The sequence below is a fragment of the Achromobacter sp. NCFB-sbj8-Ac1-l genome, from assembly GCF_052695805.1.
This window is the reverse complement of record NZ_CP199812.1, coordinates 3,906,696-4,127,250: the sequence shown is the minus strand read 5'-3', so window position 1 is coordinate 4,127,250 and position 220,555 is coordinate 3,906,696. Positions and strand designations below refer to the sequence as shown.

221 protein-coding genes, 1 tRNA gene, 1 pseudogene and 1 riboswitch (2 of these 224 only partly in view) are annotated in these 220,555 nt (G+C 66.1%); of the genes and pseudogenes, 147 read left to right on the top strand and 76 right to left on the bottom strand.

Translation table 11 applies throughout. The features are described from left to right. The 5 genes from ACUDP5_RS18935 to pcaF all read left to right on the top strand — a co-directional run. On the top strand, nucleotides 1–2,108 hold the 3' portion of the coding sequence (locus tag ACUDP5_RS18935; protein ID WP_445656885.1) for an ankyrin repeat domain-containing protein. The gene continues 1,147 nt to the left of window position 1, outside the view; the window shows 2,108 of its 3,255 coding nt (coding positions 1,148–3,255); its start codon lies beyond the left edge, outside the window; its stop codon occupies nucleotides 2,106–2,108. 130 nt (nucleotides 2,109–2,238) lie between these two features. Next, entirely contained in the window at nucleotides 2,239–2,817 is a 579-nt protein-coding gene (gene sodB / locus ACUDP5_RS18930) for a superoxide dismutase [Fe] (protein WP_025135836.1), read from the top strand. A gap of 328 nt (nucleotides 2,818–3,145) precedes the next feature. Continuing rightward, the gene (locus ACUDP5_RS18925) at nucleotides 3,146–4,843 is read left to right on the top strand and encodes a methyl-accepting chemotaxis protein (protein ID WP_263910980.1); all 1,698 of its coding nucleotides are present in this window, start codon (nucleotides 3,146–3,148) and stop codon (nucleotides 4,841–4,843) included. Between the two features lie 179 nt (nucleotides 4,844–5,022). Next, entirely contained in the window at nucleotides 5,023–6,429 is a 1,407-nt protein-coding gene (locus tag ACUDP5_RS18920) for a chloride channel protein (protein ID WP_445656884.1), read from the top strand. A gap of 154 nt (nucleotides 6,430–6,583) precedes the next feature. Further along, complete coding sequence (pcaF, locus tag ACUDP5_RS18915; protein WP_263910976.1) at nucleotides 6,584–7,789, top strand: 3-oxoadipyl-CoA thiolase; 1,206 nt, start codon at nucleotides 6,584–6,586, stop codon at nucleotides 7,787–7,789. Nucleotides 7,790–7,925: 136 nt separating this feature from the next. Here pcaF and ACUDP5_RS18910 read toward each other — a convergent pair whose 3' ends face one another. Beyond that, nucleotides 7,926–8,444: a DUF192 domain-containing protein gene (locus ACUDP5_RS18910; protein ID WP_263910974.1), complete on the bottom strand. Its 519-nt coding sequence runs from the start codon at nucleotides 8,442–8,444 to the stop codon at nucleotides 7,926–7,928. Nucleotides 8,445–8,546: 102 nt separating this feature from the next. Then, a complete protein-coding gene (locus tag ACUDP5_RS18905; RefSeq protein ID WP_006220277.1) occupies nucleotides 8,547–8,792 on the bottom strand; it encodes a cold-shock protein in 246 nt (81 codons plus the stop codon). 226 nt (nucleotides 8,793–9,018) lie between these two features. On the opposite strand from ACUDP5_RS18905, the gene clpS reads away from it, so the two are divergent. The 13 genes from clpS (at nucleotide 9,019) to ACUDP5_RS18840 (ending at nucleotide 32,116) form a co-directional block, all read left to right on the top strand. Beyond that, nucleotides 9,019–9,333: an ATP-dependent Clp protease adapter ClpS gene (gene clpS / locus ACUDP5_RS18900; RefSeq protein ID WP_025135841.1), complete on the top strand. Its 315-nt coding sequence runs from the start codon at nucleotides 9,019–9,021 to the stop codon at nucleotides 9,331–9,333. A 145-nt stretch (nucleotides 9,334–9,478) separates the two neighbouring features. Further along, nucleotides 9,479–14,710 carry an alpha-2-macroglobulin family protein gene (locus ACUDP5_RS18895; RefSeq protein ID WP_445656883.1) on the top strand — a complete coding sequence of 1,744 codons (5,232 nt, stop codon included), beginning with the start codon at nucleotides 9,479–9,481 and terminating at the stop codon, nucleotides 14,708–14,710. Beyond that, nucleotides 14,707–16,929: a penicillin-binding protein 1C gene (pbpC, locus tag ACUDP5_RS18890; protein ID WP_445656882.1), complete on the top strand. Its 2,223-nt coding sequence runs from the start codon at nucleotides 14,707–14,709 to the stop codon at nucleotides 16,927–16,929. The genes ACUDP5_RS18895 and pbpC overlap by 4 nt, the downstream gene beginning before the upstream one ends. A gap of 55 nt (nucleotides 16,930–16,984) precedes the next feature. Continuing rightward, a complete protein-coding gene (gene clpA / locus ACUDP5_RS18885) occupies nucleotides 16,985–19,294 on the top strand; it encodes an ATP-dependent Clp protease ATP-binding subunit ClpA (RefSeq protein WP_263910971.1) in 2,310 nt (769 codons plus the stop codon). Nucleotides 19,295–19,298: 4 nt separating this feature from the next. Continuing rightward, nucleotides 19,299–20,624, top strand: a complete 1,326-nt coding sequence (locus ACUDP5_RS18880; protein ID WP_263910969.1) for a paraquat-inducible protein A — start codon at nucleotides 19,299–19,301, stop codon at nucleotides 20,622–20,624. 72 nt (nucleotides 20,625–20,696) lie between these two features. Then, on the top strand, nucleotides 20,697–22,361 hold the full coding sequence (locus tag ACUDP5_RS18875) for a PqiB family protein (protein WP_263910967.1): 1,665 nt from the start codon (nucleotides 20,697–20,699) through the stop codon (nucleotides 22,359–22,361). A 4-nt stretch (nucleotides 22,362–22,365) separates the two neighbouring features. Beyond that, a complete protein-coding gene (locus ACUDP5_RS18870; protein WP_263910965.1) occupies nucleotides 22,366–23,076 on the top strand; it encodes a PqiC family protein in 711 nt (236 codons plus the stop codon). 183 nt (nucleotides 23,077–23,259) lie between these two features. Continuing rightward, entirely contained in the window at nucleotides 23,260–27,081 is a 3,822-nt protein-coding gene (gene putA, locus ACUDP5_RS18865; protein WP_445656881.1) for a trifunctional transcriptional regulator/proline dehydrogenase/L-glutamate gamma-semialdehyde dehydrogenase, read from the top strand. 188 nt (nucleotides 27,082–27,269) lie between these two features. Beyond that, nucleotides 27,270–28,415, top strand: a complete 1,146-nt coding sequence (locus ACUDP5_RS18860) for a branched-chain amino acid ABC transporter substrate-binding protein (protein WP_445656880.1) — start codon at nucleotides 27,270–27,272, stop codon at nucleotides 28,413–28,415. 155 nt (nucleotides 28,416–28,570) lie between these two features. Further along, a complete protein-coding gene (locus ACUDP5_RS18855; RefSeq protein ID WP_263910962.1) occupies nucleotides 28,571–29,500 on the top strand; it encodes a branched-chain amino acid ABC transporter permease in 930 nt (309 codons plus the stop codon). Further along, nucleotides 29,497–30,585, top strand: coding sequence for an ABC transporter permease subunit (locus ACUDP5_RS18850; protein WP_263910961.1), 1,089 nt, complete (start codon nucleotides 29,497–29,499; stop codon nucleotides 30,583–30,585). The genes ACUDP5_RS18855 and ACUDP5_RS18850 overlap by 4 nt, the downstream gene beginning before the upstream one ends. Further along, nucleotides 30,582–31,382 carry an ABC transporter ATP-binding protein gene (locus tag ACUDP5_RS18845; protein ID WP_263910960.1) on the top strand — a complete coding sequence of 267 codons (801 nt, stop codon included), beginning with the start codon at nucleotides 30,582–30,584 and terminating at the stop codon, nucleotides 31,380–31,382. Before ACUDP5_RS18850 ends, ACUDP5_RS18845 begins: the two co-directional genes overlap by 4 nt. Further along, nucleotides 31,379–32,116 carry an ABC transporter ATP-binding protein gene (locus tag ACUDP5_RS18840; RefSeq protein WP_263910958.1) on the top strand — a complete coding sequence of 246 codons (738 nt, stop codon included), beginning with the start codon at nucleotides 31,379–31,381 and terminating at the stop codon, nucleotides 32,114–32,116. The genes ACUDP5_RS18845 and ACUDP5_RS18840 overlap by 4 nt, the downstream gene beginning before the upstream one ends. Nucleotides 32,117–32,147: 31 nt before the next feature. Here the strand turns inward: ACUDP5_RS18840 and ACUDP5_RS18835 are convergent, their stop codons facing one another. Then, on the bottom strand, nucleotides 32,148–33,431 hold the full coding sequence (locus tag ACUDP5_RS18835) for an MFS transporter (protein WP_445656879.1): 1,284 nt from the start codon (nucleotides 33,429–33,431) through the stop codon (nucleotides 32,148–32,150). 103 nt (nucleotides 33,432–33,534) lie between these two features. Here ACUDP5_RS18835 and ACUDP5_RS18830 point away from each other — a divergent pair, with 103 nt between their 5' ends. Together ACUDP5_RS18830 and ACUDP5_RS18825 are read left to right on the top strand one after the other, a co-directional pair. Next, entirely contained in the window at nucleotides 33,535–34,164 is a 630-nt protein-coding gene (locus ACUDP5_RS18830; protein WP_263910955.1) for a TetR/AcrR family transcriptional regulator, read from the top strand. Nucleotides 34,165–34,347: 183 nt separating this feature from the next. After that, on the top strand, nucleotides 34,348–34,569 hold the full coding sequence (locus tag ACUDP5_RS18825) for an XRE family transcriptional regulator (protein WP_263910954.1): 222 nt from the start codon (nucleotides 34,348–34,350) through the stop codon (nucleotides 34,567–34,569). 83 nt (nucleotides 34,570–34,652) lie between these two features. On the opposite strand, the gene ACUDP5_RS18820 is transcribed toward ACUDP5_RS18825, so the two are convergent. Beyond that, nucleotides 34,653–35,942, bottom strand: a complete 1,290-nt coding sequence (locus ACUDP5_RS18820; protein ID WP_445656878.1) for an Nramp family divalent metal transporter — start codon at nucleotides 35,940–35,942, stop codon at nucleotides 34,653–34,655. Nucleotides 35,943–36,062: 120 nt separating this feature from the next. Next, nucleotides 36,063–36,488, bottom strand: coding sequence for an OsmC family protein (locus ACUDP5_RS18815; protein WP_263910952.1), 426 nt, complete (start codon nucleotides 36,486–36,488; stop codon nucleotides 36,063–36,065). A 247-nt stretch (nucleotides 36,489–36,735) separates the two neighbouring features. Between ACUDP5_RS18815 and ACUDP5_RS18810 the strand changes: the two genes are divergently transcribed. The 7 genes from ACUDP5_RS18810 (at nucleotide 36,736) to ACUDP5_RS18780 (ending at nucleotide 43,304) form a co-directional block, all read left to right on the top strand. Continuing rightward, on the top strand, nucleotides 36,736–37,680 hold the full coding sequence (locus ACUDP5_RS18810) for an ornithine cyclodeaminase family protein (protein WP_445656877.1): 945 nt from the start codon (nucleotides 36,736–36,738) through the stop codon (nucleotides 37,678–37,680). A gap of 37 nt (nucleotides 37,681–37,717) precedes the next feature. Continuing rightward, nucleotides 37,718–38,872 (top strand): ABC transporter substrate-binding protein, encoded by a 1,155-nt coding sequence (locus ACUDP5_RS18805; RefSeq protein ID WP_445656876.1) that lies wholly within the window; start codon nucleotides 37,718–37,720, stop codon nucleotides 38,870–38,872. Between the two features lie 200 nt (nucleotides 38,873–39,072). Continuing rightward, a complete protein-coding gene (gene ehuB / locus ACUDP5_RS18800; RefSeq protein WP_263910948.1) occupies nucleotides 39,073–39,978 on the top strand; it encodes an ectoine/hydroxyectoine ABC transporter substrate-binding protein EhuB in 906 nt (301 codons plus the stop codon). Between the two features lie 9 nt (nucleotides 39,979–39,987). Further along, nucleotides 39,988–40,641 carry an ectoine/hydroxyectoine ABC transporter permease subunit EhuC gene (gene ehuC / locus ACUDP5_RS18795; protein ID WP_445656875.1) on the top strand — a complete coding sequence of 218 codons (654 nt, stop codon included), beginning with the start codon at nucleotides 39,988–39,990 and terminating at the stop codon, nucleotides 40,639–40,641. After that, entirely contained in the window at nucleotides 40,638–41,309 is a 672-nt protein-coding gene (ehuD, locus tag ACUDP5_RS18790) for an ectoine/hydroxyectoine ABC transporter permease subunit EhuD (protein WP_263910946.1), read from the top strand. Before ehuC ends, ehuD begins: the two co-directional genes overlap by 4 nt. Then, nucleotides 41,306–42,076, top strand: coding sequence for an ectoine/hydroxyectoine ABC transporter ATP-binding protein EhuA (gene ehuA / locus ACUDP5_RS18785; RefSeq protein ID WP_263910944.1), 771 nt, complete (start codon nucleotides 41,306–41,308; stop codon nucleotides 42,074–42,076). The genes ehuD and ehuA overlap by 4 nt, the downstream gene beginning before the upstream one ends. 115 nt (nucleotides 42,077–42,191) lie before the next feature. Continuing rightward, nucleotides 42,192–43,304 carry an NADH:flavin oxidoreductase/NADH oxidase gene (locus ACUDP5_RS18780; protein ID WP_445656874.1) on the top strand — a complete coding sequence of 371 codons (1,113 nt, stop codon included), beginning with the start codon at nucleotides 42,192–42,194 and terminating at the stop codon, nucleotides 43,302–43,304. Between the two features lie 87 nt (nucleotides 43,305–43,391). Here ACUDP5_RS18780 and ACUDP5_RS18775 read toward each other — a convergent pair whose 3' ends face one another. The 3 genes from ACUDP5_RS18775 to ACUDP5_RS18765 all read right to left on the bottom strand — a co-directional run bounded on the left by ACUDP5_RS18775 (nucleotide 43,392) and on the right by ACUDP5_RS18765 (nucleotide 45,363). Beyond that, entirely contained in the window at nucleotides 43,392–44,078 is a 687-nt protein-coding gene (locus tag ACUDP5_RS18775; protein ID WP_263910940.1) for a dUTPase, read from the bottom strand. A gap of 67 nt (nucleotides 44,079–44,145) precedes the next feature. Beyond that, nucleotides 44,146–44,685, bottom strand: coding sequence for a hypothetical protein (locus tag ACUDP5_RS18770; RefSeq protein WP_445656873.1), 540 nt, complete (start codon nucleotides 44,683–44,685; stop codon nucleotides 44,146–44,148). A 39-nt stretch (nucleotides 44,686–44,724) separates the two neighbouring features. Then, nucleotides 44,725–45,363, bottom strand: coding sequence for a DedA family protein (locus ACUDP5_RS18765; protein WP_263910938.1), 639 nt, complete (start codon nucleotides 45,361–45,363; stop codon nucleotides 44,725–44,727). Between the two features lie 105 nt (nucleotides 45,364–45,468). Here ACUDP5_RS18765 and ACUDP5_RS18760 point away from each other — a divergent pair, with 105 nt between their 5' ends. The 6 genes from ACUDP5_RS18760 (at nucleotide 45,469) to ACUDP5_RS18735 (ending at nucleotide 50,815) form a co-directional block, all read left to right on the top strand. Then, nucleotides 45,469–46,509 carry a metal-dependent hydrolase gene (locus tag ACUDP5_RS18760; RefSeq protein WP_263910937.1) on the top strand — a complete coding sequence of 347 codons (1,041 nt, stop codon included), beginning with the start codon at nucleotides 45,469–45,471 and terminating at the stop codon, nucleotides 46,507–46,509. A 129-nt stretch (nucleotides 46,510–46,638) separates the two neighbouring features. Further along, nucleotides 46,639–47,406, top strand: coding sequence for an IclR family transcriptional regulator (locus tag ACUDP5_RS18755; protein WP_445656872.1), 768 nt, complete (start codon nucleotides 46,639–46,641; stop codon nucleotides 47,404–47,406). Nucleotides 47,407–47,494: 88 nt separating this feature from the next. Beyond that, nucleotides 47,495–48,199 (top strand): dipeptidase PepE, encoded by a 705-nt coding sequence (gene pepE, locus ACUDP5_RS18750; RefSeq protein WP_445656871.1) that lies wholly within the window; start codon nucleotides 47,495–47,497, stop codon nucleotides 48,197–48,199. Beyond that, complete coding sequence (locus tag ACUDP5_RS18745) at nucleotides 48,196–49,125, top strand: DUF1177 domain-containing protein (RefSeq protein ID WP_263910933.1); 930 nt, start codon at nucleotides 48,196–48,198, stop codon at nucleotides 49,123–49,125. The genes pepE and ACUDP5_RS18745 overlap by 4 nt, the downstream gene beginning before the upstream one ends. Then, on the top strand, nucleotides 49,122–49,811 hold the full coding sequence (locus tag ACUDP5_RS18740; RefSeq protein WP_445656870.1) for an AroM family protein: 690 nt from the start codon (nucleotides 49,122–49,124) through the stop codon (nucleotides 49,809–49,811). The genes ACUDP5_RS18745 and ACUDP5_RS18740 overlap by 4 nt, the downstream gene beginning before the upstream one ends. A 14-nt stretch (nucleotides 49,812–49,825) precedes the next feature. Next, complete coding sequence (locus ACUDP5_RS18735) at nucleotides 49,826–50,815, top strand: tripartite tricarboxylate transporter substrate binding protein (RefSeq protein WP_263910930.1); 990 nt, start codon at nucleotides 49,826–49,828, stop codon at nucleotides 50,813–50,815. A gap of 66 nt (nucleotides 50,816–50,881) precedes the next feature. Here the strand turns inward: ACUDP5_RS18735 and coaBC are convergent, their stop codons facing one another. From coaBC to ACUDP5_RS18715, 4 genes are all read right to left on the bottom strand, one after another. Next, the gene (gene coaBC / locus ACUDP5_RS18730; RefSeq protein ID WP_263910929.1) at nucleotides 50,882–52,078 is read right to left on the bottom strand and encodes a bifunctional phosphopantothenoylcysteine decarboxylase/phosphopantothenate--cysteine ligase CoaBC; all 1,197 of its coding nucleotides are present in this window, start codon (nucleotides 52,076–52,078) and stop codon (nucleotides 50,882–50,884) included. Between the two features lie 157 nt (nucleotides 52,079–52,235). Beyond that, nucleotides 52,236–52,766, bottom strand: coding sequence for a signal peptidase II (gene lspA, locus ACUDP5_RS18725; RefSeq protein WP_263910927.1), 531 nt, complete (start codon nucleotides 52,764–52,766; stop codon nucleotides 52,236–52,238). Between the two features lie 2 nt (nucleotides 52,767–52,768). After that, entirely contained in the window at nucleotides 52,769–55,630 is a 2,862-nt protein-coding gene (gene ileS / locus ACUDP5_RS18720) for an isoleucine--tRNA ligase (protein WP_445656869.1), read from the bottom strand. After that, entirely contained in the window at nucleotides 55,620–56,585 is a 966-nt protein-coding gene (locus ACUDP5_RS18715; protein ID WP_263910925.1) for a bifunctional riboflavin kinase/FAD synthetase, read from the bottom strand. The genes ileS and ACUDP5_RS18715 overlap by 11 nt, the downstream gene beginning before the upstream one ends. A 63-nt stretch (nucleotides 56,586–56,648) precedes the next feature. Between ACUDP5_RS18715 and purN the strand changes: the two genes are divergently transcribed. After that, nucleotides 56,649–57,314: a phosphoribosylglycinamide formyltransferase gene (purN, locus tag ACUDP5_RS18710; RefSeq protein WP_263910924.1), complete on the top strand. Its 666-nt coding sequence runs from the start codon at nucleotides 56,649–56,651 to the stop codon at nucleotides 57,312–57,314. Between the two features lie 1,028 nt (nucleotides 57,315–58,342). Then, nucleotides 58,343–59,830, top strand: coding sequence for an RsmB/NOP family class I SAM-dependent RNA methyltransferase (locus ACUDP5_RS18705; protein ID WP_445659190.1), 1,488 nt, complete (start codon nucleotides 58,343–58,345; stop codon nucleotides 59,828–59,830). Between the two features lie 21 nt (nucleotides 59,831–59,851). On the opposite strand, the gene ACUDP5_RS18700 is transcribed toward ACUDP5_RS18705, so the two are convergent. Further along, on the bottom strand, nucleotides 59,852–60,247 hold the full coding sequence (locus ACUDP5_RS18700) for a hypothetical protein (RefSeq protein WP_263910921.1): 396 nt from the start codon (nucleotides 60,245–60,247) through the stop codon (nucleotides 59,852–59,854). Between the two features lie 351 nt (nucleotides 60,248–60,598). On the opposite strand from ACUDP5_RS18700, the gene ACUDP5_RS18695 reads away from it, so the two are divergent. Genes ACUDP5_RS18695 through ACUDP5_RS18685 form a run of 3 tightly spaced genes read left to right on the top strand, consistent with a single transcriptional unit; the run spans nucleotide 60,599 to nucleotide 64,408 of the window. Then, nucleotides 60,599–61,807, top strand: a complete 1,209-nt coding sequence (locus ACUDP5_RS18695) for a DesA family fatty acid desaturase (protein WP_263910920.1) — start codon at nucleotides 60,599–60,601, stop codon at nucleotides 61,805–61,807. Further along, complete coding sequence (locus ACUDP5_RS18690; protein ID WP_445656868.1) at nucleotides 61,804–64,095, top strand: UvrD-helicase domain-containing protein; 2,292 nt, start codon at nucleotides 61,804–61,806, stop codon at nucleotides 64,093–64,095. Before ACUDP5_RS18695 ends, ACUDP5_RS18690 begins: the two co-directional genes overlap by 4 nt. A gap of 7 nt (nucleotides 64,096–64,102) precedes the next feature. After that, a complete protein-coding gene (locus ACUDP5_RS18685) occupies nucleotides 64,103–64,408 on the top strand; it encodes a chorismate mutase (RefSeq protein WP_025135882.1) in 306 nt (101 codons plus the stop codon). 154 nt (nucleotides 64,409–64,562) lie between these two features. Here ACUDP5_RS18685 and ACUDP5_RS18680 read toward each other — a convergent pair whose 3' ends face one another. From ACUDP5_RS18680 to dapC, 9 genes are all read right to left on the bottom strand, one after another. Next, nucleotides 64,563–65,789, bottom strand: coding sequence for a cytochrome-c peroxidase (locus ACUDP5_RS18680; protein WP_445656867.1), 1,227 nt, complete (start codon nucleotides 65,787–65,789; stop codon nucleotides 64,563–64,565). Further along, on the bottom strand, nucleotides 65,762–68,398 hold the full coding sequence (locus ACUDP5_RS18675; RefSeq protein WP_445656866.1) for a TonB-dependent receptor plug domain-containing protein: 2,637 nt from the start codon (nucleotides 68,396–68,398) through the stop codon (nucleotides 65,762–65,764). The genes ACUDP5_RS18680 and ACUDP5_RS18675 overlap by 28 nt, the downstream gene beginning before the upstream one ends. 118 nt (nucleotides 68,399–68,516) lie before the next feature. Next, nucleotides 68,517–69,446, bottom strand: coding sequence for a FecR family protein (locus ACUDP5_RS18670; protein ID WP_445656865.1), 930 nt, complete (start codon nucleotides 69,444–69,446; stop codon nucleotides 68,517–68,519). Nucleotides 69,447–69,448: 2 nt separating this feature from the next. Then, nucleotides 69,449–69,934 carry an RNA polymerase sigma factor gene (locus ACUDP5_RS18665; RefSeq protein WP_263910915.1) on the bottom strand — a complete coding sequence of 162 codons (486 nt, stop codon included), beginning with the start codon at nucleotides 69,932–69,934 and terminating at the stop codon, nucleotides 69,449–69,451. A gap of 123 nt (nucleotides 69,935–70,057) precedes the next feature. Further along, the gene (locus tag ACUDP5_RS18660) at nucleotides 70,058–71,992 is read right to left on the bottom strand and encodes an ABC-F family ATP-binding cassette domain-containing protein (RefSeq protein ID WP_445656864.1); all 1,935 of its coding nucleotides are present in this window, start codon (nucleotides 71,990–71,992) and stop codon (nucleotides 70,058–70,060) included. Continuing rightward, nucleotides 71,989–72,885, bottom strand: a complete 897-nt coding sequence (gene prmB, locus ACUDP5_RS18655) for a 50S ribosomal protein L3 N(5)-glutamine methyltransferase (RefSeq protein WP_445656863.1) — start codon at nucleotides 72,883–72,885, stop codon at nucleotides 71,989–71,991. Before prmB ends, ACUDP5_RS18660 begins: the two co-directional genes overlap by 4 nt. Before the next feature lie 10 nt (nucleotides 72,886–72,895). Beyond that, on the bottom strand, nucleotides 72,896–74,035 hold the full coding sequence (gene dapE, locus ACUDP5_RS18650; protein WP_263910911.1) for a succinyl-diaminopimelate desuccinylase: 1,140 nt from the start codon (nucleotides 74,033–74,035) through the stop codon (nucleotides 72,896–72,898). A 5-nt stretch (nucleotides 74,036–74,040) separates the two neighbouring features. After that, on the bottom strand, nucleotides 74,041–74,862 hold the full coding sequence (gene dapD, locus ACUDP5_RS18645) for a 2,3,4,5-tetrahydropyridine-2,6-dicarboxylate N-succinyltransferase (protein ID WP_263910910.1): 822 nt from the start codon (nucleotides 74,860–74,862) through the stop codon (nucleotides 74,041–74,043). Between the two features lie 26 nt (nucleotides 74,863–74,888). Beyond that, nucleotides 74,889–76,085 (bottom strand): succinyldiaminopimelate transaminase, encoded by a 1,197-nt coding sequence (gene dapC, locus ACUDP5_RS18640; protein WP_263910909.1) that lies wholly within the window; start codon nucleotides 76,083–76,085, stop codon nucleotides 74,889–74,891. Nucleotides 76,086–76,130: 45 nt separating this feature from the next. Between dapC and ACUDP5_RS18635 the strand changes: the two genes are divergently transcribed. Together ACUDP5_RS18635 and ACUDP5_RS18630 are read left to right on the top strand one after the other, a co-directional pair. Next, nucleotides 76,131–76,217: transfer RNA gene (locus ACUDP5_RS18635), tRNA-Leu, on the top strand. A gap of 140 nt (nucleotides 76,218–76,357) precedes the next feature. Continuing rightward, nucleotides 76,358–77,341, top strand: coding sequence for a tyrosine-type recombinase/integrase (locus ACUDP5_RS18630; RefSeq protein WP_175217987.1), 984 nt, complete (start codon nucleotides 76,358–76,360; stop codon nucleotides 77,339–77,341). Here ACUDP5_RS18630 and ACUDP5_RS18625 read toward each other — a convergent pair. The 14 genes and pseudogenes from ACUDP5_RS18625 to ACUDP5_RS18560 all read right to left on the bottom strand — a co-directional run. Further along, nucleotides 77,339–77,473 (bottom strand): annotated as a pseudogene (locus ACUDP5_RS18625) (helix-turn-helix domain-containing protein); the annotation flags it as partial. The gene ACUDP5_RS18630 and the pseudogene ACUDP5_RS18625 overlap by 3 nt on opposite strands. An 84-nt stretch (nucleotides 77,474–77,557) precedes the next feature. After that, nucleotides 77,558–77,854, bottom strand: coding sequence for an ASCH domain-containing protein (locus ACUDP5_RS18620; RefSeq protein WP_445656862.1), 297 nt, complete (start codon nucleotides 77,852–77,854; stop codon nucleotides 77,558–77,560). A 254-nt stretch (nucleotides 77,855–78,108) separates the two neighbouring features. Further along, a complete protein-coding gene (locus tag ACUDP5_RS18615) occupies nucleotides 78,109–78,927 on the bottom strand; it encodes a DUF3850 domain-containing protein (RefSeq protein WP_445656861.1) in 819 nt (272 codons plus the stop codon). After that, nucleotides 78,924–79,775 carry a phosphoadenosine phosphosulfate reductase domain-containing protein gene (locus ACUDP5_RS18610; protein WP_445656860.1) on the bottom strand — a complete coding sequence of 284 codons (852 nt, stop codon included), beginning with the start codon at nucleotides 79,773–79,775 and terminating at the stop codon, nucleotides 78,924–78,926. Before ACUDP5_RS18610 ends, ACUDP5_RS18615 begins: the two co-directional genes overlap by 4 nt. A gap of 2 nt (nucleotides 79,776–79,777) precedes the next feature. Then, entirely contained in the window at nucleotides 79,778–80,455 is a 678-nt protein-coding gene (locus ACUDP5_RS18605; RefSeq protein WP_445656859.1) for a lambda exonuclease family protein, read from the bottom strand. Beyond that, entirely contained in the window at nucleotides 80,452–81,366 is a 915-nt protein-coding gene (locus tag ACUDP5_RS18600) for a RecT family recombinase (RefSeq protein ID WP_445656858.1), read from the bottom strand. Before ACUDP5_RS18600 ends, ACUDP5_RS18605 begins: the two co-directional genes overlap by 4 nt. Before the next feature lie 42 nt (nucleotides 81,367–81,408). Beyond that, nucleotides 81,409–82,587: a hypothetical protein gene (locus ACUDP5_RS18595; RefSeq protein WP_445656857.1), complete on the bottom strand. Its 1,179-nt coding sequence runs from the start codon at nucleotides 82,585–82,587 to the stop codon at nucleotides 81,409–81,411. Between the two features lie 12 nt (nucleotides 82,588–82,599). Further along, nucleotides 82,600–82,755, bottom strand: coding sequence for a hypothetical protein (locus ACUDP5_RS18590; RefSeq protein WP_238880458.1), 156 nt, complete (start codon nucleotides 82,753–82,755; stop codon nucleotides 82,600–82,602). Continuing rightward, nucleotides 82,752–83,066, bottom strand: a complete 315-nt coding sequence (locus tag ACUDP5_RS18585; RefSeq protein WP_445656856.1) for a hypothetical protein — start codon at nucleotides 83,064–83,066, stop codon at nucleotides 82,752–82,754. Before ACUDP5_RS18585 ends, ACUDP5_RS18590 begins: the two co-directional genes overlap by 4 nt. Continuing rightward, complete coding sequence (locus ACUDP5_RS18580) at nucleotides 83,063–83,632, bottom strand: hypothetical protein (RefSeq protein ID WP_445656855.1); 570 nt, start codon at nucleotides 83,630–83,632, stop codon at nucleotides 83,063–83,065. The genes ACUDP5_RS18585 and ACUDP5_RS18580 overlap by 4 nt, the downstream gene beginning before the upstream one ends. 94 nt (nucleotides 83,633–83,726) lie before the next feature. After that, complete coding sequence (locus ACUDP5_RS18575) at nucleotides 83,727–84,092, bottom strand: hypothetical protein (protein ID WP_238880454.1); 366 nt, start codon at nucleotides 84,090–84,092, stop codon at nucleotides 83,727–83,729. Nucleotides 84,093–84,095: 3 nt separating this feature from the next. Continuing rightward, nucleotides 84,096–84,398 carry a hypothetical protein gene (locus ACUDP5_RS18570; protein ID WP_445656854.1) on the bottom strand — a complete coding sequence of 101 codons (303 nt, stop codon included), beginning with the start codon at nucleotides 84,396–84,398 and terminating at the stop codon, nucleotides 84,096–84,098. Between the two features lie 38 nt (nucleotides 84,399–84,436). Beyond that, the gene (locus ACUDP5_RS18565; RefSeq protein WP_445656853.1) at nucleotides 84,437–84,664 is read right to left on the bottom strand and encodes a hypothetical protein; all 228 of its coding nucleotides are present in this window, start codon (nucleotides 84,662–84,664) and stop codon (nucleotides 84,437–84,439) included. 157 nt (nucleotides 84,665–84,821) lie between these two features. Continuing rightward, complete coding sequence (locus ACUDP5_RS18560) at nucleotides 84,822–85,526, bottom strand: LexA family transcriptional regulator (protein WP_445656852.1); 705 nt, start codon at nucleotides 85,524–85,526, stop codon at nucleotides 84,822–84,824. Between the two features lie 73 nt (nucleotides 85,527–85,599). Between ACUDP5_RS18560 and ACUDP5_RS18555 the strand changes: the two genes are divergently transcribed. Further along, on the top strand, nucleotides 85,600–85,815 hold the full coding sequence (locus ACUDP5_RS18555) for a helix-turn-helix domain-containing protein (RefSeq protein WP_445656851.1): 216 nt from the start codon (nucleotides 85,600–85,602) through the stop codon (nucleotides 85,813–85,815). A gap of 5 nt (nucleotides 85,816–85,820) precedes the next feature. Here ACUDP5_RS18555 and ACUDP5_RS18550 read toward each other — a convergent pair whose 3' ends face one another. Beyond that, on the bottom strand, nucleotides 85,821–85,994 hold the full coding sequence (locus tag ACUDP5_RS18550) for a hypothetical protein (protein WP_020924369.1): 174 nt from the start codon (nucleotides 85,992–85,994) through the stop codon (nucleotides 85,821–85,823). Nucleotides 85,995–86,059: 65 nt separating this feature from the next. On the opposite strand from ACUDP5_RS18550, the gene ACUDP5_RS18545 reads away from it, so the two are divergent. Genes ACUDP5_RS18545 through ACUDP5_RS18500 form a run of 10 tightly spaced genes read left to right on the top strand, consistent with a single transcriptional unit; the run spans nucleotide 86,060 to nucleotide 91,050 of the window. After that, nucleotides 86,060–86,371, top strand: coding sequence for a DNA-binding protein (locus tag ACUDP5_RS18545; protein ID WP_445656850.1), 312 nt, complete (start codon nucleotides 86,060–86,062; stop codon nucleotides 86,369–86,371). After that, the gene (locus ACUDP5_RS18540) at nucleotides 86,356–86,832 is read left to right on the top strand and encodes a recombination protein NinB (RefSeq protein WP_445656849.1); all 477 of its coding nucleotides are present in this window, start codon (nucleotides 86,356–86,358) and stop codon (nucleotides 86,830–86,832) included. Before ACUDP5_RS18545 ends, ACUDP5_RS18540 begins: the two co-directional genes overlap by 16 nt. Nucleotides 86,833–86,876: 44 nt before the next feature. After that, nucleotides 86,877–87,326, top strand: coding sequence for a hypothetical protein (locus ACUDP5_RS18535; protein ID WP_445656848.1), 450 nt, complete (start codon nucleotides 86,877–86,879; stop codon nucleotides 87,324–87,326). After that, nucleotides 87,326–88,132 (top strand): hypothetical protein, encoded by an 807-nt coding sequence (locus tag ACUDP5_RS18530; RefSeq protein ID WP_445656847.1) that lies wholly within the window; start codon nucleotides 87,326–87,328, stop codon nucleotides 88,130–88,132. The genes ACUDP5_RS18535 and ACUDP5_RS18530 overlap by 1 nt, the downstream gene beginning before the upstream one ends. Next, entirely contained in the window at nucleotides 88,125–88,895 is a 771-nt protein-coding gene (locus tag ACUDP5_RS18525) for a hypothetical protein (RefSeq protein WP_445656846.1), read from the top strand. The genes ACUDP5_RS18530 and ACUDP5_RS18525 overlap by 8 nt, the downstream gene beginning before the upstream one ends. Then, entirely contained in the window at nucleotides 88,892–89,368 is a 477-nt protein-coding gene (locus tag ACUDP5_RS18520) for a hypothetical protein (protein WP_445656845.1), read from the top strand. The genes ACUDP5_RS18525 and ACUDP5_RS18520 overlap by 4 nt, the downstream gene beginning before the upstream one ends. Further along, nucleotides 89,365–89,991 carry a RusA family crossover junction endodeoxyribonuclease gene (locus tag ACUDP5_RS18515; protein ID WP_445656844.1) on the top strand — a complete coding sequence of 209 codons (627 nt, stop codon included), beginning with the start codon at nucleotides 89,365–89,367 and terminating at the stop codon, nucleotides 89,989–89,991. Before ACUDP5_RS18520 ends, ACUDP5_RS18515 begins: the two co-directional genes overlap by 4 nt. Next, complete coding sequence (locus ACUDP5_RS18510) at nucleotides 89,988–90,413, top strand: hypothetical protein (RefSeq protein WP_445656843.1); 426 nt, start codon at nucleotides 89,988–89,990, stop codon at nucleotides 90,411–90,413. Before ACUDP5_RS18515 ends, ACUDP5_RS18510 begins: the two co-directional genes overlap by 4 nt. After that, complete coding sequence (locus ACUDP5_RS18505) at nucleotides 90,410–90,616, top strand: hypothetical protein (RefSeq protein WP_445656842.1); 207 nt, start codon at nucleotides 90,410–90,412, stop codon at nucleotides 90,614–90,616. The genes ACUDP5_RS18510 and ACUDP5_RS18505 overlap by 4 nt, the downstream gene beginning before the upstream one ends. After that, entirely contained in the window at nucleotides 90,613–91,050 is a 438-nt protein-coding gene (locus ACUDP5_RS18500; protein WP_445656841.1) for a hypothetical protein, read from the top strand. The genes ACUDP5_RS18505 and ACUDP5_RS18500 overlap by 4 nt, the downstream gene beginning before the upstream one ends. A gap of 96 nt (nucleotides 91,051–91,146) precedes the next feature. Here ACUDP5_RS18500 and ACUDP5_RS18495 read toward each other — a convergent pair. After that, a protein-coding gene (locus ACUDP5_RS18495; protein WP_445656840.1) for an IS3 family transposase occupies nucleotides 91,147–92,495 on the bottom strand; the annotation gives its coding sequence in 2 pieces (ribosomal slippage) (nucleotides 91,147–92,025 and nucleotides 92,028–92,495; 1,347 coding nt in all). Nucleotides 92,496–92,983: 488 nt separating this feature from the next. On the opposite strand from ACUDP5_RS18495, the gene ACUDP5_RS18490 reads away from it, so the two are divergent. The 30 genes from ACUDP5_RS18490 (at nucleotide 92,984) to ACUDP5_RS18345 (ending at nucleotide 114,500) form a co-directional block, all read left to right on the top strand. Beyond that, nucleotides 92,984–93,679: a hypothetical protein gene (locus ACUDP5_RS18490; RefSeq protein WP_445656839.1), complete on the top strand. Its 696-nt coding sequence runs from the start codon at nucleotides 92,984–92,986 to the stop codon at nucleotides 93,677–93,679. Next, a complete protein-coding gene (gene terL / locus ACUDP5_RS18485; RefSeq protein WP_445656838.1) occupies nucleotides 93,597–95,099 on the top strand; it encodes a phage terminase large subunit in 1,503 nt (500 codons plus the stop codon). The genes ACUDP5_RS18490 and terL overlap by 83 nt, the downstream gene beginning before the upstream one ends. A 143-nt stretch (nucleotides 95,100–95,242) precedes the next feature. Beyond that, nucleotides 95,243–96,712, top strand: coding sequence for a DUF1073 domain-containing protein (locus ACUDP5_RS18480; RefSeq protein ID WP_445656837.1), 1,470 nt, complete (start codon nucleotides 95,243–95,245; stop codon nucleotides 96,710–96,712). After that, nucleotides 96,705–97,508: a phage head morphogenesis protein gene (locus ACUDP5_RS18475; RefSeq protein ID WP_445656836.1), complete on the top strand. Its 804-nt coding sequence runs from the start codon at nucleotides 96,705–96,707 to the stop codon at nucleotides 97,506–97,508. Before ACUDP5_RS18480 ends, ACUDP5_RS18475 begins: the two co-directional genes overlap by 8 nt. Then, nucleotides 97,505–98,869 (top strand): DUF2213 domain-containing protein, encoded by a 1,365-nt coding sequence (locus ACUDP5_RS18470; protein ID WP_445656835.1) that lies wholly within the window; start codon nucleotides 97,505–97,507, stop codon nucleotides 98,867–98,869. The genes ACUDP5_RS18475 and ACUDP5_RS18470 overlap by 4 nt, the downstream gene beginning before the upstream one ends. A 2-nt stretch (nucleotides 98,870–98,871) precedes the next feature. Next, nucleotides 98,872–99,357, top strand: a complete 486-nt coding sequence (locus tag ACUDP5_RS18465) for a structural cement protein Gp24 (protein ID WP_445656834.1) — start codon at nucleotides 98,872–98,874, stop codon at nucleotides 99,355–99,357. Between the two features lie 3 nt (nucleotides 99,358–99,360). Further along, nucleotides 99,361–100,395: a major capsid family protein gene (locus ACUDP5_RS18460; protein WP_445656833.1), complete on the top strand. Its 1,035-nt coding sequence runs from the start codon at nucleotides 99,361–99,363 to the stop codon at nucleotides 100,393–100,395. 64 nt (nucleotides 100,396–100,459) lie between these two features. Beyond that, entirely contained in the window at nucleotides 100,460–100,795 is a 336-nt protein-coding gene (locus ACUDP5_RS18455; protein WP_445656832.1) for a hypothetical protein, read from the top strand. Nucleotides 100,796–100,804: 9 nt separating this feature from the next. Continuing rightward, nucleotides 100,805–101,236: a DUF4054 domain-containing protein gene (locus tag ACUDP5_RS18450; RefSeq protein ID WP_445656831.1), complete on the top strand. Its 432-nt coding sequence runs from the start codon at nucleotides 100,805–100,807 to the stop codon at nucleotides 101,234–101,236. Further along, nucleotides 101,224–101,676: a hypothetical protein gene (locus ACUDP5_RS18445; protein WP_445656830.1), complete on the top strand. Its 453-nt coding sequence runs from the start codon at nucleotides 101,224–101,226 to the stop codon at nucleotides 101,674–101,676. The genes ACUDP5_RS18450 and ACUDP5_RS18445 overlap by 13 nt, the downstream gene beginning before the upstream one ends. After that, nucleotides 101,673–102,050 (top strand): hypothetical protein, encoded by a 378-nt coding sequence (locus ACUDP5_RS18440; protein WP_445656829.1) that lies wholly within the window; start codon nucleotides 101,673–101,675, stop codon nucleotides 102,048–102,050. Before ACUDP5_RS18445 ends, ACUDP5_RS18440 begins: the two co-directional genes overlap by 4 nt. Next, nucleotides 102,047–102,580 carry a phage neck terminator protein gene (locus ACUDP5_RS18435; protein ID WP_445656828.1) on the top strand — a complete coding sequence of 178 codons (534 nt, stop codon included), beginning with the start codon at nucleotides 102,047–102,049 and terminating at the stop codon, nucleotides 102,578–102,580. Before ACUDP5_RS18440 ends, ACUDP5_RS18435 begins: the two co-directional genes overlap by 4 nt. Nucleotides 102,581–102,584: 4 nt before the next feature. Next, on the top strand, nucleotides 102,585–104,063 hold the full coding sequence (locus ACUDP5_RS18430; RefSeq protein ID WP_445656827.1) for a DUF3383 domain-containing protein: 1,479 nt from the start codon (nucleotides 102,585–102,587) through the stop codon (nucleotides 104,061–104,063). A gap of 12 nt (nucleotides 104,064–104,075) precedes the next feature. Next, nucleotides 104,076–104,507, top strand: coding sequence for a phage tail fiber protein (locus ACUDP5_RS18425; protein ID WP_445656826.1), 432 nt, complete (start codon nucleotides 104,076–104,078; stop codon nucleotides 104,505–104,507). Between the two features lies 1 nt (nucleotide 104,508). Beyond that, the gene (locus ACUDP5_RS18420; protein ID WP_445656825.1) at nucleotides 104,509–104,946 is read left to right on the top strand and encodes a hypothetical protein; all 438 of its coding nucleotides are present in this window, start codon (nucleotides 104,509–104,511) and stop codon (nucleotides 104,944–104,946) included. Nucleotides 104,947–105,115: 169 nt separating this feature from the next. Then, nucleotides 105,116–106,936 carry a phage tail tip lysozyme gene (locus ACUDP5_RS18415; RefSeq protein ID WP_445656824.1) on the top strand — a complete coding sequence of 607 codons (1,821 nt, stop codon included), beginning with the start codon at nucleotides 105,116–105,118 and terminating at the stop codon, nucleotides 106,934–106,936. After that, complete coding sequence (locus ACUDP5_RS18410) at nucleotides 106,936–107,574, top strand: hypothetical protein (RefSeq protein ID WP_445656823.1); 639 nt, start codon at nucleotides 106,936–106,938, stop codon at nucleotides 107,572–107,574. Before ACUDP5_RS18415 ends, ACUDP5_RS18410 begins: the two co-directional genes overlap by 1 nt. After that, nucleotides 107,571–107,870 (top strand): phage baseplate plug family protein, encoded by a 300-nt coding sequence (locus ACUDP5_RS18405; RefSeq protein ID WP_445656822.1) that lies wholly within the window; start codon nucleotides 107,571–107,573, stop codon nucleotides 107,868–107,870. Before ACUDP5_RS18410 ends, ACUDP5_RS18405 begins: the two co-directional genes overlap by 4 nt. After that, nucleotides 107,867–108,730 (top strand): baseplate hub protein, encoded by an 864-nt coding sequence (locus ACUDP5_RS18400; RefSeq protein ID WP_445656821.1) that lies wholly within the window; start codon nucleotides 107,867–107,869, stop codon nucleotides 108,728–108,730. The genes ACUDP5_RS18405 and ACUDP5_RS18400 overlap by 4 nt, the downstream gene beginning before the upstream one ends. Then, nucleotides 108,723–109,460 (top strand): oxidoreductase, encoded by a 738-nt coding sequence (locus ACUDP5_RS18395; protein ID WP_445656820.1) that lies wholly within the window; start codon nucleotides 108,723–108,725, stop codon nucleotides 109,458–109,460. Before ACUDP5_RS18400 ends, ACUDP5_RS18395 begins: the two co-directional genes overlap by 8 nt. Then, a complete protein-coding gene (locus ACUDP5_RS18390; protein ID WP_445656819.1) occupies nucleotides 109,457–109,807 on the top strand; it encodes a hypothetical protein in 351 nt (116 codons plus the stop codon). Before ACUDP5_RS18395 ends, ACUDP5_RS18390 begins: the two co-directional genes overlap by 4 nt. Before the next feature lie 7 nt (nucleotides 109,808–109,814). Next, nucleotides 109,815–111,023 carry a baseplate J/gp47 family protein gene (locus ACUDP5_RS18385; RefSeq protein WP_445656818.1) on the top strand — a complete coding sequence of 403 codons (1,209 nt, stop codon included), beginning with the start codon at nucleotides 109,815–109,817 and terminating at the stop codon, nucleotides 111,021–111,023. Then, nucleotides 111,020–111,694, top strand: a complete 675-nt coding sequence (locus tag ACUDP5_RS18380; RefSeq protein ID WP_445656817.1) for a DUF2612 domain-containing protein — start codon at nucleotides 111,020–111,022, stop codon at nucleotides 111,692–111,694. Before ACUDP5_RS18385 ends, ACUDP5_RS18380 begins: the two co-directional genes overlap by 4 nt. Continuing rightward, the gene (locus ACUDP5_RS18375; RefSeq protein ID WP_445656816.1) at nucleotides 111,684–112,481 is read left to right on the top strand and encodes a gp53-like domain-containing protein; all 798 of its coding nucleotides are present in this window, start codon (nucleotides 111,684–111,686) and stop codon (nucleotides 112,479–112,481) included. Before ACUDP5_RS18380 ends, ACUDP5_RS18375 begins: the two co-directional genes overlap by 11 nt. A 9-nt stretch (nucleotides 112,482–112,490) precedes the next feature. Continuing rightward, nucleotides 112,491–112,892: a tail fiber assembly protein gene (locus tag ACUDP5_RS18370; protein ID WP_445656815.1), complete on the top strand. Its 402-nt coding sequence runs from the start codon at nucleotides 112,491–112,493 to the stop codon at nucleotides 112,890–112,892. Nucleotides 112,893–113,000: 108 nt separating this feature from the next. Beyond that, entirely contained in the window at nucleotides 113,001–113,303 is a 303-nt protein-coding gene (locus tag ACUDP5_RS18365; protein ID WP_445656814.1) for a hypothetical protein, read from the top strand. Beyond that, nucleotides 113,300–113,518, top strand: coding sequence for a DUF7940 domain-containing protein (locus tag ACUDP5_RS18360; protein WP_445656813.1), 219 nt, complete (start codon nucleotides 113,300–113,302; stop codon nucleotides 113,516–113,518). The genes ACUDP5_RS18365 and ACUDP5_RS18360 overlap by 4 nt, the downstream gene beginning before the upstream one ends. After that, complete coding sequence (locus tag ACUDP5_RS18355; protein ID WP_445656812.1) at nucleotides 113,502–114,005, top strand: lysozyme; 504 nt, start codon at nucleotides 113,502–113,504, stop codon at nucleotides 114,003–114,005. Before ACUDP5_RS18360 ends, ACUDP5_RS18355 begins: the two co-directional genes overlap by 17 nt. Continuing rightward, on the top strand, nucleotides 114,002–114,403 hold the full coding sequence (locus tag ACUDP5_RS18350) for a hypothetical protein (protein ID WP_445656811.1): 402 nt from the start codon (nucleotides 114,002–114,004) through the stop codon (nucleotides 114,401–114,403). The genes ACUDP5_RS18355 and ACUDP5_RS18350 overlap by 4 nt, the downstream gene beginning before the upstream one ends. Beyond that, complete coding sequence (locus ACUDP5_RS18345; protein WP_445659189.1) at nucleotides 114,345–114,500, top strand: hypothetical protein; 156 nt, start codon at nucleotides 114,345–114,347, stop codon at nucleotides 114,498–114,500. Before ACUDP5_RS18350 ends, ACUDP5_RS18345 begins: the two co-directional genes overlap by 59 nt. A gap of 119 nt (nucleotides 114,501–114,619) precedes the next feature. On the opposite strand, the gene ACUDP5_RS18340 is transcribed toward ACUDP5_RS18345, so the two are convergent. Together ACUDP5_RS18340 and ACUDP5_RS18335 are read right to left on the bottom strand one after the other, a co-directional pair. Continuing rightward, a complete protein-coding gene (locus tag ACUDP5_RS18340; protein WP_445656810.1) occupies nucleotides 114,620–115,888 on the bottom strand; it encodes a hypothetical protein in 1,269 nt (422 codons plus the stop codon). Between the two features lie 74 nt (nucleotides 115,889–115,962). Next, entirely contained in the window at nucleotides 115,963–116,181 is a 219-nt protein-coding gene (locus ACUDP5_RS18335) for a hypothetical protein (RefSeq protein ID WP_445656809.1), read from the bottom strand. 517 nt (nucleotides 116,182–116,698) lie between these two features. On the opposite strand from ACUDP5_RS18335, the gene ACUDP5_RS18330 reads away from it, so the two are divergent. From ACUDP5_RS18330 to ACUDP5_RS18315, 4 genes are all read left to right on the top strand, one after another. Then, nucleotides 116,699–117,133 carry a DUF6196 family protein gene (locus tag ACUDP5_RS18330; protein WP_263910907.1) on the top strand — a complete coding sequence of 145 codons (435 nt, stop codon included), beginning with the start codon at nucleotides 116,699–116,701 and terminating at the stop codon, nucleotides 117,131–117,133. A 134-nt stretch (nucleotides 117,134–117,267) separates the two neighbouring features. Then, nucleotides 117,268–117,633, top strand: a complete 366-nt coding sequence (locus tag ACUDP5_RS18325; protein ID WP_263910906.1) for a hypothetical protein — start codon at nucleotides 117,268–117,270, stop codon at nucleotides 117,631–117,633. Between the two features lie 235 nt (nucleotides 117,634–117,868). Further along, a complete protein-coding gene (locus tag ACUDP5_RS18320; RefSeq protein ID WP_263911215.1) occupies nucleotides 117,869–118,492 on the top strand; it encodes a ferritin-like domain-containing protein in 624 nt (207 codons plus the stop codon). Nucleotides 118,493–118,589: 97 nt separating this feature from the next. After that, nucleotides 118,590–118,868: a hypothetical protein gene (locus ACUDP5_RS18315; RefSeq protein WP_263910905.1), complete on the top strand. Its 279-nt coding sequence runs from the start codon at nucleotides 118,590–118,592 to the stop codon at nucleotides 118,866–118,868. Between the two features lie 28 nt (nucleotides 118,869–118,896). On the opposite strand, the gene ACUDP5_RS18310 is transcribed toward ACUDP5_RS18315, so the two are convergent. From ACUDP5_RS18310 to ACUDP5_RS18295, 4 genes are all read right to left on the bottom strand, one after another. Then, nucleotides 118,897–119,487 carry a hypothetical protein gene (locus tag ACUDP5_RS18310; RefSeq protein ID WP_445656808.1) on the bottom strand — a complete coding sequence of 197 codons (591 nt, stop codon included), beginning with the start codon at nucleotides 119,485–119,487 and terminating at the stop codon, nucleotides 118,897–118,899. Between the two features lie 82 nt (nucleotides 119,488–119,569). Beyond that, the gene (locus ACUDP5_RS18305) at nucleotides 119,570–120,100 is read right to left on the bottom strand and encodes a hypothetical protein (RefSeq protein ID WP_445656807.1); all 531 of its coding nucleotides are present in this window, start codon (nucleotides 120,098–120,100) and stop codon (nucleotides 119,570–119,572) included. Between the two features lie 12 nt (nucleotides 120,101–120,112). Continuing rightward, a complete protein-coding gene (locus ACUDP5_RS18300; RefSeq protein WP_263910902.1) occupies nucleotides 120,113–120,472 on the bottom strand; it encodes a hypothetical protein in 360 nt (119 codons plus the stop codon). 72 nt (nucleotides 120,473–120,544) lie between these two features. Then, nucleotides 120,545–120,952: a lysozyme inhibitor LprI family protein gene (locus ACUDP5_RS18295; protein ID WP_445656806.1), complete on the bottom strand. Its 408-nt coding sequence runs from the start codon at nucleotides 120,950–120,952 to the stop codon at nucleotides 120,545–120,547. Nucleotides 120,953–121,164: 212 nt separating this feature from the next. Between ACUDP5_RS18295 and ACUDP5_RS18290 the strand changes: the two genes are divergently transcribed. Genes ACUDP5_RS18290 through ACUDP5_RS18270 form a run of 5 tightly spaced genes read left to right on the top strand, consistent with a single transcriptional unit; the run spans nucleotide 121,165 to nucleotide 127,987 of the window. After that, the gene (locus ACUDP5_RS18290; protein ID WP_445656805.1) at nucleotides 121,165–122,622 is read left to right on the top strand and encodes an MFS transporter; all 1,458 of its coding nucleotides are present in this window, start codon (nucleotides 121,165–121,167) and stop codon (nucleotides 122,620–122,622) included. A 14-nt stretch (nucleotides 122,623–122,636) separates the two neighbouring features. Then, complete coding sequence (locus tag ACUDP5_RS18285) at nucleotides 122,637–124,175, top strand: FGGY family carbohydrate kinase (RefSeq protein WP_445656804.1); 1,539 nt, start codon at nucleotides 122,637–122,639, stop codon at nucleotides 124,173–124,175. After that, nucleotides 124,172–125,851: an FAD-dependent oxidoreductase gene (locus ACUDP5_RS18280; protein ID WP_445656803.1), complete on the top strand. Its 1,680-nt coding sequence runs from the start codon at nucleotides 124,172–124,174 to the stop codon at nucleotides 125,849–125,851. Before ACUDP5_RS18285 ends, ACUDP5_RS18280 begins: the two co-directional genes overlap by 4 nt. Continuing rightward, complete coding sequence (locus ACUDP5_RS18275) at nucleotides 125,848–127,404, top strand: FAD-binding oxidoreductase (RefSeq protein WP_445656802.1); 1,557 nt, start codon at nucleotides 125,848–125,850, stop codon at nucleotides 127,402–127,404. Before ACUDP5_RS18280 ends, ACUDP5_RS18275 begins: the two co-directional genes overlap by 4 nt. Nucleotide 127,405: 1 nt before the next feature. Then, nucleotides 127,406–127,987 (top strand): glycerol-3-phosphate responsive antiterminator, encoded by a 582-nt coding sequence (locus ACUDP5_RS18270; RefSeq protein WP_263910895.1) that lies wholly within the window; start codon nucleotides 127,406–127,408, stop codon nucleotides 127,985–127,987. Nucleotides 127,988–128,020: 33 nt separating this feature from the next. Here the strand turns inward: ACUDP5_RS18270 and ACUDP5_RS18265 are convergent, their stop codons facing one another. Together ACUDP5_RS18265 and ACUDP5_RS18260 are read right to left on the bottom strand one after the other, a co-directional pair. Next, complete coding sequence (locus ACUDP5_RS18265) at nucleotides 128,021–129,028, bottom strand: Bug family tripartite tricarboxylate transporter substrate binding protein (protein WP_445656801.1); 1,008 nt, start codon at nucleotides 129,026–129,028, stop codon at nucleotides 128,021–128,023. A gap of 107 nt (nucleotides 129,029–129,135) precedes the next feature. Further along, nucleotides 129,136–129,351, bottom strand: a complete 216-nt coding sequence (locus ACUDP5_RS18260; protein WP_263910892.1) for a hypothetical protein — start codon at nucleotides 129,349–129,351, stop codon at nucleotides 129,136–129,138. Between the two features lie 129 nt (nucleotides 129,352–129,480). On the opposite strand from ACUDP5_RS18260, the gene aqpZ reads away from it, so the two are divergent. Beyond that, nucleotides 129,481–130,191 carry an aquaporin Z gene (gene aqpZ / locus ACUDP5_RS18255; RefSeq protein ID WP_445656800.1) on the top strand — a complete coding sequence of 237 codons (711 nt, stop codon included), beginning with the start codon at nucleotides 129,481–129,483 and terminating at the stop codon, nucleotides 130,189–130,191. A gap of 58 nt (nucleotides 130,192–130,249) precedes the next feature. On the opposite strand, the gene ACUDP5_RS18250 is transcribed toward aqpZ, so the two are convergent. Together ACUDP5_RS18250 and ACUDP5_RS18245 are read right to left on the bottom strand one after the other, a co-directional pair. Continuing rightward, complete coding sequence (locus ACUDP5_RS18250) at nucleotides 130,250–131,467, bottom strand: hypothetical protein (RefSeq protein ID WP_263910889.1); 1,218 nt, start codon at nucleotides 131,465–131,467, stop codon at nucleotides 130,250–130,252. Between the two features lie 49 nt (nucleotides 131,468–131,516). Continuing rightward, the gene (locus ACUDP5_RS18245; RefSeq protein WP_445656799.1) at nucleotides 131,517–132,140 is read right to left on the bottom strand and encodes an HD domain-containing protein; all 624 of its coding nucleotides are present in this window, start codon (nucleotides 132,138–132,140) and stop codon (nucleotides 131,517–131,519) included. A 186-nt stretch (nucleotides 132,141–132,326) separates the two neighbouring features. Between ACUDP5_RS18245 and kdsA the strand changes: the two genes are divergently transcribed. The 4 genes from kdsA to ACUDP5_RS18225 all read left to right on the top strand — a co-directional run bounded on the left by kdsA (nucleotide 132,327) and on the right by ACUDP5_RS18225 (nucleotide 135,755). Further along, entirely contained in the window at nucleotides 132,327–133,184 is an 858-nt protein-coding gene (gene kdsA, locus ACUDP5_RS18240) for a 3-deoxy-8-phosphooctulonate synthase (RefSeq protein WP_445656798.1), read from the top strand. Nucleotides 133,185–133,252: 68 nt separating this feature from the next. Next, nucleotides 133,253–133,561 (top strand): DUF3892 domain-containing protein, encoded by a 309-nt coding sequence (locus ACUDP5_RS18235; protein WP_263910885.1) that lies wholly within the window; start codon nucleotides 133,253–133,255, stop codon nucleotides 133,559–133,561. Between the two features lie 89 nt (nucleotides 133,562–133,650). Next, nucleotides 133,651–135,285 carry a PqiB family protein gene (locus tag ACUDP5_RS18230; RefSeq protein WP_445656797.1) on the top strand — a complete coding sequence of 545 codons (1,635 nt, stop codon included), beginning with the start codon at nucleotides 133,651–133,653 and terminating at the stop codon, nucleotides 135,283–135,285. 212 nt (nucleotides 135,286–135,497) lie between these two features. Further along, entirely contained in the window at nucleotides 135,498–135,755 is a 258-nt protein-coding gene (locus ACUDP5_RS18225; RefSeq protein ID WP_263910883.1) for a hypothetical protein, read from the top strand. Nucleotides 135,756–135,788: 33 nt separating this feature from the next. Here ACUDP5_RS18225 and ACUDP5_RS18220 read toward each other — a convergent pair whose 3' ends face one another. The 3 genes from ACUDP5_RS18220 to ACUDP5_RS18210 form a co-directional block, all read right to left on the bottom strand. Next, complete coding sequence (locus ACUDP5_RS18220) at nucleotides 135,789–136,094, bottom strand: hypothetical protein (RefSeq protein WP_263910882.1); 306 nt, start codon at nucleotides 136,092–136,094, stop codon at nucleotides 135,789–135,791. Between the two features lie 99 nt (nucleotides 136,095–136,193). Next, nucleotides 136,194–136,709, bottom strand: coding sequence for a hypothetical protein (locus tag ACUDP5_RS18215; RefSeq protein WP_445656796.1), 516 nt, complete (start codon nucleotides 136,707–136,709; stop codon nucleotides 136,194–136,196). Between the two features lie 70 nt (nucleotides 136,710–136,779). Continuing rightward, a complete protein-coding gene (locus ACUDP5_RS18210; protein WP_445656795.1) occupies nucleotides 136,780–137,367 on the bottom strand; it encodes a TetR/AcrR family transcriptional regulator in 588 nt (195 codons plus the stop codon). A 136-nt stretch (nucleotides 137,368–137,503) separates the two neighbouring features. Here ACUDP5_RS18210 and ACUDP5_RS18205 point away from each other — a divergent pair, with 136 nt between their 5' ends. Beyond that, entirely contained in the window at nucleotides 137,504–138,694 is a 1,191-nt protein-coding gene (locus ACUDP5_RS18205) for an MFS transporter (RefSeq protein ID WP_445656794.1), read from the top strand. A gap of 68 nt (nucleotides 138,695–138,762) precedes the next feature. Next, nucleotides 138,763–139,161 carry a RidA family protein gene (locus ACUDP5_RS18200; protein ID WP_263910878.1) on the top strand — a complete coding sequence of 133 codons (399 nt, stop codon included), beginning with the start codon at nucleotides 138,763–138,765 and terminating at the stop codon, nucleotides 139,159–139,161. A gap of 34 nt (nucleotides 139,162–139,195) precedes the next feature. Here ACUDP5_RS18200 and ACUDP5_RS18195 read toward each other — a convergent pair whose 3' ends face one another. Continuing rightward, complete coding sequence (locus ACUDP5_RS18195) at nucleotides 139,196–140,107, bottom strand: LysR family transcriptional regulator (protein WP_263910877.1); 912 nt, start codon at nucleotides 140,105–140,107, stop codon at nucleotides 139,196–139,198. A 141-nt stretch (nucleotides 140,108–140,248) separates the two neighbouring features. Between ACUDP5_RS18195 and ACUDP5_RS18190 the strand changes: the two genes are divergently transcribed. The 3 genes from ACUDP5_RS18190 to ACUDP5_RS18180 all read left to right on the top strand — a co-directional run bounded on the left by ACUDP5_RS18190 (nucleotide 140,249) and on the right by ACUDP5_RS18180 (nucleotide 142,157). Then, nucleotides 140,249–141,397: a DSD1 family PLP-dependent enzyme gene (locus ACUDP5_RS18190; RefSeq protein WP_445656793.1), complete on the top strand. Its 1,149-nt coding sequence runs from the start codon at nucleotides 140,249–140,251 to the stop codon at nucleotides 141,395–141,397. Nucleotides 141,398–141,415: 18 nt separating this feature from the next. Beyond that, on the top strand, nucleotides 141,416–141,811 hold the full coding sequence (locus ACUDP5_RS18185; RefSeq protein WP_263910875.1) for a RidA family protein: 396 nt from the start codon (nucleotides 141,416–141,418) through the stop codon (nucleotides 141,809–141,811). A gap of 73 nt (nucleotides 141,812–141,884) precedes the next feature. Further along, nucleotides 141,885–142,157 (top strand): hypothetical protein, encoded by a 273-nt coding sequence (locus ACUDP5_RS18180; protein WP_263910873.1) that lies wholly within the window; start codon nucleotides 141,885–141,887, stop codon nucleotides 142,155–142,157. 99 nt (nucleotides 142,158–142,256) lie between these two features. Here the strand turns inward: ACUDP5_RS18180 and ACUDP5_RS18175 are convergent, their stop codons facing one another. After that, a complete protein-coding gene (locus ACUDP5_RS18175; RefSeq protein ID WP_263910871.1) occupies nucleotides 142,257–142,559 on the bottom strand; it encodes a DUF2513 domain-containing protein in 303 nt (100 codons plus the stop codon). 124 nt (nucleotides 142,560–142,683) lie between these two features. Between ACUDP5_RS18175 and ACUDP5_RS18170 the strand changes: the two genes are divergently transcribed. From ACUDP5_RS18170 to ACUDP5_RS18150, 5 genes are all read left to right on the top strand, one after another. Beyond that, complete coding sequence (locus ACUDP5_RS18170; protein WP_263910870.1) at nucleotides 142,684–143,082, top strand: hypothetical protein; 399 nt, start codon at nucleotides 142,684–142,686, stop codon at nucleotides 143,080–143,082. Nucleotides 143,083–143,173: 91 nt separating this feature from the next. Beyond that, the gene (locus tag ACUDP5_RS18165) at nucleotides 143,174–143,494 is read left to right on the top strand and encodes a hypothetical protein (RefSeq protein ID WP_263910868.1); all 321 of its coding nucleotides are present in this window, start codon (nucleotides 143,174–143,176) and stop codon (nucleotides 143,492–143,494) included. A 372-nt stretch (nucleotides 143,495–143,866) separates the two neighbouring features. After that, nucleotides 143,867–144,070 carry a cold-shock protein gene (locus ACUDP5_RS18160; RefSeq protein ID WP_006220190.1) on the top strand — a complete coding sequence of 68 codons (204 nt, stop codon included), beginning with the start codon at nucleotides 143,867–143,869 and terminating at the stop codon, nucleotides 144,068–144,070. Between the two features lie 163 nt (nucleotides 144,071–144,233). Beyond that, a complete protein-coding gene (locus tag ACUDP5_RS18155) occupies nucleotides 144,234–144,797 on the top strand; it encodes a DUF924 family protein (protein ID WP_445656792.1) in 564 nt (187 codons plus the stop codon). Between the two features lie 322 nt (nucleotides 144,798–145,119). Beyond that, nucleotides 145,120–145,326, top strand: a complete 207-nt coding sequence (locus tag ACUDP5_RS18150; RefSeq protein ID WP_006225311.1) for a cold-shock protein — start codon at nucleotides 145,120–145,122, stop codon at nucleotides 145,324–145,326. A gap of 98 nt (nucleotides 145,327–145,424) precedes the next feature. Here the strand turns inward: ACUDP5_RS18150 and ACUDP5_RS18145 are convergent, their stop codons facing one another. Beyond that, complete coding sequence (locus ACUDP5_RS18145) at nucleotides 145,425–145,970, bottom strand: TIGR00645 family protein (RefSeq protein ID WP_263910865.1); 546 nt, start codon at nucleotides 145,968–145,970, stop codon at nucleotides 145,425–145,427. 257 nt (nucleotides 145,971–146,227) lie between these two features. Between ACUDP5_RS18145 and ACUDP5_RS18140 the strand changes: the two genes are divergently transcribed. From ACUDP5_RS18140 to lon, 5 genes are all read left to right on the top strand, one after another. Further along, nucleotides 146,228–146,983, top strand: a complete 756-nt coding sequence (locus ACUDP5_RS18140; RefSeq protein ID WP_263910864.1) for a M48 family metalloprotease — start codon at nucleotides 146,228–146,230, stop codon at nucleotides 146,981–146,983. A gap of 167 nt (nucleotides 146,984–147,150) precedes the next feature. Beyond that, entirely contained in the window at nucleotides 147,151–148,461 is a 1,311-nt protein-coding gene (gene tig, locus ACUDP5_RS18135) for a trigger factor (RefSeq protein ID WP_445656791.1), read from the top strand. Between the two features lie 4 nt (nucleotides 148,462–148,465). Continuing rightward, entirely contained in the window at nucleotides 148,466–149,119 is a 654-nt protein-coding gene (gene clpP / locus ACUDP5_RS18130) for an ATP-dependent Clp endopeptidase proteolytic subunit ClpP (RefSeq protein WP_183004996.1), read from the top strand. A gap of 101 nt (nucleotides 149,120–149,220) precedes the next feature. Further along, a complete protein-coding gene (gene clpX / locus ACUDP5_RS18125) occupies nucleotides 149,221–150,519 on the top strand; it encodes an ATP-dependent Clp protease ATP-binding subunit ClpX (protein WP_025135990.1) in 1,299 nt (432 codons plus the stop codon). A 253-nt stretch (nucleotides 150,520–150,772) separates the two neighbouring features. Continuing rightward, nucleotides 150,773–153,223, top strand: coding sequence for an endopeptidase La (lon, locus tag ACUDP5_RS18120; protein ID WP_199163989.1), 2,451 nt, complete (start codon nucleotides 150,773–150,775; stop codon nucleotides 153,221–153,223). Nucleotides 153,224–153,398: 175 nt separating this feature from the next. Here lon and lexA read toward each other — a convergent pair whose 3' ends face one another. Together lexA and ACUDP5_RS18110 are read right to left on the bottom strand one after the other, a co-directional pair. Next, complete coding sequence (lexA, locus tag ACUDP5_RS18115) at nucleotides 153,399–154,049, bottom strand: transcriptional repressor LexA (protein ID WP_263910860.1); 651 nt, start codon at nucleotides 154,047–154,049, stop codon at nucleotides 153,399–153,401. 171 nt (nucleotides 154,050–154,220) lie between these two features. Continuing rightward, nucleotides 154,221–155,420, bottom strand: a complete 1,200-nt coding sequence (locus ACUDP5_RS18110; protein WP_263910859.1) for an aspartate/tyrosine/aromatic aminotransferase — start codon at nucleotides 155,418–155,420, stop codon at nucleotides 154,221–154,223. A gap of 200 nt (nucleotides 155,421–155,620) precedes the next feature. Here ACUDP5_RS18110 and uvrB point away from each other — a divergent pair, with 200 nt between their 5' ends. The 12 genes from uvrB (at nucleotide 155,621) to ACUDP5_RS18050 (ending at nucleotide 167,350) form a co-directional block, all read left to right on the top strand. After that, nucleotides 155,621–157,630, top strand: a complete 2,010-nt coding sequence (uvrB, locus tag ACUDP5_RS18105; protein ID WP_445656790.1) for an excinuclease ABC subunit UvrB — start codon at nucleotides 155,621–155,623, stop codon at nucleotides 157,628–157,630. A gap of 249 nt (nucleotides 157,631–157,879) precedes the next feature. After that, entirely contained in the window at nucleotides 157,880–158,371 is a 492-nt protein-coding gene (locus tag ACUDP5_RS18100) for a low molecular weight protein-tyrosine-phosphatase (RefSeq protein ID WP_006386176.1), read from the top strand. Nucleotides 158,372–158,563: 192 nt separating this feature from the next. Further along, the gene (gene iscR / locus ACUDP5_RS18095; protein ID WP_175192048.1) at nucleotides 158,564–159,106 is read left to right on the top strand and encodes a Fe-S cluster assembly transcriptional regulator IscR; all 543 of its coding nucleotides are present in this window, start codon (nucleotides 158,564–158,566) and stop codon (nucleotides 159,104–159,106) included. A gap of 21 nt (nucleotides 159,107–159,127) precedes the next feature. After that, nucleotides 159,128–160,339, top strand: a complete 1,212-nt coding sequence (locus ACUDP5_RS18090) for an IscS subfamily cysteine desulfurase (protein ID WP_263910856.1) — start codon at nucleotides 159,128–159,130, stop codon at nucleotides 160,337–160,339. Nucleotides 160,340–160,373: 34 nt separating this feature from the next. Next, a complete protein-coding gene (gene iscU, locus ACUDP5_RS18085) occupies nucleotides 160,374–160,778 on the top strand; it encodes a Fe-S cluster assembly scaffold IscU (RefSeq protein ID WP_263910854.1) in 405 nt (134 codons plus the stop codon). A gap of 1 nt (nucleotide 160,779) precedes the next feature. Then, nucleotides 160,780–161,103, top strand: coding sequence for an iron-sulfur cluster assembly protein IscA (gene iscA / locus ACUDP5_RS18080; protein WP_006395864.1), 324 nt, complete (start codon nucleotides 160,780–160,782; stop codon nucleotides 161,101–161,103). Between the two features lie 3 nt (nucleotides 161,104–161,106). After that, complete coding sequence (gene hscB / locus ACUDP5_RS18075) at nucleotides 161,107–161,613, top strand: Fe-S protein assembly co-chaperone HscB (protein ID WP_263910852.1); 507 nt, start codon at nucleotides 161,107–161,109, stop codon at nucleotides 161,611–161,613. Nucleotides 161,614–161,685: 72 nt separating this feature from the next. Beyond that, a complete protein-coding gene (hscA, locus tag ACUDP5_RS18070) occupies nucleotides 161,686–163,548 on the top strand; it encodes a Fe-S protein assembly chaperone HscA (protein WP_263910851.1) in 1,863 nt (620 codons plus the stop codon). A gap of 9 nt (nucleotides 163,549–163,557) precedes the next feature. After that, nucleotides 163,558–163,899, top strand: coding sequence for an ISC system 2Fe-2S type ferredoxin (gene fdx / locus ACUDP5_RS18065; RefSeq protein WP_006395860.1), 342 nt, complete (start codon nucleotides 163,558–163,560; stop codon nucleotides 163,897–163,899). Then, entirely contained in the window at nucleotides 163,899–164,093 is a 195-nt protein-coding gene (iscX, locus tag ACUDP5_RS18060) for a Fe-S cluster assembly protein IscX (RefSeq protein WP_183004986.1), read from the top strand. The genes fdx and iscX overlap by 1 nt, the downstream gene beginning before the upstream one ends. A gap of 104 nt (nucleotides 164,094–164,197) precedes the next feature. After that, on the top strand, nucleotides 164,198–165,088 hold the full coding sequence (locus ACUDP5_RS18055; protein WP_263910849.1) for a methylglyoxal synthase: 891 nt from the start codon (nucleotides 164,198–164,200) through the stop codon (nucleotides 165,086–165,088). A 138-nt stretch (nucleotides 165,089–165,226) separates the two neighbouring features. Further along, the gene (locus ACUDP5_RS18050; RefSeq protein ID WP_263910848.1) at nucleotides 165,227–167,350 is read left to right on the top strand and encodes a TonB-dependent siderophore receptor; all 2,124 of its coding nucleotides are present in this window, start codon (nucleotides 165,227–165,229) and stop codon (nucleotides 167,348–167,350) included. A gap of 22 nt (nucleotides 167,351–167,372) precedes the next feature. On the opposite strand, the gene ACUDP5_RS18045 is transcribed toward ACUDP5_RS18050, so the two are convergent. Further along, nucleotides 167,373–168,176 (bottom strand): enoyl-CoA hydratase/isomerase family protein, encoded by an 804-nt coding sequence (locus ACUDP5_RS18045; RefSeq protein WP_445656789.1) that lies wholly within the window; start codon nucleotides 168,174–168,176, stop codon nucleotides 167,373–167,375. A 258-nt stretch (nucleotides 168,177–168,434) separates the two neighbouring features. On the opposite strand from ACUDP5_RS18045, the gene ACUDP5_RS18040 reads away from it, so the two are divergent. From ACUDP5_RS18040 to ACUDP5_RS18005, 8 genes are read left to right on the top strand one after another with little or no spacing between them, the layout of a single operon-like run. Beyond that, nucleotides 168,435–169,232 (top strand): ABC transporter ATP-binding protein, encoded by a 798-nt coding sequence (locus ACUDP5_RS18040; RefSeq protein ID WP_445659188.1) that lies wholly within the window; start codon nucleotides 168,435–168,437, stop codon nucleotides 169,230–169,232. Continuing rightward, nucleotides 169,232–170,110 (top strand): branched-chain amino acid ABC transporter permease, encoded by an 879-nt coding sequence (locus ACUDP5_RS18035; protein WP_263910844.1) that lies wholly within the window; start codon nucleotides 169,232–169,234, stop codon nucleotides 170,108–170,110. Before ACUDP5_RS18040 ends, ACUDP5_RS18035 begins: the two co-directional genes overlap by 1 nt. 3 nt (nucleotides 170,111–170,113) lie before the next feature. Beyond that, a complete protein-coding gene (locus ACUDP5_RS18030) occupies nucleotides 170,114–171,151 on the top strand; it encodes a branched-chain amino acid ABC transporter permease (protein ID WP_445656788.1) in 1,038 nt (345 codons plus the stop codon). Between the two features lie 38 nt (nucleotides 171,152–171,189). Continuing rightward, on the top strand, nucleotides 171,190–172,371 hold the full coding sequence (locus tag ACUDP5_RS18025; protein ID WP_263910841.1) for an ABC transporter substrate-binding protein: 1,182 nt from the start codon (nucleotides 171,190–171,192) through the stop codon (nucleotides 172,369–172,371). 10 nt (nucleotides 172,372–172,381) lie between these two features. Beyond that, nucleotides 172,382–173,218 carry an ABC transporter ATP-binding protein gene (locus ACUDP5_RS18020; protein WP_445656787.1) on the top strand — a complete coding sequence of 279 codons (837 nt, stop codon included), beginning with the start codon at nucleotides 172,382–172,384 and terminating at the stop codon, nucleotides 173,216–173,218. Then, entirely contained in the window at nucleotides 173,215–175,068 is a 1,854-nt protein-coding gene (locus ACUDP5_RS18015; protein ID WP_445656786.1) for an AMP-dependent synthetase/ligase, read from the top strand. Before ACUDP5_RS18020 ends, ACUDP5_RS18015 begins: the two co-directional genes overlap by 4 nt. Next, a complete protein-coding gene (locus ACUDP5_RS18010) occupies nucleotides 175,065–176,219 on the top strand; it encodes a thiolase family protein (RefSeq protein ID WP_445656785.1) in 1,155 nt (384 codons plus the stop codon). Before ACUDP5_RS18015 ends, ACUDP5_RS18010 begins: the two co-directional genes overlap by 4 nt. Beyond that, nucleotides 176,216–176,890 carry a TetR/AcrR family transcriptional regulator gene (locus ACUDP5_RS18005; RefSeq protein ID WP_445656784.1) on the top strand — a complete coding sequence of 225 codons (675 nt, stop codon included), beginning with the start codon at nucleotides 176,216–176,218 and terminating at the stop codon, nucleotides 176,888–176,890. The genes ACUDP5_RS18010 and ACUDP5_RS18005 overlap by 4 nt, the downstream gene beginning before the upstream one ends. On the opposite strand, the gene ACUDP5_RS18000 is transcribed toward ACUDP5_RS18005, so the two are convergent. Both ACUDP5_RS18000 and ACUDP5_RS17995 read right to left on the bottom strand, forming a co-directional pair. After that, nucleotides 176,854–177,675: a YggS family pyridoxal phosphate-dependent enzyme gene (locus ACUDP5_RS18000; RefSeq protein ID WP_445656783.1), complete on the bottom strand. Its 822-nt coding sequence runs from the start codon at nucleotides 177,673–177,675 to the stop codon at nucleotides 176,854–176,856. The two genes, ACUDP5_RS18005 and ACUDP5_RS18000, sit on opposite strands and share 37 nt — an antisense overlap. After that, on the bottom strand, nucleotides 177,675–178,925 hold the full coding sequence (locus ACUDP5_RS17995) for a benzoate/H(+) symporter BenE family transporter (protein WP_445656782.1): 1,251 nt from the start codon (nucleotides 178,923–178,925) through the stop codon (nucleotides 177,675–177,677). The genes ACUDP5_RS18000 and ACUDP5_RS17995 overlap by 1 nt, the downstream gene beginning before the upstream one ends. A 203-nt stretch (nucleotides 178,926–179,128) precedes the next feature. Between ACUDP5_RS17995 and pdxR the strand changes: the two genes are divergently transcribed. Next, a complete protein-coding gene (gene pdxR, locus ACUDP5_RS17990) occupies nucleotides 179,129–180,628 on the top strand; it encodes a MocR-like pyridoxine biosynthesis transcription factor PdxR (RefSeq protein WP_263910833.1) in 1,500 nt (499 codons plus the stop codon). 15 nt (nucleotides 180,629–180,643) lie between these two features. On the opposite strand, the gene ACUDP5_RS17985 is transcribed toward pdxR, so the two are convergent. The 4 genes from ACUDP5_RS17985 to prfB all read right to left on the bottom strand — a co-directional run bounded on the left by ACUDP5_RS17985 (nucleotide 180,644) and on the right by prfB (nucleotide 184,418). Beyond that, nucleotides 180,644–180,967 carry a preprotein translocase subunit TatB gene (locus ACUDP5_RS17985; protein ID WP_263910831.1) on the bottom strand — a complete coding sequence of 108 codons (324 nt, stop codon included), beginning with the start codon at nucleotides 180,965–180,967 and terminating at the stop codon, nucleotides 180,644–180,646. Nucleotides 180,968–180,982: 15 nt separating this feature from the next. Then, on the bottom strand, nucleotides 180,983–182,506 hold the full coding sequence (gene lysS, locus ACUDP5_RS17980; protein WP_263910830.1) for a lysine--tRNA ligase: 1,524 nt from the start codon (nucleotides 182,504–182,506) through the stop codon (nucleotides 180,983–180,985). A gap of 9 nt (nucleotides 182,507–182,515) precedes the next feature. Continuing rightward, complete coding sequence (locus tag ACUDP5_RS17975) at nucleotides 182,516–183,271, bottom strand: SDR family oxidoreductase (RefSeq protein ID WP_263910828.1); 756 nt, start codon at nucleotides 183,269–183,271, stop codon at nucleotides 182,516–182,518. A 42-nt stretch (nucleotides 183,272–183,313) separates the two neighbouring features. Further along, a protein-coding gene (prfB, locus tag ACUDP5_RS17970; protein WP_263910826.1) for a peptide chain release factor 2 occupies nucleotides 183,314–184,418 on the bottom strand; the annotation gives its coding sequence in 2 pieces (ribosomal slippage) (nucleotides 183,314–184,336 and nucleotides 184,338–184,418; 1,104 coding nt in all). Between the two features lie 265 nt (nucleotides 184,419–184,683). On the opposite strand from prfB, the gene ACUDP5_RS17965 reads away from it, so the two are divergent. Beyond that, nucleotides 184,684–185,994 carry an MFS transporter gene (locus tag ACUDP5_RS17965; protein WP_445656781.1) on the top strand — a complete coding sequence of 437 codons (1,311 nt, stop codon included), beginning with the start codon at nucleotides 184,684–184,686 and terminating at the stop codon, nucleotides 185,992–185,994. 159 nt (nucleotides 185,995–186,153) lie between these two features. On the opposite strand, the gene recJ is transcribed toward ACUDP5_RS17965, so the two are convergent. Together recJ and ACUDP5_RS17955 are read right to left on the bottom strand one after the other, a co-directional pair. Then, complete coding sequence (gene recJ / locus ACUDP5_RS17960) at nucleotides 186,154–187,854, bottom strand: single-stranded-DNA-specific exonuclease RecJ (protein ID WP_445656780.1); 1,701 nt, start codon at nucleotides 187,852–187,854, stop codon at nucleotides 186,154–186,156. Further along, a complete protein-coding gene (locus ACUDP5_RS17955) occupies nucleotides 187,836–188,777 on the bottom strand; it encodes a hypothetical protein (protein ID WP_445656779.1) in 942 nt (313 codons plus the stop codon). Before ACUDP5_RS17955 ends, recJ begins: the two co-directional genes overlap by 19 nt. Nucleotides 188,778–188,955: 178 nt before the next feature. Between ACUDP5_RS17955 and ACUDP5_RS17950 the strand changes: the two genes are divergently transcribed. The 3 genes from ACUDP5_RS17950 (at nucleotide 188,956) to ACUDP5_RS17940 (ending at nucleotide 191,753) form a co-directional block, all read left to right on the top strand. Then, the gene (locus tag ACUDP5_RS17950) at nucleotides 188,956–190,188 is read left to right on the top strand and encodes a lipoprotein-releasing ABC transporter permease subunit (protein WP_263911212.1); all 1,233 of its coding nucleotides are present in this window, start codon (nucleotides 188,956–188,958) and stop codon (nucleotides 190,186–190,188) included. Beyond that, entirely contained in the window at nucleotides 190,181–190,864 is a 684-nt protein-coding gene (locus ACUDP5_RS17945; protein ID WP_445656778.1) for an ABC transporter ATP-binding protein, read from the top strand. The genes ACUDP5_RS17950 and ACUDP5_RS17945 overlap by 8 nt, the downstream gene beginning before the upstream one ends. 70 nt (nucleotides 190,865–190,934) lie before the next feature. Next, a complete protein-coding gene (locus ACUDP5_RS17940) occupies nucleotides 190,935–191,753 on the top strand; it encodes a TatD family hydrolase (protein ID WP_263910819.1) in 819 nt (272 codons plus the stop codon). A 54-nt stretch (nucleotides 191,754–191,807) separates the two neighbouring features. Here ACUDP5_RS17940 and ACUDP5_RS17935 read toward each other — a convergent pair whose 3' ends face one another. Together ACUDP5_RS17935 and ACUDP5_RS17930 are read right to left on the bottom strand one after the other, a co-directional pair. Next, nucleotides 191,808–193,202 (bottom strand): ATP-binding protein, encoded by a 1,395-nt coding sequence (locus ACUDP5_RS17935; RefSeq protein WP_445656777.1) that lies wholly within the window; start codon nucleotides 193,200–193,202, stop codon nucleotides 191,808–191,810. Then, nucleotides 193,203–193,898, bottom strand: a complete 696-nt coding sequence (locus tag ACUDP5_RS17930) for a response regulator transcription factor (protein WP_263911211.1) — start codon at nucleotides 193,896–193,898, stop codon at nucleotides 193,203–193,205. 229 nt (nucleotides 193,899–194,127) lie between these two features. Between ACUDP5_RS17930 and ACUDP5_RS17925 the strand changes: the two genes are divergently transcribed. From ACUDP5_RS17925 to ACUDP5_RS17905, 5 genes are all read left to right on the top strand, one after another. Further along, complete coding sequence (locus ACUDP5_RS17925; RefSeq protein ID WP_445656776.1) at nucleotides 194,128–196,149, top strand: ligand-gated channel protein; 2,022 nt, start codon at nucleotides 194,128–194,130, stop codon at nucleotides 196,147–196,149. A 70-nt stretch (nucleotides 196,150–196,219) separates the two neighbouring features. After that, a complete protein-coding gene (locus ACUDP5_RS17920; RefSeq protein ID WP_445656775.1) occupies nucleotides 196,220–197,170 on the top strand; it encodes a siderophore ABC transporter substrate-binding protein in 951 nt (316 codons plus the stop codon). A 30-nt stretch (nucleotides 197,171–197,200) separates the two neighbouring features. After that, entirely contained in the window at nucleotides 197,201–198,190 is a 990-nt protein-coding gene (locus tag ACUDP5_RS17915) for an iron chelate uptake ABC transporter family permease subunit (RefSeq protein ID WP_263910813.1), read from the top strand. Between the two features lie 103 nt (nucleotides 198,191–198,293). Continuing rightward, the gene (locus tag ACUDP5_RS17910) at nucleotides 198,294–199,178 is read left to right on the top strand and encodes an iron chelate uptake ABC transporter family permease subunit (RefSeq protein WP_445659187.1); all 885 of its coding nucleotides are present in this window, start codon (nucleotides 198,294–198,296) and stop codon (nucleotides 199,176–199,178) included. Next, a complete protein-coding gene (locus tag ACUDP5_RS17905; protein WP_263910811.1) occupies nucleotides 199,175–199,933 on the top strand; it encodes an ABC transporter ATP-binding protein in 759 nt (252 codons plus the stop codon). The genes ACUDP5_RS17910 and ACUDP5_RS17905 overlap by 4 nt, the downstream gene beginning before the upstream one ends. A gap of 46 nt (nucleotides 199,934–199,979) precedes the next feature. Here the strand turns inward: ACUDP5_RS17905 and ACUDP5_RS17900 are convergent, their stop codons facing one another. Beyond that, on the bottom strand, nucleotides 199,980–202,091 hold the full coding sequence (locus ACUDP5_RS17900) for a 5'-nucleotidase C-terminal domain-containing protein (protein ID WP_445656774.1): 2,112 nt from the start codon (nucleotides 202,089–202,091) through the stop codon (nucleotides 199,980–199,982). A gap of 249 nt (nucleotides 202,092–202,340) precedes the next feature. Here ACUDP5_RS17900 and ACUDP5_RS17895 point away from each other — a divergent pair, with 249 nt between their 5' ends. Next, nucleotides 202,341–204,449: a TonB-dependent receptor gene (locus ACUDP5_RS17895; protein ID WP_445656773.1), complete on the top strand. Its 2,109-nt coding sequence runs from the start codon at nucleotides 202,341–202,343 to the stop codon at nucleotides 204,447–204,449. 133 nt (nucleotides 204,450–204,582) lie between these two features. Here the strand turns inward: ACUDP5_RS17895 and thiM are convergent, their stop codons facing one another. Beyond that, on the bottom strand, nucleotides 204,583–205,398 hold the full coding sequence (gene thiM / locus ACUDP5_RS17890; RefSeq protein ID WP_445656772.1) for a hydroxyethylthiazole kinase: 816 nt from the start codon (nucleotides 205,396–205,398) through the stop codon (nucleotides 204,583–204,585). Nucleotides 205,399–205,470: 72 nt separating this feature from the next. Next, nucleotides 205,471–205,610, bottom strand: a riboswitch (TPP riboswitch). A 165-nt stretch (nucleotides 205,611–205,775) separates the two neighbouring features. On the opposite strand from thiM, the gene ACUDP5_RS17885 reads away from it, so the two are divergent. Together ACUDP5_RS17885 and ACUDP5_RS17880 are read left to right on the top strand one after the other, a co-directional pair. Further along, on the top strand, nucleotides 205,776–206,546 hold the full coding sequence (locus tag ACUDP5_RS17885) for a S1 family peptidase (protein WP_445656771.1): 771 nt from the start codon (nucleotides 205,776–205,778) through the stop codon (nucleotides 206,544–206,546). A gap of 250 nt (nucleotides 206,547–206,796) precedes the next feature. Next, nucleotides 206,797–209,172, top strand: coding sequence for a DNA internalization-related competence protein ComEC/Rec2 (locus ACUDP5_RS17880; RefSeq protein ID WP_445659186.1), 2,376 nt, complete (start codon nucleotides 206,797–206,799; stop codon nucleotides 209,170–209,172). 57 nt (nucleotides 209,173–209,229) lie between these two features. Here ACUDP5_RS17880 and ACUDP5_RS17875 read toward each other — a convergent pair whose 3' ends face one another. Continuing rightward, on the bottom strand, nucleotides 209,230–210,105 hold the full coding sequence (locus tag ACUDP5_RS17875; protein ID WP_445656770.1) for an energy transducer TonB: 876 nt from the start codon (nucleotides 210,103–210,105) through the stop codon (nucleotides 209,230–209,232). Nucleotides 210,106–210,304: 199 nt separating this feature from the next. After that, nucleotides 210,305–211,192, bottom strand: a complete 888-nt coding sequence (locus ACUDP5_RS17870) for a LysR family transcriptional regulator (protein ID WP_445656769.1) — start codon at nucleotides 211,190–211,192, stop codon at nucleotides 210,305–210,307. A gap of 145 nt (nucleotides 211,193–211,337) precedes the next feature. Here ACUDP5_RS17870 and ACUDP5_RS17865 point away from each other — a divergent pair, with 145 nt between their 5' ends. Then, nucleotides 211,338–212,945 (top strand): GMC family oxidoreductase, encoded by a 1,608-nt coding sequence (locus ACUDP5_RS17865; protein ID WP_445656768.1) that lies wholly within the window; start codon nucleotides 211,338–211,340, stop codon nucleotides 212,943–212,945. A gap of 64 nt (nucleotides 212,946–213,009) precedes the next feature. Here ACUDP5_RS17865 and cfa read toward each other — a convergent pair whose 3' ends face one another. Both cfa and ACUDP5_RS17855 read right to left on the bottom strand, forming a co-directional pair. Continuing rightward, entirely contained in the window at nucleotides 213,010–214,185 is a 1,176-nt protein-coding gene (gene cfa / locus ACUDP5_RS17860) for a cyclopropane fatty acyl phospholipid synthase (protein WP_445656767.1), read from the bottom strand. Nucleotides 214,186–214,316: 131 nt separating this feature from the next. Next, nucleotides 214,317–214,871 carry a hypothetical protein gene (locus ACUDP5_RS17855; protein ID WP_445656766.1) on the bottom strand — a complete coding sequence of 185 codons (555 nt, stop codon included), beginning with the start codon at nucleotides 214,869–214,871 and terminating at the stop codon, nucleotides 214,317–214,319. Nucleotides 214,872–215,016: 145 nt separating this feature from the next. Here ACUDP5_RS17855 and ACUDP5_RS17850 point away from each other — a divergent pair, with 145 nt between their 5' ends. The 3 genes from ACUDP5_RS17850 to greB all read left to right on the top strand — a co-directional run bounded on the left by ACUDP5_RS17850 (nucleotide 215,017) and on the right by greB (nucleotide 217,564). Continuing rightward, the gene (locus ACUDP5_RS17850; RefSeq protein WP_445656765.1) at nucleotides 215,017–215,949 is read left to right on the top strand and encodes an alpha/beta fold hydrolase; all 933 of its coding nucleotides are present in this window, start codon (nucleotides 215,017–215,019) and stop codon (nucleotides 215,947–215,949) included. A gap of 116 nt (nucleotides 215,950–216,065) precedes the next feature. Then, nucleotides 216,066–216,911, top strand: a complete 846-nt coding sequence (locus ACUDP5_RS17845; RefSeq protein ID WP_263910797.1) for a 3',5'-nucleoside bisphosphate phosphatase — start codon at nucleotides 216,066–216,068, stop codon at nucleotides 216,909–216,911. Between the two features lie 101 nt (nucleotides 216,912–217,012). After that, nucleotides 217,013–217,564, top strand: coding sequence for a transcription elongation factor GreB (gene greB, locus ACUDP5_RS17840; RefSeq protein ID WP_263910795.1), 552 nt, complete (start codon nucleotides 217,013–217,015; stop codon nucleotides 217,562–217,564). A gap of 249 nt (nucleotides 217,565–217,813) precedes the next feature. On the opposite strand, the gene ACUDP5_RS17835 is transcribed toward greB, so the two are convergent. The 3 genes from ACUDP5_RS17835 to ACUDP5_RS17825 form a co-directional block, all read right to left on the bottom strand. Beyond that, a complete protein-coding gene (locus ACUDP5_RS17835) occupies nucleotides 217,814–218,842 on the bottom strand; it encodes a DctP family TRAP transporter solute-binding subunit (RefSeq protein ID WP_263910793.1) in 1,029 nt (342 codons plus the stop codon). A gap of 82 nt (nucleotides 218,843–218,924) precedes the next feature. After that, entirely contained in the window at nucleotides 218,925–220,223 is a 1,299-nt protein-coding gene (locus tag ACUDP5_RS17830; protein WP_263910792.1) for a TRAP transporter large permease, read from the bottom strand. Further along, a protein-coding gene (locus ACUDP5_RS17825) for a TRAP transporter small permease (RefSeq protein WP_263910791.1) crosses the window boundary here: on the bottom strand, nucleotides 220,220–220,555 show its 3' portion. 216 nt of this gene lie beyond the right edge of the window; the window shows 336 of its 552 coding nt (coding positions 217–552); its start codon lies beyond the right edge, outside the window; the stop codon is at nucleotides 220,220–220,222. Before ACUDP5_RS17825 ends, ACUDP5_RS17830 begins: the two co-directional genes overlap by 4 nt.

The window sequence follows — 220,555 nt, the reverse complement described above, 5'->3', positions numbered from 1 at the left end:
TGCTGCTGCGCGCCGGTATGCCGTTCAGCCAGCGTGGCCCGCAGACCAGCAACGACACGGCGGTGTTCGTCCGCATGCAGGCCGATACCCGGCCGATCCTGAACCTGGCCGCGGGCAAGGGCGACGTGGCGACGGTCAAGCGCCTGCTGGCGTTGGGCGCGCCGGTCGAGGGCGATAGCGCGGAACAATACGGCGACACACCGCTGGCCGACGCGGTGCAGGCCCGGCAGCGGGAGGCCGCGCGGGCGTTGCTGGCGGCCGGAGCCAACCCCGCGCTGCTGCGCCAGGGCTACGATCGCAAGACGGCGCTCGAACGCGCCATCGAAGCCGATGACCCTGCGCTGCTGCGTGACCTGCTGGCGGCAACGCCGCGCGAGGCCCTGCAGGCGCTGCTGGCCGACCCGGCGCATTCGCCCGTCCAGCAGGCCTTGCGCCAACCCGGCAAGCAAGGCGCCGCGCTGTTGCGGCAACTGGTCGATGCGGGCCTGGACCCGAAAACGCTGGACGCCGGTGCGATCCGCCAGGCGCTGGAAAACGGCGACGCCGCGATGGCAACGTATCTGATGGACGCCGGCGTGCCCGTCAATCCGCCGGCCAACGCCGTCGCCACGCAGGACGGCGCCTTCGATCGCAACGGCGTGCCGCCCCTGATGGTGGCCGTCACGTCGAACCAGCCCGCCATGGTCGACGCGCTGCTGGTCAAGGGCGCCGATCCGCTGGGCCTGGCGCCGGAAGGGCGCAGCGCCTTGTATTGGGCGGTCGCCAGCCGCAATGGCGCCGTGCTTGAACGCCTGCTGCGTGCCGGCGCCAAGCTCGATGATCCGCGCCTGCCGCGCGCGCCGGCCCGTTATGCGCTCTTGAATGCGGCGCTGGCGGCCGGCGACATGAAGACCGTGAATCGGGTCGCAGAGGGCAGCGGGCAAACGCTTGCCGCCGCCTGCCTGCCCGAGGGCGGCGAATATGCCTTGCTGGACCAGCCCGGCTATTTCGCGCAATTGCAGGCGGCGGGCTTTACCGGCGCGCACGGCGACTGCGTGCAAGCGGGCGAGGCGTTGCCGCAGCGGCTGCTGTCCGCCTTGCTGCGTGATCGGCAACTGGTGGTCGCGCGCCGCGACACCGTCATCGACGTGCTGTCGCGCCTGAAGGCCTCGGGCGCCTCGCTCGACGCGCGCGGCGAAAGCGGCGAGACGCCGCTGGTCGCCGCCATCCAGACCGGACGCGCCGACCTTGCCGACGCCCTGCTTGCCGCGGGCGCCAGCGCGGATACGGCGGATGGGCGCGATCGCAGCCCCGCATGGGTCGCCCTGGAAACCGGACAGCCCGCGATGCTGGCGCTGCTGGCGCGCTACCAGGCGCGCTTCGATGGCGCAGCCGCGCCGCAGGGGCAGTCGTTCTTGCAGACGCTCGCCTGCCAATCCGCGCCGGCGTTTGCGGCCACGTTGCAGGCCGCCGGCGTGGCCGTCAAGCAAGCGTGCCCGCCCGCACCCGCCGCCAGCAAGGGCGCCGCCCGGTCCGCGGCCCGCCTTGCCGGCCACTACTATCTGCGCGGCATGCGCGAAGTGGGCAGTGAGTTGCTGCTGACCGAAGACGGCCGCTTCCAATACCTGATGAGCTACGGCGCGGTCGACATCGAAGCCAGCGGCCAATGGCGCAGCGACGGCAAGCGCCTCCATCTGGACACGCCGCCGATCCAGCCGTTTTCCGCCATTGCCGGCGTGCGTGCCGATACGTTGCCAGCCCAGGGCGATGGCATGACCGTGCGCGTCTACTACCAGGGCAGGCCGGTCAAGGTCGACGTGGCCATGTCGTCGGCCACTGCCGATTTCGCTGGCGCGCCCAAGCAATCGGAAGGGGCCAGCGGCGTCAGCGCACCGATCGAGGCCGGCCAGCTCAAGGCCCTTGCCGTGTACGTGCCGCTGCCTTCCGGCGCGCGCTGGCACGACGTCGACATCAGCAAGCTGGATGCCCAGGCGCGGGCCGTGCGCGTGGATCTGGACGTGCCCGAATCCGCCAGCCTGACCCCCTTGCACATGACATTGGCATTGCATGACGATGGCGCCTTGACGGCCTCGCAGGGGGGGCGTGAACTGCGATATGAGAAAGAGTAGCGTTTACGTGCGGTGGTCATAAACACATACCTCTTAACCCCGCGCCGCCGCGGGGTTAACGCGGTATCCTCGCAGAGTTGCCGATACAATTGAACGGCTTGATCGTGCACTCAACAGAAGGAACCCACACATGGCACATACTCTTCCCCCCCTGCCTTACGAACTGGACGCACTGGCTCCGCACATCTCGAAAGAGACGCTGGAGTTCCACTACGGCAAGCATCACCAGACCTACGTCACGAACCTGAACAACCTGATCCCGGGCACCGAGTTCGAGAACCTGTCGCTGGAAGACATCGTCAAGAAGTCCTCGGGTGGCATCTTCAACAACGCCGCCCAGATCTGGAACCACACGTTCTACTGGAACAGCCTGGCTCCCAAGGCCGGCGGCGCACCCACCGGCAAGCTGGCTGACGCCATCAACGCCAAGTGGGGCAGCTTCGACGCCTTCAAGGAAGCCTTCAACAAGTCGGCCGCCGGCAACTTCGGTTCGGGCTGGACCTGGCTGGTCAAGAAGGCCGACGGCTCCGTCGACATCGTCAACACCAGCAACGCCGCTACCCCGCTGACCACGGCCGACAAGCCGCTGCTCACCTGTGATGTCTGGGAACACGCCTACTACATCGACTACCGCAACGCCCGTCCCAAGTACCTGGAAAACTTCTGGGCGCTGGTGAACTGGGAATTCGCGGCCAAGAACTTCGCCTGATCGGCGCCGCGTCGCGATCCTCGCGTAGCCGACGTCCGGTCGGTCGCGGCATGATCCGCTCGCACTGAAGAAGGCCTCTCGTTGCACGAGAGGCCTTTCGTTTTGTTCAGCCAGAATTCAGCTTTGCGCCGTTCCCGGGTCATAGGGCCCGCAATCGGTGTCGATTGTCGAGTTCATTGCGGTGAAATGAAGAATAAACAGCCAGTTCTTTCGCGTTCTTGCGGGAAATCGCAAACGCTATCGTTGCCCCCGGTCTGCGACTGAGCCACGGGGCCAATGACTGCGGCACGCCCGCCATAAACCGTGGCAATTGAACGGGATGGGAAGCATGTTGCGGTATTTTTCGGGTTTACGTATCGGCGCGCGCCTGTCGGGCGCGTTTCTGCTGGTCGCGGTGATCGGCGGCGCCATCGGCGCCTTTGGCGTGTGGGGGCTCGCCCGCATCAACGAAATGAACGACAGGCTCTACGACACCGAGCTGCGAGGCATTTCGGACCTCAAAGAAGCCAATATCAACCTCATTTACGCAGGCCGAGCCCGCAGCGGTTTCCTGGCCGCCTCGACCCAGGAAGAACGCCAGGCCTTGCGCAAGCAGTTCGACGACGCGGTCAAGACCATGGACACGCTGCGCGAGAAGGCCGCCGCGAATTTCCACGCGGAAGAGGGCAAGCGCCTGCTGGCGCAGTTCGTTGAAACCGAGCAGGTCTGGAAGCGCGAGGCGGCTGAATTCTTCGCCGCCGCGCAATCGCATTCGCTGACGCAGGCCGATGCCAAGGTCGACGCCATCGAAAAGCGCGTCATCGCCTCGTCGCAGAAGCTCGACGACCTGATGACCGACCTGGCCGTGGGCAAGGAAAAGGTCGCCGCGCAATCGGTGCAGGAAGGCACCGACCTCTACGAGACCGTGCGCCTTGTCATGATCGTGCTCGCCGTGGTCGGCGTGGCGGTCGGCATGCTGCTGGGCTGGCTGGTGACGCGCGGTATCGTGCGGCCGCTGCAGCAGGCCGTGACGGCCGCGCGCCAGGTGGCCGCGGGCGACCTCACCACCGACATCCAGGTGGCCACGCGCGATGAAACCGGCGACCTGATGGGCGCGCTCAAAGCCATGAACGAAAGCCTGGCGCGCATCGTGCGCGACGTGCGCGACGGCTGTGAGAGCATTGCCTCCGCGTCGTCGCAGATCGCGCAAGGCAACTCCGACCTGTCGCAACGCACCGAAGAGCAGGCCTCGTCGCTGGAAGAGACCGCGGCGTCCATGGAAGAGCTCACCAGCACCGTGCAGCAGAACGCCAACAACGCCAGCGAAGCCGAGCGGCTGGTCACGCAGGCTTCGACCGTGGCCGTGCGCGGCGGCGAAGTGGTCGAAGGCGTGGTGCAGACCATGAGCGCCATTTCCGACAGCTCGCGTCGCATCGCCGATATCACCGGCGTGATCGACGGTATCGCGTTCCAGACCAACATCCTGGCGCTCAACGCCGCCGTCGAAGCGGCGCGCGCGGGCGAGCAGGGCCGCGGCTTTGCCGTGGTGGCTGGCGAAGTGCGCACGCTGGCGCAGCGTTCCGCCGTGGCCGCCAAGGAAATCAAGGCCTTGATCGACGAGTCCGTCAACCGCGTCGAAGGCGGCACCCGCCAGGTCGACGAGGCCGGCCGCACCATGCGTGAAGTGGTCGACAGCGTGCGCCAGGTCGCCACCCTGGTGCGCGAGATCTCCAGCGCCTCGGCCGAGCAGTCCTCCGGCATCGGCCAGGTCAACCAGGCCGTGGCGCAGATGGACACCGTCACGCAGCAGAACGCCGCGCTGGTGGAAGAGGCCGCCGCGGCCGCGGCCAGCTTGCAGGAACAAGCCGGCCGGCTGGCGCAGGAAGTGCGCCGCTTCAAGGTCGATGCCGGGGCCGATGCGGCTTCGGCCGGCGCCGCGCAGGCACGCCTGGTCCAGGCCATCCCCGTCGCGCCGCGCAGGCCGGCGGCCGCCTCCGCCCGTCCCGCCCTGGCGCACGCCTCGGACGACGACTGGTCCACGTTCTGATCGCGTGGCGCGGGGCCTTGGCCGCAGGCCCCGCCGGCTTGCAGCGATCGGGCAGGGGCCGCCCATGCGGCTCGAACAAGCATTGTGGGCTGGCAGTCAGGCGGCGATGGTAAGGTTAGCGACGTTGGCGGGTGACCTCTGTCCGCTACGTCCTGTCTGCCACCGCCGCCCAGCGTCCCATGAACCTGCCCACTCCGTTGCGCCGTATCGCCACCGGCTCCCGCCACTTCCTGCGCCGCAAGGTGCGCCAGGCCAACCGCCTGTCGCGCAAGAGCGTACAGATGGCCTTGCTGCTCGGGGGCGCCGCGCTGGTGGCGCTGGTCTCGCTGGGCTTTGCCTATCTGGCCGACCGTGCGCTGGAATGGAATCGCGAATGGACCGCGGCCTATGGCTGGCTGGCCTTGCTGGTGCTGCCCTGCGCCCTGGCCGCCCTGCGCTGGGCCACCTTGCGGTTCGCGCCCAATGCCGTCGGCAGCGGCATTCCCCAGGTCATCGGCGCCTTGTCGTTGCCGCCGGGCCCCAGCCAGCACAGCCTGGTCTCGCTGGCACAGGCGCTCTGGAAAATTCCCCTGGCATTTTTCGGCATGCTGGCCGGCGCCTCGATCGGCCGCGAAGGGCCCTCGGTGCAGGTGGGCGCCGCCGTCATGCTGGCCTGGGGCAATTTCTGGAAGCGTCGCGGGGTGCAGCTGCGGGGCTTTCACGCCAATGAACTGATCGCGGCCGGCGCGGCGGGCGGCCTGGCCGCTGCGTTCAACGCGCCGCTGGCCGGCGTCATCTTCGCCATCGAAGAACTGGGCCGCGGCACGGTGCTGCGTTGGCAGCGCCTGGTGCTGATCGGTGTGCTGGCGGCGGGCTTCCTGGTGGTGGCGGTGGCCGGCAACAATCCTTATTTCGGCGTTTTCGGCGGGGCGCCGCTGACGCAAGGCATGCTGGGCTGGGTGATCGGCTGCGCGCTGCTCAATGGCGCGCTGGGCGGCATCTTCGCGCGATTGCTGGGCAAGGGCGCGGCCGGCATGGCGCCGGCAAAGTGGCGCAGCTGGATTCGCGCCCATCCCATCTGGACCGCCTTCGCCATGGGCCTGGCGCTGGCCGTGATCGGCCTGGCCACCGCGGGCAGCGTCTACGGTACGGGGTATGGCGCGGCGGCCGACCTGCTGTCGGGCCAGGCGCACGAGGCCTTGCCGGCCGGATTCGGCCTGGCCAAGCTGGCCGCCACCGTCGCGTCCTATTGGGCCGGCATACCGGGCGGCATTTTTACGCCGGCGCTGACCACCGGTGCCGGCATCGGCCACCACATCTGGCAACTGGCGGGCGAGGGCGTGGACCAGCGCGTGCTGGTGCTGGTCTCCATGGCCGCCTTCCTGGCCGCGGCCACGCAGGCGCCGCTGACGGCCAGCGTCGTCGTCATGGAAATGACGGGCAGCCAACCCATGCTGTTCTGGCTGCTGGTCGGTTCGCTCCTGGCCTCCGGCGTCTCGCGCCAGTTCTGCCCGCAGCCCTTCTATCACTTGGCCGCGGGCCGCTTTCGTCGCCAGGCCATCGTCGAGGCCGGTCGCGCGGCCAAGTCCGGCCCCGCGTCCTCGTAGCGCGGTCGCCCACCCGGCCTCATCGTGGTGCATAAGTGAACAGCGGTTGGACACTGTCCGTGCTGCGGACATCCCGCCGGTGCACCAACTTGGCGCGAAATCGCTGCGTTAAGATCGACGGCATTCGATTTCTTCACTTCCATTCGAGCTTCCCATGACCGTGCATGCCTATATTTGTGACGCGATCCGCACCCCCTTCGGCCGCTATGGTGGCGCGCTGGCTTCGGTGCGTCCCGACGACCTCGCAGCCGTAGCCATCAAGGCCCTCGTGGCGCGCAACCCCAACGTGCGCTGGGAAGAAATCGACGACGCCATCCTGGGTTGCGCCAACCAGGCCGGCGAAGACAACCGCAACGTTGCCCGCATGGCCACGCTGCTGGCCGGCCTGCCGGTCGAAGTGCCCGGCGCCACCGTCAACCGCCTCTGCGGTTCGGGCCTGGACGCCATCGGCAGCGCCGCCCGCGCCATCCGCGCCGGCGAAGCCGGCCTGATGCTGGCCGGCGGCGTCGAAAGCATGAGCCGCGCGCCCTTCGTCATGGGCAAGGCCGACAGCGCCTACTCGCGCAGCGCCGCCATCTACGACACCACCATCGGCTGGCGCTTCATCAACAAGCTCATGAAGGCCCAGTACGGCGTCGATTCCATGCCCGAAACGGCTGAAAACGTCGCCGACGACTTCAACATCAATCGCGAAGACCAGGACTTGTTCGCCCTGGCCAGCCAGCAAAAGACGGCCCGCGCCCAGAAAGAGGGCTTCTTCGACGCCGAAATCGTGCCGGTCTCCATCGCGCAGAAAAAGGGCGACCCCATCGTCGTCTCCAAGGACGAGCATCCGCGCGAAACCAGCCTTGAAGCGCTGGCCAAGCTCAAGGGCGTGGTTCGCGAAGGCGGCACGGTCACCGCCGGCAACGCCTCGGGCGTCAACGATGGCGCGGCCGCGCTGCTGCTGGCCGACGAAAAGGGCGCCGCCCGCCACGGCCTGACGCCGCGTGCCCGCGTGGTCGGCATGGCCACCGCCGGCGTCGCCCCGCGCATCATGGGCATCGGCCCGGCGCCTGCCACCCGCAAGGTGCTGGCCCAGACCGGCCTCACGCTGGACCAGATGGACGTCATCGAGCTGAACGAAGCGTTCGCCGCCCAGGGCCTGGCCGTGCTGCGCCAGCTGGGCATTGCCGACAACGATCCGCGCGTCAACCCCAACGGCGGCGCCATCGCCCTGGGCCACCCGCTGGGCGCCAGCGGCGCCCGCCTGGCCACCACCGCCATCAACCAGCTGCACCTTACGGGCGGCCGCTACGCGTTGTGCACCATGTGCATCGGCGTGGGCCAGGGCATCGCCCTGATCATCGAACGCGTCTGACGCGAGGCGGCCAAGGGCCTCGGCGGCAAGCCGCGTCCCCGGCCGGCCGGTCCGCCCGCACCACGGGCGGGCAAACAATAAGGGAGCCCTCGGGCTCCCTTGCTTTATGATTCGGCACGCGATGCGTGCGAGGCGTTCAGGGCAATCCGTCGATCTTGCGGCCGGCCTTGATGCCGTGCCCCTCGAACCAGCCCTGGGCCATCTCCAGCGCGTAGCGCACCGGTTTTTTCGAGCAGTGGGCGTCGTCGGTCTGCGGCGCCATGTCTTCGATGTTGACGATCGTGCCGTCGTCGGCGATAAACGCGATCGACAGGGGCAGGAGCGTGTTGCGCATCCAGAAGCACTGCACGTCGGGCTGCTCGAAGACGAACAGCATGCCGTCGTTGCCGGGCAGTTCCTTGCGGAACATGAGGCCGTCGCGGCGGGTCGCTTCCGTGTTGGCGACTTCTGCGCGGATAATATGGATGCCGGCAGCCAGTTGCGTGGTGGGCAGCGGCGCCTGCGGTCCGCTCGGGGCCTGGGCGCTGGCCGCCACGGGCAGGGCCAGCGCGGTAACGCTCAGCAGCGCGCAAAACGCGCCGCGGGATGCCGCTTTAATGAACGCTGTCTTGAACAACGTACGACCGACATGAAACAAAGCAGCATTCTTCAGCATGACCCGACGCGGTATTCGCAGTAATTAGAAAATAACAAGGCGGGGCCCGAAAGCCCCGCCTGATAATGGCGCAACCTTACCGTTGCGCTTTAAAAGGGTAACTCAGGCAGCGGTGATATTGAGCGCCTGTTTGCCTTTGGGCCCCTGGATTATCTCGAATGCCACTTTCTGGCCTTCTTTCAGGGTTTTGAAACCATTCATCTGGATGGACGAAAAGTGGGCGAACAGATCTTCACCGCCGTCGTCGGGCGTAATGAAGCCAAACCCCTTTGCATCGTTGAACCATTTGACGGTGCCCGTCGATTTGGGATTGTCCCCTTGGACGGCGGTTGCGGTCGTATCAGACATGCGGACTGCCTCATTGAATCGTATGTTGACAGAAGGGCATCGCGGCCTAGACCCCTGTCCCCCCTCCGGCCTCCTGGCAGGTTTTCGGTGAATTGAAAACCCCAGAATGCGTGGATAATGCGCCGCTTTTCTTTGCGGAGTCAAGTATGGAAACTACGCATTTCTACGTGTAATTTTGCGTAAGTTGCATGCAAGCCGTCCCCTGATTAAATAGAATAGCCGCCCTATGAGTTCTACCTTGGATACCCAGCATGATTTGGCCGTCGAGAAGGCTCCGGCGCGTGTCGCGCCGCCTCCGATGTACCAGGTCCTGTTGCTGAATGACGACTACACCCCCATGGAATTTGTCGTCAAGGTGCTGCAGAAGTTCTTCAACAAGAACCACGAAGAGGCCACCCGGATCATGTTGCAGGTGCATCACGAAGGCCGCGGGGTGTGCGGCGTCTATCCGCGCGACCTTGCCGCCACCCGCATCGCCCAGGTGGCGCAGTATGCGCGGGCGCGGCAGCATCCGCTGCAATGCGTGATGGAACCCGTTTAGAACATAGAAAAAAACGCCGCCGCAACAGGCGGCGTTGTGCTGCACAGGGTAGTACCGCAGGGCCCGCGCACCGAGAAGCGCGCGGGGCAGGTCGGCAGCTCCGCCGCAAAGGAGCGACGCATTCGAGTAGGCGGGGAGGTTTGCCGTGAGTGGAAAGAACAGCAAGACCTGGCTGGCGGTAGCCGGCGTCATCGTGTTGGCCGGCGCATTGGGCGTGGGCTGGTGGATGGGCAAGGGCGGTCAGTCCGCCGCGCCCACGGCGCCTGCGGCAACGTCCGCGCCCGCGGCAAGTGCCGCAGCCCCGGCGGATGCCAAGCCCGCCGCCTTGCCGGCCTCGGCCACGGTAGGCGCCGCCGATCCGTTCGCCGCGCTGAACTGCCAGCCGCGCCAATACAACGATTCGTTGGCGCTGGCGGTCACCTTCACCCAGCCGGTCGACGCCAAGGCCAAGCTCGAGAGCTTCCTGCAGGTCATCGACACCGGCGCCGCGTCGGGCAAGCCCGACCAGGACAGCGAACAGGCCGCCCGCCCCGGCGACCAGCCCGCGTCCGTCAAACCCGGCGATTCGGCCCCCAAGGGCAAGATCGTGCAGGGCAACTGGGTGGTGGGCGACAACCCCCGCATGGTCTATTTCCCCTACGTCCAGCCGCAGCGCTCGTACGCCATCTCGGTGCGCGCGGGCCTGCCGGGCGCCGGCGACAAGGTCACCCTGGCCACGGCTTCGCACTGCGAAGTGACCACCGAAGCCATGCCGCCTTCGTTCTATTTCGCCAGCCGCGGCGTGGTGCTGCCGGCCGGCCAGAACGGCGGCCTGCCGGTGGCCACCGTCAACGTGCCCGAGGTCGACGTGCAATTCCTGCGTGTCGCGCCCGAGCGCGTGCCGGAACTGTTCGAATCGGTGCTGGGCATCGGCCGCAACACCAACGCCTCGTCGGATGACGACGACAGCGCGGGCGGCTACGACGAAGAAGACGGCTGGCGCTATTCCGACAACCGCAGCCTGAAGGGCTCGGTCAGCAACTGGGACCTGGATCGCCTGAATTCGCTGACCACCAGCGTCTACCAGGGCCGTTTCCTGACGGACGACAAGCCCAACCGCCGCCACGTCACGTTCCTGCCCGTCGAAGGCGTCAAGGAACTGCAAGAGCCCGGGATCTATATCGCGGTGATGAGCCAGCCCGGCCGCTTCCGCTATGAATACCAGGTCACCTATTTCTACGTCAGCGACATCGGCCTGCATGCCCGCCGCTACACCGACCGCATCGAGGCCTATTCGGTGTCCCTGAAGACCGGCCAGGCCATTTCCGGCGCGGTCTTCGAACTGGTCGATGGCGCCGGAAAATCGCTGGCCAAGGCCCAGGCCGATGCCCAGGGCCACGTGCGTTTCGAAGGCAGCTTCACCAATGCGCGCGTCATCCGTGCCTCGCGCGACAAGGAAATGACGGTCTTGGCGCTGGCCGAGCCGGCGCTGGACCTGTCTGAGTTCGACACCGGCGGCCATATTTCCCGCCCCAACAACCTGTTCGTCTATGCCGGCCGCAATCTGTACCGCCCTGGCGAAACCTTCCACGTGTCGGTGCTGCCGCGCGACCTGGACGGCCGCGTCATGCCCGCTGCGCCCCTGACCGCCACGATCAAGCGCCCCGACGGCCGCGTGGTGTCGACCACGCTGTGGCAGCCCGCCAAGGACCTGCAAGGCTATGTCGAGCGTGCCATCGACCTGCCGCCCGACGCCCAGACGGGCGCCTGGATGCTGGAATTGCGCGTCGACCCCGCTTCGCGCGTGGCCGATGCCTCGTGGAAGTTCCAGGTCGAGGAATTCCTGCCTGAACGCATGAAGATGGCGCTGACGTCCGACCAGGACGTGCTGTCGCCCACCGAGACCCTGACCGTCGATGTGCAGGGCGATTACCTGTATGGTGCGCCCGCCGCCGGCAACCGCCTGCTGTCCAGCTTCCAGGTCAAGCGCGACCGCTTTGCCCTGCCGCAGCAATGGCCCGGCTTCATCTTCGGCGACGTGGCCGACGATACCCGCCGCCACTTCGAGGAACTGCCCGAAGCCGCGCTGGATTCCACCGGCGCCGCCCAGCTCGAAGTCGAACCGCGTACCGATGGCACCCACTCGCCCATGAAGGTGCGGGTCTCGGCCAGCCTGCTGGAATCGGGCGGCCGCCCGGTGGTGCGTTCCATCGAACGCAGCGTCTGGCCTGCCGACAAGCTGATCGCCGTGCGTCCGCAGTTCGACAGCGACGTGGCCCGTGAAGGCGCGCCTGCCGGTTTCGAGGTGCTGCGCGTGGATGCCCAAGGCAAGATCGTGCCGCTGGCCCAGGCCCAGATGCGCCTGTACCGCGAAGAACGTCAGTACTACTGGCGCTTCGATGACCAGCGCGGCTGGAACAGCGGCTATACCGAAACCGAAGAACTGGTCGATTCGCGCGAGATCGCCCTGAAAGACCGCACCCAGCTGACCGTGCCGGTCAAGTGGGGCCGCTACCGCCTGGAAATCGCCGACCCTGAAACGGGTGAAACCCTGCGCTACCGCTTCTACGCGGGCTGGAACGCGCAGGACGCCGATGCCATGGGCAACCGCCCCGACCGCGTCCAGATGAAGCTGGAAGGCGTGCCGGCCAAGCCGGGCGACACCGTCAAACTGACGCTGACGCCGCCGCACGACGGCCAGGCGCTGATCACCGTGGAAGGCGACCGCATGCTGTGGTCCACCTGGGTGGCCGTGAAGGCAACGGGCACGCAGGTCGAAATTCCTATCGACAAGACCTGGAAGCGTCACGACCTGTACGTGGCCGCGGCGGTGTTCCGTCCTGGCAGCGAAGGCGACCGCGTGACCCCGGCGCGCGCGCTGGGCCTGGCCTTCCTGCCGATCGCCAGCGCCGACCGCAAGCTCGACGTCAAGCTGACGGCGGCTGCCAAGACCGAACCCGAAACCAAGACCACGGTCCGCGTGAAGGTGGATGGCGCCCAGGGCAAGCAGGCCATGGTGACGCTGTCGGCCGTGGACGTGGGCATTCTCAACATCAACCAGTACCGCACGCCCGATCCGCTGGACTTCTTCTTCGGCAAGCACCGCTACGCGCCCGAATTGCTGGACATGTACGGCAAGCTCATCGAGAAGATGGACGGCACCAAGGGCAAGCTGAAGTGGGGCGGTGACGCCGCCATGCGCGGCGACAGCAAGAGCCTGCCCAAGAAGGTCAAGCTGGTCGACCTGTTCTCGGGCCCGGTCAAGCTGAACGACAAGGGCGAAGCCGACATCCCGCTGGACCTGCCCGACTTCAACGGCACGCTGCGCCTGATGGCCGTCGCGTTCACGCCGGACAACTTCGGCAGCACCGACACCGAAATGGTGGTGGCGGCGCCGATCGTGGCCGAACTGAACACGCCGCGCTTCATCACCCCGGGCGACCAGGCCGCTATCGCGCTGGACGTCACCAACCTGAGCGGCGCCGATCAAAAGGTGACGGTCAAGCTGGAAGCGCTGGATCCGCTGGGCATCGTCGACGGTACGCGTACCGTGACGCTCAAGGACAAGCAACGCACGACCCTGCGCTTTAACGCCACCACCACCGGCTCGTACGGGCTGGGCCTGATCCGCCTGACCGTGGACGGGCAGGGCGGCGGCAAGCCGGTGCACATCGTGCGCGAATCGGTGCTGCAGGTGCAGCCGGCCTACGCGGCCGAGCGCCAGGTACGCCGCCTGCGCCTGAACCCGGGCGAGTCCAACGCGCCGCAAGCGTCGTGGATCGCGTCCTACTATCCGGATTCCACCACGGTCAGCCTGACGGTCTCGAACCGTCCGCCGTTCAACGTCAACCGCCTGGTCGAAGGCCTGCTCAACTACCCCTACGGTTGCACCGAGCAGACCATCAGCGCGACCCTGCCTTGGGTCATGCTGGACGAAGACGCGGCCAAGCAGTTCGGCCTGAAGCCGCGCACCCAGGCCGAACGCGAAGCCAAGGTCGCCGGCGCCATCGGCCGCCTGTCCGGCATGCGCAATGCCGTGGGTTCGTACAACCTGTGGAGCAGCTCGTCCTCGCGCGACGTGTGGCTGACGGCCTACGCCGTGGGCTTCCTGCAGGACGCCCGCGACAAGGGCTTCGCGGTGCCCGAGGCGTCGCTGGACCGTTCGCGCCAGTGGCTGCTCGAACAAGTGCAGCAGAGCAGTGGCTCGTTCGGCACCTGGTCGGCCAACCTGAAGCGCAACGTCGAATCGGGCCGCCTGGACAGCGGCGACGTCAACACCCTGCGTGAAGACCATCGCCGCTTCGCCGGCCTGGCCACCGCCGTGCTGGTGCTGGCGCGCGACAACAAGGCGCCGCTGTCCACGGTGCGCCAGCTGTTCGACAACTACCAGGAACGCGCGCGTTCGCCGCTGCCCCTGATCCAGCTGGCCGCCGCCTTCAAGCTGATGGGCGACGAAGGGCGCATGAAGACCGCGCTGGATCAGGCCATGTCGCGCGAATACGGCATCTCCCGCCGCAGCCAGAGCGCCTACTACGACGAGTGGATGGGCGATTACGGCAGCGCCGTGCGTGACTACGCCTTGTCCTATGCCTTGGCCAACCAGTACCAACTGCGCCACGATCGGGTCGAAAACCTGCTGTCGCAGCTGGCCGCGCGCCTGGGCAACCGCTCGTACCTGTCGACGCAAGAGCAGATGGCCTTGCTGCTGGCCGCGCGCGCCGCGGGCGGCGACAAGGGCACGCCCTGGGAAGCCACGTTGACCGTCAACGGCGCACGCAAGCCGCTGACCGGCGGCAAGTCCGACCAGACCGTGTCGCTGACCGCGGCCGAACTGGCGGGCACGCAGCTCGTCAATACCGGCAGCCAGTCGCTGTTCATCGAGTACGACATCCAGGGCAGCCCCATGTCCGTGCCGGCGCCGCGCAACGACGTCATCCAGCTCAAGCGCGGCTGGTACCGTCCTGACGGCAAGCCGTGGGATGGCGGCACCTTGCAGACCGGCGACATGCTGGTGGTGTGGGTCCAGGCCAGCGCCAACCAGAACATCCCGGACGGCCTGCTGGTGGACCGCGTGCCCGCCGGCTTCGAGGTCGAGAACCTGAACCTGTCGCAAAGCCCCGAGATGCAGGACTGGAGCATCGGCGGACGCCGCGTGGCCGACGCGATGGCCGACCCCAACATCAAGCACCGCGAATTCCGCGATGATCGTTATGTTGCGGCGGTGTCGCTGGGTCGTGGCAAGGTCGATGTGTTCTATCTCGTGCGGGTCGTCACGCCGGGCCGCTATGCGGTGCCCTCGACGGTGGCCGAAGACATGTACCGGCCCGAGATCCGCGGCGTAGGCGAGCAATGGAGCACGGTCGAGATCCGCGATCGCGGCGCCAAGCAGCGTCCTTGACCGCCGCCGCCACCCCGCCGGCGGGCGCCTCGCGCGCCCGCCGCTGGCGGCGGCGCGGCATCTACGCGGCCAGCGTGTTGTTTGCGCTGGCCGCGTTGCTATTCGCGTTCGACCGCCTGTATCCCTTGCCCCCCATCGATTCCGGCGGCGCGGCCGTGGTGGTCGCCGCCGACGGCACGCCCCTGCGCAACTATCCCAGCCGTGACGGCATCTGGCGCTACCCGGTCAAGCCGGACCAGGTGTCGCCGTACTACCTGGATACGCTGCTGACCTACGAAGACCGCTGGTTCTACTGGCACCCCGGGGTCAACCCCGTGGCGCTGGCGCGCGCCGGCTGGCAATGGGCCACCAACCGCCGCATCGTCTCGGGCGGATCGACCCTGACCATGCAGGTGGCGCGGCTGATCGACCCGCAACTGGCCGGCAAGCCGTCGCGGTCGATGGCCGCCAAGCTGCGCCAGGCCTGGCGCGCCGTGCAGCTGGAAATGCACTACAGCAAGGACGAGATCCTGTCGCTCTACCTGACCCACGCGCCCATGGGCGGCATCGTGGAAGGGGTGGAGATGGGCTCGCGCCTGTGGCTGGGCAAACCGGCGCGCGATCTCAGCCCGGCCGAGGCCGCCATGCTGACCGCCTTGCCGCAGGCGCCGTCGCGGTTGCGGCCGGACCGCCATCCCGAGGCCTCGCAGGCCGCGCGCGACAAGGTGCTGGACCGCATGGTGGAACTGGGTCGCTGGACGTCGGCGCAAGTGGCCGATGCCAAGATCGAACGCGTGGTCGCGCCGCCGCTGCGGGCCCGCTGGCTGGCGCCGCTGGCTGCGCAGCGCCTGTTGCAGGAGGCCGGCCGCAAGACCGGCGGCCCGCGTCGCCCCGGTTCCCGGCCGCCGCTGCTGACCTCCACCCTGGATGCCGACATGCAGGCCGCGGTCGAGCGCATGCTGCTGGACCGGGTCGACAACCTGCCGCCCAAGGTGTCCATGGCCGTGTTGGTGATGGACAACGATTCCCTGGAAATCAAGGCCTACGCCGGATCCGCCGATTTTGCCGATGATTCCCGATACGCCCACGTGGATATGGTGCGTGGCGTGCGCTCGCCGGGTTCTACTCTGAAGCCTTTCCTGTACGGCCAGGCGCTGGACGACGGGCTGATCCATTCGGAAAGCCTGTTGATCGATGCGCCCATGTCGTTCGGCGGCTACGCACCGGGCAACTTCCAGGCGGCGTTTTCGGGCCCGATCAGCGTATCCCAGGCCTTGCAACGCTCGCTGAACGTGCCTGCCGTGGACCTCCTGGACCGGGTCGGACCCAGCCGTTTTGCGTCGGTTATGCTCAAAGGCGGCGTCTGGTTACGAATGCCTGCCGGCGCCGAGCCCAATCTGAGCTTGATTTTGGGCGGGGGCGGCACCACATTGGAAGAACTGGTGGGCGCTTACCGGGCCCTGGCCCGCGGCGGCATCTCCGGCCGGCCGCGGCTGCGTCCGGAGCAGCCGCGGGTCGAGTCCCGTATGATTAGTGCTGGCGCCGCCTGGATTGTCCGGGACATCCTCGAAGGCGGCGGCCACCCGGACAGGCCGTTCTACCAGTCGGGAAGCCCGGCTCGGCAACTGGCCTGGAAAACCGGGACAAGTTTTGGTTTCCGGGACGCCTGGGCCATCGGCGTGACCGACAGCTGGACAATCGGAGTATGGGTCGGCCGCCCGGACGGCACCCCGAACCCCGGATTTTTCGGGGCGAATGTGGCGGCGCCGCTACTGCAGGACATCGTGGCGGCGCTACCAGAGGGCGCGCAGCACGTCCGCGTCCGGCCCGACACGGTGCAGGCCGTCGTGACGTGCTGGCCGCTGGGCTACAAGCTGGGCAGCGTGCCGTCGGGCGCATGCCCGGAACAGCGCGCCGCCTGGGCCCTGAATGAAACGGTGCCGCCGTCGTTTGCCGGCTACGCCGACGCGTCGCAGGGGCCGTTGCGGCTGGGGGGCGTGGCCACGGGTTCGGTGTTGCGGCCCGTGCCAGGCAGCAAGCAGGTGGCGCTGGATGTGGATGTGCAGGGCGCCGAAGGCGAAGTATGGTGGATGCTCGACGGTCGCGTGGTTGGCCATGGCGCGTCGGGTCGTTCGTTTAATCTAGTGCTGGCGCAAGACGGCCGGTATACGCTTACCGTCATGGACTCGCAAGGCCGCCACGATAGTGTGGTTTTTGAAATCGCTGGCGTTACGCCATGATCGGCATAGAATATGAATCGTGTATTTGACCGCTTCGATGCGTTACGGAGGAAGCGTGATTTCCCAAGAGCTTGAAGTCAGCCTGCATATGGCTTTCGTCGAGGCCCGTTCGGCCCGGCACGAATTTATTACCGTCGAGCATCTGCTCTTGGCGTTGCTCGACAACGCTTCGGCAGTCGAAGTGTTGCGCGCCTGCGCAGCCAACCTGGACGACCTGCGCCGTAACCTGCGCCAGTTCGTTTCGGAAAACACCCCGGTGATTCCCAGCGGCGCAGAAGTCGACACGCAACCGACCCTGGGTTTCCAGCGCGTGATCCAGCGCGCAATCATGCATGTGTCCGCGGGCGGCACCGGCAAGAAGCCGGTGACGGGCGCGAACGTGCTCGTGGCCATTTTCGGCGAAAAGGATTCGCACGCCGTGTACTACCTGCAGCAGCAGGGCGTCACGCGGCTGGACGTCGTCAATTTTCTGTCGCATGGCATTACCAAACAGCCACAGGTGGAGTCCGCCGCCGTGCAGAAAGAGCAGCAGACCAATGGTGAAGAGCAGGGCGAATCGCGCCAGTCGCCGCTGGACCAGTACGCGACCGATCTGAACGCCGCGGCGCTGGCGGGCCGCATCGATCCGCTGATCGGGCGCGAGCACGAAGTCGAGCGCGTGATCCAGGTACTGTGCCGCCGCCGCAAGAACAATCCGCTGCTGGTCGGCGAGGCCGGTGTGGGCAAGACCGCCATCGCCGAAGGCCTGGCCTGGCGCATCACGCGTGGCGAAGTCCCTGAAATCCTGCAGGCCGCGCAAGTGTTCGCGCTGGACATGGGCGCGCTGCTGGCGGGCACCAAGTACCGGGGCGATTTCGAGCAGCGCCTGAAGGGCGTGCTCAAGCAGATCCGCGGCAACCCTGACGCGATCCTGTTCATCGACGAAATCCACACGCTGATCGGCGCCGGTTCGGCCTCGGGCGGCACGCTGGACGCGTCCAACCTGCTCAAGCCGGCCTTGTCCTCGGGCCAGCTCAAGTGCATTGGCGCGACCACGTATACCGAATACCGCGGCGTCTTTGAAAAAGACCACGCGCTGTCGCGCCGCTTCCAGAAGATCGACGTGCCCGAACCCAGCGTCGAACAGACCGTGCAGATCCTGCGCGGCCTGAAGAGCCGCTTCGAAGAGCACCATAACGTCCGCTATTCCGCCGCCGCGCTGTCGGCCGCCGCGGAACTGTCGGCGCGCTTCATCAACGACCGCCACCTGCCTGACAAGGCCATCGACGTGATCGACGAGGCCGGGGCCGCGCAGCGCCTGTTGCCGCGTTCGCGCCAGAAGAAGGTGATCGGCAAGGTCGACATCGAAAACATCGTTTCCAAGATCGCGCGCATTCCGCCGCAGTCCGTCTCCAACGACGACCGCAGCAAGCTTGCCACGCTGGATCGCGACCTGAAGACCGTGGTCTTCGGGCAAGACAACGCCATCGACGCGTTGGCGGCCGCCATCAAGATGGCGCGCTCGGGCCTGGGCAAGCCGGAAAAGCCGATCGGCGCCTTCCTCTTCTCCGGTCCGACCGGGGTGGGCAAGACCGAAGTCGCACGCCAGCTGGCGTTCACGCTGGGCGTCGAACTGCTGCGCTTCGACATGTCCGAATACATGGAACGCCATGCGGTGTCGCGCCTGATCGGCGCGCCTCCGGGGTATGTCGGGTTCGACCAGGGTGGCCTGCTCACCGAAGCCATCACCAAGCAGCCGCACTGCGTGCTGCTGCTCGATGAAATCGAAAAGGCCCACCCGGACGTCTTCAACATCCTGCTGCAGGTCATGGACCACGGCACGCTGACGGACAACAACGGGCGCAAGGCAGACTTCCGCAACGTCATCCTCATCATGACGACGAACGCGGGCGCCGAAACCTTGAACCGTCCGTCCATCGGTTTTGCCAACTCGCGCGTGGTGGGCGACGAAATGGCGGAAATCCGCCGCATGTTCACGCCCGAGTTCCGCAACCGCCTGGACGCGATCATCCCGTTCGCGCCGCTGGACCGCGAGATCATCCTGCGCGTGGTCGACAAGTTCCTGATGCAGCTCGAAGACCAGCTGCACGAGCGTCGCGTGGAAGCCGTGTTCACCACGCGCCTGCGCGACCACCTGGCCAAGGAAGGTTTCGACCCGCTCATGGGGGCCCGTCCGATGCAGCGCCTGATCCAGGACACCATCCGGCGCGCGCTGGCCGACGAGCTGCTGTTTGGCAAGCTGGTCGACGGCGGCACGGTCACGGTCGATCTGGACGAGGCCAACAAGGTCACGCTGGACTTCGACGACCACGGCAAGCCACCGTCGGCCGCGCCCGACAAGCAGGAAGTCGAGCTGATCGACTAGGCCCATGACCGACGCGGACCGCCAGCCGCTGATCGAGTGCGAACACTGCGCAAGCATCTATCGCCGACATCAGCTTGAACCTGGCGAGACCGCCAATTGCGCCCGCTGCGGTGCCACTCTGTGGCGCTACAGCGGGCTTACTTTGTCCAATTGGCTGGCGCTCGCTATTTCCGCCCTGATCATCTTCGGCGTGGCCAACGCCTACCCGGTCGCATCGATGTCGGTGCAGGGCATGGTGCAGCAGGCCTCTCTGCTGGATGCCATTTCCATCACCTGGCGCCAGGGTCACTACATCGTCGCCATCATGACCGGGCTGGCGGGTTTCGCCTTGCCGCTGTTGCAGCTGACCGTGCTGCTGTGGGTGCTGGGCCCCTTGTCGCGTGGCGTGGAGCCCGCCGGGTTCCAGGGCGCGATGCGCCTGTTGGGCTTGCTGCGGCCCTGGTGCATGGTGCCGGTGTTTTTGCTGGGCGTGCTGGTGGCGGTGGTGAAGCTGGCCGGCATGGCCGCGGTGTCGCCCGGCATCGGCCTGGCCGCCTTCGGCATCCTGACCATCCTCTTGACCATGCTGGGGCGGCTGACACCGCATGTGCTGTGGCGCTACGCGGAATCCGCCGAGGTCGTGCCGGTGCACGTGCCCGAGGCAGGGCCCGACGTGGTGCTGACCGGCTGCCACGTCTGTGGCCAGGTGCAGGCGCTGCCGCGCGAGGGCGATCCCGAAGCAGAACACCATTGCGTGCGCTGCCACGCGGTGGTGCACTACCGCAAGCCCGACCATCTGGCCCGTACCTGGGCCCTGTTGCTGGCGGCCGTGGTGTTCTATATTCCGGCCAATGTGTTGCCCGTCATGAAGGTCAGCTCGGTGCTGGGCGACAGCGCCCATACCATCCTGGGCGGCGTGGTCGAACTCTGGAACATGGGGTCGTGGGACATTGCGCTGATCGTCTTCATTGCCAGCGTGGCGGTGCCGCTGACCAAACTGCTGGCGCTGATCCTGCTATTGTTGACCGAACAATGGCGCAGCACGACGAACCTGCGGCCGCGCACGCGGCTGTATGAGATGGTCGAGTTCATCGGCCAATGGTCGATGCTGGACGTGTTCGTGGTGATATTGCTGGCGGCCCTGGCGGACTTCCAGGGCCTGATGGAAATCAGCGCCGGCGGGGGTGCCGCGGCGTTTGGGGTGGTGGTCATCCTGACCATGCTGTCCGCCATGAGTTTTGACCTGCGGCGCAGTTGGGACCTGGAAGGCACCAGCGAGATCGACATGGATCCGCCCGTGGCCGGCAGGCGGCGAGAGCCGGCGTCTGCCGCGGGCACCGAAATGGGCTGACGCATCCGGCCGGCCGCCTGCGGGGCGGGGCTGTACCGCGTTTACCGACCAAGAAGAAAAGGAAAAAAACAGATGTCCGACCAAGCACCTGGATCTGGTGAAGAGAAGTTTGCGTCACCGACCATTTCGCGCAAGCGCAAGAGCCGGATCTCATGGATCTGGCTGGTGCCCGTGGTTGCCGCGCTGATGGGCCTGTCGCTGGTGGTGCGCACCTGGATGCAGGCCGGGCCGGATCTTTCCATCGAATTCAACACCGCCGAAGGGCTGGAAGTCGGCAAGACCCAGCTGCGCTACAAGGACGTGAACGTCGGCACGGTGAAGTCCATCGGCTTCAACAGCGACCGCAGCAAGGTCGTGGTGCAGGCGGAACTGTCGCGGGAAGTGGCCGACCTGGCCCGCGAAGGCACCAATTTCTGGGTGGTGCGCCCGCGCCTGGATGTCAGCGGCGTGTCTGGACTGGGCACGCTGCTGTCCGGTGCCTACATCGGCGTGGACGCCGTGGAAAGCAAGGATGGCGCCAAGAAGGCCACCAAGCTGCACTTCGTCGGCCTGGAGACGCCGCCTGCCGTGACGCACGACCGCGCCGGCAAGCGCTTCAAGCTCAAGGCGTCGGACCTGGGGTCCCTGGATATCGGTTCGCCGGTGTATTTCCGGCGCATCAATGTGGGCCGGGTGATCGGCTATGCGCTCGACAAGACCGGCGACGCCGTGAACGTCGAGGTGTTCGTGGACGCGCCCAACGACAAATACGTCACCAATGGCACGCGCTTCTGGAACGCCAGCGGCGTGGATTTCAGCGTCAATGCCGACGGCCTGAAAGTACGCACCCAGTCGCTGGTGTCGATGGCGGTGGGCGGCGTGGCCTTCGAACCGGTCTACAGCGCGCGCGACGCCGCGACGCCGGCGCCGGCCGATGCGCGTTTCGAGCTCTATGCCACGGAAGCGGCCGCCAAGGCCAATCCGGATGGCGAGGCCTTCCCGATACGCATGCGCTTTGATCAGTCGATCCGTGGCCTGTCGGTGGGCGCATCGATCGATTTCTCCGGCATTACGCTGGGCAACGTCACGCAGATCAACCTGGACTTCGACCCCGTCAGCAAGCGCTTCTATTCGCTGGTGGACGCGACGCTGTATCCGGAACGCCTGGGTCGGGTCTACGAGGAAGTGCGCGCCCGCGCCGTCGAAGACGGCGAAGAGGCCGGTGGCCGCCTGCTGGGCATCTTGATCAAGCATGGCCTGCGCGCCCAGTTGCGCACCGCCAACCTGCTGACCGGCCAGCTGTACGTCGTGCTGGACGACTTCCCCAACGCCAAACCGGTGGACTTCAAGATGTCCAGCCCGGCCCTGATCCCGACCGTGCCGGGCAACCTGGACCAACTGCAGCAGCAGGTCAGCAATATCGTGGCCCGCATCGACAAGATTCCGTTCGACAAGATCGGCGAGGACCTGCGCACCACGCTGTCCAGCACTTCCAAGCTGATGACGCGCCTGGACAAGCAGGTGGCGCCGCAGGCGCAGGGCGTGCTCAAGCAAGCCCAGGAATCGATGGCCAGCCTGAACGCGCTGCTGGCGTCGGACGCCTCGCTGCCGGTCAACGCCGAGAAGGCCATGCAGGAATTGAGCCGCGCGGCACGCTCGTTGCGGGCGCTGGCCGACTTCCTGCAGTCGAACCCCGAATCGTTGCTGCGCGGCCGCGGCGACGACCCGATCCCCGGCGCCGGTCCGGTCAGGAACTGAACCCATGCATATCCTTCGCTCCCGATCCTTCCGCTCACCCCTGGGCACGTCCGCCCGGCAACTATCCCGCGGCGCGCCCGCGCTGGCGCTGGTCGCGCTGCTGGCCGGTTGCGCCTCGTCGCCGCCGGTGCATTACTACACCCTGCAGGGGCCGTCGGCGCCCGCGCCCGCCGTGCCGCGTGCGGCAGCGCCTTTCCTGATCGATGTGCAGAGCGTCAACGTGGTGGCCCAGGCCGACCAGCCGCAGTTGATGGTGCGTACGGGCGACGGCAGCGTGTCGGCGCTGTATTCCGAGCGCTGGACCTCGCCGCTGGGCGACGAGATCCGCGGGGCGCTGTCCGATGCGCTCAAGCATGACCTGGGTGCGCTGGACGTGCAGGTGGTCAAGCCGGGGCCTGTCGCGCCGGTCTGGCGGGTGCAGACCGACGTGCAACGGTTCGATCTGGTCGCGGATCGCATGGCGCAGCTGGATGCGACCTGGCGGGTGCGGCCGGTGAACCTGAAGGGCACCGGCCTGCTGTGCCGCAGCGTGGTCACGGTGAACGTGTCCGACGCCGCCGCGGGCGCGCCGACCTCGGGCGTGCCCGGCCTGGTCGCGGCGCAGCAACGCGCCGTGGTGGCGCTGGCCGGCGCCATGGCGTCCGCCATTCGTGGGCAAACGCCGGACAGCGGCGGCGTGGTGCAGATGCTGGGGTGTTCGCCGCTGCCGGACTGAATCGGCCGTCCCAAAAAAGGGTCAGGGTGGATGTCAAAAACCCGCCATGATCTCAACCGGTTAACCCTAGGGTTAACCTTAGTACAAACCCGGTTGCAACCTGATTAGCATACGGTCCTACCGATGCCGGGCCTCTCTGTGGGCCCGGTATGACCTTTGCCATGCGACAGGAAGCAATCTCTTATGGCCAGCACCACCCTCGGCGTCAAAGTCGATGACGCGTTACGCGACCGCCTGAAGGCCGCCGCGCAAAAGCTCCACTGCACGCCGCACTGGCTGCACAAGCAGGCAATCCTTGCCTACCTGGACAAGATCGAACGCGGCCACCTGCCCGCCGAAATGTCCCACCTGGGCGGGGAAGAGGGCGCCGACGACGAGGGTGGCGAACATCCCGCCGCGGCCACGCCGCCATTCTATGAATTCGGCCAGGACGTGCAGCCGCAATCGGTGCTGCGCGCGGCCATCACCGCCGCCTATCGCCGCCCCGAGCCCGAATGCGTGCCGTTGCTGCTGGGCCAGGCCCGCATGCCGAACCTGGAAAAGGTGCATGCGATGGCCACCGACCTGGTCAAGAAGCTGCGCGGCAAGCGCACAGGCGGCGGGGTCGAGGGCCTGATCCAGGAATTCTCGCTGTCCAGCCAGGAAGGCGTGGCGCTGATGTGCCTGGCCGAGGCGCTGCTACGCATTCCCGACCGCGCCACGCGCGACGCGCTGATCCGCGACAAGGTTGCCCGCGGCGACTGGAAATCGCACATGGGCGGTTCGCAATCGCTGTTCGTCAATGCCGCCACCTGGGGCTTGATGATCACGGGCAAACTGGTGGCCGTGAGCAGCGAGCAGTCGCTGTCCAAGGCGCTGACGCGCCTGATCGGCAAGGGCGGCGAGCCGCTGGTGCGCAAGGGCGTGAACATGGCCATGCGCATGATGGGCGAGCAGTTCGTGTCGGGCCAGACCATTTCCGAAGCGCTGGCCAACAACCGCAAGATGGAAAGCCGCGGTTTCCGCTATTCGTACGACATGCTGGGCGAGGCCGCCACCACGGCCGAGGACGCCGACCGTTATTACGCCTCGTACGAGCAGGCCATCCACGCCATCGGCAAGGCTGCGGCCGGCCGGGGCATCTATGAAGGCCCGGGCATTTCGATCAAGCTGTCGGCGCTGCACCCGCGCTATTCGCGCGCCCAGCGCGAACGCGTCATGGCCGAACTGCTGCCGCGCGTGAAGGCGTTGACGATCCTGGCACGCAGCTACGACATCGGCCTGAACATCGATGCCGAGGAAGCCGACCGCCTGGAAATCTCGCTGGACCTGCTGGAAGCGCTGTGCTTCACCCCTGAGCTGGAAGGCTGGAGCGGCATCGGTTTCGTCATCCAGGCCTACCAGAAGCGCGCCCCGTTCGTGATCGACTACGTCATCGACCTGGCCCGCCGCAGCCGCCACCGCGTGATGGTGCGCCTGGTCAAGGGCGCCTACTGGGACAGCGAGATCAAGCGCGCCCAGGTGGATGGCCTGGAGGGCTATCCGGTCTACACGCGCAAGGTCTATACCGACGTGGCCTACCTGGCCTGCGCCCGCAAGCTGCTGGGTGCGCCGGAAGCCGTTTACCCGCAGTTCGCCACGCACAACGCCTACACCCTGGCGGCGATCTACCAGCTGGCCGGCCAGAACTACTATCCGGGCCAGTACGAATTCCAGTGCCTGCACGGCATGGGCGAGCCGCTCTATGACGAAGTGGTGGGCCCGCTGGCGCAGGGCAAGCTGAACCGTCCATGCCGCATCTACGCACCGGTCGGCACGCACGAAACCCTGCTGGCCTACCTGGTGCGCCGCCTGCTCGAAAACGGTGCCAACACCTCGTTCGTGAACCTGATCGGCGACGACACCATTCCGGTCGAGACGCTGGTCGCCGATCCGGTGGAGGCGGCCTCGCGCATCGTGCCGCTGGGGGCGCCGCACGAGAAGATTCCGCTGCCACGCGAGCTTTACGGCAATCCGCAGCAAGGCGCACGCGCCAATTCGGCGGGCCTGGACCTGAGCAACGAACATCGCCTGGGATCGCTGTCGGCCGCGCTGTTGACCAGCGCCGCTACGCCCTGGCGCGCCGCGCCGATGCTGGGCGAGGGCGCCGAGGCCTGGGATGCGGCCCGTGCGATCGAAGTGCGCAACCCCGCCAACCTGCGCGACGTGGTGGGCCACGTGATCGAGGCCAATGGCGACGAGGCCGAGGCCGCCTTGCGCGCCGCGGCCAATACCGCGCCCATCTGGCAATCGACCCCGGTGGCCGAGCGCGCCCAGTGCCTGCGCCGCGCCGCGCAGCTGCTGGAAGAGCAGATGCAGACCCTGCTGGGCCTGATCGTGCGCGAAGCCGGCAAGTCCTTGCCCAACGCCATCGCCGAGGTGCGCGAGGCCGTGGACTTCCTGCGCTACTACGCGGACCAGGCCGAGCGCGAGTTCGACAACGACACCCACCGCCCGCTGGGCACCGTGCTGTGCATCAGCCCCTGGAACTTCCCGCTGGCCATCTTTACCGGCCAGGTGGCCGCCGCCTTGGCGGCCGGCAATACCGTGCTGGCCAAGCCCGCCGAGCAGACGCCGCTGATCGCGGCGCAGGCGGTGGCGATCCTGCGCGCGGCCGGCGTGCCGGCCGGCGCCGTGCAATTGTTGCCCGGCCGCGGTGAAACCGTGGGTGCGCAACTGGTGGCCAGCCCCGGCATACGCGGCGTGATGTTCACCGGGTCCACCGACGTGGCCCGCATCATCGCACGCACGCTGGCGGACCGCCTGGACGACGACGGCCACACCATTCCGCTGATCGCCGAAACCGGCGGCCAGAACGCGATGGTGGTGGATTCGTCGGCGCTGTCCGAACAGGTGGTGTTCGACGTGCTGAGCTCGGCCTTCGATTCGGCCGGCCAGCGCTGTTCGGCACTGCGCGTGCTGTGCGTGCAGGAAGACAACGCCGACCACGTGCTGACCATGCTGCGCGGCGCGATGCGCGAGCTGAGCGTGGGCAACCCCGACCGCCTGTCGGTCGACGTGGGGCCGGTGATCGACACCGAAGCCCGCAACGGCATCCAGCGCCATATCGATGCCATGCGCACGGCGGGCCACCGGATCGACCAGGCCGAGCTGAATGGCGAATGCCGCCAGGGCACCTTCGTGGCGCCCACCATCATCGAGATCGACTCGGTCAGCGAACTGACCCGCGAGGTGTTCGGCCCGGTCCTGCACGTGGTGCGCTACAAGCGCGAGGAACTGGACGCCTTGCTGGACGCCATCAACGGCACCGGCTACGGCCTGACCTTCGGTGTGCACACCCGCATCGACGAGACCATCGCCCACGTGACCGGCCAGGTCCATGCAGGCAACGTCTACGTCAACCGCAATATCGTGGGGGCCGTGGTGGGCGTGCAGCCGTTCGGCGGCGAATGCCTGTCGGGTACGGGTCCCAAGGCGGGCGGTCCACTCTATATGTACCGCCTGCTCGGGACGCGGCCTGCCGGCCTGCCGCCCGCGCTGGATCCGGCCGCACCCCTGCCGCAGCGCATTGCGCTGCCGGGCCCCACGGGCGAGACCAATACCTATATGGTCGAGCCGCGGGGCGCCGTGTACTGCGTCGCCGCCACCGAGGCCGGTGCGCGGGCGCAGTGGTCGGCGGCGCGCCTGACGGGCAACCATGCGTGGTTCGCGGACACGCCGGCCGCACAGACGCTGCTGGCCGGGCTGGATGCCGAGCAGCAGGGCCAGGCCGGCATCCTGGCCGATGCCGAGGTCGACCAGGCCGATTACCAGGCGGTGCTGTTCGAGGGCGACGGCGACGCGCTGCGTGCGTTGAACCAACGCATCGCACAGCGTCCTGGCGCTATCCTGGCGGTGCATGGACTGACGTCGGATGCGCTGGCGGCCGGCGCCGCCTACGTGCCCGAACGCCTGTTGACCGAACGTTCCATCAGCGTGAATACGGCTGCGGCCGGCGGCAACGCCAGCCTCATGACCATCGGCTGAGCGTGACCGAGGGGTAACCCTTGGGCAACCAAGGGTTATCTCCAATATCTAGCGAGGTTGCACTGGAAGCAAAATCCGGTCGCACCTGAAGTTCGATTGCGGCAACCCGGCAATTGGATTCAAACAGAAAAGCCTGGCCCAAAAGCCCAGGAATAACAAAGCCTCATCCGACATACCGGAGGATACCCATGAAGTTTCGCACCACTTTGAAGCTTGTCGCCGCCGGCATCGCGGCCGCCAGCATGGCCGCCGCCGCCCAGGCCGCCGACGTCAAGTTCGGCTTTGCCGCACCGCTGACCGGTCCCCAGTCGCACTACGGTGAAGACATGCAGAACGGTCTGAACCTGGCGATCGAAGAAGCCAACAAGAAGGGCATCAAGGTCGACGGCCAGCCCGCCAAGTTCGTGCTGGTCTCGCGCGACGACCAGGCCGACCCGCGCGTGGGCGTGCAGGTCGCGCAGCAGCTGGTCGACGAGAACGTCGTCGGCATCCTGGGCCACTTCAACTCGGGCACCACGATCCCCGCGTCGCGTGTCTACCATGAAGCCGGCCTGCCGCAGATCGCCATGGCCACGTCGCCCGAATACACCAAGCAAGGCTACGAAACCACCTTCCGCATGATGACCAGCGACACCCAGCAGGGCGCCGCGGTGGGCAAGTTCATGGTGCAAAGCCTGAAGGCCAAGAAGGTCGCGATCATCGACGACCGTACCGCCTACGGCCAAGGCCTGGCGGACGAAGTCGAGAAGGCCGTCAAGGCTGCCGGCGGCCAGGTGGTTCGCCGCGAATACACGACCGACAAGGCCAACGACTTCACGGCCATCCTGACCAACATCAAGGGCTCGGCGCCCGACGCCATCTTCTACGGCGGCCTGGATGCGCAGTCCGGTCCCATGAAGCGCCAACTGGCCACGCTGGGCCTGAAGTCGCCGCTGGTCTCGGGTGAAATGACCCGCAGCGACACCTTCATCAAGCTGGCCGGCGACGCCGCCGACGGTACCTTCGCCTCGCTGGCCGGCGTGCCGCTGGACAAGATGGCCGCAGGCAAGGACTTCGAAAAGCGCTACCAAGAGCGCTTCAAGAAGGCCCCCGGCGTCTACGCGCCCTACGCCTACGACGGCGCCTGGAACATGATCAGCGCCATCGAGGCGGCTGGCACGGCCAAGCCCGAGAAGTACCTGCCGGAACTGGCCAAGCTGAACCGCAAGGGTGCTACCAGCGAACACATCGCCTACGACAAGAGCGGCGACCTGAAGGAAATCTCGGTCACCATCTACGAAGTCAAGAACGGCAAGTGGGAGATGGTCGAGACGATGGTCAGCCAGGTCAACTGAGGCTGCTGCACCCGGCCAGGGGCGGCCGCGCCGCCCCTGGCCACTGACACCCGCCCGCGCCGCCCGGCGCGGGGGCGCGCCACAAAGGTGGCGGCCCTGCGGGTGCGCCGCGTGCGAGATGCGCGCGATTTTTCCAGGCTTATTCTGCGGCCCCTATGGATATCTTCATTCAACAACTGATTAACGGCGTCACGCTAGGCAGCGTGTACGCCCTGGTCGCCCTTGGCTACACCATGGTGTACGGCATCATCGGGCTGATCAATTTCGCGCATGGCGATGTCGTCATGATCGGCGCGATGGCGGCGACGACGATCGCCATCTCGCTGGTGGGCGGCGATCCGTCCACGTCCGCGTTCGTGGTGCTGGGCCTGGGCCTGCTGGTGTCCGTGCCGCTGTGCATGGCGGTGGGCTGGACGGCCGAGCGCGTGGCCTATCGGCCGCTGCGCCGTGCGCCGCGCCTGGCGGCGCTGATCACCGCCATCGGCGTGTCGATCATCCTGCAGAACGTGGCGATGATGGGCTGGGGCCGCAACTACCTGAACTTTCCGCAGGTGCTGACGCCGCAGGTGTTCGAGATCTTCGGCGCCCGCATGAGCACGCTGCAGATCGCCATCGTCGCGATCGCCGCGATCATCATGGGCGGGCTGCTGGCCGTGGTGCACAAGACCCGCCTGGGCACCGCGATGCGCGCCACCGCGCAGAACCGCGAAGTGGCCGGCCTGATGGGCGTGAACATCAATACCGTCATTTCGGCCGCGTTCCTGATCGGTTCGGCGCTGGCCGCCGTGGCCGGCATGATGGTCGCGACCTACTACGGCGTGTCGCAATACACCATGGGCTTCATGCTGGGCCTGAAGGCCTTCACGGCCGCGGTGCTGGGCGGCATCGGCAACCTGGTCGGCGCGATGGCCGGCGGCCTGTTGCTGGGCATCATCGAGTCGCTGGGCGCCGGTTACATCGGCGACCTGACCGGCGGCTTCCTGGGCAGCCACTACCAGGACGTGTTCGCGTTCTTCGTGCTGGTGCTGGTGCTGATCTTCCGTCCGTCCGGCCTGCTGGGCGAACGCGTGGGAGACCGGGCATGAGCGGCGCCATCAAACACAGCGGGCTGTCGACCCGCAACCTGATCGGCATTGCGCTGATCGGCATCGTGCTGGCGGTGCTGCCGTTCGTGATCGGCATGGCCGGCCAGAGCTGGGTCCGCATCCTGAACTTCGCGTTGCTCTACGTGATGCTGTCGCTGGGCCTGAACATCGTGGTGGGCTTTGCCGGCCTGCTGGACCTGGGCTACATCGCGTTCTACGCGGTGGGCGCCTACACCTGGGCGCTGCTGGCTTCGCCGCATTTCGGCCTGCACCTGCCGTTCTGGGCGATCCTGCCGATCGCGCTGGCGGTGGCGTGCCTGTTCGGGGTGCTGCTGGGGGCGCCGACGCTGAAATTGCGGGGCGACTACCTGGCCATCGTGACGTTGGGCTTTGGCGAAATCATCCGCATCTTCCTGAACAACCTGAACGCGCCGGTCAACATCACCAACGGGCCGCAGGGCATCAACCGCATCGATACGTTCAAGGTGGGCGAATTCGCGTTCGGTCGCACCGAAAGCCTGCTGGGCATCCGCGTGACCGGGCCGGAAAAGTACTACTACCTGCTGCTGGCGCTGACGCTCATCATCATCCTGGTGTGCGTGCGCCTGCAGAATTCGCGCATCGGCCGCGCCTGGGAAGCGATCCGTGAAGACGAGATCGCGGCCAAGGCCATGGGCATCAACACCCGCAACATCAAGCTGCTGGCCTTTGCCATGGGCGCCTCGTTCGGCGGCGTGGCGGGCGCGCTGTTTGCGTCGATGCAGGGTTTTGTCAGCCCCGAGAGCTTCTCGCTGATGGAATCCATTTCCATCCTGTGCATGGTGGTGCTGGGCGGCATGGGGCATATCCCTGGCGTGATCCTGGGCGCCCTGATCCTGGCCGCGTTGCCCGAATTCCTTCGGGCCGTGGTCGAGCCGGTGCAGCACATGCTGTTCGGCGCCGTGGTGCTGGACCCCGAAGGCATCCGCATGTTGCTGTTCGGCCTGGCCATGGTGTGCGTCATGCTGTTCCGCCCCGCGGGCCTGTGGCCGTCGGCCGTGCGCAAGCGCGAGCTGGCCACCAAGACCCAGGGAGGTGCGGCATGAGCAAACTGCTGCAAGCCCAGGGACTGGGCAAGCGTTTCGGCGGCCTGCAGGCCTTGTCGGACGTCAGCTTCGATATCGAGCAGGGCGAAATCTACGGCCTGATCGGCCCGAACGGCGCGGGCAAGACCACGCTGTTCAACGTGCTGACCGGCCTGTACATCCCCGAAGACGGTTCGTGCACGTTCAACGGCCAATCGATGTCGGGCAAGAAGCCGCACGAGGTGGCCTACGCGGGCCTGGCGCGCACGTTCCAGAACATCCGCCTGTTCGCCAACCTGAGCGCGATCGAGAACGTGATGATCGGCCGCCACATGCGCACCCGCGCCGGCGTGCTGGGCGCCGTGTTCCGCACCCGCGGGGCGCGCGCCGAAGAGGCCGCCATCGAGGCCCGCGCGCAGGAATTGCTGGACTACGTGGGCATTGGCCACCGCGCCAACGACGTCGCGCGCTCGCTGCCCTACGGCGACCAGCGCCGCCTGGAAATCGCCCGCGCGCTGGCCACCGACCCCAAGCTGCTGGCGCTGGACGAGCCGGCCGCCGGCATGAACGCATCGGAAACCGTGGTGCTGCGCAAGCTGATCGAGAAGATCCGCGGCGACGGCGTGACGGTGCTGCTGATCGAACACGACATGAAATTGGTCATGGGCCTGTGCGATCGCGTGCTGGTGCTGGAGTACGGCAAGGTGCTGGCCATGGGCAAACCCGCCCAGGTGCAGCGCGACCCCAAGGTCATTGAGGCGTATCTGGGCGCGGGCGCCGCCCAGGATCCGCTGATTCATCAGGAGCGCCCGGCATGACGACGGCAAGCAAACCCCTATTGGAACTGCGCGGCCTGCAGGTGGCGTACGGCGGTATTCGCGCGGTGCGCGGCATCGACCTGCGCGTGGACGAAGGCGAGCTGGTCTGCCTGATCGGTGCCAACGGCGCCGGCAAGAGCACGACCCTGCGCGCCATCTGCGGCCTGGTGCCGCTGGCCGGCGGCGAAGTGCTCTACGGCGATAAGTCCATCGGCGGCCAGAAGTCGCACGAACTGGTGCGCCAGGGGCTGGTGATGGTGCCGGAAGGCCGCGGCATCTTCGGCCAGCTGACCATCGAGGAAAACCTGGCGATGGGCGCATACATCCGCCGCGATGCGGCGCAGGTTCGGCAGGACACGGATCGCGTGTTCACGCTGTTCCCGCGCCTGGCCGAACGCCGCAAGCAGGCTGCCGGCACCCTGTCGGGCGGCGAGCAGCAGATGGTGGCAATGGGCCGTGCCATGATCGCGCGCCCCAAGCTGTTGCTGCTGGACGAGCCGTCCATGGGCCTGGCGCCGCTGATGGTCGAGAAGGTCTTCGAGGTGGTGCGCACCATCGCCAGCGAAGGCGTGACGATCCTCTTGATCGAGCAGAACGCCCGCCTGGCGCTGGAAAACAGCCATCGCGGCTACGTGATGGAATCCGGCGAGATCACGCTGTCGGGTCCGGCGCGCGAAATGCTGCATGATCCGAAGGTACGTGCGGCGTACCTGGGTGAAGTCGAAGAGGGGTAAAAAAAGCCGGCGCAAGCCGGCTTTTTTTACCTCAGGTGGGTTGCACCACGACCCGCTCACGCCCGATCAGCAGGGCGATGACGGCGGCGATCAGACCCGTGGCGCCGGCGGCGACGAACGCCATCAGGTAGCTGCCTTGCGATTCGCGCACCAACCCCGCCATCCAGGCCGCGCTGGCCGCGCCCAGTTGGTGGCCGGCCACGATCCAGCCAAACACGATGGGGGCCTCGCGGTCGCCGAAGGCCTCGGTGGCCAGGCGCAGCGTGGGCGGCACGGTGGCGATCCAGTCCAGGCCGAAGAACACCGCGAAAATCGCCAGGCTGTAGAACGAAAAGTCGGAATACGGCAGGTAGATCAGCGCCAGCCCGCGCAGCGCGTAATACACGAACAGCAGCTTGCGCGGATCGTAGCGGTCCGTCAGCCAGCCCGACGCCGTGGTGCCGAACAGGTCGAAGATGCCCATGATCGCCAGCAGGCCCGCGGCCTGCACTTCAGGCATGCCGTGGTCGCCGCAAAGCGCGATCAGATGGGTGCCGACCAGGCCGTTGGTGGTGAAGCCGCAGATGAAGAAGGTGGCGAACAGAAACCAGAATGTCCGGGTCCTGGACGCTCGCGCCAGGGCGCCGAAGGTGGCGGCGACCATGCCGGTGCGCGGTGCGCCCGGGGCAGGCGGGGCATGCGGATCGCTGCCGAACGGCACCAGGCCGACGCTGGCGGGGCGGTCGGGCACCAGCCACCAGGCCAGCGGCACCAGCGCGGCGGCTGCGGCAGCGACGGTCCAGACGACGCGGGTCCAGTCGCCGGACGAAGCCAGTGCGGCCAGCAGCGGCAGGAAGATCAGCGTGCCGGTGGCGGTGCTGGCGGTGAGCAGGCCCATCATCAGGCCGCGATGCTTGGTGAACCAGCGGTTGACCACGGTGGCGCCCATGACCACGGCCACGGCGCCCGAACCAATGCCCGAGAACACGCCCCAGGTCATCAGCAGGTGCCAGGGCTGGGTCATGTAGGCGCTGACCGCGCTGGAGGCGGCCATCAGCGACAGCGAGAAGATCAGCACGCGGCGCAGGCCGAAGCGTTCCATCGCCGCCGCGGCGAAGGGCCCTACCAGGCCATACAGAAAGATGCCGACGGCGGCGGCGAACGACGTGGAGCTGCGGCTCCAGCCGAAGCTTTCCTCCAGCGGCACCAGCAAGACGCTGGGCGAAGATCGCAGGCCGGCCGACACGAGCAGGGCCAGGAAGACCACCGCGACGACGACGAAAGCGTACTTTTGACCGGCGTGGCGAAAGGGGATGGGGGGGTGGGCTATACTCATGTTACTGACCGGTACGTATTGAGGTTTGCGAATAGTACGTACCGGTCAGTAACATCGTCAAGTGCTTTTTTGACGGCCCTGTTTACAGGAAAGGAGTATTCGCATGGCCAGTAAATCCGGGGCGGCGGGCAAGGCGTCCGCCGCGGCGTCCCACGCCAAGCCGCTGCTTGCGGCCGACCGCATCCGCAAGACCGCGCGCGAGATGTTCTACCGCGACGGCATTCGGGCGGTAGGGGTAGATGCCATCGTCAACCAGGCTGGCGTCACCAAACCCAGCCTGTACCGCAGTTTCTCGTCCAAGGACGAGCTGGCCGCGGCCTATCTGCGCGACTACGACGCCGAGTTCTGGGGGCGGTTCAATGCGGCCTGCGATGCTCATCCGGGTGATCCGCGAGCCCAGTTGCACGCGTATCTGTCGGGGCTGGGCGTGCGTGCGGTGCAGAACGGCTACCGCGGCTGCGGCCTGACCAACGCGGCGGTCGAGTACCCCGAGGCCGGCCACCCCGCCCGCGTGGTGGCGGTCGAACACAAGGTGGAACTGCGGCGTCGCTTGACCGCGATGGCGGCGGAAATGGGCGCGCCGGATCCCGAGGCGCTGGGCGACGGGCTGCTGCTGCTGATCGAAGGCGCGTTCGTGTCCAGCCAATTGTTCGGTGAAGGCGGGCCGGCCGGGCGCGTGGCAGAGATGGCCGACAAGCTGATTGCTGCCCATCTGGGCTGCCAGCCAGGCTGATAGCTGGCTGTTGCGTTGCACAAAAATGGTGCCGGATATGGTGCCTATGCACCATCATGGTGGTGTTTGTACCCATTGCGCAACGGCGAAAATAATGTCAGGCAATTTATATTGCGACGCAGCAAACGCGGGTCTAACATGAAGTCGTGTTGTTCCCCATCGCGCTTTCTCAAGGAGAGAATCATGAGCGATACCGCGTTGAAAAATGCCCGCATGTCGGATGCGCTGGAGCGGTCCCTGATCCGCGAGGCCATCAAGGCGGAAACCCTGTCCGGCCCGTTCTCGCGGATGGGCTGGCGCCGGCTGAAGCTGCGCCTGGCCAAGCTGGGTGGCGCCGTCGGCGAAGTGCTGCACGACATGGACGCCGGCCGCCGCCAGCACCCGGTCGTCTCCGCCCGTCGTTGATTTCGCGGCAGGGCCCAAAAGAAACGCCAGCGCAAGCTGGCGTTTTTCTTGGGCGGGCCGACAGCGTCGCCGTCGGTGCAGGATCACACCACCATGTCCACCAGCAGGTAGCCATCGAGCAGCACGATGCCGACGGTGGCGATGACGGCGGCCCAGGCCCAGGCACCGCGCAGCGCATGGCGGCCCATCAGGCGCTTGCGGCAGGCCAGCAGCACCAGCGGACCCAGGGCGAAGGGCAGGGCCAGGCTCAGGATGACCTGGCTCAGCACCAGCAGTTCGTCCGGATCCTGGCCGCCGGTGAAGATCAACAGGCCCACGGCGGCCGCGCCCGCGATCAGCCGCGTGGCCAGCGCGCGGCGGCGGTCGGACCAGTTGCTGCGCACCTGGAAGCCGTGCGACAGGATGCGGCCGGCCAGTACGCCGGTGATGGTGGAGCTCTGCCCCGCGGCGTACAGCGCCACGGCGAACACGATGGCGGCACCGATGCCCAGCGTGTGGCCGATGACGGCGTGCGCATCATCCAGGCTGGACACGATCATGCCCGAACCGGACAAGGACGCCGCGGCAACGATCATGATGGCCGAGTTGATCAGCATGGCCACGCCCAGCGACACCAGCGTGTCGTTGCGTGCCACCCGCATGGCCATGTCGCGGGCATCGGCCGGCAGCGCCCGGGCGCGCTGCGCGAGCGAACCGGAATGCAGGTACAGGTTGTGCGGCATCAGGGTCGCGCCCAGGATGCCCAGCGCGATCAGGAAGCCCTGCGGGTTGCGCAGCGCCTGGCCCGTCTGGGTGATGCCGTGCGCCACTTCCGTCCAGGCCGGGTTGGCCTTGAACAGCAGGAACACGAACGAGGCCGCCACGATCGACAGCAGCACGGCGATGACGCGTTCATGCCGGTCGGCGTTGCCGCGGGTCAGGGCCAGCACGGCAAACGTGCCCACGCCCGTCACGGCCACGCCGCCGATCAGCGGTAGGTCGAACAAGAGGCGCAGCGCGATGGCGCCGCCGATCAGCTCGGCCAGCGCGGTGGCCAGGATGGCGGCTTCGCCGGCCAGCCAGGCCGCCTTGGACAAGCGCGGGGAAAGATGGCGGGCGGTGAGGGTGGCCAGGTCTTCGCCGGTGGCCAGCGCCAGGCGCGACACCAGCACCTGGAAGCCCAGGGCCAGGATGGCCGACGCAATCACGACCAGCAGCAATCCATAGCCAAAGCCGCTGCCGCCGGCAATGTCGGTGGCCCAGTTGCCCGGGTCGATGTAACCCACGGCCACCAGGATGCCTGACCCGACCACCCGGCGCAGGTTGGCCGTCACCTGGGCGTCTTGCGCGTACGCCGCCTTGCCGCCAGAGATCGCATAAATGAATCGGGTCATGGATTTTCCTGAGAATGGTTCTCATTTTCCATGGCTCAGGCATGACCGTCAAATTGATTTTCAACAAGCCCGGGATAGGGCGGCCCAATGGCGCCGCCCTATCCGGGCCTGGCGGGTCGATCAGGACTTGAGCTTGGCGTCCATGGTGATCTTGGCGTTGAGCACCTTGGAAACGGGGCAGCCCTTTTCAGCCTTGCGGGCGGCGTCTTCGAAGGCCTGGGCCGTGGCGCCGGGGATGACGGCTTCGACGGTCAGGTGCACGGCGGTGATGGCAAAGCCATCGTCGGCCTTGTCCAGCGTGACTTCGGCCTTCGTGTCCAGGCTTTGCGCCACCAGGCCGGCTTCGCCCAGGATGTTGGACAGCGCCATGGTGAAGCAGCCAGCGTGGGCGGCGCCCAGCAGTTCTTCGGGGTTGGTGCCCGGGGTGTCGCCAAAGCGGGTATTGAAGCCGTAGGGCTGGCTCTTGAGCGCGCCGCTCTGCGTGGAAATCGTGCCCTTGCCCGTCTTCAGATCGCCCGACCAGGCGGCGGTTGCGGTTTTCTTCATGCGTTGACTCCTGTAGAGGGGAACGCGCCCGTCACGGACGCGTCCGGTGGGGGAGGCGGGCCGCAGGGCGGCGCCGCGCAATGCCGAATGGGCAACGTTCATGATACGGCGGTGGCGGCGCGCGGATGTTCAAACCGGCCCCACACAACGGCAAGCCGATGTAACGGCTGCGGCCGCCACGCCTTGCCAGCGCGGCACCGCACGGTCACACTTCGGCCTGGTCAACCCGAACAGGCATTGGATACAGATGGTAGTGATCGACACCGAACAAACCCGCCGCGCATTGTCGTTCGATGCGGCGATTCCGGCGTTGCGCGAGGCCTTTCGCCAAGGCGCCCACGTGCCGCCGCGTCACGTGCACGCCATCGAATCCGGCGGCGCGCACGGCACCACGCTGATCATGCCGGCCTGGAACGAGCAGGGCTATTTCGGCGTCAAGGTCATCAACATCTTTCCCGACAACACGCGCCAATCCTTGCCGGGCCTGCACGCCACCTACAACTTGTACAGCGCCCGCACGGGCGTGCCGCTGGCGCAGGTCGACGGCGACCAGGTCACGGTGTTCCGCACCGCTGGCGCCGCTGCGCTGGGCGCCTCGTACCTGGCCCGGCCGGATGCACGGGTGCTCACCATCGTCGGTTCCGGCCGCATCGCGGGGTTGGTGGCCCAGGCCATGCGCACCGTGCGCCCGATCGACAAGGTGCTGGTCTGGAACCTGCGTCCCGCCGGCGCCGATGCCCTGGCGGCCGCGCTGCGCGAACAGGGCTTCGATGCCGGCAGCACGCCTGACCTCGAACAGGCCGTGCGCCAGTCCGATATCGTCAGTTGCGCCACGCTCTCGACCGAACCGCTGGTGCGCGGCGCCTGGCTGCGCCCCGGCACTCACCTGGACCTGATCGGCAGCTTCAAGCCCGACATGATCGAAACCGACACGGCCTGCTTCGACTGCACCACGGTCTACGTGGACACCGACGAAGCCCCCACCAAGGCGGGCGACCTGCTGGCCGCGTTCCAGGCTGGCGTACTGGCGCGGGACGGCATCCGCGGCACGCTGACCGATCTGGTGCACGGCCGCGCGCCGGGTCGCACCGATCCGCGTGAAATCACCGTGTTCAAGGCCGTGGGCAGCGCGCTGGAAGACCTGACGCTGGCCGCGCTGGTCTACGAGGCCCGCGCCGGTCAGGCAAAATAGCGGCATCCGCATTTCTTCCCTTCTGCGAGTTGCCGTCATGTCCCGCACTTTTCTTCGCTACGCCTGCGCTGTCGCGCTGGTGATTCCCGCCTTGTCCGCCCGCGCCGACATCGTCATCGGCGTGGACGTGTCCACCACCGGCCCGGCCGCGGCGATCGGCATCCAGACCAATAACGCCATCCGCCTGTGGCCCGCCACGCTGGGCGGCCAGCCGGCCCGCTACGTGGTGCTGGACGACGGCACCGACGTCAGCCGGGCCGTCAAGAATCTGCGCAAGCTCACGTCCGAAGACAAGGTCGACGCCATCGTCGGGCCCAACACTACCGCTGCGGCGCTGGCGGCGCTGGACGTGCTGGCCGAAACGCGCACGCCCATGATCGCGCTGGCCGCCTCCAGCGTCATCGTCGAGCCGTTGTCCGACCCCAAGCGCGCCTGGGCGTTCAAAATGCCCCAGAACGATTCGCTGATGGCGACCGTGCTGGTCGACGACATGAAAAAGAAGGGCTTCAAGAACGTGGCCTTCATCGGCTTTGCCGATTCCTATGGCGACAGCTGGTGGAAGGAATTCACGGCCGCGGCGGGCAGCGACCTGAAGATCGTGGCGCAAGAACGCTTCCAGCGCACCGACGCGTCGGTGGTGGGGCAGGTGCTCAAAGTCATTGCTGCCAAGCCCGATGCGGTGCTGATCGCGGGCGCCGGCACGCCGTCGGCGCTGCCGCAGAAAACGCTGCTCGAACGCGGCTACACCGGCACCCTCTACCAGACCCATGGCATCGGCACGCTCGAATTCCTGCAGATCGGCGGCAAGGACGTCGAAGGCACGCTGTTCCCGACCGGTCCGGGCGTGGTGGCACGCGAGCTGCCGGATTCCAACCCGGTCAAGAAGGTGGCCGTGGCCTTTGCCGACCAATACGAACGCCAGTACGGCGCCAACACGTTGACCCAATTCGCCGGTGACGCCTATGGCGCCTGGATGCTGCTGGATTCCGCCGTGGCGCGCGCCCTCAAGACCGGCGCCAAGCCCGGCACGCCGGAATTCCGGTCTGCGCTGCGCGATGCCCTGGAAAACACCCGCGACCTGGTCGTGCCCAATGGGGTGCTCAATATTTCCAAGGACAACCACCAGGGCTTCGATGAGCGCGCCCGCGTCATGGGTGTCGTGCGCGACGGCAAGTTCTCGTATGCGCAATAGGGGCCGCAAGGGTCAAAAATTGGGGACGACATAGTCGTCTACCCTTCGTAACGTGTTCTAACCTCCCATAGGGCAGGACAGGGGAAAAGCAGGCTGCGGCCTGCTTTTTTTCGTCCATATCATTAGAGGTGAAATGATTTAATGTCGTATCATTTTTAGCGAAGCCATGTACCTAGAAATAAATTCGGGAGAAAACGATCATGACCCTGCGAATGACCCGCCGCCTGCTGCTGGCCCTGAGCCTGGGCCTGTTGGCCGCGTGTTCGGATTCTGGCGGCGACAAGACCGCGGCCGGCAAGGCGCCTGCGGCGGCCAACACGCTGGAGGCCGCCAAGGCAGCCGGCAAGATCCGCATTGGCTACGCCAACGAGGCGCCGTTCGCCTTCATGGACAGCAAAGAGGCCAAGGTCACGGGTGAATCCGTGGAAATTGCGCGGGTCGTGCTCAAGCGCATGGGCATCGACGAGGTCGAGGGCGTGCTGACCGAGTTCGGCTCGCTGATCCCGGGCCTGCAGGCCAAGCGCTTCGACATCATCGCGGCTGGCATGTACGTGACCCCCGAACGATGCGGCCAGGTGGCGTTTTCCGACCCCACCTATGGCGTGGGCGAGGCGTTCCTGGTCAAGCAGGGCAATCCCAAGAACCTGCACAGCTACGAAGACGTGGTGAAGAACCCCGACGCCAGGCTGGGCGTGGTGGTGGGCGCCATCGAGGGCGAATACGCCTCCAAGGTCAAGGTGCCGCCCGGCCAGGTGGTGGTGTTTCCCGATGCCGTCAGCGCGCTGTCCGGCGTGCAGGCGGGCCGCGCCGACGCCTATGCGGCAACCGCCCTGACCATCAATGACCTGATGGGCAAGACCGACGCCGGCAGTGGCCTGGAAAAGGCCGATCCGTTCACCGACCCCGTCATCGACGGCAAGGGCGTGCGAGGTTACGGCGCCTACGCCTTCCGCCCGGACGACAAGGCCTTTGCCGACGCCTTCAACGCCGAATTGGCCAAATTCATCGGCACCGACGAGCACAAGCAACTGGTGGCGCCGTTCGGTTTCACGCCCGAGGAATTGCCTCAGGGGGTCACGGCCGCCAAGCTCTGCGCCGGCCAATAGGAGGCGCCGATGCCGCTCATTCCCGAACATATCGCCGAGCTGGTGCCGCCGCTGCTGGAAGGGCTGTCGGTGACGCTGGAAATCATGGGGGGCGCCGTGGTGCTGGCCGTGCCGCTGGCGCTGGCCGCCGGCATCGGCCGCCTGTCGACGCTGCGGCCGGTGCGCTGGCTTGCGTCGATCTACGTTGAGGTCTTTCGCGGTACCTCGGCCCTGGTGCAGCTTTTCTGGTTCTATTTCGTGCTGCCGCTGTTTGGCGTGCAACTGCCGGCCATGCTGGTGGGCATCGTGGTGCTGGCGTTGAACGCCGGCGCCTACGGGGCGGAAGTGGTGCGCGGCGCGATCCGCGCCGTACCGCCGGGGCAGCGCGAGGCCGGCGTGGCGCTGAACCTGACGCGCGGCCAGATCATGCGCCGCATCGTCGTGCCGCAGGCCATTCCGGCCATGCTGCCGCCGGCCGGCAACCTGCTGATCGAATTGCTCAAGAACACCGCGCTGGTGTCGCTGATCACCATCACCGACCTGACGTTCCGTGGCCAGTTGCTGCGCAGTGAAACCTTGCGCACCACCGAGATCTTCGCGCTGATGCTGTTGATGTATTTCGCCGTGGCGCTCTTGATCACCGCGGGCGTGCGCCTGCTTGAACGGAGGGTCCGCGTCCGATGAAACCGATATTCGACTGGTCCTTCGCACTGGAAATCCTGCCCACCCTGGGCTCGGCGCTCATCATCACTATCCAGGCCACCGTGCTGGGCATGCTCGTGGCCGTGACGCTGGGCCTGGCGTTGGCCCTGCTGCGGCGCTCGCGCCTGGCCATCGTGTCGCTGCCCACGGCATTCGTGATCGAGTTCGTGCGCAGCACGCCGCTGCTGGTGCAGATGTATTTCCTGTTCTACGTGATGCCGCTGACCGGGGTGCAGATGTCGCCCCTGGCGACGGGCATCGTGGCGCTGGGGCTGCACTATGCGACCTATTGCGCCGAGGTCTACCGCGCCGGCATCGAGGCGGTGCCGCGCGGCCAGCTGGAAGCGGCCCGCGCCCTGAACATGTCGCCCTGGCGCACCGCGGTGGGCGTGGTGCTGCCGCAGGCGATTCCGCCGGTGGTGCCGGCGCTGGGCAATTACCTGGTGGCCATGTTCAAGGACACGCCGCTGCTGTCCGCCATCACCGTGGTGGAACTGCTGCAGCAAAGCAAGATGATCGGGTCCAGCACCTTCCGCTACACCGAACCCCTGACCCTGGTCGGCGCGCTGTTCCTGGCGCTCAGCCTGGTCGCGGCGTGGGGCGTGCGCGGCCTGGAGGCCCGACTGCAACGATACGGAGGAAAGCGATGAGCGCAAGCGTCACCATCAAGAACCTGCACAAGCGCTACGGCGATCTCGAGGTGCTGCGCGGCATCAACCTGGAGATCCCGGCCGGCCAGACCGTCGCGGTGATCGGGCCGTCGGGCTCGGGCAAATCGACGCTGCTGCGTGTGCTGATGACGCTGGACCGGCCCACCAGTGGCGATATCGAGATCGACGGCCAGGCCATGTGGACCGACGAACAGGGCCGTCCGGCCGGGCCCAATTCCGAACACCTGCGGCGCGTGCGCGGCAAGATCGGCATGGTGTTCCAGCACTTCAACCTGTTCCCGCACATGACCGCGCTGGGCAACACCATGGAAGCCCCGGTGCACGTGCTGGGCATGTCGCGCGACCAGGCGCGCGAGCGCGCCGTGGAATACCTGGACATGGTGGGCCTGGGCGACAAGCTGGACGTGTATCCCGCGCAGTTGTCGGGCGGGCAGAAGCAGCGCGTCGGCATTGCCCGCGCGCTGGCCATGTGTCCCGAGATCATGCTGTTCGACGAAGTCACGTCGGCGCTCGACCCCGAACTGGTGGGCGGCATCCTGCAGATCCTGCGTGACCTCGCGGCCCGGCGCAGCATGACCATGATCATCGTCACCCACCAGATGAAGTTCGCCGAACGCAGTTCCGACCGGACCCTGTTCTTCGACCAAGGCAACATCGTCGAGGACGCCGAGTCGCAGACGCTGTTCAGCGCGCCGAAAGAGGCGCGCACCCGGCAGTTCCTGGACAGCGTCATCGAAGGGCAGTAGGGCGGCCGGTTCACGGCTTGTCCCTTTAACCCTGTTGCGGCCGTTGGGATTTGCGGGCAGGTGCGGCGGGCGGCGCTATGCTGTGCATCCGCGTCCATCGCCCGGAGTTTCACGCATGAGTCACCTGTTCAGTCCCACGTCAGTCGGCAATGTCGACCTGGTCAATCGCATCGTCATCGCGCCCATGTGCGAGTACTCGGCCGAAGACGGCCGGGCCACCGATTGGCACATGATCCACCTGGGCCACCTGGCCCTGTCGGGCGCGGCGCTGCTGTTCACCGAAGCCACCGCCGTCGAAGCGGACGGCCGCATTTCCCCGGGCGACCTGGGGCTGTGGTCAGACGAAACCGAAGCCGCGCTGGGGCGGGTAGTGCAGGCGGTGCGCCGCTATTCGCCGATCAAGCTGGGCATCCAGCTGGGTCACGCCGGCCGCAAGGCGTCCAGCCATGCACCCTGGGAGGGCGGCCAACTGGTGCCGCCGGAACAGGGCGGCTGGCAAGGCTGGGCGCCGTCGGCGATTGCCCACAAGGCATCCGAGCCGCCGCCGCGCGTGCTGGACGCGGCCGGCCTGGCCCGGGTCCGCGATGCGTTCGTGGACAGCGCCCGCCGCGCCATCCGCCTGGGCTTTGACGCGATCGAGCTGCATGCCGCCCACGGCTACCTGCTGCATCAGTTCCTGTCGCCCCTGGCCAACCAGCGCGACGACGAATACGGCGGCTCGCTCGAAAACCGCATGCGCTTTCCGCTGGAAGTCTTTCGCGCGGTGCGCGAGGTCACGCCCGCCTCGGTAGCGCTGGGCGTGCGGGTGTCGGCCACCGACTGGGTCGATGGCGGCTGGGACCTGGAACAGACGCAGGCCTTTGCGCTACGCATCAAGGAATTGGGCGGCGAATTCATCGACGTGTCCAGCGGCGGCGTGTCGTCGCAGCAGCAGATTCCGGTGGGTCCCGGCTACCAGGTGCCGTTCGCCGATGCGATCAAGCGCGCGGTCGGCCTGCCCACCATCACCGTCGGCCTGATCACCGAGGCCCAGCAGGCCGAGGACATCCTGGCCAATGGCCAGGCCGACATGGTGGCGCTGGCCCGCGGCATGCTGTATGACCCGCGCTGGCCGTGGCATGCGGCCGCGCAACTGGGTGGCCAGGTCAGCGCACCGCGTCAGTACTGGCGGTCGCAGCCGCGCGAGCAAAAAGAACTGTTCGGCGATACGCGCTTCGGTCAACGCTAGCCGGCGCCGTCCCATCCAGGCCGAACCGCCATGAAAAACGCCGCTTTGCAAAAGCGGCGTTTTTCATGCGGCGTCGTGGTGCGAGGCTTACAGCTTGGTGTAGGCGGCTTGCAGTTCGCGGTGCAGCACGTCGGCAAAGCCGGCTTGCGACGCGTCATGTTGCGACAGCAGGCGGGCCAGCACGACGTTGTCTTCTTCGCCGTTCCAGATCTTGATGTAGGTGCCTTCCTTGTAGCCGTGCTGCTGGCGGAAGATGTTCAGCACGTTCTTGGAAACGTACTGGGTGTAGGCATCGTTCCAGGTCATCTCGCAGGCGGTCATGCTCTGTTCCAGCAGCTTGAAGCTGGCGCGGCCGCAGACGGCCAGGCCGCCGATCAGTTCCAGCAGTTCCGGCACGGCCAGGCTGGTCAGCGCGTAGCGCTGGCCATCCAGCGTCACCGAGGCCGGGCCGGCCAGGTCGGCCACCAGCGCGGCGGCGGCGGCATTGACGTCGCCCTTGGCCTGCACGATGGTGTGCGACAGGTAGAAATGCAGGATGTCGACCAGTTCCATCTGCACCTGGGGCAGGTCGATGGTCTGCTTTTTCCACCACTTCCAGCCGTAGTGCTCGAGTGCCTCGGCCGATTCGACGAAGGCGGCGCGCAGGAAGCGGGCGCCGCCGTTGATCCAGTCCGGATTGATCATGCTGTTCAAGTCGCCTTGCAGCTTCAGCATCGTGGCCGCCTGGGCCTGGTTCAATCCGACAACGTTGTTCACTTTCACTCCGGTATTCATGGGGTCTTTCGACGGCGGCGGAAATGTTAGCACCAATGCGTGGGGGGCCAGGCGCCGCCGTCGGCGTTCAGCCGTCCTTGCGGTACGACGTGGTCTTGAGCGGCGGCAGTTTGCCCAGCGGCTGCTTGCGCGGGTCGCGCGCCCCGCTGGCGGCCTTGAACAGCATGAACGCAAAGAAGGCCAGGAACACCGCCGGCATCAGCTCGTCCAGGTCGAAGTGCGGCGCGCGCAGCGCCCTGAATGCGATGTTGACCGCGGCCCAGCCGGCGATGGCCCCGGCAATGGTCAACACGATACCCAGCTTGCGCTGGCGTGCGCGCTTGGCCATGGACACCGTGGCGGCGTCTTCCTGGCCGGGCACGCCCGCCAGCGGGGCGGGTTCGGCGCGGCGCGATTGCAGCGGCGGGGGCGCGGATTTGCCCCAGGTCAGGTCGTACAGCGAATCCTGGGCAGGCTGGGATGCCGGCGCGGCGGCCGGCGTGCCGGCCTGGCGGCGCTTGGCCTCGGCCTTGTCAGGTACCCGGCCGGGCGAGGCGCCGCCGGCGCGCGACAGGTTTTCGACGTAGCGCGCGAAGTCGCCGTTTTTCGGCTCCATATCTATTGCCATGCTCTTCTCCGGGCGGGCCTGATGACGACGGGTCGGGCCCTAGTTGCCGCGGCGCGCCCGCGCCGGTTGCCGGCGTTTGCGCATCATCGCGACCAGAAGCCCGAATCCTAGCAGCACTGAGAAGCCCGCGCCGATCATCATGGCGATCTGCTGCGCGTTTTCGGCGGCGCCCAGGCTGCGCGCCGTGATGTAGCCTGGCGCCAGCATCAGCGGCATCCACAAGATGGCCGACGCGACGTTGGCCAGCTGGAAGCGGCCGTGGGCCATGCCCATCACGCCGGCCACCGTCGGGATGGTCGAGCGGATGGGGCCCAGGAAGCGACCGATCAGCACCGAGGCAAAGCCATAGCGGTAGAAGAACAGCCGGGCGCGGGCCACGGCGGTGCGCTGCTGCTTGAGCGGCCAGCGGCGCAGCACGTTCGGGCCGGCCCAGCGGCCCAGGCCATAGGACAGGGCATCGCCCACGATGGCGCCGGCGATGCCCCAGGCCAGGATGCTCCAGAGGTCCAGCGTGCCCGCGCCGATCAGGCCGCCGGTCAGCAGCATCAGTGCCGTGGCCGGAATGAACAGGCCCAGCAGCACCATGGATTCGCCCAGCGTCAGCAGGAAAGTGATGGGCCCGGCCCAGGCCTGGTTGGTTTCGATCAGCAGGCCGATCTTGTCGATATAGTGGTCCATGAGGCTGAAGTTGAAAATTAGCTGAATGCAATCGGGTATCTTAACGCCTGCATCGTGGACGGCACGTGAAAATGGCGGCCACCGGAAGGCTATCGTCGGAGTTCTATGGATTCGGTTACACAAGCCGTGCTGGGCGCGGGCATACAGGGGGCGCTGCTGGGGCGCGTGCAGGGGCGCCGGGCGCTGTTCTATGGCGCCGCGCTGGCCACCTTGCCGGACCTGGACGTGCTGATGCGCTACCCCGACCCGGTGTCGTTGATGACCTATCACCGCGGGTTCTCGCATTCGATCTTCGTCCTGACCGGGCTGGCCGCACTGCTGACCTGGCTGATCCGCAAGTACTGGCCGCAGGCGCCCTACAGCGGCAGGCGCCTGTTCCTGACCTTGTGGCTGGTGTTGGTGACGCATCCACTCCTGGACGCGTTCACCGTCTATGGCACCCAGCTGTTCTGGCCGATCCCGTCCATTCCCGAAAGCTGGTCGGCGGTCTTCATCATCGATCCCCTCTACACCGTGCCCTTGTTGCTGGCCGCGGTGTACGCCACGGCGGTCGGCATGACGCGCAGCGCTCGCCGCGTCCTGGCAGGGGCGCTGGTGTTCAGCACGGCCTATCTGGGCTTCGGGCTGGCGGGCCGCATTGCTGCCGAGCACCGGGTGCGCGACGCCATGCAGGCGCAAGGCATCGCCGTCACCGAGCTGCGGGCCATGCCCATGCCGCTGAACACGCTGCTGTGGCGCGTCATCGCCAAGACGCCCGACGGCCACTACTACGAGGCCGTCAGCAGTTGGTTTGATGGCGCGGTGCCCGAGTTTGTGCGTCAGCCGCTCAACCTGGACGCCGGCCAGGCGTTGGCGGGCGTCCCGCTGCACGAGCGGCTGCGCTGGTTCACCGATGACTGGCTGCGCTATGACGTGATGGGCGATGCGCTGGTGGTGACCGACCTGCGCATGGGCATGGCGGGTCATTACAACTTCCGCTTCAAGATGGCCGACCGGGGGCCGGATGGGGCCTGGCGGGCGATCACCCCGTCGCGTTGGCCGGGGGAGCGGGGCGGTTGGGCCGAACTGAAGTTGGTGCTGGCCCGCATCCTGCACGCCCAGCCGCCGCTGCCGTTGGCGCAGTGGGCGGAAAAGGCGTCGCCCTAGCGCCTGCCGCGTCCGACTGCCTGGCTGGCAAGCCCCTCTGCGTCGTCCGCGAGGGGCTTTTGTTTTTGGCCGCCCTGGATTATTCTTGTTCGCTATTAAGGAACAGTAGTTCCGTTTTATGGAACATTTATGAGTATTCTAGACGGCGTCCAGCGCGTGCTGTCGCTCTATGCGGACGGCGTGGCCGAGTTGAGCTTCACCGACGTGGCGCAGCGGCTGGCCATGCCCAAGAGCACGGCATCGCGCCTGCTGAACCAGATGGAGCATTACGGCATGCTGGATCAGGACGCGGCCACGCGCCGCTATCGCCCGGGCGTGTTGTTGACGCAGGCGGTGCGCGCCGGCCAGCACGCCACGCCGCTGGACGAGGCCTGCCGCAAGGTGCTGGTCCGTCTGTCCGAAGACAGCGGCCTGACCGCCTATCTGTCCACCCTGAACCAGCGCGAAACCGTGGTGTTGCAACGCCTGAACGGTTCGCATCCGGTGCAGGTGCTGTCCCCGCCTGGTTCGCGCCGCGCCGCGTCCGGCACGGCGATGGGGCGCGCGCTGCTGTCGCGGCTGACGCCGACCGAATTCGAGGCGCTGTATGGCGCCGATCCGTCGGCACCCCTGCAGGTGGAGGGCAAGGATTGCCCTGCCACCGTCGGCGAGCTGGCCCAGCGCGTGGCGCAGGTCCGTGCCGATCATTACGGAGTCGCCATCGATCAGGCCATGCCCGGTATCGGCGCCGTGGCCGCGGCCGTGCGCGATCCGGCCACCGGCGAGCTGCGCGGCCTGTGCCTGTCGTTCGTGTCCTTCCAGGCCGACGCCGCCCGCGTGGCGACCCTGCGTGAATCCCTGACCCAGCAGGTCGCGGCGTTGGGCCGCGAATTGAACGATCCCTATTGGCTCGGCTGACGCCGGGCCTGATTCCCTTGACCGACATTGCCGTATCCCGGCCGCGCCCGCGCGGCATCCGACTTACCGATTCCAAGGAACCTCTCTCATGAACCTTCTGCTTCTCAGCAATTCCAGCAGCGACGCCGGCTATCTGGTGCACGCGTTGCCCGACATCCGCGAACTGATCGAATCGCTGCCGGCCGGGGCCAAGGCCGTGTTCGTGCCGTTCGCGGGCGTGACGCGCAACTGGGACGACTACACCGCGCTGGTCGTGTCGGCGCTGGCCGATACGGCCCTGGACATCCAGGGGCTGCATCGCGCCGCCGATCCCGTGGCCGCGCTGGAAGCGGCTGCGGTCATCATCGTGGGTGGCGGCAACACCTTCAATCTGCTGGGCCAGTTGCGCCGCCAGGGCCTGCTCGACGTGGTGGCCCGCCGTGTGCGTGAAGGCGCCGCCTACCTGGGCTGGAGCGCTGGCTCCAACCTGGCATGCCCCAGCATCTGCACCACCAACGACATGCCCATCACCGACCCCGAAGGGTTCGATGCGCTGGGCCTGCTGTCGTTCCAGATCAATCCGCACTACACCAACGCCCACCCGCCCGGACATCGCGGCGAGACTCGCGCGCAGCGCCTGGCCGAATTCTGCACCTTGAACCCGACCATGCCGGTGCTGGGCCTGCCGGAAGGCGCGGCGCTGCGCGTGCGCGACCAGGCCGTCGCATTGGTCGGCCCGCACGACGCGCCGTTGTTCCTCGGGCATGCCGAACCCCAGGTGTTCCGCCCCGGTCCGCTGGAGATTCCGGCATGAAGCAAGTCATCGATACCATCGAGCTGCTGTCCTCGGCCCACATCACGGGCGAAGCCGTCGCGCAGCACCTGCGCGCAGCCGGCCATTGCCAGGTCGACGTGACCCACCTGGAACGCGACGGCGCCGCCACCGACTTCCTGTCCATCGTCATCCCGGGCGCGGATGACGCCGCGCCGCAGTTGGGCATCATCGGCCGCCTGGGCGGTATCGGTGCACGCCCGGCGGTCACCGGCCTGGTGTCCGACAGCGATGGCGCGGTGGTCGCCATTGCCGCCGCACTCAAGCTGATGGCCATGGCGCGCCAGGGCGACGTGCTGCCCGGCACCGTGCGCATCCGCACCCACATCTGCCCGCGCGCCGGCACCCGTCCGCACCATCCCGTGCCGATGATGAAGTCGCCCTTTCCCATGCGCGAAATGATGTCGCACGAAGTCGACCCGCGCATGGACGCCATTCTCTCGGTCGACACCACCCGCGGCAACCGGCTCGTGAACCAGCGCGGCGTGGCGCTCACGCCCGTGGCCAGGCAGGGCTACCTGCTGCGCATTCCGGAAACCATGCTGGACGTCATGGGCTGGGTCAGCGGCGAACTGCCGCTGACGCTGCCGCTCACCACGCAGGACATCACGCCCTACGAAAACGGCCTGTCGCACGTCAATTCGCTGATGCAGCCCACCATCGTCACCGACGCGCCCGTCGTGGGCGTGGCCCTGACCGCGCAGACCGCCGTGCCGGGTTGCGCCACGGGCGTGACCAACGCCGTGGATGCCGATGTCGCCATGCGCTTCTGCATCGAAATCGCCAAACTGTTCGGCCAGGGCGCCATGACCTTCGTCGACGCGGCGGAGTGGGACGTGCTGCAAAGCCGCTATGGTTCCCTGGCGCACTTGCAGACCACCGGTATCGAACCCGGGGGTGCCCAATGAGCGCGCACGCGCCACGCCGCGTCGCGTTCTTCACCATCGGCCAATCGCCGCGCAGCGATGTGGTGCCCGAAATGGCGCCCTTGCTGGGCGCGCACGTGCAGATCGACGAGTTCGGGGCCCTGGATGGCCTGGACGCCGCCGCGTTGGCCGCGCTGGCGCCGCGTCCGGGCGAATACCGTTTCGCGACGCGGCTGCGCGACGGGGCGCAGATCGAACTGGACGCGGCCGCCGCCGAAGCCCGCCTGGCGCAGGTGATGCGCCAGGCCGACGCCTCCGGCTACGACGTGCTGGTGCCCTTGTGTACCGGCACGGCGATTGCCCCGATGCGCACGCTGGTGATCGAACCGCAGCAGGTCGTGGACCATCTGGTCGCGGGCTTGTCGCAGCACTGCCGCAAGGTAGGGCTGGTGGTGCCGCTGGCCGCCCAGGTCGATGCCTTCCATCTGGCCGTCCCGCTGGAATGCCAGGCGAGCGTGGTACACGCCTCGCCCTATGAATCCGACGCGGACCGCGCCGCAATCCATTTCGCGCAGGCCGGCCGTGACCTGGCCGACTGCGATTTCATCATCATGCACTGCATGGGTTACGCCGAGCGCATGCGGCAGGCGGTGGCAACGGCGTCTGGGCGTCCGGTGCTGCTGTCCAACCGCCTGGTTGCACAGACGCTCGCACAATTATTGGTCTAAGGGGAAACCACTTCATGTTCCGCAGCACTTTGCATCGCGCCATGGGCGCACTGTTCATCGCCAGCTCGCTGGCGGCCGCGCCGGCCTTGGCCACCGACGCCTGGAAACCGACCAAGCCGATCCGCCTGCTGGTGGGATTTGCGCCCGGCGGCTCCGCCGATACGCTGGCTCGCCTGCTGGCCGAACCGCTGTCGCAGCGCCTGGGCCAGACCGTCGTGGTCGAGAACCTGGCGGGCGCCGGTGGCAACATCATGGCGTACCGCCTGTCGCAGTCGCAGCCCGACGGCTACACCATCGGCATCGCCGCTGCCGGCTCCATGGCCATCACGCACGTGCTCAACCCCAAGGGCACCAACTACAAGCCGGCCGACTTCACGCCGATTACCTTGGCAGCGGTGCAGCCCAACGTCGTCATCGTCAACAAGGACGTACCGGCCAACAACCTGGCCGAATTGAAGGACTACTTCCAGAAGACGCCCACCGCCACCTACGGCACGGCCGGCGTCGGCATTTCGAACCACCTGATCGCCGAGACCATGCTGTACAAGATGGGCGTGAAGGTGCCGCACGCGGCTTACCGCGGTGCCGCCCCGGTCATCACTGACCTGCTGGGCGGTCACATCGCCATGACGATGGACAACATCTCCACCGCCGCGCCGCTGGCCAGCCAGGGCAAGGTCAAGGCCATCGCCGTGGCCTCGCTCAAGCGCTCGGCGCAGTTGCCCAACGTGCCCACGCTGGACGAACAAGGCCTGAAGGGCTTCGACATGCCGACCTGGCAGGGTGTGTTCGCGCCGGCCGGCGTGCCGGCCGATGTGCTGGCCGCCTACTACGCCGCGCTGCAGGACGTGCTCAAGCAACCGGCGGTGATCGAGAAGATGGCGGGCCTGGGCTCGGAACCGGTCACGGGCATGACGCCCGAGAAGTTCGGCCAGTTCCTGGACAACGACCGCAAGCAATGGGCCGACATCGTGCGCGCGGCCAACATCAGCCTGGAGCAGTAGCGCAGGCTGGCAATGCCGGCATCGGGATCAGGCCTGGCCGGCTTCGTGCCGTGCGGCGCGGGTGGGTCAGGCCGGCAGGCGCGCGGCGATCTCGGCGATCAGGCGGCGTGCGGCGTCCAGCTTGTCGGCGGCCGGCAGCGGGTGCGCGCCCTGGGCGTCGAACAGCACCAGTTCGGTCGTGTCGGCGTCCATGACTTTGTGCGCCAGGTTGCCGACCAGCAGCGGTATGCCCTTGCGTGCGCGCTTGGCCTCGGCGTGCTCAGCCAGCTTTTCGGTTTCGGCGGCAAACCCCACGCACCAGGGGCCGTCTTTCAGCTTGGCCACTTCGGCCAGGATGTCGGGGTTGGGTTCGAATTCCATCAGCGGCGCGCCGCCGCCTTCGCTGGTTTTCTTGAGCTTTTGCGTGCTGACGTTCTTCACGCGCCAATCGGCCACGGCAGCAACCGCAATGAAGATGTCGGCATCGGTAGCGCTGGCCATCACGGCATCGTGCATCTGGCGGGCGGTAGTGACCGACAGCGCGGTGACGCCGCGCGGCACGGGCAGGGCCGTGGCGCCGGTGATGAGGGTGACGCGGGCGCCGGCTTCGCGCGCGGCGCGGGCCAGCGCATAGCCGGTCTTGCCCGACGAACGATTGCTCAGCACGCGCACCGGGTCCACGGGTTCGGATGTGGGGCCTGCCGTCAGCAGCACGTGGCGTCCGGCCAGCAGCTTGGGCTGGAAGAAGGCGATCAGGTCGGTCAGGATTTCGTGCGCTTCCAGCATGCGCCCGTCGCCGGTTTCGCCACAGGCCTGTTCGCCCGCCGACGGCCCCAATATGCTGATGCCGTCGGCGCGCAATTGCGCCACGTTGCGCTGGGTCGCCGGGTTGGCCCACATCTCGCGGTTCATGGCGGGGGCCACCAGCAGCGGGCAGGCGCGCGCCACGCACAGGGTGGACAGCAGGTCGTCGGCCATGCCATGCGCCAGCTTGGCCATGAAGTCCGTGCTGGCGGGGGCGATCAGCACGGCGTCGGCGCCGCGCGTCAGGTCGATGTGCGCCATGTTGTTGGGCACGCGGGCGTCCCAGGCGTCGACGAACACCGGGCGGCCCGACAGGGCCTGCATGGTGACGGGGGTGATGAAGTGCGTGGCGGCTTCGGTCATCACGACATCGACCGTGGCGCCTTGTTCGGTCATGCGCCGCACCAGCTCGGCGATTTTGTAGCAGGCGATGCCCCCGGTCAGGCCGAGGACGATGCGTTTGCGGGCGAGGTCGAGCATGAGGGTCGGACAGCGGGCAAGCGCCGTCAAATCAAGGAACGGACAGTGATTTTATTCTGCATTGCGGTATTGCGCCGTTCGCCATGCCGATAGGGGGCGTCAAACAAGACAAAACCCGGCCATCGGCCGGGTTTTCGGGGGCGGGCGGGGACGGGAATCAGGCCCGCGGCTTGCGCGCCCGCAGCAGTTCGTCCAGCACCAGCAGCACCGCGCCGCAACTGATGCCCACGTCCGCCAGGTTGAAGGCGGGGAAATACCAGTCGCGCCAATAAAACAGCAGGAAGTCCACCACGTGGCCATAGACTACGCGGTCGATCACGTTGCCGATGGCGCCGCCCAGGATCAGCGTCAGGGCCAGGCAGAACCGCGGCTGGCCGCGGGTGCGGCGCAGGATCACGGTAATGACCACGGCAGCCACGATGCCCAGCGCCGTGAACAACCAGCGCTGCCAGCCTTCTTCGGACGCCAGGAAGCTGAACGCCGCGCCGCGGTTGAACAGCAGCGTGAAGTCGAAGAACGGCAGCAGGTTCAGGCGTTCGCCGTACTGGTACGAGGTGTTGAAGTACACCTTGGTCAGCTGGTCCAGCACGATGATCGCCAGGGCGATCGCCAGCCAGCGGCCCACCTTGGCGGGGGGCGCGCTGGCGGCCGCGGACGCGGTGGCGCCTTGCGGGGCGGGGCCGGCCATGCTCAGGCCTTGTCGCGGGCTTCGCCCGAGCCGAACAGGTTGGACACGCAGCGGCCGCAGATCTCGGGGTGGTCCGGATCCTGGCCCACGTCCAGGCGCCAGTGCCAGCAGCGTTCGCACTTCTTGTGCGTCGACGGCGTGACCTGGATGCGGGTTTCGCCTTCACCGGCGTGCACGGTGGCGCGCGAGACGATCAGCACGAAGCTCAGGTCGTCGCCCAGGCTGGCCAGCAGTTGCTGGTCTTCGCCGTTGGCGTACAGGTCCACTTCGGCCTGCAGCGACGAACCGATGTCGCCGGCCGTGCGCACTTCTTCCAGCTTGCGCTGGACCTCGGCGCGAATGGCGCGCAGGCGCGTCCACTTGGCCGACAGGGCCTCGGCGTCCGCGAACGGCGGCAGCGCGTGGTAGACCTCGGTGAAGATGGTCACGCGGGCCGCGTCGGCCTGGTGCTTCAGGGCCGATGCCACCAGTTCCTTCCAGGCTTCTTCGGCCGTGAACGACAGGATCGGCGCCATCAGCTTGAGCAGCGTCTGGGTGATGTCCAGCAGCGCGGTCTGGGCCGAACGGCGGGCCACGCTGCCCACGGCCGACGTGTACAGGCGGTCTTTCAGGATGTCCAGGTAGAACGCGCCCAGGTCTTCCGAGCAGAATGTCTGCAGGCGCGACACGGCCGGGTGGAAGTCGTAGCGTTCGTAGTTGGCCTGGACTTCGGCCTGCATCTGCGCGGTCATGGCCAGCGCGTAGCGGTCGATCTCGAACAGGTCGCCGTAGGGCACGGACTGCGACACGGCGTCGAAGTCGGCCAGGTTGGCCAACAGGAAGCGCAGCGTGTTGCGGATGCGGCGGTAGCCTTCGACCACGCGCTTGAGGATCTCGTCGGAAATCGACAGTTCGCCCGAATAGTCGGTGGACGCCACCCACAGGCGCAGGATTTCCGCGCCCAGCGAGTCGGACACCTTTTGCGGGGCGATCACGTTGCCGACCGACTTGCTCATCTTGCGGCCCTGGCCGTCCACCACGAAGCCGTGCGTCAGCAGGGCCTTGTAGGGCGGTTGGCCGTACAGCATGCAGCCGGTCAGCAGCGACGAATGGAACCAGCCGCGATGCTGGTCCGAGCCTTCCAGGTACAGGTCGGCGGGCCAGGCGAGCTCGGCGCCGTGCGAACCGGCAAAGGCGTGGTCCTTGCCGCCCAGCACGGTGGCGTGGGTGCTGCCGGAATCGAACCAGACGTCCAGCGTGTCGCGGTTCTTTTCGTATTGGTCGGCCTCGTCGCCCAGCAACTCGCGCGGGTCCAGCGCCTGCCAGGCCTCGATGCCGCCTTGTTCGACGCGTTGCGCCACCTGTTCAAGCAGCTCGGACGTGCGCGGATGCAGCTCGCCGGTTTCCTTGTGCACGAAGAACGCCATCGGCACGCCCCATTGGCGCTGGCGCGACAGGGTCCAGTCCGGACGGTTGGCGATCATGGCGTGCAGGCGGGCACGGCCCCAGGCCGGGTAGAAGGCCGTGGCGTCGATGCCGGCCAGCGCCGACTCGCGCAGGGTCGGGCCGCCGTCTTTCGGGGCCACGTCCATGCCGGCGAACCACTGGCTGGTGGCGCGGTAGATGATGGGCGTCTTGTGGCGCCAGCAGTGCATGTAGCTGTGCTTGTGCTTTTCGACATGCATCAGCGCGCCGGCTTCGGTCAGGGCCTCGACGATCTTGGGGTTGGCATCCCAGATGGACAGGCCGCCGAACAGCGCCAGGCTGTCGACGTACTTGCCGTCGCCCATGACCGGGCTGATGAAGTCGGTGTCTTTCATGCCGTGCGCCTTGCACGAGATGAAGTCTTCGATACCGTAGGCGGGGGCCGAGTGCACCACGCCGGTGCCCGAATCGGCCGTGACGTAGTCGCCCAGGTAGACGGGCGACTTGCGGTCGTAGGCGGCGTCGAACCGGGCCAGCGGGTGGCGGAATTCAATGCCCGACAGGGCGGCGCCCGGGGCGGTGGCGATGACTTCGCCTTCCAGGCCCCACGATTTCAGGCAGGCTTCGACGCGTTCGCGGGCGACCAGCAGCAGGGGGCCGAACTTGGGCACGGGCGATACGCGCACCAGCGCGTATTCGATTTCCGGGTGCACGTTCAGGGCCTGGTTGGACGGGATGGTCCAGGGCGTGGTGGTCCAGATGACGATGGCGCCGTCATCCACCGCGTCCAGGCCGAAGGCCTGGGCCAGCTTGGCCGGTTCGGCAAACGGGAACGCCACGTCCACCGCCGGGTCGACGCGGTCGGCGTATTCGACTTCGGCTTCGGCCAGCGCCGAACCACAGTCGAAACACCAGTTCACGGGCTTCAGGCCACGGAACACGTAACCCTTGTCCAGGATGCTGCCCAGCGCGCGGATTTCGTCGGCTTCATTGCTGAAGTTCATCGTCATGTACGGACGATCCCATTCACCCAGCACGCCCAGGCGCTTGAAATCCTTGCGCTGGCGGTCGATCTGCTCGAGCGCGTAGGCTCGGGCCTTGGACTGCACTTCGGCCACGGGCAGGTGCTTGCCGTACTTCTTTTCGATCTGGATCTCGATCGGCATGCCGTGGCAATCCCAGCCCGGCACGTAGTGCGCGTCGTAGCCGGCCATGTTGCGGCTCTTGACGATGATGTCCTTCAGGATCTTGTTGACCGCGTGACCGATGTGGATGTCGCCGTTGGCGTAGGGCGGGCCGTCGTGCAGCACGAAGCGCGGGCGGCCTTTGCTGGCGGCGCGGATCGCCTGGTAGACGTGGTTTTCCTCCCACTGCGTAATCCAGGCGGGCTCGCGCTTGGCGAGGTCGCCCCGCATGGGGAAGGGGGTATCGGGCAGGTTGAGGGTCTTTTTATAGTCCATGAACGGCAAAATAGGCGCGCGCGTTTCGCGCGTCTTCGGCGATGGCGGCAGTCAGGGAAGGGAGGTCAGGAAACTTTTCTTCGTCCCGCAGCTTGTGCAGGAACTCGACACGCACGAGTTTACCGTATGCGTTGACGGTCTCGTCGAGCAGGTGTGACTCAAGCAGCACGCGGCCGCGGTCTTCGACCGTGGGGCGCACGCCCAGGCTGGCCACGGCCGGCAGGGCGCGGTCGCCCAGGCCATATACCTGCACCACGTAAATGCCCGAACGGGCCGCGCAGCGCTCGGCCACCCGCAGGTTCATCGTGGGAAAGCCCAGGGTGCGGCCCAGTTTCTGGCCGTGGATCACGTGGCCGCTGATATGGTAGGGGTGGCCCAACAGGTGGCGGGCCCGGTCCAGGTCGCCGACCGCCAGCGCGGTACGGACTTCCGAACTCGAAATGCGGTGGCCGTGGCGGTCGGTCACGTCGGCCAGGGTCTGGACCTCGAAGCCATGGCGCAGGCCGGCTTCGCGCAGCAGGTCGATGTCGCCGCTGCGCTTGTGGCCGAAGCGGAAGTCTTCGCCCACCAGCAGCCACTTGGCGTTCAGCCCCCGCACCAGCAGGTTTTCGATGAACGCGTTGGCCGACATTTCGGCCAGGCGGGCATTGAATCGCTCGACCACGACCTGGGCGACGCCGTAGCGCGCCAGCGCCGCCAGTTTGTCACGCAGGCCGGAAATGCGCGTGGGCGCCAGTTCCGGACGGTGGTTCAGCGTGGCGAAATACTCGCGGGGGTGCGGCTCGAAAGTCATCACCGCCGGGGTCAGCTCGCGCTCGCGGGCAACCTGGCAGACGCGCGCCAGCATGGCCTGGTGGCCGCGGTGGACGCCGTCGAAATTGCCGATGGTCAGCGCGCAAGGGGCGCGCTGAGCGGGCGGAGGAAGGGATCGGTAGATACGCAGCGATGGTTTCACGAGCGAGAGTTTACAATTTTGGATTACGGGATTGTTCGACATCCCCAATTTGGATTGGTCATCTTGCCGGAAACTTCTACTACACAGCGCCGCATTGTCATCCTGATCTCAGGGCGCGGCAGCAACATGCAGGCGCTGGTCCAGGCCTGCCGCGAGCAGGGCTGGCCCGCCCGCGTCGCGGCCGTCATTGCCAGCCGGCCCGATGCAGGCGGCCTCGAATGGGCGGCCAGCCAGGGTATCGCCACGGCCGCGCTGTACCACAAGGACTACGCCAGCCGCGAAGCCTTCGACGCCGCGTTGGCCGCTGAAATCGACCTGCACGAACCCGACTTCGTCATCCTGGCCGGCTTCATGCGCGTCCTGACGCCCGGGTTCGTCAACCGCTACGCCGGCCGGCTGGTCAATATCCATCCGTCGCTGCTGCCCGCGTTCCCCGGGCTGCACACGCACGCCCAGGCCTTGGCCACCGGCGTGCGGGTGCACGGCTGTACCGTGCATTTCGTCACCCCGGTGCTGGACCACGGTCCCATCATCGCTCAGGGCTGCGTGCCGGTCCTGGCCGGCGACACCCCGGAAATGCTGGCCAACCGCGTGCTGGAGGTAGAACATCAGGCTTTTCCCGCCGCCGTGCGCTGGCTGGCTGAAGGCCGGGTTACCCTGACAAGCGACCACCGGGTGGACGTGCAGGGCGATCCCGACCGCCTGTTCACCTGGTCCGCGGCGTCCTGAGCCGCGACCCTTACACCTCGCGGGCCGCCCGACGGCCCTGCATCGCATTTATCGGGCGCAATCCCTGCGCCCCACTGGAATACACCATGAGCAAACCCCAATCTCCGCGTTCCCGCCCGGCCGGCGCCCCGAGGGCAGCCTCCGAAGGCCGCGACGGTCGGTCCTTCTTCTCGCGCCCCAAGGGCGAGGCCCGCGATGCCGCCCCGCGCGAACGCGCCCCGCGTGACGAACGCGCTGGCGGCCGCGAAGAACGCGGCTCGTTCGGATCCGAGCGCCGCGAAGAACGCGGCAATTTCGGCGCCGAGCGTCGCGAAGGCCAAGGCCGTCCGACTCCCCGTCCGTCCTATGACGCGCCCCGCGGCGACAACCGGGGCGGCCAGCGGGGTTCCTTCGGCTCCGAGCGCCGCGAAGGGCAGGGCCGCCCGGCCCCCCGTCCTTCCTACGACGCCCCGCGTGGCGACAGCCGGGGCGGCGAGCGCGGCTCGTTCGGCTCGGACCGCCGCGAAGGCCAGGGCCGTCCGGACTCCCGCCCGTCCTATGGCGGCCCGCGTGGCGACAGCCGGGGCGGCGAGCGCGGCTCGTTCGGCTCGGACCGCCGCGAAGGCCAGGGCCGCCCGGATTCCCGCCCGTCCTACGGCGCCCCGCGTGGCGATAGCCGTGGCGGCGAACGTGGTTCGTTCGGTTCGGACCGCCGCGAAGGCCAGGGCCGCCCGGATTCGCGCCCGTCCTACGGCGCCCCGCGTGGCGATAGCCGTGGCGGCGAACGTGGTTCGTTCGGTTCGGACCGCCGCGAAGGCCAGGGCCGCCCGGATTCCCGCCCGTCCTACGGCGCCCCGCGCGGCGACAGCCGCGGCGGCGAACGTGGTTCCTTCGGTTCGGACCGCCGCGAAGGCCAGGGCCGCTCGGACTCCCGCCCGTCCTACAACGGCCCGCGTGACGACGCCGGCCACGGCCAGCGTGAAGCCGCGCCGCAGAAACCGCAATTCAACCGACCGCGCCTGTCGTACGCCGCCAGCCGCATCGACCAGGTGCAGCGCGTCCTGGGCGAGATACTGCAATGGACCTACCCGGCCGATGCCGCGCTGTCGCACTGGCTGCGTCATCACCCCGGCCTGGGCGCGCGTGACCGCTCGGAAGTCGCCGAAGCCGTCTATGACGTGCTGCGCCACCTGCGCCGCTACCGCCAGTTCGGCGAAAGCGGCGTCGGCCCTGCCTCGCGCCGCCTGGCCATCCTGGGCCTGGCCGCGACGCTGGGCGTGGACGCATTGGAAGAGGGCATGGATGCCGGCGAAGCCGCGTGGCTCAAGCGCGTCAACCAGATCGACCTGGCGACGCTGCCACGCGCCGTGCGCGGCAGCATTCCCGACTGGCTGGACGAGCGCCTGGGTGCCATGGACAGCCCCGAAACCTTGATCGAAGCGCTGAACCGCCAGGCCAGCCTGGACCTGCGCGTGAATCCGCTCAAGGTCGAGCGCGATGCCATGCTGACCGAACTGCAGCAAAGCGCCGGTCGCTACGAACCCGTCGCCATGCCGTTCTCGCCCTGGGGCATCCGCATGGAAGGCCGCCCGGCGATCAACCGCTGGCCGCAATTCGAAAACGGCAGCATCGAAGTGCAGGACGAAGGCAGCCAGCTGCTGGCCCTGCTCGTAGCCCCGCGCCGCGGCGAAATGATCATCGACTTCTGCGCCGGCGCCGGCGGCAAGACCCTGCTGCTGGGCGCGCTGATGCGTTCGACCGGCAGGCTCTACGCCTTCGACGTGTCGGCCGCCCGCCTGGCCCGCGCCAAGCCGCGCTTTGCTCGCAGCGGCCTGTCCAACGTGGTGCCGGTGGTCATCGACAGCGAAAACGATGCCCGCGTCAAACGCCTGGCCGGCAAGGCCCAGCGCGTGCTGGTCGACGCTCCGTGCAGCGGCATCGGCACCTTGCGCCGCAACCCAGACCTGAAATGGCGCCAGCACCCCGAGGCGCTGGCCGAACTGGGCCAGTTGCAGGAACGCATCCTGAACAGCGCGGCGCGTTGCGTGGCCCCGGGCGGCCGCCTGGTGTACGCCACCTGCAGCCTGCTGGCCGAAGAAAACGAAGTGCAGGCCGAACGTTTCCTGGCCAGCCACCCCGACTTCGAGCGCCTGGACGCGGCCGAAATCCTCGCGGCGCGCTGCGAAAACCTGAAGCTGGACGGCCCCTACGTCCAGCTGCGCCCCGACGTTCATGGCACCGACGGCTTCTTTGCCGCTGTGTTCGAACGCCGCAAGAAAGCCTCCGCCGCCCTGGAAACCGAGGCCCAGGCCGAGGTCGACGCAGAAGCGGACGCCGTGGGTACGGTTCAAGGCGGTGCCGAGGCAGAGGCCGAGGCGGTCGTGCAGGCTGCCCAGGCCGAAGCCGAAGTGGTTCTGGCGGAAGTGGAGTCGGTTCAGGCTGAAGCCACTCAGGTGGCTGACGAGGCCGATGCGGCGGAACCTGCCGACGCCGAACCGGCCCCGGTCAAGCCCGCCGACGCCAAGCCCGCGGCTTGACGGCACGCGGGCCGCGCCGGCTCAGTTGGCCGGCGCGATGCCCAGCGTGGCGCTGTAGCGGCGGATGCCGATCGTCTTGTTCTGGTATTTCACTTCCCAGGCCAGCGAGTCCGAACCGGGCTGGTTGGCCTGGTAGACCAGTTGGGCAATCGGCACTGTCTTATATGCGCAACGTCCCGAATCGCCGGATTGGCCGCGCGTCTGCACGATGCTGGCGGTGCCCAGGCGCGGCTGCAGCGTGACCGTCACGCGCGGCGCGCGCAGGGCCAGGCAATCCGACCCCCTTATTTCGTAATACGACGCCAGCACGGCGACGTCCCCCGTTTTCATCGACTGGGCCAGGGCAGGCGTCGATGTCGTCAGCCCGGACAGGGCCAGCAGTGCAAAGAACTGGGGACGGATTTTGTGGCGAAACATCGTGGAGCGGACCGGGTAAATGGCGGACGGGCGGACCGAAGTGTGCGCCAGACGCATGGCGCCCGCAAGACAGGCGCGGGACCTGACAGGAACTTTAATGGCGAAATATGGCCAAAACACCATGCCTTGCGAAGGCTTCCCCCCTCCCGGGAAGCGCCGGCCCCGCCGCCGGAAGCCCGCACGGTGTCAGTCCGCGGCTTGCGAGTGCCGCCGCGAGTGTGCGGTTTTGTGCTCAAAAGCGGGGCTTAGTCCTTGATTTCGCTCAAAAACTATTTTGAAACTCCATTGTCATAAGATGGCAAAGGTAAGCTAAACTTCAGGCACTCTTCAAACGAGGCTCATAACAGCTTTATGGATTACATCCTCTCCTTCATTGCCGGCGGTCTGACTCAAGCCTCTTGGTGGCAGATCGTCGTTTTCACCCTGGTCGTGACGCACATCACCATTGTCGCGGTCACGGTCTTCCTCCATCGCAGCCAAGCGCACCGCGGTCTGGATTTGCATCCGGCTGTCATGCACTTCTTCCGTTTCTGGCTCTGGATGACGACCGGCATGGTCACCAAGGAATGGGTCGCCATCCACCGCAAGCACCACGCCAAGTGCGAAAAGGAAGGCGATCCCCATTCGCCCATCCTGTTCGGTATCTGGAAGGTGCTGTTCCGCGGCGCCGAGCTGTACCGCGAAGAATCCAACAACAAGGAAACCATGGCCAAGTTCGGCCACGGCACGCCTGACGATTGGCTCGAACGCAACGTCTACAGCAAGCACAGCCTGTGGGGCGTGCTCAGCATGCTCGCCATCGACATCGCCCTGTTCGGCGCCATCGGCGTCACGGTCTGGGCTGTCCAGATGGCCTGGATTCCCTTCTGGGCGGCTGGCGTCGTCAACGGTATCGGCCACTACTGGGGCTACCGCAACTACAACAGCCCGGACACCAGCACCAACGTGTTCCCCTGGGGCATCGTGATTGGCGGCGAAGAGCTGCACAACAATCACCACGCCCACGGCACGTCGGCCAAGTTCTCGGCCAAGTGGTACGAATTCGACATCGGCTGGTGCTACATCAACATCCTGAAGTTCCTGGGCCTGGCCAAGATCAAGAAGGTCGCGCCCAAGCTCAAGCTGGATGACTCCAAGACCGGCATCGACCTGCGCACCCTGCAAGGCGTGATCACGCACCGCTACGAAGTCATGGCCCGCTACGCGGACGTGATCAAGAGCGCTGCCCGCGAAGAACTCGCCAAGCTGAAGGCCTCGCGCCAGGACGGCAACGCCGATTGCGGCTGGAACAAGCTGCACAAGGTGCGCCGTGCGATCCACCGCAACGAAGACATCCTTCAGCCGGAACAGCTCGAAGCCGTGGACAAGGCCATTGCCCAGAACCAGTCGCTGTCGACCCTGGTGCAAATGCGCCGCGAACTCGGCCGCATCTGGGAAAGCTCCAGCGCCAGCAGCGAACAGCTCCTTCATGACCTGCAGGCCTGGTGCCAGCGCGCCCAGCAAAGCGGCATCGCCGGGCTCGAGCAATTCGCTCAACGTCTGCGCCGCTACGCGGCATGATGCTAGAGAAGCTCAACCCTGAACAACGCGCCGCAGTAACGTTAGAACCGCAGCACGCCCTGGTCCTGGCCGGGGCGGGCAGCGGGAAGACCCGGGTGCTCACCACCCGCATGGCCTGGCTGATTCAAACCGGCCAGGCTTCGCCTTTTGGGCTTCTGGCGGTCACGTTCACCAACAAGGCCGCCCGCGAAATGCTGGCGCGCATGTCGTCCATCCTGCCGATCGATACGCGCGGCCTCTGGATCGGCACCTTCCACGGCCTGTGCAACCGCATGCTGCGCGCGCATCATCGCGATGCCGGCCTGCCGCAGACCTTCCAGATTCTTGACGTTACCGATCAGCTGGCGGCCATCAAGCGCCTGATGAAGGCCAACGGCGTCGACGACGAGAAGTATCCGCCGCGCGACGTGCAGCGTTTCATCAACGGCGCCAAGGAAGAGGGCCTGCGCCCCAACGACGTCGAGGCCTACGATGCCCACCGTCGCCGCCTGATCGAGATCTATCAGCTCTACGAAGCCCAGTGCCAACGCGAAGGCGTGGTCGACTTCGCCGAGCTGCTCTTGCGCGCCTACGAATTGCTGTCGCGCAATGCGCCCGTGCGCGAGCACTACCAGCGGCGTTTCCGCCATATCCTGGTGGACGAGTTCCAGGACACCAATACGCTGCAGTACAAGTGGCTGCGGCTGCTGGCCGGCGGCGGCGCGGCGATCTTCGCCGTGGGCGACGACGACCAGTCCATCTACGCGTTTCGCGGGGCCAATGTCGGCAATATGGCCGATTTCGAGCGTGACTACGCGCACGGCACCGTCATCCGTCTCGAGCAGAACTACCGTTCGTACGGCCACATCCTGGATTCGGCCAACGCGCTCATCGGCCACAACAGCGGCCGCCTGGGCAAGAACCTCTGGACCGACCAGGGCGAAGGCGAGCCGGTGCGTGTCATCGAGCAGCCTTCCGACGGCATGGAGGCCCAATGGATCGTGGACGAAATCCGTTCGCTGATCCACGACGGCAGCCTGCGCCGCGAGATCGCCGTGCTGTACCGCAGCAACGCGCAATCGCGCGTGATCGAACACGCCATCTTTTCCGCCGGCATTCCGTACAAGGTGTACGGCGGCCTGCGCTTTTTCGAACGCCAGGAAATCAAGCACGCGCTGGCGTACCTGCGCCTGATGGCCAATCCGCACGACGATACGTCCTGGATGCGGGTGGTCAATTTCCCCACGCGCGGCATCGGCGCGCGCACGCTCGAGCAACTGGCCGACGCGGCCCGTGCGCACGATTCCAGCCTGTACGCGGCGGTGGCCATGGTGGCGGGCAAGGGCGGGTCGAACCTGGCCCAGTTTGCGCAGCTGATTCATCGCCTGATCGAAGAAACGCGCGATCTGCCGTTGCCCGAAATGGTCGAGCACATGCTCGAAGCCAGCGGCTTGAATGCCCATTACAAGGCCGAGCGCGAAGGCGCCGAGCGGCTGGAAAACTTGAACGAACTGATCACCGCCGCGGCGGTGTTCGCGTCCGAGGAAAACTACGACGGCCTGCCGGCCGGCGTGCCGCCTGCGCAAGACACCTCGTCCACCTTGATGCCGGGCGTGGTCGACGCGCCGCCGGTCGTGGCCGACACGATGACGCCGTTGGCGGCATTCCTGTCGCACGCGGCCCTGGAAGCCGGCGACAACCAGGCCCAGCAGGGCCAGGATGCCGTGCAGCTCATGACCGTGCACGCGGCCAAGGGCCTGGAATTCGACGCCGTTTTCATCACCGGCCTCGAAGAAGGGCTGTTCCCGCACGAGAACAGCATTCTCGAACAGTCCGGCCTGGAAGAAGAACGCCGCCTGATGTACGTGGCGATCACCCGTGCGCGCCAGCGTCTGTATATCAGCCTGGCGCAAAGCCGCATGCTGCATGGCCAGACGCGCTACGCCATGCGCTCGCGCTTCCTGGACGAAATCCCCGAACAGCACCTGAAATGGCTGTCGCCCAAGGCTGGTCTGGCCCCGGTCAGCAGCACGGGCGCGGGTTGGAACGGCAATCGCGGCGACGCCTTTGGCCGCAAGCCCACCAACACGATTGCGCCGCGTCAACCGCGCGGCACGGCCACGGGTGTCACGGTCGGCGACAAGCAGTATCGTGTGGGGCAGGGTGTCCATCATGCCCGGTTCGGCGATGGCACGATCATCGGCCTGAGCGGGGTGGGGCAGGACGCGCAGGCCGAAATCCAGTTCCGCGATGTCGGCGCCAAGACCCTGGCGCTGGGCATCGCCAAGCTTGATATTGTTCAAGGTTGACAAAGACATGGCCAAAGACGATTCCCCGAAAGCCGAACTGTCGGCGCTGCGCGCCGAGGTCGACGAAATCGATCAGCAGATCATCCTGCTGCTGGGTGTGCGGTTCCGCTGCACGGACATGATCGGCGAGCTCAAGCAAGCCCACGACATGGACCTGGTGGACCCGGTGCGCGAAGACCAGCAGGTCCAGCGCATCCGCCGTCTGGCCGAAGAGGCCGGCGTGCCCCCCGCGCTGGCCGAAACCATCCTGCGCGAAGTGATCGATACCGTCGTCGACCACCACACGCGTCTGCGCGAGCGCCCTTACTCTTGATGCGGGACGGTTGACACGGTTCGCGAGATGACCGTCCCCAAGGGCGGTCGCTGCATCGTGTTGCCGCTTTGTCCCTGCCTCACACGCCGGGTGGCGGTATCGCAATCCGCGTGCTTGCTCAAAAATGCTGCGTCCATGTCGGACGCAGCTTTTTTTACAGCGCCTTCAAGAACGCCAGCAACGCATCGATCTCATCCGGGCTCAGGTCCAGCGGCTTGATGTGTGCCGACTTGCGCGGTGCATACGGATAGGGCGGATTGTCCGGCGCCGGATCGCGGCCCATCCCGGCGTTGTACATGCGCAGCAGCCCCTTCAGGTCAGGAAACAGGCCGTTGTGCATCCAGGGTCCGGCGCGCGAGACGTTGCGCAGGCTGGGCGTGCGGAACTTGCCCAGGTCGTCGAGCTCGCGCGTGGCTTCGAAGCGGCCCAGGTCCTGGTTGCGGCGGCCGTAGAACGACAGGCCGATGTTGTGGAACTGGTGGTCGGTCAGCAGCGGGCCGCTATGGCAATTCATGCAGCGGGCCCGTGTGCGAAACAGATGCAGGCCGCGCAGTTCGGTGTCGTCCAGCGCGTCGGGCTTGCCGGCCAGGAATTCGTCGAACCGCGTGGGCTCGGGCCGTAGCGACGCAACGAACGCCGCCAGCGCGCGCGCCATGCGGTCCGCATCCACGGGTGACGGCGGCGTGGGGGTGGCGCCAGGCGCCTCAGCAGATGCCGCTTCAGGCGCCGCGCCGAATGCCGCCAGGAACAGCGGCGGATAGGCGTCCGTCTGCCGCAGCCGCGCCACCGCGCCGGCCGCGTCGTGGTTCATTTCACGCGGATCGTGCAGCGGCCCCATGACCTGTTCCTTCAGGCTGGCCGCGCGCCCATCCCAGAACAGGCGCGGGGCGAACGGCGCGGCCAGGAGCGGGATGGAACGACGCCGGCCCATCAGTCTGTCTTCGCCCACCGCCAGCGCCAGGCCGTCCGTGTAGGCGCGCTGCGGCAGGTGGCAGGACGCACAGGACACCTGCCCCTTGCGCGACAGGCGGGTGTCGAAGAACAGCATCTGGCCCAGCATCACGACCGGCGCACGCGCCACGTCGGCCGCCAGTTCCGCCTGGCCTGGGTTCGCGGCTGTCCAGGTCAACGGCGGATCGGCGGCTGCCGGTACCGCCGCCCATTCCGTCCAGCGCACGCCCGGGTCGATGGTGGGCGCCGGCCACGTAGCGGCGGGTCCGGCGTAGCGGAACCGCAGGCAGGCGGCGTCTTCGCCTGTTGCGTTGCGGCAGGCGGGGGAGACGGCCCATGGGGCAGCCCCTGGCCCTTCGGCGCCCTGCACGGCGCTGGCCACGGCCAGCGCCGCGCCCGCCATCAGAAGCGATAGCCGACTTGCAGCCATAGCTCGCGTCCCGATTGGTAGGTGCTGCGGTTGGTCTTCAGGTTGGGGTTGCTGGCCGTCACGGCGGGCATGCGGTTCAGCACGTTCAGCACTTCGACCGTGAATTCCAGGTTGCGGGCGAACGTGGGTTGCCAGGCCAGCTTGGTGTCCCAGGTCCAGTACGAAGGCAGTTCGCCAGATTCGTAGCGGTCCAGGTAATAGGGTTTGGGGCCCACGCCGACATAGATCGTGGCATCACGCTTGCTGCGCCAATTGACCATGTTGCTCCAGGTGAGCCCGGCGCGGGGCCACGCGCCGATCAGCGTCATCGTGGCGACCTGGGGCTGGTAGAAGCTGCTGGGGGGCAGGTCGATGGCGCGGATCTGCGAGCCGTTGTAGATCACGTAATCGTCCGGTGCGCGGGCATCCGCGGTGTAGCCTTGGACCAGGTCCGCGTTGGTCTTGCGTTTTTGCCAGCTCCAGGACGCCTGCATGTTCCAGCGCGTCTCGCCCAGACGCCAGGGTTCCAGCATGCGTAGCGTCAGGCTCACGCCGTCGGTGGTGGACAGGCCGTCGTTGGTGTATCGATAGCCCTCGCGTTCGTTGCCGGTCTTGGTCCATTGGTCGCGGCCGTTTCGGTGCACGTAGCTCAAGGTGCCTTCCAGCCCCGCCAGGCGTTGGCGCAGCGACACGGCCCATTCGTCATCGTAGGGCAGGCGCAGGCCTTGGTATTCGACGAAGTATTCCTTGCTGCCGTCGGCGACCGGCTTGCCCTTGGCGTCCAGCACCTGTTTGCGCAGGCGGCTGCGCTCGGCTTCCAGCGCGGTCTCCAGCACTTCTGCACCGTAGTAGCGTGACCAGCCGGCGCTGAGCAGCGTGTCGCCCGAGCCGAACAGGTCCCAGTCCAGGCGGGTGCGCGGCGAGAGGTTGGTGTTGCCCAGGAAGGTCTCGCGGTCATAGCGCACGCCGGCGTCCAGCGCCAGGCGCTGCCATTCGATGCGGTCGGACAGGTACAGGCCGGCCATGTCGTAGTTCACGTTCACGGTGCCCGGCAGGTAGCGGACCTTGCTGAAATCCTGGTACTTGCCATTGGCGCTGTAGGCGCGGCGGTAGGAATACGATTCCTGGTAGCGCTTGAAGCCCGCCTCGACGTGCTGGATGTCCGCGCCCGCGTACAGGCTGTGCGTGAACACCCCGGTACGCACCGGATCCAGGTCGATGCGGCCCTTGAGCGTCCAGGTGTCCTGCTCCGTCTGTTCGCGTCCGAAACCGCCGGCGGTATATTGCGGCAGCTTGTACGGCTGGTACGTGACCAGTTCACTGCCCACCGATTGGCGATTGCTCATCGAACGGTCCCAGCCCGCCTGCAGCGTGAAGCGACCTCCCTGGAACAGGTGGTCGACGTTGCCGCTGACGCCGCGCGCACCGTGGTTGTTGTCCCAACGGGTGTTGCGGAACAAGTCGCTGGCCAGGGTTTCGCGGCGGTCGCTGTATTTCAGCGTCAGGTCGGCGACGGTGTCGGCGCTGGCCCGCACGCTGAACTTGCCCAGGAAATTGTCGATGCGATCCCGGTATCGGTCTTGTCCGGGCAGGGGCTGGCCCTTGTCGTCCACGCCCATGTTCCAGCGGGTGATGTCCGATTCGCGGCGCGACATCGCCAGCACGGCGCCGGTTTTCTCGTTGAACGCGATGTCGCCCACCGCCGAATAGAAGCGCTTCTTCCATTCTGGCGAGTAGCCGGGCTTGCCTTGCGCCCAGCTGTTCTCGTCGCCTTCCGACACCTGTTGCCGCGTCATCTTCGACGTGTTCCAGCGGTAGTCCAGGTTCAGGTGGTTCTCGCCGGAAAAGCGCCGCAGTCGTGCATCGACCACACCGCCAGTGAAACGCCCGTACTCCACCGGCACGAAGCTGTCGTGCACGCGGACTTCGTCCAGCAGGCTGGTGTCCACGAAGTACGACTGCGGATTGCTGGGGATGTTGCCGACCTGCAGGTTCAGGTTCTTGCTGGCAGGGTCGACGCGATTGGTCGCGTCCATGCCGTCGATCTGGAACAGGTTCTGATAAGGGCTGGAACCATGGAAGGAAATGTCTTCCACGTTCAGCGAGCCGCGGTTCTGCGAGCCGGCCACGCCGGGATTGGTGCGCACTGCGGGGTGAGTGGCCAGCAAGGTGCTCAGGTCGCGGTTCGACGACGGCGTGTCGGCGATTTCTTCGCGGCCGTAGATGCGTTCGCCGACCTGTTCGCCATAGACCCGCACGGCCTCCAGCCGCAGCGCCGAGAACTGGCTGGTCTTGTCCGCGAAGACGATGTAGCGGCCCGGGCCGTCGGCGCGCAGCGCCAGGCCGGACCCTGCCAGCAGCTTGTCCAGCGCCAGCAGCGCCGAATACTCGCCTTGCAGGGCGGGCGCGATCTTGCCGGCCACGGCGGCGGGCGGGAACGAGATCTCCAGCCCGGCCTGGCGACCCAGCGCCAGCAACGCGTCGCCCAGCGGCTGGGCGGGAAGGTCGTATGTGGTCGCACGAGTCGGCGGTTGGGCGACGACGGGTGTCGCCAGGGCCAGCGCGGCGCAGAGAATGGCGGCCGAAGCGCCTGCTCGGCGCCGGGCGGTGCCGTCAAAGGGAAAAGCCATGAATACGTCCCAAGCGGTGTTGATGTCAGCCGTAGGACGGGGTGACGCTGCCGTTACCTCAGTGCAGGATCGATGAATAATTTATATCGATTCTCATTTACCGATTGGTGCCCGCGCTTCAACGCAGGATCAGCAGGCCCGGCAGGTCCGTGATGCGCACCGGGGTGTGGGCCAACAGCAGGTCCAGCGCCCGCTTGGGATTGGCGATGTTGGCCGTGCCCGACACGCGGGTGCGTCGCGCGGCGTCCCCCATGACCACGATGTGCTTGCCGGTGTAGCGCGCCAATTGCGCGGCGGCGTCCGGCAGCAGCGCGTTGTTGAACGCCAGCAGGCCCTGGCTCCAACCCGGCGCGGTCTCCTTGGGGGCCTCGCCGCGGGTGATGCCCGCGGCCGATACGGCGGCGTCCTGGCCGGGGCCCAGGATCAGCGACGGGCCGCCGTCGCAGGCCAGGCACTGGACCGCGACGCGATGCTGGTACACGGTGACCCGCGTGCCGTCCGCCTCGCGCGCCACCGTGTAGCGGGTGCCCAGGGCGGTCGCCGAGGCGTCGGGCGTGGCCACGGTGAACGCCGGACCCTCGGCAATGCGCGGGGCGGCATTGAACAGCGCCCGGCCAGCCAGCAAGCGCACTTCGCGCTTGCCAGGACTGAAGTCCACCGCAATGGCGGAATGCGCGTCCAGCACCGCGGCGGAGCCGTCGGGCAAGGCGACACGCAGCACCTCGGCGCCGCTGGCGTAGTCGGCCCCCGGATGAAAATCCCGCAGCGTGTGCCAGGCGATGCCGGTGCCTGCCAGCAGCGCCAGTGCCAGGGCCGTGCGCCGCTTGCGGGCCGGCCGTGCGGCGGCCAGCTTGCCGCGGTCGATCTCGCCCATGCGGCGCCACACCCGCGCCAGCCGGTCGTACGCCGCGGCATGGCTGGGGTCGGCGTGGTACCACGCCTCGAACTCGGCCTGTGCCTGGGCGTCCAGCGCCTGTCCACTGGCTCGCACGATCCAGCGCGAGGCCTCGTCATTGGCGGTCCGCGGCCCGCGAACGGACGGCGCCATGCTCACGCCAACGCCTGGTCGCAGGCCAGCAGGATCCGCATCATGTGCTTTTCCACGGCGCTGACCGAGATCGCGAAACGTTCGGCGATGGCGCGATAGGTCAGGCCATCATGGCGATGCAGCACGAATACGTCCAGGCTGCGGCGGGGCTGGGCGAGCAGGGCGGTTTCCAGCCGGCGCAGCAGTTGATTCGCTGCGGCCACATCCAGCGTGTCGGCTTCGAAGGCAGGGGGCTGTGCGGCGGCGTAGTCGGCGACGGCGGTCAGTTCGCGGCCGCGGCGGCGGTGCCAGTCGGTGGCAATGTTGGCAGCGACCCGGAAGACATAGGCACGGTCATTGTCCGGGCGGGTCCTGTCCTTGAACTCGGCCAGCTTGATCCAGGTGTCCTGGGCGCAGTCCTGGGCCACATCGCGGGATCCGGTGCGTAGCGAAAGAAAACCCAGCACCTCGCGGTAGTGGCGGAGAAATACATCGGTAAGCGAAGACATGTCGCTGACGCCCGGCGCCAGATAGAGTCAAATTCGCAACCAATTATAAATGATAACTATTATTATTAATAGATGGCCCCCGCCCTGGCGGGAAGGGGCGAGCGGCCGAGCCGCCCGCCGCCCTCAGGCTTCGCTCTGGTCGATGTCTTCCTGCGAACCCTGCAGTTCAAGCCACTGTTCTTCCAGCGTTTCCATGCGCTTGCCGTATTCGCCGTGCTCGGCCATGACCTTCTGGCGTTCGCTGCGGCGCGCGTCGGAATACAGGTCGGGGTCGGCAATGACGCCGTCCAGCGCCTGCAGCTTGGCGCGCAGTTTTTCCATTTCGGATTCCACCTTGGCCAGCTTGGCTTCCAGCGGCTTGCGCAGGGCCGACAGGCGTTGGCGCTGTTCGGCTTCGGCGCGGCGTTGCGCCTTGCGGTCGACCACGGGTTCGCCGTTTTCGGCGTTGTCGCGGGCCGCTTCGGCGCGTTCGCCGGCATTGCGGGCTGCGAGCCAGTCCCGATAGTCTTCCAGGTCGCCGTCGAACTCGCGCACGGCGCCGTCGGCGACGATCCAGAAGCTGTCTACCGTCGTGCGCAGCAGGTGCCGGTCGTGCGAGACCAGCAGCATGCTGCCGCCGAATTCGGCCAGCGCGGCGGCCAGGGCCTCGCGCGTTTCGACGTCCAAGTGGTTGCTGGGTTCGTCCAGCAGCAGCAGGTTGGGCTTTTGCCAGACGATCAAGGACAGCGCCAGGCGCGCTTTTTCGCCGCCTGACATCGGGCCGACCTTGCTGTTCACCGTATCGCCCGAGAAGCCGAAGCCGCCCAGGTAATTGCGCAGTTCCTGCTCGCGCGTTTCCGGCGCCAGGCGCGCCAGGTGCGCCAGCGGCGTGCTGTCCAGGTCCAGCATGTCGAGCTGGTGCTGGTGGAAGTAGCCGATGGCCAGGCCGCGCGAGGCGCGGCGTTCTCCAGCCTGCACCGGCAGTTCTTCGGCCAGCGTCTTGATCAGCGTGCTCTTGCCGGCGCCGTTGGCGCCCAGCACGCCCACGCGGCTGCCCGCGCGCACCATCAGCGTGACGTCGCGCAGGATCGGCACGGCGTTGCCCGCCGCATCGGTATAGCCGGCGGACAGGTGTTCCAGCGTCAAGAGCGGGTCGGGCACCTGGTCGGGCGAGGGGATGCGGATGTCGATGCCCGCTTCGGCCTGCAGCGGCGCCAGCACCTGCATGCGGGCCAGCGCCTTGACGCGGCTTTGCGCCTGCTTGGCCTTGGACGCCTTGGCCTTGAAGCGGTCGATGAAGCCTTGCAGGCGGGCGGTTTCGCGGGTCTGGCGTTCGTACGCGATATTGGTCTGGCGCAGGCGCTCGGCGCGTTGCGTCAGGAAATCACCGTAGCCGCCGCGATAGCGCACCAGCTTGGCATGGTCGAAATGCAGGATGGACTTGGCCACCGCGTCCAGGAACTCGGTGTCGTGGGAGATCAGCATGACGGTGCCCGGATAGGCACCCAGCCATTTCTCCAGCCACAGCATCGCGTCCAGATCCAAGTGGTTGGTGGGTTCGTCCAGCAGCAGCAATTCGGACGGCGCCATCAGCGCGCGCGCCAGCGCCAGGCGCATGCGCCAGCCGCCGGAAAAGCTCGCCACCGGCTGGGTCCATTCGGCCGGCTTGAAGCCCAGGCCGGCCAGGAGCTGTTCGGCGCGAGAGGCGGCGCTCCAGGCGCCGGCCTCGACCAGGGCGGCCTCGACCTCGGCGATCTGCGTGCCCTGGTCGTCGGTCAGTTCGGCGCGGCGCGCTTGCAGCGCGCGCAGCCCCGTGTCCCCGTCGATGACGAATTCGCGGGCGGGACGGTCGTCGGCGTGCAGTTCCTGTTCGACGCTGGCAATGCGCCAGCCGGCGGGCACGGCCAGGTTGCCGGCATCCAGGTCCAGCGCGCCGGTCAAGAGCGCGAACAGCGACGACTTGCCGGCGCCGTTCTTGCCCACGATGCCGACGCGTTCGCCGGGATGCACCACGAATTCAGCGTCGTCCAGCAGCACCTTCGTGCCGCGGCGCAAGGTCAATCCAGTAGCACGTATCACGTCGTCAACTGCTCGCGGGTCAAGAGCAGAAGCTGGTCGGATGCCTCTGCCGTATCCAGCCACACCGGCGACAGTTCGGGGAAGGCGGCTTCGAAGAAGTCGCGCTCATGGCCGATTTCCAGCACCAGCACGCCCTCCGCCGACATAAAGCGCGGGGCGGCTTCCAGAATGCGCCGCACCAGGTCCATGCCGTCGGTGCCGCCGGCCAGCGCCAGGTGGGGCTCGTGGCGGTATTCCTGCGGCAGCACGTCCATCGAGCCGCTGTTCACGTAGGGCGGATTGCACACGATCACGTCGTACTGGCGCTCGGGCAGGCTGTCGAACAGATTGCTTTGATGCAGTTCCAGGCGGTCGGCCAGGCCGTAGTCGTCCACATTGCGGCGGGCGACTTCGAGGGCATCCGACGACACGTCGACGGCATCGACGTGGGCATACGGAAAGGCCATGGCCGACAGAATCGCCAGGCAGCCCGATCCCGTGCACATGTCCAGCACGTTGTCGACGGCCTGCGCATCCTGCACCCAGGGCGACAGGCCTTCGTCCAGCAGCTCCGCGATGGGCGAGCGCGGCACGATGACGCGCTTGTCCACGTAGAAGCGATGCCCGCGCAGCCAGGCCTCGTTGGTGAGGTAGGCAGCCGGCACGCGCTCGGTCACGCGGCGGTCGATCAGGTCCAGCACGCGGCTGCGCTCTTCGGTCAGCACGCGGGCGTCCAGGAAGGGCTCCAGCGTGTCCAGCGGCAGGTGCAGGGCGTGCAGGACCAGGTAGACCGCCTCGTCCCAGGCGTTGTCGCTACCGTGACCCAGCGCCACCTCGGCGGCGTTCAGGCGCGATACGCCGTAGCGGATCAGGTCGCGCAGGGTCAGCAGTTCTTGGCGGGCGGATTGATACATGAGTGGCTTTTTACTTGGCGGGCAGGAGGTTTTCCAGCGTGCGCCGATAGATGTTTTTAAGCGGGTCCAGCGAGGCCAGCTCGATACGCTCGTTGACCTTGTGGATCGTGGCGTTGCACGGGCCGAACTCGATCACCTGCGGACAGATCTTGGCGATGAAGCGGCCGTCGGACGTGCCGCCCGTGGTGGACAGCTCGGCCGTCACCCCGGTTTCTTCGCGGATGGCCTTGACCAGCGCATCGGTCAGCGAACCGCGCGGGGTCAGGAAGGGCTCGCCGCCCAGTTCCCAGTCCAGCGTGTATTCCAGGCCGTGGCGGTCCAGCACTTCATGCACCCGCGCCCGCAGGCTTTCGGGCGTGCTGGCGGTGGAGAAGCGGAAGTTGAAGAGCGCCACGGCATCGCCCGGCACCACGTTGGTGGCGCCCGTGCCCGAGTTCAGGTTCGACACCTGGAACGTGGTCGGCGGGAAATACTCGTTGCCCTGGTCCCATTCGATCTTGACGATGTCGGCCAGCGCCGGCGCCAACTGGTGCACCGGGTTGCGGGCCAGGTGCGGGTAGGCCACGTGGCCCTGGATGCCCTTGACCGTCAGCTTGCCCGACAGCGAGCCGCGGCGGCCGTTCTTGCAGGTATCACCCAGCACGTCGCCCGAGGTGGGTTCGCCGACGATGCAGTAGTCCATCTGCTCGCCACGCGCTTTCAGTGCATCGCAGACGATGGCGGTGCCATCGATCGACGGGCCTTCTTCGTCGGACGTGATCAGCAGGGCGATCGAGCCGCCGTGCTGCGGGTTGGCCGCCACGAATTCCTCGGCCGCCACCACGAAGGCAGCAATCGAGCTTTTCATGTCGGCTGCGCCGCGGCCGTACAGGTAGCCGTCGCGCTCGGTGGGCACGAACGGATCGCTTTCCCACTTTTCGCGCGGACCCGGCGGCACCACGTCCGTGTGGCCGGCAAAGACGGCCAGCGGCGCGGCCGTGCCGCGGCGCGCCCACAGATTGGTGACACCGCCCTGGGCGATGGTTTCGCAGGTGAAGCCGATGCGCGCCAGGCGCGCAGCCAGCGTCGCCTGGCAGTCCGCGTCCGCCGGCGTGACCGACGGGCGCGAGATCAGGTCCTTGACCAGATCAAGAACAACGGAGCCCGACATTTGGCTTAAGCCCTCAGCAGATCATTGATGCTGGTCTTGGCGCGGGTCTGCGCGTCGACCCGCTTGACGATCACGGCGCAGGCCAGGCTGTGCGAACCGTCGGCCGACGGCAGCGAACCCGGCACCACCACCGAACCCGACGGCACGCGGCCGTAGGTGATCTTGCCCGTGGCGCGGTCATAGATCTTGGTGCTTTGCGACAGATACACGCCCATGGCCAGCACCGAGTTCTCTTCGACGATCACGCCTTCCACGACTTCCGAGCGGGCGCCGATGAAGCAGTTGTCTTCGATGATGGTGGGGTTGGCCTGCAGCGGCTCGAGCACGCCGCCGATGCCGACGCCGCCGGACAGGTGGACGTTCTTGCCGATCTGGGCGCACGAACCCACGGTGGCCCAGGTGTCGACCATCGTGCCTTCGTCGACGTAGGCGCCGATGTTGACGTAGGACGGCATCAGCACCACGTTGCGGCCCAGGAACGCGCCGCGGCGGGCCACGGCGGGCGGCACCACGCGGTAGCCGCCTTGCTTGAACGCGTTGTCGCCGTATTCCGAGAACTTGAGCGGCACCTTGTCGTAGAACTGCAGCGGCGCCTGGCCCATGATGGCGTTGTCGTACAGGCGGAACGACAGCAGCACGGCCTTCTTGATCCACTGGTGCACGACCCAGTCGTCGTTGATTTTTTCGGCCACGCGCAGGCGGCCCAGGTCCAGACCGTCGATGGTGTGCTCGACGGCTTCGCGCACTTCGGCGCAGGCATCGCCGAACGACAGGTTGGCCCGGTCGTCCCAGGCTTTTTCGATGGTGGTCTGCAGGTCGAGAGTCATAACGGGGTCAGCTTTTCAAAGGTTGATCAAACAGAAGTATGTACAAAATGGGCAATGCGTTCGGCCGCCTGCACGCAATCGGCCAGCGGCGCCACCAGGGCCAGCCGGATGCGGCCCTGGCCCGGATTCACGCCGTGCGCGTCGCGGGCCAGATAGCTGCCCGGCAGCACGGTAACACCGGTGCGGCCATAAAGGTCGCGGGCAAACGCCGTATCAGACCCCGGCGTGGCCGCCCACAGATAAAAAGACGCCTGCGGCCGTGACACATCCAGCACGTTCTGCAGGATGGGCAGCACGGCCTCGAATTTTTCCCGATACAGGCGCCGGTTGTCCTTGACGTGGGCCTCGTCCGTCCACGCCGCGATACTGGCCGCCGACACGATCGGGCTCATGGCGCTGCCATGATACGTGCGATACAGCAGGAAGCGGCCGATCAGCGCGGCGTCGCCCGCCACGAAACCCGACCGCAACCCCGGCACATTGGACCGCTTGGACAGGCTGGAGAACGCCACCAGGTTGCGGTAGTCGTTACGGCCCAGGCGGCGCGCCGCCTGCAGCCCGCCCAGCGGCGGGTTGCCCTCGTCCAGGTAGATCTCGGAATAGCACTCGTCCGACGCGATCACGAAGCCGTAGCGGTCCGACAGGGCGAACAGGTCTTCCCATTCGTCCAGCGTCATCACATTGCCGGCCGGGTTGCCCGGCGAGCACACGAACACCAGCCGCGTCTTTTTCCAGACCTCGTCCGGCACCTGGTTCCAGTCGCAGGCGAAATTGCGCAGCGCGTCTGCATTGACGTAGTAGGGCGTGGCGCCGGCCAGCAGCGTCGCGCCCTCGTAGATCTGGTAGAACGGGTTGGGGCAGATCACCACCGACCCGGCCGACGGATCGATCACCGTCTGCGTAAAGGCGAACAGCGCTTCGCGCGAGCCCAGCGCCGGCAGCACCTGGGTCTCGGCGTCGGGCGCCGGGATGCTGTAGCGCCGTGCCAGCCACTCGGAAATCGCCCGACGCAGGGCCGGGTCGCCCTTGGTCGACGGGTACACGGACAGTCCGCCCAGATGGTCGCGGATGGCCTGCCCGACGCGCTCCGGCGCGGCGTGCTTGGGCTCGCCGATCGACAGATTGATAGGCGTCAGGCCGTCCGGTTGCGAGCTGGCCGAGGCCAGCAAAGCCCGCAATTTTTCGAACGGGTAGGGGTGTAAAGCATCGAGGCGCGGATTCATGACGCAAGATTTTAACAAGCAAGCTACAATAGTGGGCTTGGCTTTGCGAAGGTGGCGAAATTGGTAGACGCACCAGGTTTAGGTCCTGACGCCGTAACAGGTGTAGGGGTTCGAGTCCCCTCCTTCGCACCAACTTATTGAAAACCGTTGATGGGCTAATATCAAAGCCTTTCAAATCAACGGTTTGTCGGGGTGGGTGGGTGATCGGTTGACTGCCAAAAAGCAAGAATTCGCAGTCTCCGGCCCCATCTAGGCCCCGTCCTCGGCCCCACATGGCAAGCATCCAGAAGACGGCAAAAGGGTATCGAGCCCAAATAAAACTCGCAGGCGTGCGTGATAGCGAAACCTTTCCTACGCGCCGCGAGGCAGTCGAGTGGGCCGCCAGGCGCGAGGCAGAGATCCGCGACCACGCCACCAAGCCGGCCGGCGACCTGCATACCCTGCGCCAAGCGTTGCGAAAATACAGCGATGAGGTGTCTCCGCATCGCAAGGGCGAGCGGTGGGAACAGGTGCGCCTGGCGGCCTTCGAAAGCTACAAGTTGCCGCTGGAGCTGCCCATGTCCAAGGTAACCGCCCAGCACGTCGCCGCGTTCCGGGACGACCGCGCCAAGACCATTGGCCCGTCCTCGGTACTTCGTGAATTGAGCTTGCTGGCCTCGGTATTCGAGGCTGCCAGGCTTGAATGGGAGTGGGTGGAGGTAAACCCATGCCGGGGCATCCGCAAGCCCGCCAAGGGCAAACACCGCGACCGAGTGATCGCTATGAAGGAAGTGCGCGCCATGCTGCGCGAGATGGGCTATCGGCGCCGCGGGCGAGTGGCCAGCACCGGGCAGGCGGTGGCCAACTGCATGCTACTGGCGCTGCGCACCGGCATGCGCGCCGGCGAGTTGTGCGGGCTGACATGGAAGAACGTGCACGAGCTGCACGCCCACCTGCCCGACACGAAAAGCGACCGGCCGCGCGATGTGCCGCTGTCGTCCCGAGCGCGTGCCATCCTGGCGCGGATGAAGGGCTGGGACGATGACCTGGTGTTCGGCCTCGCTTCTGCGTCCCTGGATGCCCTGTTCCGCAAGTACCGCAAGCGCGCCAAGCTGGAGGGGTTCACCTTCCACGACACGCGCCACACGGCGGCGACGATGATCGCCAAGAAGATCGACGTGCTGGACCTGTGCAAGATGTTCGGCTGGACCGACCCGAAAATGGCCATGGTCTATTACAACCCGCACGGGTCAAGCATCGCTGCGAAGCTGGGCTAGATACCGGCGGATTTCGGCGCCGGTGATACGACCGTCGACAGGCCGAATCTTGCCTTCCTGGATGCGCTTTTTCAGCGTGTTGTAGCTGATGCCCAGGCGCTCGCAAGCCTCGTTGAAGTGGTAACAGACCAGGTCGTCGATCGCGTGATTTGCGCCCTGGCGCGCGGCCTCAACCAGCATGCGCTGCAGCTCGTGCTGTTCGATGGTGATGACCATCTATTCCTCCTTCTTGTCGGTGTCGGCCAGGACGCTGATCGCGAATACGTGCACGCGGTCAGGTCCAAAATGCGGGTGCCTGATGGTCTTGATGGCGAAGCCGCGCCAGGGCAGCACCAGGCGCCGCTCGTGATCATCGAGCTTGGGGTAGCCCCTGGTCAGCACGATGCGGTCGTAGGAACGGCCCACCAGTCGCTTGCTCCAGTAGGGCGTCACCAGCCGGTATTCCTCGGTCTTGGTGCCAGCCTTGATGGCGTCGAAGTATTCGCCCTTGAGGGCCAGGTGCAGGTCAGCCATTGTCCGCGCCTCCGTCGTTGTGCTGCTTGGGATGGGCTGCTCCATAATCCAACTGCGCGGCAATCCACCCTCGTTTGAATGCTTCACCTGCTGATGTGGTCATCTTGTCTTCACTTATCAGCTGCCACGCCTGTTCAGCGGGCATCGTAGGAATGAATGGGCCTAGCCATCGGTTGTGCCAGCATTCCCCGTAGGCGGGTGACGGCGTTTGGCGCGCCCAAGCCTTGAATGTCTCCCGTCCGCAGTCGACCATGTCAGCCATCGACTTCCCCTGTTCTCTGCGCTCCCGGTTGCGCGGACAGGGCGGCGCGCTGCTGGCGGTCGGCCAGGACGGCGGCGCGGGCAAAGTAATCCAGCGTCTGGTCGGTGTGGCCAAGCTGGCCCGGCCGTAGCGCAAGGGCCTCAGGCAGCGGCGGCAACTCCACGTCTTCCGATATCGTTATTCCGGCATCGCGCACCGCCTCGCTGGCCTGGGGCGCGGCATCGAATTCAATCCTGGCGTCTTCCGTGAAGAAGATGCCAGGTCCGTATTCGGGGTGAGTGTGGGGAATCGTGTCAGCTTCTTGAACTACGATGCACCCGGAGGGAATCACTTGATTTCTCGCGGCTACGTCTATCAGGTCCCGCATCACGTCCGCCCGGTGCCAGCCCAGGTACTTCACGGGCAGCTCGCCGGACGCGATCCGCTTCTGAATGAAGTCGGTCTTGTCGAACCATTCATTCAAAGCGGTGTGCGCCTCCCCGGCTACAGGGGCGCTTGCCCCGCCAGCGTGGGGCAGCCGGAACGACAGGCAGCACCAGCCATCCGCAAGCCCGTAGCCCGTCAGGACATGGCTGACGAACCGCTGGCATTCGCGCCCGGTGTACACCAGCGGCGCGCCGGCCCGCATTTCCGCGCCGGTGTGCTTCGTTTCGCGCAGGCCCAGTACGTCGCCAACGGCATAGCCTCGGTCGTTCAAGCGGATTTCGAACGTCTTCGCTCCGGACAGGACCGCCTGGAACGCTTCCGGATCGGTCTTGAGAATGTGGTAGCGGTCCCTCTGCGCCTGGGCGGCGTTGTTCTGGTTGGTCATGCTGGCTCCAAGTCCAATTCGTTCTGATAGGCTTCGCACGACTCGCTACAAGATCCTGGCTCGTCGTCGTAGGGGAGGATGTGGCCGCGGGCCAGTTCGAAGGCTTGGCGCATGTCGGCGCTATCGCGCTCCAGCCGGAAGAACTTGCGTGGACCGGGGCGGTTGTTGGGCCCGACGTGAGAAAAGTCCCGCTCTAGGCCGGCCACGAAGTCGAAGGCGCCTGGATCGTCGCGGTAGACGGCGGCCAGCTTGCGGTCGGACTTCTGGAAGCATGCCCGGCAGTTCCCCATATGCTCGGGGATGGCCAGATCCCAATCGAAATCTTCGAAGAAGGCCAGCACGTCTTGCTTGTCGGTAGGCCAGGTGGTGGCGAGCGGGTACAGGATCCGCTGCTGCGCCGCTGTGGGGCTGATGCGTTTCGGCTCGTCCGCGCGGATGCCGATGGCCGTGAAATGCTCATCCCAACCGATGGAGCGCATGTAGGACTTCATGGCGTTGAGCTTCATTTCTCGGTTGCACAGCTTGAACGTCCGATTAGGGAGGCCATACTTGGCAACCACGTCCCGGAAGACTTCGCCATCGCGTTTGGCGGTTTGATAGGTAACGATCCGGTGCCCGCTCGACTTGCGCTCATCGTGATGGGCGACCGCTTCGAGCCACACCAGGTCAAGCCCGAACTCCCGATCTACCGCGTCTACAAAGCGGAGGGTGTCCGGGTGCTCAAACGAGGTATTGGCGAAGACGAAGCGCAGGTCGTACAGGTGCGCCCAGTGTTTCTTGACCATGTAGGCCATGAATGCCGACGTGCGGCCGCCGGAAAAGCTGACCTGCAATTTGGGTAGGTCCATGCTCACCTCCCCGCGCCCTTGCGCCGCAGGGTTTCGACCATGGCGCGCAGCTCGGCTTCGAACTGCAGCAGGGCGGTCAACAGGGTCTTGATGTATGCCTCGTCGCGCGGGACGCGCTGCACGTACAGGCGCCAGGGTTCGGCCATGCGCGGGTCGTAGCTGATGAAGTCCCACCACTGGCGGCCGGTCACGAGCATGTTTCCCTGCACCTGCGCGATGTGGCAGTCGGGCATGCCTTCCAGCCAGGTCTGGATGTGGACCTGCTCGTCGTGCGGGCACTTCATTTCGATGCCGCCGTCTGCACCGACCAGGCCGTCCGGGCTGGCGCCGATGAAGTCGTACGTGGGGTGCAGCACGAAGCGGCTGTCTTCGACCAGCGCGCCCTTGTCGACCATGTAGGCCTCCTTGGCGGCGTCTTCCAGGTCGCGGCCCCACGACAGGGACTTGGCGCCAATCTCGCGCCGCGGGATGCCGGCCAGGCGCTCGAAGGCCAGCGTACGCATCAGGCGCGTGCGCTCCAGCGTGGGCTCGGCCACCTTCGGCTGCCCCTTGCGCGGACCGGTCTTGTAGACGCCGTCTCCTGGAGTCACGGCGATGGCCGCGGCAAAGTTGCTGGCGGTGATCTTGCCGGCGCGCTCCTGCCGCCATTCCTCGGTGCGTTGTTCGGCGGGCGCGTTCATTCCTCGACTCCGTCGAAGGGGCTGTCTTCGGCGACCTGATTGGCCGGCGCGTCATCCTGCTGCGTGGCCTGCGCCGGCGTGGCGTCCTCGGCGGCAGCCAGGGATTTCAGGCGCTTGATCTCGTCCGCGCCCACCGCGGCGCGCTCGTCCTTGGTCAAGTTCTGCCAGGCGGCCTGGAGGTCTGCCGTGCGCTTGTCTGCGGGGTCACCGCTGCGCGCGATCATTTCCAGGTCGCGGATGATCTGGTCGCGGTCAACTTCGGCTGCCGGCTGCGGCTTGGCGGCCTGCGCGAATTCAGCAGCGGTCTTTGGCGTGATGTCGCGCTCGCGCGGCGGCGCATCGATCAGCTCGTCGGACGTGTACACGCCCAGCAGCGCGCCCGGGGTGTAAGCGCGGGTCCAGTTCTTCACCTGTAGATAACCCATCTGCTGGCGCGGATTGGTCTTCCACAGGGGCGAGTTCTTCACGCTGACATCGGAGATCTTGAGCCATTCGCTCCAGGTGATGTCCGTCTCGCCGGCGATGACGGCGCCCACGCGGCATTCCAAGGTGTTGCCGTCGCTCTTGTACTCGTAGTGGAACCGTCCGGAGATGGCGCCAGACGACTGCACCACCGCATTGACCAGCTGCGCCTCGTAGCCCAGCGTGCCGTTCACCAGGTGGGTTTTCTGGGCCACCACGAACGGGTTCATGTTCCACTGCATCGCTTGCATGATCACGGCCATGCAGTCGGACGGGTTGCCCTGCAGGTGTTTGGGCACGGTGGCGCGGCCCGCCGCCATCATCTCGGCCGCGCGCATCATGGCCTCCATGTTGTCGGCGTGCAGCACCAAGCCGCTGGTGCTGGTGTTCGCCGCCGGCAGATCCAGGGCGGTGGTGGGTTGCTGGTCGATCGTGGTGGTGTCAGACATTGCTTTCTCCTGCCCGAGACTCGGCCGGGCGTTGTGGATGGGTTAGGCGGCCAGATCGGCCAGGGGAGGGGGAGTGAACTTGGAAAGCCAGTTCAGGACATCCGAGATTTCGACGCCGTAGTGCTGCGCCAGCACGATGACGATTTCGGCGTCGCCCGGGCCGTTGGCCAGGAACTCAGCTTCTTCGCGGCGCGCCTGTTCGGCCAGGCGTTCGCGCTCGGCCGCTTCGGCTTCGGCACGCGCGGCGGCTTCCTTCTCCTGCTGGGCGCGGGCCTCGGCTTCGGCGCGTTCCTGTTCGGCGCGGCGCGCGGCGGCCTGCTGTTCTTCGAACTCGCGGCGCTGGCGGTCAATCTCTTCCTGCTGGGCGCGCAGCGCGGCGGCCGCCTCATCCTGCTGGCGCTTGAGCGCCGCGGCGGCCTCGGCATCCTTACGGGCCTGCTCGGCGCGCGCGGCTTCCTGGCGGGCGTTCTCTGCGTCCCGCTCGGCCTGCAGGCGGCGCTGCTGCTCTTCCAGCTCGGCGCGCTCCTTGGCCAAGCGCTCGTCCTCGGCCTTGCGCGCGGCGGCTGCGGCCGCTTCCTGCTCCAGGCGCTGGCGCTCCAGCTCCGCCCGCTCAGCGGCCAGGCGCGCGGCCTCCTGTTCCTGCGCGAGTGCGGCGCCGTGCATTTGTTCCAGCTTGGCGACGGTGTCCGCCTGCAGGGCCATGGCCTCGCCGGCGCGATGTTCGTACAGCTCGGTGGTGATGGGCAGCTCGGCAACGGCGGCCAGCAGCGCGGCGATATCGGCGGCGCTCTTGCCCGCGGCCTGCACCGGGTACTGGCTGATGGTGTTGATCCGAGACTGGATGACCTGCTGGCGCGCCAGTTCGGCCGCTTCCTTCGCCGCCTTGATTTCCGCCCTGCGCGCCTCTTCGGCCTTGATCTGTGCGTCGATCGGCTCTTCAACCGCCTTCACCTCGTCCTTGATCTTGGCCAGGATGGCGCGCATTTCACGCTGCTTGGCCAGCATCGGCTTGTTCCAGCCTTCGTAGGCGGCATCGGCCGACGTGCGGATGCTGACGCAGCGGGCGCGCGCGGCGCGGGCGGCCTTGTCGCCGGCGGTGGTGGTGACGTCGAACTGCACGCCGTCCAGCTCCTGGCGCAGTGCGGCCAGGCCCTTCTGCACGGCGTTGAATTCAACGATCGCGGCGGGCGCGTCCAGGATTTCATCTGCAACTTCGGTCATGGTGGTTGTCTCTCAGGGTTGGCGCGCGGCCACAGCGGTCTTGCCGCAGCCTTCGCAGGTGGGGTAGGGGGCCGGCTCGTCCAACAGGCCGGCCAGGGAGAAAGCGACGGTCATCAGCAGCGCCATGACGATGCCTTCCCAGTGGGCGCGCAGGAGGCGGCGGATCATTGCTGCTCTCCCTTGGCCTTGGCTATGGCGGCCTTGGCTTTGATCACAGGCTCCAAAGCATCCCCGAGGTGCGGGCGTTTCCACTTGTACAGAGCAAGGACATCAATCAATGCCTCCAGAAGCTCCGGCGCGGCGGCGATCAGGCGGGCATCCTCTGCGCGCCAAATGCTCTCGGCGATCAAATGGCCGCCGTAATACTCGACGTGGTCGTGCCCGCCGTTGATGGTGTAGTCGGGCAGCGGTTGGTCGGATACAACGGTGCCGCCGGTCTTGCCGAGGGTCCAATTGCCGGGCGTGTGGTTCGTCGTCATTGGGCACCTCTCGCGGCCAGCAGGCGGGCGCGGATTTCGTCCGCGTGTTCCTGGTCGGTGATGACGAATTGATGCTTGGCGGCCTCGGCCTTCCAGTACTGCTCCACTTTCAGGCCGGGCTGCATCATTCGGTCGTAGGTGTAGCTGCCGGTGATCCTGGCGATTTCAGGGCGCGTAATGAAGTGGTCCCACTTCATGACCAGGAACGGGCCTTTGCCGGCGGCAATCGCATCGCTGACCAGCGACGGCTGCGGCGCGAGCGCCCACACCGTGCGCGGCAGCGGCTCGAACGTCTGCGTGCCAGCGTCTTCCCAGCCTTCCAGCACTGTGCCATCCCAGTTGCCGTCGCGGACGATGAAGAAGAATTCACGGCCACCAAAGGTCAGAATGCCCTCGGCGCGCACATTGATGGCGTCGATGCGGTCCCGGCTCAGGATGCTGACGTGCTGCGGGTGGTAGTCGTCACCGCATTGGGCGGTTTCGCAGATCATCTGCATCACGTTGTCGCGCTCCTCGGCGGGAATGTCGCGTTCAAACGCAGCTTCCACGGTCAGAACTTCACTCATGCATTTCTCCGGTGCAGGGCCATAGCGGCGTCGCCGGCGAGGCCAATCAGGTACGCCGCGGCCAGGCCGCCGGCGATGAATTGAAGGAGGGCGGTCATTTGCGGCGCGCCGGCAGTTCGAACGACACATCAAGCTGGCGCTCGGGATCCTCGATGGCGTCGGCCAGGTTCTCCACGTAGTGCGCGCTGGCGCCGTCCATGAAATTGCTGAACAACTGGCCGATGCGGCCGAACGTGTCGCCGTGGGCGTAGGCCTTGGCCACCGCATCGAATGCCTCGACCAGGGCCTTGTTGCCGATGCTGTCCTCGTAGATGGCGTGCGCCACCGGCTGGCGGTTCGGCTCGGCCACGGCGTAGCGCACGACCTCGTGCAGCCCGTCGCGCAGCGCGGCGCGCACATCGCCGGCCAGGTCCATGCGCAGTTCCTGCGCGGGCGTGATCTTGGGTTGGGCGTAGGCCATGGCTCAGTTCCTCGACGCGCGGTCGGCCTCGATGGCCAGCTTGCTGTAGTGCACCTTGGTGGCGTACTCGCGGAACGTGTGCGGCCACGCCTTACGGATGATTTCGCGGTTCGCATCGTCCGCGGCGTCCCACAGGTTCATCAGGTGCTGAACGAAGTTGCCGCCCAGCGCGCGCATCTCGCGTAGCACTTCGGCCTCGGTCGCGTTCGGGCCCGCGGCAGGCTTGCGCGCATCGCGCGCCCATTGCTGATGACGCTCAGCGGCCTGGATGTCGGCCTGCGTCTGGAATTCACCGGGATAGTCCATGGTTGTCTCCTTGCCCCGGCACCCGGGGCGGGTGGGGGTTAGGCAGTGAGCAGAGCCATCTGGGCCTCGGCGTGCTGCTTGGCCTCATTGACAGTGCTGTGGATGGTTTCGCGCGGGCTGAAACCACATCCGGGCGTCCAAATGCTGCATTCAGCGAACGACGGGTAGGTCTGGACTGCGGCGTAGAGCGACGAGGTTTCACTCGGTCCGAGGTATTGACCACCCAAGCCAACGCCGTCGTCTTTCCATTCCAGCCGCTTGTCCATGCTGTTTCTCCCGTTCTCCCCGGGGTGGGGAGGTGTTGGAAGAATTATGCGCAAACGAATAAATCAAGTCAATACTAAAACGAATAAATAATTCGTAAGGGTATTCCCTTGGGCGAAAAAAAACCGCCCGGAGGCGGTTCGTTCAATGGCGGCGGGGTCAGAAGTCTTCGCTGCGCCAGACCTTCAGCACGCGGCCGAAGACCTCGAAATCCATGGTGGGTTCGACAACCCAGGCCTGGTAGGCCGGGTTCTCCGACAGCGCCACCAAGCCCTTGCCGGGGATCTTCTGTAGGCGCTTGATGAACCCCTCGCCATCCACGCGGAAGAAGTAGACGGCGTCGTAGTCGGCCGTGATGACGCCGCGGTCGACCAGGAGGGGATCGCCAGGGTTGAACATCGGGCGCATCGAGTCGCCGAAGCCCGTCACGATGCACAGATTGCTGGCTGACGTGGCGCCGCGCACGTTCTGCGCCAGCCATGCCTGGTCCACGCGCCAGCTCTTGATGAGGCCAGGCTGGTCGCGCAGCTCAAGGCCGTCGCCCATCTTGCCGCCGGTGTCGAACTGCGGGATCGGTACGTCGTCCGACACCTCGACGGTAGGGAGTGCCGCGAGTGTCTGGTCGCTGTCGCTGCTGAACAACGTCGCCACCAGATCGGCGCGCGCGCGGTCGCTGAGAAAGGCCTCGACCGGCACGCCGTAATAGCGGGCGATCGGCTCGAAGGTAGACACGCGCGGCTCGGCCGCCGTCCCAGACAGGAATCGGTAGATGGTGGGCTGCGGCACCTTCGCCTTGCGTGCAAGGGAGTTCGCGGTGTCGCCGGCGCGCGACATCAGCGCCGCCAAGAATTCACGGGAGTTCATGGCGAAACTATGCATGAATGAATAATTCGATTGGGTATTGCATGGTTATTCGGAAACGTATAATCTGACGCCCATGGACACCGCTACCGACCTCATCAAGCGCATTCGCGCCGCCGGATTGACCCAGTCGGAAATCTCCCGACGCACAGGCATTCCGCAGCCGCGCCTCTCTCGTTGGGAGGCTGGCGCGCCTTCCGCCGGCGCCAACGACGCCCTGAAGCTGGCCGAGCTGGCCCGCTCGCTGCCGCCGCCGGCCGAGCAAAGCGCGGCTGCGCAGTGTGCGACATGACCCCATCAATGCACCGTCGCGCCGACGCGGTCGTCGGTGGCCCATGCCATGCGGTCGCGCTCGGCGCGCAGCTCTTCGAAGATGGCCATGACGGCTGCTTCGGACGGGTCGACGAACGTGCGCCGGGCCATGTCCTGGGCGGTGATGAGCAGCTTTTCGGTTTCGGTCAGATTTTTCATGCCGCCAGTGTGCCGAGCCGCGCTTTCAGCGGCATTCCTTTTCACTTGAACAGCGTTGAAGCCTCATGAACGCCCCTCAGATTCCCTCCGCATCACAGCCTCAGGGCGAAACCCTGATCCGCAAGGCTTTGACCACCATGTCCAAGGCCACGCGCGCCGACGTCATGCAGGCGGCTGGCTGGAAAGATGAATCGTCGATCACCCAGGTGCTGAACAACAACGCCGGCATCAAGCTGGAGCAGTTGGACGCCATCCTGGAGGTGTTCGGCCTGTCGATCGTCGAACAGTGGTACATGGACTATCTGGCCCGTGGCAATGCCATCGGCGCCAACTGCTGCCGGGCCCGACTGAGCCAGGGCACATGCGGGGCGGCATAGCCATGCGCCAGCGCCTGCACAACCCCCGCACGTTCCTGCTGGTCGGCGCCAGCCAACAGGCCGCCGCGCAGACGTTCCTGGCAAACCTGCCGTTGGACGCCGACGAGCCGCTAGAGGTGGTGGTGCGCGAGCGTGTGAAGCCGCGCAAGCTGTCTCAGAACGCGCTGATGTGGGTGGGACCGCTGGCTGACATCGCGGAACAGGCCTGGGTGGGCGGCAAGCGCTTCACGGCTGAGGCCTGGCACGAGCATTTCAAGCGCGAGTTTCTGCCCGAAGAGTTCGACCCCGAACTGTGCCTGGATGGCTACGTGAAGTGGCAGATCACCCCGCGCGGCGACCGCGCGCTGGTGGGGAGCACCACCATGCTGACCGTCAAGGGCATGGCCCAGTACCTGACACAGGTCGAGGCCGCCGGCGCCGAGCTGGGCGTCGAGTTCCGTAGCAGGGGAGTGCGGCCATGAAAAAAGTCGGGATTCCGACTACCGGTCTGCGCAACAGTTCTCTCATGAGAACCGCACCCCTGACCCGCAAGACCCCGCTGCGCGCCACCGGGTTCCGGCTCTCCAGCGGCTCCGTCGCCACCTTGGCGCGGCAGTCCACGCTGCAGCGTGCCGCCATCAAGCGCCGCGCGCCGAAGAAGCGCCGCGGCCACGAACCGAAGTACCTGGCCGCATGCCGCGGCGAACGCTGCTACCTGCAATTCGCCGGCTGCTGCAGCTACCAAGACGACCCCACGGTTGTGCCCGCCCACCAGAACGAAGGGAAGGGCATCGGCCTGAAGGTCCCCGACAAATTCACCGTTCCCGCCTGCCACTTCTGCCACACGCTCTACGACCAGAGCGGCATTGACCGCGAGGTCAAGCGCGCCACCTGGGACTGGGCCTACACGCGCTGGGAACCCGTGCGTGCCGAGAAGATGGCCGCGAACAGCGACAAGTTCAAGGAGGCCGCGTAATGGCCGCTGACTGGATCAAGATGCGCGTCGACCTGCCGACGCATCCGAAAGTTGTCCGCATTGCGTCCGCTTGCGAAGCGGACAGACTGCGCGTGATTGGTGGACTTTTGTCCGTTTGGGGTCTGTTCGATGCCCACTCGATCGACGGAAAGCTGGAAGGCTACACGCCGAAAGTGATGGACGAGACCGTCGGCTTTCCCGGATTTTCGGACGCCATGATTTCCGTCGGTTGGCTGGAATTTGACGGCAATTCCCTCTGCATGCCTGAGTTTGACGAGCATAACGGCCAGTCCGCCAAGAAGCGCGCGCAGGACGCAGACAGGAAGCGAAACGACCGAAATTCGTCCGCTCCGCAAGCGGACAAAAAGCGGACTAGAGAAGAGAAGAATAGAGAAGAAGAAAAGAAGAAAGAACCCCCTATATCCCCCAAGCCCGAAACCGACAAGGCGAAGGCCGGAGCGGCCATCACAGCCATCGACCTGCAAGCCCGGGGCGTAGATCCCCAGGTGGCTGCCGACTTCCTGGCGCTGCGCGCGAAGAAGCGGGCGCCAGTCACGGCTACCGCGCTGGCCGGCCTGGAGCGTGAAGCCGCCACTGCCGGGATGACACTGAACGCCGCTCTGCGCACCTCCGCCGAGCGCGGGTGGCAGGGCTTCAAGGCCGAGTGGGTCCGGCCTGACAGCGGCGCGCACGGCATGCCTGGAGTCGCCAACGGGTCGGCCGCAAACGCCGCGCAGATCAATGCCGAGGCGAAGCGCTTGGTGTTCGGCGGTGGGGCCAGCCGGCAGGAGGTGATCGATGTCTGAGGACGATTTCGAGCGGTTCTGTGAACTGCTGGACGATGTCGCGGAGCTTCGGCAGTTGAAGGTGCTAGGCGTGCGCGCCAAGGCGCTGTTCTTCCAAGCCGTGCGGCGCTACCCGCTGTCGCTGGTCGAGAAGGCCATCCAGGCCCACCTGCTCGACGCGGACGAGGGCAAGTACAAAACCATGATCCAACCGGCGCACATCGTCGCGCAGATTGAGGGCGCGGCCGCACAGGATGGCCGGCCGGAAGCGGATGAGGCATGGTCGATCGCCATGCAGGCCGACGACGAGGCGGTCACGGTGGTATGGACCGACGAAATCGCCGCGGCGCTGACGGCGGCCCGGCCTGTGCTGGTGCGCGGCGACGAGGTTGGCGCCCGGATGGCGTTCAAGGCTGCCTACGGCCGGATGGTCAGCAAGGCCCGCGCCGAGTTTCGCCCCGTGCGCTGGATCGCATCCCTGGGCCAGGACGCGGCGCAGCGCGAGCAGGTGCTGCATTCGGCGGTGAGGCTGGGCCAGCTGCCCGCGCCGCACGTGGCCGGCCTGCTGCCGCCACCCGCGGCAGAGAACGGCATGCCCGACGATGAAGTCGCCGCCGAGAACATCCGCAAGCTGCACCAGATGTTGGCCAAGGCCATCACGCCGTCCGAGAAGCGCCGCCGCGACGCCGAAGCGGCCAGCCAGGCCGAGCGTGAGCGCCTCGACGTGCTGAAAGCCGAGACGGCGGCCAAGGTCGCCCAGCACCAGCAAGGGGCCCGTGCATGAGCGCCTACGCCGAAGCCAGCGCCGCCGTGGGCGGCAACGAAAGCGGGGGCTATGGCATCTGCGCTGCCTTCGGCTGCTGCCTGCCAGGCACGATGACCGCCAGTACCCAGGGCACCAAGGACTGGCACTGCCGCCTGCACTTCGGTGCACCTCGCTCGGAATTCGACGACATCAGCGCCCGGGCCCAGAACCGCAAGGCCCTGTTCACCGCCGCCTACTGGCTGGTCAACCGCCCCAAGGGCGACACGGTCAGCCGCAAGGTGCTGGACCGCATCGAGGCCCTGGGCCGCGCAGACATCCTGGCCAGCGCTGCCAAAGCCGAAAGGCTCACCGCCTACCACCTGGGCGCCCACATGCTCCGCGTCCTGGGCGACGAATGCCGCCAGCCCCAGGCGCACATGGGCACCCCCAAACCCGCCGGCCAGGGATCGACCTGGCTGGATCACAACCAACCCGAGGAAGCCGACGCATGACCGCTTCACACAACCTCACCGAAGCCTACGACCCGATGGCCGGCACGCTGGCGAAGCGCGCCGAAGTTCTGGCCATTGCCTGCGGCGGATACGCCGTGCCAGCCCCGGACAGCTTCGCGCGCGCACAAGGGCCGGCCGGCGTTCTACTGACCCTGCCGTACCCGATCAGCGCGAACCGCTACTGGGCCAGCCGCACGGTCACGCCGCGGGGAAAGCCGGCGTTCACCAGCACCTATGTCACGCCCGAGGCGAAGGCCTACAAGGCCCAGGTGCAGAAGCTGGCGCTGGTGGCGGGCGTGCGCAAGCCGATCGCCGGCCGGGTGCGGGTGGAGTTCACCCTGTACCCGAACCGCCCGCAGGATTGGCAGAAGCGCATGCGCAAGGACGGCGCGGCCTGGGATGACACCGTGCAATGCCTGGACCTGGACAACGCCCAGAAGGTGGTGCTCGACAGCCTGAAGGACGTCGTTTTCCAAGATGACGCCTGGGTGCGCGAGATCAGCGCCCGCCGGGCCGAGCCGGACGAGTTCGGCGCGCGGCTGGTGGCGGTCGTCACGCCGCTGGCTGTCGAGCGGCCCCAAACCGACCTCTTTGGCGCCGTGGCGCAGGAGCGCAACCCATGAACACCACCCACGAACAGACCGCGCGCAACGCGGAAATCGTCTCGCGGCGCCTGGCCGGCGAAGGCACGGCCGCCCTGGCGCGCGAATTCGGCGTGACGTCCACGCGCATCGCCCAGTTGGTGCGCCGGCACCGGGAGAAGATCGGCGAGATTCCGACCCGGCCGCGGGTCAAGGCCAAGCCCAGAAAACGCGAGCCGCGCGAGGTGAAGGCCGCAGGGACGCCGCGGCGCCGCGCGACCGAGGTGTCGGCGCCCATCTGGCCAGACGTGCCCTATACAGGCCCGGTGACCGTGGTGCCCGGCACTCAGGTGGCCGCGCGACCGTTCTCTATGTCGCCAGCCATGGCACTGGCAGCCGCCCGCGCCCGCGCCGAGCAGGAACCGCTGCGCTCGCTGGCCGGGATCAGGGAACGGCGCATATGACCTGGGCCCGCCAAACCGAGCGCGGCGACCCACTCAAGGTGCTGGAGCGCCGCCAAGAGCCACCGCCGGCCCGCACGTGCGCGGGCTGCACTGAAATCCGCCTGATCACCAACCCCTTCGGCGGTCGGCGCGTCCTGCGCTGCGCCCTGGGCGAAGAGATCGGGCAACGTTGTTCGAAGTACCAGGAGCGCCCCGCGCCATGACAATTTCCAAACTGCTGCTGGACCGGCTGCCGGCCGATTTCCATGAACGGCTTTGCAATTGGGGGGACGTCATGCGCAGCCGCGGCGGCTACGGCGTCTCGCCCACCTACGAGATCTGCCGCATGTTGGCCAAGAAGGCCGGCAAGCTGACCGAAGCGGAGGAGCCGCAGGAGGAGGTGGACGAGGCCGACGCTGCGTTCATCGAGGCGGCGTGGCGCAATGCCGTGTACCGGATGTTGCACCAACACCGCGAGCTGCTGCGGGCCCATTATGTGCAGCGCGCTTACTGGAAGGCCACATGCCGCGCCCAGGGCATCAGGTTGCGCGAGTACGACGACATCCTGGTGCGCGCTGTTGGGAACTTCGAAGATTTTGTTGCGCAGTACGCAAGCCGGGTGCATAATCGTCGCCAAGACAACTTGACTACCGTCTAACGACGTGACCCGATGCCCATGGCGGGCGTCGTGCGTCCGAAAGAAACGAGCCCCGAGCGAAAGTGAACTGACCCCAAGAAGTTGGACAGTAAGAAGCTAAGGGCCGAAGGCCTGGGTCCGGTATTGAACCGGACTCAGGCCTTTTAGCTTGAGCTTGATGCGGTGGTGATTGTAGTAGTGGATGTATTGGCGGATGCCGGCCTGTAGCTGCTCGATGCTCTCGAAGCGGTTCAGGTGGCAGAACTCTGACTTGAGCGTGCCGAAGAAGCTTTCCATGGCGGCGTTGTCCAGGCAGTTGCCCTTGCGGGACATGCTCTGGGTGACGCTGCGCTCGTCCAGCAGGCGCCGATAGGCGCGTTGCTGGTACTGCCAGCCCTGATCCGAGTGCAATAACGGCCTATCCGCGGGCTTGAGCTTGGCGAAGGCCTTTTTCAACATCTTGGTCACCAGCCCGAACACAGGGCGCGGCTCGATCTGGTAGGCCACGATCTCGCCGTTGTACAGGTCCATCACCGGGGACAGGTACAGCTTCTCGCCCTGGACGTTGAACTCGGTCACGTCGGTTGCCCACTTCTGGTTGGGGCCAGAAGCTTGGAACTGGCGCTTGAGCAAGTCCGGCGCGATCCGGCCCGCATCGCCGCGGTATGAGCGGTATTTCTTGACCCGCACCAGCGACTTCAGACCCAACACCTGCATCAGGCGCTGCACCGTCTTGTGGTTGACCAGATCGCCAGCCTGGCGCAGCACCGACGTGATCCGGCGATAGCCATAGCGCCCCTTGTGATGGGCATAGACGGCACTGATCCTGGCCTTCAGATCAGCGTACTTGTCCGCTGCGCCTTGTACCTTTAGGTGGTAATAGAACGTGCTGCGCGACAGTCCAGCTGCGCGCAGCAACAATGCCAGCGGGTGGGCCGACCTCAATCCTTGGACCATTTGCGCTTTTTGACCAGCGCTTCGGTCCGTTCCGCTTGGATCAAGGCCTTCAATTTTTTTAGGTAATCATTCTCCGCACGCAGATAAGCCAGCTCTTCTTGCATCTGCTCGACGGTCATATCCTTGGAGACCGGGGCGGGGGGGTATTTGTGAGGCATTGTGCGCCTGCTTCTAGGTTGCGACGCCAATGCGCCTACACCCCCAGCATCATACTGGGCGCGCCAGATGCCGATGCTGCCCGCGTGACGGATGTCATAAAGCGCTGCTGCCTGGCGATCGGACAGACCATCACGATCTATCCGCTCAAGCACCCCCTGCTTGAACGCCGCATCGTAGTGACTGAACTTTTTGGCCAGTCCAGCAGCGCCGTGCTGCTCATAGCTTGACACCCAACGGCGCAGCATCGAATGCTCGATCCCATGCAGCCCGGCCACCTCTCGATAGCTAAGATTGCCTGACACGTAATGCTTAACTGCCTTGAGCTTGAATCGCTCATCGTACTTCGTCATGAAAAACACCCCAAAGGTTGGATCAGTGTCCAACTTTTGGGGTGCAGTTCAAAGCCGGGGCTTTTTTCATGCCTGTTTCCAGAGAGCAGGGGCCAGAGAGAACCGTCCGCCGGGCCGCATGGGCACCGGCTGGCAGACGTCACGCTCCGGCCTCTGCTCTGTGGGAACAGCCGCCGCAATCGACCAGACAGCAGCGCGCCAATGGCCAATGCTGCACTCGGGGATAGCCCCGTACCGCTGGCTCCGACCGGCGCCGCCCGAAGTCTCCCTGCGCCACACAGCGCCACGTGCAACGCGTGCTAGGGGGAGGGGCCCCACTTCCTACCAATACCCCCATGAGTCGCCTCAGCTGGCCTGGCGCCCGCGCAGGGGCAAATGCGCGGGGCACTTCTTTCCGGTCTTGTCGCCGGCGGCCAGCACGACGAGAACCGCCGCGCCCAGCCCGCCGTGGCGGGTAGTCGGATGGGGGCAACCACACCGAGAACCGAATGACACAGCCCAAGAAGGCGCCACCCGACTGGGAGCGCATCGAGGCGGGCTACCGCGCGGGCGTCATGTCCCTGCGCGAGCTCGCCACCCTGCACGGCATCACCGAGGGGGCCATCCGCAAGCGCGCCAAGCGCGACGAGTGGCCCCGCGACCTGAACGCCCGAGTCCAGGCCAAGGCCGACGAGCTCGTGCGCAGGGATGAGGTACGCAGGCTAAGTACGCAGTCCACGGCCCGCAGTGAATCGAGTGCGCACCGGGTCAAGGAAGAGATCGCCATCGGCGCCCAAGCCCTGGCCGACGTCAAGCTCAAGCACAAGTCGACCATCCGCCGGATGCGCGAGGCCACCGAGGCCATGCTGGTGGAACTGGAGGCCGAGACCGGCCACCCCGAACTGTTCCGTGACCTGGCCGAGTTCCTGCGCAGTGACGAAGACGGCGCCCAGGGAAAGCGCGAGACGGTCTACAACCGCGCCATTTCCATGGCGTCCCGCATTGACGGTTTGAAGAAGCTGGCCGAAACGCTCAAGGTGCTGATTGCCCTGGAGCGCGAGGCCTACGGCATCCTGCCCGTACCGCAACAGATCAACCTGAACACGCCGCCGCGGAAGGCCGATGACTTCACCGACGAAGAACTCCTTGCCCTCGCGACAGGAAGCGGCCAGGGAGCTGCTGATCCGGAGGCGGGCGAGGGCTGACATCCTCCAGTACGCCAATGCGATCGAGGTGCCGGGCCGGCCGGTGGACGAGGAAGACCCTGACGCCGAGTTTTTCGAGCCCATCGAGACCACCATGGCGGTGCACCACCGCCTGCTGCTGGCCAAGCTGGAAGAGACCAGCCAGCGCCGGCACGGCCGGATGATCGTGTGCATGCCGCCGGGCAGCGCCAAGTCGACGTATGCGTCGGTGGTGTTCCCCTCGAAGTACCTGGGCGCGACGCCGGGCCGGCGCGTCATCCTGGCCAGCTACGGCGACGATCTGGCCCGCAAGATGGGGCGCCGCACGCGCTCGATCATCAAGCAGCCGCGGTACCGGAATATCTGGGGCGCGGCGCTGGTGTCGGATTCGAACGCCGCCCAGGAATTCGCGCTGTCCAACGACAGCGAATACATGGCGTGCGGCATCCTGTCCGGCATCACCGGCAACCGCGCGCACGGCATCATCATCGACGACCCGATCAAGGGCCGCGAGCAGGCGAACTCGGAGACGATCCGAAACAAGACCTGGGATGCCTACGAAGACGACCTGAAGACGCGCCTGATCCCGGGCGGCTGGATTGTCCTGATCACCACCCGGTGGCACGAGGACGACCTGGCCGGCCGGGTTCTGCCGGATGACTGGAAGGGCGAAAGCGGGCTGATCCGCTGCAAGGACGGCAACGACTGGGAGGTGCTGTGCATCCAGGCGCGCTGCGAGGTCGACAGCGACCCGCTGGGCCGAGCCCGGGGCGAATACCTCTGGCCGGAATGGTTCGATCGCCAGCACTGGGCGCAGTTCGAAAGCAACTCGCGCACCTGGTCGTCGCTCTATCAGCAGCTGCCGACGCCGCTGGATGGTGACCTATTCAGGCCCGACCAGATCCAGATCATCGACGCGCTGCCCGCCGGCCGCATCGACTGGGTGCGCGGCTGGGACTTCGCCAGCACGGACGGCGCGGGCGACTTCACGGCCGGCCCGAAGCTGGGGCGCCTGCCGACCGGTCAGTACGTGATCGGCGACATGGTGCGTGGCCAGTGGGGCCCGGACCGCCGCGACAAGGCGCTGGAGAACACCGCGGCGCTGGACGGCCGGCAGGTCCGCATCAGCATTCCGCAGGACCCGGGCCAGGCCGGCAAAACGCAGGTGCTGTACCTGACGCGCGGCATGCCCGGCTACCGGATCGTGAGCAGCCCGGAAAGCGGCGACAAGGTTGTGCGCGCCGAGCCGTTCGCCGCCCAGGTCAACGTCGGCAACGTCCTGATGCTGCGCGGCGACTGGAACAAGGCGCTGATCGACGAGCTGCGGTCTTTCCCGAACGGCAAGCATGACGACCAGGTCGACGGGCTCTCACGGGCCTTCGCCGAGCTGATCACCAAGCGGCCGATGCAAATCAACCCCGACGCATTGAGGCGTGCATGAAACTACTCGACTGGATCCTCCGCAGGACGCCGGCGACGGCTCCCGCGGCGGAGCCGGCTGCGCGCCGCCGGCCTTGGTTCGGCTATCAGCCAGAGAGCAGCGGGCGTATGCCGCCGCCTCCGGCACCGCGCCGCGAGCCCGGGATGAAAATCAGCCTGGAGGCCCTGGGCCTGGCCAACGTGCCGCCGGCCGATCCCGTGGCCGCGCCGGTGGGCGAGTTCAAGCGTCCCGCCGTGGCGCCGTTCGTCATCCCTGCCGACAAGGAACAGGCGATGCTGGCGATGGACGAGGCGATGAATCCCGTCTATGCCTACGTGAGCGAGGCCTATGCCGGGATGGGCTTTATCGGCTACCCGTACCTGGCCGAGCTGTCGCAGCGGCCCGAGTACCGCAAGATGTCCGACGTCATCGCCAAGGAGATGACTCGGAAGTGGATCAAGCTGGAAGTGAAGGGCGAAGACGACAAGAGCGACAAGCTCGAAGTCATCGAGAAGGCCATGCGCAAGCATCGCCTGCGCGCCAAGTTCCGCCTGGCGGCCTTGCAGGATGGCCTGTTCGGCCGGTCGCAGATCTACATCGACGTGAAGACGCCCAGCGGCACGCTGGCCTGGACTGACCCTGACGAACTGCAGTCGATCCTGGTCAAAAGCCCGGCGAAGATCACCAAGGGCGCCCTGGCGGGCTTCAAGGTCATCGACCCGGTCTGGACCACGCCGTACCTGTACAACAGCGACAACCCGATGCGGCCGGACTTCTACAAGCCGACGTCCTGGTTTGTGCTGGGGCGCCAGGTGCACAGCAGCCGCTTGCTGAACATCGTGTCGCGCGAGGTGCCGGACCTGCTGAAGCCGTCCTACAACTTCGGCGGGATGTCCCTGACGCAGTTGACCATCCCATATGTCAACAACTGGCTGAAGACGCGCCAGGCGGTGGCCAACCTGATCGACGGCTTCTCGGTGGGGGTCTTCAAGAGCAACCTGCAATCGCTGCTGTCCGGTGAGCCCGGGGATGACGTTTTTTCTCGGATCGACGTCTTCAATCGAACCCGCAGCAACCGCGGGACCTATGCGATCGACAAGGACACCGAGGAGTTCGGTTTCGAGAACGTGCCTCTCTCGGGCCTGGATGCGTTGCAAAACCAGTCGCTTGAGCAGCTTTGCGTGGTCCCAGGCATTCCGCTGGTGAAGTACACAGGCATCACCCCCAGCGGCTTGAATTCGACCGCCGACGGTGAAATCCGGGTGTTCTACGACGAAATCCTCTCGGTGCAGGAAGCGGTGTTCCGCGACCCGCTACAGCAGTGCCTGGAGGTCATCCAGTTGGACGCCTTCGGCGAGATCGACCCCGACATCACCTTCAGCTTCGTGCCGCTGTGGCAGATGAGCGAGAAGGAACTGGCCGATGTCCGCAAGCTGGACGCCGACACGGACGCGGTGCTGGTGGACATCGGCGCAGTCAGCCCGCAGGAGGTGCGCGAGCGGGTGGCGGCGGACGAGACGAACGGCTACCACTCGCTGGACCTTGGCGACGATGACGACGACGGGGTGCCGGATGCTGTGCCCGGCGCGCCGCCGCCCCTGGAAGACGAACCGCAGGAAGACGCGAATGCCTGACCTCGTATCCCCGACTGGCCGCGAGGTGCCGCTGCGCCCCGTGCACGCCAACCAGGGGATCGAGGCGGCCTACCGCAAGCGCCTGGACCGCCTAATCGATGAGATGCAGCGGTCCCTGGTGTACTGGCTGACGGCGGCCTATCGGCGCAATGTTCCTGAGATAGCCCAGGACGAAAGCCCGGCCATGGCGCTGACCAAGATGATGCGGCGCCTGGCCAAGCAGTGGCAGCGCCGCTTCGACGAGGCGGCCCAGCCGGTGGCCAGCGAGTTCGCGGAAGGCTCGATGAGCGCGGCGGACATCTCGCTGCGCAACGCCCTGCGGCAGAAGGGCTTCAGCGTGCAGTTCCAGCTGACCCGGGCGGCCAATGACGTCTTCCAGGCCACCGTGCAGGAAAACGTCGGACTGATCAAGTCGGTCGCCGCCGAGCATCTGCAGGATGTGCAGGGCATGGTCATGCGGTCGGTCACGCAGGGCCGCGACCTGGAAGGGCTGGTCGAGGACCTGCAGAAGCGGTACGGCATCACCAAGCGGCGCGCGGCATTCATTGCGCGCGACCAGAACAACAAGGCAACGGCCACCATCACGCGCGTGCGTCAGCAGGGCCTGGGCATCAAACAGGCCAAGTGGCGGCACTCGCGCGGCGGCAAGCATCCGCGCAAGTCGCACCAGGACGCCGACGGCGAGATCTACGACGTGGACAAGGGCATGCTCATCGATGGCGAGTACATCCGCCCTGGCGAGCTGCCCAATTGCCGGTGCGTGGCCATCAGCATCATCCCGGGATTCGACGAATGAACCAGCAGAACCACCACGGCTTGGCCTTCGACCGCGCCACCGTCCGCCGGATCGACGTGGACGGCCGGATGCACGTCGAGATCAGCAACATCAGCAAGGCCACGGTCAACCCGTACCGCGGCAGCGAGATCCCGGATTGGGAAGCGCTGGGGCTGGACCCCAACCGCATCTACTTCCTGCTGCGGGACCCTGAAGAGCTGGCGCGCGCGGCGCCGACCTTCAACAACATCCCGCTGCTGTCCAAGCACATCCCCGTCTCGGCCGCCGAGCCGCAGAAAGAATTCGTGGTCGGGGCCACCGGTTCGAACGCCTCCTTCCTGGCGCCGTACCTCAAGAATTCCCTCGTCGTATGGGACGCCGTCGCGATCGCGCTGATCGACTCCGAGCAGCAGAAGGAGCTTTCCCCCGCGTACCGCTACCGCGCCGATATGACGCCCGGCATGTATGAGGGCGTCGCATACGACGGGGTGATGCGTGACTTGTGCGGCAATCACGTCGCGCTCGTCGAAGTGGGCCGGACTGGCCCGGACGTCGTCGTAGGCGACAGCAGTACCCTCAACCCTTCGGAGATCCCGAAAATGAAACTGAGCAAAACCGCCGCCGTCGTCGCCGGGGCACTCGGGGCGCATATCTGGCCCCGGCTGGCCCAGGACGCGGCACTGGGCGACCTGACCCCCTTCCTGAAGGGCGTCAGCCGCAAGAACCTGAAGTCCGAGCAGCCGCGCATCATCCGCGCTATGCAGAACCACTTCAAGGGCAAGCTGGCGCAGGACGCCGACCTGGAAGACCTGAAAGAGGTCATCGAGGTCTTCACCGACCCGACTGTCGCGCCGATCGGCGAAGACGAAGACGACGCCACCGCGCCGGACGCCCTGGGCAACGATGACGAGCTGATGGGCAAGATCCGCGAAATGCTGGGCGAAAAGCTGGGCCCGGACGAAGCCGCGCGCGTCATGGCCGCCTTGGGCGAACCGCCTGCGGCCAAAGACGAGCCGCCGCCCACGCAAGGCACGCCGGCCAAGCCCGTCACCCAGCAGGCCATGGACGCCGCCCTGTCGAAGGCCCAGAAGGCGGGCGAGCAGGCTGCCGTCAAGCGCATGACCGATATCCGCACCGCCGAGCAGGAATGCCGGCCCATCCTCGGCGAGATCGTCGCCCAGGACTCGGCCGAGGCGGTCTACAAAATGGCCCTGGACGCCAAGGGCATCGACCTGACCGATACGCCGCCCTCGGCGTACCGCGCGCTGGTCAAGATGGCCCTGGCGCAAGACCAGGCTCCCCAAACCCCGCGTATGGCGTTGGATGCTGGGGCTCAGAAGAGCTTCCGTGAACGCTTCCCGCATATTCCCAAGGCGATCTAATCATGGGCTTCCAGAAACAGGTCTACATCGAACCGGCCGCCGCGGTTGCGGGCGACTTCGCCAGCTCCAACCCGCGTTCGACCGTCTTGGCAGGCCCGGGCGCCTTGGTGGCTGACACCGCAGGCGTGACCGTTGGTCGCTTCGCCTGGGCGGGTGCCACCGGCAAGGTCACGAACGCCGGTTCCGGCGTGCCCACGGGCTTCGTGCACCGTGAGCAGCAGGGCGTCATCACCATCTGGCTGGCCGAAGCCACCATGCTCATCCCGGCCGGCCTGGGCGTCACTCTGCACGACGGCGGCGACTTCTGGGTCGCTACGAAGACGGTGGCCACCATCGGCCAAAAGGTCTTCGCGTCGAACACCGATGGCACGGTATCCACCGGCGCCGCCGGCGCCACGATCGCGGGCCACACCGAAACCAACATGTTCGTCGGCAGTGCGGGCGCGATCGGCGCTCTCATCAAGATGACCTCCTACAACCTGGGGTAAGACATGAAACGAAACCAAGACCTCGCGCTGCTGGAGAAGCACTTCGGCATCGTGTTCCCGGGCGCCATGGACTACCTGCCCGACGAGTACCGCCACGACTACGCTCTGGCTATGGATGAGGCCGGCCCGTTGGTCACTGTCAGCAACTCGGGCATCCCGAGCTACATGCTGAACTACGTCGATCCCGAACTGGTGCGCGTGCTGACGACGCCGATGCAAGGTGCCGTGATCCTGGGCGAGTCGAAGAAAGGCGACTGGACCACCCTGACCGCCACCTTCCCGGTGGTGGAATCCACGGGCGAAGTGTCGTCCTACGGCGATTTCAACAACAACGGCCGCGCCGGCGCGAATGCCAACTTCCCGCAGCGCCAGTCGTACCACTACCAGACCATGACGGAATGGGGTGAGCGCGAGCTGGAAATGGCCGGCCAGGCGAAGATCAACTGGGCATCGGAGCTGAATGTCGCGTCTGCCCTGGTTCTGCACAAGTTCCAGGACAACAGCTACTTCTTCGGCATCTCCGGCCTGCAGAACTACGGCCTGCTGAACGATCCGAACTTGTCGGCACCGATCGCCCCAGGCGCCACTGGGACCGGCTCGGGGACGACCTGGGCCACGAAGGACGGCCAGGCGGTCTACGACGACATTTCGCAACGCCTGTTCGCGCAACTGGTCAGCCAGACGCGCGGCCTGGTCACGCGGCGCGACAAGATGAAGCTGTGCATGTCGCCCGAGATCGAAGTCAACCTGACGAAGACGAACCAGTACTACGTCAACGTCTCCGACCTGCTGGCCAAGAACTTCCCCAACCTGACCGTCGAGACCGCCGTGCAGTACGCGACCGGCTCGGGCCAGCTGGTGCAGCTCATCGCCGAATCGATCGACGGCCAGAACGTTGGCACCGCCGCCTTCACCGAGAAGATGCGCGCCCACGCGATCGAGCGTAAGACCTCGAGCTTCTTGCAAAAGAAGTCGCAGGGTACCTGGGGCGCCATCATCAAGGTCCCCATGGCCATTGCCGGCATGATCGGCGTGTAAACCAAGCCATCAGCAACGAACAGGGGCGCCACACCGGCGCCCCTTTTTTATTCGAGGAAGAGAAATGTCGACCGTTACCGTTGCGTGCAAGCTGCCCAATGGCTTGATCCTGGACATCCCGGGCGCTCCCTCCGTCACCCTGAACGGTGCCAACCATCCCGACGCCATCGCCGGCCACGGCTTCACTGAAGTGCCGGCTGACTTCTGGGAAGCCTGGACCAAGCTGTATGCCGACTTCCAGCCGCTCAAGAAGGAAATGATCTTCGCCCAGGGCAGCGAGCGAAGCGCCACTTCGAAGGCCAAGGAGCGCAAGGACGAAAAGTCCGGCCTGGAAGGTCTGGACCCCGACGCGCCCGCGCCCGGCATCGCGCCGGAGAAGTACGAAGGCAAGAAGAAATAGGAGCGGCCCATGGCTGTCGTCGTCTTTGACCCCGCCGAGTTTCGGCAGATCTACCCGTCCTTCGCCACGCTCTCGGACGCGCAGTTGAACCATGCCTTCAGCATGGCCACGCTGTACCTGAGCAACAAGGACAGCAGCGCGGTCTGTGACATCGACGAGCGCAAGGTGCTCCTGTACCTGCTGACGGCCCACGTGGCGGCGCTGACTTATGGCGAGAACGGCCAGGGCCCGCGGCCGCTGGTGGGCCGCATCAGCAGCGCAACCGAGGGCTCGGTGTCGGTATCGGCTGAGTACAACGTGGCGCCGGGATCGGCGCAGTGGTACGCGCAGACCGGCTATGGCGCCCAGTATTGGGAGGCCACTGCCAAGTACCGGGTGGGCCGCTATCGGCCGGCGCCGACCGGTTACGCCGTCCCCGTGGTGTTCCCATGGCGGCCGTAGAGCTGAAGGGCGGCCAGGCCCTGGTGCGGCGGCTGGAGGAGATGGCCAAGAAGCTGGGCGACGGCGGCTCGCTGCGCGTGGGGTTCCTGGAGGGCGCCACCTACCCGGACGGTACGCCTGTCGCGCTGGTGGCCGCCGTCAACGAGTTTGGCCGGCCAGACCGAAACCAGCCTCCGCGGCCGTTCTTCCGGGCCATGATCGCCGAGAAGCAGAAGGACTGGCCGCGCGCCCTGGGTGCCGTGGCCAAGAACAACGACTACGACATCGACAAGACGCTCGGCCAGATGGGCGAGGGCATCAAGGGCCAGTTGCAGGAATCCATCCGGCAGTTGGACAGCCCGGCCTTGTCGCCTGTCACCGTGGCTCGCAAGGGCTTCGCAAAGCCTCTGGTCGACACCGGCCACATGATGAACAGCGTGGACTACGAGGTCGACACATGAATTTGCACGGAATCGCCAGCCCGATCATCGCTGCGGTCAATCCGATGATCGATGGCACGTTGCGCGCGAGCGACGGCTACGAGATCGGCGCCGGCCGCAAGCAGGTGCCGAAGTACAAGCCAGACGCCGCGGCGCGCCTGCAGGTACAGCCGCTCAGCGGCAAGGACCTGTCGCACATCGAGGCGCAGAACATCCAGGGGGTGCAGCGCAGCGTCTACATGTTCGGGGACACCAAGGGCGTCGTGCGACCGCTGGCCAAGGGTGGCGATCTGCTGGTCTTCGGCGGCCAGGTCTGGCTGGTGACTGTGGTCTTCGAGACCTGGCCCGACTGGTGCAAGGTCGGCGTGACCCTTCAGATGGACGCGGCACCATGAGCATTCCTGTTTCCGTCACCGAGGACGCACTGGTCGAGGCGCTGGGCGCGTTCGTCCAGGTCATCGTCGGTGACCTGGTCGCGGTGGTGCGCGGGCAGCAGAACCGCGTGCCGCCGCCCAAGGGCCGCTACGTATACCTGACGCCGTTCTTGGCGCCGCCGCTGTCCCAACCCCGCACCACGTATGCGGATGTGCCTGACGCCGGCACCATGACCTTGACGAGGCCCACGCAATGGACCGTGCAGGTCGATTGTTACGGGGACAGCGCGCAGGACATGGCCGTGGCGGTATCCATCGCGCTGCGCAGCTCCTACGGCTGCGATGCATTGAAGGCGAGCGGCGCGCAGCCGCTTTACACCGGTGACCCGCGGCAACTGCCGTTCATCACCGGCGAGGATCAGTACCTGGAACGCTGGTCAGTCGACGCGGTCCTGCAGTTCAACCCATCCATCACCGTGCCGCAGCAGTTTGCGGACGAACTCCACGTGGACCTCGTCGAGGTCGACACTACCTACCCTCCGGGAGCTTAAAGCTATGTCCATTCCCGCCAGTGAAATCGTCCAGGTCGTCCCTGGCGTGATCGGCGCCGGCGGATCGGCGCTCGACCTGAACGGCCTGATCCTGACCCACGATACGGCCGTGCCAGTCGGCACCGTCCAAAGCTTCGCCACCGCGCGCGACGTGCAGCGTTTTTTCGGTCCGACGTCGACCGAGGCCACCCTGGCCGGCATCTACTTCAACGGCTTCGACAACTCGACCCGCAAGCCTGGCAACCTGCTTTTCGCCCAGTACCCGGGCGAGGCGGTCGCTGCATACGTGCGCGGCGGCTCAATGGCCTCGACCACGCTGGCGCAGCTGCAGGCCCTGACCGGCGTGCTGACCGTGACGGTTGACGGCACGGCCAAGACGTCCAGCACCATCACCCTGTCGGCCGCCACCAGCTTCTCGAATGCTGCCTCGATCATCCAGGCCGCGTTCACGTCGTTCGGCGCCTCGTGCACCTACGATGCGCAGCGCGCGGCCTTCGTTATCACCTCGGCCACCGATGGCGCGGCCAGCACCATCAGCTACGGCAGCGGCACGATTGCGGCCGGCTTGAAGCTGACGCAGGCCACTGGAGCGGTGCTGTCGCAGGGCGCGGCGGCCGGCGTGCCGGCGGTCAACATGGGCGCGATCACGGACCTCACCCAGAACTGGGCGTCGTTCATGACGACGTTCGAGCCCGATACGGACGGCAAGGTCGCCTTCTCGGCCTGGACGAACAGCCAAGGCAACCGCTATGTCTACGTGGGCTGGGACACCGACGTCGCAGCCACGCAGCAGGGCAGCACCACGAGCTGGGCCGCGCGCGTGGCGGCGAACGAGTATTCCGGCTCGGTGCCGGTCTTCAAGGACATCCAGCATGCTGCATTCGTCCTGGGCGCGGTGGCCTCGATCGACTTTGCGCGCACCAACGGCCGGATCACGCTGGCGTTCAAGAGCCAGTCGGGCCTGGCATTTTCGGTGACCGACGCCACGACCGCGCAGACGCTGATCGACAATGGTTACAACTTCTACGGCGACTATGCGACCAGCAATGACCGCTTCCGCTTCTTCTACCCGGGGCAGATCAGCGGCAACTGGAAGTGGATCGACACCTATGTGAACCAGATCTGGCAGAACGCTGCGTTCCAGCAGGCGCTGATGACGCTGCTCACGCAGGTGAACTCGATCCCCTACAACCTGGACGGTTACACGCTGATCGACGCGGCCTGCCTGGACCCGATCAACGCGGGCGTGAACTTCGGATCCATTCGCGCCGGTGTGACGCTGTCCGCGCAGCAGAAGGCCCAGGTGAACAACCAAGCCGGCGTGGATATCGCTGAAACGCTCCAGACCCGCGGCTGGTACTTGCAGATCAAGGACGCCACTCCGCAGGTGCGCGAGGCGCGCGGCACGCCGCCGATGACGTTCTGGTATATGGACGGCGGCTCCGTACAACAGATCACCCTGGCCTCGCTGGCCGTCCTGTAAGGGCAACACATCATGACGACTTTGACCAGTGCCAATTCCGTCCTCATGCTGGGCGTGGGCACCGTTTTCGCGGTGCCGCGCAAGATCGAGGGCTATGCGACGGACGACGCCTTCGCGTTCGACGCGGTGCAGCTTGCCCAGGCAGTGATGGGCGTGGATGGCCGGATGTCCGCCGGCTATACGCCGCAGCCGGTAATTCAGACCATCACGATCCAGGCCGATTCGCCGTCGAAGGTGATTTTCGAGGTGTGGATAGCCGCGATGAAAACGTCGCGCGAGGTGTTCTTCGCCAATGGAACCCTCGCGATTCCCTCGCTCGAGCGCAAATACACATTGCAGCGCGGCGTGCTGACCCAGGCGCCACCGGTGCCCACGGCCCGAGCGATCCTTCAGCCCATGACGTTCCAGATCACCTGGCAAGACGTCAGCCCGTCGGTGGTGTGATATGGCCCGGAAGCAAAAGACCATCACCATCACCGCGGCCGGGCGCGACAAGGGCAAGGCGTTCCTGATCACCGAGCTTTCGGCTGCCGAGGCCGAAGAATGGGCGGGCCGCGCGTTGTTCGCGCTCATGAATGCTGGGGTCCAGATCCCAGACAACATCGCCAAGGCCGGCCTGGCCGGCTTGGCATCCGTCGGCCTGAAAGCGTTGAACAGCCTGAAGTTCGAACAGGCTAAGCCGCTTTTCGACAAGATGATGGAATGCGTGCAGCTGGATATGGGCCGGGCCGGCACTCGGCGGCTGGATGACGAAGACATCGAGGAAGTGGCCACGCGGTTGCTGCTGCGCCGCGAGATTGTGGCGCTGCACCTGGATTTTTCGCAAGCCGCCGGCCAATCGATTTCGGCGTCCAGCCCTGGCACGGCGGCAACCACCGGCTGATCAGCTACGCCAACGTGCCGCCCAACGTCGCCGCGGTTATCTCCCGGCACCCGCACATGTTGCACGACCTGCAGACCGTGTACGGGGCCGAGGATCTCTACAACCTGCTTGAGGTGATCGCGGTAGACGCGCACAACAGGCGTGTGCTATCCGAAGTGAGGAAGTAGCAATGGCCACCGTTCTGGATGCGCTCTTCGTCGAGCTGAAGCTGAACGCCAAAGGATTCAAGCAGGGCGTGGCCGAGGTCGACCGTTCGCTGAAACATACGACGGATGAGTCTGGCCGGGCTGCGCGGACGATGGAGGCCAATGGCAAGCAGGCCGCCATGTTCTTCAGCCGCATGCGCAACGAGGCCTTGGCGCTGCTGGCGGTGTTCACTGCCGGCGTGGGCCTGAAAAACTTCACCGCGAACACCATCAGCGGCGCGGCCGGCCTGGGGCAGATGTCCAAGAACCTGGACATGAGCACTGAGCGCCTGCAAGCCTGGCAGCGAGCCGCGGAGCGTGCGGGCGGCTCGGCGGAAGGCATCACCGCCCAGCTACGCCAGTCGGCCAGCGAGGTGGCGAAGTTCCGCCGCGGTATGTCGGCCGAGACGCTGCCGGCGTTCTTCCAGTTCGGCGGCAAGGTCGAGGACCTGAAGGACGGCAACAGCTACCTGCTGGCGCGCTCGCGCATCGTGTCGGAGATCTACAAGACCGACCGGGCCCGCGCCGCGCTGGCCGCCCAGATGATGGGCATTTCGGACGACCAGTTCGACCTTATCAAGCAGGGGCCCGCTGCAATCCAGCAGCTGGTGCTAGCGCAGGAAAAGCGCTCGGCCATCTCGGCAAAGGACGCCCAGGACGCCCAGCGGCTGCGCAACATCTACCTGGACCTGCGCGACACCTTCGAATCGGTCGGCACGAAGGTGTTGATCGCATTGATCCCAACCTTCGAAAAGTTGCTGAAGGCGGCCCAGAAGGTGGGGGACTACTTCCTGCAAAACCGCCAGCAGATCGTGCAGTGGATCGACCGCGTGATTGACGGCGTGGGCAAGCTGGTCGAGAAGGCAGACCAAGCGGCCCAGGCTGTGGGCGGCTGGAAGAATGTGCTGATCGGCCTGGCGGCGCTGAAGATCCTGTCGATCGTGGCGCCCATGGCGTCATTGGCGACTGCATTGGCCTCCATTGGAGCCTCGCTTGGGCTGATCGGTGGGGCGTCTGGTGCTGCTGGCGTCGCCGCCCTGGGCACAATCGCCACCGTCGCCGGCGGCGTGGCGCTGGCCACCTACAGCAAGTCGCTGAACCAGGGCGAGGACGTGCAGGTGAATGCGTTGAACAATCCGGCCTACCAGAGCGGCAACAAGGGCGCCATGGACGCCATCAAGTTCTTCGAGGGGAAGGGGTACTCGCGTGAACAGGCGTCCGGGATCGTGGCGAACCTGATGGCCGAAAGCAACCTGAACCCGAAGGCGGTGGGCGATAACGGGCAAGCGGTTGGCATCGGGCAGTGGCATCCCGTGCGGCAGGCCGATTTCAAGAAGGCGTTCGGCATCGACCTGAAGGACGCGCCGCTGGCCAAGCAGTTGGAGTTCGTGGACTGGGAGCTACGCAACACTGAGCGCACGGCCATGGAGAAGCTGCAGGCGGCCAAGACGCCGCAGCAGGCCGGGGATGCTGTGTCGCGCTATTACGAGCGCCCGAAGGACAAGGACGGCGAAGCCGAGAAGCGCGCCGCGGCGGCTGGTGCGCTGTACGGCGCTGCGCATATCGCCAGCATGGAAGCGGCGGCTGGGTCGTCGACCGCCGCGGCTGCCCAGGCTGCACCGGTCATGGCGCAGGCCGGTGCGAAGCCGTTGCCGCTGAACACCGAGAACAACCACGAGGTCAACATCAACGGGCCGGTGACGATTCACACGCAGGCGACCGACGGTCAGGGCATTGCCCGCGATCTGGGCGCGCTGGGTGGGAGCCAGAGTTTGGTTAGCCAGGCGAATACAGGGACATTCTGATGCCGCTAATTCCTTTCCCGAATGTGCCGCAGGTGCCGGGTGTGCCGGCGGTGCTGCGCGGGCTGACGATTCCATCGCTGGGTGAACTGGCCAATCTGGGCCTCGGCGCCATCGCCGCGCTGATCTTCGGCATTCCGCGCTGGGGGCTTTATGACCAGGACGGCCAGCTGGTGCTTCTGTTCGATACGTTCCTAGGCATCCGCTTTCGCAATGGATCGCGGATATCGAGTTTTTCGGTGGAGCAAGGCTCGTTTTCGTCGTTCAACAAGGTGGACACGCCGTTCGACGCCATGCTGCGGTTTGCGCTCAGCGGTGACACGGCGTCGCGTGGCGTGCTGCTGAACACCCTGGAGGCGTTGAAAGGGAGCGTCGACCTCTTCTCGGTGGTGACGCCGGAAATTGTCTATCCGTCGGCCAACGTTGTGGCCTATTCCTACGAGCGGAACACGCGGTCCGGGCCCAGCCAGCTGATTGTCGACTTGTATGTCGAGGAAGTGCGGCAGACTGCCCAGGCCGCCTTCAACGATACAGCTGAACCGGATGGCGCTGGCGAGCAGAACAACGGGCAAGTTCAAACCTTCCCGGTGTCTGAACCCACCGCGATTGACGCAGCGCCGCTAGATGGGAGTATCCAATGAGGCAGATTCCGCTGCGCGCCGTGCCGGCGCAGGCCTGCAACGTGGTGCTGGGCAACCAGAATTGCCAGCTCAGCGTCTACCAGAAGTCCACGGGGGTTTACCTCGACCTGCAGGTGAATCACCAGCCGGTCGCCATGGCGGTGCTGTGCCATGACCGCGTCTGGCTGATCCGGGAGATCTACAGCGGCTTCGTGGGCGACCTGACTTTCGTTGATACCCAAGGGCGCGACGATCCCGTCTACACCGGCTTTGGGGGGCGGTTCCAGTTGATGTACCGAGAAGGCACAGACCTATGAGCTTTGTCAAACGCCGGATCGATGTCACGATCAACCTGGCCGAGGGGCAGTTCGGTGACAACGCCGGGCCCGCTGTCACGCTGTCCGGCTACCGCGTTCAGGCGGCCGTCGTAGCCTACAACGGGGACGCGCAGGCCCAGCTGCAGTTGCGCATCTTCGGCCTGTCTCAGGACATGATCAACAAGCTGACTGTGATCGGGCCCATCCTGACCGAGCGGCGGAACAACCGCATTCTGGTCGCAGCCGGAGACGTGGGCGGCGATGTGCTGACCGTGGTCTATGAGGGCACGATCTCCCAGGCCTGGGCCGACTACAACCAGGCTCCCGAGGTGGTCTTTAACGTCGTGGCGCTTGCGGCGGCATTCGAGGCGGTGAAGCCTACGAATGCCCGCAGCTACAGGGGAGCAATACAGGCGGCAGTCGTTGCGCAGGACCTGGCCAAGGAAATGAACCTCGCCTTCCAGAACAACGGTGTGGATGTGACGCTGTCGAACCCGTACTTCCCTGGAACTGCGTGGGACCAGCTTAAAGCCTGCGCCCGGGCGGCGCGTTTCAACTACACGATTGATCGGGGGATTCTCGCAATTTGGCCGCAGGCCGGTGCACGTGCCGATGAGCCTGTGCTGATCCAGGCCGGCGACAACTTGGTGGGTTACCCGACCTTTACGGGCGGTGGCGTCGAGTTCTCCGTCCTCTACACGCCGCAGTTGGGCCTAGGCAACCGAGTGCAGGTGATTTCAGTTATCGAAGCGGCCCATGGCGAATGGACGGTTGTAAGCCTGGTGCACCAGCTGGAAGCAGAGGTCCCGGGCGGTGCCTGGGTGTCAAGAATCTTGTGCCAGAGGCCGGTAAATGGCTGATCCTCAATTCGGATACCGCGGGCAGGCGCCGGCCGCCGCCGGCTCCCAGGATTTCGGCGCCATCAGCTTCCTGGTGACGCAGATGCTGAACCGGCTGAACACATGCACTCTGGTACGCGTGGTCTCGGTCACGAACAACGGCGGCGTGTCGCCGGTCGGCTTTGTCGACGTGCAGCCGCTGGTGAACCAGCTGGACGGAAACGGGAATGCGGTGCCGCATGGCCAGCTGTTCCAGCTGCCGTATTTCCGGTTGCAGGGCGGCACCGATGCCGTAATCCTCGACCCCAAGGTCGGGGACATCGGCATGGCGGCGTTCGCGAGCCGGGACTTGTCGGCGATCAAGGCAAGCAAGCAGCAGGCGAACCCCGGGTCCTGGCGGACGCACGATATGGCCGACGGCCTCTACTTCGGCGGCCTGCTCAACGGCGCGCCGGTGCAGTATGTGCAATTCACTGAGGGCGGTATCAACGTGGTGTCACCTTCCAAGGTGACAGTGGTCGCGCCCAGCGTCGAGGTGAACGCCAGCGAGCAGTGCGCCCTGAATTCGCCGCAGATTGTGCTGAATGGCACGGTGCAACAGGGTGCCGGCTCATATGGCGGCACCTCGACCTGGCAGGGCAACATGAACACGCTGGGCACGCTGCGCAACAACGGCAAGGACGTCGGTTCGACGCACACGCATCCGGGCGTGCAGACGGGGCCATCGAACACCGGGACACCTAACCCATGAACACTCTCTTACTCGACCGGACGGCCTGGGATCTGGTCCTGGACGCGGCCAGCAACATCGCGATGGCGTCGAACCCCTATGCGGTGGCGCAGGACGTGGCCAGCGCCATCAAGCTGTTCCGCGGCGAGCTGTTCTATGACACCGCCAAGGGCGTTCCGTACTGGACCGAGGTGCTGGGCCAGCTGCCGCCGCTGGCACTGGTGCGTGAATGGCTGCGCACCGCGGCCTTGACCGTGCCGGACGTGGCTGACGCTGTGCCGACCATTACCGCATTCGAGAACCGTCGCCTGAGCGGCTACGTCGAAGTCACGCTGACCAACGGCACGACGTCGACCATCACTTTCTAGGGACCCCATGGCTACCTCCCAAGTACCGCGCGTGCAGTTCACGCCGGAAGGCCTCGTATTGCCTCAAGAATCCGAGATCCTGGCCGGTGTGCTGGCGGACATGGATAGCGCCTTCGGTGGCGGTTTGAACAAAAACCTGGAGACACCCCAGGGACAACTGGCCAGCACCACCACGGCAATCATCGGGGACAAGAACAGCGAGTTCGCCTCGTACGTGAACCAGGTGGACCCGGCCTTCGCCGCCGGCCGGATGCAGGACGCCATCGGCCGCATCTACTTTCTTGACCGCAAGCCCGGCACGGCCACCACCGTGGTCGCAACCTGCATGGGTCTGACCGGCGTCACGATCCCGGTGGGCGCCCGGGCGCAGGCGGTCGACGGCAATATCTACCTGTGCACGCAGGCCGGCACCATACCATCCTCGGGCAGCATCGATCTGCCGTTTTCCTGCTCGGTCAACGGCCCGATCAGCTGCGCGGCCGGCACGCTGAACCAGATCTATCAGGCCATCCCTGGGTGGGACTCGGTCTTGAATGCGGACGCGGGCACCGTGGGCAGCAATGTGGAATCGCGCGCCGAGTTCGAAGAGCGGCGGCGCCAGTCGGTGGCGATCAATGCCCGAAGCTCGCTCCAGTCCATCTATGCCGCGGTCGCAAACCTGGACGGAGTCATCGACGTCTACGTGACGGAGAACAACCTTTCCATCGCCCAGACCATCGGCGGCGTGTCGCTCGTGCCGCATTCCATCTGGGTGGCAGTGGTGGGCGGCGAGGCGGCCGATATCGCCATGGCCATCTGGCGCAAGAAGAGCAATGGGGCCGACTACAACGGAAACACGTCCTACACCGTCGAGGACCGGGACGGCTATTCCTATCCGTACCCGTCCTATGTGGTGAAGTGGGAAACCCCCGCCGCCTTGCCGGTGAAATTCGCGGTGCAGCTGGCAAACAATCCGGCGCTGCCGTCGAACATCGTGGAACTCACAAAGCAGGCCATCATTGCCGCGTTCAATGGCACGGACGGCGGCCAACGAGCGCGGATTGGTTCGACCATCTACGCAAGCCGCTTTTACGCGCCTGTGTCGTTGCTGGGGGCTTCGGTGTCGATCCTTTCATTGCTGCTGGGCGACGTCACGCCGTCGGCTCCCAGCCTGACTGTGCCAATCAACCGGCGCCCGACCTTGTCGGCAGCCGATATCTCGGTGACCTTGGTATGAGCGTGCAACCAAAACCCGGGCTGGTGGCGCGGACCATCATCAGCCAGTACGCGAACAGCCCGACGCTCGTTCAGTTGGCCAACAACATGGACGATTACATCAACCCGGACACGGATTTCGACGCCTTCTACAGCTTCGTCTGGAACGTGGAGACGGCGCAGGGATTCGGGCTGGACATTTGGGGCAGGATCGTTGGGATAGGGCGGATGCTGACAATCCCCGGCGACGTGACGTACCTGGGCTACGAGGAGGCCATCAGCTGGCAGCCCTTCAACCAAGCGACGTTCTTCACGGGCGCGCAGGCCACGCAGACCTATCGGTTGGCCGACGACGCCTACCGCAAGCTGATCTTTGTCAAGGCGCTGGCCAACATCTCGGATTGCACTTCGCCGAGCCTGAACCGGCTGCTATCCAACCTCTTCGCCGGCCGCGGACGCTGCTACGTGTCCGACACCGGCAAGATGGAATTTCGCTATGTCTTCGAGTTCGCACTTGAACCATACGAGATCGCCATCCTCACCCAGTCTGGAGCCATCCCTAAGCCTGCGGCCGTCTTGGCCAACGTGCTGCAGGTGGACCGATCTTCCACTTTCGGATTTAACGAGGGGCTGATGCAGCCTTTCGGGTCCGGCGTATTCTTCACTTCTTCGGGGCTCATCCATGCAGGTTAGCAACGCACCCAGCAAATCGGCCGTTCCCTTTGCGGATAGCGGCACCAAGAACAACATCCCCGTTTCGTCGCAGATTGGAATCACGCCTGGCGCGGCGTCATTCACCGACGGATTCCCGCCGCTGACGATGACGCCGCTGGCGGCCGGCGGGGTGCCCCCATATGGGGCGGACTTCAACGGCATTCTGAATTTCTTGAGCACGGCCGTACGGTGGGCACAGGCCGGTGGACGCTATCCCTATGATGCCGCATTCGCGACCGCGGCGGGCGGCTACCCGAAGGGAGCTGTTCTTGCCGCCGCTTCTGGAAATGGAAGCTGGCTGAACCTGGCCGACAACAACACGTCGAATCCGGACAGCGGGGGAGCCAACTGGGTATCGCTGGGCGCCGGGATCGCAACCACGACGCAGGCCCAGGCGCTGGTTGATGACCTGGCTTTGATAACGCCCAAGAAGCTTGCCGATGCGTTCGCGGGCGGCGCGCAATCTCTGGCAGGCAACGGCTACCAAAAACTGCCGGGTGGCCTCATCTTGCAATGGGGATTTCAAGCGAGTGCCGCCAGCACCACAACTAGCGTCACATTTCCGATTGCCTTTCCCAACACTTGCCTTGCTGTACTGGGTACAGGCTTGAGCATTGGCGGAAATATCCAGGCCTATGTGACGCTGAATGGCTTGACACAGCTCGGTTGCAGTTTCAACTGCTTTACGGCTGTTGGTGGGTCGGCGCCCGCTCTAGCGTCTACGGTGAACGCCGTGAACTGCCGTTGGCTTGCGATTGGATACTAGGAGAAGAAGATGTTCGCAAAATGGGTCGACGAGGATCAGCGCTTTTCATATGCGCTTGAGGACAACGGCGGGGTCGAAATATCTACCGATTTCCACGCTCAGATTATTGCTGATGGAGCCGCTGGTAAGTGGATCCAGCCCGACAAGGACGGTAAGCCTGTTGCGAGCGATCCGCCAGCGCCGACGACAGAACAACTGGCGGCATCCGCTCGCTCGCAGAGGGATTCCAACTTGCAGGTTGCTGCCTTTAAGATTGCGCCGCTTCAGGACGCGACTGACCTAGGGCTGGCGACCAAAGAAGAGGATGATCAGTTGAAAGCCTGGAAGCTCTACAGGGTAGCGTTGATGAGAATCGAGCAGCAGGCGGGATTCCCGGCCAATATCCAGTGGCCTGCGCCGCCGTCCACTTAGATAGTCAGGACAACAAGAACAGCCCGCTTCTGCGGGCCTTTTTTCGTCTATAGGGAGACAACGGTGACAGGGGATCCTCCCGGAATCAGCCAAGACACGAAGGCGATATTGGCCGCACTGCACGAAATGCAGGCATCGGCGAGCAGGGACACCAATGCGCGCTTCGAGGCTATGCAGAAAGAAATGCTTGCGATCTCAGCCGCGGTCAAGACTGGCTTCCCTGGTGGCGACTTCGATGGGCACCGGCGGTACCACGAGCTGGTCATTGAGCGCGAGGAGCAACGGCGCGAGTTTTGGCGCGGGCTCGCGCTGCATGTGGCAAAGGCCAGCACCTGGGCAATGATCCTTGGCCTTTTTATGTATCTGGTGCCGCTGGTGGGCGCCAGCATCAAGGAGTGGGTGCGTAGATGATGCTCATCCAGAACTGGCGCCGGAAGTTTCCTAGATTGTGGAGCGTGCGCCTAGCCCTGATCGCCGCCATGCTTTCCGCGATCGAGGTGGCCATGAATTTGTACCTGACTGGCAAGCCCCCGCTGATCGTGATTGGCGCGGGGCTTTTCTCTTTGTGCGCGGCAATCGCGCGCGTGATTTCCCAGCCGAGGCTGAACGATGAAGACAGGAACTAAGCGGACCCTGCAGGGGACCGTGGGCGCGGGCGCGGCGGCTATGCTGTTGAACTTCGTGCCACAGGTGGAAGGCACGATCCTGCGCGGCTACAAGGACCCGATCGGCATCGTTACGGCCTGCTCGGGCCACACGAAGACGGCGGTGCTGGGCCGCCCCTACAGTCATGAGGAATGCCGCCGGCTGCTGGAGGCCGACCTGGTCGACCATGCTGAGGGCGTCCTAGCCTGCACGCCGGCGCTGAGCGGCCATCAGTACCAGCTGGCAGCGGCGACCTCGTTCGCCTTCAATGTGGGCGTCGGCGCCTACTGCCGATCAACGACCGCGCGCCGGTTCAGTGCCGGGGATTGGGCCGGCGCCTGCCGCGCGATGAACCAGGCCGACAACGGCAAGCCGCAATGGGTCTGGGCTGGCGGCCAGATCCTGCCCGGCCTGGTCAAAAGGCGCGCGATCGAGCGCGAAATGTGCGAGACGGAGTTGCTCAAATGAACCCGTTCCTGCGCATGGCCCTGCCTTGGATCGGCGGCGCCGCGGTGGTGCTGGTGCTGGGCGCGGGCGTGGTGCTGTACGGCGCCAGCCGCTACCAAGCCGGCGTCGACAAGGCCAACGCCGACCACGCGCTGACCGAACTGAACGAGTTCAAGGCCCAGACCGGCCGGCTGGCCGGCATCGCCACCACCTTCGAGGCCGGCGTGGCCGAACTGCGCACCGCCGGGCCCAAGGTCATCGAGAGGTACACCCGTGTCGAAGTCCAAAGCCCTTTGCCTGCTGGCTGTCGTATTGACGCTGGCCGGCTGCAGCACATCAACGAAGCCGGCCGCCTGGCCAATACTGCCGGCCAACCTGGCCCAGCCGTGCCCGCCGGTGGCCGAGGTGACCAGCGATAGCTGGGACGACTTCGCCCGAAGCTACATGGCGCTTGCGGTTCAGTATGGGGAATGCGCCGCACGGCAACGCGCGGTTGTGGGGGCCTGGCCAAACTAGCGCGGTCCATGTGCTTCTCGCCGGAAATCAAGCTGATCATCCCCGACATGCGGCAGGTCATTACGCACAATGAGCTAGGAGCCAGGCTTTGCGACTGGCCCGGCGCAGATGACTAGGGCCTAAGTCTTAACGACGCGTTGCTTCAGGTTAAGCATATAGAAAATCCCAACCATCATAGCAGGCATCATTGGGATCAAGTATCGGCCTTGGCCTTCAAAAATAGCAATCCCGGCTAAAGTCAGACCAAAGATAGAGAGCGCCAAAATTAAAGATGGCTCCCCAAGGCGACGGAGCGTCAATGAAAATGCAACGAAGGCGAGTGCCACTACAGCAATCGTGATCAGCGTTGTGATCCTGATGATTAAGCGTGTAGTCGTTGAGTCGCTGGGGGCCAGCCATACCATGATCGAATTGCCAGAATTCATTAAGGTATTGGAAACGCGCTTAAGAGCAAGCTTTATGAACTGTGTGGGGTGCTCCCGCATCCATTGGATGGCCTCACTGGTCGCAACTTGATCAATCGCAGGCGTCCATCGAAAGGTCTTTTCGCTTTCGTCGCCAGGTTCAAAGATATCGTGAGCGCCAGCACCAGCAAATCTGTTGCGTTGCTCTTCCGTTAGCTTTATTTGACTCAGCCCCATCCAAGTCGCGGTAGAGTTGCTGCTGTTGTTGTTCACGAAAGCCACATAGCCACCATTCGCACTCACTAATACAGGGATTCCGAATGCTATTTGGTTGCGGATGATCCAGGGGGCAATGACGAGCGAAAACGAGACGGCCATGATGATCGCGGCACTGAATTCTCGGCGCCATAAGGCAACCAGTCCAATAATGGCTACGGCCGGCAAGTATTGAGGTCTTGTCAGGGCGAGAGCGGCCAACACAGCCCCGAGCATGACCGATGCTAGGGTGCCCTTGTACGTCCCGAGAAGAAGCGCCAAGCACACCAAGAAAACGGATAAGGTTTCTGAGCCTAGGATAGGCACAAAAGCGATGAAGCCGGGGTAGGTTGCAAAGACTGCTAGCAACACAACGGATACCCATGAGGGAGGTCCGATACGCTGTAGAGTCTTCAGCATCACCAATAGGGATGCAATGGAAAGAACCATGTTCGAGATGATTCCAACTTTTACGGAGCTGGAAAAAACATCAAACATGATGCCCAAAAAGAATGGATAGGCTGGTGGCTGAAATATGAACGGCTCGCCTCGAAAGCTAAACGAGCCGGTAGCACTAAATTCTGAAGCTACAGCAAAATAGCGTTGGAAGTCGGATTCTGGTTCGACGTACAAAGTGGCGCCCCAGACCCGCAAAAATATGCCGATGATGACAATAGCAGCAAGATAGATTGTTTGTTGAGACGTTGGATTTTTCGTTTTACTGAGCATTTTTTTCCTCTATTCCCAGCCGAGATAGTACTTTCTTATCGTCCCAACATCTAATCCGAGATGATTGATCAGGCTTACATCTTCTCCGCCCGCCGCGCCAGCCAGAACCAATGGCTGCGTTTGGCGCGCCTGGTCAACTGGCGCCGGAAGATCACGCGCACCATGCCGGTGTCGCCCGCGTCGATTTCGACCAGGTAGTCCCGATCCTCGGCGGTGACGGCCGGCGGCAGGGATAGCTGGGCCTGGGCGATGTAGTTTCCGCCGACCTGTTCCAGAATTCCGTTGTCTTCCATGGTTCGAGTATACGAGTGCGCGTTCGAGTCGGCGTGGTGCCGGGAAGGGCTGGGGCCAGCCCCAAATTGGCCCCAAAAGTCGACGAAACCCGCGCCAATCCTGGATTCGAGAGTCCCCTCCTTCGCACCAAACCCCTATTAGATGCTGTTTTGGCCCGGGTGGCACCCTGGGTAGGCAGTGTCTGCAAGACTGTTGCAACTGGCCTTCAGGCCGGGTTGCAGCGCGGAAACCCCCTTGGCAGGAATGCCTTGGGGGTTTTTGTTTTTGGGCAGAACCCGCTGAGCAGGGGTTACAGCAGGAATGGCAGCAGGACGATGCCGTGGACCAGAACAAAAACGCCGAATTTTGTCATGCCACTCAGCAATGGGCGCATTTGGACGCAGTATCGGCACCCTCTTTGGGTCGAGGACGGCCAATCCAGGCACCGATATGCCCGTAGGGGATTTACGTAGAACCGGGTCATGCTTGTGCTACATCCACCCTTGACCAGCAATCAACCCAAAGATACGAGAGGCCATGGTTAATATTTCCCGCGAGACCCCTGAGCAAACAGAGCAACGTCTACGTCAAGTCATCACCCAGGCCCGGCTACGGATATACCCGGGCACATATGCCTTCATTGAGTTCCCGTTGGACAAATTTCCCAGTGCTGTCCGCGCAGATGCCCTTGCTCTGGTAAGGGATGACAGCGTGTGGAGCCAGCTTGTACCTAGTGACGGAACGCATGACGAGCAATTCGGGCTGTTTCGATTCCATTTTCCTCCCGGGGCGGACAACAGCGGTTTCGTTGGGTGGCTGGCAACACACTTCAAGAATCTGTTTGGTACAGGCGTGTTTGTCACGTGCGGACAGAATCTGTCGGATGGCGGGATATTCGACTATTGGGGTGTACCGAAGACGCTCGCGGAAGAGGTGTTCACCGAGGTCAAGCGGTTAGTTGAGGGTCGCTAGCCTGTAGTCCATGAATACGCCGCAGCAGGCATGTCCTTGTTGCAGGATCGGGCTTGGTACGAAAGGGCTAGGCGGATTGACCCAGGTTGGGCCCGGCGGTGCATTCGAACCTGTTTTCTGGAGATATTCAGCGCATGAGCGCCGCATCCGTTTTCGTCCTGTGCAGTTTCCTCACGCTGGCCGCCCTGATGATGATCGGCAAAGCGGTCAATTCAGCCGCGCGAGCGCCGCAGATGAACGGCGCGCGAGTCGCATTCTGGACATTGCTGATTGCCATGGTCGTGATCCCGGTCGGCCTGCTGGGATATTTCGAGCTGTTCCAACCCAGCGAAGACCTGGAGCTTGCATACGCCCGAGGCGGGCTTGCCGGGGAAATCTGCTCGGCAATACTACCGGCCGTGATCGTGGCGGGGATCTTCTCGTTCCTGTTTTCACGTCGCCACGGAAAGAAGCGCGGAAAGGCCGCGCAAATCCGTGGTGGCGCCCGTACCGCACGATGAATCGCGCCTCCAGGATGCCGAGCGCGAGAGGAATCTGGAATCTGTGGCAATGCAGCGCATCTTTGGCGACGCGTTTTTGCCCGCGATTGTCAATGCGATTCCGGATGACCCTGACCAGATATAACCCGTGTGGGGGTGTGTGGGCGATCCGGCGGGTTGGCGGGATCGGCGCTTGCTGGGCTTCTCTGATGGCGTCGTCAGGCGCATGTTTCGATTCATCGAGGAGAAGTCCATCATGGCTGCATCAAAGAAAGGCAATATCAAGCAAATCCACGACCTGTTGTTCCAGGCGCTGGAGACGGAAATCGGGGGCATCAGCGTCTATACCGCTGCGCTTTCGTGTGCAGTGAACGACGACCTGCGCAAGGAGTGGCAGGGCTATCTGGACGAAACCAAGACGCACAGGCAGGTGCTATTGACCGTCTTCGAAGAACTGGGGCTGGACCCCGCTACGCCCGCTCCCAGCAGAAAAATCGTCAAGCACCATGGCGACAGCCTGGTCGCCGCCATCGAGATGGCGAAAAAAGCGGGCGATCCGTCCGCAGCCCAGATCGTGGCGGGGGAATGCGTGGTGTTGGCCGAAACCAAGGACCACCAGAATTGGGAATTGATCGGCCTGGTCGCCGACAAGCTCTCGGGGTCCGAAGCTGCCATCTTGAAAAAGGCGTATGAGGCGGTGGAAAAGGACGAAGACCACCATCTGTATCACACCCAGGGCTGGACACGGGAGCTATGGATTGAAGCGCTGGGGTTTCCTGCGGTGCTGCCCCCGCCTGAAGAGGTGAAGAAGGTGGAAACCGCGATTGGGGCGTCCAGGGCGGAACACAGCCGCGATGACATGCTCAAGCACCCGCAGTGAAAAGGGGGGCGGGTTTGCGCGATGCCGATCGCGTTTTGATCCGCCACCCAGGCTTGCTATAAAGACGGGTCAAGCCTGTTTTTTCGAGCGAGGGTACATGTCGATTCAAACGCTATGCCGCGGCGGCTTCCTGCTGCTGTGCGCCGCATTGATGTCCGGATGCTCTTCTTCATCAACCCCTTCTCCCTGGTCTTCCCCCAATTCGGGCTCGGTGACCTCCGGTTCGCCTTCGTCTCGCGTGTCACTCGAATGCCGTGTCACCAGCTGCCTGTACAACGGCAAATATGAGCCCGGCGAGCGTGACTACGCCGAAGCGGAAGCCAAGCGCCTGAACCGCGCTGAAATGGAGCGGCTGCGCCGCGCGGCCGGAAACTGATCCGACCCGCTGGCGCGGCCGGCGGTGTTTATTTGCCCGACTGCGAGCGCACGCGCGCCAGCGTGTCATATTGATCGATCTGCCCCACGTCGACCCAGCCCGAGGCGCAGTCGCCGGCATAGTCGCCGTCCTTGCCTCGGTGGCATGCCTGGCCGCTTTTGGCTGACTTCCATTGCACCGGCAGGTCGGCGTCCTTGCACAGGTCGTTGTCGCGGCATTCCGGCACGCTGGCGGTCGGCACGACGATGACGTAATGGCGCTGGGTCTCGCCCTTGCGCGCCATGGCGGGGATGCAGACGAACTGGCGGTCCTGCACATGGGCCACCGGGTCGCCTTCGCCGTCGATGCGGTCGTTCAGGTCCAGGCCGCCATCGGCCGCGATCGAGCCGAACGCGGCGCCTTCGCCGCAGTTGCCGAAGTTCACGGAAAAGCCATCTGCGGTGCAGATCGCGCCGCCGTAGCCGTCGGCGCGGCACTCGATCTTAGAGGCGGGCGTCATGCGGGTGAGCTGGGCCTGGGCGGCGGCGACGGCGCCATCGGAAGCCGAGGCGGCCAAGGCAGCGGTGGCGTACAGGCCGGTGACCAGGGTAGCCAGCAGGCGGGGCAGGGTCGTTTTCATGGGGGCTTCCTGAGAAGAGATCCGAGTGCGATGCAATCGGCGGGAATGGGGGCGCCGGGATCAGTGCGATGGGGTGCCCGCGTCAGGGGGGTGAGGCAGGTTCCGCGGCCTTTCCAGGCGCTTTGCCATACAGCACGCGGGCGCACACCACGCCGCCGACCGCGCCTGGCAAGGCTCCCATGAGCGACAGCGCCGACAGGTCCGACCAGGAATAGTCGCGTGATCCGAATCCCAGCTGGAACAGCATGGCGTACAACCCGCCCAGCAGGCCGGGCCAGCAATACGAGCGCCACGACACGCGAACCGGCAGAAAGGCGCCGGCCACGACGCCGCACAGCAAGGCGGGCACCCCGCCAAAAATGTAGGAATAGGGCACCAGGAAGAACATCATCGGCAGGTTCTTGAGGGCTTCCAGATCAAGGGCCGAGACGGTCACCAGCAGCGCAAAGGCCCCGACCCCGACAGGCGGCCCCAAGGCAACGAACAGGCCGGCGCCGCCGGCTGCGCGACGCAGAATGTCGCCCGGGGTCTTGTCGGCGGGGCGCCGCCAGATTCGCCAAAGCAACGCGGCCAGCGACAGCGCCGCGAGTGCGCAAACGGAAAACAGCAGCAAAACGAGGTGTCCTTATTCAGACGCCGGCTTGTTGGGGAACAGGTTCAGCGACAGGATGGCGTCGGGGTAGGTGGCCAGCAGCATGCCGGACATATGGCCATGCAGCGTGCCGAACAATTGCCAGTTCAGCGGTTCGCTGCCGGGCAGCAGGTCCAGCAGCAGCAATTGGCCGGTGCGCACCGTGCCGACGAAGTAGGCGCGTTCGTCGTGCTGGCCGGTGGGGGTGGCGCGGTAGATCTTGGTCGCGCGGGTGCCGTCGTCCTTGCGCCAGGTATTGCCGCTGGCGTCGGCTTTGGTGCCGATGGCGGCGATGTCTGCCTGGATGGTGTCCCACAGGGCGCGGGCATTGGCGGCGTAGACGACGATGGTCATGATGGCTCAGTCCTGTGAGGAAGAGGGGGCGCAGCAACGGTACCAATGTCGTGGTGTTCCGGCAAGCAGGCCCTAGTCGCCGGCCAGTTCGCGCAGTTCGCTGGCGCGGTTGGCGTTGAGCAGCATCGGGCAGTAGCCGTACATCGGCGACCCGACGTGCGCGCCGGCCAGCGAGCAGTGGCCGTTGCGGTAGACCAGCCAGGCCTTCTGGGCTTCTTCGAGCTTGACGGCGTCTTCCGGGAACTCGGTCGCCAGGCGTGCGTGGATCTTGGCGTACTGCGCGTTGATCTCGCGCTTGGCGGCGGACGATACCGCGTTGGAGCAGGCTTCGACGGTGCCGTTGTTGACGGCGCCCGCGTCTTTCAGGCAGCGGTCGTATTGGTCCATGTAGTCTGGCGGGGCGGCCAGAGCCACGGCGGGAGACAACAGCAAAGAGAGCGCAAAGGCGTGTCGGATCATGGCGGCGCGAGGTGCGGTCAAGGTGTTTCGAGAAGGATGGACGCACGCCCGGATCGACGTGCAGGCCAAGCATACCGCCAGTCGCCGATTAGCGTTTCTCCTGCTTGACACTCCTCGGGTTAGTCCATAAAGTCACCGCACAGATTTAGATAAAAGACCATCTGTAAGGTGGTCTTTTATCGCGTGCACGTTGCGTCGACCTCTTACAGAAATAATTCAAAGAGGAGACAGTCGTGCAATCAACATCCGTCAAGCTGCGTGGCATCGACGATGTCATCGCCTATATCGATTCGCGCCCGGGTATCGTGGGCCGAGCCGGCCTCATCTGGTGGCTCGCCCTGGGTGGATTGTTCCTGGACGCTTTCGCCAATTCCGCGCTCAGCGCCGGCCTGGGGCCCATGACGCGCAACCTTGGCCTGACCGCCGGGCAGGTGGCGCTGATGACCTCGTTCGCCTCGTGGGTGGCGATTGCCTTCAATCCCATCGGCGGCTGGATGGCGGATCGCTGGGGGCGCATGCGGCCGTTGATCGCGGCCAAGCTGCTGGCGTTGATCGGCGCATTGCTGGTGGTGTTTGCGCCGTCGTTCGAAGTGATCCTGGCGGGCCGGTTCTTCGTGGGCGCGGCCTACGGCATCGACTTCGCGATCGCGATGGCCGTGTTGGCGGAATTCACGCCGGTCAAGTTCAAGAGCCGGCTGAACACCTGGCAGGGCATGTGGTACACGGCGGTCTGCAGCAACCTGTTGCTGGCGCTGCTGTTCCATTCGTGGGACGTGGGCGACGCGATCTGGCGCTATTCGGTGGCGGCTACCGCGGTGTTTGCCGTGACCATCCTGCTGCTGCAGTTGCGCTTCATGATCGAAAGCCCGATCTGGCTGGCGCGCAAGGAGCGGGTCGACGAGGCCGCCGTGGCGATGACGCGCATCTACGCGCAGCCGTTCTCGGCCGCGCCGTTGGCCGAGCGCGTGCCGGTGGCCAACCAGGCCCGGCGCGGGCTGGCCAATGTGCTGCTGATCTTTCGGGGCGTGTATCTGCCGCGCACCATCCTGGCGGCCACGGTGCAGATCGGGCAGTCGATCCAGTATTTCGCGGTGGGCTGGTACCTGCCGCTGATCAGCGCGGCGCTGTTCGGCAAGGACTTCGTCTATGCCACGGTGGGCGCGCTGGTGTTCAACGTGTTCGGCATCTTCGGCGGCTTCATGTCGCCGTACATCGGCCGCAAGCTGGGCCTGCGGCGCGCGTCGGCTTTCGGCTTTGCCGCCGTGTTCCTGATGCTGCTCATCCTGGGCACCTTCCACGGCAAGATGCCGCTGTGGCTGGCGGTGGTGGTGCCCTCGCTCTTCATCCTGTTCCATTCCGGCGGGCCGGGCGCCAACGGCAAGAGCCTGTCGTCGCTGTCGTTCCGCGGCGAACTGCGGGCCGGCGCCAATGGCGTCATCGGCGCGCTGGGTTCCATTGGCGCGGCGGTCGGGCTGCTGGTGTTCCCGTTGTTCCGCGAAAGCTACGGGCTGGAGAAGACCTTCCTGATCCTGTCGGTGGTGCCGCTGATTGCCAGCATCATCTGCTTTGCCATCAAGTGGGACCCCACCCGTAGCGGGATCAATCCCGACAACGAGGCCGGGGCCCCGCAATTCAAGGGCGACGAGACCCTGCCCGCGCTGGGCCCCGCCTTGGGGAAATCGGCGCGATGACGGACGGAGACAGCATGCACAAAGACGTGATCCTGGCTATCGATGCCGGCACCTCGGGGACGCGCGCGGCCCTGGTGTCGGGCGACGGCCACGTATCGGGACAGCAGTACCTGTCCTTGCAGGTCGATGCGCCGCGGCCCGGCGTGGTCGAGCAGGACGCCGATGCCATCCTGGCGCGGACGGTGCAGGTGTGCCGCCAGGTCGTCGCCCAGGCACGCCAGGACGGCCGCGACATCGCGGCGTTGGCGCTGGCCACGCAACGTGCGACGGCGGTGCTGTGGGACACCACGACCGGCCACGCCCTGGTGCCGGCCATGGTGTGGCAGGACACGCGTTATGTCGACGCGCTCGATCGCCTGGCGCCCCAGTGGAACGCGCGCCTGCTGGCCCACGTAGGGCGACCGGCCGGGGTGCGCTCGCCGTATCTTTGGGCCGCGCGCCACCTGCGCGATACGCCCGCCGTGGCGCAGGCCTGGCGCGAACGCCGGCTGGCGTTCGGCACCGTCGATACCTGGCTGCTGTGGCATCTGTCGGACCGCCGCGAATGCGTCACGACGCCCACCAACGCCACGTCCGCCGGCGCCTATGTGCTGGCGGACCACTGCTATTACCTGGACTGGATCGACGCGCTGGAATTCCCGCGCGAACTGCTGCCTGCCTTGCGCCAGGAAGCCGATGACTTCGGCCACACCCGGGCAGACCTGCTGGGCATCGCGGTGCCGATCCGCGCATCGGCCGGCGACCAGCACGCCGGCGCCGTCGGCCTGGGGTGCCTGGACCGCGGACAGGCGATGTGCGTGCACGGCACCGGCAGCTTCGTCGACCTGATCATCGGGCCGCAGCCGCCGGTGAACAGCGGCCGCTACGAAGGCTCGTTGACGATGACGGCGCGGCGCCAGGACCAGGTCTCGCACTTCGCGGTCGAGACGTTTGTCGCCACCACCGGGTCGGCGTTGAACTGGGTCTGCGACAAGTTGAAGTGGTTCCAGAATGCCCAGGAGATCAGCGCCTTGGCCGCCACGGCCGAGTCCGCCGGGGGGGTGACGTTCATTCCGGCGTTGACCGGGCTGCGCGTGCCGCGCATGGAAGCCGGGGCAAGGGCCTCGCTGACCGGCATCTCCATGGCCACCACGCAGGCCGAGGTGGCCTACGCCATTCTGGAAGGCATCGCCCATTCGGTCGCCAGCTGCATCGAGGCGGACGAGGAGGTGTCGGGCGTGCAGGTGTCCGAACTGGTGGTGGGCGGCGGCCTGTCGTGCAGCGATCCGCTGCTGCGCATCCAGGCGGACCTGCTGGGCATTCCGATACGCCGCATGCAGGAAGCGGACCGCGCCAGCCTGCGCGGCGTGGCGTTCCTGGCGGGCGCGTCCGGCCTGCTCTGGCCATCGCTGCAGGCGGCGCGCGATACCGCCGCGACCGATGCGGTGTTCCTTCCGTCCCTGGCCGCCGACGCGCGCGCCCGGCGCCGCGCGCTGTGGCATTCGCGCGTGGAATCCGAATTGGCCCACGCGGGCCTGTACCCCCACGACAAGCAGGAGGCATTGCGCACATGATCGGGTGGCCATCAAGACAGCCCAGGAAGGACCGGGCCGGCATGACCCGCAGCGAACCGTTGCGGCTGGTCCGAAAGGAGCAGTCGGACCGGTTGGGCAGCGAGCAGTTCGACATGTTGATCATCGGCGGCGGCATCACGGGCGCCTATGCCGCGCTGGATGCCAGCCTGCGCGGCTATCGCGTGGCGCTGGTGGAAAAAGACGATTTCGCCTCCGGCACGTCATCGAAGTCTTCGAAGATGGTGCACGGCGGGCTGCGCTACATCGAACAGGGCAACCTGGGCCTGGTGCGCCATTCGCTGCACGAGCGTCAGCGCCTGCGCCGCAATGCGCGGCACCTGGTGCAGCGCCTGCCGTTCCTGTTTCCCATCCTGGAGCGCGACGGGGTGTTCGACAAGCGGCTGGCCAAGGCGTTCGAAAGCCTGCTGTGGACCTACGACCTGGCCGGCGGCTGGCGCGAAGGCATCCTGCACCAGAAACTGACGCCCGCCGAGGTGCTGTCGCATTGCCCGACCTTCAAGCAGGACAGCCTGCTGGGCGGTTTCCTGTATTTCGACGCGCGGGTGGACGACGCCCGACTCACGCTGGCGGTCGCACGCACCGCGGCGTTCCACGGTGCGGTCGTGCTGAACCACGCGAAGGCGGTCGAGATCACGCGCAATGCCCACGGCCGGGTCGACGGCGCCATCGTGCAGGCGGGCCAGGCTGAAATCCGGGTGCGCGCCGGCGCGGTCGTCATGGCCACCGGCGTGTGGCTGCGCGACTGGAACGGCAGCCGCCAGGGTGATCCGCAAGCGTTGCACATCCGTCCTGCCAAAGGCGTGCACGTGGCGGTGCCGTGGCTGAAGGTGCGCAACGACTGCACGGTGACGATTCCCGTGCCGGGACGCAATCGCCGCGCCACCATCACGCGCTGGGGCAACGTGTCCTACCTGGGCACGACGGACGAAGACTACGAAGGCGACCTGGACGACGTGCATTGCACCCGGCGCGAGTTGGACTTCCTGCTGGAAGGGGCCCGCTCGGCGCTCAAGACCGATCTGTGCGCCGAAGACGTGGTGGGCAGCATCGCCGGCTGCCGGCCGCTGGTGGCGCCGCCCGGCGGCAAGACGCTGGAAATCAAGCGCAACCACGAAATCCGCGTGGCGGCGGACGGCCTGGTGACCATCGTCGGCGGCAAATTGACCACCTCGCGCCATATGGCCGAGCAGACCATCGACGCCGCGCAGAAAGTGCTGGGCAAAAAGGCGCGCTGCGTCACCGCCAGCGCTTTCCTGTTGGGCGCGGCGGGCTACGACCCGCAGGCCATCGTGGCCTCGGGCGGCCTGGCGGCGCATCTGGGCGAACGCTACGGCACCGAGGCGCGCTTTGTCAGCGACCTGATGCAGGGGGACCCGGCGCTGGCGACGCCGCTGGTGCCGGGGCTGCCCTACACCGAAGCCGAAGCGCTTTACGCCGTGCGCCACGAACTGGCGGCCACGGTCGAAGACGTGCTGTCACGCCGCATGCGGGCGCGGCTGATGGCGCGCGATGCCTCGGCCTTGGCCGCGGCGCGCGTGGGCCAGATACTGCAGGCCGAACTGGGCCTGTCCGATACCGACGTGGCGCGGCAAGTGAACGGCTACCGCGCCGCGATCCAACATGAAAAGTCCGTACTACTTGGAGACGACTCGTGATCAGCAAAGAGGCAATCAAGCGCGGCTACAACCGTGGCAACTACGTGGTGGGCGCGCACACGCCGCCGGGCTATGCGGCCGGCCTGAAAGAAACCGGCACCGAACCCGGGCTGCAGCGCGACCCGGTGGCCGTGGCGCCGGAACACCTCCAGGCGCTGCGCGCCGCGGCCGACGACGTGCTGACCGCCACTGCCGACGCCGTGGCCTGGACGCGCGACTGGTGGGCTGGATCGATGATGACCGAAACGGCGGGCCGGCCCGCCACGCCGCGGGCCGTGATCGTCAAGGTGTCGACCGTGGCGCAGATCCAGGCCGTGATGCGCATCGCCCACGCCGCCGCCATTCCCGTCACCGTGTCGGCCGGGCGCAGCAACGTGACAGGGGCGGCATTGCCGCTGCGCGGCGGCATCGTGCTGGACGTGTGCCAGCTGAACCGGCTGGTCGGCTTTGATCGCGACAGCCAGCTCGTCGAGGTCGAGGCCGGCATGTTCGGCGATGTGTTCGAGCAGACCATTCAACGTGACTTCGGCATGACCATGGGCCACTGGCCGTCGTCGTTCGGCATCAGCACGGTCGGCGGGTGGGTGGCGTGCCGCGGGGCAGGGCAGCTGTCCACGCGCTACGGCAAGATCGAAGACATGGTCTTCGGCATGGACGTAGTCTTGGCCGACGGCAGCCTGATCACCGTGGGCGGCTATTCGCGTGCGGCGGTGGGGCCGGACCTTCAGCAGATGTTCATCGGCTCGGAAGGCACGCTGGGCGTGGTGGTGCGCGTGCGGCTCAAGCTGCATCGGCTGCCCGACTATGGGCGTGCCATCGCCTACGGCTTCAAGACGTTCGCCGCGGGCCTGCAAGCCTGCCGCCAGATCATGCAACGCGGCGCCAACCCCGCCGCATTGCGGCTGTACGACGCGCTGGAAAGCGGCGTGCAGTTCAGCCAGCCCGATCTGAATGTGCTGCTGATCGCCGACGAAGGTCCGCAGCCGATCGTCGATGCGGTCATGCAGATCAGCGAAGACGCGTGCCGCGAGACGGGCGACAAGCTGGATGGCGAGACGATGTTCGAGCGCTGGCTCGATACCCGCTACCTCACCGGCAAGAGCGCGGAAGGCTTCAAGCGCAGCCTGGGCTTCGTGGCCGATACGCTGGAGATGGCGGGGCGCTGGAGCGACCTGCCCGCCATCTACGACGAGGTCGTGGCCGCCATCAATGCGGTGCCTGGCACGCTGGCCGGGTCGGCGCACCAGTCTCATGCCTATGTGGACGGCGCGTGCCTGTATTTTTCGCTGCGTGGCGAGGTCGCGGTCGAGGATCGGGCCACGTGGTATCGGCAGGCCTGGGACGCGGCCAACGCCGTGTTGATTAAATACAATGCCGCGCTCAGCCATCATCACGGCGTGGGACTGCTGCGCGCGCCGTACATGCGCGAATCGCTGGGACCAGCCTTCGCCGTGCTGCTTGCGGTGAAGCAGGCGCTGGATCCCAAAAACATCCTCAACCCCGGAAAGCTCGGCCTGACGGACGAACTCTTCTACGATCAAGGCAAGCGATAACATGGACAGGTCACTCGGGGCATGCCTTTCGCGGCATCCGGTCATTGCCACGTTGTATGGGCCGGAACAGATCAATGCCTTTGTCGGCAGCGCGGCCGAGATCGGTATCGTGGCCAACGTCGAGCTGCGCAAGCTTGCGCCGGTGATCGCCGCCCTGAACCGGGCGGGCAAGTACGTCATCGTCAACATCGACAGCTGCGAAGGCCTGTCGCAGGACAAGGGCGGCGTCGACTACCTGGCGGACATCGGCGTGGCCAGCCTGGTGTCCACTCGCGTGGCCACCATCCAGCGCGCCAATCGCGCCGGCATGGTGACGATGCAGAAGGTGTTCGTGACCGATCGATCCACCTGGCCGCGCAGCGTCAAGGCGCTGGAGCAGAGCGACCCCAACCTGGTGCAGATCATGCCGGCGCCGATGCTGGCCCACATGGCGCCACAGGACCTGAAGGCGCTGCCGCCCATCGTGGCGTCGGGCTTCGTCTGCAATCAGGCGGACGTGGCCGCTGCGCTGAAACAAGGCGCGGTGGCGGTATCGACCAGCGATGCGGTGCTCTGGAGCGTGGACCCGAAAGTGCTGCGGTAGCGCCGCGGCGCTTTCGGCCGGCCGCGGTGGGCGTCAGTCCAGCCGCGCGCCGGATTGTTCCACCAACGTCTTCCATACCGGCAATTCCTGTCGGTAGTTCGCCGCGAATTGCGTCGGTGAGTTGCCCGTGGGGATGAAGCCCATGTCGATCAGCCGGGCCTGCACCTGCGGCGTGCGCACCATGTCGTGCATTTCGCTGGCCAGACGCGCGACGATCGGCGCGGGCGTGTCCCTGGGTGCGGCCAGCGCCACCCAGCCGACCAGGCGGTAGGCGTCCTCGCGCAGGCCCTGTTCGGCCAGCGTGGGGGCGTCGGGCAGCACGTCCATGCGCTTGTCGCCGGTGACGCCGATGAGCTTGAGCCGACCGTTGTCGATATAGGGCTTGGTGCCCAGCGCGCTGGCAAAGGCCAGCTGGATGCGGCCGCCGATCAGGTCCTGCAGCATGGCCGATTCGCCCTTGTAGGCCACGTGGGTCATGTCGCCGTGCTGCGAGGCATCGAGATAGGCCAGGCCCAGGTGCCCATACGAGCCAACGCCCCACGAGCCATAGGCGACCTTGCCCGGATTGGCGCGGACGTAGGCCAGCAGTTGCGGGCCATCCTGGGCCGGCACGCCGGGATGCGCCACCAGCGTCACGGGTGCGATGGCAATTTGCGAAATGAGGACAAAGTCGCGCAGCGTCTGGTAGGGCAGGTGCTGGTACAGGAACTGGTTCTGCATCAGCGACGAACTGAGCGATACCGTCAGCGTATAGCCGTCAGGCGCGGCCTTGGCCGCTGCATCGGTGCCCATGATGCCCGAGGCGCCGCCGCGGTTCTCCACCAGCACCGGCTGCCCAAGACGGTTCGACAGGCGTTCGGCCACCATGCGCGCCACGATGTCGGTGGCGCCGCCCGCGTTGTACGGCACGATGATGCGAATCGGTTTTGATGGCCACGCGGCCTCGGCGTGCAGCGGGCCGGCCAGCGCCAGCCCCAGCACGGCCAGTGCGCTGCCCGCCAGCCAGCGGCGGCGGGATCGTACGGTGTTTCCCTGGGTCATGCGCAAGTCTCCGGATCGGCGCGTTGTGGCCGCGGGGCGGGTCGCCACGCCGCTGTCGCGCTCGTTCCAGGATTCTTGTCTTGCGACGTGTTTTTGACAATGCGAGGTCAGGTTGACAGCATGTCAAATGGCCTTTGACGTCGGTAATTCAACGTAATTCGCTGCGCCGATACAGGCTCAAGCCCAGCGCCGGCAATGCCAAAGCCGGCGACGCGCATGCCGTGGCAAGCGCCGTTGTTCAGCGCCAGCAGCATGGATGGGCCGGGGCTGACCATGACGGCGCTCACGGTGACGACGTATAGCAATAGAGGGGTGGCGTCCATCGGTCATGGTGGGGGTAGGAAAACCGCGCCAAGCATAGCAATGTCAACAATCGAAAGGAATTTGCATTGCTTTGAAGTTGCCGGCGCCGCATTGGCCGACCATCGAATTTTCAGCTTGGAGGGCGAATCATGTACCCACTATCAAAGCGCTGCGGCGCGGAATGCTTCGGCACGTTCTGGCTGGTGCTGGGCGGCTGCGGGGCCGCGGTGCTGGCGGCGGGCTTTCCGCAATTGGGCATCGGCTTTGCGGGCGTGGCGCTGGCGTTCGGCCTGACGGTGCTGACCATGGCATTTGCCGTCGGCCATATTTCCGGGGGGCATTTCAATCCGGCGGTCACGGTCGGGCTGGTGGCGGGCGGGCGTTTCCCCGCGCGGGAAATCCTGCCCTACGTGGCGGCCCAGGTGCTGGGGGCGATCGCGGCGGCGGCGGTGCTGGCGGTGATCGCCGACGGCAAGCTGGGGTTCGACTTGAAGGGCAGCCATTTCGCCGCGAACGGCTATGGCGCGTATTCGCCGGGCAAGTACTCGATGGGCGCCGCGCTGGTGACCGAAGTGGTGATGACGGCGGGCTTTTTATTCGTGATCCTGGGCGCCACCGCCAAGCGCGCCCCGGCCGGCTTTGCCGCCATCCCGATCGGCCTGGCGCTGACGCTGATCCACCTGGTCAGCATTCCCGTCACCAATACCTCGGTGAACCCCGCGCGTTCCACCGGTCCCGCGCTGTTCGTGGGCGGCTGGGCGATCGAGCAACTGTGGCTGTTCTGGGTGGCGCCGATCGTCGGGGCGATCATCGGGGCGCTGGCGTACCGCTTGGTGAGCGAACCGGCCACGCAGGCTTAGGGGCGGGCTTGCGCCGGCATCGCCCGCGTGGACGCGGCGACGGGCGCCTGCGTGGGTGTCAGTCCAGTGCCTGCAACTGCATCACCTGCGCATCGCTCGGGAACCCCCGCGTGCGGTAGCGCACCGGATACACCTCTTCCCGTTCCAGCAACGGCGAGAGCACCGCCAGCGCCTGTTCCCAGTCGACCACGCGGACTTCGCCGATCTCGTCGTCGGCTTCCGGGCGCACCAGCGCCAGGCGGTCGACCTGGGGCAGCGAGGTGTCCACGCCGCGAGTCCAGGAGGCCACCGAGAACGAGGCGGTCGCGTCGTCGTGCTGCGTGAACAGGTTGTAATTGGCGACGAAGAGGTCGATGCCCTGTTCTTCGTGGATGCGGTCCAGGGTTTCCTTCTGGGCGTCATAATCACCCTTGGCCAGCAGGCGCGCCAGGTGGTTCAGCTGGCGGCGCGTCGTGTCTTGCGGCGGCAGGTAGCGTTCGACGCCGGCGTCGGCATAGTGGTACATGTGCGGCGACACCGGCCGGCCATGTGATACGACCTGTTGGCACAGCTCGGCCATTTTCATCAGGCCCGCAGCGTCGTTGTCGCCGCTGACCAATAGCAGGTCGCGGGTGGGCATCATGAATACCGGCCGGCCGCGCACCGGCACGCGTTCGAGCATGTCGGGAAGCAGGGCGCGGCTGGTGTCGTAGCCATCTTCCCAGCCGCCGCTGTAGACGCCGGGCGCCACTTCCATGAAGTCGTCGGCCGAATCGCGCAGGTTGTCGATGGCAATCGCCAGGGCCTGGTCGAACGAAATGCCCCAGGCCGCCTCCGGGCCGTTGGTCAAGGTCGAGATGGATTCGGGGTGGTCCAGCGCAAGCAGCACCACGCAATCGTCGCCGAAAGGCCGCAGCGCCGGATGGAAATCGGCGTCGTTGCCGTCGGTGCGTACGTGATGCATGCGCACATCTTCGATGGCGCCCAGGTTGCGGATCACGGGCCGAAGCAGCGGGCGGGCCTCGGCCAGCGATTGCGGCACGGCCTGGCCGCTGCTGAGCAGCGTCGAGACGAAGCCTTGCAGGGCGCCCTGGCGCTGCCCGCCGGGGGCATTGCAGTAGGCGTGATAAGCGTTGTGCAGGTTGAAGTACGAGCCTTCGCCCTGCAACAGGCGGAATTCGTCGGCCTTGTAGGCCAGGTCGCCGGCATAACCACGCTGACGCACGGCGGCGATGAAAAGCGCGGCGAACTGGTCCTGTGTCGGCTTGCGCCGTAACAGCGAATCTAGGAATCCCATGCTTTTCTCGGGTGGTTGAGGGGGCGTCGCAGGACGCGGCAGCGTTCGACTACGTTACGTCGCCGTCAGGCAGCGGACGGGGTGGGGGGGCGGATCGGGCAGCGGCTTGCTCGCGCAGGCGAGCGAGGGTGTCGACGTCCACCAGCCGGCGCAGCTCGCGCAACAGCGGCAGGGCGTCGGTGTACTTGCGGCCGTAGTCCAGGTTGAAGGCGTAGTCGAAATCGGGGCCGTTGGCGCCTTGGTTATGTTGCAGCAGGGTTTCCAGCTTGTCCATGGCTTTCACCGCCCGCGCTTCGGCCGACGAGGCGTTTTCATAGTCGTCCCACAAGGCCAGCAGTTGCGTGCGGGCAGGGGCGTCCAGCGAGCCGGCCAGGGTCAGCAGGTCCTGGCGTTCCTGGGCGCCCTTGTTCGCGCCGGGCGCCTGCTCGATCGCGGGCACGTCGCCGTGGATGGCCTCGCCCAGGTCGTGGATGATGCACAGCTTGAGGACGCGGACGAAGTCCAGGCCCGTCAGGCCTTCTTCGAGCATCATCGCCATCAGGCACAGGCGCCAGGTGTGCTCCGCGGTGCTTTCCTGGCGGCCGCCCGAACTGCGGGCGCTGCGCAGTACGTCTTTCAGTTTTTCGGCCTGGCGGAGAAATTCCAGCCGGCCCTGGAGCGTGTCGGTGTCCATGAATCAGGTCGTCGTAAGTCTGATATTCCTATTCTGGCGGGCCTTGCCTGGCCAGACAGGCGCATAGCCAACGAGTGTATCTTGTGACGGCTTGCGCCATCCCGACCCTCTGGCCGCCGGATCGGGGGTGGGCAGGTTGTACATTACGCACTATTACCTGCTTCACCTTTACAGGATCGCCTCATCATGACCGCCCCGGAAGTCGTCATCTCGCCCTCGATCGCCTGCGCCAACGACCAGCCCTTCGTGCTGTTCGGCGGGATCAACGTGCTGGAATCCCTGGATCTCGCCCTGCGTTCCTGCGAGGAGTACCAGCGCGTGACCACCAAGCTGGGCATCCCGTACGTGTTCAAGGCCTCGTTCGACAAGGCCAACCGTTCCTCGATCCATTCCTACCGCGGCCCGGGGCTGGAAGAGGGCATGAAGATCTTCGAGGCGGTCAAGAAGGAATTCGGCGTGCCGGTCATTACCGACGTGCACGAGCCGTGGCAGGCCGCGCCGGTCGCCGAAGTGGCCGATATTCTGCAACTGCCAGCCTTCCTGGCCCGGCAGACCGACCTGGTGGTGGCGCTGGCCAAGACCGGCCGTGTCATCAACATCAAGAAGCCCCAGTTCCTCAGCCCCACGCAGGTGCTGAACATCGTCGAAAAATTCACCGAGGCCGGCAATGAACAACTGATCCTGTGCGACCGGGGCACCAGCTTCGGCTACGACAATCTGGTGGTCGACATGCTGGGCTTTGGCGTGATGAAGAAGGTGTCGGGCAACCGCCCGGTGATTTTCGACGTCACCCACGCGCTGCAACAGCGCTCGGCCCTGGACGCCGCGTCCGGCGGGCGTCGCGAGCAGGTGGCCGACCTGGCGCGGGCGGGTATGGGCGTGGGGCTGGCCGGCCTGTTCCTGGAAGCCCACCCTGACCCCAAGAACGCCAAGTGCGACGGCCCCAGCGCCTTGCCGCTCGACAAGCTCGAGCCGTTCCTGACCCAGCTCAAGCAGCTGGATGACCTGGTGAAATCCTTTGCGCCCATCGACATCGAGCCCTGACCCGGGTTGTCATCGCAGGTCAGCCAAGTTGTTATACGATCCGGGCCAAATACTTTAGGGAGGCCTGGATGTCTTTTTACGCGATCGTCGCCGTTCGTAAAGAACCCGTCAGCGGCCATGTCGCCTATGTGCGCTGGGGGCTGGCCGAACGCGGCGTGCCCGGTTGGGTCAGCGACCCCGTGACGGCGGCGGCGTCCGAGGTCATCGAGGCCATCAAGGCCGGCGCCGACGTCGAAACGGTGATCAGCGTCGACGGTCTGTCGGTTGCCTCGCGCCCGGTGCGGGTGCTGGTCGACGACGACGGGCGTGAGCACCTGGCCTCGGTGCCGGTGCCCAGCTCCACCCTGCACACGGTGTTCGATCTGCCGGAGTTCTAGGCCCCGGCTGTCGGCATCGGGAATACCCTGCTTGCGCGGCATCGGCCGCGGCGCGACCCTGCTGGAGTCACCGCCAGAAGGGGGTCTGCATGTCCGAGCCGGAACCTGCCAGCGCCACCGCGGCCCCGCGTGCCCGCAGACGGCGCATTTCCTGGATCTGGCTCGTGCCCGTCGTGGCCGCCGTGGGCGGCCTGCTGCTGGTTCTGCATGCCTGGCTGGCCGCCGGTCCCACTGCCACCATCGCCTTTCGCACCGCCGAAAGCCTGGAGGCCGGCAAGACCCAGGTGCGCTTCAAGGAAGTGGTGGTGGGCGTGGTCGAGCGTGTCGCGCTCAACGATGACCGGACCGGCGTCGTCGCCACGATCCGCCTGAACCAGGACGCCGCGGATCTGCTGCGCGAGGGTACGGCCTTCTGGGTTGTGCGGCCCCGCCTGACCTTGAGCGGCGTGTCCGGCCTTGGCACGCTCCTTTCCGGCGCTTACATCGGCGTGGATCCCGCCAAGCCACGCAAGGAGGGTGCCCGGGCGGCATCCAAATCCGCGTTCACCGGCCTGGAGGTCCCCCCGCAGGTGTCGCAGGATCGGGGCGGCAAGCGCTACGCCTTGCATGCCCGCGATCTGGGGTCTCTTGAAGTCGGGTCCCCCGTCTATTACCGCCGGGTCGCGGTGGGGGAAGTCATCGGCTACCGCCTGGAGCCCGGGGGCTCGGGTGTCGCCGTCGAGGTCTTTGTCGATACGCCCTACGACGCCTACATCAACGCCGGCACGCGTTTCTGGAATGCCGGCGGCATCGATTTCACCGTGGACGCCCGCGGCCTGAAGGTCCGTTCGCAATCGTTGCTGTCGGTCGCGATCGGCGGGGTGGCTTTCGAGACCTTCGACGCGCGTGAGCGGCCGCCGGCGCAGGCGGATGCCGCGTTCGCTTTGTTCCCGAACGAAGAGGCCGCCCGCGCCCAACCCGACGGCGAGCCCTTGCGGATACGCATGCGCTTTGACCAGTCGGTGCGTGGGCTGGTGGTCGGCGCGCCGGTCGACGCCTTCGGCGCGACGCTTGGCCAGGTGGACGCGATCGGCCTGGAATTCGACAAGTCCACCAACCTGTTCTACGCGGTGGTGTCGGCCACCGTCTATCCCCAGCGGTTGGGTGCCCAGGTGCTGGGCGAAGTCAGGGACTACACCGGCCCCGACCTGTCCCGTCCCACCGGGCGCCTGCTGACGGCGCTGATCGAGCGCGGCCTGCGCGCGCAACTGCGCATCGGCAATCTGTTGACCGGGCAACTCTACGTGTCGCTGGCCGTATTCCCGGATGCCCGGCCGGTAACGTTCACGATGGAAGACGTTCCCTTCCTGCCTACCGTGCCCAACAACCTGGATCAATTGCAGCAACAGATCAATCGCATCATGACCCGCCTGGACAAAGTGCCTTTCGACCATATAGGCATGGAGTTGAGCAGCGTGCTGCGGGCCACCGCGAGCCTGGCGCGCAAGCTCGACTCCCAGGTGGCGCCGACGGCGCAGGCTTTGTTGCGCGAAGCCGGCCGCTCTCTGGCCGCGGTGGGCAACATGTTGCAGCCGGATGGGTCGTTGTCGGTGGGCACCGATGTGGCCGTGCGTGAGCTGGGCCGGGCGGCCCGCTCGCTGCGGCAGCTGTCGGACTACCTGCAAACGCGTCCCGATGCCTTGCTGCGGGGGCGCGGGGCGGACTCGGTCAAGCCCGCTCCTTAGCGCCAGGCCGTGCCGCCGCCGTCGTGCAGGCCCGATGGCGGCAAGGGTAGTTTTTTCATTATGGCCAGGCGGGCCGATGCGCCGATGCCTTGTCCGGCGGGCGTTGCGCCGGCCCCGCCCGGGCGCCCGGCAGGCATGGCGCTTGCTGCTGATCCGGTTGTCTGATCGCTGCGGTCCTCGGGGCCGCGGCCCGGCATCAGTGGGGACTCAGCATGGACCATAACGAAATGATGGCTCGCATGATCAGCAAGCCCGTCGCCCCTGGCAAACCCGAGGGCTGGGACGGCATATTGTCCGCGTACGCGGACTGCCTGATGAAAGTGCAGGGCAAATTGACGGACGAAGATGTGAGGGGGTTTCTGGATGTGGGCGCCCGAGTGTTCCGCAGTTGCTGCCAGGAAGAGGCCCGGCAGCGCTGGACAGCCGAACAGTTGGCCGCCTATCACCGCAAACCGCCGGTCACTGGTTGAAAGCCTGCGGGTCGCAGGCGGCAAGCCGTGCCGCTATAGGCATTGACGCAAGGCGAATTTCCGGCCGAAGGCCCGGATTTCGTCGCCATCGACGGATGCCGCGACATCCCAGTGATCTCCTCGGGTGACCAGGACCGACTGCGACGAGAACGCGTGGCGCAGCGCGAACATCCAGAAGGCCGCTTCGGAACCGACTGGCGCCAGGTCGTGAGGGCCGATCCGCAATCGCTCAGGCCGGGGCGTGGCGCCGAGCGACCAGCGCAGCGCGATGGCCAGGAAAGCGAAGCGTGCCGAGACGCACGACGGCTGGACGCAAAGCACGCGGATCTTCTGCTTCATGGACGGTGGCCTCCAGGTGTGTGACCCAGCCTAGCAAAGAAGGTTGCCTCCTTCCATACCGCGTTCGGCCGAGGCGGCGGCTGGGCGGCAGCGTCGACGCTATTCCTCGGTCAACCGGGTGAACACGTTGGTGACGATCATTTCGTCCGGGCGCCGGGTGTTCGGGGCCGGCGCAGGCATGAGCTTGTCCATTTCCTTGCGGTCCTGGATACGGGTGAGGGTCAGGTGATCGCCCTGTATCTTGACGTAGCGGATCGACGCGACGCCCAGCTCGTACTTGTTCGTGGATTGTTCCAGCGTCTGTTCGATGCGCTTGCCGTCCAGCCAGCGGTAAGTGCCGCTGGACACCATGCCGGGGCCTTGCATCGACCAGGTGCCATCCGCGCGGAACTCGGCTACGCCGGCCCCGCCGGCCGGCTGCGGCGGCAGCGCCTGGCCGTCCACCGTGCGCAGCATGGTCTGGTGCCGCCATTTGCCGACCAGGGCCTGCGCGGCCTGCGGCACGGGCGGTTGGGCGCAAGCTGCCGCGGGCAGCAGCGCAGCGGCGCAGAGCAGGGCGGCCAGGGCGCCGGGGCGCAAGCGCTTGATGGCAAGGGGCAGCGGTTGGATCGGCATCGGAGCGCGGCAGGTGATCGTTCAGGGGAGTGTTGGACTTGCGGCATTATGCGCGCAGGTGGCATTGTCGTCACGGCTCTCGCCGCAAGCCTTGCAGCAGCAATTCCTGCGCCTGCAACGCCAGCGCCAGGCGCGCCGGGCCGTCGTCGCCGGCGGCGATCCAGAACGCGCTTTCGGCCAGGGCGCCGTCAAGCATTCTTGCCAGTACGCGGGGATCGGCGGGGCCGATACGGCCTTCTTCCATCAAGGTCTGCAGCAATGCGCCCAGCGATACGCTGCATTGGTCCTGCGCCGTGTTGCCGCCCTGGCCCAGCACCGCGCGCGCATCCTGCAGCACGATCCGGCGGATCTCCGGTTCGGTCGCCATTTCCAGATACGCGCGACAGCGCTCGCGCAGCCCCGTCCAGGCGTCCGGAGCCCGCCGGGAGATATCCTGCAAGCGCGCATCCATTTCGCCATCGATCTGCTCGACGACCGCCGCCAGCAATCCCGACTTGTCACCAAAATGGTGATACAACGCTCCTCGGGTCAGCCCGGCGGCGGCGGTCAGATCGTCCATCGACGTGTCCGCATAGCCGGTGCGACGGAACGATTCCCGGGCCGTTGCGAGCAGCTTTCCGCGGGTTTCTTCAATCATCTCGGCGCGTGATCGCGACATGGTGGGCTCCCGTTGCATACGCCGCGTATGTTAATTGACATGCGCCGGGTATGTGAATACGATCTTGCATACGCTTCGTATGTCAATCTGTCCGGTGGCCCCGCCGCCGGCCTGCAACATCCCCCAGAGGTTCCGGGTGTCGAATCCCTATCGCGAATTGTTCAAGGCGCCCGGCGCCGCAGGTTTTGTGGCGGCGTGCGCCGTGGCGCGCCTGGCCCTGCCGATGATCGGCATCGGCATCATCACCATGCTGTCGCAGGTGCGGGGCGCCTATACCCTGGCTGGCGCCGTGGCGGCCACGTTTGCGCTGGCGACGGCGTTGTTGGCGCCGCGCATTTCCCGCCTGGTCGATCGGCATGGCCAGGGCAGGGTGCTGCCCGTGGCGGCCGGCGCCAGCGTCGCCGGCCTGCTTGGCCTGGCGATCTGCGTGCGGATCGGTGCCCCGGACTGGACGCTGTTCGTGTTCGCGGCGCTGTCGGGCAGCCTGCCCAGCATGCCCGCCATGGCGCGGGCCCGCTGGACCGAGATCTACCGCGACCAGCCGCAACTGCGCACCGCCTATGCGCTGGAATCGGTATTCGACGAACTCAGCTTCATCATCGGGCCGCCTGTTGCAGTGGGGTTGTGCGTGCTGCTGTTCCCTGAAGCCGGGCCGCTGGGCGCGGCATTGCTGCTGGGCGTGGGCGTGACGGCATTCGTGCTGCAGCGCGCCACGGCACCCATCGTGCAGCCGCGCGAGGCTGGCCGCGAAGCCTCGGTGCTCAGCGTGCCCATCATGCGGCAACTGACCACCATGATGGCGGCCATGGGCGTCATCGTCGGCACCATCGACGTGATGAGCGTGGCGTTCGCCCGCCAGCAGGGTCTGCCGGCGGGCGCCAGCGTGGTGCTGTCAGCCTATGCCTTGGGCTCGTGCGTGGCCGGGCTGGCGTTCGGCGTGCTGAAATTCCAGATGCCGCTGGCGCGCCTCCTGGCCATTGCGGCCACGGTGACGGCCTTCACCACGGTGCCGCTACTGCTGGTAGGCGACCTGCTGACCCTGTCGCTGGGCGTCCTGCTGGCCGGCCTGTCGTTCGCGCCGACCATGATCATCGCCATGGCGATGGTCGAAGGCAGCGTACCGGGGCGCCGCTTGACCGAAGGGCTGACCTGGTTGGTCACCGGCCTGGGCGCGGGGGTTGCGGCCGGGGCGGCGCTGGCGGGCTGGATCGTCGATCATCACGGCGTGGTTGCGGGTTTCTGGACGGCGGTCGGGGCGGGCACCGTCGTGTTGCTGGTGGCCCTGTACGCAGCGCGTGGCGCCAGGGCCGCCCCGGCGGCCGCCTGATCGGCCAGCGGTTCTAGAATGCCGGTAGCGCCGGGCCGCGGGGCGCGGCGCCTACAAGGAGAACACACATGTCCCGAACCGTCATCAATCCCGACACGGTTTTCAATTCGGTGCAATACGGCTTCAGCCAGGCCGTCATCGTGACCGGCCAGCGTCGCATGCTGCTGTCCGGCCAGGTCGGTGTCGATGCCGACGAACGCACCGTCGGGCCCGGCCTGCAGGAACAGACCGAAGCCGCGCTGGACAACATCGAGCGCGTCCTCGCCGCGGCGGGCGGCACGCTGGCGCAGGTCATCATGCTGCGCATCTACATCTGCGAAACGGCCCGCGAAGACCAGGAAGTGATCGCCCAGGCCCTGCGCGACCGCTTTCCAAAGGACCCGCCGCCGTCATCGTGGATCATCGTCAGCGGTCTGTCGCTGCCGGAGTGGCTGGTCGAGATCGAAGCCGAAGCCATGCTGGACTGACCCAGCCCGAACGCACGGGCGGTTCCGGCAGGTCTCAGTCTTTGTCGCGCCACGGCGTCGTCGCAAAAGCCTCGCGCAGGTGGGCGAGAAAGCCCGCCGTGCGCGCCGACAGGTCCTGGCGCGACTTCACCAGCGCTACCACGTTGGCCTCAGGCAGGCTCCAGCCCGCCAGCAATGGCACCAGGTCGCGGTTTTTCACGTGCTCGGCCACATCCCATTCCGACCGGGCCAGGATGCCGTGGCCGGCCAGCGCCCAGGCCACCGCCGCCGCGCCGGCGTTGGTCGACAACACCGGCGCAATGCGCACGCCCACCGCGGGGCCGCGGCCGCGCTTGAAGCGCCACAGCGTCACGTCTTCTTCGTTTTCCCGCAGGGCGATGCAGTCGTGGTCGCGCAGGTCTTCGGGCTTGGCCGGGGCGCCACGCCGCGCCAGGTAAGCGGGCGACGCGCACAGGATGCGCCGATTGGGGGCCAGCGGATACGCCACCAGTGTCGAATCGCGCAGTTCCCCGATGTGGATCATGACGTCCCAGTTGTCGCTGGCCAGTCGCGGCGGTCCGTCGGACAGGGTCAGGCTGGCGGTCACGTCTTCGCTGTTCTGGCGGAACTGCGCCACCCGTTCCGCCACGTATCGCTGGCCGAAACCCAATGGTGCCACCACCCGCAGATGGCCGGCCACCACGCCGCGCCGGCCGACCAGCTCGTCGGCCAGGTCATTGAGTTCACCGCAGATCTGCCCGGCGCGCAGGGCCAGCAGGCGGCCTTCGTCGGTCAGCGCCGTGCCGCGGCCGGATCGGTTCACCAGCCTTACGCCCAGCCGCTTTTCCAGTGCGTGCAATCGTTGCGTCACGGCAGGCGGCGTCACGTCCAGGGCGCGCGCGGCCTGCGCCAGCGAACTGGTCGCCGCCAGGCTCAGGAAAAAACGCAGGTCGTCGGTGGTAATCATTCAGAATTGCCTTAATGATTGATTAAGTCCTTATTAAACACGCAAGCCCCTGGTCGCGCCATACTTCCGGCATGCGGTTGCGCCCGGGCGGCGCCCGCTTCGATCCCCGCCTGTCCCCGCCCGTTTGCTTCCGACACTGCCATGACTGCTGCTAGCGCCACTCTCGATACCCTGGACACGCCCTGCCTGCTGCTGGACGAAACCCGCATGACCCGCAACATCGAGCGCTTGAATGGCCTCATGGCCGGCCACGGCGTGCAGTTGCGTCCGCACCTGAAGACGCCCAAGTCGATCGAGGTGGCCCGCCGCGTCATGGCCAGCCCGCAAGGCCCGGCCGCCGTGTCGACGCTGCAGGAAGCCGAGCAGTTCGCCGCCGCCGGCGTGACCGACCTGCTCTATGCCGTGGGCGTGGCGCCCGCGAAGCTGGACCGGGTCCTGGCCCTGCGCGGGCGCGGCGTCAACCTGACGGTGGTGGTCGACAGCATCCAGGCTGCGCAAGCCGTTGCCGAGCGCGCCACGCAGGAGGGAACCGCGATCCCCGCCCTGATCGAAATCGATTGCGACGGGCATCGCGCGGGCGTGCAGCCTGGCCACGTCGAGCAGTTGCTGGCCATCGCACGGGTGTTGGACGGCGCAGGCTGCCTGCGCGGCGTCATGACCCACGCCGGCGAGTCCTACGGCTGCCGCAGTGTCGACGCGATCGCCGCCATGGCGGAGCAGGAACGCCTGGCCGCCGTCACCTGCGCCCAAGCGATCCGCGCCGCCGGACTGCCGTGCCCGGTCGTCAGCGTCGGCTCGACGCCCACCGCGCATTTCGCCCGCAACCTGGACGGCGTGACCGAGGTGCGCGCGGGCGTGTACGTATTTTTCGACCTGGTCATGGCCGGGCTGGGCGTGTGCTCGGTGGACGACATCGCCGCGACCGTCCTCACGACGGTCATCGGCCATCAGCCCGACAAGGGCTGGATCCTGGTGGACGCCGGCTGGATGGCCATGTCGCGGGACCGCGGCACCGCCAAGCAACCGGTGGATCAGCTGTACGGCCTGGTGTGCGATGCGGACGGCAAGGTCTATCCCGACCTGCTGCTGGCCGAAACCAACCAGGAGCAGGGCATCATCAAGCTGCGCGCGGGCAGCGGCGCCGCCTTGCCGGACCTGCCGCTGGGCAGCAAACTGCGCATCGTGCCGAACCACGCCTGCGCAACCTGCGCCCAGCACGACGCCTACGAAGTCGTGCGCACCGGCGGCCGCGACGTCGTGGCGCACTGGGAACGCTTTCGCGGCTGGTAAGCCCATCAAGGAATCTCCATGGACACGATATACACCCCCAACGCCACCCCGCCAGCTGGCCACTATTCGCAGGCCGTACGGGCCAACGGCTTCGTCTTTGTCTCCGGGCAACTGGGATTTCAGGCCCCCGCCCAGCCGGGCGAACGCCCGCAACTGGCGCAAGGGGTGGCGGCCCAGACCGAGGCCGCCCTGCGCAGCATGGCGGCCATCCTGCAGGCGGCGGGTTCGTCGATGGCCCACGTGGTCAACGTCACCGTCTACATCCCCGATGTCGGCTTGTGGAATGAGGTGAACAGCGTCTACGAGCGCAGCTTCGGCGATCACCGGCCCGCCCGCGCCATCGTGCCCACCCGTGAATTGCACTACGGTGCCCTGGTGGAAATCAGCGCCATCGCGGTGGCGCCACCCGCTTGAAGGACGGGGACGGATGGGGCGCGCAGCCGCCTATAATGCGGGCGCCTCGATACCCCTGGGGGAGCCCATCCGCATGCACTACGAATATCTGTTCTGGTCCATGGCCGCCATGGTCGCCGTGGCCTTGGTAGGCGGTTCGCTCTGCGGCCGCCTGCGCTCGGTCGGCCGGGCGCTGGCTGGCGTCGCGATCCTCGCCGCGGCAATCTTCGCCGCCGTATTCACGCTGTCGCGCTCGACCGGATTTGGCGACCAGGCCGCGATGCTGTCGATCGCCGCCTTCATGTTCAGCCTGGTCATCGGCAGTGCGGCGGCGCTGCTCACCCGCCGCATCCTGCGCCGCGCCTGATCCGCCAAAAGAGCAGGGCGCCCGCAAGGGGCGCCCCGTGTCGGCCAGCAGGGTCGCGTACCGACGGCCCGTTGCCCTGGGTCCGCGACTCGTGCCGGCTTATTCTTCGGCGTCGTCGAAGTCTTCGTCTTCTTCGTCTTCCTCGTCCTGTTCCAGGGCGTCATAGCCCTTCCAGGTGATGCGCCAGCGCGTATCGCCGGCAGTGGCCGCCGTCTCGCTGACCTGTTTGACCAGCCCGGCATCGGCCAGCAGGTCCAGGTGATGCGCAATCAGTTGCAGGCCCTGTTCCTGCGCGTGGGGTGCCAGAGCGGCGTTCTTGATGTCGTGCGTGCTCAGGTTGGGGCCTGCCGCGTCGCGCAAGGCACCCAGGATGGTGACGACCAGATCGAAATCGCGTTGCATGATGTTGTCCGCCAAGTTGGGAAAAAAGACAGGCCGACAATAGCAGAGTTCCGTGGCGTGCACGCGACAGCTGCGAGCGCGGGTTAAAGTGGCGGGTTACCGACAACCCTTACGGGCAGTACCCATGAAGAAACCCGCAGAGCGCGATTGCCTCGCGCTGATCCCCGGCTACACCGGCCAGGCCGCCAAGCTCTTTCTGACCCGCACCGAAGCAGGCGCCATCGACGGCGTGACCGTGTTCGACCTGCTCGGCCACGTCAAGCTGCAAGGCGACGCCCAGGCTGCGGCCGACTGGATCGCGGACTGGCTGGCGCAAGAGTCCGACAATCGCAAGGCTCGCCGCACCCAGCTGCAGGCCCAGATGTTCCTGTGCAAGCTGGCCGGCGACGAGAAGGCCACGTTCCTGGCCGCCCAGAAGCCGCTGCTCGCCGCGCTGGCCGCCGCGGGGGTGCGCAGCCGCAGCGTGGCGGCCACGTCCGGCGCCGCCCGGCGTTCGCTCGGTCCGATTGTCAGGAAGCCTTAGCATAAGGCTGTTATAGTCGCGCCTGGGCGTGTGTGCACCTGTACGGTGCGTGCCCAGGCGGGCTCGGCCCGCAAGTCTAGGAAGATTGATCATGGAAATACTCAGTCGGCACGTTGCCGACGTGACGGGCGGCGTTGAGCTCCACACAACGCTTGATGGCGAAAGCATTAGCACTTATGTCGTATCCGGCGTAAACGATCTCAATGCCATCGCCGACATCGTGCCCCCCGAAAAAGTCGAAGGCGGAGCGGACATTCACGCTGCCAATGTCGACAATGTTGATAATGCGCAAGACCAAATCGACCAGGTCCTGGAAAATATGAATCCCGGCGACGTGGCGGTTTTCCTATGCTCGGGCCCCGAGGCTTTCGGCGCGGCGCTCGATCTGTTGGGCTTACCTATCGACGAGTAAGCCTCACGGCAAACCAAAAAGTGCCCCACCCAAACGGCGTATGAGTCCGATGCGCGTTTGACGGCATTTATATAAGCCTCGATTGTTTTTTTATGATGTGTGGGTGTTTACACCTATGCAGGGCACCTTTTTGCCTATGGAAACCTGTTAATTTTGTGCGCAGTTTCTCTTTGTTGCATTATTGGCACGTATTTTTTAGGATTATGTTGACTTGTGAGGGGAACATAACGATAGTGTCGGCACACGATCACAAGCGTTGCGATTTTCGTTCAGTGCCGTGCCTTTTCCGGCTCAGCGTTATTGTTCTACTGTCCCCTCCTTGATTGATTCGTGACCTCCGGGCATTTGCCCATTATCTCTAGGAAATACAGTATGGAAACCGGCGTCGTTAAGTGGTTCAATTCGGAAAAAGGCTATGGCTTCATCACCCCGGAAGCGGGTGGTAAGGACCTGTTCGCTCACTTCTCCGAAATTCAGGGCTCGGGCTTCAAGTCTCTGGAAGAGAACCAGCGCGTCAGCTTTGTGACGGCCAATGGCCCCAAGGGCCCGCAAGCCACGAAGATCCAGGTCCTGTAAGGATTCTGGCTTTTCGGAAAAGCCCCTTCGGGGGCTTTTTTGCGTCTGGGGCTCCCGCAAGGGGGCCCTTTTGCATGGCGCCAGGCGTGCCGCGGTATCCTTGCCGCAGCTTTCCGTTTCTTGCCCGGCATCGCGTCGGGCGTACCCGCTACAGGACGAATCCATGACCCAGCCCAGCCACGCCCCGCTTTCCCTGCAACCGCAAGACGTGGTGGCCTTTTGGCGCGATGCGGGGCGCGAGGCGTGGTTCACCAAGGATGCGGCCTTCGACGAGCGTTTCCGGCAGCATTGCGGGGCGGCCCACCTGGCTGCGGCGGCCCGGCAACTCGATGCCTGGCTGGATGATCCCGAAGGCGCGCTTGCACTGATGATCCTGCTGGACCAGTATCCCCGCAATGCCTACCGCGGCACCGCCCACATGTTCGCCACCGACCCTTTGGCGCTGGTGTTTGCCGAGCGCGCCGTTGCGGCGGGGCACGACCTGGCGGTCGACCCGTCGCTGCGCCAGTTCTTCTACCTGCCGTTCGAGCATGCCGAGAGCCTGGTGGCGCAGAATCGCGCGGTGGCCTTGATGGAACCCTTGGGTGCCGATTCGGTGCGCTGGGCGGTTCTTCATCGCGACATCATCAAGCGTTTCGGCCGCTTCCCGCATCGCAACGCCGCCCTGGGCCGCCACACGACCCAGCCTGAACAGGAATTCCTGGACGCCGGCGGCTTCGCCGGGTGAGGCGGGGCGGCGCTCGGGTCAGACCGCCTTTTCCCGCCTGAGTCCAGGCCCGCTGCCGTGACGGTATCTGCTTGTATCGACGCATGGCCAGTTGAAAATTTTGCCCCGCTTTGCGCCAGGGCAAGCCGGGCGCGGGCTGGCGGATGGCCGCATATTTGACGTTTTTCCGGGTTCACCAATACACTGGGTTCAGCGAGATTTTCAAGAGACGCGGTCTGCGTTTAACTTGTCGCCGTCAGTGGTGCTGCGGTTGCTTCCTCTCCCATCCTTGATGATCTGGCGTCCCGCGAGCAATCGCATCTTTTAGGTTCGAGGAAATTCCATGGCAACCGGCATCGTCAAGTGGTTCAACGCCGAAAAGGGTTATGGCTTCATCATGCCCGACGACGGCAGCAAGGATCTGTTCGCTCACTACTCTGAAATCCGCAGCGAAGGCTACAAGTCGCTGCAGGAGAACCAGCGCGTCACGTTCGAGGTCGGTACCGGCCCGAAGGGCCCCAGCGCCAAGAACATCAAGGTCGCAGCCTGAGTTCCGTCCGGTAGCGGTCCAGCAAAACGGTCCGCTCCAATGAAAAGCCCCTGCACGCAATGTGCAGGGGCTTTTTCTTTGCCGTGGCGAGCGGGGCGTCAGTGCTTGGGGTGTGCCGGCGTGGACAGCTTGTCGACCAGCGCAATGCCCAGGGCGGACAGGATGAACAGGGCGTGGATGATGGTCTGCCACATCACGCCCGCCTCGGAAAAGCGCGCATTGGGCGTGCCCAGGGTGCCGGCCTCGATGAAGGTGCGCAGCAGATGGATCGACGAGATGCCGATGATGGCCATGGCCAGCTTGACCTTCAGGACGCTGGCGTTGACGTGGCTGAGCCATTCGGGCTGGTCCGGGTGGCCCTGCAGGCGCAGGCGCGACACGAAGGTCTCGTAGCCGCCGACGATCACCATCACCAGCAGGTTCGAGATCATCACGACGTCGATCAGGCCCAGCACCAGCAGCATGATTTCCATTTCGCCAAAGCTGTTGGCGTGCGTCAGCAGATGCCAGAGTTCCTTCAGGAACAGCATGACGTAGACGCCCTGGGCGACGATCAGGCCCAGGTAGAGCGGCAGTTGCAGCCAGCGCGAACTGAATATCAGGCTGGGCAGCAGGCCAAGGCGGGGAGGGGTGTTCGGGGTCATGAGTGGGTGCGAGCCAAGGTTGGGTGCGAAAAAGTGCGGCGGCAATTCTATCAATGCCGGGCCACGCGGTAATGGGTTTTTGATGACAGATTGGTATCGCGGCGCCGGTATTTACCACGCTAACGAGTCATTTGCATGCCTTTTATGTAAGCGAAGTTCGCATTTGCGAAACTCTGTGGCGAAACGGTTTGCACGGTTTTGCCGTATATAGAATTGCCGCCTCACTCGTACAGAGTCAGTCAAGAGGAGTTTGTTCCATGAAGATCCGCTACACCGTTGCCGCCCTGACCGTTGCGCTTGCCCCTTATTCCGCGTCGCATGCCCTCGACATCGGAGGCCTGGTGGGCGCCGGCAGCAAGGTGGTGCAGGCCGCCACCCTCAGCGATGCCGAAATCAAGACCTTGTCCGACAAGGCGTGCGCGCAAAGCGATTCCCAGGAAAAGATCGCCGCGCCGGGCAGCAAGTACGACGCCCGCCTGCAAAAGATCGCCAAGTCCCTGGGCGCCACGGTGAATGGCCAGAAAGCGAACTACAAGGTCTACATCACCAAGGACGTGAACGCCTGGGCCATGGCCAACGGCTGCATCCGCGTCTACAGCGGCCTGATGGACATGATGACCGACGACGAAGTGCTCGGCGTGGTCGGCCACGAAATCGGCCACGTGGCCCTGGGCCACAGCAAGAAGGCCATGCAGACCGCCTACACCGTGTCGGCTGCGCGTGACGCCGCCGGCGCCGCAGGGGGCGCCACCGTGGCTGCCCTGAATTCGTCCCAGTTGGGCGACCTGACCGAGAAGTTCATCAACGCGCAGTTCTCGCAATCGCAGGAAAGCGCGGCCGACGATTACTCGTTCGACCAACTGCAGGCCAAGAAGCTCAATACGCGTGGCCTGGTGACCGCCTTCCAGAAGCTGGCCGAGCTTGATGGCGGCAAGAGCGATATGATGAGCTCCCATCCGTCTTCGGCAAAGCGCGCTCAGCACATCGAGGATCGCATCGCCAAAGCGAAATAAGGCGCCCCAGCGGGCGTTTGCCTCCCTTCGGGGGTGGAAACGGGGTGCGAGCATCCGGGCTTATCCGGGGGCTCGCACCCCTTTGCGTCAGGGTTCCGGAAGTTTCCGGTAAAATGGCGCGTTTATCCGCCCGTCATCTCTTATTCTCTCGGAAAATAGGTCTTTTAATGCAGCCTGTGGTTGAAACCCTCTCCGGCCTGGAGCGCCGTGTTGATCTGGCCGTCTCGGTGGCCGACGTCGAAAAGGAAGTCCAGGCGCAATTGAAGCGCGTGGCCCGTACCGCCAAGGTGCCCGGCTTCCGTCCCGGCAAGGCGCCGCTCGCCATGCTCGAGCGCAGCCATGGCCCCGGCATCCGCTACGACGTGATCAATAGCCAAGTTGGCCGTGCGTTCGAACAAGCCGTCGACGGCGCCAAGCTGCGCGTCGCCGGTGCCCCGAACCTGGAACCCAAGACCGAAGGCGTCACCGACGACACGCTGGCGTTCACCGCCACGTTCGAGGTCTACCCCGAAGTCGCCGTGCCCGACCTGTCGGCACTGTCCGTGACCCGCTTCGAAACCGCCGTCACCGACGCCGAAGTGCAACAGACCCTGGACGTCCTGCGCAAGCAGCGCGCCACGTTCGAAGCCCGTGAAGGCCGTGCCTCGCAAGACGGCGACCGCGTCACCCTCGACTTCGCCGGCACCATCGACGGCGTGCCGTTCGAAGGCGGCAAGGCCGAAGACTTCCCGTTCGTGCTCGGCCAAGGCCGCATGCTGCCGGAATTCGAAGAAGCCGCCCGCGGCCTGAAGGCTGGCGAAAGCAAGGTTTTCCCGCTGAAGTTCCCTGACGACTACCAAGGCAAGGAAGTCGCCGGCAAGACCGCCGAATTCACCATCACCGTCAAGGAAGTGGCTGAAGGCGTCCTGCCCGAACTGAACGCTGAATTCGCCAAGTCGCTCGGCCAGGCCGAAGGCGACGTCGAAAAGCTCAAGGCCGACATCCGCAGCAACATCGAACGCGAAGTCAAGGTGCGCTCGCAAGGCCGTACCAAGTCCAGCGTGATGGACGCCCTGGTCGAAGCCGGCAAGTTCGACGTGCCGAAGGCCCTGGTCGACAACGACGTGCAAAGCCGCATCGCCGCTGCCCGCGAAGAACTGAAGCAACGCGGCGTGCCGAACGCCGAGTCCGTGCCGATCCCCGCCGAAGCCTTCTCGACCGAATCCGAGCGCCGCGTGCGCCTGGGTCTGCTGGTGTCCGAACTGGTCAAGCAAGCCCAGCTGCAAGCCAAGCCGGAACAGGTTCGTGCCCGCATCGAAGAATTCGCGGAAAACTACGAACAACCCGCCCAGGTTGTCAGCTATTACCTGGCTGACCGTCAACGTCGTGCTGAAATCGAAGCTATCGTGCTCGAAGACAACGTCGTGGCACACGTTCTGGACAAGGCCAAGGTCACCGAAGAAAAGGTGCCTTTCGATCAGTTGATGGGGATGGCGTAACACTATGCAGAGATTCACCGATTTCTATGCGGCAATGAATGGCGGGTCTTCGGTGACCCCCACCGGCCTGGGCTACATTCCCATGGTGATCGAGCAGTCGGGGCGCGGCGAGCGCGCCTACGACATCTATTCGCGTCTGCTCCGCGAGCGGCTCATTTTCCTGGTGGGCCCGGTCAACGACGCAACGGCCAACCTGGTCGTTGCACAGTTGCTGTTCCTGGAATCGGAGAATCCTGACAAGGACATTTCCCTGTACATCAACTCGCCTGGCGGGTCGGTGTACGCGGGCATGGCCATCTACGACACCATGCAGTTCATCAAGCCGGACGTGTCGACCCTGTGCACCGGCCTGGCGGCCAGCATGGGCGCCTTCCTGCTGGCGGCTGGCAAGAAGGGCAAGCGTTTCACCTTGCCCAACTCGCGCATCATGATCCACCAGCCCTCGGGCGGCGCCCAGGGGCAGGCCTCCGACATCCAGATCCAGGCTCGCGAGATCCTGGACCTGCGCGAGCGTCTCAATCGCATCCTGGCCGACAACACCGGCCAGTCGATCGAGCGCATCGGCCTGGACACGGAACGTGACAACTTCATGTCCGCCGAAGATGCGGTATCGTATGGACTGGTGGACAAGGTGATGACCTCCCGTTCGGAAGGCTGACTTCCCGGTTGAGTCCGACCCGCTGCTGCCACGTTTGAGTAAGCGCAGGCGCCGGGCCGTTTACCCGGTCCGGCGCTTCTTTACCTGAGATACGACTACATATGCCTGAAAAAAAGGGATCGGCAGACGCAAAAGTGCTGCATTGCTCGTTTTGCAATAAAAGCCAGCACGAAGTCCGCAAGCTGATCGCGGGTCCGTCGGTATTCATCTGCGATGAATGCATAGACCTGTGCAACGACATCATCCGCGAGGAAGCGCAGGCTACCGCGCGCGCGGCGATTCGTTCCGAACTGCCCACTCCGGCTGAGATCAAGACGTTCCTCGACCAGTACGTCATTGGGCAAACCTCGCCCAAGCGCATGCTGGCGGTGGCCGTCTACAACCATTACAAGCGCATTCGCCACGGCGAAATCAAGGGCGACGAAGTCGAGTTGTCCAAGAGCAACATCATGCTGATCGGCCCCACCGGGTCGGGCAAGACGTTGCTGGCGCAGACGCTGGCGCGCATGCTGAACGTGCCGTTCGTCATGGCCGACGCCACCACGCTGACCGAAGCCGGTTACGTGGGCGAAGACGTCGAAAACATCATTCAGAAGTTGCTGCAGAACTGCAACTACGAAGTCGAGAAGGCGCAGCGCGCCATCATCTACATCGACGAAATCGACAAGATTTCCCGCAAGTCCGACAACCCGTCCATCACCCGCGACGTGTCGGGCGAGGGCGTGCAACAGGCCTTGCTCAAGCTCATCGAAGGCACGGTGGCCTCCGTGCCGCCGCAGGGCGGGCGCAAGCACCCCAACCAGGACTTCGTCCAGGTTGATACGACCAACATCCTGTTCATCGTCGGCGGCGCCTTCGACGGGCTCGAAAAAGTCATCCGCGACCGCACCGAAAAGTCGGGCATCGGCTTCTCGGCCTCCGTGCGCGCCAAGTCCGAACGCGGCGTGGGCGAGCTGTTCTCGGAAGTCGAACCCGAAGACCTGATCAAGTTCGGCCTCATTCCCGAGCTGGTCGGCCGCCTGCCGGTGGTCGCCACGCTGGACGAACTCGACGAAGCGGCCCTGGTCCAGATCCTGACCGAGCCCAAGAACGCCTTGCTCAAGCAGTTCCAGAAGCTGTTCGCCATGGAAGGCGCCGAGCTGGACGTGCGCCCGGCAGCCTTGAAGGCGATCGCCCGCAAGGCGCTCAAGCGCAAGACCGGCGCCCGCGGCCTGCGCTCCATCATCGAGCAGGCGCTGCTCGACACCATGTATGACCTGCCGTCGCAAGGCAACGTCAAGCGCGTGGTGCTGGACGAAGGCGCGATCGAAGGCGAGGGCAAGCCCTTGCTGATCTACGCGGACGAAGAAAGCGCCGCCGAAAAGCCCGAGCGCGGAGAAGTCCGCGACGCCGCGGCCTGACGGTTATTTCAGAAAAACCCGTTCTCGTAACGGGTTTTTTTACCTCGGGGCCTGACCTTGAACGGATGGTCCCGGGGCGTGTCCAAGAAAACAAGGGAAACCGGCCGCTGTTTTTTTTGCCGTTTTGTTTATCCGGCAGCCGGGATCTTGAATTTTCGGCTATTGTTCCCATAACAGACGTAACTGACGAAGATGCCTGGGTATACCCGGGCATCCTGTCCCCGATACGCCGAGTCATACCGAGGAACCTCCTATGTCTGCCAGCCAGACCCTGCCTTCCGACCCGATCGACCTTCCCCTGCTGCCGCTGCGCGATGTCGTGGTGTTTCCGCACATGGTCATCCCGCTGTTCGTCGGCCGTCCGCGCTCGATCCGCGCGCTCGAGGTTGCGATGGAAGCGGGCAAGAGCATCATGCTGGTGGCCCAAAAGTCCGCCGGCAAGGATGATCCCACCCCCGAAGACGTCTACGAGATCGGCTGCGTCGCCGGCATCCTGCAGATGCTCAAGCTGCCCGACGGCACCGTCAAGGTGCTGGTCGAGGGTACCCAGCGTGCCCGCATCAACAGCATCGAAGACGCCGATTCGCACTTTACGTGCCAGGTCACGCCGATCGAGCCGGATGCCGTCCAGGGCTCCGAAACCGAAGCCCTGCGCCGCGCGATCGTTGCCCAGTTCGAGCAATACGTCAAACTGAACAAGAAGATCCCTCCGGAGATCCTGACCTCGCTCGCCGGCATCGATGACGCCGGTCGCCTGGCCGATACGATCGCCGCGCATCTTCCGCTGAAACTCGAGCAGAAGCAGAAGATGCTCGAGATCGTCGGCACCTCCGAACGCCTTGAAGGCTTGCTCACGCAGCTGGAAACCGAAATCGACATTCTCCAGGTCGAGAAGCGGATTCGCGGCCGCGTGAAGAAGCAGATGGAAAAGAGCCAGCGCGACTACTACCTGAATGAGCAGGTCAAGGCCATTCAGAAAGAGTTGGGCGAGGGCGAAGAAGGCGCGGACATCGAAGAGCTCGAAAAGAAGATCATCGCTGCCCACATGCCCAAAGAGGCACGTAAAAAGGCCGATGCCGAGCTCAAGAAGCTCAAGCTCATGTCGCCCATGTCGGCCGAAGCCACCGTGGTGCGCAACTACATCGATACGCTCATCAACCTCCCCTGGAGAAAGAAGAGCAAGATCAACAATTCCATCGCCAACGCCGAGACCGTACTGGACAACGACCACTACGGCCTGGAAAAGGTGAAGGAACGCATCCTTGAATACCTTGCCGTGCAACAGCGCGTGGACAAGGTCAAGGCGCCTATCCTGTGCCTGGTCGGCCCTCCGGGCGTCGGCAAGACCTCGCTTGGCCAGTCCATCGCCAAGGCCACGAACCGCAAGTTCGTGCGCATGGCCCTGGGTGGCGTGCGCGACGAAGCCGAGATCCGCGGCCATCGTCGGACCTACATCGGTTCGATGCCGGGCAAGATCGTCCAGAACATGTCGAAGGTCGGCGTGCGCAATCCCTTGTTCCTGCTCGACGAAATCGACAAGCTGGGCATGGATTTCCGTGGCGATCCCTCGTCGGCGCTGCTCGAAGTGCTGGATCCTGAACAGAACCACACGTTCCAGGACCACTACATCGAGGTTGACTTCGATCTGTCCGACGTCATGTTCGTGGCGACCAGCAACACGCTGAACATTCCGCCGGCGCTGCTGGACCGCATGGAAGTGATCCGCCTGTCGGGTTACACCGAGGAAGAAAAGATCCACATCGCCCGCGACCATCTGCTGCCCAAGCTGATGAAGAACAACGGCGTGAAGGATACCGAGCTTACCGTCGACGACAGCGCCTTGCGCGACATCGTGCGCTACTACACCCGCGAAGCCGGTGTGCGTGCGCTCGAGCGCGAAGTGGGCAAGATCTGCCGCAAAGTCATCAAGCAATTGCTGACCCAGACCGATCGTGCCAAGGCCGAAGGCAAGACCCTCGAGGTCAAGCCGGTCAATGTCACGGGCGACAACCTGAGCGACTACCTCGGCGTGCGCCGCTACACCTTCGGCATGGCCGAAAAGGAAAACCAGATCGGTCAAGTGACCGGCCTGGCCTGGACGGAAGTCGGTGGCGACCTGCTCACGATCGAAGTGGCGGACATGCCCGGCAAGGGCGTGATCCAACGCACCGGTTCGCTGGGCGACGTGATGAAGGAATCGGTCGAAGCGGCTCGTACGGTGGTGCGCTCACGCGCCCGTCGCTTGGGCTTTGCAGACAGCGTGTTCGAGAAGCATGACATGCACGTGCACGTGCCGGAAGGCGCGACGCCCAAGGACGGTCCGTCTGCGGGTATTGCGATCACCACGGCCATGGTGTCGGCGCTGTCGCGCATCCCGGTGCGCGCCGATGTCGCCATGACGGGCGAAATCACGTTGCGTGGCGAAGTCCTGCCGATCGGCGGCTTGAAGGAAAAGCTGTTGGCCGCTCACCGCGGTGGCATCAAGACGGTCTTGATCCCGGAAGAAAACGTCAAGGATTTGGCGGAGATCCCGGACAACGTCAAGAACCATCTCGAGATCGTGCCGGTGCGCTGGATCGACAAGGTGCTGGAACTGGCCCTGGAACGCCTGCCCGAGCCGCTGGCCGAAGACGAGGCGGTGAAGGAACCGCTGGTGGCCAAGCCGGCCGAGCCTGGCTCGACGGACCCGGTGCTCAAGCACTGATGCTGGCCCGAGAGGCGCTGCTTGCGGCGCCTTCAACAAGAAACCCCGCCTTGGCGGGGTTTCTTTTTTAGGCTTGGCTGCACTGCGGCGTGTCTCGGCGACGCTGGCCGGGCGGGAGCCGTATAGAGAACCTGGAACGGCCTGCGAGGCCAGCCAAGCGCGGTTCAGTGGTGCATCAATGCAGTGCGTGGGTGCGGATCAGGCCGACCGCGATGCCTTCGAGCGCGAATTCCTGGTCGGCTTCGACCACGATGGTGTCGAAGTCGGGGTTTTCGGGCAGCAGTTCGATACGGCCGTGCTGGCGCTGCAGGCGCTTGACGGTGACGTCGTCGCCCAGGCGGGCCACCACGATCTGGCCGTTGCGGGCTTCGGAGGCCTTCTTGACGGCGAGCAGGTCGCCTTCGAGGATGCCGGCATCGCGCATGCTCATGCCGCGCACCTTGAGCAGGTAGTCGGGTGCCTGGGCGAACAGGCTGGAGTCGACGCCGATTTCGCGTTCGACGTGTTCGGCGGCCAGGATGGGGCTGCCGGCGGCCACCCGGCCTACCAACGGCAGCAGCAGCTGCGCCAGGCCTGGCAGGGGCAGGGCGGCTTGCGTCGGGGCGGCCGAGGCGTCTTTCAGGCGGATGCCGCGCGAGGCGCCGGCCGTGAGCTCAATGGCGCCTTTGCGGGCCAGGGCCTTGAGATGGTCTTCGGCCGCGTTGGGCGAGCGAAATCCCAGGGCCAAGGCAATTTCGGCGCGGGTGGGCGGAAAGCCCGTGCGCGCGACGGTTTGCCGGATGAGGTCCAGGATTTGCTGTTGACGATCAGTGAGTTTGCTGGCCATGGCGATGATCCGTTTGGGGTCGGACTGTACATATATACAGCAGCATTCTGGGGGACATAACGCAAAAAAGCAAGCGGGTGTCGAGCGCCAGGGCAAGAGACCCATAAATCGCGGGCAATGAAAACGGGACCCGAAGGTCCCGTCTGGCTGGTGCCGGCAGTGCGAGGCGCTTTACAGCACCGCGGCGATGCCCTTGGCGACCTGGTCGATGTTGCCGCTGTTCAGGGCGGCAACGCAGATGCGGCCGCTGGAGACGGCATAGACGCCATGCTCTTCGCGCAGGCGGTCGACCTGGGCCGAGGTCAGGCCCGAGTACGAGAACATGCCGCGTTGCTGCAGCACGAAGCTGAAGTCCTGCTTGCCGCCGTGTTCCTTGATTTTCTCGACCAGTTGCTTGCGCATCAGGCGGATACGGTCGCGCATGGCGCCGAGTTCCTGTTCCCACATGGCGAACAGTTCAGGCGTGTTCAGCACCGTCGAGACGATCGTGCCGCCGTGGGTGGGCGGGTTGGAATAGTTGGTGCGGATGACGCGCTTGAGCTGGCTCAGGACGCGGGTGGCCTGGTCTTTGCTGCCGGCCACGACGGTCAGGGCGCCGACGCGCTCGCCGTACAGCGAGAACGACTTCGAGAACGACGAGCTGATGAACATGGTCATGTTCAGGTCGGCGAACAGGCGCACGACGGCGGCATCTTCCTTGAGGCCTTCGCCGAAACCCTGGTAGGCGATGTCCAGGAACGGGACCAGGTTGTTTTCCTTCACGACGGCGGCGATCTGCTGCCATTGTTCGAAGGTGGGGTCCACGCCCGTGGGGTTGTGGCAGCAAGCGTGCAGCACGACGACGGTCTGGGCCGGCGCGGCCTTCAGGGCGGCCAGCATGCCATCGAAATTCAGGCCACGGGTGGCGGCATCGTAGTAGGCGTAGGTGCCGACTTCGAAGCCGGCGCGTTCGAACAGCGCGCGGTGGTTTTCCCAGCTGGGGTCGCTGATCAGGACCTTGGCGGTCGGCAGCAGCTGGCGCAGGAAGTCGGCGCCGATCTTGAGGGCGCCGGTGCCGCCCAGGGCCTGGGTGGTGAGGACGCGGCCTTCGGTCACCAGGGGGGAATCCTTGCCGATCAGCAGGGCTTGCGCGCCCTGGTTGTAGCCGGCGATGCCCTCGATCGGCAGATAGCCGCGGGCAGCAGCGGCTTCGATGCGGGCGATTTCGGCCTTGCGCACCGCGCCCAGCAGGGGAATCCGGCCCTGGTCGTCGTAGTACACGCCAACGCCCAGGTTGACTTTACCGGGGCGGGTATCCGCGTTGTATTGTTCGTTCAGACCAAGAATGGGGTCGCGCGGCGCGAGTTCGACGGAATCGAAAAGGGTGCTCATGGGACTCTGCTGAGGGTGAGTGGACGCAGTGGGAAGTGCTGTGGATAATGGGGGGTTTACCCTGGGAACAGTCTAGCATGCCTAAGAGCGCAATAGACCCAAGTACGGCGGGTGCCGCAGCCGCGGGTTCGACCACCGATCCGGCCGGCGCAGCCCCCGTTGCGGCGGCGCCCGGTGCTGGCCCGGCGGGTGCCGGATTCGTGGATTTCCCGGATAGCCCGTTTCATCTGTACCAGCCTTACCCGCCGGCCGGCGACCAGCCTGCGGCCATCGAGGGCCTGGTCCAGGGGGTGCAGGACGGCCTGATGTTCCAGACCCTGCTGGGTGTGACCGGGTCGGGCAAGACCTACACCATGGCCAACGTCATCGCCCAGCTCGGGCGGCCGGCCCTGGTTCTGGCCCCGAACAAGACCCTGGCGGCGCAGTTGTACGCCGAAATGCGCGAGTTCTTCCCCAAGAATGCGATCGAGTATTTCGTTTCGTATTACGACTACTACCAACCCGAAGCCTACGTACCCACGCGCGACCTGTTCATTGAAAAGGACTCGTCCATCAACGAGCACATCGAGCAGATGCGCCTGTCGGCGACCAAGAGCCTTCTCGAACGTCGCGACACGATCATCGTCGGCACGGTGTCGTGCATCTACGGTATCGGCAACCCGGGCGACTATCACGCGATGGTGCTGATCCTGCGCGCGGGCGACCAGATCTCGCGGCGCGAGATCCTGGCGCGGCTGGTTGCCATGCAGTACACCCGCAACGACGCGGAATTCACCCGCGGCGTGTTCCGGGTGCGCGGCGAAACCATCGACATCTTCCCGGCCGAAAGCGCCGAACTGGCGCTGCGGCTGACCTTGTTCGATGACGAAATCGAAAGCCTGGAGCTGTTCGATCCGCTGACCGGCCGTATCCGCCAGAAGCTGCCGCGCTTTACCGTCTACCCTGGCTCGCACTATGTGACCCCGCGCGATACTGTCATGCGTGCCATCGAGACCATCAAGGAAGAACTGCGCGACCGGGTCAAGCGCTTTGTCGATGACGGCCATCTGGTCGAGGCCCAGCGTCTGGAGCAGCGCACCCGTTTCGACCTGGAAATGCTGCAGGAGCTGGGGTTCTGCAAAGGCATCGAAAACTACTCGCGGCATCTGTCAGGCGCGGCGCCGGGCGATCCGCCGCCCACGCTGATCGACTACCTGCCGTCCGATGCCCTGATGTTCATCGACGAAAGCCACGTCACCATCGGCCAGCTCAGCGCCATGTACCGCGGCGACCGTTCGCGCAAGGAAACGCTGGTGCAGTACGGCTTCCGGTTGCCGTCGGCGCTGGATAACCGGCCGCTCAAACTCGAGGAATTCGAGGCGCGGATGCGCCAATGCGTGTTCGTCTCGGCCACGCCCGCCGCCTACGAGAAAGAGCACACCGACAATGTGATCGAGCAGGTGGTGCGGCCCACCGGTCTGGTCGACCCGATCGTCGAGGTGCTGCCTGCCCGCACGCAGGTGGACGACTTGCTGGGCCAGATCAAGGTGCGCGTGGGGCAGGGCGAGCGGGTGCTGGTCACCACGCTGACCAAGCGCATGGCCGAGGACCTGACCGACTTCCTGTCCGAACACGGGGTACGGGTGCGCTACCTGCACTCGGACATCGACACGGTCGAGCGCGTCGAAATCATCCGCGACCTGCGCCTGGGCACGTTCGACGTGCTGGTGGGGATCAACCTGTTGCGCGAAGGCCTGGATATTCCGGAAGTGTCGCTGGTGGCCATCCTGGACGCCGACAAGGAAGGGTTCCTGCGGTCCGAGCGCAGCCTGATCCAGACCATCGGTCGGGCTGCGCGCAACCTGAACGGCCACGCCATCCTGTATGCCGACCGCATCACGGATTCGATGCAGCGTGCCATGGAAGAGACCAGCCGTCGCCGCGCCAAGCAGTTGCAGTTCAACACCGACAACGGCATTACCGCGCGCGGCGTGCACAAGGCGGTCCGCGAGCTGATCGATGGCATTGTGGCGCCGGTGCAGCACGACGCCCTGGAAGCGGCGGTGCCGGCGGAGTTCCTGAAGGACGAAAAGGCGCTGGCGCGGGAAATCAAGCGGCTGGAAAAGCTGATGATGGACCACGCCCGCAACCTGGAGTTCGAGCAGGCCGCCGCTGCCCGGGATGCGCTGAACGCGCTGAAGCAGCGCGTGCTGCTGGATGGCGCGGTGTGATATCGCGTGGGTATCTAAATGTGTCTGCGCGCTGACAGGCTGCTGAATAGCAGCTGACAGCGCGCTGTTGCAATCGCGTGCTCAATAATTGGACAATCGATTCACGCAAAGCATCTTGCGAAGCCTTAAATATAGTCCGTAACTATATGATTTATAGTTGATATTTAAGGGGACGCATTTGCTCGGCATCTTGGCCGGCGCTACAAAAAAAGCTTGCCTTATCTCGGGTTTTCCCGCACACTTACTCCCATGATGACCAAGGTACTTTTCGTTTGCATGGGCAATATCTGTCGCTCGCCGAGCGCAGAGGGCGTGTTTCGCCATTTGGTGAACGACGCGGGTTTGGGCGATGTGGTTCGCATCGACTCCGCGGGCACGCACGCGTTTCATATCGGCGAGGCGCCTGATGCCCGGGCGCAGGCTGCGGCACGTAAGCGCGGCTACGAGATCACGCACTGCGAGGCGCGTCAGGTCACCGCGGAAGATTTCCGCGACTTCGATCTCATCCTCGCGATGGATTGGGACAACCTGTCCGCCATGCAGCAGCAGTGCCCCAAGGCCTACCAGCACAAGCTGATGCTGCTGATGCGCTTTGCCAACGAGTTCGAAGAAGCCACCGTGCCCGACCCGTACTACGGCGGCGCCGACGGTTTCGGCAAAGTGCTCGACTACCTCGAAGACGCCTGTCAGGGCGTGCTCGAGCTGGTCCGCAAGCGCGCTACCCAGTACCAGGCGGCCTGATCCCCTGGTGCGCCAGGCCGCCCACGGGCGGCCTCGGGCAATTTGGTAGTGAAAAAAACCGCGCAGCTGCGCGGTTTTTTCTAGCCGGGAGCCATACCAAATTAGTCGGGAATTTGCTATACTTGAGCCAATTACTCGGGTATTGACCGCCGGATTCGCCGACGGCCATTGCCGAATCACAGGGAACCCACCATGCGGCTAACTACCAAAGGGCGTTTCGCCGTGACTGCCATGATCGATCTGGCTATGCGGCAGCATAGCGGCCCGGTCACTCTTGCGGCCATCAGCCAGCGTCAGAACATTTCGCTTTCGTACCTGGAACAGCTGTTCGGGAAACTGCGTCGCCACGAACTCGTGGACAGCGTGCGCGGCCCGGGCGGCGGCTACTCGCTTGCCCGCCTGGCGCGCAACGTGACGGTGGCCGACATCATCTTTGCCGTCGACGAGCCGCTGGACGCGACCAGCTGCGGCGGCAAGCGGGACTGTACGAGCGGCAACGACGGCAAGCCCGGCAAGTGCATGACGCACGAGCTCTGGGCGACGTTGAATCGCAAGATGGTGGATTACCTGGATTCGGTGTCCCTGCAAGATCTGGTTGATCAGCAGCGCGTGCGCCAACTGCAGGAAGCCAACAATCAAGCGCAGGCCTGCGCGGTGCGTGTGAATCGGGTGGGGGGCGCCAATGCCGCCGCCAATGCCCCGACCACGACCGTCGCGGCCAACGCCACCGTATAAGCAGCATCAGGAGTTGTAGAAATGACCACCCGCCCGATCTATCTGGACTATTCGGCCACGACCCCCGTCGACCCGCGCGTCGTCGACAAGATGGTGCCCTGGCTGTACGAGAACTTTGGCAACCCCGCTTCGCGCAGCCATGCCTTTGGCTGGGAATCCGAGGACGCGGTCGAACGCGCCCGCGAAGAAGTCGCCAAGCTGGTGAATGCCGACCCGCGTGAAATCGTCTGGACCTCCGGCGCCACGGAATCGGACAACCTGGCCATCAAGGGTGCCGCCAACTTCTATTCCGAACGCGGCAAGCACATCATCACCGTCAAGACCGAGCACAAGGCTGTGCTGGACACCTGTCGCGAACTCGAGCGCCAGGGCTTTGAAGTGACCTACCTGGACGTCAAGGACAATGGCCTGATCGACCTGGACGTCTTCAAGGCGGCGCTGCGTCCCGACACCGTGCTGGTGTCGGTGATGATGGTGAACAACGAAATCGGCGTCATCCAGGATATCGAAACCCTGGGCGAGATCTGCCGCGAGAAGGGCATCATCTTTCATGTGGACGCCGCGCAGGCGACCGGCAAGGTCGAGATCGACCTGCAGAAGCTGAAGGTCGACCTGATGTCGTTCTCGGCCCACAAGACCTACGGCCCCAAGGGCATCGGCGCCCTGTACGTGCGCCGCAAGCCGCGTGTGCGCATCGAAGCGCAGATGCACGGCGGTGGCCACGAGCGGGGTTTCCGTTCGGGCACGCTGGCTACGCACCAGATCGTCGGCATGGGCGAAGCCTTCCGCCTGGCGCGCGAAGAAATGGGTACCGAGAACGAGCGCATCCGCATGCTGCGTGATCGCCTGTGGGCCGGCCTGTCGCAGATCGAAGAGGTCTACCTGAACGGCGACATGGATCAGCGCGTGCCGCACAACCTGAACGTCAGCTTCAACTATGTCGAAGGCGAGTCCCTGATCATGGCGATCAAGGAACTGGCCGTGTCCAGCGGTTCGGCCTGCACCTCTGCCAGCCTGGAACCGTCGTATGTGTTGCGCGCCCTGGGCCGCAACGACGAACTGGCACACAGCTCGATCCGTTTCACCCTGGGCCGCTTCACGACCGAAAAGGAAGTGGACTACGCCATCGAATTGCTCAAGAGCCGGGTCGGCAAGCTGCGCGACATGTCGCCGCTGTGGGAAATGGCCAAGGAAGGCATCGACCTGAATACCGTGCAGTGGGCCGCGCACTGAGCGCCCGCGCCAACGAAATACGTGGAGAACTGATATGTCTTACAGCACCAAAGTCCTGGATCACTACGAAAACCCGCGCAACGTCGGTTCGTTCGACAAGTCGGACGACTCGGTGGGCACCGGCATGGTCGGCGCGCCCGCCTGTGGCGACGTCATGAAGCTGCAGATCAAGGTCAACGAATCCGGCGTCATCGAAGATGCGCGCTTCAAGACCTATGGCTGTGGTTCGGCCATTGCCTCGAGCTCGCTCGTGACCGAATGGGTCAAGGGCAAGACGCTGGACGAAGCGATGAACATCCGCAACACGCAGATCGCCGAAGAACTGGCCCTGCCGCCCGTGAAGGTGCACTGCTCGATCCTGGCCGAAGACGCGATCAAGGCCGCCGTGCAGAACTACAAGGAAAAGCATTCGGTTGCGGCCGAAGCTGTGGCGAACTGACATGTCCGTTACCCTGACCCAACAGGCTGCCACCCACATCGGCCGCTACTTGCAAAAGCGCGGAAAGGGTATTGGCTTGCGGCTCGGCGTTAGGACGACGGGCTGCTCCGGCATGGCCTACAAGCTGGAGTACGTGGACGACGTGGCCCCCGAAGACCAGGTCTTCGAGAGCTTCGGCGTGAAGGTGTTCGTCGATCCCAAGAGCCTGGCCTACCTGGACGGCACCGAGCTGGACTACGCCCGCGAAGGCCTGAACGAAGGCTTCAAGTTCCGCAACCCCAACGAGAAGGCGACCTGCGGCTGCGGCGAGTCGTTCACGGTGTAAGTCTTGGCTGGAGACGACCACTTCAGCCTGTTCGGCTTGCCGGCACGCTTTGACCTGGACGCGCAGGCGCTGGAAACCGCCTGGCGGACCGTTGCCGCGCAGGTGCACCCTGATCGCTTTGCCACGGCCAGCCCCGCGGAACGCCGCGTGGCCATGCAATGGGCGGCGCGCGCCAACGAAGCCTATCGGCAGTTGCGCGATCCGCTGTTGCGGGCGCGCTACCTGTGCGAACAGGCGGGCATCGATTTGCAGACCGAGAGCAACACGTCCATGGACACGGCTTTCCTGATGCAGCAGATGACCTGGCGCGAAATGCTGGACGACGCGCGCGAAGACGCCGGCGCCCTGGCGACGCTGCAGGCCGAGCTGCAGGAAGCGCGCGTGCAAATGCGGGCGACGCTGACGCGGCTGCTGGACGAGCAGCACGATTACGCGGCCGCGGGCCTCAAGGTGCGGGAATGGATGTTCGTGGAAAAGCTGGCGCAAGAGCTGGCACACGCTCACCCCTAGCCTGAGCGATCTGGACAGGCCTGGCCGCCCGGTGCCCGGGCTTGGCCGCCTACTGAGCAGAAAAATAGAATCATGGCCTTATTGCAGATTTCCGAGCCCGGTGAATCGCCCGCGCCGCACCAGCGCAAGCTGGCGGTAGGCATCGATTTGGGCACTACCAATTCCCTGGTTGCCGCGGTGCGCAGCAGCGTGGCTGAAGTGCTGCCCGACGCAGAGGGCCACGTGCTGCTGCCGTCGGCCGTGCGCTACTACCCGGGCGGCCGCGTCACCACGGGTCGCGAACCTCTGGCGCAGCAGGCCGAAGACCCGCTGAATACGGTGGTGTCGGTCAAGCGCTTCATGGGGCGTTCGCTGGAAGAGGCCCGTGCCACGCGCGCGCCCTACGAATTCGTGGACGCGCCTGGCATGGTGCGCATCCGCACGGCGCAGGGTGACCTGAGCCCGGTCGAGGTGTCGGCGCAGATCCTGGCGGTGTTGCGCCAGCGTGCCGAAGACGTGCTGGGCGATGATCTGGTGGGCGCCGTGATCACGGTGCCGGCGTATTTCGACGACGCCCAGCGCCAGGCCACCCGCGATGCGGCGCGCCTGGCCGGCCTGAACGTGCTGCGCCTGTTGAATGAACCGACCGCCGCAGCCATTGCGTACGGCCTGGATAACGCCGCCGAAGGCGTGTATGCGGTGTATGACCTGGGGGGCGGCACGTTCGATATTTCGATCCTGCGTTTGACCCAGGGCGTGTTCGAAGTGATTTCCACCGGCGGCGATACGGCGCTGGGTGGTGACGACTTTGATTCCCTGATCGTCGACCATGTGGTGGCGGCCGCTGGCGTGGGCGAGCTGACGCACGCCGACCGGCGCGGCCTGCTGATGGCGGCGCGTGCGGTGCGCGAGGCGCTGTCCGACGCACAGGAGGCACGCCTGCAATTGACGCTGGCCAACGGTCAGGCGATTGAACGCCTGCTGACGCGCGCCGAATTCGAAACGCTGGCGCAGCCCCTGATCCAGCGCACTCTGGAATGCGCGCGACGCGCCTTGCGTGATGCCGAGCTCAAGCCGGCGGACGTGCGCGGCGTGGTGATGGTGGGCGGCGCGACGCGCATGCCCGTGGTGCGTGCGGCGGTGGGCGAGATGTTCGGCACCGCGCCGCTGACCGATCTGGACCCCGACCAGGTGGTGGCGTTGGGTGCGGCCTTGCAGGCCAACCTGCTGGCCGGCAACCGTGCGCCGGGCGAAGACTGGCTGCTGCTGGATGTGATTCCGCTGTCGCTGGGCCTGGAAACGATGGGGGGGCTGGTCGAGCGCGTGATTCCCCGCAACAGCACGATTCCGGTGGCGCGCGCGCAGGAGTTCACGACGTTCAAGGATGGCCAGACGGCCATGAGCATCCACGTGCTGCAAGGCGAGCGCGACCTGGTGTCCGATTGCCGTTCGCTGGCGCGTTTCGAGCTGCGCGGCATTCCGCCGATGGTGGCCGGCGCCGCGCGTATCCGCGTGACCTTCCAGGTGGATGCCGACGGGTTGCTGAGCGTGACGGCGCGCGAGCAGAGCAAGGGCGTCGAGGCCGCGGTGTCGGTCAAGCCGTCGTATGGCTTGAGCGACGACGAGATCGCACAGATGCTGGCCGACAGCGTGGCACAGGCCGATACCGATGCCCGCGCCCGCATGCTGCGCGAGCAGCAGGTGGATGCGCGCCAGTTGGTGGAGTCGGTGCAGGCCGCCCTGGCGGCCGATGGCGATCTGCTCGATGCCGATGAACGCAAGCGGGTGGACGAATGCCTGCAGGCGGCGATCGTGGCGCAGGATGCCCAGGATGTGGACACCGTGAAAGCCGCGACCGAGGCGCTGTCCGCAGCGACCGACGACTTTGCCGCCCGCCGCATGGACCGCAGCATCCGCGCCGCCCTGGCTGGCCGCAAACTTGACGAAATTGCCTGATAAGAAGCTATGCCGAAACTGACCGTACTGCCTCATCCCGATTACTGCCCCGAGGGCGCCGTGATCGAAGACGCGCCCAAGGGCGTGTCGATCTGCCGCGTTCTGCTGGACAACCACATCGACATCGAACATGCCTGCGAGCTGTCGTGCGCGTGCACGACCTGTCACGTGGTGGTCAAGCAGGGCTACGCGTCGCTGGAAGACGCGACCGACGACGAAGAGGATCTGCTGGACAAGGCCTGGGGCCTGACGCCCACGTCGCGACTGTCGTGCCAGGCCTTGGTGACCGATGCCGACCTGACGGTCGAGATTCCCAAGTACACCATCAACCACGCGAAAGAGGGCCATTGATGAAGTGGACCGATACCTACCAGATTGCTGAAGCGCTGGTGGACGCCCATCCGGACGTCGACCCCAAGACGCTGCGTTTCACCCAGCTGCGCGAATGGGTGCTGGCCTTGCCCGGGTTCAGCGATGACCCCGACCGCAGCGGCGAGAAGATCCTGGAAGCCATCCAGATGGCCTGGATCGACGAAGCCGACTGAACCGCGCCGCAAACGCTCCCCTTGGGGAGCGTTTTTGCTTTGGCGCGCTGGCTGCGCGGTATCATCAAGACTCTCTTTGTCGTTCCTACCTCCCGAGTCTACCGATGCCCGCTGCCCCCCTGCGCTTTGGCCTGGCCGCCAACCGACTGCACCATGAAACCCCCGACGCCGCCTTGTTTACCTGGCTGCGGGCGTGTTCGTCCACCATCCGCGAGCTGGGCGTGCAGCTGCACACCGTGGGTCGCACGCACGATGCGATCGTGCGCGAAGGCATGCTGCAGGGCTATAGCGGCCTGATCCGCTATCCCTATGGCCGCGAGGGCGGCTTGATGAAGCTGGTGGCGCGCGTGACCGAGGGCCGTGACGGGCAGGCGCCGTTCGACGGCGCGATCTATCTGATCGATCCGGTGGACCCGTCGTCGATTTTCCCCGAGGCGCTGGCGCTCAAGCGTCAGTGCATCACGCATGGCCGGCCGTTCATTTCGACGCTGGCCGGCGCGATCGAATGGATGGAAGTCGAGCGCGTTCATGCCGGGCTGGCGCCGGACATGTCGGCGTCGCGGCTATTCAACTACACGGGCCAGACGCTGGCGCTGATCGCCCACGATGCACTCAAGGACGAGATGGTGGCGTTTGCCAGCGAACACTTTGACGTGCTGTCGCAGTTTGCGCGGCGGGTGGCGACCGGCACGACAGGAGGGCGCCTGAATGAGCTGGCCTGGTCGCGGGGGTGGCCCAAGGACACGCCCTGGGTGCACCGCTACCTGAGCGGTCCGCTGGGCGGCGATGCGCAGATCGCCGAACTGGTGCTGGAGCACCAGTGCCAGCGGGTGATCTTCTTCGAGGATCCCCATGTGGCGCGCCAGCACGAGGCGGATATCCAGCTGCTGGAGCGCGCCGTGCGGGTGGTGACCGAGTCGGCCACGTGCGCGACATCGCCGTCGGTGGCGCGGCGCTGGGCCCAGGCGGTGCAATTGCGGGCCGCGCGCGCATAACACAGCAGAGGGGGCGGCGCGAGGGCCGCCCTTGTAGTTTGTGGTTTCTTGGCTATTCGAATCGTAAAAGGAACCATTATCTAAAGAAGAACCATTAACATTTGGCTTTCAAAATCCATACAAAAGGGAGCCATGTTGATGTTTTGTCCTGTCATGCGCCGCCGCGTCGGAGTGGCCGCGGCATTGGGCTTGCTGCCCACCGTACTGTTCGCGCAGCAAGCTGCCGTGGGGCCCACCACGACGCTGCCGACCGTGACCGTGGAGGGCAGCGGTGAAGAGACGGCGACCAGCCCGGTGCTGGGTTATGCCGCCACGCGGTCCGCCACGGCGACCAAGACGGATACGCTGCTGAACGAAACGGCGCAATCGATCACGGTGGTGCCGCGCGACCAGATCGTGGACCAGGGGGCGACGAGCCTGCAGGAGGCGCTGGGCTATGCGGCCGGCGTGCGGTCCGATGCCTATGGCCTGGACTCGCGCTCCGACAGCGTGCGCGTGCGGGGCACGGACGCCGATGTCTACCTGGACGGCCTGCGCCAGGCGTTTGATTACTACACCAGCACGACGCGCCCGGACCCGTATTTGCTGGAGCGCATCGAGGTGTTGCGCGGTCCGGCGGCCATGACGTACGGCCAGGGCAGCACGGGCGGCATCATCAACATGGTGAGCAAGCGCCCGCTGGCAGAAACGCAGCGCGAGGTGGGGGTGCAGTTCGGCAACCACGGGCGCAAGCAGGTGCAGATGGACCTGACGGGCCCCATTACCGAAGACGGCCAATGGCTGTATCGACTGGTGGCGCTGGGGCGCGATGCCGATACGCAAGTGCACCACGTGCCGGACGACCGCGCGCTGGTGGCGCCCTCGCTGACGTGGAAGCCCAGCGCCGCCACGACCTTCACGTTGCAGGCCTTGTACCAGAAGGACAAGTCCGGGTCGACGGCCCAGTTCATGCCGTGGTCCGGCATGCGCACGCCGAATCCGAATGGCACCATCCCGACCTATCGCTTCATTGGCGAACCCGATCACGACCGTTACGATTCGGAGCGCCGCAGCATCGGCTGGTTGTTCGAGCACAAGTTCAACGACAAATGGTCGTTCAGCCAGGGCTTTCGGCATGCCAACAACAAGGTGACGTACTTCACGCACTACGCGGATTCGTTCACGGAGCCGGGCGGCTGGGCGGATGATCCGATCAACCAGCGCATCATCGGCCGCTATGCCGATGACACGATCACCAAAGTGCGCATGGATACGCTGGACCAGCACCTGACCGGTGAGGTGCGTACCGGCGCCGTCACGCACAAGCTGCTGCTGGGGCTGGACTGGGCACGCTATCGCCGCGACCGCGAAAGCGGCAGCGGCAAGGATTCGATTGACGCCTATGCGCCGGTCTACGGCAATGGCTACATCCCGGAACTGACGGGCGAACCGCGGTTCACGCAGAGCCAGACGGGCCTTTACCTGCAGGACCAGATGAAGTTCGGCCAGCACTGGATCGTGACGGCGGGCCTGCGCCATGATCGCGCGCGCAGCCAGCTCGACGGGGGGGATGCGGACAAGGTCCAGGCCACCACCAAGCGTTTCGGGCTGATGTACGCGGCCAGCAATGGCTGGTCGCCGTATGTCAGCTACAGCGAATCGTTCACGCCGGTCGCCAGCACCACGCGCAGCACGCCCGAGGGCGCCGTGCCCGAGCTGTACAAGCCGCTGCGAGGCAAGCAGTGGGAAGCGGGCGTGAAGTACCAGTCGGCCGATGGCGGCCACCTGGCCACCGCGTCGGTGTATGACCTGCGGGAGAAGAACCGCCTGGTGCCGGATCCGACATCGGCGCTGAACAACATCCAGACCGGCAAGACGCGCACCCGTGGCGTGGAACTGGAATGGCGCGGCCAGGTGACGTCGTCGTTCGACGTGATTGCCCACTACAACTACATCGACCTGGACCCGAAGCTGGAAGGCATACCGCGCCATCAGGCTGCGGCGTGGGGCCGCTACCGCTTCGGGCTGGACAACCTGGATGGGCGCTTCACCGTGGGCGCCGGCGCACGCTGGATGGCCTCGTTCCGGGACGGCAACGGGCCGAAGCTGCCACCGGTGTGGCTGGTGGACAGCATGGTCTCGTACGAAACCAGCCAGTGGCGCTATGCCTTGAACGTCAACAACCTGCTGGACAAGACCTACCTGGCTACGTGCCTGTCGCGCGGCGATTGCTGGTACGGCGCACGGCGCAGCGTGATCGCCAGCGTCAGCTACAAGTTCTGACGCCGGTCGCCGGATGGGCCGCCTAGCGGCCCGTGAAGCGCGGTGCGCGTTTTTCGCGGAAGGCGCTGACGCCTTCCGCGAAATCGTCGCGTCGGGCCGATGCCAGGAAGGTGGCGGTTTCTTCGGCCAATTGTGTTTCCAGCGAGGCTTGCGCGGCGCTGCGCAGCAAGCGCTTGGCGCCGGCGATGCCGTGCGGCGCATGGCTGGCGATGGCCTGGGCGTAGGCCCGCGCCTGCGGCTCTAGCTGGCCGGCGCAGGCGCTGCGGGTGATGATGCCCCAGGCCAGCGCGTCGGCAGCGGTGAAGGCATCGTGGCGCAGCAGCAGGTCGAGCGCACGCTTGGGGCCGACGACGCGCATGAGGCCATGCGTCATGCCGGCGTCGGGCGTGGCGCCCAGCTTGAGATAGGCGGTCATGAAGCGCGCGTCGGCATCGGCGATGGCCAGGTCGCAGGCCAACACGAGCGACAGGCCGGCGCCCGCGGCCACGCCGTGCACCTGGGCGAGCCAGATCTTGTCCATGCGGGCGATGCGGGACAGGAAATCGTTGAGCGGCGTGAACAGGTCGAGCAGCTTGCCGCGCACGGCATCGGCGCCGCCTTCGAACATCGCGATGTCGCCGCCGGCGCAGAAGGCCTTGCCGGCGCCGCGCAACAGCACCACCCGGATGTCGCCCTGCGTGTCGAGCCATTGGGCGGCGCGGGACAGGTCTTGCGCCATGGCCACGCTGATGGCGTTGAGCGCCGCGGGCTGGTTCAGGTTGAGGGTGGCGATGCCGTCGCCGGTCTCCAGAAGCAGCGTTGGAAAGATTGGAAGGGAAGGGGTCATGGCCTGTCTCCGTTATCGGGTAAATACCAACTTTCGATCCAAAAACCGCGATGCTATGGTCGGAACCGAGCGCTTGCTTGGTTGACGATCCGCACGGCAAGCGTAACGCATAGAACGATTTTCCGGCGCTGTACCAGCGTAGGTAAAGACAGGTTCGCTGCATCGCCTGCCTCGGGGCTACGCTGATTCACCGCCATTAGAAAAACAGCTTCGCGACACAGCGAGGAGACAAAGGTGGATCAATCCGAGAGCCCTCCCTTGCTGGAGGTGGATGGGGTCACGTTGGCGTTCGGCGGGGTCAAGGCGCTCAGCGGCGTGGGCTTTCGCGTGGCGCCGGGATCCATCACCACGGTCATCGGCCCCAATGGCGCGGGCAAGACTTCGCTGTTCAACACCATTTCCGGGTTCTACCGGCCGGCCGCGGGCACGATCCGTTTCCTGGGCCGCGACATCACGCGCGTCGCCGCGCCCGAGCGGGCGAAGATGGGGCTGGCACGCAGCTTCCAGAACATCGCGCTGTTTCGCGGCATGACGGTGCTGGACAACATCAAGCTGGGGCGCCACGCGCACCTGCGCAGCACGGTGCTGGACGCGCTGCTGTACCTGGGCCGCGCCCGCCGCGAGGAAATGGCGCTGCGCGCCGACATCGAAGAACGCATCATCGATTTCCTGGAGATCGACCACATTCGCCACGCGCCGGTGGCCGCGCTGTCGTACGGGCTGCAAAAGCGCGTGGAACTGGCGCGCGCGCTGGCGATGAACCCGAAGGTGCTGATGCTGGACGAGCCGGTGGCTGGCATGAATCGCGAGGAAACCGACGACATGGCGCGCTTCATCCTGGATGCACGCGCCGAATGGGGCGTGACGGTGCTGATGGTGGAGCACGACATGGGCATGGTGATGGACCTGTCGGACCACGTGGTGGTGCTGAACTTCGGCCAGGTGATTGCCGACGGGGCACCGGCCGCAGTGCAGGCCAACCCCGAGGTCATCAAAGCCTATCTGGGCGCCGGTGACGTGGGCGACCTGCGGCGCCGTTTGCGCGAGGCGGCCTGATGGACGGGCTGTTCTTCCTGGAAGTGTCGCTGGCAGGCCTGGGCAGCGGCGGGTTGTACGCACTGGCGGCGCTGGCGTTCGTGATCGTCTACAAGGCCACGCGGGTGGTCAACATCGCCATCGGTGAATTCCTGATGCTGGGCGCCTATGTGTTCTACGCCTTCGCTGCCGGCATGGCGTGGCCGGTCTGGCTGGCGATCGCCGGGGCGGTGGCCGTGTCGGCGGCGCTGGGCGCCTTGGTCGAGCGTTTGACGATCCGGCCGATGCTGGGCGAATCGCCGATTTCGGTGTTCATGATCACGGTCGGGCTGGCGTCGATCCTGGTGGGCGTGGTGGAACTGATCTGGACGGCGGACCAGCGCCGGCTGCCGGAATTCATGCCGCGCGCACCGGTGATGGTGGGCGAGGCCTTCGTGGCGCCCAAGGTGTTCTACGGCTTCTGGGTGGCGGTGGCGCTGGTGTTGCTGGTGCTGGCCGTGTTTCGCTATTGGCGCGGCGGGGTAGCCCTGCGCGCCACGGCATCGGACCAGGGCGCGGCCTACGCGATGGGTATCAATGTGCCGCGGGTGTTTTCGCTGTCGTGGGCGGCGGCGGGCGCGATTGCCGCGGTTTCGGGGGTGATCGTTGGCGCGATCGGCGGCATTTCGTCGTCGATGGGGGTGTTTGGCCTGTCGGTGCTGGTGGTGGTGATCGTGGGGGGCCTGGACAGCGTGGCGGGCGCGCTGGTGGGCGGGATTTTCATCGGTTTGCTGGAGGCCTGGGCCGGCGCCTATCTGGGCGGCGAATACAAATTGCTGGCGACCTTCGTGGTGCTGGTGGTGGTGCTGATGCTGCGGCCTTACGGGCTGTTCGGCACCCGCGAGATCGAGAGGCTGTAGCCGATGCGCATCGCGACCGCGAAAGAGACCTACCTGGCTGACCAGGCCCTTTTCGATACCCGCACGCAGCGGCTGTGGCTGGCGCTGCTGGCGGCGTCCCTGGTGTTGTTCCCGTTCGTGGCGGACGCCTATTGGCTGTACCTGGCCTGCCTGGTGGCCATCAATGTGGCCAGCGCGACGGGCCTGAACATCCTGACGGGCTACACGGGCCTGGTGAGCCTGGGGCAGGCGGCCTTCATGGGACTGGGCGCCTACACGGTGGCGGTGATGGAACTGCGCCTGGGCACGCCGGTGCTGGTCAACCTGCTGGGCGGGGGCGTGGTGGCGATGCTGGGCGGGCTGCTGGTCGGCATTCCGTCGCTGCGGGTCAAGGGCCTGTACCTGGCCATATCGACCATCGCGGCCTCGTTCATCGCGCATTTCGTCTTCGCCAATTGGCAGTTCACCGGCGGCACCGGTGGGTTGCAGGTGCCGCCCGCCCGCATCCTGGGCATGGATCTGGACACGTCGTTCAGGATCTATTGGCTGATCGTGCCGCTGACCGTGCTGATGGTGCTGGGCGCGGCCAATCTGTTTCGCACGCGCATCGGCCGCGCGTTCATCGCGATCCGCGACCGCGATATCTCGGCCGAAGTACTGGGCATCCACCTGCTGCGCTACAAGCTGCTGTCGTTCGCCCTGTCGTCGTTCTATGCCGGCGTGGCGGGCGGGCTGTGGGCGTATTTCTTTCGCGTGGTCACGCCGGAGAGCTTTCCGCTGATCATGTCGATCTTCTTTCTGGCCGCCATCATCGTGGGCGGCATGGGCTCGATCCTGGGGTCCATCCTGGGCGCGGTGTTCATGACGATGGTGCCTGAATTGCTCAAGCTGATCGTGGGCTGGCTGCCGGTCGGGGGCGACGCCCTGAGCCTGATTTCGCCAGTGCGCACGATTGTGTTCGGCCTGCTGATCGTGGGCTTTCTGATCTTCGAGCCGCACGGGCTCGCGGAAATCTGGCGCCGCGTGCGCCGTTACTTCCACCTGTGGCCATTCCGCACGTAGACGGCGGCCGCGCACCCAGAGAACCAGGAGACAAGATCATGAAGCGCATCCGGATAGGCAGCGGTTTATCGAAGTGGCTGGCGCCCTTGGGCGTGGCGCTGGCCCTGGCGGCCGCGCCCGCGGCCCACGCCGAAGAAGACCTGGTGCTGGGCGGTTCGATCCCGCTGAGCGGGGTGTTTGCGTTTGCCGGGCAGGGCATCCATGCCGGCATCACCGACTACGTGAAGATCATCAACGAACAAGGCGGGGTGAAGGGGCGCAAGGTGCGTTACGTGCCGGAGGACACGGCCTACAAGGTGGATGCGTCGGTGGCGGCCTTCAAGAAGATCACCAGCCAGAACAAGGTGAATTTCTACTACGGCGATTCGACCGGGTTTTCCAAGACCATCAACGCCGAGCTGAACCGCACGGGCAGCATCCTGATGACGGGCGCCTCGTTCGCCACCGAACTGAACGACCCGGCCAAGTATCCGGCGCAGTTCATGCTGGGGCCGGACTACACCGAGATGTTCGGCATTCTGCTGCGTTATATCGCCAAGGAAAAGCCCGGGGCCAAGGTGGCGTTCGTGTATTCGGACACCGAGTTCGGCCGCGACCCGATTGCGAGTTCGCGCGCCGTGGCGCAGAAGCTGGGGCTGACGGTGGCCACCGAGATCATGACGCCGCCCGGCAGCGTGGACGTGTCGACCGAGGTGATCAAGCTGCGCCGCGCGGACCCGGACTTCACCATTTTCCACGGCTACGTGCTGGCGCCGATTCCGGAATTCGTCGGGCAGGGCAAGCGTATGGGCCTGAAGACGCGCTACATGGGCACGTTCTGGACGATGGACAACTCCACCGTCATGCAGATGGGCGAAGACGCCGAAGGCTTCATGGGCGTGATGCCTTACCGTTACTACTATGACAACGCGGCGGACGCACCGATGCTCAAGAAGATCCGCGAGATGCGGCCGCAATACCAGAGCACGGGCTACATGCAGGGCTTCCTGGCCGCGATGCTGTTCACCGAAGTGGCCAAGCGCACGCTGGACGCGGGCAAGGAACTGACCAGCGCCAACATGAAGGCGGCGCTGGAGGGCATCAAGGATTTCGACACCGGCGGCCTGATCGGCGTGCCGATCTCGATCAAGGGCAATTCCATTCCCGTGGGGCGGATCTACCGCGCGGACACCAAGCAGAAGCAGATGGTGCCGGCGTCGGACTGGATCGTGCTGCAGTGAGGCGGCCGTGATGCCTGGCATCGTCGCACAGACGCCAGCGCCGCCCGCGGCGGTGCTGGACATCAACAACATCGAGGTCGTCTACAACAAGGCGGTGCAGGTGCTGCGCGGCCTGTCGCTGTCGGTGCCGACCGGCGCCATCGTGGCGCTCCTGGGCAGCAACGGCGCGGGCAAGTCGACCACGCTGAAGGCCGTGTCGCGCCTGTTGGACCTGGAGGACGGCGAACTGGTGCGCGGCCGCATCGCGTTCGACGGCGGCGACACGGCGGGCACGCGGCCGCAGAACCTGGTACGCGCGGGGCTGGCGCATGTGATGGAAGGGCGCCGCGTGTTCGAGGACCTGACGGTGGAAGAGAACCTGGTGGCCGCGACCTACGCGCTGACCGGCCGGCCCGGCGTCAAGGTGGATTTCGATCTGGTGTATGGCTATTTTCCGCGCTTGCACGAGCGGCGTCGCGGCCTGGCGGGCTATCTGTCGGGCGGCGAGCAGCAGATGCTGGCGATCGGCCGCGCGCTGATCGCCCAGCCCAAGCTGATGCTGCTGGACGAGCCGTCGCTGGGCTTGTCGCCGATGCTGGTGGAGACCATTTTTTCGATCATTGCCCGCATCAATCGCGAACAGGGGGTGTCGATGCTGCTGGTCGAGCAGAACGCGTCGGTGGCGCTGGCGGTGGCCCATTATGGCTACATCATGGAAACAGGCAAGGTGGTGATCGACGGCACGGCCGACAAGCTGGCGGCCGACCCGGACGTGCGCGAGTTCTATCTGGGCGTGGGCGGCTCGGGCGAGGCCCGCGGCTTTCGCGATATCAAGCACTACAAGCGCCGCAAGCGCTGGCTGTCATGATGGCGCCCGTACCTTCGCGGCCGGCGGACGGGCTCTGGCCGGCGTTGACCCTGCCGCAGATGCTGCGCGAACAGGCGCGCCGCCAGCCCGCCGGCATTGCCGTGCGGCAGAAGGATTTCGGGATCTGGCAGCCGGTGCCGTGGGCGCAGTACTGGCAGCGCGCCTGCCGCGTGGGACTGGGCCTGCAGGCCGAAGGCCTGTCTCGCGGCGGCCGGGTGGCCATCGTGTCCGACAACCGCCTGGAATGGCTGCTGGTGCAGCTGGGCGCGGGCGCGGTGGGCGGCGTGGCGGTGGGGGTGTACGCGACCAGCCCGGCCGAGGAAATGGGCTACGTGCTGGAACATGCCGATGTCGAACTGGTGGTGTGCGAAGACCAGGAGCAGACCGACAAGGTGTTGCAGGTGGCGCACCGGCTGCCGCTCTTGCGCCGCATCGTGGTGATGGAAACCAAGGGGCTGCGCTCGTATCCGCCCGCCGAACGCGCGCGCATCGTTGCCTTCGCCGAACTGGAAGCGGAAGGCCAGCGGCGCGAGGCCGACGGGCTGGAGGCGCTGAATGCATGGCTGGACACGCAGCAGCTGGATGACCTGGGGCTGATGATCTACACGTCGGGTTCCACTGGCAAGCCCAAGGGCGCGATGCTGAGCTACCGCAACATGCGGGGCGTGGCGCCTGGCATCGCCGACCGCCTGTCGATGGATGCCGCCAGCGTGCACCTGTCGTACCTGCCGCTGTGCCACGTGGCCGAACAGATGCTGTCGACCTTCGTGCCGATCTATCTGGGGGCGCAGGTGAATTTCGGTGAGTCGATCCGCACGGTGCAGGAGGACTTGCGCGAGGTGGCGCCCACCGTGTTCCTGGGCGTGCCGCGCATCTGGGAAAAGCTGCACGCGTCGATCTCGATCAAGATGCAGGAAGCCGGCCGCTTGCAGCAATGGCTGTACCGGCGGGCGCTGGCGGCCTGCTCGCCGTTCCTGGAAAAATCGGCGCGGCAACGCGGCTTGGGCGAAAGGTTGACCTATGCGCTGTGGTACGGCCTGGTGCTGCGGGCCTTGCAGAATTTCATCGGCTTGCGGCGGGTCAGGGTGGCGATGACGGGCGCGGCCCCCATCGCGCCCGACGTGGTGCGCTACTTCCGCACGATCGGCGTGCCGTTGGTGGAGGTGTACGGCCTGACCGAATCGGCGGGCATGATCTTCGGCCAGCATCCGGACCGCGTCAAAGTGGGGACGGTGGGCGAGGCCATTCTGGGCGTCGAATGGCGGCTGGGGGAGGCAGACGAGTTGCAAGTGCGCGGCGAGATGGTGTTTGCCGGCTACTACAAGAACGACGCGGCCACCGCCGATACCGTGCGGGACGGCTGGCTGCACACGGGCGACGTGGCCGCGGTGCAGGACGGACGCCTGCGCATCGTCGATCGCCTGAAAGACATCATGATCACGGCGGGCGGCAAGAACCTGACGCCATCGGAAATCGAGAATGCGGTCAAGAGCAGCCCCTATGTGAAGGAGTGCGTGATCGTCGCCGACGGCCGCCGCTTTGTCGCAGCGTTGATCCAGCTGGAATTCGACACGGTGGGCAAATGGGCGGAATCGCGGCGTATCGCCTTTACGCATTTTCGCTCGCTGGCCGAATGCGCGGAGGTGCGCGAACTGGTGGCGGGCGAGGTGGCGCGCGCCAATGCCGGGCTGGCGCCCGTGGCGCAGATCAAGCGCTTTCATCTCTTGACCAAGGAACTGGACCACGATGACGGCGAGGTGACCGCGACCATGAAGGTGCGGCGCGCCAGTATCTACCGCAGCTATGCGGACGAGATCGAACGGCTGTACGCCGAGGAGGCAGCGGCATGAACGAAGCAGTGATTGTGGAGGCCGTGCGCACGCCCTTCGGGCGGCGCGGCGGCCGCTGGGCCGACAGGCGGCCTGATGACTTGCTGGCCGATGCCATCCAGGGTTTGCTGGCGCGGGCCGGCCTGCCGCCCGGGCGGGTCGAGGACGTGCTGGCCGGATGCGTCAGCCAGGCGGGCGAGCAAGGCGCCAATATCGGCCGCCTGGCGGCGCTGCTGGCGGGCTTGCCCGAGACGGTGCCGGGCCTGTCGCTGAACCGCATGTGCGGATCCAGCCAGCAGGCGGTGCACATGGGGGCGCAGGCCATTGCCGCGGGCGACATGCGTTATGTCGTTGCAGGCGGGGTGGAAAGCATGAGCCGCGTGCCGATGTTCCTGGACGTGACCCTGGGACAGGGCGAGTTTCGCGGGTTCGATTCGCTGAACCCGGGCTTGTTGCGGCGCTATCCGCTGGTGCATCAGATCGAAAGCGCGGAACGCATCGCCGAACAATGGGGACTGACGCGCGCCGAGATGGATGCTTGGTCGGTGCAGAGCCACGCCCGCGCCTGGGCGGCGGCCTCGGCAGGCCGGCACAGCGAACTGCTGGCGGGGCCGGCGGGGCTGCCGCTGCGCGACGAGGGCATCCGCGAACGGGCGGACCCGGCCAAGATGGCGGCGCTGGCGCCGGCCTTGCGCCCGCCGGGCCAGGGCAACGTGACCGCGGCCCAGGCCAGCCAGCTGGCAGATGGCGCGGCGGCGGTGCTGCTGGCGGACCGGCAGGCCGCGTTGGCCGACGGGTTGCGACCCCAGGCTCGCTTTCGCGCCCGCGTGGCGGTGGGGTCGGACCCGGTGCTGCAACTGACCGGCGTGATTCCCGCCACCGAACAGGCGCTGGCCCGAGCGGGCCTGCGTTTGCAGGACATGGACTGGATCGAGATCAACGAGGCCTTTGCCAGCGTGGTGCTGGCCTGGCAGCGCACCTTGGGCGCGGACCCGGCGCGCGTGAACCCGTGGGGCGGCGCCATCGCCCACGGCCATCCGCTGGGCGCGACGGGGGCGGGGCTGATGGCCAAGATGTTGGCGGGCCTGCGTGCCACGGACGGTCAGTTCGGCCTGCAGGTCATGTGCATCGGCCATGGCATGGCGACGGCGACGGTAATCGAACGCTTATGAACCGGCCAGCCAGGGAGATACCGGCCAGCCACGAGGACGGGGCGGAGTCGCTGCGCCGCGATGCGGTGATCCTGACCGCTGGACGCCTGTTTCGCCAGCATGGCTACGAACGCACCACGGTGCGCGAACTGGCGCGGGCGGTGGGCCTGCAATCGGGCAGTCTGTTCCACCATTTCCGCAGCAAGGAGGAAATCCTGGTGGCGGTGATGAATCACGGCATCCAGGAAGTGCTCGATGGCGGCCGCCAGGCGCTGGATCACTTCCAGGCGCCGGCCGACCGCCTGGCGGCGCTGTTCCGGGTGCACATGTGGAGCATGCTGCACGGCGCCGGCGGCGACGCGATGAATGCGCTGGTGTACGAATGGCGCAGCCTGTCGGCGCCCAGCCAGGCCAGTGTCAAGGTGCTGAGCGACCGCTACGAGGCGATGTGGCAGCAGGTGGTGGCGGCGGCGGTCGCGGCCGGCCTGCTGCGGGGCGACGCCCGGGTGATCAAGCGTTGCGTGCTGGGCGCGATGAACCTGACGGTGCAGTGGTACAAGCCGGACGGCCGGCTGGCGCCGGCCGCATTCATCGACGAAATGCTGTTGGCCAGCCTGCCAGGCTTGCCGCCGGGCGCTGGCCGCTGGCCCCTGGGTCAGGGGCGGTTCGGCGATTCGCCGGCAGGCCAATAGTGGCTGTCCGGCAAGGCGCGGGCGCCGAAGATGGCCTGGCCCACGCGTACGACGGTGGCACCTTCTTCGATGGCGATTTCGAAGTCGCCGGACATGCCCATGGACAGCTCGTCCAGCGCGATGCCGGCGGGCGCATCCTGGCGCAATTGCTCGCGCAGGCCGCGCAGCAGCACGAAGCACTGGCGCACCCGCACCGCTTCGCTGGAGAACAGCGCCAGCGTCATCAGGCCGCGCACGCGCAGCGCGGTGTACGTCGGCATGGCGCGGACGAAGGCAGCGGCCGCTTCGGGCGGCAGGCCGTACTTGCTGGATTCGCCGGACGTGTTGACCTGCACGAAGACGTCCAGCGAGCGGCCTTCGGCCTGCAGGCGGCGGTCCAGTGCCTCGGCGACGCGCAGGCTGTCCAGGGCCTGGAATTCGCTGGCGTAACGGGCGACCAGCTTGGCCTTGTTGGTCTGCAGGTGGCCGATGACGGACCAGCGCAGGTCGGTCAGGTCGGTCGTGCCTTCCCATTTGCGCAGCGCTTCCTGCACCTTGTTTTCACCCAGCAGCCGGCAGCCTGCGGCATAGGCCAGCCGGATGCGGGACTCGTCCTTGGTCTTGCTGACGGGCAATAGCCGGACTTCGCGCGGGTGGCGGCCGGCGCGCGCGCAGGCGGCCTGGATGCGCGCGTGCACGGCGGCAAGGTTGCGCTGGAAGTCTTCGACGGTCAGGGCCTGGGGGTAGCGGCCATGCTGGTCGTGGCGGGTCCGGGTGTCGTCGCGGGGGAGCCGGTCGGGTTGCATTACTTCACCCTGCCCTTGGCGGTCGCGGGGGCGCCGAGCGCTGCGCCGGCATAGCGGGGGCGTCCAGGCAGACGGCCATGGAGCAGCGCGTGGGCCGCCAGGCCGATCACCAGGCCCCAGAAGGCGCCGCCGATGCCGAACAGCTTGATGTTGGCGGCGGCTGCCAGGAAGGTGATCAACGCGGCTTCGCGGGTTTTCGCATCGGCCAGGGCGCCTGCCAGGCTGGCGCCGATGGTGCCCAGCAACGCCAGGCCGGCCAGCGTGGTGATGAAGGTGGCGGGCAGTGCCATGAAGACGGCCGCCAGGGTCACCCCGAACACGCCGACGGCGATGTAGAAGATACCTGCCGCGATGCCGGCGATCCAGCGGCGGGATGGGTCTTCGTGGGATTCGCGGCCGGTGCAGATGGCCGCGGTGATCGCGGCCAGGTTGAAGGCGTGCGAGCCAAAGGGCGCCATCAGCAGCGACCCGAGCCCCGTGACCGTGACGATGGGGTTGGCGCTGGTCTTGAAGCCGTCGTTGCGCAGCACCAGCATGCCGGGCATGTACTGGCCGGTCAGCGTGATCAGGAACAGCGGCAGGGCTACGCTGAGTGCGGCATTGAGCGAGAACGCGGGTGCCGTGTACACGGGGGCGGCCAGCGTGAGCGTCAGGGCGGAGAGATCGACCCGGTTCTGCAACAGCAGCAGCGCCAGGCCCGACACCAGGATGCCGACCACGGCGTAGCGGGCCGTGAAGCGCTTGAGCACGACGTAGGCCAGGATCAGCCAGCCTGTCAGCAAGGGGTCCAGGCTGATGCCGCCAAAGGCGCCGATGCCGAACGGCAGCAGGATGCCGGCCAGGAGGCCCGCGGCGACGCCGGGGGGAATCAGGCGGATGAGTCTGTCGAAGCAGCCCGACAGGCCCAGCACGACGAAGGCGACGGCCGAGAGCAGGTAGGCACCCACGGCCTCGGCGTACGGCGTGGTGGCCAGGGCGGTGACCAGGAAGGCGGCGGCGGGCGTGGACCAGGCGGTGATGATGGGTTCGCGGCTGGCCCAGCTGAGCAGGATGCCCGTGACCCCCACGCCGATGGATATGGACCAGACCCACGAGGCGGTGTGCGCCGGGTCCAGGCCGGCCGCCTTGGCAGCCTGGAACACCAGGATGAAGGTGCCGCCGTAGTTGACGATGACCGAGATGAGGCCGGCAATGACGGGATGGATCAGGTCGCGCAGCGGCGGGGCGGGGCGGAGGGAAGGGGAGGACATGGCGTGAGGGGGCGCTAGGGCCGGGCAGGGCATGAAGGGGTTGGGTCAGCCCGTTTTATAGCGCCGCAATGGACTATTGGATCCCTATGCTTTTTTCAGTGGGACCAGACCACTTCTTTGGGGCGAGGCATTGCCGCCGCCCAAGCCGCCGCCCTAGAATGGCCTGCCGCGGCGCTTCAATCCGTGGAATCGAGGCAGACCACATGAGCAAGGCATTCGAACTGGAAACCCTGAAGATCCGCATGGCCGACGCGGATTTCCAGCGCCTGGACCTGCACCTGCGCATCCAGCGCGCGCTGGGGGCATTGATCCTGGACGGGGCACTGGGCGCCGGGGTGAAGCTGCCTGCATCCCGCACGCTGGCCCAGTCGCTGGGCGTGGCGCGGGACACGGTCGAGAATGCCTACGTGCAGTTGCACCGCGACGGCTTCATTGCGCGGCGCAAGGGGTCCGGCAGCTACGTGTCCGCCACCATCGGCGCGGAACTGCGCGGGGCGGGCGGCCGGCGGCTAAGGCATCCGGCGGGGGCTGTCCCGCTGTCGATGCCAGGCGATGGTTTGAGCCGGCGCGGCCGGTCCATCTTCGACAGCGGGGGCGTCAGTGACCAGCAGTCGATCCAGCCGTTTGCCACTGGCCTGCCCGAGACGCGGACTTTTCCGACGCAGATCTGGGAGCGCCTGCAACGCCAGGTGCTCAAGGACCATCGCGGCCACGTGCTGCTGCATGGCGATCCGCAGGGGGCCGAGCCGCTGCGCAAGGCGATTGCCACCTACCTGAACCTGGAACGCGGCGCCAAGGTGTCGGCGCGGCAGATCGTGGTGTTGAGCAGCACGCGCCAGGCGCTGTTCCTGTGTGCGCAGCTGCTGGCCGATGCCGGCAAGCCGATCCTGCTGGAGAACCCGGGCTACTTCGGCGCGCGCAAGGCGTTCGAATTCGCCGAGGCCCGCATCGTCCCCATCGACGTGGACGCGCAGGGCATCCGCACCGACCTCTTGCGCGCGGACCGCAGCGGCGCCGCCTGCGTCTACGTGACGCCGTCGCATCAATATCCCACCGGCGCCACGCTGTCGCTGGCGCGTCGGCTGGAGCTGACGCGCTGGGCGGGCGAAACGGGCAAGTGGATCATCGAGGACGACTACGACAGCGAATTCCACTACGACGGCCTGCCGACTGCCTGTGTGCAGGGCCTGGACAAGCAAGGCCGGACGATCTACCTGGGCACGTTCAGCAAGACGCTGTTTCCGGGCTTGCGAATGGGCTATATGGCGTTGCCTGATGAACTGGTGGACGCCTTCAGCCGTGCGCGCAGCATCGTCGATGGCCATACGCCGCAGATGCTGCAACTGACCTTGGCGCGCTTCATGGCCGACGGGCACTACAACTCGCATGTGCGGGCCATGCGCAAGCTGTATGCGGCGCGGCGCGAGACCATGCTGGATGCGGTGGCGCGCCATTTGAACGGTGTGGTGCGGGCGGTGCGACCCGAAGGGGGGTTGCAGATTCCGTGCCTGCTGGAACCGGGCTGGTCCGAGGCGGACACGATCCGCCGGGCTGCCGCGGCCGGGGTGGTGTTGCCGGGGTTGAGCCGCCTGTATGCGGGATCGGTGCAACAGCAGGGATGGCTGCTGGGCTACGCCTCATTGAGCGCCCACGATATCGAGACGGCCATGAAGCGCCTGGCCGTGGCCTTGCGCAGGACGTAGCCGGGCCAGCCCGCGTCAGCCGCGGCGCTTGAAGAAGGCGCCGACGCCGCAGGCGATGGCAATGGCCAGCAGGGCGCCGGCAATGGTGAGCAGGAAGTCGGCTTCGCCGTGATAGCCGCCGCCGGTGACGCCACCGGCGACGCTGCCCATCCAGATCACTGCGGTGATCAGTGCGCCCGACAGGCCCAGCGCGGCGGCCAGGCACAGGGCAATGAACAGCGGCGAGCGGCGCACGGGCGCCGGGCCGGCGCCGTAGCCGCCACGGCCGCGCCGCGGCTGCATCACCATGTAGAACAGCGCGGCCACGACCGCGGCCAGCATCAGGATCTTGAAGATCATGACGCGGCGCGCGGCTTAGTCTTCACGGCGCAGGTGCGGGAAGAGGATGACGTCGCGGATGCTGGGGCTGTCGGTCAGCAGCATGACCAGGCGGTCGATGCCGATGCCGCAGCCGCCCGTGGGAGGCATGCCGTATTCCAGCGCGCGGATGTAGTCGGCGTCGTAGTACATCGCTTCTTCGTCACCGGCGTCCTTGGCTTCGACCTGCGAGCGGAAGCGTTCGGCCTGGTCTTCAGGGTCGTTCAGCTCGGAGAAGCCGTTGGCGATCTCGCGGCCCGTCATGAACAGCTCGAAGCGCTCGGTGATGCCTTCACGCGAGTCGGACGCGCGCGCCAGCGGCGAGACTTCGACCGGGTAGTCGATGATGTAGGTGGGGTTCCAGAGCTTGGCTTCTGCGGTTTCCTCGAACAGCGCCAGCTGCAGCGCGCCCAGGCCGGCGCGCGACAGCACCGGGCCATCGGCGTCGGCGCCCAGCTTCTTCAATTCCGCGCGCACGAAGACCGGGTCGTCCAGTTGCGCCTGGGTGTAGCCGGGCGCGTACTTGAGGATGGCTTCGCAGATGGTCAGGCGGTCGAACGGCTTTCCGAGGTCCAGCTCGCGTTCCTGGTAGGTCAGGACGGCGCTGCCGGTGGCCGAGATGGCGGCCTGGCGGATCAGTTCTTCAGTGAAGTCCATGAGCCAGCGGTAGTCCGCGAAGGCTGCGTAGAACTCCATCATCGTGAATTCCGGATTGTGGCGCGGGCTGACGCCTTCGTTGCGGAAGTTGCGGTTGACTTCGAACACGCGTTCGAAGCCGCCGACGATGAGGCGCTTGAGGTAGAGCTCGGGCGCGATGCGCAGGAACATTTCCATGTCCAGCGCGTTGTGGTGCGTGACGAACGGCTTGGCCGCCGCGCCGCCCGGGATCGGGTGCAGCATCGGCGTTTCGACTTCGAGGAAGCCGGCGTTGAGCATGAACTGGCGGATGCTGCCCACGGCCTTGCTGCGCGCTTCGAAGGTGCGGCGCGTGGCGTCGGTCATGATGAGGTCGACGTAGCGCTGGCGGTAGCGCAGTTCCTGGTCGGCAACGCCGTGGAACTTGTCCGGCAGCGGGCGCAGCGACTTGGACAACAGGCGCGCCGTGGCGGCGTGCACCGACAGTTCGCCCTTGTTGGTCTTGAAGACCGACCCTTCGATCGCGATGATGTCGCCGATGTCCCATTGCTTGAACGCGGCGTAGTTGTCTTCGCCCAGCGTGCCGCGGTCCAGGTAGATCTGGATGCGGCCGGTGCTGTCTTGCAGGGTGGCGAAGCTGGCCTTGCCCATGACGCGCTTGAGCATCATGCGGCCGGCGACCTTGACGGTGACGGCGGCGGCGGCCAGGGCTTCCTGTTCCTCGCCGTCGTACTTGTCGTGCAGGGCGGCGGCGCGGGCGTCGGGAACGAAATCGTTGGGATACGCGACCCCGGTTTCGCGCAGTTTGGCCAGCTTGGCGCGCCGTTCGGCGATCAAGCGGTTTTCATCCTGGGCGGGTGCCGGAGCGGTCGTGTGGTCGGTCATGGTCGGGGATCAGTCGTAATTGCGGATGTCGTCGATTTCGGTGGTGCCGAAATCGTCGCGGTCCAGGTAGGCGAGGATGCGGGAGGCCACGTTGGCGGGCGAAGACAGCTTGCCGGTGGCGTGGAAGTCCTGGAACTTGGCCAGCGCCGGGAAGGCGTCGGGGTCGCTGGCGCGGATGGCGGCCTGCATGTCGGTGTCGACGATGCCGGGGGCCAGCGCAACGATGCGTGCGCCGCTTTCGCCCTGTTCCTGCTTGACCACGCGCGAGTACATGTCGAGCGCGGCCTTGGTGGCGCAGTACACGCCCCAGCCGGCGTTGGGGTTGCGGCCCGCGCCGGACGAGATGTTGAGCACGCGGCGGTCGGCCGGCAGGTCTTCGACGGCGGCCAGGAAGCGTGCGGTCAGCAGCATCACGGCCGTGACGTTCAGGTTGAAGGCGGCGGCGATGGCCGGGCCGTCGATCAGCGCATCGGTGCCGGACACGGGGTGCACGGTGCCGGCGTTGTTGATCAGCAGGTAACGGCGCGCGTCGCGGGGCAGGGCGCCGCAGATGCGCTGGGCGGCGGCTTCGGCCGCGGCCAGGTCGGAGAGGTCCACGGACAGCTGTTCGAGCTGCACGTCCTGCGAGCGGGCGTAGGCGGCCAGCTCGGGATCTTCGCGGCGCGCCAGGGTGACGAGGCGCGTGCCCGGTTTGACCAGGCCGCGCGCCATGGCGGCGCCGATGCCGCGCGAAGCGCCGGTGAGAATTGCGATGGTGTCAGACATTCGTGGACCCTCTGGGTGCGGTGGGCGGAACGGGCGGGTAACTCAGACGCCTTGCTTCAGGCTGGCCTGGATGAAGGGGTCCAGGTCGCCGTCCAGCACTTTCTGCGTGTTCGAGATTTCGACGTTGGTGCGCAGGTCCTTGATGCGGCTCTGGTCCAGCACGTAGGAACGGATCTGGTGGCCCCAGCCCACGTCGGTCTTGGAGTCTTCCAGCTTCTGCTGTTCGGCCATGCGGTTGCGCATTTCCAGCTCGTAGAGCTTGGATTTCAGCATCTGCATGGCTTCGGCGCGGTTGCGGTGCTGCGAGCGGTCGTTCTGGCACTGCACCACGATGCCGGTGGGCATGTGGGTCAGGCGCACGGCCGAGTCGGTCTTGTTGATGTGCTGGCCGCCCGCGCCGGACGCACGGTAGGTGTCCACGCGCAGGTCGGCGGGGTTCACTTCGACTTCGAAGGAATCGTCGACTTCGGGGTAGACGAACACGCTGGCAAACGACGTATGGCGACCGCCCGACGAGTCGAACGGGCTCTTGCGCACCAGGCGGTGCACGCCGGTTTCAGTGCGCAGGTAGCCAAAGGCGTATTCGCCTTCGATCTTGATCGTGGCCGACTTGATGCCGGCGACTTCGCCTTCGGATTCTTCGAGGATTTCGGCCTTGAAGCCCTTGCGTTCGGCGTACTTGAGGTACTGGCGCAGCAGCATCGAGGCCCAGTCCTGCGCTTCCGTGCCGCCCGCGCCCGCCTGGATGTCCAGGAAGCAGTTCAGGGGATCGGCCGGATTGGAGAACATGCGGCGGAATTCGAGGCTTTCCAGCTTTTCCTGGAAGGCGTCGGCGTCCGCTTCGATGGATTCCAGCGTGGCATCGTCGTTGTCGGCGGCGGCCAGTTCGAACAGTTCGTTCGAGTCGGCCAGGCCCGTGCCCAGACCGGTGAGCGTTTCCACCACGTCTTCGAGGGCTTTCTTTTCACGGCCCAGGTCCTGGGCGTGCTTGGGGTCGTTCCAGACGGCGGGGTCTTCGAGCTCGGCGTTTACGACTTGCAGGCGTTCAGTCTTGGCATCGTAGTCAAAGATACCTCCGTAGAGCCTGTTCGCGCTCCGCGTAGTCGGCGAGGCGGGCTGCGAGCTGGTTCTGACGTTCGGCTTCCATGATGATCCTGTCTGATGACTTTTGTGCGAAACCTGGCATTTTACCGTGGATGGAGCGGAGTTGCGGGCCAGGGGGGCAACAAAGGGGACGGATTGGTGCGAAATGCCTTCTAGGGGTTTGCGCGCAGAGGGGCGAGTTGTTCAGTTTTTTGTCAACTGTCGGATTCTAGGCTTGGTGGCCGGCCCATATGTCCCTGTCCAGGGACGCGGGACCGCGCAAGATGCCGGCAGGCAGCCGGCCTATCCCGTTAGAGGAGGAGACGTTGATGGAACACACTATGGCCCCCGGGGTCTCGCCGGCGATCCCGGCGGCTGAGGAGGACCGGATCTACCGCAAGGTGGGTTGGCGGCTGGTGCCGCTGCTGGTGGTCTGCTATGTCGTGGCCTACCTGGACCGCGTCAATGTGGGCTTTGCCAAACTGCAGATGCTGCAGGAGCTTCAGTTCAGCGAGACGGTCTACGGCCTGGGCGCAGGGATATTCTTCATCGGCTATTTCCTGTTCGAGATTCCCAGCAACATCATTCTTCATAAAGTCGGCGCCCGCGTCTGGATCGCGCGGATCATGATCACGTGGGGCATCATTTCGGCCTGCATGATGTTCGTGACCAGCGTGCACATGTTCTATTTCCTGCGCTTTCTGCTGGGCGCGGCCGAAGCCGGGTTCTTCCCGGGCATCATCCTGTACCTGACCTACTGGTATCCCGCCGCCCGCCGCGGCCGCATCACGACGTTCTTCATGACGGCCGTGCCGATGTCCGGGCTGATCGGCGGCCCGATCTCGGGCTGGATCATGAGCACCTTCCATGGCGACCACGGCCTGTCCGGCTGGCAGTGGCTGTTCCTGCTCGAAGGCATTCCGTCGGTGATCATCGGCGTGCTGGTGCTGATGTACCTGGACGACCGCATCAACAAGGCCAAGTGGCTGACGGCCAACGAAAAAGCCGTGCTGATCCGCAATATCGCGGCCGAAGAACAGAACAAGGAAGACCCGCCGATCCGCGCCGCGCTGACCCGTCCGCGGGTGTGGGCGATGGCGCTGATCTACTTCTCGTTCGTGATGGGGCTGTATGGGGTGGGGTTCTGGATGCCGTCGCTGATCAAGAGCACCGGCGTGCAAAGTCCGCTGGCGATCGGCCTGTTGACCGCGGTGCCCAACCTGTTCGCGGTGATCGGCATGATCCTGATCGCACGCAACTCGGACCGCAACCGCGAACGCCGCTGGCACGTGGCGATACCCGCCCTGTGCGGCGCCGTCGGCCTGATGTTTTCGGCCGTTTGGAGCGGCAACACGGTGCTGGCCATCCTGGCGCTGACCGTGGCCAACATCGGCATCTGCACGGTGCTGCCGCTGTTCTGGAGCCTGCCGACCGCCGTGCTGGGCGGCACCGCTGCCGCGGCCGGCATTGCGCTGATCAACTCGGTGGGCAACCTGGCCGGCTTCGTCAGCCCGTACCTGGTGGGCTGGCTCAAGGACATGACCGGCACCACCAACACCGGCCTGTACATGCTGTCCGGCTGCCTGGTGGTGGGCGCGCTGGTGGCGCTGGCGCAACCGGCAAAGCTGGTCAACAAGTAACGCGCGGGGCTTGATAAAACAAGGGCGCTTCCCGAGGGAAGCGCCCTTGCTATGTGGCCGGCGGGGGCTAGGATGTTTTTTTGCCGCCGGGCCGCCCCAAGGCAAAAACGCCCCCTTGGGGGGCAGCAAGCGCGCGTAGCGTGCGCGGCGTGGGGGCTCTCAACCCGCGTGTTCTATCACCAACTGCACCGACACCATCCCGTTCCACACGTTCTGCTCCAGCCGGTACGCCGCCTGGATGTGTTCCGGCAGCGACTGGTCGTGACCGAACCAGATGGCGTCAAAGCGCTGGTGGCCGCGTTCGAGCGACAGTTTCAGGTGCTTTTCGCCGACCAGGCGCTGGTTGCGCACCACGAATTCGTCCAGGAACAGCGGCGCGGCAAACCCCGCGCCCCAGACCTGTTGCTGCAGCATGCCGGCCACTTCGGCGTTGGCGTAGCCCGATTCGAGCGAGCCATCGGTTTCGATGACGGGTTCGAAGGTGTCGCGGCCGGTCAGTTCGCGCACGGCGGCGTCGAAGGCGGGGGCGAAGGCGGGAAAATCGTCCTTGCCCAGCGTCAGGCCGGCCGCCATGGCGTGGCCGCCGAACTTGCGGATCAGGTTGGGATGGCGCTTGGACACCAGGTCCAGCGCGTCGCGCAGGTGCACGTCGGGAATCGAGCGGCCCGAGCCGCGGATCTCATCGTCGCCGGCGGGGGCGAAGGCCAGGGTGGGCCGCCAGAATTTTTCCTTCAGGCGCGAGGCCACCAGGCCGACCACGCCCTGGTGCCAGCCCGGGTCGAACACGCAGACCGTGGCGCCGGCCGCGGCGTTGGGTTCTTCCATGGCGGCCAGCGCCTGTTCGCGCATTTCGGCTTCGATGGTGCGGCGTTCGCGGTTGATGTTGTCGAGTTCGCGCGCCATTTCCAGCGCCTGCGCCTCGTCGTCGGTGGTCAGGCAGGCGATGCCCAGGCTCATGTCGGCCAGGCGGCCGGCGGCGTTGATGCGCGGGCCCAGTGCAAAGCCCAGGTCAAAGCCGTTGGCGGTTCGCGGTTCGCGGCCGGCCACGGCGAACAGGGCGCGCAGGCCCGGTTGCAGGCGGCCGCTGCGCATGCGCTGCAGGCCCTGGGTGACCAGCAGGCGGTTGTTGGCGTCGAGTTTGACCACGTCGGCTACGGTGCCCAGGGCCACCAGGTCGGACAGGGTGTCCAGGCGCGGGCCGCCATCGGCCGCGTAGACGCCGCGGCGGCGCAGCTCGGCGCGCAGCGCCAGCATCATGTAGAAGATGACGCCCACGCCCGCCAGGTTCTTGGACGGAAAGCCGCAGCCCGGCTGGTTCGGGTTGACGATGGCCAGGGCCTCGGGCAGCGTGTCGCCGGGCAAGTGGTGGTCGGTGATGACCACGCCGATGCCGGCGTCGTTGGCCGCGGCCACGCCGTCGACGCTGGCGATGCCGTTGTCCACCGTGATGATGATGTCGGGCTTGCCGCTGCGGTGGCGGCAGGCCAGCTCGACCACCGCGGGCGACAGGCCGTAGCCGGTCTCGAAGCGGTTGGGCACCAGGAAGTCGACGTCGGCGCCCATGGCGGACAGGGCGCGCAGGCCGACAGCGCAGGCGGTGGCGCCGTCGCAGTCGTAGTCGGCCACGATCAGCAGCTTCTTGCCGGCCTGGATGGCGTCGGCCAGCACGCCGGCGGCGTGCGCCGAGTGCGTCAGGCCGGCGGGCGGCAAGAGCGACGGCCAGGCCAGCTTGGTCTGGTCGGGACGGGTGACGCCGCGGGCGGCCCACAGGCGTGCCAGCAGGGGGTGGATGCCCGAGGCTTCCAGGACGTGGCAGGCGGACAGGTCGGCCCGGCGGACGGTTAAGCGGGGTGAGACCACCAGGCGCTCCAGTTTTTCTTGGGGGCGGGCAGCAAGCCCAGCAGGCCCCCGCGCGGTTTCAGGGTCAGGGCGGCGCGGCGATCGTCGCCCAGCAGCAGCAATTCGGCGGGCGTGGCGGGCAGGCCATGGGGGCCGGCCAGCGGTTGCAGCTGCGTATCGAGTTCAGCCAGGGCGTCGAGCCAGGCGGCCCAGTCGCCCGCGCGTTGCGGCGCTTCGAGGGCGGTCAGGACGTGGGCGGCCTGGGCGGCCGGGCGCGCTGGCCACGGCGTGCCGCCGCCGTACAGCCACAGGGCATTGACGGGCGGCAGGCCGCGCGCCGCGCGGGCATCGTTGACGGGATGCTCGTGCCAGGCCATCTGGATTTCATTGAGCAGGCGACGCCAGGGGCGGGTTTCGGTGTCCTGGCGCCACCAGTCGTTCAGGCGTTGGCCGGCCACCGCCAGCGGGCTGGCGGTCTGCGGCCGCAGGCCATCGGGCAGTTGCAGGCGCCAGCGCGCCGCCGAGAGCGGCTGGACGGCGAAGCCCGTGCCGTCGAACAGCGGACGGGCGGTGTCCAGCAGCGCGGCGGTTTCTTCGTCGCGCAGGTCCATCAGGGCCGGGTCGAGCAAGGTGGCCTGGTCGGTGCCCAGGGCCAGGTGCACCAGCTCGGCCAGCCAGACGGGGCCGTTGCCGGCCGGGTCGCCAGCCAGCAGCGGGCCCAGTCCGGCGCCTTGCAGCAGGCCGGGTTCGGGCGCGTAGCCGGATTGGTCCAACTGCCAGGATTCGAAGGGCGTACAGCCGTAGGCGCGGATGTCGTGGGCCTGGACCCGGGCGCTGGCGGCTTGCAGCCAGCGGTGCAGCGTGGGCGCGCGCTGGGGCAGGAGCTTGGCCAGTTCGGCGGCAACGGGAAGGGCGGGCAAGGCGCCCGGAATGACGATCAGCATGGCCGCGATTGTAGTCGCTGGCCGCCCGGGGAACTAAGGCCGGTCCCGATTGCCATACGTTGACACGGCTGGTCGTCCAATCCCACATCCGCGGGGCGGTTTTCCAGCCGGTTAATGCCATAATGCGCACGTGCTGAAAATACCCTACGAACTCTGGATCGGCGCCCGCTATGCCGGGTTGGCTCGAATCCGCCAGCGACGCGGCCGCCGCGATCGCTTCATCTCTTTCATCGCTGCCAGTTCCATGGCGGGCATCGCGCTGGGCGTCGCCGCCCTGATCGTGGTGCTGTCGGTCATGAACGGCTTCCAGAAAGAGGTCCGTGACCGCATGCTGTCGGTGCTGCCGCACATCGAGCTCTACATTCCCGGCGCGGCGCCCGAGCGCGTGCTGGAGCAATGGCAGCAGTTTTCCGATGCCGCCAAGCGCAACCCCGAGGTCAAGGCCGGCGCGCCGTTCGTGGCGGCCCAGGGCATGCTGGTGCGCGGGCAGGCGCTGCGCGGGGTGCAGGTGCGCGGCATCGATCCGGGCACCGAAGGCAACGTGTCGGACCTGCCGCGCCAGATGGTGTCGGGCAAGCTGACCGACCTGAAGCCCGGCGGCTTTGGCGTGGTGCTGGGCAACGAACTGGCCGACGGCATGGGCGTCAAGGTGGGCGATACGCTGCTGATGATGGCGCCGCAGGGCTCCATCAGCCCGGCCGGCTTTGCGCCGCGCATGCGCCAGTTCACCGTGGTGGGCGTGTTCTCGTCGGGCCACTATGAATACGATTCGTCGCTGGCCTTCGTGGACAACGACGATGCGGCCAAGGTCTTCCGCGACAGCGGCACCGCGGGCGTGCGCCTGCGCATCGCCGACATGCAGAAGGCCCCCGAAGTGGCGGCCGAACTGCGCAATGTGCTGCCGCCGTACGTCATGGCCAGCGACTGGTCGCGCAACAACCGCACCTGGTTCGCGGCCGTGCAGACCGAAAAACGCATGATGTTCCTGATCCTGGCGCTGATCGTCGCGGTGGCGGCGTTCAACCTGCTGTCGTCGCTGGTGATGGCCGTCAAGGACAAGCAGTCCGACATCGCCATCCTGCGCACCCTGGGCGCGGGGCCGGGCGAAGTGGCCCGCATCTTCCTGGTGCAGGGCGCGCTGATCGGCGTGATCGGCACCTTCCTGGGCGTGGTGGGCGGCATCGTCATCGCCTACAACGTCGACGTGATCGTGCCGTTCATCGAACGCCTGCTGGGGGTGCACTTCCTGCCGCGCGAGGTGTATTTCATCAGCGCCTTGCCGTCGGACCCCCAGATGGGCGACATCACGGTCATCGGCCTGACGTCCCTGGTGCTGTCGCTGCTGGCGACCTTGTACCCCAGTTGGCGCGCGTCGCGCCTGCAACCCGCACAGGTGCTGCGCCATGATTGATTCCCTGACGCCGGCGCTGCATGCCGACAACATCGTCAAGGTCTATGACGAAGGCCCGGCCCGCATCGAAGTGCTGAGCAACGTCACCCTGACGGTGGCGCGCGGCGAAATGGTCGCCATCGTGGGCGCGTCCGGTTCCGGCAAGAGCACCTTGCTGCACATCCTGGGCTTGCTCGACGTGCCGAGCAGCGGCGCGGTCTCGGTAGACGGCCAGTTGGCCGTCGGCCTGTCCGAAGCCCGCAAGAGCGCGGTGCGCAATCGCAGCCTGGGCTTCGTGTACCAGTTCCACCACCTGCTGCCGGAATTCTCGGCGCTGGACAACGTGGCGATGCCGCTCATCGTGCGCCGCGAAAACCGCGACAAGGCACGCGAGGCGGCGCGCGAAGTGCTGGGCCTGGTGGGCCTGGCGGCGCGCGAGGGCCACTACCCCGGCCAGTTGTCGGGCGGTGAACGCCAGCGCGTCGCGCTGGCGCGGGCGCTGGTGACGCGTCCGGTCTGCGTGCTGGCCGACGAGCCCACGGGCAACCTCGATCGCCATACGGCGCACAACATGTTCGAGCTGCTGACCCGGGTCAACAAGGAATCCGGCACGGCCTTCGCCATCGTGACCCACGATCCCGAACTGGCGGCGCGCGCCGACCGCCAATTGCTGATGGAAAACGGCCGGCTGGTTTGAGTTGTCGGCCGACCCGGGCAGTATCCTCCCGCCCCGCGGCGGGGGATAATCCGCCCCAGGAGGCCCCGCCATGCTGATCGATACCCACTGCCACCTGGACGCTGCCGAGTTCGACGCCGATCGCCGGCAGGTCGCCGAGCACGCCTGCGAAGCCGGAGTGCAGTCCATTGTCATTCCCGCCGTCGAGCGCGCCAATTTTTCGGTGGTGCGTGATCTGGCGGCGCAGGTGGCCGGCGGCGCCTACGCGCTGGGTATCCATCCCTTGTATGTACAGCGCGCATCCGACGACGACCTGGACGCGCTGCGCCGCGCCGTCAAAGACGCCCTGGGCGATCCGCGCTTCGTGGCCATCGGCGAGATCGGGCTGGATTTCTTCGTGCCCGAGATCGCGTCCGGCGAACCGCGGGCGCGGCAGGAACGCTTCTACGCCGCCCAACTGGCGCTGGCCGCTGAGTTCAAGCTGCCCGTGCTGCTGCACGTGCGCAAATCGCAAGACATCCTGTTGAAGTACCTGCGGCGGCACGATCGCATCGGCGGCATCGCGCACGCTTTCAACGGCAGCGCCCAGCAGGCCCAGGCCTTTGTCGACCAGGGCTTTGCGCTGGGGCTGGGCGGCGCCATGACCTACGAGCGGGCGCTGCAGATCCGCCGCCACGCCACCGACGTGGGCTTGCAGCACCTGGTGCTGGAAACCGATGCGCCGGATATTCCGCCGGCCTGGCTGCATCCGCCCGAGCGGCGCAACCGTCCCGGGGAACTGGCTCGCATCGCCCAGGTGCTGGCGGACCTGCGGGGGATATCGCCGGCGCAGGTGGCGCAGGCGACCACCGCCAATGCCTTGCGGGTGTTGCCGCGGCTGTCGGCGGCCATACTGTCCGACGCCGACTGACCTCGCCCGCCTCGCCTGCCCAGCGCCGGGCGGGCAAATCCCGGGCGGCCTGGCTCAGGCGGACGATCGCGGTAATTCGATACGCACGCTCAGGCCTCGCGGCGACGCGTTGCGCGCCGAGATCCGGCCCTTGTGTGCCGCCACGGCAGCCCGGGCGATGCTGAGCCCCAGGCCCGCACCGCCTGCGGGTACGGCGGCGCCGGCGGTGCTCTGATAGAAGGGCTCGAACAGGTAGGCCAGTTCTTTTTCCGGCACGCCGGGGCCGCTGTCTTCGATTTCCAGGCAGGCTTCGCCGGCATCGGCGAGCAGGCGCACCTGGATGCTGCCGCCCGCCGGAGTGAAGCGCAGGGCGTTGCGCAGCACGTTTTCGATGGCGCTGGCCAGGCTGTCGCGGTCTGCGGTGACGAGCAGCGGCGCCGGGCGCGTCCAGGCAATGCCCAGCTTGCGGTCGCCGGCCTCGAAGCGCGCATCCTGCACCACGTCATCCACCACGTCGGCCAGGTCCAGCGTGTCGGTGGGCGAGGGCAGCGCGCCCATGCGGGCCAGCCGCAGGGTGCTGCCCACCAGCCCGTCCAGCCGTTCGCATTCGCGTTCGATGCGGTCCAGTTGCAGATCCAGACGTTCGTCCTTGCGGCGCGCCAGTTCCACGCCCAGGCGCAGGCGCGCCAGCGGCGAGCGCAGCTCGTGCGCGATGTGCCGCAACAGCTGTTCGCGCGTATCCACCAACGCCTGCAGGCGGTGGGCCATGGCGTCGAAATCGCGCGCCAGCAGGCCCAGTTCATCCTTGCGTTGCGACAGCTTGAGCGGCGTGCGGGTATCCAGGCGACCCGCCGACAACGTGCGCGCGGCCTGGCGCAACTGGCCCAGCGGCGCGGCCACGTGGCGGGTCAGCGCCCAGCAGAAGGGCGCGGTCACGGCCAGGGCGAACAGCAACAGCGCCAGCGTCACCGGGGTCAGCCCCAGCACTTCCCAATGCGACGAGTCGTAGGGCAGGAACAGCATCAGCAGTTCCGTGTGGTCCGGCAGCACCAGCAGTTGCGGGTCCCACCAGGACACGCGCAGGGCGGACGGGTCGGCGGGCACGTCCAGGGCGGCGATCAGGTTGGCGTCGTGCGACCCGCGAAAGGCGATGAGCCAATCGTGCAGGCGGGTGGGCAGGCGACGGTTGAGGATGTCCTGGTCTTGGGCATCGACCACGTAGATCTTCAGCGCCGAATAGCGGCTGTCCATCGCTTCGAGCCAGCGGCGCAGGCCGTCGGCGCCTTCCGCGCGGGCGATCTGGGCGGCGTCACGGGTCAGGTTGCCGGGGTTCAGGCCGTCCAGCGAATCGACGCGGTACCAGGCCACGGCCGCGGTCAGCATCATGCCGCAGACCATGATGACGGCCATGGCGCCCCAGAAGGTCAGGAAGGCGCGCCAGAAGAGGGAACGGACGGGCAGCCAGGCCATTCAGGCCGTGCCTGCCAGCACGTAGCCCAGGCCGCGCAGGTTGCGGATGGCGGGGGCGTCGTCGGCCTGGTCCAGCCGCAGCTTCTTGCGCAGGCTGCTGATGTGGGTGTCGATGCTGCGGTCGTAGCGGTCGGCCGTGCGGCCCAGCGCGTACAGGCTGATCTGTTCGCGCGGCACCACCTGGCCGGGGGCGCGCATCAGCACTTCCAGGATGCGCTGTTCGGCGCCGGTCAGCAGCACTTCCTGCGTGCCCAGCCGGGCGCGGCCGCTGGCGGCGTCCAGCGACAGGGCACCGACGTTCAGCTCGGCGGCGGGGGCCTCGGGCATTTCCTCGAAACGGCGCAGCACGGCGCAGATGCGCGCCTTGAGCTCGCGCGGGCTGAAGGGCTTGGCCAGGTAGTCGTCGGCGCCCAGTTCCAGCCCCAGCACGCGGTCGGTTTCGCCGCCGTGCGCGGTGAACATGATGACGGGGCGGCGCGAGCTTTGGCGCAGGCGCCGCAGCAGGTCCAGGCCATTGCCGTCGGGCAGCATCAGGTCCAGCAGGATCAGGTCGTAGCCGTCCTGCAAGGCCAGGGGCAGGCCCTGGGCGCTGCTGTGCGCCAACGTCAGGTCGACGTGGTGGGGGTCGAGATACTCGCGCAGCATCAATGCCAGGTCGACGTCGTCGTCGATCAACAGGATGCGGCGCGTCACCATTTGGGTAGGAATGGACATGCGCTTGGGTTCTGTTGCCGCCGGCAGCATAGCGGGTGCGCGGCTGCCGAAGTGTCAAGAAGTGCGAAGAAGATAAAAGTTGAGGAAAGCGTGTTGCAGCGTTCCGGACCCCTCAATTCTAATATGAGAATAGTTTTCATTAAAAATACGAAGCGGACGGCGGCGCTGCGCACGGGGCGTGGCAGCTGTCCGGGACGGGAGAGTCTGAAACATGAGCAGCATCGATCTGGCCGCGCGGCGCGCAGTCGGCCCGCGTACCCGCCTGACCGTCGCCTTGTGCGCGGCGGGCCTGGGCATGGGCCAATCGGCCTGGGCGCAATCGGCGGATTCTGCCGCGCCCAAGGTCATGGACACCGTGGTGGTGACGGCCAGCGGTTACGAACAGCAGATCCAGGACGCGCCGGCGTCCATCAGCGTGATCACGCGCCAGGACCTGGAAAAGAAGTTCTATCGCGACGTCACCGATGCGCTGGTCGAGGTACCCGGCGTGGTGGTGACCGGCGGCGGCGACCGCCAGGACATCAGCCTGCGCGGCATGGGGCCGAAGTACACGCTGATTCTCATCGACGGCAAGCGCCAGAACTCCCGCGAAACCCGCACCAACTCGGATTCGAGCGGCGTGGAAGGCGGCTGGACCCCGCCGATCTCGGCGATCGAACGCATTGAAGTGGTGCGCGGCCCGATGTCGTCGCTGTATGGGTCCGACGCCATGGGCGGGGTGATCAACATCATCACCCGCAAGGTGCCCAGCGAGTGGGGCGGTGAGATCCGCATGGACACCACCATCCAGGAAAGCAGCAAGTCGGGCGACATCTACCAGGGCAACTTCTACCTGGCCGGCCCGATCAAGAATGACCTGCTGGGCCTGCAGATCTACGGCCAGGCAACCCAGCGCGACGAAGACAGGATCGTCGATGGCTACCGCAAGCGCAACGCCACCAACATCACCGCCAAGCTGGCGCTGACGCCGAACCGCGACCACGACATCGTGCTGGAAGCCACGTCCAGCCGCCAGAAGTACGAGAACACCCTGGGCAAGACCGTGGCGCCGTTGCCGCCGGGCCAGGCTTGCGCGCGCACCGGTTGCCCGGCGTCGTCCGAGACCGACTACCGCAGCAACAAGTGGGCACTGTCGCACACCGGCCGCTGGGGCTGGGCCGTGTCCGACAGCTATGTGCAGCAGGAAGAGTTCGACAATCGCTCGCGCCAGATGAAGATCAAGAACCTGGACCTGCAGACCAGCTGGTCGCTGCCGCTGGGGTCGCACATGCTGACGCTGGGCGGCAGCTACCTGTCGCAGCGCCTGACCGACCAGACCGGCAACCAGCTGGCGGGTGGCCCGAGCAAGGTGGACCGCTACCAGTGGGCCGTGTTCGCCGAAGACGAATGGCGCCTGATCGACAGCTTCGCGCTGACCGGCGGCCTGCGCATGGACCAGGACGAGAACTTCGGCAGCCACTTCAGCCCGCGCCTGTACGGCGTGTGGCACCTGGCTGAACGCTGGACCCTGAAGGGCGGCGTGTCCACGGGGTTCCGCGCACCCGACCTGCGCCAGACCGTGGCCGGCTGGGGCCAGGTCAGCCGCGGCGGCAACATGTACGGCAACCCGGACCTGACTCCCGAGAAGTCGGTGACCGAGGAAATCGGCCTGCTGTATGACGATGGCGAAGGCTTCAACGCCGGCCTGACGCTGTTCAACAATAACTTCAAGGACAAGATCACCCGCGTCGCGTGCCCGCTGTCGCAGTGCACCGAGGGGCCGAACCAGTTCGGCGCCAACCCCACCACCTACATGAACGTGGACAAGGCGGTGTCGCGCGGCGTGGAAGCCAGCATGAAGCTGCCGCTGGCGCGCGACTGGTCCGTGACCAGCAGCTACACCTTCACCAAGTCCGAGCAGAAGTCGGGCCAGTACGCCGGCCAGCCGCTGAACCAGCTGCCCAAGCACCTGTTCACCACCACGGTGAACTGGCAGGCGTCGGACGCCCTGGAAGCCTGGGCCCGCGTCAACTACCGCGGCAAGGAAAGCCAGCCGATCACCGGCCCGTCCGCATCGTCGCTGGTGGCGCCGTCCTATACCTTCGTGGACCTGGGCGGATCGTACGCGGTCAACAAGAAGGTGTCGGTGTACGCGGGCATCTACAACCTGTTCGACAAGCAGGTCGGCTATGACGACTACGGCTACGTCGAAGACGGCCGCCGCTACTGGCTGGGCGTGGGCGTGAAGTTCTAAGCCCTCGGGCAGGGGCACCATCCGCGCGCACCGCCGCCAGGCCGTGCGCGCGCAACATCGAGAGGCAACAATGATGATCAAGCAAGCACAAGCAGGACGCGCCGGCCGTTGGCTGGCGCGCGTTGGCGCCGCCCTGGCGCTGGGCGCGGCCAGCGCGGTATGCGCGGCGCAGACCGTGCCGGTCAAGCATGCGCGCGGCGAAACCGCCGTGCCGCAGAATCCCGCCAAGACGGTGGTGCTGGACCTGGCCGTGCTGGATACGCTGCACGCGCTGGGCGTGGACGTGACCGGTGTGCCTGCGGCCGCCAAGCTGCCGCCGCAACTGAGCCAATACGCCGACAAGCGCTACCTGAAGGTCGGCAGCATGTTCGAACCGAACTACGAAGTGATCCACGCGGCCGCGCCGCAGGTCATCTTCGTGGCCGGGCGCTCGGCGCCCAAGTACGACGAGCTGGCCAAGCTGGCGCCCACGGTCGACCTCACCGCCGACGCCAAGGATCTGGTGGGCAGCGTGGTGCGCAACACCGAGACGCTGGCCGCCATCTACGGCAAACAGGCGCTGGCCAAGGAAAAGCTGGACGCGCTGCGCGCCTCGATCTCGGCGCTGCACGGCCAGGCCGCCAACGCCGGCACGGGCCTGATCGTGCTGACCACGGGCGGCAAGATGAGCGCCTACGGCCCGGGCTCGCGCTTTGGCGTGATTCACGATGCCTTCGGCATTGCGCCCGCCGCCAAGGACCTGAGCGTGTCGAACCACGGCCAGGCGATCTCGTTCGAGTTCATCGCCCAGACCGATCCGGACTGGCTATTCGTGATCGACCGCGATGCGGCCATCGGGCGTGAAGGCACGTCGGCCCAGCGCATGCTGGACAACGACCTGATCCGCCCGACCAAGGCCTGGAAGCATCAGCGCGTGGTCTACCTGAACGGCTACAACTGGTACCTGCTGGGTAGCGCGGGCCTGACCGCGATGCAGCAGAACGTGGACGATATCGCCCGCGCCCTGTCGGCGGCGAAGTAAACGCATGGCGCGCAACACGGGGGCGGGCAGGTGAAGGCTGGCGGGGCGATCAGGGGCTGGGCGGGGCTGGCGGCGTTGTTGCTGTTGCTGTTGGGGCTGTGCGCGGCCAGCATCAGCCTGGGCGCTGGTTCGTTTTCGTTCGCGGCGCTGACCGGCGGGCCGGATGCCGAGCGCGCCTGGCGCCTGCTGCTGGTCAGCCGCGTGCCGCGCACGCTGGCCTTGCTGCTGGCCGGCATGTCGCTGGCGGTGGCCGGACTGATCATGCAGATGCTGGTGCGCAACCGCTATGTGGAACCGACCACCGCCGGCACCGTCGAGTCGGCGACGCTGGGCATCCTGGTGGTGACCCTGCTGGCGCCGGACACGCCGGTCATCGGCAAGATGCTGACGGCCACCGGCTTCGCGCTGGCCGGCACGCTGCTGTTCCTGGCGCTGCTGCGGCGCGTGCCGCTGCGTACGCCGTTCATCGTGCCGCTGATCGGCCTGATCCTGGGCGGCGTGATCCATGCGGTGACGACCTTCGTGGCCTACCGCTACGACCTGCTGCAATCGCTGCATGCCTGGACCACCGGCGATTTTTCCGGCGTGCTGCGCGGCCGCTATGAGTTGCTGTGGATCGGCTTCGGCCTGGCCGCGGCGGCTTACCTGGCAGCCGACCGCTACACGGTGGCTGGCATGGGCCGCGCGTTTGCCGCCAACCTGGGCCTGAACCACGCGCGTCTGACGCTGATGGGCCTGCTCATCGTGTCGGCGATTTCCGCCGTGGTGGTGGTGACGGCGGGCGGCATTCCGTTCCTGGGCCTGATCGTGCCCAACGCGGTGAGCCTGCTGCTGGGCGACAACATGCGGCGTTCGATTCCCTGGGTGGCGGTGCTGGGCGGCGTGTTCGTGCTGGCCTGCGACATCATCGGCCGGCTGGTGATCCACCCCTATGAGGTGCCGCTGGGCACGGTGGTGGGGGTGGTGGGCAGCATCCTCTTCCTGTGCCTGTTGCGCAGCCGCAGGGGGCGCCGTGGCTGAACCCGTGTTTCGAACCGCATTGCGGGCCGCGACCCCGCGTTCGCCCCAGGCCTGGCGCCTGGCCGGGCTGGCCGTGTTGGCAACGCTGTGCGTGGCCGGCTTCATGACACTGGGCGCCAACGGCCAGTGGTCGTTCGTGATTCCGTTTCGCGGCGGCAAGCTGGCGGCGATGCTGCTGGTGGCCTACGCGGTGGCGGTGTCGTCGGTGCTGTTCCAGACCATCACGCACAACCGCATCCTGACGCCCGCCATCATGGGCTTCGATGCGCTGTACCTGCTGATCCAGGCGGTGGTGGTGTTCGGCTTTGGCCAGATGGCGGGAGCGGTGAACCATCCCGTGGCGGCCTTCGCGCTGGAGGTGTGCGCCATGACGGCGTTCGCCTGCCTGCTGTTTCGCTGGCTGTTCACCGACGCGGTGCGCAGCCTGCACCTGATGATGCTGGTGGGCATCGTGTTCGGCCTGCTGTTTCGCAGCCTGTCCAGCTTCGTGGTGCGCCTGATCGACCCCAATGAATTCCTGGTTCTGCAAGACCGCATGTTCGCCAATTTCAATTCGGTGCGCACGGGCCTCTTGCCCTTTGCCCTGGCCGCGGTGGCGGCGGCGACCCTGCTGGTCTGGCGCATGCGGCGGCGCTACGACGTGCTGGCGCTGGGCCGCGAGATTGCGCTGAACCTGGGCGTGGACTACCGCCGCACGCTGCTGTTGACGCTGGCCGCGATTGCCGTGCTGGTGTCCGTATCCACGGCGCTGGTGGGGCCGGTGACGTTCTTCGGCCTCTTGGTCAGCAACCTGGCCTATCAGGCCATGGGGTCGGACAGGCACCGCTACACCGTGCCGGCCGCGGTGCTGCTGGGTGTGATCTTCCTGGTGGGCGGCCAGACGTTGCTGGAACGGGTGCTGGGCTTGAGCACGACCGTCAGCGTGGTGATTGAATTCGTGGGCGGAGTGATGTTCCTGGCCCTGATCTTGCGCAGGGGACGCCAATGATCGATATCCAGCAAGTCAGCAAGCAATACGACGACACCGTGGTGGTGGACCAGGTGACGCTGGCGCTGCCGGCCGGCGGCGTGACCGCCATCATCGGCCCGAACGGCGCGGGCAAATCGACCTTGCTGTCGATGATCAGCCGCTTGTTGCCGATGTCGGCCGGGCAGATCCAGGTCGATGGCCTGGACGTCACCCGCAGCGACAGCCGCGAACTGGCGCGGCGCCTGTCCATCCTGCGGCAGGACAACCACTTGCCGCTGCGGCTGACGGTGCGCGATCTGGTGGCATTCGGCCGCTATCCGCACACGGGTGGGCGCCTGACGCTGGACGACAAGGCGCACATCGACCGCGCCATCGACTACCTGGACCTGGCGCCGCTGGCGGATCGTTACCTGGACCAGTTGTCGGGCGGCCAGCGCCAGCGCGCCTTCGTGGCGATGGTGCTGTGCCAGGACACGCGCTATGTGCTGCTGGACGAACCGCTGAACAGCCTGGACATGAAGCACGCCGTCGCCATGATGGGCACGCTGCGGCGCGCGGCCGACGAGCTGGGCAAGACCGTGGTGCTGGTGCTGCACGACATCAATTTCGCCTCGGCCTACGCGGACCGCATCGTGGCGATGAAGGCGGGCAGGGTGGCGCACCATGGCCCGCCGGCCGAACTGATCCGGTCCGAGGTGCTGGGCGCCTTGTATGAACTGCCGATCGACGTGCACGAGATCGGCGGCAAGCGCATCTGCGTGTATTACCGCTGAATGGTGGCCATGGCGGCGACCCCTGCCGCCGCCATGGCGCTGCGGCTTACTGGGTCAGGTCGACCGCGTAGCGCGAGAGCTGCGTCACCGCGTCGGGCGTGGCGTCATACACCGACACGTTGCCCACGCCGTGCGCCGTGGCCAGCGCCAGCGTGCCGGGCACCGACGAGAACACCACGGGGCCGGCCAGCGCGGCCAGCGGCTTGAATTGCCAGCTGCGGGCCAGGCCATAGGTGGCCAGGTCCAGCACGGGGTGCTTCTTGATGTAGCTGATCAGCACGTCGCGGCTGGCGTCCGGCGCTTGCAGCACGATGTCGCCCTTGCCGCCCGCCAGGCCCGGGAAGTCGCCGCCCCCGCTGGCGCGGTAGTTATTGGTGACCACCAGGAATTGCGCGGCCGGGTCCAGCGGCGCGCCTTGATACGTCAGCCCCGTGATGCGCGAGCCCTTGGGCTGGGTCACGTCGATCTGGTAGCGCAGGGCGTTGCCTTCGGCGTACAGCACGTCGAAATTGAAGGTCGGGAAGCTGGTGTCCACCAGGTCCTGCGGCGCGACCTGGGCGGGGTCGATTCGCTTGAACTGTTCGGCGGTCTTCTCCAGCCACTGGCGCACGATGTCGCCGCTGACCCGCACCACCTGCAAGGTGTTGGGATACAGGTACAGGTCGGCGGCGTTGTTGATGGCGATGTTGCCTTGCGGCACGAAGGTGAAGTCGCCCGGCCCGTTGCGTCCGCCCTTGAACGGCGCGGCCGCCGACAGGATCGGCAGGGCGCCGTAGGCGGGGTTGTTGCGGGCGATGTAGTCCTTCAGGTAGTCGATCTGCGCCATGTTCACCACTTGCAGCGCCGACACGTCGCCGGTCAGCGCGTAGTAGGTGGCCATGTCGAACTGGCTCTGGCCGATGGGCGTTTTGACGTAGGCGATGGTGGCCGTGTGTTCCGCCTGCACCAGTTGCTGCGTGGCGCTGTCGGGCTCGACGTAGGTGGCCGGGGTGCTGCCGCTCTGCGCGGTCAGGCGGGTGGAGATGCGCTGCACCTGGGTGGCGTCCTTCTGCACTTTCCAGCCCTTGTCATAGGCCAGCTTCAGCTTGATCTGCCCCAGGTTGTTGCCCCATTGGCCGGCCTGTACCGCCGGCACGCCGTTGATCAGGCCTTTTTCCAGGTCGATGCCCGGCTGCCCCGCGAATTGCGACTTGGGATTGGTGTCGGGAAACAGCAGATGTTGGTGGCCGGTGATCAGGGCGTCGATGCCCGCGACCTGGCTCAGGTAGCCGGCGCCGTTTTCCATCGACGGGCTGTAGGGCGTGGTCATGTCGATGCCGCCGTGCGCCAGCGCCACGATCAGGTCGGCGCCCGCGGCCCGCATTTCCGGCACGTAGCGCGCGGCGGTTTCCTTCCAGCCAGTGACCGCGACGTGGCCTTCCAGGTTGGCCTTGTCCCATTGCATGATGGGCGGCGGCGCAAAGCCGATCACGCCTACTTTCAGCGACACGTCGATGGACTTGCCGGCTGGATCGGTGGCCTTGAAGGTCTTGGTGAGCAGGGTCCAGGGCTTGAAGATCGGCTGCTGCGTGGCGGCCGACACGACGTTGGCCGACACGAACGGAAAGCCCGGCGCGGCGCATTCCTTGGCGCCGCCCGGATTGGTCTGGGCGGTGCCCTTGGTGATGCCTGCCAGGCCGAAGTCGACGTTGGTGACCTGCGACAGGAAGGGCAGGCCGTAATTGAATTCGTGGTTGCCCATCGTGGCCGCGTCGTAGGCCAGGAGCTTCATCTGCTTGTAGATGGCCAGCATGCCCGAGCACTGCACGGGGGCGACCAGCGCCTGGTAGTCGGACAGGGCGGTGCCCTGGATGGTGTCGCCGTTGTCGAACAGCAGCGTGTTCGGATTCTGCTTGCGGGCGTTGGCGATCAGCGTCGCGGTGCGGTCCACGCCGTAGCTCTTGTCTTCGGCCAGCTTGTAATAGTCGTAACCCAGCACGTTGGCATGCAGGTCGGTGGTACCCAGGATGGCCACGTCCAGCGTCGCGCCCTGGGGCACGGCGACCGCGGGCGGGGTGGCGTCGTCGTCATCGTCGTCACTGCCGCCACAGGCGGCCAGGCCCGCCAGCAGCGCGGCGCTGGCGGTCAGTGCAAAGATCCTTCGAATGGGGTGCTTCACCGTCGTTCCTTGTGTATCGGGAGAAGCAAAATTCTGGGGACGGGGTGTGACCCGGGCATGACATTGCGCCCGCCGGCAGCGTCGCGCCCGCGTGCCATGGGCAAGCTGAAAAATATCTGAATTAGACGGGCGTCTTATTTATCGTGGCCTGGCGGCAACGAAACGATAAAACGATTGTGACCGATTCTCATTGTCAAGAGAATGGCGAATCCTTTCATTTCAAACGACTTCAGAAAGACCTCGCTGGCCATGCACGCCCCTCGCTCCCTCTCTGCCGCCTTGCTCGCCCTGGCGCCCCTGGCCGCCTCGGCCCCCGCCCACGGCCAAAGCGCCGCGCCCACCGCCACCTTGCCCGCCATCAGCGTCACGGGGCAGGCGGACCCCGAACAGAGCTACAACCCGCCGGCGTCCACCAGCGCCACCAAGATCGACGCGCCGCTGCGCGACATACCGCAGACGGTGAACGTGGTGCCGGCGCAGGTACTGCGCGACCAGCATGCGATGTCGGTGCAGGACGCGCTGAAGAACGTGCCGGGCGTCAGTTTCTCTACCGGCGACGGCCAGCGCGACCAGGTGTCGATCCGCGGTTTCACCGCCATTGCCGACCAGTTCGTCGACGGCTTTCGCGACGACGCGCTGTACTACCGCGATCTGTCCAACGTCGAACGCATCGACGTGATCAAGGGCCCGGCGGCGGTGCTGTACGGCCGCGGCTCGTCGGGCGGCCTGATCAACCGCGTCACCAAGAAGCCGGGTGAAGACATCTCGCAGGTGGGCCTGAGCTACGGTTCGTGGAACGACCGCCGGCTGGATGTGGACCTGGGCCGTTCCAACGAAAGCGGCAGCATGGCCTGGCGCCTGACCGGCGCCGTGGAAAAGGGCGACAGCTACCGCGACAAGCAATTCATCGACCGCAAGGCGATTGCACCGTCGGCCCAGTTCAAGCTGGGCGAAAGCACCACCTACCTGATCCAGACCGAATTCCTGGAAGACCGCCGCCTGACCGACTTCGGCATTCCGGCCTATCACGGCCGCCCGGTGGACGTGGACCCGTCCACCTACTACGGCGCCGAGAACGCCCGCGATACCGACTACACCCAGACCCGGGTGCAGTCGTACGCCGGCACGCTCACGCACCGCTTCAACGACAACTGGTCGTTGCGCAACGCCACGCGCTACTACCACTACACGCTGAACCGCAACAACACGCTGCCGGGCACGGTCAACGAGGCGGCGCAGACCGTGTCGCTGACCCACGGCAACGTGCTGCGCGACGAGCACGGCTGGACCAACCAGACCGAGCTGATGCAGCGCGTGCAGTGGGGCGCGGTGCGCCACGACATTCTGTACGGCGTCGAAGTGGGCCAGCAGAACAAAGACCTGGTGAACTACTCGGCCGCCAACGTCGCGACCGTGAACCTGTTCGACCCGCAATTGCCTACGCTGCAGCGCCAGGTCAAGGGCGCGCCCGGGTCCGACAACCTGGGCCGCTTCAACACGCTGGGCCTGTACGTGCAGGACATGGTGTCGCTGGGGGAATACTGGAAGGTGCTGGGCGGCGTGCGCCGCGACCGTTTCGAGCAGAAGACCGAAGACCGCCGCACGGGCCGCAACCTGTCGCGCACCGATTCGAACCTGAGCCCGCGCCTGGGCCTGGTGTTCCAGCCGGACACCGTGCAGTCCTACTACGTGTCGTGGAGCCGTTCGTACCAGCCATCGGGTGAAGCCTTTGCGCTGGCCGCCAACAACGTCGACCTGGCGCCGGAAAAAACCACCAACTACGAAGTCGGCGCCAAGTACGACTTCCTGGATGGCAGGCTGTCGACCACCGTGTCCGTGTTCCGCCTGGAGCGCACCGACATCAAGGTCACCAACCCCGTGACCAACACGCTGGTGCCGGTGGGCACGCAGCGCACCGATGGCGCCGAATGGACGCTGTCGGGCGACTTGTCCAACGGCTGGCGCGCGATGCTGGGTTACGCCTACCTGGATGCCCGCGTGACGCAGTCGGTGGCGCGTGACGCCGGCAAGGATGTCGAAGGCAAGCGCGCCACGCTGACGCCGCGCCATGCTGGCAACGTCTGGGTCACCAAGGACCTGGGCGATGGCTTTGGCGTGGGCGCCGGCTTGAACCTGGTGGGTGGGCGTTTCGCCAATCCGGGCAATACGGTCAAGCTGCCGGGCTACGTCACCGCGGACGCCGCCGCATGGTGGCGCCAGGGGCCGTATTCGGTGCAGCTGAATATGTACAACCTGTTTGACGCCGGTTATATCGTGTCGGCGCACGGCAGCAGTCCGAACCTGAACATGCCCGGCGCGCCGCGCAATGCGATGCTGAGCTTGCAGTACCGGATGTAGGAAGGGCTACAGCGCCCGCATGATCGCCTGTCGGTCATGCGGGCGTTTGTGTCGTCCGGGTGCCGTCTGCGTGCCGTTTTCGTGCCGTCTGCGGAGGGCTGGGCAATGGCGTGGGCAGGCTGCCGTTGGCGCCTTAGCGCAGCGGCGATTCCCGCGTCAGGCTGTCCGTTTCCAGTGCGGCCAGCGCATCCAGGAACCGCCACGCGAACGAGCCCGGGCCGTCAGCCAGCGCTCCCGCACGGCGGCCAGCGATGCCGAAGCAGGACAGCGCCGCCACGGCCGCCGGATAGGCGTCTTGCTTCGATACCGCCACGAACGCGCCGACCACCGCCGTCAGCGCGCACCCCGTGGCGGTGACCTGCGGCATCAATGGCGAACCGCCGGTGACGCGCACTTCTCGCGTGCCATCCGTCACGAAATCCACTTCTCCCGTCACCGCCACCACAGTCTGTTGCGCTCGCGCCAGGTCGCGCGCCGCTTGCTCGGCCAACTGCACCGGGTCGCGCGCGTCCACGCCCTTGCTGGCGCTTTGGCCGCCGGCCAGCGCGATGATTTCCGACGCATTGCCGCGGATCACCGCCGGGCGCAGGGCCAGCAGCCGCTGCACCGCGTCGCGGCGAAACGCTGTGGCATGGTGGGCCACCGGGTCCAGCACCCAGGGCGTGCCGGCATCCGCCGCCGCCGCCGCGGTCTTGAGCATGCTTTCCAGCCAGGGGGCCGACAGGGTGCCGATATTGATCACGACCGCGCCGCTGATGCGAGCGAATTCCGGGGCTTCTTCCACCGCGTGCACCATCGCGGGCGACGCGCCGATGGCCAGGAGCGTGTTGGCCGCCGTGTTCATGGACACGAAGTTGGTCAGGCACTGCACCAGCGGCGCGTCGCGGCGCACGGCGGCGTAGAGGTCTTGCGAGGCCTGGGCCAATAGGGAAGGGGTCGATTGCGTCATGCCGGCGGGTCCTTGCGTAAGAGAAGGACTGGGCAGGAAGGGCGGGGATGCGTCGCGCCGGGCTTCGGGCGCGCTTGCGTGGCCGCACCATCCCTACGCCAGTATTGTCTGGATCAGGTTCAACGGGTCTACGCGCCGCAAGGGTTGGCGTATGAACGCCGGCCCCGCTATCGGATTCTCAGCTTCTTGCCGAAGCTCCCCGGGTGGATGGAGGTATGTTCGGAGGGGGCGGGGGGGATTGTCAAGCGGAAGGGGCTTTGAAACTGGCATCGCCGTGGGTTGCCAGACGGGGAGCGCTGTGACGGGGAGAGTGTCATAAAGAGTATTCAGTTCATGCCGTTAGAAAAGGACGCCCTTGAATGAATGGAGGAATGCTCATGCAGTCAATTCTGGACGTGGATCCCGATTTCGCTTCTTTGTCCCTGGGCAATGAAATACTGAAGAAATGGCATAAGTGCCTGGTTTCCTTTCATTCTGGTAAACCCCATTCTCCGAACACCGTCTTGACGGTAGGTAGCGGGTGTATCGCCAGTATTGGAGACCGGCTAACGATTGTCACGGCGTTTCACGTCGTGAGTGACTTCATCGAGAGTCGTCAAGGATTTGGGGCAATCGTAAACGGTCACCACATCGCGCTGGACGGTACGAAGTTCTTGGGTAGTGAGAGGGAGGATTGTGCATTCATGGACATTCCCGCGTCGTTGCCTGTAAATACGCTGCCCTCCATCGTGTCAGGACGGCGCCCTGAAATGCTGGCGACTTCGTCCTTCATTATTTTTGGATATCCGGAAACTCGCAATCGATTCGACTCGCGCAAGCCAGGGCAGGGTCTGCACGTGCATAGCGTGATCAGCCATTCATTCCAGAGTGACCCAATTGCCGGCACGCTTATCTTTCCCTATGACCCTAAGTACGTATATACCGAAGCCACGAGCGCGGCAAAGAGCGCTCCTCATCTGAAGGGCATGAGCGGATCGCCTGTGGCGCAGCTGCTTTTTAATCCCGTGTCCGGCTCGCTTGGCTTGAGGTTGGTTGGTGTTTTCATTCGATGGAGCAAAAATCAAAAAAACCTGGTGGCACACTGTTTTCCGGACTTCGGTAGAGAGCTGCATGAAGACTGGGACAGTTTTGGGACACGCACCCGCTGAGGTCCGCGCATTGTGTGCAGAACGGTCGCAACGGACGTTATTGAACGTCCGAATATTCACGGCCCGGCAGCCAGCAAGTTCAACTTCAGTATGTTGCCCCTGAACTGGCGGTAGACCGGGATAGACAAATTCATTCATTGCTGCGTCTGCCCAGATCTCGCATCGTTACGCTAGTCCGTTTCAGGAGACGGACATCAACGGTCGGCTGTTTTGCCTGGCTTTCGTGGCGGGGGCGGGAGGGGTGCAGCTGCTGCCTGCGCTGCCTGGCGTGGCGGCGTACGTGGCGGCGGCCGGCGTTTGCATCGTGGCGCTGGTGGCCTGGCGGCGTTGGCCGGGGCGCGTCGTCGGGCTTTGTGCGGCTGCGTCTATCGGCCTGTGCCTGGGCGCCCTCAACGCCGCCGCGCAAGCGCAACTGCGGCTGGGCGACGCACTGGCCGACGAACACCAGAACGAGGTCGCGCGGCTGGTGCTGCGGGTGGCGGAACTGCCCGATGGCGATGCGCGCGGGCAGCGCTTTGTGGGCGAGCAGGTGGCGCCCGCGCGTGCCGGCATGCCGTCGCGCATCCTGGTGTCGTGGCTGTCGCCGCCCGGTGGGCAGGCGAACCAACCCTTGCTGATGCCCGGCCAGGTATGGCGCATGGCGCTGGTGCTCCGCCGGCCCAGCGGCTTGCTCAACCCCGACGCGCCCGACAGCGAAGCGCGGATGTTCGCGCGCGGTTTGCGGGCGACGGGCACCGTGCGGGGGCAGCCCCGCTTGCTGGAGGACCAGCCTTGGGCATCCGCGGGCATTGCCATTGAACGCGCCCGCCATCATGTGCGGGAGGGCCTGCGCCGGGCGCTGGGCGACCACCGCTATGCGCCGGTGCTGATCGCGTTGGCGATCGGCGACCAGGCCGGCGTGGCGCGCGAGGACTGGCGCCTTTTCAACCGCAGCGGCATCACGCATCTGGTGTCGATCAGCGGCATGCATGTCACGTCCATTGCCGGCATCGCGGGGCTGCTGCTGGCCGCGGGGTGGCGGCGCGCGCGGTGGCGCGGGACCGGCTTGGCGGAATTCATTCCGTCGCGCATCGCGGGCGGCGCCGCGGCGGCGGCGGTGGCTTTGTTCTATTGCCTGATCGCGGGGTGGGGCGTGCCGGCGCGGCGTACGTTCTTCATGTTGTCGGTGGTGCTGGCCGCGGCGGTGTCGCGGCTGCGGATGTCGGCCGGGCGCATCCTGGCGTGCGCAGCCGCCGCGGTGGTGGCGCTGGATCCGTGGGCGCCGATGTCGGTGGGGTTCTGGCTGTCGTTCGGCGCGGTGGCGATTCTGCTGCGCATTGCCGATGCGCCGCGCGATGCGGACGCGGGCTGGCGCAAGCGTTGGGCGACGACGCTGGGGCAGGCGACGCGCTTGCAGCTGGTGGTGACGCTGGGCTTGACGCCGCTGTTGGCGTATCTGGTGCACCAGGTGTCGTTGGGTTCGCCGTTGGCCAATGCGGTGGCGATTCCCGTGGTGACGTTTTTCGTGACGCCGCTGGCGCTGCTCTGCGCGGCCTTGTCGGTGACGCCGGGGGTGGCGGCTGCCGCGGCGCTGGCGGGCCAGGCGGGGCTGTACGGGTTCGACCTCATGATGATCGTGGTGGCGTGGGTGGGCAATGCGCGCTGGGCCAGTTTTTCGGTGGCGGCGGCGCCGTGGCCCTGGCTGGCGTTGGCGGTGGCGGGCATGGTCTGGGCGTTGCAGGCGCCGGGCTGGCCGGCGCGGCGGCTGGGGTGGCTGTGCATGGCGCCGCTGTTGTGCTGGCGGCCGGATCGGCCCGAGCCGGGATACTGGCACATGAGCGCGATGGATATCGGGCAGGGCAGCGCCATTCTGGTGGAAACGGCCAGCCAGGCGCTGCTGTTCGATGCCGGGCCGCGCAGTTTCAGCGGTAGCGATGCGGGCGAACGGGTGATCGCGCCGTTTCTGCAGGCCCGCGGCCTTGGGGCGCTGGATGTGCTGGTGCTGTCGCACGCGGACACGGACCATGTGGGCGGCACGCGGTCGGTGCTGGCGGCGGTGCCGGTGGCGCGCAGCTACGCGTCCTTTGACCTGGCGGCGTTTCTGCGGCGTGATGCGCGCCTGTGGCCGGATGGCGCAGGCTTGCCGACGCCGCCGCCGGGCGAGGTACTGGGCTGCGCTCGTGACGTAGGCTGGGAGGTCGATGGCGTCACGTTTAGCTTCCTGCACCCGGCGGGCGGGACCAGCGGGCGAGTCGAGGATCGCAATGCCGATAGCTGCGTGCTGCGCGTCGAGGGCGTCGAGCACGCGCTGTTGCTGACGGGCGATATCGGCGTGGCGCAAGAAAGGGAATTGGTCGCGCAGGGCTTGGCCCCGGCGGATATCGTCATGGCGCCGCACCATGGTTCGGCGTCGTCGTCCAGCCGGGAACTGGTTGCGGCGTCCGGCGCGGCGCATGTGATTGCGCAGGCGGGGTATCTGAATCGTTTCCGGCATCCGGCGCGGGCGGTGGAATTGCGCTGGACGCGTGCGGGGGCGGTGTTCTGGCGCAGCGATCGGGATGGCGCGGTGATGGCACGATCACGTGCAGGGGTGTTGGATGTGTGGGCGCAGCGGGACGTGGGGCGGCGTTACTGGCATGGCCGTTGATGCGTAGTTCGAGTCTGTCGCCCGACTTTCAGCCTTGACGCATCAACCATCCCCGCGTCAACGCCGATCCACAATCACCGTATCCCGTATCGCCCGGAACGTCGCCAACGCGCCCGGCATGGCGTCGCGCGTGGTGGCGCAGGCCAGGCGGATGCGGCCTTCGGGGCGAGTCCAGTCGGCGATGTACTGGCGGGTGTCTTCATGGTCCGGACCGGCACCCGGCGCAACGATGTAGTCGATGCCGCGCCGGCCGGGCTGGTCGAAGACGTCGAGTTGTTCGATGGTGCCGCGCAGCGTGCGCTGCTGGCGGGTCGCGGCGGCGACCAGGGCGTCATAGGCCTGCGCGCCCTGGGGGGCTTTGGATGTGTCGGCGTCGGCCGCCGTGGCCGTGAATCCCGCCCGGCACAAGAACTTGGCGCCGGGGGCCACGGGTGGAAAGCCCTCGGGGGCGGAAATCTCGATCAGGGCGTCGTAGCGGCCCGACTGGCGCGCCGCGCCGATCTGAAAGGGAGCGGACACCGTTGCGCCAAAGCCGGTGGCCGGGTCGACGTAGCGCCTGGGCGCGACGGCCGGGGGCGCGGGGTCGTTGTCTTCCATCTGGAAGCGCACCGGCAAGGTGAGCGAGGTTTTCTCTTCCGTCATGTCCGCGGAAAACACGGGTAGCGGCGCGGCGCGGCGGACCATGGCGATCGTGGCCTTGTCGACCGCTTCATGGCCCGACGAGCGCGCGATCGTGACGTCGTAGATGGCGCCGTTGCGCAGTACGGTAATGTTCAGCGACAGCGCCAGCGTGCCGCTGAGATGCTGGGCTTCGCGAGGAAAATCCAGTCGGCTGATCAGCCGCCGCTGCACCGCTTTGCTCCATTCGGCCTGGTTGGCAGGCGCGGCCGCCAGGGTCGGGGCAGGGTGGGCCAGTGTGACGGCAAGGATCATGGCAACGCGGGATGCGAGGGACCGCCAGCGCATAGAGAGTTCTCCGGGTGGGGGTGGGCGATGCCGCCCGTGCGTTGTTGCGAGCATACCCGAGGGGACGCGGGAGGCTGGGCGAGCCGAAGGCGCCGTCGCTTGCGGGCATGCGGGTTGTGCCATCGCTTGCGGGCACAGCCGGTTGCGCCACCTCTTACGCAAACGCCTACGCAAACGCCGCCTGCACCGCCGCAAACGCCGCCGCCACCAACGGGTCTTCGCGCCGCGACGCCAGGGTGATGAAGGCCAGTTCCGCCTGGATCGCCAGGCCCGGCGCCAGCACCAGGCCATGCGCCTGCGATTCGCGCAGCGCGATGGAATCGCGCGCCAGCGTCAGGCCGACGCCCGAACGCACCAGGTCCAGCATCGAGGCTTCCTGGTCGACTTCGGCCACCGTGTTGGGGGTGACGTCCAGCTCGTTGAATTTGCCGGCCAACAGGCGATGGTGCACGGAGTCGGGCGGCGTCCAGATCCACGGCAAGGCGGCGATTTCACGCCAACCGCGCCCCGCCACCTGCGCGCCCCAGCCCTTGGGCGCCACGACGTAATACGAGAACGCCGCCAGCGGCAGCGCATGCAGGGCCGGCTGGCCGCGGGTATCTTCTTGCGGCCCCAGGAAAAAGCCCACGTCCAGCTCGCCCGCGCGCACCTGGCGGCCGACGGAACCGGACATGCCGTGGCGCAGGGTGGGGCGGATCTTCGGATAGTGCTCGACCAGGTATTGCAGCGTGGCGCCCAGGCGCAGGAATTCGGGGTCCAGGATGGTGCCCAGGCGCAGTTCGCCCTGCACCGTCGTGCGCAGCGCGCCGATGGCGCGTTCGAAGTCGTCCAGGGCGTCCAGCACCCGCTGGGCCGAGGGCAGCAGCGCGCGGCCGTCGGCGTTGGGCGCCAGGCCCTGGGCGGTGCGAGTGAACAGCGGCAGGTCCAGCGCTTCCTGGAAGCTCTTGAGCTGCAGGCTCAGCGCGGGTTGGGTCAGGTGCAGGTGTTCGGCCGCGCGGGTCAGGTTGCCCACGCGCGCCACAGCGGCAAAGGTGCGGATGTGCTTGAAGTCCATGGGGCGAGTCCGGTGGCGATGCCCCAGCGGGGCGATACCCATTATTAAAGAGACTTATAAAGCGCTTTTCAACAATTCATTGGACAGCCCCCGCGGGCTGCGCGACAGTGGCGCAGCCACTACACACCTAAAAGAAGAAGCGCCAATGGAGACATACGACTACATCATCGTGGGGGCGGGGTCGGCCGGCTGCGTGCTGGCCAACCGGCTGAGCCGGGACCCGGCCACGCGCGTGCTGCTGCTGGAAGCCGGCGGCCGCGACAACTACCACTGGATCCACATTCCGGTGGGCTACCTGTACTGCATCGGCAACCCCCGCACCGACTGGATGTACCGCACCGGCGCCGAGCCCGGCCTGGGCGGACGCTCGCTGATCTATCCGCGCGGCCGCGTGCTGGGCGGGTGCTCGTCGATCAACGGCATGATCTACATGCGCGGCCAGCGGCAGGATTACGACGAGTGGGCCGATATCGCGGGCGATCCGTCATGGCGCTGGGACGAGGTGCTGCCGGTATTCAAGCGCAGCGAAGACCACTACCGCGGTGCGGACGATTGCCATGGTGCGGGCGGCGAATGGCGGGTCGAGGCGCAGCGCCTGCGCTGGGACATCCTGGACGCCTTTGCCGACGCGGCCCAGCAGGAAGGCATTCCGCGGGTGCAGGATTTCAACCGCGGCGACAATTTCGGCGTGGGCTATTTCGACGTGAACCAGCGCCGCGGCTGGCGTTGGAATACGGCCAAGGCATTCTTGCGGCCGGTGCGCCAGCGTCCCAATCTGCACGTGATGACCGGCGCGCATGCCGAACAGTTGCTGTTCGACGGCACGCGCTGCGTGGGTGTGAAGCTGCGGCGCGAAGGGCAGTCCCGCAGCGTGCGCGCCGCGCGTGAAGTGGTGCTGGCGGCCGGCGCGGTGAATACGCCGCAATTGCTGGAACTGTCGGGCATTGGCGAACCGGCGCGCCTGCGCGAAAGCGGCATCACGCTGCGCCACGCCTTGCCGGGCGTGGGCGAGAACCTGCAAGACCACTTGCAGTTGCGCGTCATCCTGAAGGTGCGGGGCGTGAAGACGCTGAACCGCATTGCATCGACCTGGTGGGGCAAGGCGGGCATCGGCCTGGAATACGTGTTCAATCGCAGCGGGCCGATGAGCATGGCGCCGTCGCAGCTGGGGGCGTTTGCCAAGTCAGACCCTGGCCAGGCGCGCGCCAATCTGGAATTCCATGTGCAGCCGCTGTCGCTGGGCGCGTTTGGCGAGCCGCTGCACGGTTTTGATGCCTTCACGGCCAGCGTCTGCAACCTGCGGCCGGCGTCGCGCGGCAGCGTGCATGCGCAGGGGCCCGACGGCGCGCAGCCGCCGGTGATCACGCCGAACTATTTGCGCGAGGAACAGGACCTGAAGGTGGCGGCGGATGCCATTCGCCTGGTGCGCCGGATCAGCGCGGCGCCCGCGTTGCAGCGTTATCAACCCGAGGAATGGCTGCCCGGCCCGTCGTACCAGACCGAGGCCGAAATGCGCGAAGCGGCCGGCAAGATCGGCACGACGATCTTCCACCCGGTAGGCACCTGCGCCATGGGCCGCAAGGCGGACGATGGCGCCGTGGTGGATGCGCGGCTGCGGGTGCATGGCCTGCAGGGCCTGCGCGTGGCGGATGCGTCGATCATGCCGACCATCACGTCGGGCAACACCAATTCGCCGACCATCATGATTGCCGAACGGGCGGCGCAGATGATCCTGGAAGATGCCGCCGCATAGCCGGGCGGCGTAACCGGAACGCTTGCGCGGTTCGGCCCGCGCAAGCGCCGCCGGGCCGACAGACTCAGCGCAGCGAACGGTACATTTCCTGGCGCTGCGGATGCGTCAGGATGACCTGCCACAGCTGCCCTTCGCGCGACCGGAAGAAGCCCGCGCAACACATCAGGTAGTACTGCCACATGCGGTAAAAGCGCGTGCCGTAGCGTTCTTGCAGCTGCGGCCAGGCGCGCTGGAAGCGGTCCCACCAGGCCATCAGCGTACGGTCGTAGTCGGCCCCGAAGTTGTGCCAGTCTTCGACGATGAAGCGGCCTTCGACCGCGGTAGTGATCTCGCGGGCGGACGGCAGCTTGCCGTTGGGGAAGACATAGCGGTCGATCCAGGGATCGGTGCTCTGGCTGGTCGAGGCGATGCCGATGGTGTGCAAGAGGAAGATGCCGCCGGGCGCCATCAGCCGCTGCACGTTGGTGAAGTAGGTGTCGTAGTTCTTGGGCCCGACGTGTTCGAACATGCCCACCGACACGACCTTGTCGAAGCGGCCCTGCAGGTCGCGATAGTCTTGCAGCAGCAATTCCACCGGCAGGCCGCGTACGCGTTCCTGGGCCAGCGCCAGCTGTTCCTTGGACACGGTCACGCCGGTGACCTTGACGCCGTAGCGCTCGGCCGCGAACTTGGCCAGCCCGCCCCAGCCGCAGCCGATGTCCAGCAGCGTTTCGCCGGGCTTGAGCTGCAGCTTGCGGCAGATCATGTCCAGCTTGGCTTCCTGCGCGTCTTCCAGCGTGTCGGCGTTTTCCCAGAAGGCGCAGGAATAGATCATGCGGCTGTCGAGCATGGCCTCGAAGACGTCGTTGCCGGCGTCGTAGTGCTGCTCGCCCACTTCGAAGGCGCGGCTCTTGGATTGCAGGTTGAACAGCTTGTGGCGCAGGTGTTCGGCGATGAGCTTGACGCGGGCCAGGCCGAGCGCGGCGGACCCCATGTCGGCGCGCAAGAGGCGGGTGAAGAGTTCGTCCAGCTGTTCGCAGTCCCATTCGCCGTCCATGTACGACTCGCCCAGGCCCAGCGACCAGCTGGCGAAGACGCGTTCGTACATGTGTTTGTCATGAACCTGGATGTCCCAGGGGCGCGAACCGTTGATCTGGACGTCCGCTCGCCCGAGCAGGTCCTGCAGTACCTTGGGCGGCTCAGGCGGGGCGGTTTCGGTGTGTTGAGTGCTTAGCTGAGATGACGGACTGCTTTGTTGCATAGTGACTCCAAATCAATTCGGGACTGACTGATGTGGCAATGCTCGAAGCGCATAACTCTCGCCGGACCGGCGTCGGGATTCCAATTTAATGATTGAATCGTGCCGATAGGCAATTTAATTTCAGCGGGCTGTCAGCGCCGCGGACCCGCGGTCGCCGAACCGGGACCCGCCAATCTTAACCAACGTATGCTGCTGCGCAAGGCCCAGACGCATCCTGCCAGCAACAATGCGGCGGCACCGATAAAAACCATGGAGGCGATGGTGTCGTTCAAGGCGATGGGGGCGTCGTAGCGGTGGCGCGACAGATAGTCCAGCAGGCCGAACAGCGCCAGCGCCAAAGCCACCAGCAGCCAGGGTTTTCTGGGTAGTGGGGGCAGGGCGGGGTGCCGGGCCTTGAAGGCGCGGATGCTGCGCCGCAATCCCCACAGTGCCGCCAAGGCGGGCAGGGCCAGGGCATAGCGGGCGATCGTCACGACGCCGAAGATGTCGTCGCCGGCGGTCAGCACCAGCAGCCAGGGCGGCAGCAGGATCAGCGTCAGCAGCCAGGCCAGCAGCAGTTGCCGGCGGGTGCCTGGGCAGGCCAGCTTTGCTGCCACGAAGCCCAGGATCAGCACGCCGAAGAGCGCGGCGATGAAGGTCAGGGCCGGGGCGACGTAGTCGCCATTGAGCATGTATCCGCCGAGCATGGCGCGATGGGTTCCTGAAGGCGGGGGTTAGGGCAACGGCGTCATTCTAGGCCAGGGCGGCAGGGCGGGCCCCACGCTTCCGATAAGATACCGCCCATGCGCGGCGCCGCCACCTGGGCGGGCGCCGGCCATTTGGAGCACAACGATGTCGGACGCAAGCCTGGAACCCCGTTTGGAATTCGTCACCTGCGCCAGCCCGGCGGGCCTGCACCGCATGGCGTACTGGGAGTGGGGCGATCCGGCCAACGACCAGGTGCTGGTCTGCGTGCACGGCCTGACGCGCAGCGGCCGCGATTTCGATACCCTGGCGCGCCGGCTGGCTGGCCGCTACCGCGTGGTCTGCCCCGACGTGGTGGGGCGGGGCCGTTCCGATTGGCTGGTGAACCCGGCGTTCTATACCGTGCCGCAGTACGTGTCAGACATGGTGACGCTGGTGGCGCGGCTGCGGCCCGCCCGCCTGTCGTGGGTGGGCACGTCGATGGGCGGCCTGATCGGCCTGGGCCTGGCCGGCGCCGCCGCATTTGCGCGGGCAATGCTGCCGCTGCGCCCGCACGTGGGCATGCTGCCGCCGCAGGCCGGCGTGCGTCTGGACAAGCTGGTGCTCAACGACGTCGGCCCGCGCCTGGAAACCGGCGCGCTGGCTCGCATCGGCCAGTACGTGGGCGAACCGGGCGCGTTCGGCTCGTTTGCCGAGGCCGTGGCCAACCTGCGCGCCAATTCCGGGACCTTCGGGCCGCATACCGACGAACAGTGGGAACACCTGGCGCGCTTCGTCTATCCCGAGCAGGACGGCAAGTGGGTCAAGCACTACGACCTGGCGCTGGCCCAGCCGATGGCGATGACGCCCGAGGAACTCGCGGCGGGCGAACAGGTGCTGTGGCGCTCGTATGACGCGATCGATTGCCCGATCCTGATCGTGCGCGGCGAACAATCCGATCTGCTGACCCGCGCCACGGCCGACGAAATGCGCCAGCGCAATCCGCGTGCGCAGGTGCTGGAAGTGCCAGGCGTGGGCCACGCGCCGACGCTGATGGCGGACAGCCAGGTGACGTCGGTGGCGGATTTTCTGCTGGGCTGAGGCGGGGCGGGCCGCCGGTTCCTGCGAGACTCCTTTTAGTGTTAACAGGCCCTAATGGGGACACCGCCGGCCCGCCGTGCTATCCAGGGGCACGGGCGTTCTCTACAATAGGCCTCATGAACACCCCTGTCCTGAACATCGATCTGCATTGTCATTCCACCGTGTCCGACGGCGCGCTTGCGCCGCGCGACGTGGCGCAGCGCGCGCATGCCAACGGTGTCGATGTCTGGGCCCTGACCGACCACGACGAAGTCGGCGGCCTGGCCGAGGCCGCGTCCATGGCGCAGGAACTGGGCCTGCGTTTCGCCACCGGCGTCGAGATTTCCGTGACCTGGGCCGGCCTGACGGTGCATATCGTCGGGCTGCGCTTTGACCCCGCCAATACGGCGCTGGTCGAAGGCCTGCGCAAGACCCGCTCGGGCCGCGCCGAACGCGCCAGGCGCATCGGCGACCGCCTGGCCGACATGGGCATGCCCGGCGCCTACGAAGGCGCGCTGCCGTTTGCCGGCAACCCGGAACTGATCAGCCGCACGCACTTCGCGCGCTACCTGGTCCAAGCCGGCTACTGCCCCGATGTGCAGACCGTCTTCACCAAACACCTGGGCGATGACCGCCCCGGCCACGTGCCCATGCAATGGGCCACGCTGGCCGAAGCGGTGGGCTGGATCCGCGGCGCGGGCGGCATCGCCGTCATCGCGCATCCGGGCCGCTACAAGTACACGCCCTTGCAGTTCGCCGCGCTGTTCGACGAATTCCTGCAACTGGGCGGGGTCGGCATCGAAGTCACCACGGGCAGCCATACGGTCGAAGAGGCCCGGCAGTACGCCGACGTCGCGCGCCGCTACGGTTTCCTGGCCTCGCGCGGGTCAGACTTCCATAGCCCGAAAGAAAGCCGGATGGACCTGGGCCGCCTGCCGCCCTTGCCGTCCGATCTGAAGCCGGTCTGGCACGACTGGTTCTAGGGCCACTGCGGCCCCTTGCGGGCGGTGCGATGCCGCCTGGCTCCTGGCACGGTGCGACTGTGCCGCCCTTGAACTGAATGTGCGCCCCAGGCGCTGCCGCCATGAACAAAGCTTTTGTCAAAGAATCCGATAACGAGGACGACGACGACCTGCCGCAGGCCCAGGCCTTGCCCGCGGGCACCAAGAACTACATGACGCCTGAAGGCTACGAGCGCCTGCGCGCCGAGCTGACGCATCTGATGAACGTCGAGCGTCCGTCGGTGGTGCAGGTGGTGTCGTGGGCCGCGTCCAACGGCGACCGCTCCGAGAACGGCGACTACCTCTACGGCAAGAAGCGCTTGCGCGAGATCGACCGGCGCATGCGCTTTTTGACCAAGCGGCTGGACATCGCCGAGGTCGTCGACCCGGCCCTGCAGCCCAACCGCGACCAGGTCTTTTTCGGCGCCACGGTGCTGTATTCCGACAAGGCCGGCGAAGACCACACCGTCACCATCGTGGGTGTGGACGAAGCCGAGCCGCTGGCCGGCAAGATCAGCTGGATCTCGCCGGTGGCGCGCGCGCTGATCAAGGCCAAGGAAGGCGACACGGTGGTGCTGCGCACCCCCGGCGGCATCGAGGAACTGGACATCCTGGAAGTGCGCTATCCCGACTGACACGGGGGGATGCGGGCGCGGGTGGCCCGACGGCGGCCGTCGGGCCCCGTCAAACCGACTGGGCAAACGCGATCAGGCAGATCCCGTCAGGCGATCTTGATCTGCGGTTCCGACCAGGCATGCTTCATCGACGATCTTCGAAAAGGCGACGGGCGCCGGCTTGTGGCCGGCGCCCGTCTTTTGGTGGGCGGGATCTATGTCCCTGCCTCGGTTGGCGGCTTGCGCCGCCGTTCCCCTGGGGCTTGCTGCTTATTTCTTGCGAGCGGCGATGGACTTCTCGGCCAGGTTGACCAGGTCTTCGCCGATCTGCTTTTTCCATTTGTCGTAGACGGGCTGGGTGATCTTGGCGAACGCGTCGTGGTCGGCCTGGCTCAGCGCCGTCACGGTCACGCCGTGGCCTTCGATTTCCTTGAGCAGCGACGGGTCTTCGGGCGTGACGCCCTTGCGCGCGATCACGATCTGCTGCTTGCCGGCGTCCAGCGCGGCCTGGCGCACGATGTCACGGTCCTTTTCCGACCACGAATTCCAGACCTCGCGGTTGACCACGAAGATCAGCGGGTCGGCCACGTAGTTCCACAGCGTCAGGTACTTCTGGCCCACGGTGTACAGCTTGGACCCGGTGTAGATGGACAGGGGGTTTTCCTGGCCGTCGACCGCGCCGCTGGCCAGCGCCGGCTGGGCGTCTGCCCAGCTCATCTGGGTGGGGTTGGCGCCCAGCGCGGTGAACGTGTCGATGTACAGCGGCGAACCCACCACGCGCAGCTTCATGCCCTTCATGTCTTCGGGGCGCTTGATCTCGCGTTTGGAATTGCTGATCTGGCGGTAGCCGTTCTCGCCCCAGGCCAGCGGCACGACGCCGGCCTTTTCGATCAGCTTGAACATTTCTTTGCCCACGTCGCCCTGCACCAGCGCGTCGATGGCGGCGTAGTCGGGCATCAGGAAGGGCAGCGAGAACAGGTTCAGCTGCTTGACCTGCGGCGACCAGTTGATGGTCGAGCCCACGGCCATGTCGATCACGCCCTGGCGGATGGCAGTGAATTCACGGGTCTGGTCGCCTTGTACCAGCGAGGTGCCGGGATAGACCTTGATGTTGATGCGGCCCTGGGTGCGCTCGCGCACCAGGTTGGACCAGATCTCGGCGCCCTGGCCCCACGGGAAGGTGGTGCCCACGACGATGGAGAGCTTGTATTCGGCCTTGTAGTTCTGCGCCAGCGCTGCCGGCGCGCCGACCACGGCGGCGGCGCACAGGGCGGCGCCGATCAGGTTGCGGAATTTCATGTTGCGTCTCCTCTCTTTGCGGGTTTGTCTGTTGTTGTCATGCATGCCATGCCTGCCCGGGCGCATACCCGGCCAGGCGCCCTCAATAACCCAGCTTGTGCGGCAGCCACAGCGCCAGTTGCGGAAACGCCAGCACCGCCACCAGCACCAGGAACATCGCGCCCAGCAGCCACACCACCCAACGCACCGTCGATTCCATCGGCACGCGCGCGATGCGGCACGACACCATCAGGTTCACGGCCAGCGGCGGGGTGAACTGGCCCAGCGCCACCTTCAGCGTCAGGATCACGCCGAACCACACCGGGTCCCAGCCATAGGCCTTCGCGATCGGCATCAGCAGCGGCACGAAGATCAGGAAGATGGAGATGCCGTCCAGGAACATGCCGACGGTCATCAGCAACAGGATCAGCAGCGCCAGCACGCCCCATTCGCCCAGCCCGGAATTGACGATGGCGTGGGTGATCGGGTCGATCACGCTCAGCGTGGACAAAGCCCAGGCGAAGATGCCGGCCAGCGTCACCACCAGCATGATCACGGCGGACAGCTCGGCGGCTTCGCGCAGGATGGTGTACAGGTCGCGCAGCTTGATGGTGCGGTGGATGAACATGCCCACGAACAGGCCGTAGAACACGGCCACGACCGCGGCTTCGGTGGGCGTGAACCAGCCCATGCGCATGCCGCCCAGGATCAGCACCGGCGCGGCCAGGCCCCACGAGGCGTCGCGCAGGCTCTTCCAGAACGGCGGGCGCGGCAGGTGCGCTTCCAGCATGCCCATCTTGTGCTTGCGGGCCAGCCACACGGCCGGCACGATCAGCGCCAGGCCGGCCAGGATGCCGGGCACCATGCCGGCGGCGAACAGCGCCGGCACCGAGGCTTCGGGCACCAGTACCGAATAGATGATGAAAGCGACCGACGGCGGGATCAGGATGTCGGTGGCGGCGCCCGCGGCGACCACGGCGGCCGAGAACGAGCCCGGGTAGCCGGCGCGGGACATGGCCGCGATCATCACCGCGCCCACCGCGGCGGCGCAGGCCGGGCCGGAACCCGAGATCCCGCCCAGGAACATGGCCACGGCAATCGACACCAGCGGCAGCATGCCGGGGCCGCGGCCGACGATGGCGATGGCGAAATCCACCAGCCGCCTGGCCACGCCCGAGCGGTCGAAGATCGAGCCGACCAGCACGAACATCGGAATGGCCAGCAGCGGGTACTTGGCCAGCCCCGCGTAGAAGTTCTGCGGCACGGTCAACAGGCCATACCAGGGCGTATCCAGGTTGGACAGCACGATGGCGACCGTGCCGCCGATGCCCAGCGCCACGCCGACCGGCACGCCGATCAGCATCAGCGCGATGAAGACCGCGAACAGGATGCCGGCGATCATGCCTGGCCCCCTTGGCCCGTTGCGTCCTTGCGCTGGATCAGCCGGCGCAGGGTGCCCAGCGTGCGCAGCGAGATGGCGGCGGCCATGATCGGCAGCCAGATCGAATACCACCAGGTGGGCACGCCGATGGCCGGCGAGGTTTCTTCGTAGAGGTATTCGTCGGCCACCAGCTTGACCGACAGCACGGTCAGCAGCACGAAGAATGCCAGCACGCAGCCGTTGGAAATCAGCGCCATGATGCGCTGGCGACGGGGCGAGCCGTTGTCGGCCAGGATCTCGATGCGGATGTGATGGTTGCGCACGAAGGCGACGCTGCCCCCGACCATGGTCAG

Excerpts from the sequence above, each read along its gene's own strand:
- sodB (WP_025135836.1), top strand. The coding sequence starts at position 2,239 with ATGGCACATACTCTTCCCCCCCTGCCTTACGAACTGGACGCACTGGCT.
- ACUDP5_RS18925 (WP_263910980.1), top strand. The coding sequence starts at position 3,146 with ATGTTGCGGTATTTTTCGGGTTTACGTATCGGCGCGCGCCTGTCGGGC.
- ACUDP5_RS18920 (WP_445656884.1), top strand. The coding sequence starts at position 5,023 with ATGAACCTGCCCACTCCGTTGCGCCGTATCGCCACCGGCTCCCGCCAC.
- pcaF (WP_263910976.1), top strand. The coding sequence starts at position 6,584 with ATGACCGTGCATGCCTATATTTGTGACGCGATCCGCACCCCCTTCGGC.
- ACUDP5_RS18910 (WP_263910974.1), bottom strand. The coding sequence starts at position 8,444 with ATGCTGAAGAATGCTGCTTTGTTTCATGTCGGTCGTACGTTGTTCAAG.
- ACUDP5_RS18905 (WP_006220277.1), bottom strand. The coding sequence starts at position 8,792 with ATGTCTGATACGACCGCAACCGCCGTCCAAGGGGACAATCCCAAATCG.
- clpS (WP_025135841.1), top strand. The coding sequence starts at position 9,019 with ATGAGTTCTACCTTGGATACCCAGCATGATTTGGCCGTCGAGAAGGCT.
- ACUDP5_RS18880 (WP_263910969.1), top strand. The coding sequence starts at position 19,299 with ATGACCGACGCGGACCGCCAGCCGCTGATCGAGTGCGAACACTGCGCA.
- ACUDP5_RS18875 (WP_263910967.1), top strand. The coding sequence starts at position 20,697 with ATGTCCGACCAAGCACCTGGATCTGGTGAAGAGAAGTTTGCGTCACCG.
- ACUDP5_RS18870 (WP_263910965.1), top strand. The coding sequence starts at position 22,366 with ATGCATATCCTTCGCTCCCGATCCTTCCGCTCACCCCTGGGCACGTCC.
- putA (WP_445656881.1), top strand. The coding sequence starts at position 23,260 with ATGGCCAGCACCACCCTCGGCGTCAAAGTCGATGACGCGTTACGCGAC.
- ACUDP5_RS18860 (WP_445656880.1), top strand. The coding sequence starts at position 27,270 with ATGAAGTTTCGCACCACTTTGAAGCTTGTCGCCGCCGGCATCGCGGCC.
- ACUDP5_RS18855 (WP_263910962.1), top strand. The coding sequence starts at position 28,571 with ATGGATATCTTCATTCAACAACTGATTAACGGCGTCACGCTAGGCAGC.
- ACUDP5_RS18850 (WP_263910961.1), top strand. The coding sequence starts at position 29,497 with ATGAGCGGCGCCATCAAACACAGCGGGCTGTCGACCCGCAACCTGATC.
- ACUDP5_RS18845 (WP_263910960.1), top strand. The coding sequence starts at position 30,582 with ATGAGCAAACTGCTGCAAGCCCAGGGACTGGGCAAGCGTTTCGGCGGC.
- ACUDP5_RS18840 (WP_263910958.1), top strand. The coding sequence starts at position 31,379 with ATGACGACGGCAAGCAAACCCCTATTGGAACTGCGCGGCCTGCAGGTG.
- ACUDP5_RS18835 (WP_445656879.1), bottom strand. The coding sequence starts at position 33,431 with ATGAGTATAGCCCACCCCCCCATCCCCTTTCGCCACGCCGGTCAAAAG.
- ACUDP5_RS18830 (WP_263910955.1), top strand. The coding sequence starts at position 33,535 with ATGGCCAGTAAATCCGGGGCGGCGGGCAAGGCGTCCGCCGCGGCGTCC.
- ACUDP5_RS18825 (WP_263910954.1), top strand. The coding sequence starts at position 34,348 with ATGAGCGATACCGCGTTGAAAAATGCCCGCATGTCGGATGCGCTGGAG.
- ACUDP5_RS18820 (WP_445656878.1), bottom strand. The coding sequence starts at position 35,942 with ATGACCCGATTCATTTATGCGATCTCTGGCGGCAAGGCGGCGTACGCG.
- ACUDP5_RS18815 (WP_263910952.1), bottom strand. The coding sequence starts at position 36,488 with ATGAAGAAAACCGCAACCGCCGCCTGGTCGGGCGATCTGAAGACGGGC.
- ACUDP5_RS18810 (WP_445656877.1), top strand. The coding sequence starts at position 36,736 with ATGGTAGTGATCGACACCGAACAAACCCGCCGCGCATTGTCGTTCGAT.
- ACUDP5_RS18805 (WP_445656876.1), top strand. The coding sequence starts at position 37,718 with ATGTCCCGCACTTTTCTTCGCTACGCCTGCGCTGTCGCGCTGGTGATT.
- ehuB (WP_263910948.1), top strand. The coding sequence starts at position 39,073 with ATGACCCTGCGAATGACCCGCCGCCTGCTGCTGGCCCTGAGCCTGGGC.
- ehuC (WP_445656875.1), top strand. The coding sequence starts at position 39,988 with ATGCCGCTCATTCCCGAACATATCGCCGAGCTGGTGCCGCCGCTGCTG.
- ehuD (WP_263910946.1), top strand. The coding sequence starts at position 40,638 with ATGAAACCGATATTCGACTGGTCCTTCGCACTGGAAATCCTGCCCACC.
- ehuA (WP_263910944.1), top strand. The coding sequence starts at position 41,306 with ATGAGCGCAAGCGTCACCATCAAGAACCTGCACAAGCGCTACGGCGAT.
- ACUDP5_RS18780 (WP_445656874.1), top strand. The coding sequence starts at position 42,192 with ATGAGTCACCTGTTCAGTCCCACGTCAGTCGGCAATGTCGACCTGGTC.
- ACUDP5_RS18775 (WP_263910940.1), bottom strand. The coding sequence starts at position 44,078 with ATGAATACCGGAGTGAAAGTGAACAACGTTGTCGGATTGAACCAGGCC.
- ACUDP5_RS18770 (WP_445656873.1), bottom strand. The coding sequence starts at position 44,685 with ATGGCAATAGATATGGAGCCGAAAAACGGCGACTTCGCGCGCTACGTC.
- ACUDP5_RS18765 (WP_263910938.1), bottom strand. The coding sequence starts at position 45,363 with ATGGACCACTATATCGACAAGATCGGCCTGCTGATCGAAACCAACCAG.
- ACUDP5_RS18760 (WP_263910937.1), top strand. The coding sequence starts at position 45,469 with ATGGATTCGGTTACACAAGCCGTGCTGGGCGCGGGCATACAGGGGGCG.
- ACUDP5_RS18755 (WP_445656872.1), top strand. The coding sequence starts at position 46,639 with ATGAGTATTCTAGACGGCGTCCAGCGCGTGCTGTCGCTCTATGCGGAC.
- pepE (WP_445656871.1), top strand. The coding sequence starts at position 47,495 with ATGAACCTTCTGCTTCTCAGCAATTCCAGCAGCGACGCCGGCTATCTG.
- ACUDP5_RS18745 (WP_263910933.1), top strand. The coding sequence starts at position 48,196 with ATGAAGCAAGTCATCGATACCATCGAGCTGCTGTCCTCGGCCCACATC.
- ACUDP5_RS18740 (WP_445656870.1), top strand. The coding sequence starts at position 49,122 with ATGAGCGCGCACGCGCCACGCCGCGTCGCGTTCTTCACCATCGGCCAA.
- ACUDP5_RS18735 (WP_263910930.1), top strand. The coding sequence starts at position 49,826 with ATGTTCCGCAGCACTTTGCATCGCGCCATGGGCGCACTGTTCATCGCC.
- coaBC (WP_263910929.1), bottom strand. The coding sequence starts at position 52,078 with ATGCTCGACCTCGCCCGCAAACGCATCGTCCTCGGCCTGACCGGGGGC.
- lspA (WP_263910927.1), bottom strand. The coding sequence starts at position 52,766 with ATGGCCGGCCCCGCCCCGCAAGGCGCCACCGCGTCCGCGGCCGCCAGC.
- ileS (WP_445656869.1), bottom strand. The coding sequence starts at position 55,630 with ATGGACTATAAAAAGACCCTCAACCTGCCCGATACCCCCTTCCCCATG.
- ACUDP5_RS18700 (WP_263910921.1), bottom strand. The coding sequence starts at position 60,247 with ATGTTTCGCCACAAAATCCGTCCCCAGTTCTTTGCACTGCTGGCCCTG.
- ACUDP5_RS18695 (WP_263910920.1), top strand. The coding sequence starts at position 60,599 with ATGGATTACATCCTCTCCTTCATTGCCGGCGGTCTGACTCAAGCCTCT.
- ACUDP5_RS18690 (WP_445656868.1), top strand. The coding sequence starts at position 61,804 with ATGATGCTAGAGAAGCTCAACCCTGAACAACGCGCCGCAGTAACGTTA.
- ACUDP5_RS18685 (WP_025135882.1), top strand. The coding sequence starts at position 64,103 with ATGGCCAAAGACGATTCCCCGAAAGCCGAACTGTCGGCGCTGCGCGCC.
- ACUDP5_RS18680 (WP_445656867.1), bottom strand. The coding sequence starts at position 65,789 with ATGGCTGCAAGTCGGCTATCGCTTCTGATGGCGGGCGCGGCGCTGGCC.
- ACUDP5_RS18675 (WP_445656866.1), bottom strand. The coding sequence starts at position 68,398 with ATGGCTTTTCCCTTTGACGGCACCGCCCGGCGCCGAGCAGGCGCTTCG.
- ACUDP5_RS18670 (WP_445656865.1), bottom strand. The coding sequence starts at position 69,446 with ATGGCGCCGTCCGTTCGCGGGCCGCGGACCGCCAATGACGAGGCCTCG.
- ACUDP5_RS18665 (WP_263910915.1), bottom strand. The coding sequence starts at position 69,934 with ATGTCTTCGCTTACCGATGTATTTCTCCGCCACTACCGCGAGGTGCTG.
- prmB (WP_445656863.1), bottom strand. The coding sequence starts at position 72,885 with ATGTATCAATCCGCCCGCCAAGAACTGCTGACCCTGCGCGACCTGATC.
- dapE (WP_263910911.1), bottom strand. The coding sequence starts at position 74,035 with ATGTCGGGCTCCGTTGTTCTTGATCTGGTCAAGGACCTGATCTCGCGC.
- dapD (WP_263910910.1), bottom strand. The coding sequence starts at position 74,862 with ATGACTCTCGACCTGCAGACCACCATCGAAAAAGCCTGGGACGACCGG.
- dapC (WP_263910909.1), bottom strand. The coding sequence starts at position 76,085 with ATGAATCCGCGCCTCGATGCTTTACACCCCTACCCGTTCGAAAAATTG.
- ACUDP5_RS18630 (WP_175217987.1), top strand. The coding sequence starts at position 76,358 with ATGGCAAGCATCCAGAAGACGGCAAAAGGGTATCGAGCCCAAATAAAA.
- ACUDP5_RS18620 (WP_445656862.1), bottom strand. The coding sequence starts at position 77,854 with ATGGCTGACCTGCACCTGGCCCTCAAGGGCGAATACTTCGACGCCATC.
- ACUDP5_RS18615 (WP_445656861.1), bottom strand. The coding sequence starts at position 78,927 with ATGACCAACCAGAACAACGCCGCCCAGGCGCAGAGGGACCGCTACCAC.
- ACUDP5_RS18610 (WP_445656860.1), bottom strand. The coding sequence starts at position 79,775 with ATGGACCTACCCAAATTGCAGGTCAGCTTTTCCGGCGGCCGCACGTCG.
- ACUDP5_RS18605 (WP_445656859.1), bottom strand. The coding sequence starts at position 80,455 with ATGAACGCGCCCGCCGAACAACGCACCGAGGAATGGCGGCAGGAGCGC.
- ACUDP5_RS18600 (WP_445656858.1), bottom strand. The coding sequence starts at position 81,366 with ATGTCTGACACCACCACGATCGACCAGCAACCCACCACCGCCCTGGAT.
- ACUDP5_RS18595 (WP_445656857.1), bottom strand. The coding sequence starts at position 82,587 with ATGACCGAAGTTGCAGATGAAATCCTGGACGCGCCCGCCGCGATCGTT.
- ACUDP5_RS18590 (WP_238880458.1), bottom strand. The coding sequence starts at position 82,755 with ATGATCCGCCGCCTCCTGCGCGCCCACTGGGAAGGCATCGTCATGGCG.
- ACUDP5_RS18585 (WP_445656856.1), bottom strand. The coding sequence starts at position 83,066 with ATGACGACGAACCACACGCCCGGCAATTGGACCCTCGGCAAGACCGGC.
- ACUDP5_RS18580 (WP_445656855.1), bottom strand. The coding sequence starts at position 83,632 with ATGAGTGAAGTTCTGACCGTGGAAGCTGCGTTTGAACGCGACATTCCC.
- ACUDP5_RS18575 (WP_238880454.1), bottom strand. The coding sequence starts at position 84,092 with ATGGCCTACGCCCAACCCAAGATCACGCCCGCGCAGGAACTGCGCATG.
- ACUDP5_RS18570 (WP_445656854.1), bottom strand. The coding sequence starts at position 84,398 with ATGGACTATCCCGGTGAATTCCAGACGCAGGCCGACATCCAGGCCGCT.
- ACUDP5_RS18565 (WP_445656853.1), bottom strand. The coding sequence starts at position 84,664 with ATGGACAAGCGGCTGGAATGGAAAGACGACGGCGTTGGCTTGGGTGGT.
- ACUDP5_RS18560 (WP_445656852.1), bottom strand. The coding sequence starts at position 85,526 with ATGAACTCCCGTGAATTCTTGGCGGCGCTGATGTCGCGCGCCGGCGAC.
- ACUDP5_RS18555 (WP_445656851.1), top strand. The coding sequence starts at position 85,600 with ATGGACACCGCTACCGACCTCATCAAGCGCATTCGCGCCGCCGGATTG.
- ACUDP5_RS18550 (WP_020924369.1), bottom strand. The coding sequence starts at position 85,994 with ATGAAAAATCTGACCGAAACCGAAAAGCTGCTCATCACCGCCCAGGAC.
- ACUDP5_RS18545 (WP_445656850.1), top strand. The coding sequence starts at position 86,060 with ATGAACGCCCCTCAGATTCCCTCCGCATCACAGCCTCAGGGCGAAACC.
- ACUDP5_RS18540 (WP_445656849.1), top strand. The coding sequence starts at position 86,356 with ATGCGGGGCGGCATAGCCATGCGCCAGCGCCTGCACAACCCCCGCACG.
- ACUDP5_RS18535 (WP_445656848.1), top strand. The coding sequence starts at position 86,877 with ATGAGAACCGCACCCCTGACCCGCAAGACCCCGCTGCGCGCCACCGGG.
- ACUDP5_RS18530 (WP_445656847.1), top strand. The coding sequence starts at position 87,326 with ATGGCCGCTGACTGGATCAAGATGCGCGTCGACCTGCCGACGCATCCG.
- ACUDP5_RS18525 (WP_445656846.1), top strand. The coding sequence starts at position 88,125 with ATGTCTGAGGACGATTTCGAGCGGTTCTGTGAACTGCTGGACGATGTC.
- ACUDP5_RS18520 (WP_445656845.1), top strand. The coding sequence starts at position 88,892 with ATGAGCGCCTACGCCGAAGCCAGCGCCGCCGTGGGCGGCAACGAAAGC.
- ACUDP5_RS18515 (WP_445656844.1), top strand. The coding sequence starts at position 89,365 with ATGACCGCTTCACACAACCTCACCGAAGCCTACGACCCGATGGCCGGC.
- ACUDP5_RS18510 (WP_445656843.1), top strand. The coding sequence starts at position 89,988 with ATGAACACCACCCACGAACAGACCGCGCGCAACGCGGAAATCGTCTCG.
- ACUDP5_RS18505 (WP_445656842.1), top strand. The coding sequence starts at position 90,410 with ATGACCTGGGCCCGCCAAACCGAGCGCGGCGACCCACTCAAGGTGCTG.
- ACUDP5_RS18500 (WP_445656841.1), top strand. The coding sequence starts at position 90,613 with ATGACAATTTCCAAACTGCTGCTGGACCGGCTGCCGGCCGATTTCCAT.
- ACUDP5_RS18490 (WP_445656839.1), top strand. The coding sequence starts at position 92,984 with ATGACACAGCCCAAGAAGGCGCCACCCGACTGGGAGCGCATCGAGGCG.
- terL (WP_445656838.1), top strand. The coding sequence starts at position 93,597 with ATGACTTCACCGACGAAGAACTCCTTGCCCTCGCGACAGGAAGCGGCC.
- ACUDP5_RS18480 (WP_445656837.1), top strand. The coding sequence starts at position 95,243 with ATGAAAATCAGCCTGGAGGCCCTGGGCCTGGCCAACGTGCCGCCGGCC.
- ACUDP5_RS18475 (WP_445656836.1), top strand. The coding sequence starts at position 96,705 with ATGCCTGACCTCGTATCCCCGACTGGCCGCGAGGTGCCGCTGCGCCCC.
- ACUDP5_RS18470 (WP_445656835.1), top strand. The coding sequence starts at position 97,505 with ATGAACCAGCAGAACCACCACGGCTTGGCCTTCGACCGCGCCACCGTC.
- ACUDP5_RS18465 (WP_445656834.1), top strand. The coding sequence starts at position 98,872 with ATGGGCTTCCAGAAACAGGTCTACATCGAACCGGCCGCCGCGGTTGCG.
- ACUDP5_RS18460 (WP_445656833.1), top strand. The coding sequence starts at position 99,361 with ATGAAACGAAACCAAGACCTCGCGCTGCTGGAGAAGCACTTCGGCATC.
- ACUDP5_RS18455 (WP_445656832.1), top strand. The coding sequence starts at position 100,460 with ATGTCGACCGTTACCGTTGCGTGCAAGCTGCCCAATGGCTTGATCCTG.
- ACUDP5_RS18450 (WP_445656831.1), top strand. The coding sequence starts at position 100,805 with ATGGCTGTCGTCGTCTTTGACCCCGCCGAGTTTCGGCAGATCTACCCG.
- ACUDP5_RS18445 (WP_445656830.1), top strand. The coding sequence starts at position 101,224 with ATGGCGGCCGTAGAGCTGAAGGGCGGCCAGGCCCTGGTGCGGCGGCTG.
- ACUDP5_RS18440 (WP_445656829.1), top strand. The coding sequence starts at position 101,673 with ATGAATTTGCACGGAATCGCCAGCCCGATCATCGCTGCGGTCAATCCG.
- ACUDP5_RS18435 (WP_445656828.1), top strand. The coding sequence starts at position 102,047 with ATGAGCATTCCTGTTTCCGTCACCGAGGACGCACTGGTCGAGGCGCTG.
- ACUDP5_RS18430 (WP_445656827.1), top strand. The coding sequence starts at position 102,585 with ATGTCCATTCCCGCCAGTGAAATCGTCCAGGTCGTCCCTGGCGTGATC.
- ACUDP5_RS18425 (WP_445656826.1), top strand. The coding sequence starts at position 104,076 with ATGACGACTTTGACCAGTGCCAATTCCGTCCTCATGCTGGGCGTGGGC.
- ACUDP5_RS18420 (WP_445656825.1), top strand. The coding sequence starts at position 104,509 with ATGGCCCGGAAGCAAAAGACCATCACCATCACCGCGGCCGGGCGCGAC.
- ACUDP5_RS18415 (WP_445656824.1), top strand. The coding sequence starts at position 105,116 with ATGGCCACCGTTCTGGATGCGCTCTTCGTCGAGCTGAAGCTGAACGCC.
- ACUDP5_RS18410 (WP_445656823.1), top strand. The coding sequence starts at position 106,936 with ATGCCGCTAATTCCTTTCCCGAATGTGCCGCAGGTGCCGGGTGTGCCG.
- ACUDP5_RS18405 (WP_445656822.1), top strand. The coding sequence starts at position 107,571 with ATGAGGCAGATTCCGCTGCGCGCCGTGCCGGCGCAGGCCTGCAACGTG.
- ACUDP5_RS18400 (WP_445656821.1), top strand. The coding sequence starts at position 107,867 with ATGAGCTTTGTCAAACGCCGGATCGATGTCACGATCAACCTGGCCGAG.
- ACUDP5_RS18395 (WP_445656820.1), top strand. The coding sequence starts at position 108,723 with ATGGCTGATCCTCAATTCGGATACCGCGGGCAGGCGCCGGCCGCCGCC.
- ACUDP5_RS18390 (WP_445656819.1), top strand. The coding sequence starts at position 109,457 with ATGAACACTCTCTTACTCGACCGGACGGCCTGGGATCTGGTCCTGGAC.
- ACUDP5_RS18385 (WP_445656818.1), top strand. The coding sequence starts at position 109,815 with ATGGCTACCTCCCAAGTACCGCGCGTGCAGTTCACGCCGGAAGGCCTC.
- ACUDP5_RS18380 (WP_445656817.1), top strand. The coding sequence starts at position 111,020 with ATGAGCGTGCAACCAAAACCCGGGCTGGTGGCGCGGACCATCATCAGC.
- ACUDP5_RS18375 (WP_445656816.1), top strand. The coding sequence starts at position 111,684 with ATGCAGGTTAGCAACGCACCCAGCAAATCGGCCGTTCCCTTTGCGGAT.
- ACUDP5_RS18370 (WP_445656815.1), top strand. The coding sequence starts at position 112,491 with ATGTTCGCAAAATGGGTCGACGAGGATCAGCGCTTTTCATATGCGCTT.
- ACUDP5_RS18360 (WP_445656813.1), top strand. The coding sequence starts at position 113,300 with ATGATGCTCATCCAGAACTGGCGCCGGAAGTTTCCTAGATTGTGGAGC.
- ACUDP5_RS18355 (WP_445656812.1), top strand. The coding sequence starts at position 113,502 with ATGAAGACAGGAACTAAGCGGACCCTGCAGGGGACCGTGGGCGCGGGC.
- ACUDP5_RS18350 (WP_445656811.1), top strand. The coding sequence starts at position 114,002 with ATGAACCCGTTCCTGCGCATGGCCCTGCCTTGGATCGGCGGCGCCGCG.
- ACUDP5_RS18340 (WP_445656810.1), bottom strand. The coding sequence starts at position 115,888 with ATGCTCAGTAAAACGAAAAATCCAACGTCTCAACAAACAATCTATCTT.
- ACUDP5_RS18335 (WP_445656809.1), bottom strand. The coding sequence starts at position 116,181 with ATGGAAGACAACGGAATTCTGGAACAGGTCGGCGGAAACTACATCGCC.
- ACUDP5_RS18330 (WP_263910907.1), top strand. The coding sequence starts at position 116,699 with ATGGTTAATATTTCCCGCGAGACCCCTGAGCAAACAGAGCAACGTCTA.
- ACUDP5_RS18325 (WP_263910906.1), top strand. The coding sequence starts at position 117,268 with ATGAGCGCCGCATCCGTTTTCGTCCTGTGCAGTTTCCTCACGCTGGCC.
- ACUDP5_RS18320 (WP_263911215.1), top strand. The coding sequence starts at position 117,869 with ATGGCTGCATCAAAGAAAGGCAATATCAAGCAAATCCACGACCTGTTG.
- ACUDP5_RS18315 (WP_263910905.1), top strand. The coding sequence starts at position 118,590 with ATGTCGATTCAAACGCTATGCCGCGGCGGCTTCCTGCTGCTGTGCGCC.
- ACUDP5_RS18310 (WP_445656808.1), bottom strand. The coding sequence starts at position 119,487 with ATGAAAACGACCCTGCCCCGCCTGCTGGCTACCCTGGTCACCGGCCTG.
- ACUDP5_RS18300 (WP_263910902.1), bottom strand. The coding sequence starts at position 120,472 with ATGACCATCGTCGTCTACGCCGCCAATGCCCGCGCCCTGTGGGACACC.
- ACUDP5_RS18285 (WP_445656804.1), top strand. The coding sequence starts at position 122,637 with ATGCACAAAGACGTGATCCTGGCTATCGATGCCGGCACCTCGGGGACG.
- ACUDP5_RS18280 (WP_445656803.1), top strand. The coding sequence starts at position 124,172 with ATGATCGGGTGGCCATCAAGACAGCCCAGGAAGGACCGGGCCGGCATG.
- ACUDP5_RS18270 (WP_263910895.1), top strand. The coding sequence starts at position 127,406 with ATGGACAGGTCACTCGGGGCATGCCTTTCGCGGCATCCGGTCATTGCC.
- ACUDP5_RS18265 (WP_445656801.1), bottom strand. The coding sequence starts at position 129,028 with ATGACCCAGGGAAACACCGTACGATCCCGCCGCCGCTGGCTGGCGGGC.
- ACUDP5_RS18260 (WP_263910892.1), bottom strand. The coding sequence starts at position 129,351 with ATGGACGCCACCCCTCTATTGCTATACGTCGTCACCGTGAGCGCCGTC.
- aqpZ (WP_445656800.1), top strand. The coding sequence starts at position 129,481 with ATGTACCCACTATCAAAGCGCTGCGGCGCGGAATGCTTCGGCACGTTC.
- ACUDP5_RS18250 (WP_263910889.1), bottom strand. The coding sequence starts at position 131,467 with ATGGGATTCCTAGATTCGCTGTTACGGCGCAAGCCGACACAGGACCAG.
- ACUDP5_RS18245 (WP_445656799.1), bottom strand. The coding sequence starts at position 132,140 with ATGGACACCGACACGCTCCAGGGCCGGCTGGAATTTCTCCGCCAGGCC.
- kdsA (WP_445656798.1), top strand. The coding sequence starts at position 132,327 with ATGACCGCCCCGGAAGTCGTCATCTCGCCCTCGATCGCCTGCGCCAAC.
- ACUDP5_RS18235 (WP_263910885.1), top strand. The coding sequence starts at position 133,253 with ATGTCTTTTTACGCGATCGTCGCCGTTCGTAAAGAACCCGTCAGCGGC.
- ACUDP5_RS18230 (WP_445656797.1), top strand. The coding sequence starts at position 133,651 with ATGTCCGAGCCGGAACCTGCCAGCGCCACCGCGGCCCCGCGTGCCCGC.
- ACUDP5_RS18225 (WP_263910883.1), top strand. The coding sequence starts at position 135,498 with ATGGACCATAACGAAATGATGGCTCGCATGATCAGCAAGCCCGTCGCC.
- ACUDP5_RS18220 (WP_263910882.1), bottom strand. The coding sequence starts at position 136,094 with ATGAAGCAGAAGATCCGCGTGCTTTGCGTCCAGCCGTCGTGCGTCTCG.
- ACUDP5_RS18215 (WP_445656796.1), bottom strand. The coding sequence starts at position 136,709 with ATGCCGATCCAACCGCTGCCCCTTGCCATCAAGCGCTTGCGCCCCGGC.
- ACUDP5_RS18210 (WP_445656795.1), bottom strand. The coding sequence starts at position 137,367 with ATGTCGCGATCACGCGCCGAGATGATTGAAGAAACCCGCGGAAAGCTG.
- ACUDP5_RS18200 (WP_263910878.1), top strand. The coding sequence starts at position 138,763 with ATGTCCCGAACCGTCATCAATCCCGACACGGTTTTCAATTCGGTGCAA.
- ACUDP5_RS18195 (WP_263910877.1), bottom strand. The coding sequence starts at position 140,107 with ATGATTACCACCGACGACCTGCGTTTTTTCCTGAGCCTGGCGGCGACC.
- ACUDP5_RS18190 (WP_445656793.1), top strand. The coding sequence starts at position 140,249 with ATGACTGCTGCTAGCGCCACTCTCGATACCCTGGACACGCCCTGCCTG.
- ACUDP5_RS18185 (WP_263910875.1), top strand. The coding sequence starts at position 141,416 with ATGGACACGATATACACCCCCAACGCCACCCCGCCAGCTGGCCACTAT.
- ACUDP5_RS18180 (WP_263910873.1), top strand. The coding sequence starts at position 141,885 with ATGCACTACGAATATCTGTTCTGGTCCATGGCCGCCATGGTCGCCGTG.
- ACUDP5_RS18175 (WP_263910871.1), bottom strand. The coding sequence starts at position 142,559 with ATGCAACGCGATTTCGATCTGGTCGTCACCATCCTGGGTGCCTTGCGC.
- ACUDP5_RS18170 (WP_263910870.1), top strand. The coding sequence starts at position 142,684 with ATGAAGAAACCCGCAGAGCGCGATTGCCTCGCGCTGATCCCCGGCTAC.
- ACUDP5_RS18165 (WP_263910868.1), top strand. The coding sequence starts at position 143,174 with ATGGAAATACTCAGTCGGCACGTTGCCGACGTGACGGGCGGCGTTGAG.
- ACUDP5_RS18160 (WP_006220190.1), top strand. The coding sequence starts at position 143,867 with ATGGAAACCGGCGTCGTTAAGTGGTTCAATTCGGAAAAAGGCTATGGC.
- ACUDP5_RS18155 (WP_445656792.1), top strand. The coding sequence starts at position 144,234 with ATGACCCAGCCCAGCCACGCCCCGCTTTCCCTGCAACCGCAAGACGTG.
- ACUDP5_RS18150 (WP_006225311.1), top strand. The coding sequence starts at position 145,120 with ATGGCAACCGGCATCGTCAAGTGGTTCAACGCCGAAAAGGGTTATGGC.
- ACUDP5_RS18145 (WP_263910865.1), bottom strand. The coding sequence starts at position 145,970 with ATGACCCCGAACACCCCTCCCCGCCTTGGCCTGCTGCCCAGCCTGATA.
- ACUDP5_RS18140 (WP_263910864.1), top strand. The coding sequence starts at position 146,228 with ATGAAGATCCGCTACACCGTTGCCGCCCTGACCGTTGCGCTTGCCCCT.
- tig (WP_445656791.1), top strand. The coding sequence starts at position 147,151 with ATGCAGCCTGTGGTTGAAACCCTCTCCGGCCTGGAGCGCCGTGTTGAT.
- clpP (WP_183004996.1), top strand. The coding sequence starts at position 148,466 with ATGCAGAGATTCACCGATTTCTATGCGGCAATGAATGGCGGGTCTTCG.
- clpX (WP_025135990.1), top strand. The coding sequence starts at position 149,221 with ATGCCTGAAAAAAAGGGATCGGCAGACGCAAAAGTGCTGCATTGCTCG.
- lon (WP_199163989.1), top strand. The coding sequence starts at position 150,773 with ATGTCTGCCAGCCAGACCCTGCCTTCCGACCCGATCGACCTTCCCCTG.
- lexA (WP_263910860.1), bottom strand. The coding sequence starts at position 154,049 with ATGGCCAGCAAACTCACTGATCGTCAACAGCAAATCCTGGACCTCATC.
- ACUDP5_RS18110 (WP_263910859.1), bottom strand. The coding sequence starts at position 155,420 with ATGAGCACCCTTTTCGATTCCGTCGAACTCGCGCCGCGCGACCCCATT.
- ACUDP5_RS18100 (WP_006386176.1), top strand. The coding sequence starts at position 157,880 with ATGATGACCAAGGTACTTTTCGTTTGCATGGGCAATATCTGTCGCTCG.
- iscR (WP_175192048.1), top strand. The coding sequence starts at position 158,564 with ATGCGGCTAACTACCAAAGGGCGTTTCGCCGTGACTGCCATGATCGAT.
- ACUDP5_RS18090 (WP_263910856.1), top strand. The coding sequence starts at position 159,128 with ATGACCACCCGCCCGATCTATCTGGACTATTCGGCCACGACCCCCGTC.
- iscU (WP_263910854.1), top strand. The coding sequence starts at position 160,374 with ATGTCTTACAGCACCAAAGTCCTGGATCACTACGAAAACCCGCGCAAC.
- iscA (WP_006395864.1), top strand. The coding sequence starts at position 160,780 with ATGTCCGTTACCCTGACCCAACAGGCTGCCACCCACATCGGCCGCTAC.
- hscA (WP_263910851.1), top strand. The coding sequence starts at position 161,686 with ATGGCCTTATTGCAGATTTCCGAGCCCGGTGAATCGCCCGCGCCGCAC.
- fdx (WP_006395860.1), top strand. The coding sequence starts at position 163,558 with ATGCCGAAACTGACCGTACTGCCTCATCCCGATTACTGCCCCGAGGGC.
- iscX (WP_183004986.1), top strand. The coding sequence starts at position 163,899 with ATGAAGTGGACCGATACCTACCAGATTGCTGAAGCGCTGGTGGACGCC.
- ACUDP5_RS18055 (WP_263910849.1), top strand. The coding sequence starts at position 164,198 with ATGCCCGCTGCCCCCCTGCGCTTTGGCCTGGCCGCCAACCGACTGCAC.
- ACUDP5_RS18050 (WP_263910848.1), top strand. The coding sequence starts at position 165,227 with ATGTTTTGTCCTGTCATGCGCCGCCGCGTCGGAGTGGCCGCGGCATTG.
- ACUDP5_RS18045 (WP_445656789.1), bottom strand. The coding sequence starts at position 168,176 with ATGACCCCTTCCCTTCCAATCTTTCCAACGCTGCTTCTGGAGACCGGC.
- ACUDP5_RS18035 (WP_263910844.1), top strand. The coding sequence starts at position 169,232 with ATGGACGGGCTGTTCTTCCTGGAAGTGTCGCTGGCAGGCCTGGGCAGC.
- ACUDP5_RS18030 (WP_445656788.1), top strand. The coding sequence starts at position 170,114 with ATGCGCATCGCGACCGCGAAAGAGACCTACCTGGCTGACCAGGCCCTT.
- ACUDP5_RS18025 (WP_263910841.1), top strand. The coding sequence starts at position 171,190 with ATGAAGCGCATCCGGATAGGCAGCGGTTTATCGAAGTGGCTGGCGCCC.
- ACUDP5_RS18020 (WP_445656787.1), top strand. The coding sequence starts at position 172,382 with ATGCCTGGCATCGTCGCACAGACGCCAGCGCCGCCCGCGGCGGTGCTG.
- ACUDP5_RS18015 (WP_445656786.1), top strand. The coding sequence starts at position 173,215 with ATGATGGCGCCCGTACCTTCGCGGCCGGCGGACGGGCTCTGGCCGGCG.
- ACUDP5_RS18010 (WP_445656785.1), top strand. The coding sequence starts at position 175,065 with ATGAACGAAGCAGTGATTGTGGAGGCCGTGCGCACGCCCTTCGGGCGG.
- ACUDP5_RS18005 (WP_445656784.1), top strand. The coding sequence starts at position 176,216 with ATGAACCGGCCAGCCAGGGAGATACCGGCCAGCCACGAGGACGGGGCG.
- ACUDP5_RS18000 (WP_445656783.1), bottom strand. The coding sequence starts at position 177,675 with ATGCAACCCGACCGGCTCCCCCGCGACGACACCCGGACCCGCCACGAC.
- ACUDP5_RS17995 (WP_445656782.1), bottom strand. The coding sequence starts at position 178,925 with ATGTCCTCCCCTTCCCTCCGCCCCGCCCCGCCGCTGCGCGACCTGATC.
- pdxR (WP_263910833.1), top strand. The coding sequence starts at position 179,129 with ATGAGCAAGGCATTCGAACTGGAAACCCTGAAGATCCGCATGGCCGAC.
- ACUDP5_RS17985 (WP_263910831.1), bottom strand. The coding sequence starts at position 180,967 with ATGATCTTCAAGATCCTGATGCTGGCCGCGGTCGTGGCCGCGCTGTTC.
- lysS (WP_263910830.1), bottom strand. The coding sequence starts at position 182,506 with ATGACCGACCACACGACCGCTCCGGCACCCGCCCAGGATGAAAACCGC.
- ACUDP5_RS17975 (WP_263910828.1), bottom strand. The coding sequence starts at position 183,271 with ATGTCTGACACCATCGCAATTCTCACCGGCGCTTCGCGCGGCATCGGC.
- ACUDP5_RS17965 (WP_445656781.1), top strand. The coding sequence starts at position 184,684 with ATGGAACACACTATGGCCCCCGGGGTCTCGCCGGCGATCCCGGCGGCT.
- ACUDP5_RS17955 (WP_445656779.1), bottom strand. The coding sequence starts at position 188,777 with ATGCTGATCGTCATTCCGGGCGCCTTGCCCGCCCTTCCCGTTGCCGCC.
- ACUDP5_RS17945 (WP_445656778.1), top strand. The coding sequence starts at position 190,181 with ATGATTGATTCCCTGACGCCGGCGCTGCATGCCGACAACATCGTCAAG.
- ACUDP5_RS17940 (WP_263910819.1), top strand. The coding sequence starts at position 190,935 with ATGCTGATCGATACCCACTGCCACCTGGACGCTGCCGAGTTCGACGCC.
- ACUDP5_RS17935 (WP_445656777.1), bottom strand. The coding sequence starts at position 193,202 with ATGGCCTGGCTGCCCGTCCGTTCCCTCTTCTGGCGCGCCTTCCTGACC.
- ACUDP5_RS17930 (WP_263911211.1), bottom strand. The coding sequence starts at position 193,898 with ATGGTGACGCGCCGCATCCTGTTGATCGACGACGACGTCGACCTGGCA.
- ACUDP5_RS17925 (WP_445656776.1), top strand. The coding sequence starts at position 194,128 with ATGAGCAGCATCGATCTGGCCGCGCGGCGCGCAGTCGGCCCGCGTACC.
- ACUDP5_RS17920 (WP_445656775.1), top strand. The coding sequence starts at position 196,220 with ATGATGATCAAGCAAGCACAAGCAGGACGCGCCGGCCGTTGGCTGGCG.
- ACUDP5_RS17910 (WP_445659187.1), top strand. The coding sequence starts at position 198,294 with ATGACACTGGGCGCCAACGGCCAGTGGTCGTTCGTGATTCCGTTTCGC.
- ACUDP5_RS17905 (WP_263910811.1), top strand. The coding sequence starts at position 199,175 with ATGATCGATATCCAGCAAGTCAGCAAGCAATACGACGACACCGTGGTG.
- ACUDP5_RS17895 (WP_445656773.1), top strand. The coding sequence starts at position 202,341 with ATGCACGCCCCTCGCTCCCTCTCTGCCGCCTTGCTCGCCCTGGCGCCC.
- thiM (WP_445656772.1), bottom strand. The coding sequence starts at position 205,398 with ATGACGCAATCGACCCCTTCCCTATTGGCCCAGGCCTCGCAAGACCTC.
- ACUDP5_RS17885 (WP_445656771.1), top strand. The coding sequence starts at position 205,776 with ATGCAGTCAATTCTGGACGTGGATCCCGATTTCGCTTCTTTGTCCCTG.
- ACUDP5_RS17875 (WP_445656770.1), bottom strand. The coding sequence starts at position 210,105 with ATGATCCTTGCCGTCACACTGGCCCACCCTGCCCCGACCCTGGCGGCC.
- ACUDP5_RS17870 (WP_445656769.1), bottom strand. The coding sequence starts at position 211,192 with ATGGACTTCAAGCACATCCGCACCTTTGCCGCTGTGGCGCGCGTGGGC.
- ACUDP5_RS17865 (WP_445656768.1), top strand. The coding sequence starts at position 211,338 with ATGGAGACATACGACTACATCATCGTGGGGGCGGGGTCGGCCGGCTGC.
- cfa (WP_445656767.1), bottom strand. The coding sequence starts at position 214,185 with ATGCAACAAAGCAGTCCGTCATCTCAGCTAAGCACTCAACACACCGAA.
- ACUDP5_RS17855 (WP_445656766.1), bottom strand. The coding sequence starts at position 214,871 with ATGCTCGGCGGATACATGCTCAATGGCGACTACGTCGCCCCGGCCCTG.
- ACUDP5_RS17850 (WP_445656765.1), top strand. The coding sequence starts at position 215,017 with ATGTCGGACGCAAGCCTGGAACCCCGTTTGGAATTCGTCACCTGCGCC.
- ACUDP5_RS17845 (WP_263910797.1), top strand. The coding sequence starts at position 216,066 with ATGAACACCCCTGTCCTGAACATCGATCTGCATTGTCATTCCACCGTG.
- greB (WP_263910795.1), top strand. The coding sequence starts at position 217,013 with ATGAACAAAGCTTTTGTCAAAGAATCCGATAACGAGGACGACGACGAC.
- ACUDP5_RS17835 (WP_263910793.1), bottom strand. The coding sequence starts at position 218,842 with ATGAAATTCCGCAACCTGATCGGCGCCGCCCTGTGCGCCGCCGCCGTG.
- ACUDP5_RS17830 (WP_263910792.1), bottom strand. The coding sequence starts at position 220,223 with ATGATCGCCGGCATCCTGTTCGCGGTCTTCATCGCGCTGATGCTGATC.